The 227,946-nt window shown below is 71.4% G+C and carries 211 protein-coding genes, 2 tRNA genes, 3 pseudogenes and 3 riboswitches (2 of these 219 running past the window's edge); of the genes and pseudogenes, 99 read left to right on the plus strand and 117 right to left on the minus strand.

Translation table 11 applies throughout. The features are described from left to right. The 7 genes in view from JIAGA_RS0125115 to JIAGA_RS0125145 are tightly spaced (each overlapping or abutting the next) and all read right to left on the minus strand, a layout consistent with a single transcriptional unit that may run on beyond the window. On the minus strand, positions 1-43 hold the start of the coding sequence (locus tag JIAGA_RS0125115; RefSeq protein ID WP_026877790.1) for a TRAP transporter small permease. 521 nt of this gene lie to the left of the window's left edge; 43 of the gene's 564 nt are visible here — the first part of the coding sequence; the start codon lies at positions 41-43; its stop codon lies beyond the left edge, outside the window. Continuing rightward, positions 40-1,089, minus strand: coding sequence for a TRAP transporter substrate-binding protein (locus tag JIAGA_RS0125120; protein WP_026877791.1), 1,050 nt, complete (start codon positions 1,087-1,089; stop codon positions 40-42). The genes JIAGA_RS0125115 and JIAGA_RS0125120 overlap by 4 nt, the downstream gene beginning before the upstream one ends. Next, positions 1,086-1,568 carry a RidA family protein gene (locus JIAGA_RS0125125; RefSeq protein ID WP_026877792.1) on the minus strand — a complete coding sequence of 161 codons (483 nt, stop codon included), beginning with the start codon at positions 1,566-1,568 and terminating at the stop codon, positions 1,086-1,088. Before JIAGA_RS0125125 ends, JIAGA_RS0125120 begins: the two co-directional genes overlap by 4 nt. Next, positions 1,565-2,548 carry an NAD-dependent epimerase/dehydratase family protein gene (locus JIAGA_RS33500; protein ID WP_026877793.1) on the minus strand — a complete coding sequence of 328 codons (984 nt, stop codon included), beginning with the start codon at positions 2,546-2,548 and terminating at the stop codon, positions 1,565-1,567. The genes JIAGA_RS0125125 and JIAGA_RS33500 overlap by 4 nt, the downstream gene beginning before the upstream one ends. Then, the gene (locus JIAGA_RS32285) at positions 2,545-3,693 is read right to left on the minus strand and encodes a mandelate racemase/muconate lactonizing enzyme family protein (protein ID WP_035812956.1); all 1,149 of its coding nucleotides are present in this window, start codon (positions 3,691-3,693) and stop codon (positions 2,545-2,547) included. The genes JIAGA_RS33500 and JIAGA_RS32285 overlap by 4 nt, the downstream gene beginning before the upstream one ends. Next, complete coding sequence (locus JIAGA_RS0125140; RefSeq protein ID WP_026877794.1) at positions 3,690-5,357, minus strand: thiamine pyrophosphate-dependent enzyme; 1,668 nt, start codon at positions 5,355-5,357, stop codon at positions 3,690-3,692. Before JIAGA_RS0125140 ends, JIAGA_RS32285 begins: the two co-directional genes overlap by 4 nt. Continuing rightward, a complete protein-coding gene (locus tag JIAGA_RS0125145; protein ID WP_026877795.1) occupies positions 5,354-6,082 on the minus strand; it encodes a GntR family transcriptional regulator in 729 nt (242 codons plus the stop codon). The genes JIAGA_RS0125140 and JIAGA_RS0125145 overlap by 4 nt, the downstream gene beginning before the upstream one ends. A gap of 154 nt (positions 6,083-6,236) precedes the next feature. Between JIAGA_RS0125145 and JIAGA_RS0125150 the strand changes: the two genes are divergently transcribed. Together JIAGA_RS0125150 and JIAGA_RS0125155 are read left to right on the plus strand one after the other, a co-directional pair. Further along, positions 6,237-6,307: transfer RNA gene (locus JIAGA_RS0125150), tRNA-Gly, on the plus strand. Positions 6,308-6,401: 94 nt separating this feature from the next. Then, the gene (locus JIAGA_RS0125155) at positions 6,402-7,004 is read left to right on the plus strand and encodes a dihydrofolate reductase family protein (RefSeq protein WP_026877796.1); all 603 of its coding nucleotides are present in this window, start codon (positions 6,402-6,404) and stop codon (positions 7,002-7,004) included. 93 nt (positions 7,005-7,097) lie between these two features. On the opposite strand, the gene JIAGA_RS0125160 is transcribed toward JIAGA_RS0125155, so the two are convergent. From JIAGA_RS0125160 to JIAGA_RS0125185, 6 genes are all read right to left on the minus strand, one after another. Beyond that, positions 7,098-7,940 (minus strand): phosphoribosylaminoimidazolesuccinocarboxamide synthase, encoded by an 843-nt coding sequence (locus JIAGA_RS0125160; protein WP_026877797.1) that lies wholly within the window; start codon positions 7,938-7,940, stop codon positions 7,098-7,100. A gap of 47 nt (positions 7,941-7,987) precedes the next feature. Then, positions 7,988-8,959, minus strand: a complete 972-nt coding sequence (locus JIAGA_RS0125165) for an NAD(P)-dependent alcohol dehydrogenase (protein ID WP_026877798.1) — start codon at positions 8,957-8,959, stop codon at positions 7,988-7,990. 8 nt (positions 8,960-8,967) lie between these two features. Then, positions 8,968-9,246 (minus strand): hypothetical protein, encoded by a 279-nt coding sequence (locus JIAGA_RS0125170; RefSeq protein WP_026877799.1) that lies wholly within the window; start codon positions 9,244-9,246, stop codon positions 8,968-8,970. Continuing rightward, positions 9,246-9,599 (minus strand): ArsR family transcriptional regulator, encoded by a 354-nt coding sequence (locus JIAGA_RS0125175; protein WP_026877800.1) that lies wholly within the window; start codon positions 9,597-9,599, stop codon positions 9,246-9,248. Before JIAGA_RS0125175 ends, JIAGA_RS0125170 begins: the two co-directional genes overlap by 1 nt. A 106-nt stretch (positions 9,600-9,705) precedes the next feature. Continuing rightward, a complete protein-coding gene (locus JIAGA_RS32290) occupies positions 9,706-10,476 on the minus strand; it encodes a glycoside hydrolase family 16 protein (RefSeq protein WP_035812958.1) in 771 nt (256 codons plus the stop codon). A 7-nt stretch (positions 10,477-10,483) separates the two neighbouring features. Then, entirely contained in the window at positions 10,484-11,176 is a 693-nt protein-coding gene (locus JIAGA_RS0125185) for a winged helix-turn-helix transcriptional regulator (protein ID WP_026877801.1), read from the minus strand. A 152-nt stretch (positions 11,177-11,328) separates the two neighbouring features. Between JIAGA_RS0125185 and JIAGA_RS0125190 the strand changes: the two genes are divergently transcribed. Then, the gene (locus tag JIAGA_RS0125190; protein ID WP_026877802.1) at positions 11,329-12,159 is read left to right on the plus strand and encodes a class I SAM-dependent methyltransferase; all 831 of its coding nucleotides are present in this window, start codon (positions 11,329-11,331) and stop codon (positions 12,157-12,159) included. 109 nt (positions 12,160-12,268) lie between these two features. Further along, a complete protein-coding gene (locus tag JIAGA_RS32295; protein WP_035815267.1) occupies positions 12,269-15,586 on the plus strand; it encodes an AfsR/SARP family transcriptional regulator in 3,318 nt (1,105 codons plus the stop codon). On the opposite strand, the gene JIAGA_RS0125200 is transcribed toward JIAGA_RS32295, so the two are convergent. Beyond that, positions 15,513-16,058, minus strand: coding sequence for a dihydrofolate reductase family protein (locus JIAGA_RS0125200; protein ID WP_026877803.1), 546 nt, complete (start codon positions 16,056-16,058; stop codon positions 15,513-15,515). The two genes, JIAGA_RS32295 and JIAGA_RS0125200, sit on opposite strands and share 74 nt — an antisense overlap. A gap of 97 nt (positions 16,059-16,155) precedes the next feature. Here JIAGA_RS0125200 and JIAGA_RS34120 point away from each other — a divergent pair, with 97 nt between their 5' ends. Genes JIAGA_RS34120 through JIAGA_RS32310 form a run of 3 tightly spaced genes read left to right on the plus strand, consistent with a single transcriptional unit; the run spans position 16,156 to position 17,941 of the window. Next, positions 16,156-16,533: a DUF1801 domain-containing protein gene (locus JIAGA_RS34120; protein ID WP_084470095.1), complete on the plus strand. Its 378-nt coding sequence runs from the start codon at positions 16,156-16,158 to the stop codon at positions 16,531-16,533. A 33-nt stretch (positions 16,534-16,566) separates the two neighbouring features. Then, entirely contained in the window at positions 16,567-17,346 is a 780-nt protein-coding gene (locus JIAGA_RS0125210) for a hypothetical protein (RefSeq protein ID WP_051426491.1), read from the plus strand. 10 nt (positions 17,347-17,356) lie between these two features. Continuing rightward, positions 17,357-17,941, plus strand: coding sequence for a TetR/AcrR family transcriptional regulator (locus JIAGA_RS32310; RefSeq protein ID WP_035812961.1), 585 nt, complete (start codon positions 17,357-17,359; stop codon positions 17,939-17,941). A 57-nt stretch (positions 17,942-17,998) separates the two neighbouring features. On the opposite strand, the gene JIAGA_RS32315 is transcribed toward JIAGA_RS32310, so the two are convergent. The 4 genes from JIAGA_RS32315 to dinB form a co-directional block, all read right to left on the minus strand. After that, entirely contained in the window at positions 17,999-18,619 is a 621-nt protein-coding gene (locus tag JIAGA_RS32315; RefSeq protein ID WP_051426492.1) for a hypothetical protein, read from the minus strand. A gap of 68 nt (positions 18,620-18,687) precedes the next feature. After that, positions 18,688-19,725: a glucose 1-dehydrogenase gene (locus JIAGA_RS0125225; protein ID WP_026877805.1), complete on the minus strand. Its 1,038-nt coding sequence runs from the start codon at positions 19,723-19,725 to the stop codon at positions 18,688-18,690. 120 nt (positions 19,726-19,845) lie between these two features. Further along, a complete protein-coding gene (locus JIAGA_RS0125230) occupies positions 19,846-20,847 on the minus strand; it encodes an aldo/keto reductase (protein WP_026877806.1) in 1,002 nt (333 codons plus the stop codon). Positions 20,848-21,038: 191 nt separating this feature from the next. Continuing rightward, positions 21,039-22,229, minus strand: a complete 1,191-nt coding sequence (gene dinB, locus JIAGA_RS0125235; protein WP_245597239.1) for a DNA polymerase IV — start codon at positions 22,227-22,229, stop codon at positions 21,039-21,041. A 196-nt stretch (positions 22,230-22,425) separates the two neighbouring features. Here dinB and JIAGA_RS0125240 point away from each other — a divergent pair, with 196 nt between their 5' ends. Genes JIAGA_RS0125240 through JIAGA_RS0125250 form a run of 3 tightly spaced genes read left to right on the plus strand, consistent with a single transcriptional unit; the run spans position 22,426 to position 24,604 of the window. Continuing rightward, positions 22,426-23,025, plus strand: coding sequence for an ArsR/SmtB family transcription factor (locus tag JIAGA_RS0125240; protein ID WP_026877808.1), 600 nt, complete (start codon positions 22,426-22,428; stop codon positions 23,023-23,025). 1 nt (position 23,026) lies between these two features. Beyond that, positions 23,027-23,767 (plus strand): SRPBCC family protein, encoded by a 741-nt coding sequence (locus JIAGA_RS0125245; RefSeq protein WP_026877809.1) that lies wholly within the window; start codon positions 23,027-23,029, stop codon positions 23,765-23,767. 39 nt (positions 23,768-23,806) lie between these two features. Further along, the gene (locus JIAGA_RS0125250; protein ID WP_026877810.1) at positions 23,807-24,604 is read left to right on the plus strand and encodes an alpha/beta fold hydrolase; all 798 of its coding nucleotides are present in this window, start codon (positions 23,807-23,809) and stop codon (positions 24,602-24,604) included. On the opposite strand, the gene JIAGA_RS32320 is transcribed toward JIAGA_RS0125250, so the two are convergent. Then, the gene (locus JIAGA_RS32320; protein ID WP_084470097.1) at positions 24,582-25,106 is read right to left on the minus strand and encodes a DnaJ family domain-containing protein; all 525 of its coding nucleotides are present in this window, start codon (positions 25,104-25,106) and stop codon (positions 24,582-24,584) included. The two genes, JIAGA_RS0125250 and JIAGA_RS32320, sit on opposite strands and share 23 nt — an antisense overlap. A 149-nt stretch (positions 25,107-25,255) precedes the next feature. On the opposite strand from JIAGA_RS32320, the gene JIAGA_RS0125260 reads away from it, so the two are divergent. Continuing rightward, positions 25,256-26,017: a 3-hydroxybutyrate dehydrogenase gene (locus JIAGA_RS0125260; RefSeq protein WP_026877811.1), complete on the plus strand. Its 762-nt coding sequence runs from the start codon at positions 25,256-25,258 to the stop codon at positions 26,015-26,017. On the opposite strand, the gene JIAGA_RS32325 is transcribed toward JIAGA_RS0125260, so the two are convergent. The 6 genes from JIAGA_RS32325 to JIAGA_RS0125290 are packed head-to-tail and all read right to left on the minus strand — an operon-like array spanning position 25,971 to position 32,087. Further along, positions 25,971-26,909, minus strand: coding sequence for an alpha/beta hydrolase (locus JIAGA_RS32325; RefSeq protein WP_051426493.1), 939 nt, complete (start codon positions 26,907-26,909; stop codon positions 25,971-25,973). The genes JIAGA_RS0125260 and JIAGA_RS32325 overlap by 47 nt on opposite strands. Beyond that, positions 26,906-27,961 (minus strand): alpha/beta fold hydrolase, encoded by a 1,056-nt coding sequence (locus JIAGA_RS0125270; RefSeq protein ID WP_026877812.1) that lies wholly within the window; start codon positions 27,959-27,961, stop codon positions 26,906-26,908. The genes JIAGA_RS32325 and JIAGA_RS0125270 overlap by 4 nt, the downstream gene beginning before the upstream one ends. 59 nt (positions 27,962-28,020) lie before the next feature. Then, positions 28,021-29,052: a Gfo/Idh/MocA family protein gene (locus JIAGA_RS0125275; RefSeq protein ID WP_035812963.1), complete on the minus strand. Its 1,032-nt coding sequence runs from the start codon at positions 29,050-29,052 to the stop codon at positions 28,021-28,023. A 40-nt stretch (positions 29,053-29,092) separates the two neighbouring features. Continuing rightward, positions 29,093-30,007 (minus strand): SDR family oxidoreductase, encoded by a 915-nt coding sequence (locus JIAGA_RS0125280; protein WP_026877814.1) that lies wholly within the window; start codon positions 30,005-30,007, stop codon positions 29,093-29,095. Positions 30,008-30,043: 36 nt separating this feature from the next. Continuing rightward, positions 30,044-31,132, minus strand: coding sequence for an FUSC family protein (locus JIAGA_RS33505; RefSeq protein ID WP_051426494.1), 1,089 nt, complete (start codon positions 31,130-31,132; stop codon positions 30,044-30,046). A gap of 58 nt (positions 31,133-31,190) precedes the next feature. Beyond that, entirely contained in the window at positions 31,191-32,087 is an 897-nt protein-coding gene (locus tag JIAGA_RS0125290; RefSeq protein WP_026877815.1) for an SMP-30/gluconolactonase/LRE family protein, read from the minus strand. Positions 32,088-32,230: 143 nt separating this feature from the next. Here JIAGA_RS0125290 and JIAGA_RS32335 point away from each other — a divergent pair, with 143 nt between their 5' ends. Further along, positions 32,231-32,569, plus strand: a complete 339-nt coding sequence (locus JIAGA_RS32335) for a hypothetical protein (RefSeq protein ID WP_157553516.1) — start codon at positions 32,231-32,233, stop codon at positions 32,567-32,569. An 84-nt stretch (positions 32,570-32,653) separates the two neighbouring features. Here the strand turns inward: JIAGA_RS32335 and JIAGA_RS0125300 are convergent. The 8 genes from JIAGA_RS0125300 to tmk form a co-directional block, all read right to left on the minus strand. Continuing rightward, positions 32,654-32,729, minus strand: a tRNA-Thr gene (locus JIAGA_RS0125300). Between the two features lie 157 nt (positions 32,730-32,886). After that, positions 32,887-34,104, minus strand: a complete 1,218-nt coding sequence (locus JIAGA_RS32340; RefSeq protein WP_084470099.1) for a L,D-transpeptidase — start codon at positions 34,102-34,104, stop codon at positions 32,887-32,889. Positions 34,105-34,134: 30 nt separating this feature from the next. Continuing rightward, positions 34,135-35,715 (minus strand): alpha/beta hydrolase, encoded by a 1,581-nt coding sequence (locus JIAGA_RS0125310; RefSeq protein ID WP_026877816.1) that lies wholly within the window; start codon positions 35,713-35,715, stop codon positions 34,135-34,137. Then, entirely contained in the window at positions 35,712-36,620 is a 909-nt protein-coding gene (locus JIAGA_RS32345; protein ID WP_084470101.1) for a PSP1 domain-containing protein, read from the minus strand. The genes JIAGA_RS0125310 and JIAGA_RS32345 overlap by 4 nt, the downstream gene beginning before the upstream one ends. A gap of 154 nt (positions 36,621-36,774) precedes the next feature. Beyond that, complete coding sequence (locus tag JIAGA_RS0125320) at positions 36,775-38,856, minus strand: choice-of-anchor I family protein (RefSeq protein ID WP_026877817.1); 2,082 nt, start codon at positions 38,854-38,856, stop codon at positions 36,775-36,777. A gap of 114 nt (positions 38,857-38,970) precedes the next feature. Then, the gene (locus tag JIAGA_RS0125325; RefSeq protein WP_026877818.1) at positions 38,971-39,756 is read right to left on the minus strand and encodes a hypothetical protein; all 786 of its coding nucleotides are present in this window, start codon (positions 39,754-39,756) and stop codon (positions 38,971-38,973) included. A 102-nt stretch (positions 39,757-39,858) separates the two neighbouring features. After that, entirely contained in the window at positions 39,859-41,016 is a 1,158-nt protein-coding gene (locus tag JIAGA_RS0125330; protein ID WP_026877819.1) for a DNA polymerase III subunit delta', read from the minus strand. After that, positions 41,013-41,636, minus strand: a complete 624-nt coding sequence (tmk, locus tag JIAGA_RS0125335; protein WP_026877820.1) for a dTMP kinase — start codon at positions 41,634-41,636, stop codon at positions 41,013-41,015. The genes JIAGA_RS0125330 and tmk overlap by 4 nt, the downstream gene beginning before the upstream one ends. Before the next feature lie 307 nt (positions 41,637-41,943). Between tmk and JIAGA_RS32350 the strand changes: the two genes are divergently transcribed. Continuing rightward, positions 41,944-42,615: a DedA family protein gene (locus JIAGA_RS32350; RefSeq protein WP_051426498.1), complete on the plus strand. Its 672-nt coding sequence runs from the start codon at positions 41,944-41,946 to the stop codon at positions 42,613-42,615. Between the two features lie 94 nt (positions 42,616-42,709). Here the strand turns inward: JIAGA_RS32350 and JIAGA_RS32355 are convergent, their stop codons facing one another. After that, entirely contained in the window at positions 42,710-43,972 is a 1,263-nt protein-coding gene (locus tag JIAGA_RS32355; protein ID WP_051426499.1) for a serpin family protein, read from the minus strand. Between the two features lie 151 nt (positions 43,973-44,123). Continuing rightward, positions 44,124-46,757: a type I DNA topoisomerase gene (gene topA / locus JIAGA_RS32360; RefSeq protein WP_051426500.1), complete on the minus strand. Its 2,634-nt coding sequence runs from the start codon at positions 46,755-46,757 to the stop codon at positions 44,124-44,126. A gap of 162 nt (positions 46,758-46,919) precedes the next feature. Here topA and JIAGA_RS0125355 point away from each other — a divergent pair, with 162 nt between their 5' ends. Then, on the plus strand, positions 46,920-47,495 hold the full coding sequence (locus tag JIAGA_RS0125355; protein ID WP_051426501.1) for an ArsR/SmtB family transcription factor: 576 nt from the start codon (positions 46,920-46,922) through the stop codon (positions 47,493-47,495). Continuing rightward, positions 47,492-48,769, plus strand: coding sequence for an MFS transporter (locus JIAGA_RS32365; RefSeq protein ID WP_157553518.1), 1,278 nt, complete (start codon positions 47,492-47,494; stop codon positions 48,767-48,769). Before JIAGA_RS0125355 ends, JIAGA_RS32365 begins: the two co-directional genes overlap by 4 nt. A gap of 31 nt (positions 48,770-48,800) precedes the next feature. Here JIAGA_RS32365 and JIAGA_RS0125365 read toward each other — a convergent pair whose 3' ends face one another. Next, complete coding sequence (locus JIAGA_RS0125365) at positions 48,801-49,505, minus strand: YggS family pyridoxal phosphate-dependent enzyme (RefSeq protein WP_051426502.1); 705 nt, start codon at positions 49,503-49,505, stop codon at positions 48,801-48,803. 46 nt (positions 49,506-49,551) lie between these two features. Between JIAGA_RS0125365 and JIAGA_RS0125370 the strand changes: the two genes are divergently transcribed. Continuing rightward, positions 49,552-50,385, plus strand: coding sequence for a YndJ family protein (locus tag JIAGA_RS0125370; RefSeq protein ID WP_026877823.1), 834 nt, complete (start codon positions 49,552-49,554; stop codon positions 50,383-50,385). 46 nt (positions 50,386-50,431) lie between these two features. On the opposite strand, the gene JIAGA_RS0125375 is transcribed toward JIAGA_RS0125370, so the two are convergent. Together JIAGA_RS0125375 and JIAGA_RS35095 are read right to left on the minus strand one after the other, a co-directional pair. Next, the gene (locus tag JIAGA_RS0125375) at positions 50,432-51,367 is read right to left on the minus strand and encodes an aldo/keto reductase (RefSeq protein WP_051426503.1); all 936 of its coding nucleotides are present in this window, start codon (positions 51,365-51,367) and stop codon (positions 50,432-50,434) included. A gap of 105 nt (positions 51,368-51,472) precedes the next feature. Beyond that, a complete protein-coding gene (locus JIAGA_RS35095) occupies positions 51,473-51,871 on the minus strand; it encodes a MerR family transcriptional regulator (RefSeq protein ID WP_051426504.1) in 399 nt (132 codons plus the stop codon). Between the two features lie 348 nt (positions 51,872-52,219). Here JIAGA_RS35095 and JIAGA_RS35855 point away from each other — a divergent pair. Continuing rightward, positions 52,220-52,321 (plus strand): annotated as a pseudogene (locus JIAGA_RS35855) (SDR family NAD(P)-dependent oxidoreductase); the annotation flags it as partial. Between the two features lie 136 nt (positions 52,322-52,457). Beyond that, on the plus strand, positions 52,458-52,868 hold the full coding sequence (locus JIAGA_RS35860; RefSeq protein WP_169738782.1) for a Rossmann-fold NAD(P)-binding domain-containing protein: 411 nt from the start codon (positions 52,458-52,460) through the stop codon (positions 52,866-52,868). On the opposite strand, the gene JIAGA_RS32375 is transcribed toward JIAGA_RS35860, so the two are convergent. The 3 genes from JIAGA_RS32375 to JIAGA_RS32380 form a co-directional block, all read right to left on the minus strand. Continuing rightward, positions 52,766-53,503, minus strand: a complete 738-nt coding sequence (locus JIAGA_RS32375) for a CAP domain-containing protein (protein ID WP_051426505.1) — start codon at positions 53,501-53,503, stop codon at positions 52,766-52,768. The two genes, JIAGA_RS35860 and JIAGA_RS32375, sit on opposite strands and share 103 nt — an antisense overlap. Before the next feature lie 75 nt (positions 53,504-53,578). Beyond that, the gene (locus JIAGA_RS0125395; protein WP_084470111.1) at positions 53,579-54,556 is read right to left on the minus strand and encodes a M28 family metallopeptidase; all 978 of its coding nucleotides are present in this window, start codon (positions 54,554-54,556) and stop codon (positions 53,579-53,581) included. 44 nt (positions 54,557-54,600) lie between these two features. Then, complete coding sequence (locus tag JIAGA_RS32380) at positions 54,601-55,938, minus strand: aminotransferase class V-fold PLP-dependent enzyme (RefSeq protein ID WP_051426506.1); 1,338 nt, start codon at positions 55,936-55,938, stop codon at positions 54,601-54,603. A 35-nt stretch (positions 55,939-55,973) separates the two neighbouring features. Next, a riboswitch (SAM riboswitch) is annotated at positions 55,974-56,087 on the minus strand. A 352-nt stretch (positions 56,088-56,439) separates the two neighbouring features. Between JIAGA_RS32380 and JIAGA_RS0125405 the strand changes: the two genes are divergently transcribed. Beyond that, on the plus strand, positions 56,440-58,875 hold the full coding sequence (locus JIAGA_RS0125405) for a Tex family protein (protein ID WP_051426507.1): 2,436 nt from the start codon (positions 56,440-56,442) through the stop codon (positions 58,873-58,875). Positions 58,876-58,906: 31 nt separating this feature from the next. Here the strand turns inward: JIAGA_RS0125405 and JIAGA_RS0125410 are convergent, their stop codons facing one another. The 3 genes from JIAGA_RS0125410 to JIAGA_RS0125420 all read right to left on the minus strand — a co-directional run bounded on the left by JIAGA_RS0125410 (position 58,907) and on the right by JIAGA_RS0125420 (position 60,177). Then, positions 58,907-59,242, minus strand: coding sequence for a type II toxin-antitoxin system PemK/MazF family toxin (locus JIAGA_RS0125410; RefSeq protein ID WP_026877828.1), 336 nt, complete (start codon positions 59,240-59,242; stop codon positions 58,907-58,909). Continuing rightward, positions 59,239-59,367, minus strand: coding sequence for a hypothetical protein (locus JIAGA_RS36045; RefSeq protein ID WP_281172743.1), 129 nt, complete (start codon positions 59,365-59,367; stop codon positions 59,239-59,241). Before JIAGA_RS36045 ends, JIAGA_RS0125410 begins: the two co-directional genes overlap by 4 nt. Before the next feature lie 198 nt (positions 59,368-59,565). Further along, a complete protein-coding gene (locus tag JIAGA_RS0125420) occupies positions 59,566-60,177 on the minus strand; it encodes a hypothetical protein (RefSeq protein WP_026877829.1) in 612 nt (203 codons plus the stop codon). 139 nt (positions 60,178-60,316) lie between these two features. Between JIAGA_RS0125420 and JIAGA_RS0125425 the strand changes: the two genes are divergently transcribed. The 4 genes from JIAGA_RS0125425 (at position 60,317) to JIAGA_RS0125440 (ending at position 64,222) form a co-directional block, all read left to right on the plus strand. Then, positions 60,317-61,354: an alcohol dehydrogenase catalytic domain-containing protein gene (locus tag JIAGA_RS0125425; protein WP_026877830.1), complete on the plus strand. Its 1,038-nt coding sequence runs from the start codon at positions 60,317-60,319 to the stop codon at positions 61,352-61,354. 170 nt (positions 61,355-61,524) lie between these two features. Continuing rightward, complete coding sequence (locus JIAGA_RS0125430; RefSeq protein ID WP_211239849.1) at positions 61,525-62,382, plus strand: DUF1906 domain-containing protein; 858 nt, start codon at positions 61,525-61,527, stop codon at positions 62,380-62,382. A 72-nt stretch (positions 62,383-62,454) separates the two neighbouring features. Next, positions 62,455-63,783 carry a glycoside hydrolase domain-containing protein gene (locus JIAGA_RS32385; protein WP_084470114.1) on the plus strand — a complete coding sequence of 443 codons (1,329 nt, stop codon included), beginning with the start codon at positions 62,455-62,457 and terminating at the stop codon, positions 63,781-63,783. 61 nt (positions 63,784-63,844) lie between these two features. Then, a complete protein-coding gene (locus tag JIAGA_RS0125440; protein ID WP_026877832.1) occupies positions 63,845-64,222 on the plus strand; it encodes a VOC family protein in 378 nt (125 codons plus the stop codon). A 12-nt stretch (positions 64,223-64,234) separates the two neighbouring features. Here JIAGA_RS0125440 and JIAGA_RS0125445 read toward each other — a convergent pair whose 3' ends face one another. The 4 genes from JIAGA_RS0125445 to JIAGA_RS32395 all read right to left on the minus strand — a co-directional run bounded on the left by JIAGA_RS0125445 (position 64,235) and on the right by JIAGA_RS32395 (position 72,198). Further along, complete coding sequence (locus JIAGA_RS0125445) at positions 64,235-66,478, minus strand: FtsX-like permease family protein (protein ID WP_026877833.1); 2,244 nt, start codon at positions 66,476-66,478, stop codon at positions 64,235-64,237. Between the two features lie 145 nt (positions 66,479-66,623). Beyond that, positions 66,624-67,187 (minus strand): GNAT family N-acetyltransferase, encoded by a 564-nt coding sequence (locus JIAGA_RS0125450; protein ID WP_026877834.1) that lies wholly within the window; start codon positions 67,185-67,187, stop codon positions 66,624-66,626. Positions 67,188-67,863: 676 nt separating this feature from the next. Continuing rightward, the gene (locus JIAGA_RS32390) at positions 67,864-71,379 is read right to left on the minus strand and encodes a hypothetical protein (protein ID WP_035812967.1); all 3,516 of its coding nucleotides are present in this window, start codon (positions 71,377-71,379) and stop codon (positions 67,864-67,866) included. Between the two features lie 348 nt (positions 71,380-71,727). Continuing rightward, a complete protein-coding gene (locus JIAGA_RS32395; protein WP_051426509.1) occupies positions 71,728-72,198 on the minus strand; it encodes an META domain-containing protein in 471 nt (156 codons plus the stop codon). Between the two features lie 177 nt (positions 72,199-72,375). Between JIAGA_RS32395 and JIAGA_RS0125465 the strand changes: the two genes are divergently transcribed. Then, positions 72,376-74,268, plus strand: coding sequence for an acyl-CoA dehydrogenase (locus tag JIAGA_RS0125465; protein WP_026877835.1), 1,893 nt, complete (start codon positions 72,376-72,378; stop codon positions 74,266-74,268). A 248-nt stretch (positions 74,269-74,516) separates the two neighbouring features. Continuing rightward, entirely contained in the window at positions 74,517-76,112 is a 1,596-nt protein-coding gene (gene aceB / locus JIAGA_RS0125470) for a malate synthase A (protein WP_026877836.1), read from the plus strand. On the opposite strand, the gene JIAGA_RS0125475 is transcribed toward aceB, so the two are convergent. Then, positions 76,094-77,491 (minus strand): NAD-dependent malic enzyme, encoded by a 1,398-nt coding sequence (locus JIAGA_RS0125475; protein ID WP_026877837.1) that lies wholly within the window; start codon positions 77,489-77,491, stop codon positions 76,094-76,096. The genes aceB and JIAGA_RS0125475 overlap by 19 nt on opposite strands. Before the next feature lie 44 nt (positions 77,492-77,535). Here JIAGA_RS0125475 and JIAGA_RS0125480 point away from each other — a divergent pair, with 44 nt between their 5' ends. Continuing rightward, the gene (locus JIAGA_RS0125480) at positions 77,536-78,339 is read left to right on the plus strand and encodes an IclR family transcriptional regulator (protein WP_026877838.1); all 804 of its coding nucleotides are present in this window, start codon (positions 77,536-77,538) and stop codon (positions 78,337-78,339) included. Between the two features lie 5 nt (positions 78,340-78,344). Here the strand turns inward: JIAGA_RS0125480 and JIAGA_RS32400 are convergent, their stop codons facing one another. The 3 genes from JIAGA_RS32400 to JIAGA_RS0125495 all read right to left on the minus strand — a co-directional run bounded on the left by JIAGA_RS32400 (position 78,345) and on the right by JIAGA_RS0125495 (position 82,557). Beyond that, complete coding sequence (locus JIAGA_RS32400; RefSeq protein WP_035812969.1) at positions 78,345-79,652, minus strand: (Fe-S)-binding protein; 1,308 nt, start codon at positions 79,650-79,652, stop codon at positions 78,345-78,347. Positions 79,653-79,762: 110 nt separating this feature from the next. Further along, positions 79,763-80,884: an FAD-binding oxidoreductase gene (locus JIAGA_RS0125490; protein WP_211239850.1), complete on the minus strand. Its 1,122-nt coding sequence runs from the start codon at positions 80,882-80,884 to the stop codon at positions 79,763-79,765. Positions 80,885-81,093: 209 nt separating this feature from the next. Beyond that, a complete protein-coding gene (locus JIAGA_RS0125495; RefSeq protein WP_051426510.1) occupies positions 81,094-82,557 on the minus strand; it encodes an FAD-binding oxidoreductase in 1,464 nt (487 codons plus the stop codon). 263 nt (positions 82,558-82,820) lie between these two features. Here JIAGA_RS0125495 and JIAGA_RS0125500 point away from each other — a divergent pair, with 263 nt between their 5' ends. Continuing rightward, the gene (locus tag JIAGA_RS0125500) at positions 82,821-83,513 is read left to right on the plus strand and encodes a GntR family transcriptional regulator (RefSeq protein ID WP_169738937.1); all 693 of its coding nucleotides are present in this window, start codon (positions 82,821-82,823) and stop codon (positions 83,511-83,513) included. A 145-nt stretch (positions 83,514-83,658) separates the two neighbouring features. Here JIAGA_RS0125500 and JIAGA_RS32405 read toward each other — a convergent pair whose 3' ends face one another. From JIAGA_RS32405 to JIAGA_RS0125525, 5 genes are all read right to left on the minus strand, one after another. After that, a complete protein-coding gene (locus JIAGA_RS32405) occupies positions 83,659-85,197 on the minus strand; it encodes a DEAD/DEAH box helicase (protein ID WP_084470120.1) in 1,539 nt (512 codons plus the stop codon). Between the two features lie 241 nt (positions 85,198-85,438). Beyond that, positions 85,439-87,103, minus strand: a complete 1,665-nt coding sequence (locus JIAGA_RS0125510; protein WP_026877842.1) for a PH domain-containing protein — start codon at positions 87,101-87,103, stop codon at positions 85,439-85,441. Continuing rightward, positions 87,100-87,594, minus strand: coding sequence for a PH domain-containing protein (locus tag JIAGA_RS0125515; protein ID WP_026877843.1), 495 nt, complete (start codon positions 87,592-87,594; stop codon positions 87,100-87,102). The genes JIAGA_RS0125510 and JIAGA_RS0125515 overlap by 4 nt, the downstream gene beginning before the upstream one ends. Next, positions 87,587-88,231, minus strand: a complete 645-nt coding sequence (locus JIAGA_RS0125520) for a TetR/AcrR family transcriptional regulator (protein WP_026877844.1) — start codon at positions 88,229-88,231, stop codon at positions 87,587-87,589. Before JIAGA_RS0125520 ends, JIAGA_RS0125515 begins: the two co-directional genes overlap by 8 nt. Before the next feature lie 58 nt (positions 88,232-88,289). Next, positions 88,290-90,128 (minus strand): NHL domain-containing thioredoxin family protein, encoded by a 1,839-nt coding sequence (locus tag JIAGA_RS0125525; protein ID WP_035812972.1) that lies wholly within the window; start codon positions 90,126-90,128, stop codon positions 88,290-88,292. A gap of 723 nt (positions 90,129-90,851) precedes the next feature. On the opposite strand from JIAGA_RS0125525, the gene JIAGA_RS32410 reads away from it, so the two are divergent. Next, the gene (locus JIAGA_RS32410; RefSeq protein ID WP_035812974.1) at positions 90,852-92,633 is read left to right on the plus strand and encodes a bifunctional metallophosphatase/5'-nucleotidase; all 1,782 of its coding nucleotides are present in this window, start codon (positions 90,852-90,854) and stop codon (positions 92,631-92,633) included. A 71-nt stretch (positions 92,634-92,704) separates the two neighbouring features. Here JIAGA_RS32410 and JIAGA_RS0125535 read toward each other — a convergent pair whose 3' ends face one another. Beyond that, positions 92,705-94,768, minus strand: a complete 2,064-nt coding sequence (locus JIAGA_RS0125535; RefSeq protein WP_026877846.1) for a S9 family peptidase — start codon at positions 94,766-94,768, stop codon at positions 92,705-92,707. Between the two features lie 198 nt (positions 94,769-94,966). Between JIAGA_RS0125535 and JIAGA_RS0125540 the strand changes: the two genes are divergently transcribed. Next, positions 94,967-95,410, plus strand: coding sequence for an Hsp20/alpha crystallin family protein (locus tag JIAGA_RS0125540; RefSeq protein WP_026877847.1), 444 nt, complete (start codon positions 94,967-94,969; stop codon positions 95,408-95,410). A gap of 78 nt (positions 95,411-95,488) precedes the next feature. Here the strand turns inward: JIAGA_RS0125540 and JIAGA_RS0125545 are convergent, their stop codons facing one another. From JIAGA_RS0125545 to paaN, 5 genes are all read right to left on the minus strand, one after another. Further along, positions 95,489-96,499: a LacI family DNA-binding transcriptional regulator gene (locus tag JIAGA_RS0125545; RefSeq protein WP_026877848.1), complete on the minus strand. Its 1,011-nt coding sequence runs from the start codon at positions 96,497-96,499 to the stop codon at positions 95,489-95,491. Positions 96,500-96,532: 33 nt separating this feature from the next. Continuing rightward, positions 96,533-97,447 carry a carbohydrate ABC transporter permease gene (locus JIAGA_RS0125550; protein WP_026877849.1) on the minus strand — a complete coding sequence of 305 codons (915 nt, stop codon included), beginning with the start codon at positions 97,445-97,447 and terminating at the stop codon, positions 96,533-96,535. Beyond that, positions 97,444-98,382, minus strand: a complete 939-nt coding sequence (locus JIAGA_RS0125555) for an ABC transporter permease subunit (RefSeq protein WP_051426512.1) — start codon at positions 98,380-98,382, stop codon at positions 97,444-97,446. Before JIAGA_RS0125555 ends, JIAGA_RS0125550 begins: the two co-directional genes overlap by 4 nt. 120 nt (positions 98,383-98,502) lie before the next feature. Then, the gene (locus JIAGA_RS0125560) at positions 98,503-99,861 is read right to left on the minus strand and encodes an ABC transporter substrate-binding protein (RefSeq protein WP_026877851.1); all 1,359 of its coding nucleotides are present in this window, start codon (positions 99,859-99,861) and stop codon (positions 98,503-98,505) included. A gap of 174 nt (positions 99,862-100,035) precedes the next feature. Next, positions 100,036-101,715: a phenylacetic acid degradation protein PaaN gene (paaN, locus tag JIAGA_RS0125565; RefSeq protein WP_026877852.1), complete on the minus strand. Its 1,680-nt coding sequence runs from the start codon at positions 101,713-101,715 to the stop codon at positions 100,036-100,038. 144 nt (positions 101,716-101,859) lie between these two features. Here paaN and JIAGA_RS0125570 point away from each other — a divergent pair, with 144 nt between their 5' ends. Beyond that, positions 101,860-103,326 carry a 3-hydroxyacyl-CoA dehydrogenase gene (locus JIAGA_RS0125570; RefSeq protein WP_026877853.1) on the plus strand — a complete coding sequence of 489 codons (1,467 nt, stop codon included), beginning with the start codon at positions 101,860-101,862 and terminating at the stop codon, positions 103,324-103,326. Continuing rightward, positions 103,323-104,528 carry a 3-oxoadipyl-CoA thiolase gene (gene pcaF, locus JIAGA_RS0125575; RefSeq protein ID WP_026877854.1) on the plus strand — a complete coding sequence of 402 codons (1,206 nt, stop codon included), beginning with the start codon at positions 103,323-103,325 and terminating at the stop codon, positions 104,526-104,528. Before JIAGA_RS0125570 ends, pcaF begins: the two co-directional genes overlap by 4 nt. 164 nt (positions 104,529-104,692) lie before the next feature. On the opposite strand, the gene JIAGA_RS0125580 is transcribed toward pcaF, so the two are convergent. The 4 genes from JIAGA_RS0125580 to JIAGA_RS0125595 all read right to left on the minus strand — a co-directional run bounded on the left by JIAGA_RS0125580 (position 104,693) and on the right by JIAGA_RS0125595 (position 110,036). Then, positions 104,693-106,129, minus strand: a complete 1,437-nt coding sequence (locus JIAGA_RS0125580) for a dihydrolipoamide acetyltransferase family protein (protein WP_026877855.1) — start codon at positions 106,127-106,129, stop codon at positions 104,693-104,695. 9 nt (positions 106,130-106,138) lie between these two features. Then, positions 106,139-107,173, minus strand: coding sequence for an alpha-ketoacid dehydrogenase subunit beta (locus tag JIAGA_RS0125585; protein WP_084470122.1), 1,035 nt, complete (start codon positions 107,171-107,173; stop codon positions 106,139-106,141). Further along, positions 107,170-108,357, minus strand: coding sequence for a pyruvate dehydrogenase (acetyl-transferring) E1 component subunit alpha (gene pdhA / locus JIAGA_RS32415; protein ID WP_051426513.1), 1,188 nt, complete (start codon positions 108,355-108,357; stop codon positions 107,170-107,172). The genes JIAGA_RS0125585 and pdhA overlap by 4 nt, the downstream gene beginning before the upstream one ends. 422 nt (positions 108,358-108,779) lie before the next feature. Next, positions 108,780-110,036, minus strand: coding sequence for a Cys-Gln thioester bond-forming surface protein (locus JIAGA_RS0125595; RefSeq protein ID WP_026877857.1), 1,257 nt, complete (start codon positions 110,034-110,036; stop codon positions 108,780-108,782). A 210-nt stretch (positions 110,037-110,246) separates the two neighbouring features. On the opposite strand from JIAGA_RS0125595, the gene JIAGA_RS0125600 reads away from it, so the two are divergent. Continuing rightward, entirely contained in the window at positions 110,247-111,044 is a 798-nt protein-coding gene (locus tag JIAGA_RS0125600) for a thioesterase family protein (RefSeq protein WP_026877858.1), read from the plus strand. A gap of 115 nt (positions 111,045-111,159) precedes the next feature. Here JIAGA_RS0125600 and JIAGA_RS0125605 read toward each other — a convergent pair whose 3' ends face one another. The 3 genes from JIAGA_RS0125605 to JIAGA_RS0125615 are packed head-to-tail and all read right to left on the minus strand — an operon-like array spanning position 111,160 to position 116,098. Then, positions 111,160-112,422 (minus strand): Nramp family divalent metal transporter, encoded by a 1,263-nt coding sequence (locus tag JIAGA_RS0125605; protein WP_026877859.1) that lies wholly within the window; start codon positions 112,420-112,422, stop codon positions 111,160-111,162. An 8-nt stretch (positions 112,423-112,430) separates the two neighbouring features. After that, the gene (locus JIAGA_RS0125610; RefSeq protein WP_026877860.1) at positions 112,431-113,423 is read right to left on the minus strand and encodes a ribonucleotide-diphosphate reductase subunit beta; all 993 of its coding nucleotides are present in this window, start codon (positions 113,421-113,423) and stop codon (positions 112,431-112,433) included. A gap of 20 nt (positions 113,424-113,443) precedes the next feature. After that, positions 113,444-116,098 (minus strand): ribonucleoside-diphosphate reductase subunit alpha, encoded by a 2,655-nt coding sequence (locus JIAGA_RS0125615; protein ID WP_026877861.1) that lies wholly within the window; start codon positions 116,096-116,098, stop codon positions 113,444-113,446. Positions 116,099-116,272: 174 nt separating this feature from the next. After that, positions 116,273-116,503, minus strand: a riboswitch (cobalamin riboswitch). A 199-nt stretch (positions 116,504-116,702) separates the two neighbouring features. Here JIAGA_RS0125615 and JIAGA_RS32420 point away from each other — a divergent pair. Further along, the gene (locus JIAGA_RS32420; protein ID WP_211239851.1) at positions 116,703-117,653 is read left to right on the plus strand and encodes an EamA family transporter; all 951 of its coding nucleotides are present in this window, start codon (positions 116,703-116,705) and stop codon (positions 117,651-117,653) included. 88 nt (positions 117,654-117,741) lie between these two features. On the opposite strand, the gene JIAGA_RS32425 is transcribed toward JIAGA_RS32420, so the two are convergent. Beyond that, a complete protein-coding gene (locus tag JIAGA_RS32425; protein ID WP_084470123.1) occupies positions 117,742-119,148 on the minus strand; it encodes a helix-turn-helix domain-containing protein in 1,407 nt (468 codons plus the stop codon). Positions 119,149-119,581: 433 nt separating this feature from the next. Then, a complete protein-coding gene (locus JIAGA_RS0125635) occupies positions 119,582-120,712 on the minus strand; it encodes a pyridoxal phosphate-dependent aminotransferase (protein ID WP_084470125.1) in 1,131 nt (376 codons plus the stop codon). Between the two features lie 55 nt (positions 120,713-120,767). On the opposite strand from JIAGA_RS0125635, the gene JIAGA_RS0125640 reads away from it, so the two are divergent. The 6 genes from JIAGA_RS0125640 (at position 120,768) to JIAGA_RS0125660 (ending at position 125,165) form a co-directional block, all read left to right on the plus strand. Beyond that, the gene (locus JIAGA_RS0125640; protein ID WP_026877863.1) at positions 120,768-121,142 is read left to right on the plus strand and encodes a phage holin family protein; all 375 of its coding nucleotides are present in this window, start codon (positions 120,768-120,770) and stop codon (positions 121,140-121,142) included. A gap of 196 nt (positions 121,143-121,338) precedes the next feature. Continuing rightward, positions 121,339-121,779 (plus strand): hypothetical protein, encoded by a 441-nt coding sequence (locus tag JIAGA_RS35865; RefSeq protein WP_035812975.1) that lies wholly within the window; start codon positions 121,339-121,341, stop codon positions 121,777-121,779. A gap of 16 nt (positions 121,780-121,795) precedes the next feature. Next, the gene (locus tag JIAGA_RS0125645) at positions 121,796-122,329 is read left to right on the plus strand and encodes a low molecular weight protein-tyrosine-phosphatase (RefSeq protein ID WP_035812977.1); all 534 of its coding nucleotides are present in this window, start codon (positions 121,796-121,798) and stop codon (positions 122,327-122,329) included. Next, positions 122,326-123,195 (plus strand): fructosamine kinase family protein, encoded by an 870-nt coding sequence (locus tag JIAGA_RS0125650; RefSeq protein ID WP_157553522.1) that lies wholly within the window; start codon positions 122,326-122,328, stop codon positions 123,193-123,195. Before JIAGA_RS0125645 ends, JIAGA_RS0125650 begins: the two co-directional genes overlap by 4 nt. Before the next feature lie 135 nt (positions 123,196-123,330). Then, entirely contained in the window at positions 123,331-124,392 is a 1,062-nt protein-coding gene (locus tag JIAGA_RS32435; protein ID WP_035812979.1) for an ATP-binding cassette domain-containing protein, read from the plus strand. After that, positions 124,389-125,165: an ABC transporter permease gene (locus tag JIAGA_RS0125660; protein ID WP_026877866.1), complete on the plus strand. Its 777-nt coding sequence runs from the start codon at positions 124,389-124,391 to the stop codon at positions 125,163-125,165. Before JIAGA_RS32435 ends, JIAGA_RS0125660 begins: the two co-directional genes overlap by 4 nt. Positions 125,166-125,256: 91 nt before the next feature. Here the strand turns inward: JIAGA_RS0125660 and JIAGA_RS0125665 are convergent, their stop codons facing one another. Next, on the minus strand, positions 125,257-125,892 hold the full coding sequence (locus JIAGA_RS0125665; protein ID WP_026877867.1) for a VOC family protein: 636 nt from the start codon (positions 125,890-125,892) through the stop codon (positions 125,257-125,259). 203 nt (positions 125,893-126,095) lie between these two features. Here JIAGA_RS0125665 and JIAGA_RS0125670 point away from each other — a divergent pair, with 203 nt between their 5' ends. Further along, complete coding sequence (locus tag JIAGA_RS0125670) at positions 126,096-126,371, plus strand: GNAT family N-acetyltransferase (RefSeq protein WP_026877868.1); 276 nt, start codon at positions 126,096-126,098, stop codon at positions 126,369-126,371. A 32-nt stretch (positions 126,372-126,403) separates the two neighbouring features. On the opposite strand, the gene thiE is transcribed toward JIAGA_RS0125670, so the two are convergent. Beyond that, positions 126,404-127,072, minus strand: a complete 669-nt coding sequence (gene thiE / locus JIAGA_RS0125675) for a thiamine phosphate synthase (RefSeq protein WP_026877869.1) — start codon at positions 127,070-127,072, stop codon at positions 126,404-126,406. 43 nt (positions 127,073-127,115) lie between these two features. Beyond that, positions 127,116-127,221, plus strand: a riboswitch (TPP riboswitch). Between thiE and thiO the strand changes: the two genes are divergently transcribed. The 3 genes from thiO to JIAGA_RS0125690 all read left to right on the plus strand — a co-directional run bounded on the left by thiO (position 127,213) and on the right by JIAGA_RS0125690 (position 129,372). Further along, positions 127,213-128,361 carry a glycine oxidase ThiO gene (thiO, locus tag JIAGA_RS0125680; protein ID WP_211239852.1) on the plus strand — a complete coding sequence of 383 codons (1,149 nt, stop codon included), beginning with the start codon at positions 127,213-127,215 and terminating at the stop codon, positions 128,359-128,361. It overlaps the preceding riboswitch by 9 nt. After that, positions 128,358-128,582, plus strand: a complete 225-nt coding sequence (gene thiS, locus JIAGA_RS0125685; protein WP_026877871.1) for a sulfur carrier protein ThiS — start codon at positions 128,358-128,360, stop codon at positions 128,580-128,582. Before thiO ends, thiS begins: the two co-directional genes overlap by 4 nt. Before the next feature lies 1 nt (position 128,583). Continuing rightward, positions 128,584-129,372, plus strand: coding sequence for a thiazole synthase (locus JIAGA_RS0125690; RefSeq protein ID WP_026877872.1), 789 nt, complete (start codon positions 128,584-128,586; stop codon positions 129,370-129,372). A 7-nt stretch (positions 129,373-129,379) separates the two neighbouring features. Here the strand turns inward: JIAGA_RS0125690 and JIAGA_RS0125695 are convergent, their stop codons facing one another. Further along, the gene (locus tag JIAGA_RS0125695; RefSeq protein WP_026877873.1) at positions 129,380-129,889 is read right to left on the minus strand and encodes a hypothetical protein; all 510 of its coding nucleotides are present in this window, start codon (positions 129,887-129,889) and stop codon (positions 129,380-129,382) included. 86 nt (positions 129,890-129,975) lie between these two features. Here JIAGA_RS0125695 and JIAGA_RS0125700 point away from each other — a divergent pair, with 86 nt between their 5' ends. Together JIAGA_RS0125700 and JIAGA_RS0125705 are read left to right on the plus strand one after the other, a co-directional pair. Further along, positions 129,976-130,593, plus strand: a complete 618-nt coding sequence (locus JIAGA_RS0125700) for an HAD-IA family hydrolase (RefSeq protein WP_035815332.1) — start codon at positions 129,976-129,978, stop codon at positions 130,591-130,593. 76 nt (positions 130,594-130,669) lie between these two features. Beyond that, positions 130,670-131,185, plus strand: coding sequence for a DinB family protein (locus JIAGA_RS0125705; RefSeq protein ID WP_026877875.1), 516 nt, complete (start codon positions 130,670-130,672; stop codon positions 131,183-131,185). A 12-nt stretch (positions 131,186-131,197) separates the two neighbouring features. Here JIAGA_RS0125705 and JIAGA_RS0125710 read toward each other — a convergent pair whose 3' ends face one another. Further along, the gene (locus JIAGA_RS0125710) at positions 131,198-131,935 is read right to left on the minus strand and encodes an alanyl-tRNA editing protein (protein WP_026877876.1); all 738 of its coding nucleotides are present in this window, start codon (positions 131,933-131,935) and stop codon (positions 131,198-131,200) included. Positions 131,936-132,130: 195 nt separating this feature from the next. After that, positions 132,131-133,597, minus strand: coding sequence for an NAD-dependent succinate-semialdehyde dehydrogenase (locus JIAGA_RS0125715; RefSeq protein WP_026877877.1), 1,467 nt, complete (start codon positions 133,595-133,597; stop codon positions 132,131-132,133). A 134-nt stretch (positions 133,598-133,731) separates the two neighbouring features. Here JIAGA_RS0125715 and JIAGA_RS0125720 point away from each other — a divergent pair, with 134 nt between their 5' ends. Further along, positions 133,732-134,130, plus strand: coding sequence for a cupin domain-containing protein (locus JIAGA_RS0125720; protein WP_026877878.1), 399 nt, complete (start codon positions 133,732-133,734; stop codon positions 134,128-134,130). 12 nt (positions 134,131-134,142) lie between these two features. On the opposite strand, the gene JIAGA_RS0125725 is transcribed toward JIAGA_RS0125720, so the two are convergent. The 4 genes from JIAGA_RS0125725 to JIAGA_RS32440 form a co-directional block, all read right to left on the minus strand. Then, positions 134,143-134,787 carry a nitroreductase family protein gene (locus JIAGA_RS0125725; RefSeq protein WP_026877879.1) on the minus strand — a complete coding sequence of 215 codons (645 nt, stop codon included), beginning with the start codon at positions 134,785-134,787 and terminating at the stop codon, positions 134,143-134,145. 152 nt (positions 134,788-134,939) lie between these two features. Beyond that, the gene (locus tag JIAGA_RS0125730; protein WP_026877880.1) at positions 134,940-138,308 is read right to left on the minus strand and encodes a TM0106 family RecB-like putative nuclease; all 3,369 of its coding nucleotides are present in this window, start codon (positions 138,306-138,308) and stop codon (positions 134,940-134,942) included. Positions 138,309-138,360: 52 nt separating this feature from the next. Next, positions 138,361-139,083 (minus strand): sulfite exporter TauE/SafE family protein, encoded by a 723-nt coding sequence (locus tag JIAGA_RS0125735; RefSeq protein ID WP_026877881.1) that lies wholly within the window; start codon positions 139,081-139,083, stop codon positions 138,361-138,363. Between the two features lie 76 nt (positions 139,084-139,159). Next, complete coding sequence (locus tag JIAGA_RS32440; protein WP_051426518.1) at positions 139,160-140,113, minus strand: DUF4862 family protein; 954 nt, start codon at positions 140,111-140,113, stop codon at positions 139,160-139,162. 315 nt (positions 140,114-140,428) lie between these two features. On the opposite strand from JIAGA_RS32440, the gene JIAGA_RS0125745 reads away from it, so the two are divergent. The 5 genes from JIAGA_RS0125745 (at position 140,429) to JIAGA_RS0125765 (ending at position 145,845) form a co-directional block, all read left to right on the plus strand. Further along, positions 140,429-141,199, plus strand: a complete 771-nt coding sequence (locus JIAGA_RS0125745; RefSeq protein WP_026877882.1) for an 8-oxoguanine DNA glycosylase OGG fold protein — start codon at positions 140,429-140,431, stop codon at positions 141,197-141,199. Between the two features lie 161 nt (positions 141,200-141,360). After that, on the plus strand, positions 141,361-143,184 hold the full coding sequence (locus tag JIAGA_RS0125750; RefSeq protein ID WP_026877883.1) for a helicase domain-containing protein: 1,824 nt from the start codon (positions 141,361-141,363) through the stop codon (positions 143,182-143,184). A 272-nt stretch (positions 143,185-143,456) separates the two neighbouring features. Continuing rightward, the gene (locus JIAGA_RS0125755) at positions 143,457-144,338 is read left to right on the plus strand and encodes a helix-turn-helix transcriptional regulator (RefSeq protein ID WP_169738938.1); all 882 of its coding nucleotides are present in this window, start codon (positions 143,457-143,459) and stop codon (positions 144,336-144,338) included. Further along, on the plus strand, positions 144,335-145,327 hold the full coding sequence (locus JIAGA_RS0125760; RefSeq protein WP_026877885.1) for a WYL domain-containing protein: 993 nt from the start codon (positions 144,335-144,337) through the stop codon (positions 145,325-145,327). Before JIAGA_RS0125755 ends, JIAGA_RS0125760 begins: the two co-directional genes overlap by 4 nt. 86 nt (positions 145,328-145,413) lie before the next feature. Beyond that, entirely contained in the window at positions 145,414-145,845 is a 432-nt protein-coding gene (locus JIAGA_RS0125765) for an OsmC family protein (RefSeq protein ID WP_026877886.1), read from the plus strand. A gap of 44 nt (positions 145,846-145,889) precedes the next feature. Here the strand turns inward: JIAGA_RS0125765 and JIAGA_RS0125770 are convergent, their stop codons facing one another. Together JIAGA_RS0125770 and JIAGA_RS0125775 are read right to left on the minus strand one after the other, a co-directional pair. Next, positions 145,890-146,171 (minus strand): DUF2277 domain-containing protein, encoded by a 282-nt coding sequence (locus JIAGA_RS0125770; protein WP_026877887.1) that lies wholly within the window; start codon positions 146,169-146,171, stop codon positions 145,890-145,892. Between the two features lie 158 nt (positions 146,172-146,329). Beyond that, on the minus strand, positions 146,330-147,526 hold the full coding sequence (locus JIAGA_RS0125775) for a winged helix DNA-binding domain-containing protein (RefSeq protein WP_026877888.1): 1,197 nt from the start codon (positions 147,524-147,526) through the stop codon (positions 146,330-146,332). 159 nt (positions 147,527-147,685) lie between these two features. Here JIAGA_RS0125775 and JIAGA_RS34830 point away from each other — a divergent pair, with 159 nt between their 5' ends. The 3 genes from JIAGA_RS34830 (at position 147,686) to JIAGA_RS32450 (ending at position 153,069) form a co-directional block, all read left to right on the plus strand. After that, positions 147,686-147,856, plus strand: a complete 171-nt coding sequence (locus JIAGA_RS34830; RefSeq protein ID WP_157553524.1) for a hypothetical protein — start codon at positions 147,686-147,688, stop codon at positions 147,854-147,856. A 262-nt stretch (positions 147,857-148,118) separates the two neighbouring features. After that, positions 148,119-152,015, plus strand: coding sequence for a family 78 glycoside hydrolase catalytic domain (locus tag JIAGA_RS0125785; RefSeq protein WP_051426519.1), 3,897 nt, complete (start codon positions 148,119-148,121; stop codon positions 152,013-152,015). Between the two features lie 127 nt (positions 152,016-152,142). Further along, the gene (locus JIAGA_RS32450; protein ID WP_051426520.1) at positions 152,143-153,069 is read left to right on the plus strand and encodes a phosphatase PAP2 family protein; all 927 of its coding nucleotides are present in this window, start codon (positions 152,143-152,145) and stop codon (positions 153,067-153,069) included. 342 nt (positions 153,070-153,411) lie between these two features. Here JIAGA_RS32450 and JIAGA_RS36475 read toward each other — a convergent pair. Both JIAGA_RS36475 and JIAGA_RS0125800 read right to left on the minus strand, forming a co-directional pair. Continuing rightward, positions 153,412-153,480 (minus strand): annotated as a pseudogene (locus JIAGA_RS36475) (hypothetical protein); the annotation flags it as partial. A gap of 7 nt (positions 153,481-153,487) precedes the next feature. After that, entirely contained in the window at positions 153,488-154,348 is an 861-nt protein-coding gene (locus JIAGA_RS0125800; RefSeq protein WP_026877890.1) for an RNA polymerase sigma-70 factor, read from the minus strand. Positions 154,349-154,486: 138 nt separating this feature from the next. Here JIAGA_RS0125800 and JIAGA_RS0125805 point away from each other — a divergent pair, with 138 nt between their 5' ends. Next, positions 154,487-154,999, plus strand: a complete 513-nt coding sequence (locus JIAGA_RS0125805) for a DUF1990 domain-containing protein (RefSeq protein ID WP_035812983.1) — start codon at positions 154,487-154,489, stop codon at positions 154,997-154,999. A 13-nt stretch (positions 155,000-155,012) separates the two neighbouring features. Here the strand turns inward: JIAGA_RS0125805 and JIAGA_RS0125810 are convergent, their stop codons facing one another. Continuing rightward, positions 155,013-155,978, minus strand: coding sequence for an IS481 family transposase (locus JIAGA_RS0125810; protein WP_084469459.1), 966 nt, complete (start codon positions 155,976-155,978; stop codon positions 155,013-155,015). Positions 155,979-156,127: 149 nt separating this feature from the next. Here JIAGA_RS0125810 and JIAGA_RS0125815 point away from each other — a divergent pair, with 149 nt between their 5' ends. The 5 genes from JIAGA_RS0125815 (at position 156,128) to sigJ (ending at position 160,293) form a co-directional block, all read left to right on the plus strand. Beyond that, positions 156,128-156,706: a sugar O-acetyltransferase gene (locus JIAGA_RS0125815; RefSeq protein ID WP_026877892.1), complete on the plus strand. Its 579-nt coding sequence runs from the start codon at positions 156,128-156,130 to the stop codon at positions 156,704-156,706. Positions 156,707-157,266: 560 nt separating this feature from the next. Then, positions 157,267-157,923 carry an acVLRF1 family peptidyl-tRNA hydrolase gene (locus JIAGA_RS0125820; RefSeq protein WP_026877893.1) on the plus strand — a complete coding sequence of 219 codons (657 nt, stop codon included), beginning with the start codon at positions 157,267-157,269 and terminating at the stop codon, positions 157,921-157,923. A 115-nt stretch (positions 157,924-158,038) separates the two neighbouring features. Continuing rightward, the gene (locus tag JIAGA_RS0125825; RefSeq protein ID WP_026877894.1) at positions 158,039-158,662 is read left to right on the plus strand and encodes a superoxide dismutase; all 624 of its coding nucleotides are present in this window, start codon (positions 158,039-158,041) and stop codon (positions 158,660-158,662) included. A gap of 318 nt (positions 158,663-158,980) precedes the next feature. Further along, entirely contained in the window at positions 158,981-159,424 is a 444-nt protein-coding gene (locus JIAGA_RS0125835; RefSeq protein WP_035815345.1) for a carboxymuconolactone decarboxylase family protein, read from the plus strand. Beyond that, on the plus strand, positions 159,421-160,293 hold the full coding sequence (gene sigJ, locus JIAGA_RS0125840) for an RNA polymerase sigma factor SigJ (protein ID WP_211239853.1): 873 nt from the start codon (positions 159,421-159,423) through the stop codon (positions 160,291-160,293). The genes JIAGA_RS0125835 and sigJ overlap by 4 nt, the downstream gene beginning before the upstream one ends. A 91-nt stretch (positions 160,294-160,384) precedes the next feature. Here sigJ and JIAGA_RS0125845 read toward each other — a convergent pair whose 3' ends face one another. Continuing rightward, positions 160,385-160,693 carry a hypothetical protein gene (locus JIAGA_RS0125845; RefSeq protein ID WP_026877897.1) on the minus strand — a complete coding sequence of 103 codons (309 nt, stop codon included), beginning with the start codon at positions 160,691-160,693 and terminating at the stop codon, positions 160,385-160,387. A gap of 188 nt (positions 160,694-160,881) precedes the next feature. On the opposite strand from JIAGA_RS0125845, the gene JIAGA_RS32455 reads away from it, so the two are divergent. Beyond that, positions 160,882-163,371 carry a phosphoketolase family protein gene (locus JIAGA_RS32455; RefSeq protein WP_051426756.1) on the plus strand — a complete coding sequence of 830 codons (2,490 nt, stop codon included), beginning with the start codon at positions 160,882-160,884 and terminating at the stop codon, positions 163,369-163,371. A gap of 114 nt (positions 163,372-163,485) precedes the next feature. On the opposite strand, the gene JIAGA_RS0125855 is transcribed toward JIAGA_RS32455, so the two are convergent. Then, on the minus strand, positions 163,486-164,445 hold the full coding sequence (locus tag JIAGA_RS0125855) for a GNAT family N-acetyltransferase (RefSeq protein WP_026877898.1): 960 nt from the start codon (positions 164,443-164,445) through the stop codon (positions 163,486-163,488). Then, positions 164,442-165,158, minus strand: coding sequence for a PIG-L deacetylase family protein (locus JIAGA_RS0125860; protein WP_026877899.1), 717 nt, complete (start codon positions 165,156-165,158; stop codon positions 164,442-164,444). Before JIAGA_RS0125860 ends, JIAGA_RS0125855 begins: the two co-directional genes overlap by 4 nt. Before the next feature lie 104 nt (positions 165,159-165,262). Here JIAGA_RS0125860 and JIAGA_RS0125865 point away from each other — a divergent pair, with 104 nt between their 5' ends. Then, positions 165,263-165,955 carry a YceI family protein gene (locus JIAGA_RS0125865; protein WP_026877900.1) on the plus strand — a complete coding sequence of 231 codons (693 nt, stop codon included), beginning with the start codon at positions 165,263-165,265 and terminating at the stop codon, positions 165,953-165,955. A gap of 20 nt (positions 165,956-165,975) precedes the next feature. Here the strand turns inward: JIAGA_RS0125865 and JIAGA_RS0125870 are convergent, their stop codons facing one another. Next, complete coding sequence (locus tag JIAGA_RS0125870; RefSeq protein ID WP_157553526.1) at positions 165,976-166,848, minus strand: LppM family (lipo)protein; 873 nt, start codon at positions 166,846-166,848, stop codon at positions 165,976-165,978. A 73-nt stretch (positions 166,849-166,921) separates the two neighbouring features. On the opposite strand from JIAGA_RS0125870, the gene JIAGA_RS0125875 reads away from it, so the two are divergent. After that, on the plus strand, positions 166,922-167,815 hold the full coding sequence (locus JIAGA_RS0125875; RefSeq protein WP_026877902.1) for an ABC transporter substrate-binding protein: 894 nt from the start codon (positions 166,922-166,924) through the stop codon (positions 167,813-167,815). Positions 167,816-167,830: 15 nt separating this feature from the next. On the opposite strand, the gene JIAGA_RS0125880 is transcribed toward JIAGA_RS0125875, so the two are convergent. From JIAGA_RS0125880 to JIAGA_RS0125895, 4 genes are read right to left on the minus strand one after another with little or no spacing between them, the layout of a single operon-like run. Further along, the gene (locus JIAGA_RS0125880; RefSeq protein WP_026877903.1) at positions 167,831-168,286 is read right to left on the minus strand and encodes a peroxiredoxin; all 456 of its coding nucleotides are present in this window, start codon (positions 168,284-168,286) and stop codon (positions 167,831-167,833) included. Between the two features lie 24 nt (positions 168,287-168,310). Continuing rightward, the gene (locus JIAGA_RS0125885; protein WP_211239854.1) at positions 168,311-168,715 is read right to left on the minus strand and encodes a PIN domain nuclease; all 405 of its coding nucleotides are present in this window, start codon (positions 168,713-168,715) and stop codon (positions 168,311-168,313) included. A gap of 11 nt (positions 168,716-168,726) precedes the next feature. Beyond that, complete coding sequence (locus JIAGA_RS0125890; RefSeq protein WP_026877905.1) at positions 168,727-168,933, minus strand: hypothetical protein; 207 nt, start codon at positions 168,931-168,933, stop codon at positions 168,727-168,729. Positions 168,934-168,993: 60 nt separating this feature from the next. Then, complete coding sequence (locus tag JIAGA_RS0125895) at positions 168,994-169,923, minus strand: AraC family transcriptional regulator (RefSeq protein ID WP_026877906.1); 930 nt, start codon at positions 169,921-169,923, stop codon at positions 168,994-168,996. An 81-nt stretch (positions 169,924-170,004) separates the two neighbouring features. On the opposite strand from JIAGA_RS0125895, the gene JIAGA_RS0125900 reads away from it, so the two are divergent. Together JIAGA_RS0125900 and JIAGA_RS0125905 are read left to right on the plus strand one after the other, a co-directional pair. Then, positions 170,005-170,832, plus strand: coding sequence for an NAD(P)H-binding protein (locus JIAGA_RS0125900; protein WP_026877907.1), 828 nt, complete (start codon positions 170,005-170,007; stop codon positions 170,830-170,832). Next, a pseudogene (locus tag JIAGA_RS0125905) lies at positions 170,792-171,133 on the plus strand (MFS transporter); the annotation flags it as partial. The gene JIAGA_RS0125900 and the pseudogene JIAGA_RS0125905, both read left to right, overlap by 41 nt. Positions 171,134-171,384: 251 nt before the next feature. Here JIAGA_RS0125905 and JIAGA_RS0125910 read toward each other — a convergent pair. Continuing rightward, a complete protein-coding gene (locus JIAGA_RS0125910; RefSeq protein WP_026877909.1) occupies positions 171,385-172,371 on the minus strand; it encodes an aldo/keto reductase in 987 nt (328 codons plus the stop codon). Between the two features lie 99 nt (positions 172,372-172,470). Here JIAGA_RS0125910 and JIAGA_RS0125915 point away from each other — a divergent pair, with 99 nt between their 5' ends. Next, complete coding sequence (locus tag JIAGA_RS0125915; RefSeq protein ID WP_026877910.1) at positions 172,471-172,854, plus strand: VOC family protein; 384 nt, start codon at positions 172,471-172,473, stop codon at positions 172,852-172,854. Positions 172,855-172,878: 24 nt separating this feature from the next. Continuing rightward, positions 172,879-173,367, plus strand: coding sequence for a GNAT family N-acetyltransferase (locus tag JIAGA_RS0125920; protein ID WP_051426521.1), 489 nt, complete (start codon positions 172,879-172,881; stop codon positions 173,365-173,367). A gap of 26 nt (positions 173,368-173,393) precedes the next feature. Here the strand turns inward: JIAGA_RS0125920 and JIAGA_RS35110 are convergent, their stop codons facing one another. Both JIAGA_RS35110 and JIAGA_RS0125930 read right to left on the minus strand, forming a co-directional pair. Then, complete coding sequence (locus JIAGA_RS35110; protein WP_169738939.1) at positions 173,394-173,549, minus strand: DUF6131 family protein; 156 nt, start codon at positions 173,547-173,549, stop codon at positions 173,394-173,396. Between the two features lie 76 nt (positions 173,550-173,625). Then, positions 173,626-174,555, minus strand: a complete 930-nt coding sequence (locus JIAGA_RS0125930; RefSeq protein ID WP_035815356.1) for a DNA polymerase beta superfamily protein — start codon at positions 174,553-174,555, stop codon at positions 173,626-173,628. Between the two features lie 155 nt (positions 174,556-174,710). Between JIAGA_RS0125930 and JIAGA_RS0125935 the strand changes: the two genes are divergently transcribed. The 3 genes from JIAGA_RS0125935 (at position 174,711) to JIAGA_RS32460 (ending at position 178,732) form a co-directional block, all read left to right on the plus strand. Next, a complete protein-coding gene (locus JIAGA_RS0125935) occupies positions 174,711-175,385 on the plus strand; it encodes an O-methyltransferase (RefSeq protein ID WP_026877913.1) in 675 nt (224 codons plus the stop codon). Positions 175,386-175,524: 139 nt separating this feature from the next. After that, complete coding sequence (locus JIAGA_RS0125940; protein ID WP_157553528.1) at positions 175,525-177,399, plus strand: CehA/McbA family metallohydrolase domain-containing protein; 1,875 nt, start codon at positions 175,525-175,527, stop codon at positions 177,397-177,399. A gap of 13 nt (positions 177,400-177,412) precedes the next feature. Continuing rightward, positions 177,413-178,732, plus strand: coding sequence for an alkaline phosphatase D family protein (locus JIAGA_RS32460; protein WP_035812990.1), 1,320 nt, complete (start codon positions 177,413-177,415; stop codon positions 178,730-178,732). Positions 178,733-178,734: 2 nt separating this feature from the next. On the opposite strand, the gene JIAGA_RS0125950 is transcribed toward JIAGA_RS32460, so the two are convergent. After that, positions 178,735-179,685: a helix-turn-helix transcriptional regulator gene (locus JIAGA_RS0125950; RefSeq protein WP_026877915.1), complete on the minus strand. Its 951-nt coding sequence runs from the start codon at positions 179,683-179,685 to the stop codon at positions 178,735-178,737. A gap of 75 nt (positions 179,686-179,760) precedes the next feature. Between JIAGA_RS0125950 and JIAGA_RS32465 the strand changes: the two genes are divergently transcribed. Genes JIAGA_RS32465 through JIAGA_RS32470 form a run of 4 tightly spaced genes read left to right on the plus strand, consistent with a single transcriptional unit; the run spans position 179,761 to position 182,520 of the window. Beyond that, positions 179,761-180,768, plus strand: coding sequence for an ATP-binding cassette domain-containing protein (locus JIAGA_RS32465; RefSeq protein ID WP_035815360.1), 1,008 nt, complete (start codon positions 179,761-179,763; stop codon positions 180,766-180,768). Further along, complete coding sequence (locus JIAGA_RS0125960) at positions 180,765-181,520, plus strand: ABC transporter permease (protein ID WP_026877916.1); 756 nt, start codon at positions 180,765-180,767, stop codon at positions 181,518-181,520. Before JIAGA_RS32465 ends, JIAGA_RS0125960 begins: the two co-directional genes overlap by 4 nt. Then, positions 181,417-181,866 (plus strand): imine reductase family protein, encoded by a 450-nt coding sequence (locus tag JIAGA_RS36300; protein WP_342673675.1) that lies wholly within the window; start codon positions 181,417-181,419, stop codon positions 181,864-181,866. The genes JIAGA_RS0125960 and JIAGA_RS36300 overlap by 104 nt, the downstream gene beginning before the upstream one ends. 39 nt (positions 181,867-181,905) lie before the next feature. After that, a complete protein-coding gene (locus tag JIAGA_RS32470; protein WP_051426522.1) occupies positions 181,906-182,520 on the plus strand; it encodes a DUF6624 domain-containing protein in 615 nt (204 codons plus the stop codon). A gap of 43 nt (positions 182,521-182,563) precedes the next feature. Here the strand turns inward: JIAGA_RS32470 and JIAGA_RS32475 are convergent, their stop codons facing one another. Further along, positions 182,564-184,492, minus strand: coding sequence for a beta-propeller domain-containing protein (locus JIAGA_RS32475; RefSeq protein ID WP_051426523.1), 1,929 nt, complete (start codon positions 184,490-184,492; stop codon positions 182,564-182,566). A 74-nt stretch (positions 184,493-184,566) separates the two neighbouring features. Continuing rightward, positions 184,567-185,820 (minus strand): D-arabinono-1,4-lactone oxidase, encoded by a 1,254-nt coding sequence (locus JIAGA_RS0125980; protein WP_026877918.1) that lies wholly within the window; start codon positions 185,818-185,820, stop codon positions 184,567-184,569. A gap of 74 nt (positions 185,821-185,894) precedes the next feature. On the opposite strand from JIAGA_RS0125980, the gene JIAGA_RS32480 reads away from it, so the two are divergent. The 3 genes from JIAGA_RS32480 to JIAGA_RS32485 all read left to right on the plus strand — a co-directional run bounded on the left by JIAGA_RS32480 (position 185,895) and on the right by JIAGA_RS32485 (position 187,244). Continuing rightward, the gene (locus JIAGA_RS32480) at positions 185,895-186,557 is read left to right on the plus strand and encodes a DNA methyltransferase (protein ID WP_051426524.1); all 663 of its coding nucleotides are present in this window, start codon (positions 185,895-185,897) and stop codon (positions 186,555-186,557) included. Positions 186,558-186,607: 50 nt separating this feature from the next. Then, on the plus strand, positions 186,608-186,829 hold the full coding sequence (locus JIAGA_RS0125990; RefSeq protein WP_026877919.1) for a type II toxin-antitoxin system VapB family antitoxin: 222 nt from the start codon (positions 186,608-186,610) through the stop codon (positions 186,827-186,829). 64 nt (positions 186,830-186,893) lie between these two features. Next, positions 186,894-187,244, plus strand: coding sequence for a PIN domain-containing protein (locus JIAGA_RS32485; RefSeq protein ID WP_211239856.1), 351 nt, complete (start codon positions 186,894-186,896; stop codon positions 187,242-187,244). Positions 187,245-187,290: 46 nt separating this feature from the next. Here JIAGA_RS32485 and JIAGA_RS0126000 read toward each other — a convergent pair whose 3' ends face one another. Next, positions 187,291-188,952 (minus strand): DUF885 domain-containing protein, encoded by a 1,662-nt coding sequence (locus tag JIAGA_RS0126000; RefSeq protein WP_026877920.1) that lies wholly within the window; start codon positions 188,950-188,952, stop codon positions 187,291-187,293. Between the two features lie 65 nt (positions 188,953-189,017). Then, positions 189,018-190,526, minus strand: coding sequence for an MFS transporter (locus tag JIAGA_RS0126005; RefSeq protein WP_211239857.1), 1,509 nt, complete (start codon positions 190,524-190,526; stop codon positions 189,018-189,020). Positions 190,527-190,605: 79 nt separating this feature from the next. Here JIAGA_RS0126005 and JIAGA_RS32490 point away from each other — a divergent pair, with 79 nt between their 5' ends. The 5 genes from JIAGA_RS32490 (at position 190,606) to JIAGA_RS0126030 (ending at position 195,774) form a co-directional block, all read left to right on the plus strand. Continuing rightward, entirely contained in the window at positions 190,606-191,094 is a 489-nt protein-coding gene (locus JIAGA_RS32490) for a hypothetical protein (protein WP_051426525.1), read from the plus strand. A gap of 1 nt (position 191,095) precedes the next feature. Further along, on the plus strand, positions 191,096-191,563 hold the full coding sequence (locus tag JIAGA_RS0126015) for an MSMEG_6728 family protein (RefSeq protein ID WP_026877922.1): 468 nt from the start codon (positions 191,096-191,098) through the stop codon (positions 191,561-191,563). Positions 191,564-191,671: 108 nt separating this feature from the next. Beyond that, complete coding sequence (locus JIAGA_RS32495) at positions 191,672-192,820, plus strand: sensor histidine kinase (RefSeq protein ID WP_051426526.1); 1,149 nt, start codon at positions 191,672-191,674, stop codon at positions 192,818-192,820. 3 nt (positions 192,821-192,823) lie between these two features. Then, positions 192,824-193,516: a response regulator gene (locus JIAGA_RS0126025; protein ID WP_157553530.1), complete on the plus strand. Its 693-nt coding sequence runs from the start codon at positions 192,824-192,826 to the stop codon at positions 193,514-193,516. Positions 193,517-193,656: 140 nt separating this feature from the next. Next, positions 193,657-195,774 (plus strand): MMPL family transporter, encoded by a 2,118-nt coding sequence (locus JIAGA_RS0126030; RefSeq protein ID WP_026877924.1) that lies wholly within the window; start codon positions 193,657-193,659, stop codon positions 195,772-195,774. 307 nt (positions 195,775-196,081) lie between these two features. Here the strand turns inward: JIAGA_RS0126030 and JIAGA_RS0126040 are convergent, their stop codons facing one another. After that, positions 196,082-196,633 carry a mycothiol transferase gene (locus JIAGA_RS0126040; RefSeq protein ID WP_245597241.1) on the minus strand — a complete coding sequence of 184 codons (552 nt, stop codon included), beginning with the start codon at positions 196,631-196,633 and terminating at the stop codon, positions 196,082-196,084. Positions 196,634-196,689: 56 nt separating this feature from the next. Here JIAGA_RS0126040 and JIAGA_RS32500 point away from each other — a divergent pair, with 56 nt between their 5' ends. Continuing rightward, positions 196,690-197,721, plus strand: a complete 1,032-nt coding sequence (locus tag JIAGA_RS32500) for a helix-turn-helix transcriptional regulator (protein ID WP_051426527.1) — start codon at positions 196,690-196,692, stop codon at positions 197,719-197,721. Further along, complete coding sequence (locus tag JIAGA_RS32505) at positions 197,714-198,178, plus strand: pyridoxamine 5'-phosphate oxidase family protein (RefSeq protein WP_051426528.1); 465 nt, start codon at positions 197,714-197,716, stop codon at positions 198,176-198,178. The genes JIAGA_RS32500 and JIAGA_RS32505 overlap by 8 nt, the downstream gene beginning before the upstream one ends. A 3-nt stretch (positions 198,179-198,181) precedes the next feature. Here the strand turns inward: JIAGA_RS32505 and dnaB are convergent, their stop codons facing one another. After that, the gene (dnaB, locus tag JIAGA_RS0126055) at positions 198,182-199,543 is read right to left on the minus strand and encodes a replicative DNA helicase (RefSeq protein ID WP_026877926.1); all 1,362 of its coding nucleotides are present in this window, start codon (positions 199,541-199,543) and stop codon (positions 198,182-198,184) included. Between the two features lie 386 nt (positions 199,544-199,929). On the opposite strand from dnaB, the gene JIAGA_RS0126060 reads away from it, so the two are divergent. The 3 genes from JIAGA_RS0126060 to JIAGA_RS0126070 all read left to right on the plus strand — a co-directional run bounded on the left by JIAGA_RS0126060 (position 199,930) and on the right by JIAGA_RS0126070 (position 203,841). Continuing rightward, entirely contained in the window at positions 199,930-201,285 is a 1,356-nt protein-coding gene (locus tag JIAGA_RS0126060; protein WP_026877927.1) for an MATE family efflux transporter, read from the plus strand. Between the two features lie 48 nt (positions 201,286-201,333). Then, positions 201,334-201,765 carry an SgcJ/EcaC family oxidoreductase gene (locus tag JIAGA_RS32510; RefSeq protein WP_035815386.1) on the plus strand — a complete coding sequence of 144 codons (432 nt, stop codon included), beginning with the start codon at positions 201,334-201,336 and terminating at the stop codon, positions 201,763-201,765. A 93-nt stretch (positions 201,766-201,858) separates the two neighbouring features. After that, positions 201,859-203,841, plus strand: coding sequence for an AarF/UbiB family protein (locus tag JIAGA_RS0126070; protein WP_026877928.1), 1,983 nt, complete (start codon positions 201,859-201,861; stop codon positions 203,839-203,841). A gap of 18 nt (positions 203,842-203,859) precedes the next feature. Here the strand turns inward: JIAGA_RS0126070 and JIAGA_RS0126075 are convergent, their stop codons facing one another. From JIAGA_RS0126075 to rpsF, 9 genes are all read right to left on the minus strand, one after another. Next, complete coding sequence (locus tag JIAGA_RS0126075) at positions 203,860-204,165, minus strand: thiamine-binding protein (RefSeq protein ID WP_026877929.1); 306 nt, start codon at positions 204,163-204,165, stop codon at positions 203,860-203,862. 101 nt (positions 204,166-204,266) lie between these two features. Beyond that, positions 204,267-205,367, minus strand: coding sequence for a hypothetical protein (locus JIAGA_RS0126080; protein WP_051426529.1), 1,101 nt, complete (start codon positions 205,365-205,367; stop codon positions 204,267-204,269). 101 nt (positions 205,368-205,468) lie between these two features. Beyond that, entirely contained in the window at positions 205,469-206,113 is a 645-nt protein-coding gene (locus JIAGA_RS0126085; RefSeq protein ID WP_026877931.1) for a response regulator, read from the minus strand. Then, a complete protein-coding gene (locus JIAGA_RS0126090; RefSeq protein WP_035812991.1) occupies positions 206,110-207,336 on the minus strand; it encodes a histidine kinase in 1,227 nt (408 codons plus the stop codon). Before JIAGA_RS0126090 ends, JIAGA_RS0126085 begins: the two co-directional genes overlap by 4 nt. Before the next feature lie 69 nt (positions 207,337-207,405). Next, positions 207,406-207,981 carry a TetR/AcrR family transcriptional regulator gene (locus JIAGA_RS0126095; protein ID WP_211239859.1) on the minus strand — a complete coding sequence of 192 codons (576 nt, stop codon included), beginning with the start codon at positions 207,979-207,981 and terminating at the stop codon, positions 207,406-207,408. A gap of 170 nt (positions 207,982-208,151) precedes the next feature. Beyond that, a complete protein-coding gene (gene rplI / locus JIAGA_RS0126100) occupies positions 208,152-208,598 on the minus strand; it encodes a 50S ribosomal protein L9 (RefSeq protein ID WP_026877934.1) in 447 nt (148 codons plus the stop codon). Positions 208,599-208,614: 16 nt separating this feature from the next. Next, entirely contained in the window at positions 208,615-208,851 is a 237-nt protein-coding gene (gene rpsR, locus JIAGA_RS0126105) for a 30S ribosomal protein S18 (protein WP_026877935.1), read from the minus strand. Positions 208,852-208,927: 76 nt separating this feature from the next. Next, positions 208,928-209,446 carry a single-stranded DNA-binding protein gene (locus JIAGA_RS0126110; protein ID WP_026877936.1) on the minus strand — a complete coding sequence of 173 codons (519 nt, stop codon included), beginning with the start codon at positions 209,444-209,446 and terminating at the stop codon, positions 208,928-208,930. A gap of 15 nt (positions 209,447-209,461) precedes the next feature. After that, entirely contained in the window at positions 209,462-209,752 is a 291-nt protein-coding gene (rpsF, locus tag JIAGA_RS0126115) for a 30S ribosomal protein S6 (RefSeq protein WP_026877937.1), read from the minus strand. A gap of 415 nt (positions 209,753-210,167) precedes the next feature. On the opposite strand from rpsF, the gene JIAGA_RS0126120 reads away from it, so the two are divergent. Both JIAGA_RS0126120 and JIAGA_RS0126125 read left to right on the plus strand, forming a co-directional pair. Further along, positions 210,168-210,593 (plus strand): hypothetical protein, encoded by a 426-nt coding sequence (locus JIAGA_RS0126120; protein ID WP_026877938.1) that lies wholly within the window; start codon positions 210,168-210,170, stop codon positions 210,591-210,593. A 231-nt stretch (positions 210,594-210,824) separates the two neighbouring features. Continuing rightward, on the plus strand, positions 210,825-211,613 hold the full coding sequence (locus JIAGA_RS0126125; protein ID WP_026877939.1) for a deoxyribonuclease IV: 789 nt from the start codon (positions 210,825-210,827) through the stop codon (positions 211,611-211,613). A 30-nt stretch (positions 211,614-211,643) separates the two neighbouring features. Here the strand turns inward: JIAGA_RS0126125 and JIAGA_RS0126130 are convergent, their stop codons facing one another. After that, the gene (locus JIAGA_RS0126130; protein WP_035812992.1) at positions 211,644-212,153 is read right to left on the minus strand and encodes a MarR family winged helix-turn-helix transcriptional regulator; all 510 of its coding nucleotides are present in this window, start codon (positions 212,151-212,153) and stop codon (positions 211,644-211,646) included. 87 nt (positions 212,154-212,240) lie between these two features. Between JIAGA_RS0126130 and JIAGA_RS0126135 the strand changes: the two genes are divergently transcribed. From JIAGA_RS0126135 to JIAGA_RS0126145, 3 genes are all read left to right on the plus strand, one after another. Continuing rightward, entirely contained in the window at positions 212,241-212,834 is a 594-nt protein-coding gene (locus JIAGA_RS0126135; RefSeq protein ID WP_035812994.1) for a YceI family protein, read from the plus strand. 76 nt (positions 212,835-212,910) lie between these two features. After that, entirely contained in the window at positions 212,911-214,050 is a 1,140-nt protein-coding gene (locus tag JIAGA_RS0126140; RefSeq protein ID WP_026877942.1) for a lipid II:glycine glycyltransferase FemX, read from the plus strand. Between the two features lie 5 nt (positions 214,051-214,055). Further along, positions 214,056-215,117 carry an alanine racemase gene (locus tag JIAGA_RS0126145; RefSeq protein WP_026877943.1) on the plus strand — a complete coding sequence of 354 codons (1,062 nt, stop codon included), beginning with the start codon at positions 214,056-214,058 and terminating at the stop codon, positions 215,115-215,117. A 4-nt stretch (positions 215,118-215,121) separates the two neighbouring features. Here the strand turns inward: JIAGA_RS0126145 and JIAGA_RS0126150 are convergent, their stop codons facing one another. Genes JIAGA_RS0126150 through JIAGA_RS32520 form a run of 3 tightly spaced genes read right to left on the minus strand, consistent with a single transcriptional unit; the run spans position 215,122 to position 220,113 of the window. Continuing rightward, on the minus strand, positions 215,122-216,255 hold the full coding sequence (locus JIAGA_RS0126150) for a hypothetical protein (RefSeq protein WP_051426530.1): 1,134 nt from the start codon (positions 216,253-216,255) through the stop codon (positions 215,122-215,124). Beyond that, positions 216,252-217,658, minus strand: a complete 1,407-nt coding sequence (locus tag JIAGA_RS32515; protein ID WP_051426531.1) for a glycosyltransferase family 87 protein — start codon at positions 217,656-217,658, stop codon at positions 216,252-216,254. Before JIAGA_RS32515 ends, JIAGA_RS0126150 begins: the two co-directional genes overlap by 4 nt. 55 nt (positions 217,659-217,713) lie before the next feature. Next, a complete protein-coding gene (locus tag JIAGA_RS32520) occupies positions 217,714-220,113 on the minus strand; it encodes a transglycosylase domain-containing protein (RefSeq protein ID WP_051426532.1) in 2,400 nt (799 codons plus the stop codon). Between the two features lie 264 nt (positions 220,114-220,377). Between JIAGA_RS32520 and JIAGA_RS0126165 the strand changes: the two genes are divergently transcribed. The 7 genes from JIAGA_RS0126165 to JIAGA_RS33510 form a co-directional block, all read left to right on the plus strand. Then, positions 220,378-221,034 carry a PadR family transcriptional regulator gene (locus JIAGA_RS0126165; RefSeq protein ID WP_026877945.1) on the plus strand — a complete coding sequence of 219 codons (657 nt, stop codon included), beginning with the start codon at positions 220,378-220,380 and terminating at the stop codon, positions 221,032-221,034. Beyond that, positions 221,031-222,110: an inositol-3-phosphate synthase gene (locus tag JIAGA_RS0126170; RefSeq protein ID WP_026877946.1), complete on the plus strand. Its 1,080-nt coding sequence runs from the start codon at positions 221,031-221,033 to the stop codon at positions 222,108-222,110. The genes JIAGA_RS0126165 and JIAGA_RS0126170 overlap by 4 nt, the downstream gene beginning before the upstream one ends. A 565-nt stretch (positions 222,111-222,675) precedes the next feature. Then, positions 222,676-225,648 carry a sensor histidine kinase gene (locus JIAGA_RS0126175; RefSeq protein ID WP_026877947.1) on the plus strand — a complete coding sequence of 991 codons (2,973 nt, stop codon included), beginning with the start codon at positions 222,676-222,678 and terminating at the stop codon, positions 225,646-225,648. Then, positions 225,645-226,040, plus strand: a complete 396-nt coding sequence (locus JIAGA_RS0126180; protein ID WP_026877948.1) for a roadblock/LC7 domain-containing protein — start codon at positions 225,645-225,647, stop codon at positions 226,038-226,040. The genes JIAGA_RS0126175 and JIAGA_RS0126180 overlap by 4 nt, the downstream gene beginning before the upstream one ends. A gap of 83 nt (positions 226,041-226,123) precedes the next feature. Continuing rightward, entirely contained in the window at positions 226,124-226,486 is a 363-nt protein-coding gene (locus JIAGA_RS0126185) for a DUF742 domain-containing protein (RefSeq protein WP_026877949.1), read from the plus strand. Next, positions 226,467-227,066, plus strand: a complete 600-nt coding sequence (locus JIAGA_RS0126190) for a GTP-binding protein (RefSeq protein WP_026877950.1) — start codon at positions 226,467-226,469, stop codon at positions 227,064-227,066. Before JIAGA_RS0126185 ends, JIAGA_RS0126190 begins: the two co-directional genes overlap by 20 nt. Before the next feature lie 128 nt (positions 227,067-227,194). Next, positions 227,195-227,946: the 5' portion of a hypothetical protein gene (locus JIAGA_RS33510; RefSeq protein ID WP_157553532.1), read on the plus strand. Its footprint extends 40 nt past the window's final position; 752 of the gene's 792 nt are visible here — the first part of the coding sequence; its start codon is at positions 227,195-227,197; the stop codon falls past the right edge of the window.

The raw sequence follows: 227,946 nt of genomic DNA on the forward strand, positions 1-227,946 counted from the left end.
CACCGTCCGAGCCGTCCGCGCCCGCCGCGCCGGCCGCCGTCACGACGCCTGCGCCTTCAGCTCGGCCACCTCGTCGAGCAGGCCGGCCGGCCACAGGTCGCCGTCGAACTGCTGGAACACGTCGGCCACCGCGGTCCGGAACGCCTCGACGTCAGGCTCCACGACCGTCAGCGACTCCTCCAGCTGCGCCATCGCGTCGTCCATCTGGGCCCGGACCTCGGTGGTGTCGAGCTCGCCGGCCTCGTGCCCGGCTTCGACGATCACGTCCTGGTGCTCCTCGCACAGCGAGTCCCACCAGCCGTCGGAGACGTACCAGGACCGGGCGTCGCGGATGTAGTCCGTGGGCATGTAATAGTCCTGGACCTCGTCCAGGCTCTGGTTGACGATCGTGATGGAGCCGTTCTCCTGCGCGTCCACCACGCCTTGGCGCAGCGCCAGGTAGAGATCGGCCAGCGGGATGACCTGCGGCTCGGCGCCGAGGGCCCGAGCGAAGGCCTGCGGCATGGGTGCCTCGGCGATGCGCAGCTTGAGCCCCTCCATGTCCGCCGGCGTCTCGATCGCCCGGTTGGCCGACAGCGCCCGCGGTTCCGCGTCGCCCTCGATCGCGACCACCCGGACGCCGGAGGCGTCGGCGGCCTCCTCCAGCAGCTCGGTGAACCGGTCCGTGCGCAGCACTCCGAGCAGCTGCTCGTAGCTGTCCCAGAGGAACGGGACGCTCACGATCGTGAACGCCGAGGCGCCCTCCAGCGTGGGGTAGATGCTGATGCCCTCGTAGAAGATGTCGACCTCCTGACCGGCGCTGAGGCCGGCGAAGATGTCGTTGACGCCGCCGATCTGGCTGTTGGGGAAGACGCGGACGGTCAGCTGGCCGTCCGTGCGCTCGTCCACCAGCTCGGCGAACCGCTCCGCGGCGAGGGTGGCCGGGTCCGACTCGGCCCGGATGGTGGCCAGCCGCAGTTCTTGGTCGGTGCAGGCGTTCGCACCGCCGTCGCCGCCACCTCCGTCGTCGCCGGTGACGAAGCTGCAACCGGGCGCGACGAGCAGAGCGGCGGCCGCGGTCAGGGTCCAGGTCAGGGTTCTGCGCTTCACGCTGTGCCTCCCGAAGTGGCGACGGCGAGGATGAACTCGATCTCGACCGGGGAACGGCGTGGCAGAGCCGCCACGCCGACGGCGGACCGCGCATGCTTGCCTCGGTCGCCGAAGATCTGGCCGACCAGCTCGCTCGCGCCGTCGATGACGAGCGGATGGTCGTGGAAGTCGGGGGTGCTGGCGACGAAACCGGTGATCCGGAGTACCCGGTCCACCCGGTCGAGGTCGCCGACGTGTTCAGCGGCGCAGGCCAGTCCCTGCAGGACACAGATCCGCGCCGCCCGCCGCGCCGTCTCGACGTCCACGTCGTCGCCGAGCCGGCCGGTGATCCGGACCTGGCCGTCCTCCTTGGGCAGCTGGCCGCTGACATAGAGGACGTCGCCGGCCTGGGTCACCGGGACGTAGTCGAAGCTGGGCGTCGCCGCCGGCGGCAGGGCCAGGCCGAGCTCACGCAGGCGGCGGGTGGGGCTCGTGGTCACGGTGCCTCCTCGGTGTCGGGTCGGGCGGGCGCGAGATATCCGGCCGCGCCTGCTGCGGCGTCGGCGAACCGGGGGCGGAACCCGAGCTCGTCGCGGATGCGCCGGTCGTCCATGGCCGGCAGGTCCGGCGCGCCGTCGGTGACGTCGGTGACCTGCGCGGTGATGCCGGCCGTCGTGCCGGCTGACGCCGCGGCGATCAGGGCGCGGGCCAGGTCGGCGAGGCTGCCGCGGTGGCCGACGACGTTGTAGAGCTCGCGCCCGGGTTCGACGGTGACGCCGGCGAGCAGCGAGGCCGCGGCGTCGTCGACGTGGATCCAGTCGGCGGCGCCGGTCCAGGCGTCGATCCGGGCGTCGCGGCCGGCGGCGAGGTCGCCGACGAACCGGACCAGCGACTCCTGGCTGCCGCCGTACCAGCGGCCCGGCCCGTACACCAGCGGCAGCCGGATGCCGACGACGCACAGGTCACGCTGGGCGCGGAGGACCCGCGCCAGCTGTTCCGCGCCGACCTTCGTGGCGCCGTAGACGGAGTCCGGGTGGGTGGCGGCGTCCTCGTCGACCAGGCCGCGGCCGCCGTCGGGACCGTAGACGGTGCTGCTGCTGGACCAGCAGATCCGCCGGATCCCGCGGTCCGCCGCCGCCTCGATCACGTGTGCCAGGCCGCGGACGTTGACGTCGACGGCGCGGGCCGGGTTCTGGGTGGCACCAGCGGCCAGGCCCGCATCGCCGGCACCGTAGGCGGCAAGGTGGACGACGGCGTCGGGGCGGACGTCGTCGAACACGGCGCCGACGGCGTCGGGGTCGGTGACGTCCAGCGCGACCCGGCGGGCACCGGGTGTGCCCGGCAGGCCGGCCGCGGCGTCGCCTGCGGTCTCGGCGTCGTGTCCGGTGACGGCGACGGCCCAGCCGGCCGCCTGGGCGGCTCGCGACACCGCGGCGCCGATGAACCCGGTGCCTCCGACGACGAGCAGCGCGCGGCTCATCGGTCCGCCCGCAACCGGTCGAGGGCGGCCTCGTCGATCTCGATGCCCAGCCCCGGGCCGTCCGGCACGGTGACCACGCCGCCGTCGAACGTGAACGGGCGCACCGCCAGCTCGTCGCGCAGCGCGTTGCGGCCGCGGTCGTACTCCAGCCACAGCGGCTCCGCGGCATGGTCGACGTGCGGATAGTCCGGTACCGAGGCCAGGAGCTGCACCGACGCCGCCTGCGCGACCACTCCGCCCCACACGTGCGGCGAGAACCGCACGTTCCACGTCTGCGCCAGGTGCGCGATGACCCGCGCCTCCCCCAGCCCGCCGCACTTGGACACGTCCGGCTGCACGACGTCGACGACCCGGCCGGCGATCAGGTCGCGGAACCCGTACCGGGTGTAGACGGCCTCGCCGGCGGCCAGCGGGACGCCGCACTCGCGCAGTAACGCCCAGCCGCTGCGGTCGTCCGGCGGTACCGGCTCCTCGATCCAGCCCGGCGCGAACTCGGCCAGCCGGGCGATGGACCGGCGCGCCTGGTCGGCGGTGTAGTTGCCGTTGAAGTCCAGCAGGATCGTGGTGTCCGGGCCGAGGATCTCGCGCGCGGCCCGGGTGCGGGCGACGTCGCTCTCGAACCCGAGCCCGAGCTTGATCTTCACGCCCCGGTAGCCGTCCGCGGCCAGCTCGCGCAACCCGTCGGCGAACCGGCCGGCGTCGTTGTCGTGGGTGATGTACCCGGCCGACGCGTACGGCGTCAGGTGGTCGCGGGTCCGGCCGCCCAGGAGCAGGTGCACCGGCACGTCGAGGGTGCGGCCCAGCGCATCCCACATCGCGATGTCGATGGCCCCGGCGGCCGCGACGTGGTGGCCGCCGCTGGTGTGGTGATAGCGCTGGTTCAGCAGGCGGGTGAACCAGCTCCCGGACGGCTCCAGCCGCTGCCCGGTCAGCTCGGCGGCGATCTCCCCCACCAGCACCGCCGTCGCGCGGGATGCGCCCCACGCCTCGCCCCAGCCGACCACGCCGTCGGCGGTCTCCAGCCGGACCAGGGTGGCTGCCCTGGCCCGCACCAGCCCGCGGGACGAGCCATAGACGTCGGCGGGGGCGAGCACGTCGTGGACCGGGATCGCCTCGATCCGCGCGATGCTCGGGCTGCCGCTCATGCCGGTGCTCCCATCAGCCCGGAGAGCCGGGTCGTCGGCGTCAGGACGTCCGGGTCGGTCTGGACGACGAGCACCCTGGGTCCGCTCTCCGCGTCCAGCTCCCGTAGCGCGTCGTCGAGGTGTCGTTCGTCGTCGACGCCGCGGGTGGCCGCGCCCAGCGACCGGGCGAAACCGGCCAGGTCGACCCGGCCGATGTCGATGCCGCCGGTGCGGCCCATCGAGCGGGCCTGATGCATGGCGATCGTGCCGTAGAGCGTGTTCTGGAAGACGACGACCAGCGGCTCGGCGCCGTACCGGGCAGCCGTCTCCAGCTCCTGGCCGGTCATCAGGAAGCCGCCGTCACCCGCCAGCGCGAGGACCCGTCGCTCCGGCGCCGCCAGCGCCACACCGACCGCGGCCGGTACCGCGTACCCCATGGCCCCGGAAATCGGCGCGACCTGCGTGCGCGGCCGCTCGAACCGCCAGTAGCGGTGTCCGAAGACGGAGAAGTTGCCGGCATCGTTGGTCACCACCGTGTCGGTACCGAGGTGCCGGCGCAGGGCCGCCATCACGTCCGTCGGGTGCACGCCGTTCTCGGCCGCCTCGTGGCCGGCCGCCGGATCGCTGAGCTCGAGGTAGCGGCGGTGGGCGGCGGACCAGTCGGTGGTGGGGTCGGTGGGCGCGCCGGGGTGGGCGGCCGGAGCGCCGGGATGTACGGCGAGCGCGGCCGCGAAGCCGACCGGCTGGGCCACCACGCCCAGAGCGAGCGGCACCACGCTGCCCAGCGTCCGCGGGTCCTCGTCGACCTGGATCACCTGGCTGCCAGCCACCGGCACCGAGTACGTCTGGGTGGTGACCTCGTCCAGCCGGCTCCCCAGCACCAGGACCACATCGGCCTCCCGCAGCGGCTGGAGGAGGTCGGGCAGGGTGCCCAGCGTGAGATGCCCGAGGTAGTTCGGGTGACTGTTGGGAAAGGTGTCCTGGCGGCGGAACGCCGAGTACACGCCGATGCCGTACCGCTCGGCCAGCCGGGTCAGCACGTCGTGCCCGTCCTGGGCCCCCTCGCCGACGATGGCCACCGGCCGCCGCGCGCTCCTGAGCAGCTCCGCGGCCGCGGCCACCTGACCGGCGTTCGCCAGCGGGGTGGGCCGGGCCGGGAGCCGGGGCGCGGCCGGTTGCCCGGGCCGACCCAGCACGTCCGACGGGAACGCGACCACCGCCGGGCCCGGCCGGCCGCTGGTGGCCGCCTGCAACGCCCGCGCCACGGTGTCCGCCGCCCGGTCCGACCTGTGCACCGTCGCCGCGAACGTCGACAACTGCCCGAAGAACCGCGGCAGGTCGACCTCCTGGAACGCTTCCTTGCCCAGGTGATCGGTCTCGACCTGCCCGAGCAGCACCAGCATCGGCGTGGAGTCCTGGTGCGCCGTGTGCACCCCGATGGCCAGGTTCGTGGCACCGACGGCGCGGGTGGCCATCGCGACCGCCGGCCGGCCGGTCAGCTTGCCCTCCGCCTCCGCCATGAACGCCGCACCCGACTCGTGCCGGGTGGAGATGAGCTCCAGCTCCGGCCGGGCCGCGACCTCGTCCATCAGCTCCAGGAAGCTCTCACCGGGGACCGTGTAGAAGCGCCGCACCCCGGCGGCGCTGAGCAGGTCGATGGTCGCGGCGGCCGCCGTCGTCGTCATCGGGCGGCCTCCGCGCGGTCGGCGGCAGGCTGGTCGGTGGTGGGCTGGTCGGCGGCGGACTGGTCGCCGTCGGGCTGCTGAAGGCGCCGGAAGACGTTCTCGACATGGGTGGCCGCATGCCGTAGCAGCGCCTCACTGTCGGAGCGCGCCAGCGCGTCGAGGATGTCGTGATGCTCCGCCTGGGCCTCGCGGGCCTCGCCGATGGACCGGCCGCGGTAGTGCCGCGCGACCTGGACGTGGACCTTCAGGTCGTCGAACGCGTTGAGCAGGAAGACGTTGCCGCCGGCAGCCACCGTCGCGCGGTGGAACTGGGCATCGAGCTCGTTGAACGCGTTGACGTCCAGGGTCGGCGCGGACGCGACACCGTCCATCTTCTCCACGATCCGGCCGATCTCCGCGAGCGCGTCGTCGTCGATGCTGCTGGTCGCGGTGCGCAGCGCGCCCTGCTCGATGACCAGGCGGGCGTCGAACAGCTGCCGCAGCTCGTCGGCGTCGAGCAGTTCGGTTACCCGGAAGCCGCGGTACGCCTCCACGCTCACCAGACGCTCGGAGACCAGGCGGTTCAGCGCCTCCCGGATGGGGGTGTGGCTGACGTCCAGTGCGGCTGTGAGCCGCTCCATGGTGAGCCGTTCACCCGGAGCCAGCCGGTGATCGATGATCTGGGCTCTGAGCATCTCGTATGCCCGGTCGCTGAGGGCGTCCCGGGAGACCTTGGCGCGAACCATGGATTTTATAAAATCTACCGTTCGCGGTCATGTCAAGAGCCGAGCGGCAGGTTTCACGAGAACGCACCAGGCGGAGCGACAGATCGGCCCAGATGCGCAGCGCGGCGAGAAACAGGTATGCTCAGCCTCGTTGCCGCCCTCAGAGGCGGCAGCTGCGGGTGTAGTTCAATGGTAGAACTCCAGCTTCCCAAGCTGACAACGCGGGTTCGATTCCCGTCACCCGCTCTACGCGGTTCCGGCCCAGGTCAACGGCACACTTGTCGGCCTGGGCCGTTGTCGTTGCCGAACAGGGACGATCCCTATGCGGAGAGGAACAGGAATGTCTGAAGTGTTCCTGACCATGGCGATGTCACTTGACGGGTTCATCACCGGACCAGACGACAACGCCGAGAACCCCGCTGGGACCAATGGGATGCGGCTCATGAACTGGCTCGGGGGTGGGGCCGAGCCAGGCGCAGAAGGGGCCAACGCATTCCGCCCGAAGCATCCCAACAGCCAACGTGTGTTCGACGAGAGCATGGCGACCGGCGCCGTGATCACCGGGAGACGGACAGGGGACTTCGCCGGTTACTGGGGCGGGGATCACCACGGCGGTGTGCCGATCTTCGTGCCGACGCACCAGCCGCCGGCAGAGAACCCGTACGAGCGGGTGCACTTCGTCACGGATGGCATCGCCTCTTGTGTGGAACAGGCCAAGCAGGCCGCAGGTGACCGGAACGTGATGATGCACGGTGCCTACACCGGCCAGGAGGCACTGAAGGCCGGTGTACTGGACATGATCGACATCCAGCTTCGGCCGGTGCTGCTGGGCCGGGGGCGGCGGCTGTTCGAGGGGCTCCCGTCCGAGCACACCGAGCTTGATCTGGTGCGCGTGCTGGAGGATCCCGGCGTCCTGCATCTGCGCTATGCGGTGCGCAAGTAGTCCTTGTTCTGGCTCTATGGCGGGTGGTTCGGTGGCGCCCTGGGCCCACCAAACCACCCGCCATCACCAGAGCGCGCTGAGCAGAGCGCGAACTCAGCCGGTCCAGGTTCGCCCGGTGATGCGCTCGTACATGAAGCGATACCGGCGGGCCGCTTCCTCGACCACGTCGGCGGGGATCTCCGGACCGGGCGGCGTGCGGTCCCAGGTGCCGAGGTCGCTGGCCCAGTCGCGGACGTACTGCTTGTCGTAGCCGTACTGGCGGCCGCCGGGCTTCCAGTCCTCGACCCGCCAGTATCGAGACGAGTCGGAGGTGAGGACCTCGTCGGCGAGCACGATGTCGCCGTCGGGGGTCAGGCCGAACTCGAACTTGGTGTCCACCAGGAGGACGCCACGCTCCTCGGCGATGGCGGCCGCCCGGGAGTACAGGTCGAGCGTCAACGTGCGCAGCCGTTCCGCGAGCTCGACACCGACCAGCGAACCCATCTCCTCGAAGCTGATGGGCTCGTCGTGGCCGTCTTCGGGCGCGACCTTGGTGGTGGGCGTGAACACCGGCTCGGGCAGCCGGTCGCCTTGGAGGAGGCCGGCGGGCAGGGCGACACCGGAGATGGCGCCGTCCTTCGAGTACGCCTCCCAGCCGAGGCCGGCGAGGTAGCCGCGGGCGATGCACTCGATCTGGACGATCTCGACCCGGCGGCAGCGGATGGCGCGGCCGGCCCATTCGGCCGGGACGTCGGTGGCCGACACGACGTGGTTGGGCACGTCGGAGAGCTGGTCGAACCACCACAGTGACAGCGCGGTGAGCAGCTTCCCCTTGTCGGGGATCGGGGTCGGCAGCACGACGTCGTAGACCGACACCCGGTCGCTCGCTACCAGGATCAGCTCGTCGGGACCGTCCGCGTAGACGTCGCGCACCTTGCCTCGGTGTACCAGCTCCACGCGACCGTTCTAGCACGTCCGGCGGTGGCGAGCGGCGGTCGTCCAGCTCACGGCACGACGACGACCTTGCCGCGCACCTGCCCGTTCCGCAGGGTCTGGATCGCCGCGGGAAGGTCCGCCAAGGGGAACGTCCGGTCGACCGCGGGTACGACGGTGCCGGCGGCCATCAGCTCGGCCAGGTGCCGCAGGTCTTCCGAGCGCTCAGCCGAGATCAGCGTGCCGAGGTGCTGACTGACGAACGGCGACAGCGCGATGGCGCGCAGCTGCCGGTCCATGCCCTGGATCCACCGGCCGCCGCCCTCGGAGCCGACGATGACCAGCCGCCCGTGCCGGTTGAGCACGCGCCGCAACCGCCGCAGCGGCCGATGCCCGGCGATGTCGACGATGACGTCGAACCTCCGCTCACCCGTGGTGACGTCCGTCCGCGTGTAGTCGACGACCTCGGTGGCGCCGAGCGACCGGACCAGGTCAGCCTTTCCGGCACTGCACACGCCGGTGACCTCCGCACCCATGGCGACGGCGAGCTGGACGGCGAACGACCCGACGCCGCCGCCGGCGCCGATCACCAGCACCCGCTGGCCGGCCTGCACCCGGCCCTTGTCGCGCAGCGCCTGCAAGGCCGCGCAGGCCGACGTCGGGACGGACGCCGCCTGCTCGAACGTCACGTCCGCCGGTTTCGGCACGACGGCGTCGGCCGCGGCCCGCGCGTACTCCGCGAAGGCTCCGTCGCAGGTGCCGAAGACCTCGTCGCCCGGGCGCAGCGTGGTCACGTCGCGGCCGACCGCCTCGACTCGGCCGGCGACGTCGGCGCCCGGGACTCGGTTCTTCGGCCGGCGCACACCGAAGCCTCCCAGCCGAGCGAGGTAGGGCAGCCCGGTGACGAGATGCCAGACGGCTTGGTCGACACCGGCGGCGTGGACCCTGATCAGGACGTCACCGGCGCCGATCTCGGGTGGGTCGATGTCGGCCAGCCGCAGCTGGGCGGGCGGGCCGTAGGTGTCGCGAATCATCGCCTTCATGGTTGGCCTCATTCCACCGTGCGCAGGATCTGCTCGATGGCGGCGGTCCGCGAGCGTAGCTCGGCGACGTCGGCCGCGGCCCGCTGCTGCGCGTCGAGCGTGTTCGCCGCAAGCTGTTCGTAGCGGCCCACCAGTTGACGCAGGCTCTCCTCCTGCTGCGCCGTGACTCTCGTCTTGCGAAGGTCGAGGTAGGTGGCCGCGCCAGCAACGATCAGGAAGACGATCAGACCGAGCACCCCGAGCAGGGTGACGGCCTCGGGCCAGGACGTCTCGTCGCCGAAATTCATCAGGTCTGCTCCTTGCGTGACGGGCCCTTGTTCGGGTCCGGGCTGGTGAGGGTCGCTACCGCGCGGCTGACCGCCGATGCGGTGAGACGCAAGTCGAAGTCGGTGACCTCGTAGTACTTCATGGCCTTGCCGTCGTCGGACAGCTCGAGGCTGCCCGTGACGAGGCCGGCCGCTTCGAGACGCTGCAGGTGCATGTGCAGCAGCGGACGGCTGACGCCGATCTCGCGAGCGAGGTGGCTGACATAGTCGCGGCCACCGGCCAGGGTGGCGACGATGCGCAGCCGGATCGGGTTGGCCAGCGCGGCCAGCATCTCGACCAGCTGGTCACCGGTCACGCCATCCGCCACTGTCATCGTTTCCCGTCATGCGTCAGTATTTTCTTACGCATGAAACCATAGCTTGACGAAATGGCAGCGACAAGCGCTGGTGAGCCGAATTCTCCGTCGGCCGGCGCCCGGCCTACGCGAGCGGCCGGCCGCGCACGTGCGCCACGACCAGCTCGGGCACCGAGGAGTCGCCACGGCCCGCGGCGCGAGCCGGGAAGTCGAACACGCCGATCATCAGCTGCATCGGGTAGTCCGGCGCCTGGTTCACCCGCCGCACCTCCGATCCGTCGACGGTGAACGTCACCGATCCCGGCCGCCAGTCGACGCCGTACGTGTGGAAGTCGGCGACGTCGATGGCCAGTGGCACGGTGCGGAACTCCTCCATCAGCATCGGGTCACGGAACTGGTGCACCCCGATGCCCACCTGAGCCGCTCCGGGAGTCACCCCGGAGCCGAACACCTCGGCCACGCAGATCTCGCCGGACCGCTCCGGCCGGTCCTCGATGCCGCTCATCCAGAACGCGAACATCGACCGCTCGGTGACGGTGCCGCGCATGCGCACCTCGACCGTGCCGTAGTGCGGCGTGTAGCCCCACAGCGTCGGCTGCGCCTCACGGACCCGTAGATCATCACGGAACGGAAGCTGCCCGGCGGTGCTGCCGACCGGGCCGGAGAAGCTGCCGGTCTGGACGCACGAGACGCGCATCGGCTCCGGGTGCAGGTCGGCACACCACAGCGGCTGGGCACGCGGGATGGTCAGGTGCAGCTCTCCGTCGCGCACGGCCCAGGTGGCTGCCGAGGCGACCCGCGAGCTCCAGTGCGGCAGGTAGTACGGGAACCAGACGCCGGGATCGAGCGCGCTGCCGGCGAAGAACTCGTCGAGTCGCGTCCGCGACTGCTCCATGGCCGTCCTACCCCGCGACGACGGCGGGTGGCCGTGGTACGCCGGCGAAGCCGGACAAGGTGAACCACTGTGGCAGCGCGCGGCACAGTCGCGGCGGTCCCGCGACCCGGATCCCACCCGACCGGACGGCTTCCTGCCAGCCGATGTCGCCGCGCCAGACCTCGGTCATGCTGCGCAGGCCGGCGACGACGGTGACCGTCGCGGCGTGGCCGGGGTCCTCGTCACAGACGTCGGTCTCGTCGGGCGTGATGACCAGCCACCAGTCGCGGGCGCCGGCCGGCGCATCCGGGAATCGGAACCCGACCACCGTCCGCCCGGCCGGCACGGCGTCGCGGTCGATGTTGCGGTGCATGTCCCAGAGCAGCAGTTTGGGGTCCAGGTCATGGTCACCGAGCTCACCGATCCAGCGGATGCCCCAGGCGCCCAGCGCCTCGACGACGGGTCGCAGCTCGCGCCCGGCGCCGGTGAGGACGTACCGGACGTCGCCGGCCTCCACCCGCCGCTCCACGATGCCGGCCTGGACCAGCTGGTGCAACCGCCGCGACAGCAACGTCGGCGACATGCGCGGCAGGCCGCGGCGCAACTCGTTGAAATGCTCCGACCCGATGACCAACTCGCGCACCACGAGGAGCGTCCAGCGCTCGTCGAAGAGTTCCATGGCCTTGGCCACGGGGCAGAACTGGTGGTACGGCGCCCCCATTCCCGCAGCATAGAGCCGCATCAGCGGTGTGGCCAGGCTTCTGGGTCCCAGTACAGATCGTGTACTAGCCACCGGACCCACCCGCTCGTAGCGTCAGTGCCCAGACGGAGGCGACCGGCCGCCGTCTGGAACCACTCGGGGGGAGCACCACCATGACCACGCACACCGACGCCGATCGGGCTCTGAAGGCGCGACACCGCCAGATCTGGGCCCTGGGCGACTACCCGGCCGTCGCCACCGACCTGATCCCGGAGCTGGGGCCGGTCCTCGTCGACGCCTGCGGTGTCCGTTCCGGCGACAGGGTCCTGGACGTCGCCGCAGGCACCGGCAACGCCGCCGTGCCCGCGGCCCAGACCGGCGCCAGGGTGGTCGCCAGCGACCTGACGCCCGAACTGCTGGAGATCGGCCGGGCCGCGGCAGAGCGGCAGGGCCTGACCCTGGAGTGGGACGAGGCGGACGCCGAGGCACTTCCTTACCGTGACGGCGAGTTCGACGTGGTGCTTTCCTGCGTCGGAGTGATGTTCACACCCCACCACCACGACGCCGCCCGCGAGCTGGTCCGCGTCTGCCGGCCCGGCGGGACGATCGGGCTGATCAGCTGGACCCCGGAAGGGTTCATCGGGCAGCTGTTCGCGACGATGAAGCCGTATCTGCCGTCGCCCCCGCCCGGCGTCCAGCCGCCGCCGCTGTGGGGCGACGAGGAACACGTCCGGTCGCTGCTCGGCGCCGAGGTCACCGACGTCAGCGTGAGCCGCCGCACCATCACCGTCGACCGGTTCGAGCGGCCCGAGGACTTCCGCGACTACTTCAAGGCCACCTACGGGCCCGTCATCGCGGCCTACCGCGGCATCGAAGCCGACCCCGAGCGGGTGGCGGCGCTGGACGACGACCTCGCCGCACTCGCCCGCCGCTTCGACCGCGGCACCGACGCCACCGTGCTGGACTGGGAGTACCTGCTGGTCACGGCGCGGCGCGCCGCGTGACACGGCGCGCTCCGGCATCGGCGCCCGACACGCGGGCGGGCCACGTCTCGTCGTGACCCTGCTCGGTCGCCGCCCGGTCACGCTGATCGGCGCGGCTATCTTGAGCACCATGCGTTTCGGGATACTCGGCCCGCTCGCCGTCTGGACCGACGACGGCGAGCCGGTCACCGTCCCAGGACTCAAGGTCCGGGCGCTGCTGGCCGACCTCCTCGTGAACGCCGGCCGGCCGGTGTCCGTGGACCGGCTGGTCGAGGACCTGTGGGGTGACGCCGCACCGTCCAACCCGGCCGCCGCGCTGCACGTCCGCGTCTCCCAGCTGCGGCGAGCGCTCGACGACGCCGAGCCGGGTGCCCGCGAGCTCGTCGTCTCCCGCGCGCCGGGGTACGCGCTGGTGACGACCGCCGTCGACGCCGTCCGCTTCGGCGAGCTGGTCGGCCAGACCCGCGATGCCGCCGACCCGCGCAGCCGAGCCCGCCTGCTGGCCGACGCCCTCGGCAGCTGGCGCGGACCGGCCCTGGCCGACTTCGCCGACACCGAGTTCGCCGGTCCGGCCATCGCCCGGTGGGAAGAGCAGCGCCTGGTCGCGTTGGAGCTCCACGCCGACGCCCGCCTCGAGCTCGGTGATCACGACGCCCTCGCCGGCGAGCTGGCCGACCTGGTCCAGCAGCACCCGTTCCGCGAGAGTCTGCGGGCAGCGCACCTGCGCGCCCTCTATCGGGCCGGTCGGCAACGGGAGGCACTGGACAGCTACGACGACCTCCGGCGCCGGCTCGCCGACGAGCTGGGCCTGGACCCCGGTCCCGGCCTGGCCGCCCTGCGCCAGGCGATCCTCGAACAGGATCCGGCGCTGACGGCCCAGCCGGTGCGACCGCCCGGCCCCGCACGACGCGCAACCAATCTGAGCGAGCCGCCGGCGCTGATCGGCCGCGACGCCGCCCGCCGTTCGGTCTCCACCCTGGTGGAGACCGAACGGCTGGTGACGCTGACCGGACCGGGCGGCGTCGGCAAGACCAGGCTGGCGACGGCCGTCGCGCATCCCCTGGCGGGCGCGTACCCGGACGGCGCGTATCTCGTGGAGCTGGCCGCACTCGAACGCCCCCACCCCGACCGCGCCGTCGACGACCTCGCCGAGCTGGTTATGGCCACGCTCCACGTACACGACGCCGCCGACACCGGCGGCCGGCCCACCTCGCCCGCGGACCGGCTCGCCGCCGTCCTCGAGAACCGGCAGCTGCTCCTGGTGATGGACAACTGCGAGCACCTCGTCGCACCGGCAGCCACCCTGACCGACCGGCTGTTGCGGGCTGCGCCCGGGCTGCGGGTGCTGGCCACCAGCCGCGAGCCCCTGGGCCTCACCGGCGAGGTGGTGTGGGACGTCCCCACGCTCGACGTGCCGGCCGCGGAGGCCGATCTCGGGCAGCTGGCCGAATCGGACGCGGTGCGCCTGTTCGTCGCCCGCGCAGCCGCGGCGGCCCGCGGCTTCACGCTCGACGAGGAGTCCGGCCCGGCCGTCGCGCAGCTGTGCCGTCGGCTGGACGGCATCCCGCTGGCGCTCGAGCTGGCCGCCACCCGGGTTCGTACGCTCGGCGTCCACGGGCTGGTCGACCGGCTCCACGACCGCTTCCGGGCACTCGGCACCGGCCCTCGCGACGTTCCGGCCCGGCAGCGCACACTCACGGCCACCATCGACTGGAGCTGGCACCTGCTGGACCCACCGGACCAGGTGGTACTGCGGCGGCTGGCGGTCAGCGCCGACGGATGCACCCTGGCGGCCGCAGAAGCCGTCTGCGCCGACCCGGACACCGACGTGCTCGACGTGCTGGCCCGGCTGGTGGACCGCTCGCTGGTGGTGATGGACGATCGCGGCGGCCACGGACCGCGATACCGGCTGCTGGAGTCTGTCGGTGCCTACGCCCTCAACCGGCTGCACGAGGCCGGTGAACACGCCCGGGTCCGGCTCCGGCACGCCGAGCACTACGCCGAGTTGGCCGCTCAGGCGGACGAGCACCTGCGCGGACCGCGGCAACGGGAATGGCTGCGCCGCCTCGACACCGAGTCGCCCAACCTGCGCTCCGCCCTGGACACCGCGGTCCGGCTGGGCGACGCCGAGCTGGCCCTGCGGCTGACCGGCGCGCTGACCTGGTACTGGTTCCTGCGCGGCCGACTCGGCGAGGCGCGCCGGGCGGTGGCGGCCGCACTGGCGGTCCCCGGCGACTCGCCGCCCGAGGTCCGCGGGCACGCACTGGCCTGGCACACCGGCCTCGGCATCCTGCAGGGCGACCACCGCGACTGGGCCGAGCGCTGCGAGGCCGCGCTGCGTCCGTTCGACGAGTCCACACACGCCGGCTGGGCCCGCGCCCGCGCGGAGTGGTTCCTCGCGTACGCCACGTTCGGCCTCGGGGACCTCGCCGTCACCGTGCCGATGGTGGACCGGGCGGCGAAGGCGTTCGAAGCCGCCGGCGACCGCTGGGGCGAGGCTGCGACGCTGGTCCTGCGCGCCGGCCTCGCGCACGTCCGCGGCGACCTCGCCACGCTCGACCACGACGCCGGCCGCGCTGCGGCCGTCTTCCGCGACCTGGGCGACCGCTGGGGCGCCCTGAACGCCACCGACTGGCTGATCGGACTGGCCGACATGACCGGCGACTACGACCGCGCCGCCCGGCTGGGCCACGACGGGCTGCCGCTCGCCGAGGAGCTCGGACTCTGGCCCGACGTGGCCGGCTTCCGGTCCTGGTTGGGCTGGATCGCGGTGCAGACCGGTGACAACGCCGTGGCCCGCGACCACTGTGAACAGGCCCTGCGGCTGGCGGCCGAGCACGGCATGCAGGCCGCGCAGGTGTTCGCCGGCCTCGGGCTGGCCTTCGCCGCCCGCCGGGCCGGCGACCTCGACGTCGCGCAGGAGCAGCTCGAGCAGCTGCGGCGGACCGGTGAGCAGCAGTCCGCGGAAGCCGGGACGGCGTACTACCTGTCGATGGTGCTGAACGAGCTCGGCTACCTCGCCGCCCAGCGAGGTGACGGCGCCGCCGCGCTGGACCTGCACCTGCGGGCGTACGACCTCAGCTACGAGATGGCCGCCGGCCGCGACCTGTCCTTCGCTCTGGAGGGTGCCGCCGCCGCACTGGCCCTGACCGGCCGCGGACACGACGCGGCCGTGGTGCTCGGCGCGGCTGAGGTGTCACGCCGGGGGGCGGAGCTGCCGCCGTCGCCGGCAGAACGGCGGGAGCTGGACCGTGTCGTCGCGGCCGTCCGGGCGGTACAGGACGAGGCGGCCTTCGCCGCCGCGTTCACGGACGGTGGCCGCCTCACCCTGGAGGCCGCCCGGGAGCTCGCCGGGCGGCCGTCCGCCGCGTGCCTCACTTCGGGGCGTAGACCAGGACGACGATGCCCGACGGGAACGGCTTCTGGTCGACCAGCTTCAGGTGGCTGACGTCGAACCCGTCGCCCAGTCGCTCGTCGTCGCCGCCGGCGATCACCGGATGGACCCAGAAGTGGTACTCATCGACGAGCTTGTTCTCCAGCAGCGTCTTGTCCGACGAGCCGGTGCCGAACTTCAGGATGTTCTCGCCGGGCTGCTCCTTCAGCGCGGCGACGCCATCGGCCAGGTCACCGTCGATGACGGTGCCGTTCCAGGACTGCTCGCCCTTCAAGGTCTGGGACGCGACGTACTTGGGCAGCGCGTTGATGCGGTCGACGTAGGCGTCGCCGGCACCGGCCCGCATCGGCCAGACCTCGGCGAAGCTCTCGAAGGTGCGCCGCCCCAACAGGAGAGCATCGGAGTCGAAGAGCAGCGTGGTGGCGTAGCCCGCGTGGTCCTCGTCCCAGTACGGCGCCCCCCACACGTGCGGGGCGCCGATGCTGCCGTCGAGAGCAACGAACGTCGATTCGATGAGCTTGCGCATGATTCCTCCGGTGAATGGTCGGTGTTCCTGCTCGGGATACGGGTAACAATGACGGCGTCCGCTTACGGTTTTCTTCAGGTCCGCTTCAGGAGGCGAGATGACCGAAGTGACCAGCATCGATGCATGGCTCGACAAGCTGCCTGAGGATCGGCGGCAGGAGGCGACGGCCCTGGCCGACCAGGTACGTGCCAGCCGTCCCGGGCTGGACGAGGCGGTCAAGTGGGGCCGGCTCACCTTCACCGCCGACGACAACTGGCACCACTGGCTGTGCGCGGTGGCGGCGACGAAGCGGGCGGTCAACCTGACCTTCCACAAGGGCGTGCTGCTGGACGACCCGGCCGGACTGCTGGAGGGCTCCGGCCAGTACATCCGCACCGTCCCGTACGCCCGCGCCACGGCCGAGCCCGACGCCGTCGCCGCCCTGATCACGCAGGCCGTCAGCCGGCAGACCGAGATGCTCGACGAAAAGGATTGAGTGCCGGGCGGGCGCACCTGACACAATCCGTGCGTGTCCGAGAACCTGATCGTCGAACCGCTCGACCGCCGGCCCGAGCTCTCCGCCGTGGCGGACAAGCTGGAACACCTGTGGCCGCCGTTCATGCAGCAGGACCCGACGGCCAACCTGTACTACCCGGACGCCGAACGCAACCACCCCGAGCACGTGCTGGTCGCCTACGAACCGCCGGACGTGCCGGTGGCGCTGGCCTACACGGTGCCGTTCGCGTTCGGCACCGGACCGCGCACCGAACTCCCCGACGACGGGTGGGACGGCGTCATCCGGTGGGCCGCACAGGACCGAGACCGCGGCACCGCACCCACGCACGTCTCGGCACTGGAAATCTCCATCCGGCCGGACCGGCGCGGCCAGGGCCTCGCCGCCGTGATGCTGGCCGCGATGCACGAGAACGTCCGCCGGCTCGGCTTCACCGAACTGGTCGCGCCGGTCCGGCCCAGCGCGAAGCACCAGGAGCCGCACACCCCGATGAGCGAGTACGCGTACCGGACCCGGCCGGACGGCCTGCCGGCCGACCCGTGGCTGCGGGTCCACGCCCGCGCCGGCGCCGAGATCGTCAAGGTGGCCCCGCGGTCCATGGTCATCCCCGGCACACTCGCGGACTGGCGGCGATGGACCGGACTGCCGTTCGACCGCTCCGGCGATGTCGTCGTCCCCAACGCCCTGGTGCCCGTCCACTGCAGCGTCGAGCACGACCACGTCGTCTACGTCGAACCGAACGTCTGGATGCGGCACGCCATCGCCCCGCACCCCGTGAACACGGCCAGCGCCTAAGCTCTGTTCCGTGGCCAAGGAAACCCTGCGCGAGCGCAAACAGCAGCGCACCAGGGAGTCCATCATCGACGCGGCCCACGCCCTGTTCGCCGAGCGCGGCTTCGACCACGTCACCGTCACCGACATCGCGGAGCGGGCCGAGGTGGGCCGCAGCACGTTCTTCCGCTACTTCGGCGACAAACAGGAGGTCGTGTTCGGCGACGACGGCGACGTCGACGCCCTTGTGGCGGCGGCCGCGGCGGCGCCGGCAGACCCGCCCGGCACGCTGGCCGAGGCACTGGTGCAGGTGCGCGCCCTGGTGGTGCCGTTCGTCGAGTCCGTCACCGCCCACCCCGAGCGCTACACCGCGCACGAGCGGCTGGTCGAACAGCACCCCGAGCTCCGCGCCCGCAGCCTGACCAAACAGCGCCGCTACGCCGACGCCATCACCCAGATCCTGACCCGCCGCGGCGCGGACCGGGCGACCGCGACACTCGCCGCGGAACTGGGGATGGCCTGCTACTTCGCCGCTCGCACCGTGGTCGACGACGACCCACGGCGGCTGCCGGGCGCCGTCGCCGTGGCATTCGACCGGCTAGCCGACCTCGACCCATGATCATCGGCGATCCGCCACGTCATGGCGGGGTGGATCGCCGATCATCATGGGGGATCGTCAGAGATCGGCCTGGTGGTAGGCCAGCTCGCCGTCGCGCGGAATCAGGTAGCCCGCCCACCGCTCTGCCGGCGGCTCCCCGTCCAGAGCCCGGGCCGTCGTGAGCCCGGCGACCTCGGGGCCGATCAGGCCCAGCCGGTAGGGCAGCTCCGCGTACACCCTGGCACCGATGCCGGCGAGCCAGCGGTCCAGCGGCCGCCGCCACAGCAACGAATCACCGCCGCGGAACGGGAACGCCGCACTGCGTGGCTCGGCCTGGTCCAGTGCCCCGACGGGGAGGAAGAAGACCAGCCAGTCGACGGCAGCGCGGCGGCCGCCACCCGCCGCGCGCATCCCCCTCAGCGCACGGACTCCGCACGCCACGGGCCGGCCCCGCGGCAACACCGTGCGGCCGGCCAGCCGCCCGTGCCGCAGGAGCGCGTCGAGCGTGCACGCGGACTCGACCACGGCATTCGCGGCGTCGTCGCTGATGCCGACGCAGTCCTCGACCCCGGCTGCCCGCCAGACCGCGTCGAGCCCGGCACCGAGCCGATCATCGTCACGATCGCCCAGTTCGATGGCCAGTTCGTAGGCTCCGCCGAGCCACAGCGCCGGGTCGTGAAGATCGGTTGCGTCGGGCACGGCACCATCATCGCGGGTGTGCGTGCGCTTCGCCGCAGGTTTCGGACAACTCGGACCAACGGGGCCGGTTACTCGAGTGTGACCACGACCTTGATGTCGTCGTCACCCGGGTCCAGGGCTCCCGGTGCTTCGGCCAGCGGCACCCGGCGGGTCACGAGGCGGCCGAGCCAGTCCGGGTCGGCCGCGGCCAATGCGTCGGCCGCCGCCGACCAGTGCCGCAGGTTCGCGTTGACGGAGCCGAACAGGACGTCGTTCTCCATCACCATCTCGCGGTAGGCGGCCGCGGCCGGGCGCGATGGCCCGTACACGCCGGTGAGACAGACGATGCCGCACTTCGCGGTGTGGTCGATGGCCTCGTACACGAGCGCCGGCGCGCCCGTCGCCTCGATGACGATGTCCGGTGGCGCACCGGCTGCCGCGGCGGCCACGCCGTCGTGGTGATACGTCGCTCCGAGGGCGGCGACGGCGTCGGGTTTCGGCCCGTGATCCATAAGGTCGAGCACGTGGACGTCGAGTCCGCGCTGCACGCCGAGCAGGGCGGCCAACAGGCCGATCGGACCGGCACCGGTGACCAGCACGGAACTCGGCTCGAACCAGGACCGCGCCCCGATCCGGTCGATCTGCTCCCACGCCTTGGCCACCACGCTGGCCGGCTCGAGGAGCATGCCCACCGGCTCCAGGCGCGGGTCGAGGCGGATCGCGTAGTCCGCTTCGACGCACCACGCCTCGCTCGCGAAACCGTGCAGGCCCTTGATGCCGTGTTCGGTGTAGCGGCCGTTGCGGCACATGTCGAACTCTCCGTGCGCGCAGGCGCCGCACGGAACCGGGTCGGGCCTGCGGACCACACCGGCCACGAGGTCGCCCGGGGCGAACCCGCTGCCGTCGGGCGCCTGCCGCACCCGGCCGAGCGACTCGTGCCCGATGACCAGCCGGTCGTGCCCGGGCGGCGCGGTGCCGAACGTGCCGGCGATGATCTCGGCATCGGTGCCGCAGATGCCGACCGCCAGGCCGTCGACCAGCAGGTCACCGGCTCCAGGGATCGGATCGGGCAGCTCGGTGACCTGGACCGAGTCCGCGGTGTTCGGAAGGACGGTCAGGGCATACATGCCGGTAACGTACCCGTCCTGCCGGTATCGATGACCGAATGCCGGCGACCACGGACCGCGCGGCCTCATCGTGGGTTCGACGGGGTTGGCGAAGCTGCGTGCCGCCCACGCCGCCGTGCCTCAGGGCCGCGGCGGGCCGCTTCCCACACCGTGGACGCTGAGCGCCGCCGCGATGTCGTCGAGGTCGGTGCTGTCGAGCTCCAGGTCCGCGGCCGGCAGCCAGGCGTCGATCTGGCCGGGGCGGCGCGCTCCGACGATGGCGCCGCTGACCCCGGAGAACGAGAGCGTCCAAGCGACGGCGAGGGCAGCGACGGAGACGTCCTTGCGCTCGGCGACCGGGCGCAGCGCGTCCACCAGCGCGAGGTTACGACGCAGTCCGTCGCCGGTGAAGTCCGCGCTGCGGCTACGCCAGTCGTCGCTGCCGAGGGCGGCGGCGCGCTGTTCACTGAACGCGCCGGTGAGCAGTCCGGACGCCATCGGGCTGTAGACGATGACGCCGGTGTCGTGCTCTGCTGCCCACGGGATGACGTCGCCGGCGGCGTCTCGCCGGATCAGGTTGAACGGCGGCTGCAGCGAGTCGACGTGGCCGATCGACTCCGCGGTTTCCAGCTGCTGCACGCCGTGGTTGGACAAGCCGACGGCACGGACCTTGCCCTCGTCGAGGAGGTCCTGGAACGTCTGCCAGTACTCCTCGACCGGGGTGCCGTCCTCGGCCGGCCAGTGCATCTGGAACAGGTCGATGCGCTCGACCTCGAGGCGGCGCAACGAGCTCTCGACATCGCGGCGCAAGCTGGCTGCCGCGCCCACCCGGCGCGACGGCCGCTGCCGGTCCGCCTCGTCCCAGACCAGGCCGCCCTTGGTGAACACATAGGGCCGGTCGGCCGCCGGGAGGTCCTTCAGCGCCCGCGCGACCACCTCCTCGGAATGGCCGAGCCCGTACACCGCGGCGGTGTCGATCCAGTTGATGCCGGCCTCGACGGCGTACCGGATGGCCGCGACGGATTCGGCGTCGTCCTGCTCGCCCCAGGCGAATGCCCAGTCGCCACCGCCGATGGCCCAGGCTCCGAACCCGACGCGGGTGATGGACATGTCAGTGCGGCCCAGTGGTGCGGTCTTCAGCATGTGTGTCGTCTTCCTGCCGGCTCGGGTGTTCACGGTCGAGTGCCCCGACCCAGCATCCGGCGCGGCCGGCGACACTGTCCAACCGCGAGGATCGATCGGATTGTGCGCTGCCGAAGCTCAATCGGGCGGACACGCCGAACGCGTCGCCGGCACCATCGGCCACGCCGGGGCGACCTCGTCGTCGAGACCCCTCAGTCGGGCAGCATCGGGACGGTGATGCCCTGGTCGCGCCCGAGCAGCACCGCCCGGGTGACGGACTTGGAACCGAACCGGTCGCGCACGTCGTCGAGGGTGGCGTCGAGGGCACCGTGCGGGTGGCGGTCGAACGGAAGCGGCAACTGGACGGCGGCATCGTCGTCGAGGTTCGAGAGTGCCACCCCGACCAGCGTGAGCCCGCGCCGGTCGATGGCCGGCCGCGCACCCGCCAGAAGAGCCCGCGCGACCGTGAGCAGTTGCCCGGTGTGAGCGGTGGCCTCGGTGAGCGTGTGCGACCGGGTGGCGCGCGTGTAGTCGTCGAACCGCAGCCGCAACACGACGGTTCGGCACACGCGGCTGCCCGCCCGCAGCCGCCGCGCGACCCGGTCGATGAGCCCCACCACCACAGCATCGAGTTCCGCCGCGGACCTGGGCCGGTGCCCGAGCGCGTGCTGCGACCCGATGGACCGACGCCGCCGCCCCACCTCGACGTGGCGCGGATCGCGGCCGGTGGCGAGCGCGTGCAGGTGCCGGCCGGCCGCGCCGCCCAGAATGGCGACCAGCGACTTCTCCGCCAGCCGGGCGACGTCGCCGACGGTGAGGATGCCGCGCTGTCGCAGCTTGACCGCCGTCTTCTCACCCACACCCCACAGCCGCTCGATGGGCAGCGGATGCAGGAAGTCGAGCTCGCGCTCGGGCTCGACGACCAGGAGACCGTCGGGCTTGGCGACCGCACTCGCGACCTTGGCCAGGAACTTGGTGCGTGCCACCCCGACGGTGATGGGCAACCCGACCTGCTCCATGACGTCGTGCCGCAGCTGGGCGGCGATCTGCGGCGGCGGACCGCAGATGCGCAACAAGCCGCCGACGTCGAGGAACGCTTCGTCGATGGAGAGTCCCTCGACCACCGGGGTGGTGCGCCTGAACACGTCGAACACCGCGGCGCTGGCGTCGGCGTATGCGGACATGCGCGGCGACACCACGACGGCCTCCGGACACAGCCGCCGGGCCTGCCGCCCGCCCATGGCCGTGCGCACGCCGCGCGCCTTCGCCTCGTAGCTGGCGGCGAGCACGACGCCCATGCCGACGATGACCGGCCGACCGCGCAGGTCAGGATCGTCCCGCTGCTCGACCGACGCGTAGAAGGCGTCGAGATCGGCATGCAGAATGGTCGCCCCACTCGCCACGAACACATGTTCGCATAATCACTATCAAAAGCCAAGACCGCAACCCGCCTCATGCGAAATGATCACGTCCGGCATGGGTGCTCACGCTCCCCCAGCCATACTTGCCTGCCGACGCGGGAGGACGCCTGGTGGTGGCCCTCATCCGACAACTCCAGTGGCCTTGACAAAAACTTTTGTCGGTGAGATGGTTCTCGGCATGCAGGACGTCGCAGTGATCGAAGACCCAGCCGCCGCCGAGGCGTCGCTGGACCCCATGCGCACCCGGCTCCTGGCCGCGCTCAACGAGCCCGGCTCGGCCACCATGCTCGCCGCCCGCGTCGGCCTGCCCCGGCAGAAGGTCAACTACCATCTGCGCACTCTCGAGCGGCACGGCCTGGTCGAGCTGGTCGAGGAGCGCCGGAAGGGCAACGTCACCGAACGGGTGCTGCGGGCCACGGCAGCGTCGTACGTCATCTCGCCGGTGGCGTTGGCCGCCATCCAGCCCGACCCGGCTCGCTCCCCGGACAAGCTGTCGGCGCGGTGGCTACTGGCCCTGGCCTCCCGGCTGGTCCGGGACGTCGGCCTGCTGATCACCGCGTCCACGAAAGCCCGCAAGCGGGTGGCCACGTTCGCCGTCGACGGCGAGGTGCGCTTCGCCTCCGCGGCCGACCGCGCCGCCTTCGCCGAGGAGCTCGCCGGCGCGGTCACGCAGCTGGTGTCCAAGTACCACGACGAGTCCGCCCCGGGCGGGCGCACGCACCGCGTCGTCGTCGCCGTCCATCCCAGCGTCGGCGCCGCCGAGCCGAAGGAGTCCTGACATGGGTCACCGATTCGAGTCCGGCGACGAGGTCACGCTCGACGCCACGCCCGAGGAGATCTGGGCCGCGATCGCCACCGGCCCCGGCATCGACTCGTGGTTCATGGGCCGCAATGACGTCGACGGTGGCGAGGGCGGCACCGTCCGGACGGCCTTCGGCGGCTACACCCCCGAGTACTCCGTCACCTCGTGGGAGCCGCAACGGCGGCTGGCCTACACCTCCGGCAGCGCGCCGGACGGCCGATTCGTCGCCTACGAGTTCCTGATCGAGGGACGCGACCAGGGCAGCACGTCGCTGTGCATCGTCACCAGCGGCTTCCTCCCCGGCGACGACTGGGAGGACGAGTTCGACGCCATGACCAAGGGCAACGCGATGTTCTTCCGCACCCTGGCTGAGTACCTCTCCCACTTCGCCGGCCGGATCGCCACGCCGGTCACCGCCTTCGGGCCTCCGGTGGCCGACTGGGAGGCCGCATGGTCCGCGCTGCATGCCGAACTGGGCCTGCCCGAATCCGGTGTCACCGCCGGTGACGGTGCCCGGTTGCGGATGGACGGCGCGGAGCTCACCGGAACGGTCTACTACGTCAACGCCCACACGCTCGGCATCCGCACGGACGACGCGCTGTTCCGGTTCCTCAAGGGCTTCCGCGGTCCCATGATCGCCTCCCATCACGTCTTCGCCGACGCCGCCCGCCATTCCGACACGGCCTGGCGGACCTGGCTGACTCGCGTCTTCAGCTGACCCCGACCCGACGACCACTCACGAGACCGGAGAACCCTCATGCCTACCGTGACCTCTGCCGACGGCACCACGATCGCCTACTCGCGGGTCGGTTCCGGCCCGCCGCTGGTCCTGGTCGACGGCGCGCTGTGCTATCGCGATTTCGGCCCGATGAAACAGCTCGCCGAGGCGCTGGCCGGCAGCTTCACCGTCTACTACTACGACCGGCGCGGCCGGGGTGAGAGCGGCGACACCGCGCCGTACGCCGTCGAGCGCGAGGTGGAAGACCTCGAGGCGCTGATCGCCGCGGCCGGGAGCGAGGTCGTCGTGTACGGCTGCTCGTCCGGCGCGGCGTTGGCGCTGGAGACCGCCAAGCGTCCGGACAGCGGTGTCACCCGCTTGGCCCTGTACGAGCTGCCCGCCATCACCGACGACACCCACGCGCCATGGCCGCCCGACCTGCTGGAACGCACCGACCAGCTAGTCGCGGCCGACCGTCGCGGCGACACCCTGCAACTGTTCATGAAGACGGTCGGCACACCCGGTTTCGTAGTCGCGATCATGAAACTGACCCCGGTGTGGAGGAAGCTGAAGGCGGTCGCGCACACCATCCCGAACGACTTCCGGGTCCTGGGCGACACCGGCACGGGCAAGCCGTTGCCGACCGACCGCTGGGCGTCGGTCACCATGCCCACGCTGGTCATGGACGGCGGCAAGAGCCCGGCCTACATGCGCAACAGCCAACGCCAGCTGGCCGACGTCCTACCGAATGCCGAGCACCGCACGCTGCCCGGACAGACGCACATGGTGAAGGCGGGCGTCCAGGCGCCGGTGATCACCGAGTTCCTCGGCGGGTGACCAGCCGGCGCCACCAGTTCCGCTCGCGCTGGTCGCGCTCCGCCCGCTGATCGATCGCGGGCCGGGGCGCGGGGGCGTCGGCGGGCCTGGCTCCGTCAGCCTCGGCGGTGTCGGTCCGCCACTGCTCGACGACGGCGTCCGCGTCGACCGTCCGAACGGTGATCTGCGGACCGGACGGCGCCCGCAACCATTCCACGATGCGCGTGTTCAGTTCTCGGACGATCTCGCGTACGGCCTGCTCGGAGCGCACGTCGCGCAACGTCTCGGGCAGCCGGTGGATCTCCTTGCGGAGCCTGAGCGGCGTGGGAAGCAGGGCATCGGTGGACTCGCCCTCGCGAGCCAGCTTCTCCCGGACCCACCAGAGCTCGTCGCCGGGCCTGCGGCTCGGCAGCGGCTTACCGGTCAGCGGCAGGTCATCGAACTCGCCGCGCTCCTGTGCGTCGCGGATCTGCTTGTCGATCCACGACTCGAAGCTCAGACCGGGCGGCTTGCGCTCCGTCATGGCTCCAGTATCCCAGGGCGCCTCGGCACCGTCGCAGCCACCTTCGCCACCAGGCGTCTTACCGCTTCACCAGGCAAGCATTCCTGTGGCGGCGAACGGACCCATGGTGGACGTGATCATTTCGAGGGCGGGCGTCCTAGAGTGTGGGGATGGCGGACCTCGAACTGAGCGGGCGACGGGCTCTGGTCACCGGCGGGGGCAGCGGCATCGGGGCCGCGGTCGCCCGGCGGCTGGGTGCCGCAGGTGCGCACGTCGTCGTCGCTGACGTCGACGGCGACCGCGCCGAAGCCGTCGCGACGGAGTGCGGCGGCGAGGCGTGGACGGTGGACCTCGCCGACACCGCGGCCCTTGCCGGCGGCGGCACCACCGTCCCCGACGCTGACATCCTGGTCAACAACGCCGGCATCCAGCACGTCGCCCGGCTCGAGGAGTTCCCGCCCGAGCGCTTCGCGTTCATGCTGCGGCTCATGCTGGAGGCGCCGTTCCTGCTGATCCGGGCGGTTCTGCCGGGCATGTACCAGCGCGGGTGGGGGCGCGTGGTCAATGTCTCCAGCGCGCACGGCCTGCGCGCCAGCCCGTACAAGGCCGCCTACGTCGCGGCCAAGCACGGGCTGGAGGGTCTGTCCAAGGTGACCGCGCTGGAGGGGGCCGCGCACGGCGTCACCTCCAACTGCGTCAACCCCGGCTATGTGCGCACCCCGCTGGTCGAGGCGCAGATCGCCGACCAGGCGCGGGTGCACGGGCTGCCGCAGGACCAAGTGGTCAACGACGTCCTGCTGGCCAACGAGGCCGTCAAGCGGCTGATCGAGCCGGAGGAAGTCGCCGAGGCGGTCGCGTACCTCTGCGGCCCTGCCGCCCAGTCGATCACCGGGACGGACCTCGTGTTGGACGGGGGCTGGTCGGCTCGCTGAGCCCGCCGACGGCCGATGCCCCGGCCCGCACGGCCGATGCCCCGGCCCGCACGGCCGAGGGATCGAACAGGACGGTGTAGTGGTTCACCCCACCGAGCGGGACCACCCGGACCCGTTGCGGCAGGCCGGCGGCGGCCAGCCGCTCCGCGTCGAACAGCCCTTGCGGTTCGTCCAGCATTCCGCGCTCGGCCCACAGCAGGGTGGTCGGGCGGGTGCCGTCCCGGACGGCGCGCAGCACCTCGGGGTCGGCCAGCACGTCAGCGCCGTCGGCCCGCACGGCGTCGAGCACGCACGACGAGTGCCGGGAGCCGTCCGGCCCGACCAGGTCGTGCAGCAGGTAGCGCTCCAGCCGGCCGCGCCACGGCGCGTCGAAACCTGGCCCGATGGCCGGGTGCGCCCGCCAGAAGTCGAGGTACTCGGCGTCGCCGGCGAACGTCATGGTCAGCCTCCGCATGGCCGGGCCGATCACGTTCTCCAGCGCCGTGTCGATGTCCCCGCCCTGCGGCGCCGGGAAGCCGACCCCGCCGTCCACGAGCACCACCGAATCCACCCGTGACGGGTACCGCAGCGCCGTCAGCGCGGCCACGTAGGCGCCCATCGAGTGGCCCAGCAGCACCGCCGATTCCGCACCCGCGGCATCCAGGACGGCGAGCACGTCAGCGGCGTGCGCGGCCAGGCCCCACGGCCCGGTGATCGCACGGCTCTCGGCCCGGCCCCGCAGGTCCGGCGCCAGCATCCGGACCCGGCCGTCCAGTTCCGCGGCGACCGCCGTGAAGGCCAGCGCGTTCGCGGTGATGCCGTGCAGCGCGACCACCACCGGCGCACCGTCAGCGGCGGCCGTCAGTTCGTGGACCGCAAGCTCGCCACCGTCGACCGGGACGCGCAGTGTCACCGCGCGAACCCGTCCACCAGCGCGGCCACGAACTCCGCGGGCTTCTCCACGTGCGGGGTGTGCCCGGTGTCGTCGATGACGACCTCGCTGGTGGTGCCGCCCGCGGCGCTGTAGCGCTCCAACACGGCCCGGGTCTGCGCCAGCATCGGCTGCGGCGGCGCGACGTCGTCACCGGGCCAGTCCGGCACCGCTCCGATCGAGCCCAGGTTGGCCAGGTCGAACAGCGACGTGTCGGAGACGATGACGTCGTCAGAGCCGCGGATCCAGCGGATCGGCGGCTTGGGGTCGATGCCGGCCAGCCCGTCCAGCCGGAGGTTGGTCGGCGCCATCGTGTTGAGCACGCCCCGCCGGCCCGGTCCTACTCCCGGCCAGGCCGCCACTGCCACGTGGTCGCCCGGGTAGTTGTCGTCGCCGACGACGGTGGACAGCATCGACTCGACGTAGACGTCGAGGTCGGCGGGGACGAACGGCGGCTTGACGTAGGACGACAGCAGGACCTGACGCGGCGACGTGGCCGCTTCGGCACCGCGGTCGCCCGACGCGAGCCTGGCCACGAAGTCGGGGTTGGCCGCGCCACCGCCGGACCCTGCCGCCGACGGGTCGCACAGCTGTCCGTCCGCGCCTCGGGTGCCGCCGAACCCGTACGGCGACACCGGGTTCACCAGCGTCACCGAGGCGTAGCGGTCCGGCGCGTCCAGCAGCATCTGCAGCACCACGGCGCCGCCCAGGCTCCAGCCGACCAGGTGGACGTCGGCGAGGTCGAGTGCGTCCAGGACGCCGGCGACGTCGTCGGCATAGTCACGCACCCCATGCGATGCGTCGACCGGTAGTGCGTCGGTGCCGCCGAAGCCGCGCAGGTCGACGGCGACCGGCCGGAACTGTCCCGGCAGCAGCACCATGGCGGGCTGCCAGAACACGCTTGACGAGACGTTGCCGTGGACGAACACGACCGGATCGCCGGCGGTGCGTCCGTCGAGCTGGAGCGTGTTGACGGCCAGCCGCGGCGTGTCCACCCGTACGGCGACGACGCCCGGGGTCAGAGTCGAGTTCATGGCGCCCTCCTCACCGCGATACTGCCCTATGACGGGCCGTCCGCGCCGCTGTCCGGCCGCTAGGAGGCCATCGGCTGGGCCGCGGGCTCGACGGCCGGCTCGCCCGGGAATCGCAGCCCGATCTGCCGACGCACCTCGTCCAGCGTCTCCATGATCCACACGGTTTCGTCCAGCGGCATCAGCGGGCTCTCGGTAGCGCCCGCGCGCAACAGCCGGCCCACCTCGATCGCCTGGTGGCGCAGCCCGCCGCCCACCCGCGGCTGCTCGAACCGCTCCGGGGTCGCCGACGCGGGCCGCACCAGAGAGAACGAGGTCGGCGTGTACCAGACGTCGTCGATCTCGATGCGGGCCTGCGTGCCGGTGATGGCGGCCCGGTTCGGGGTGCGCGCGCCGAGCGTCGTCGTGAGCACGGCGTGCGCGCCGCCCTCGTAGGTGAGCACCATGGACGTCTGTGCGTCCAGGCCGCTGGACAACAGCGTCCCGGCAGCCGTGACGGTGGCCGGACGGCCGAGCAGGTGCGACGCGAACGACACCGGGTAGACGCCGAGATCGAGCAGCGCGCCGCCGGCGAGCTCCGGCCGGTGCAGCCGGTGCTCGCCGGGCGGGATGAGCTGACCGTGGTCGGCCACCACCGTGGTGATCTCGCCGAGCACCTCCGACCGGAGCAGCTGGTCGATGCGGCGCATGTGCGGCAGGAACCGCGTCCACATCGCCTCCATGAGGAACAGCCCGCGTTCCCGCGCCAACGCCACCACGTCACGGGCCTCGGCGGCGGTGACGGTGAACGGCTTCTCGCACAGCACCGGCCGGCCGGCCTCCAGGGCGAGCCGGATGTTGGCCGCGTGCACGGTCTGCGGAGTGGCCACGTAGACGACGTCCACGTCCGGGTCGGCGACCAGCTCCTCGTACGAGCCGTACGACCGCGGGAGGTCGAACCGGGCGGCGAACTCACCGGCCGACTCCCGTCGCCGCGATCCGACGGCCACCACCTCGGCGTCGTCGACGAGCTGCAGGTCCCGGGCGAACGCAGCGGCGATGCCGCCGGTGCCGAGAATTCCCCAGCGGACGCGGTCGTGCGGTTCGATCGGCATCGGCCCTCCGGTGCTCAGCGAGGACTGCGCGGCCCCGGCCTCAGCGGTAGCCGGTGGTGTCGGCCGGTTTGCCGGCATCCTCGACCTCGACGACGTACCGCCACGCGTCCGGGCGGCTGCCGTCCACATCGGTGAAACCATAGACCTGCGCGAGCTGCCCGCTGGACAGCGACAGGCCGTTCCACCGTGCCACGTCCGGGTCCGCCGCCAGAGCGGCGACCGCACGCCCCACGAACGCCGGCGTCTCGGAGATCGCGAAGTGCGGCACGGTGCTCAGCGCGTCGCGCCAGGTCTCCTCGGTCACGCCGTAGTGGTCGAGCATCATCTCCGAGCGCAGCCAGCCGGGCGTCAGCGCCACCGCGGTCGCGCCGTGCGGAGCCAGCTCCTGCGCCTGAGCGAACGCCATCCGCAACACCGACGCCTTGGCCAGGTCGTAGAAGAAGGACACGCGGTACTTCGACGCGTTGTACTCGGCGGTGCCGTCGGTCATCTCGATGACGAGGCCGCCGGGCTCGCGGATCAGCAGCGGTAGCGCGTAGTGGCTGGTGATGATGTGGGTGTCCACGGCCAGCCGCAGGATGCGCAGCCCGGTGTCCAGCGAGTGCTCCCAGAGCGTGTCGGTCCAGCTGAACAGCTGATCGCCGCCCCAGATGTCGTTCACCAGCAGGTCGAGCCGGCCCTGCTCGCGGTCGATGCGCTCCACCAGCGCCTTGACCTGGTCGCGCTCCAGGTGGTCGACCCGGACCGCGATCCCCTGCCCACCGGCCGCCGTGACGAGCTCGGCGGTCTCCTCGATCGTCTCCGGGCGGTCCATCTCCGAGCGTTGCTCACGGGTGCTGCGGCCCGTGACGTACACGGTCGCGCCGGCCGCGCCGAGCTGCACCGCGATTCCTCGGCCGGCGCCTCGGGTGGCGCCGGCGACCAGGGCGACCTTTCCTTCGAGTGTCATGTTCATACCGACATCCTCGACCGGGATACCTGACACGTCCTGTCAGTCACCGGGCACGCTTTCCGCCTCCCGCGTCGGCGCTGTGACCACGCGCTCGGTGTGTCGCAGCAGCGCCGTCACCGCGGCTGCCTCCATGTCGTTGTCGCCACGGTCACGCAGGTCGCGCGCCCGGTCCTCCATGGCTTTCACCGCGGCGCGAAGCCGATTCGTGGCCGCCCGCGTTGGAACGGCGCCCGCGCTGTCGTCGATCGCATCCGCCAACGCGTCGAGAACCTGCGCCACGAGGTCCCGGCCGGTGCTGTCCAGCCCGCCACCGACCTCCTCGTCGCCGACCGCCTGCAACAGACTGACCAGCGCCTGGGTCATGAGCACCAGCTCGTTCAGGCGTCCGGCCCGAGACCGTTCCTGCAGCACCGACGACCGGTGTGCGCGAGCGCGGAAGTTGCCGACCAGCGACTCTCGCACCCACTCCATGTCTTCCCGCACCTGCAGTGCCAGCCGGGCCAGCTCGACCCGGCGCCCGCCCTCGGCGCCCTCATCCCCTTCGTCAGCCGTTCCCTCCTCCCGCAGCGCCTCGCTCACCAGCCGAAGCTGGCCGGCCAGTGAGCGGCTCACGTCGTCCAGCGTCCGGCTGGACCAACCCACCAGCAAGGACGGCGCCACCGCATTGACGGCGAGCCCGACCACCACGCCGAGCGCCATCTGCGCGGTATAGCCCATGACGTAGCTGTCCGCGTCGCCGGATCCGATGATGAGCACGAACAACCCGGCCACCGGCACCCACGACCGAGAAGAGCCCAGCGCGGGCAGGCCGCCCAGCGCGACGCAGACGATCACCAGCGCGGCGATGCTCAGCCCGCTCGGTTCCACCAGCATGGTCGCCAGCAGCGCCGTGCCGGCGCCCAGCACGATCGCGAAGAGCATCTGCGCCGACTCCCGGACCGAGCCGGCCAGTGTCTGGTTGCACGCGAGCACGGCACCGAGCGGCGCATAGTACGGATAGCTGTCGGCCGGTCCGGGCACCAGCAGCCCGAGCTGCCACGCGATCGCAGCCGCGACCGCGGCCCGGGCAGCGAGCTGCGTGCGCTGCCCGGTCAGCGTCCGGGACGCGAGGTCCCGCAGATCAGCCATGAGGTCTCCCGCCGCACTTCCGCTGCGCGACCTGTACCCGATCGGCGAAGCCGGAACATCACCGTCCAGCGGCTGGACGCTCCGCCTGCCGGGTCGTGGTGCGGATGCGGTAGAGGCTCGTCGTCGCGGTGATGAACAGCTCGGCGCCGTCGTCGCCCCCGAAGCACAGGTTGGCGACCTCCTCCGGCACCGGCACGACCGCGACCCGCTCACCGCCCGGCGTGAAGACCTGGACGGAGTCGCCGCTGGACGCCCACACTCGGCCCTCGACGTCGACGCGGATGCCGTCGGCGGCCCCTGGACGGACGGTGACGAACAGCCGTCCGTTCTCACACCGGCCGTGGCGGACGTCGTAAGCGCGGATCGAGCGCGGCGGGTCGTCGCCGGTGATCCCGGGATCGGCGCCGGTGTCGGTGACGTAGAGCACCGACTCGTCCGGCGAGAACGCCAGCCCGTTGGGACGCACCATGTCAGTCACGACGGCGCTGAGCTCGCCGGTGCGCTCGTCGTACCGGAAGACGTGGCAGCCGCCGTACTCCTGCTCACCAGGGTGCCCCTCTCGGCCGCCCTCGAGGATGCCGTAGGGCGGATCGGTGAACCAGATGGACCCGTCGGACGCCACGACGACGTCGTTCGGCGAGTTGAAACGGCGGCCGGCGTTGTCGTCGACGACGGCGGTGACCACGCCGTCGACGTCACGTTCGACCCGGCGACGGCCGTGCGAACACTGCACGACGTGCCCGTCCAGGTCGAGCGTGCGACCGTTCGTGTACTCGACGCCCGCGGCGTACACGATGGTCTCGCCGCTGGCCAGGTCCCACTCCAGGATCCGGTCGTTCGGGATGTCGCTCCAGCGCACCCGGCGGGTCCGGGGCAGCCAGACCGGTCCCTCCGCCCACTCGGTGCCGGTGTAGAGCTTCTCCAGGGCAGCGCCGTCCGCGATGAGGCTCGTCATCCGGTCAGGATGCCAGAGCGATCCCGGCCGACCCGGCGAGCGGGCACCACCGGTGACGAATACGCTCATACCGCTGAGGAACGGGCCCCACCTGGTCTACGGTGCTGTCGACATCCGCCGGACGAGTCACTGGGGAGGGCTCGATGAGGACGATGCAGGGTGAGGCGGTGCTGCCGGCCACCACGCCCGTCGCGGCAGCCAGGATGACGGTCGAGCTACGCGACGTCGTCCTGGCCGACGCGCCGACGGCGGTGGTGGCGCGGACGGTACTCGAGAACGTCCCGTTGGCACCCAACCGGATCATCGAGTTCGACCTGGACGTGCCGGACGCCTCTCCGGGCCGCGATTTCGGCCTTCGGGTCCACGTCGACCTGAACGGCACCGGCTCGATCACCCCGGGCGACCTCGTCACGTCGCAACCGGTGCTTGTGGCCGGCACCGGCGAGCTGGTGGAGATCGTGGCGCCGCTGCAGCACATCTGAGTGCTCGAATGCGCCAACCCTCGCCCGGGTCACGCTTCGGGTGAGGAAGGGCTGGCTGCATCCGCTGAGCAGCCACGTGCGTGGTGGAGCCGCCTGTCGGAATCGAACCGACGACCTATTCATTACGAGTGAATCGCTCTACCGACTGAGCTAAGGCGGCGTGCGCCGGGAAGCCCGGACACGATGCACGAGTATAGGGTGTCGGGGCCTCCGGAGCCGAATCGGGCGGCGCCGTACCGGGGCTGCGCCCGCTCCACCAGGCATGCATTCATGGTGAAGCGGGAGTGCCCATGGTGGACGTGATCATTTCCGGCCGGTCAGCCCAGCGCCGCGGTGGTGACGGGCTCGCCGAGGGCGGAGCCGGCGACGTACTGGTCCCAGGTGAGGTTCCAGTCGGCCATGCCGGGGTCGCCGCGCTCGACGAGGTCCTCCGGTCCACGGGTGGAGTTGGTGACGGTCAGGACGTCGCCGTACTGCGCCAGCCGGAAGTACGCCGCGCCGTTGGCGTCGCTGAGGTTGATGCACCCGTGCGAGACGTTCTCGGAACCCTGCGAGCCCTCCGACCACGACGCGGAGTGCACGAACGTGCCGCTCCAGGTGAGCCGGACCGAATTGGGGACCTCGAGGTCGTAGTACTCCGGGTTGTTCGGGTCGCAGGTGATGTTCGCGTTGCACGACGTCATCTGCCGCGTCTCGAACTTCTCCAGCACGATGTAGGTCCCGTTACGGGTGGCGAACTCCGGCGCGCCGAGGCTGGTGGCCCAGGTGCCGGCCGGCTGGCCGTCGACGGTGACAGTCATGGTGTGGGTGGCGGCGTCGACGGTGGCCACCTGGGCTTTGCCGACGGCGAAGTCGAGGTCGTACGAGCGGCCGCCCCAGAGGTCGTCGCCGGCCTGGACACCGTTGAGGGCGAGGTCGACGCGCACCTGCGTACCGCTGGGCCAGTATTCGCGCGGCCGGAAATGCACCTCGGTGGCGCTGACCCAGTGCCAGCTCCCCTCGACCTGCGGGTTCGACGACACCTGCAGGGCCTGCTCCACGTTCTCGCGTTCGGTGACCTCCTGGTCGAATCGGATCGTGACGGGTGCACCGACCCCGACGACGCTGCCGTCCGCCGGTTGCATGCTCAGCGTCAGCCTGTTCGCGTCCGGCACGGCGCCGACGGCGAAGGCGTCGGTGAAGGTGTGCTCCTGGCCCAGCCGGTCCGACGCCACGACGGTGACGGAGTACGCACCGCCGGGCTGCAGGTCGCCGGAGCTCTGCCAGCTGCTGCCGTCGTCGACGACGTCGCCGGCCACCGGCTCACCACCCTCGGGCGCCACCTCGACGGAATCGATCTGCCCGCCGGGCACCGAGAGCTGCACCGGCGATCCGAACTCGACCTCGTCGGCGACGCCCTCCAGGTGCAGCGGGACGCGCTGCGCCTTCGGCCCCTCCGCGGTGGCCGCACCGTCGTCGGAGCCGCCGCAGGACGCGACCAGCGCCATCGCGCTCAACACGAGCGCGATGCGACGAAGCGGGCGACGCGAACGCATCACTCCATTATCCGCATGCTGGCCGGCAATTCACGCCGCGCAGGTCAGGCCGCCCTCGGGCACGGTTCCAGCGATCAGGTACGCGTCGACGGCCTCGTCGACGCAGTCGCTGCCGGCGAGGTACGCGGTGTGCACCGCCGCCTCGTACGTGACGAGCACCCCGGAGCTCAGCTGACCGGCCAGCTCCTGCGCCCACTCGTACGGCGTCGCGGGGTCGCCGGTGGTGCCGACGACGACGATCGGGTCGGCCCCGTCGGCGGTGGTGGGCGCCGACGGGGTCGGCTCGCCGGCGGGGTCCTGGCCGGTGTCGTCGAGCAAGGGCCCACAGGTCAGACCGCCCCAGGCCAGGAACGGCCCGAAGATGGGCGAAGCCTCCTCGAAGACCGGCAACCCGGCCCGGACCTCGTCCACCGTGGCCACCTCGGGGTGGTCGAGGCAGTTGACCACGCTGATGACCTCGTTCTGGTTGCCTGTGTACTCGCCGTCGGTGTTGCGTTCGAGGTACACGTCGGCGAAGGTCAACAGAAGTGAACCGTCGTTCTCGGTGAGCGCCAGGTCGAGCGCCTCGTTCAGCGGCGGATAACCCTCGTCGGCGGTGAGATACAGCGGCAGGATGAGGCCGTAGAAAGCCAGCGACTCCGTGAGCGGCCGGTTCTCGTCGTCCGTGGGCAGCGGCTCCTGGTCGGTCTGGGCCAGCAGGCCCTCGATCGCGTCCTGCGCTTCGGCTTCCGACGAGCCGACCGCGCAGCTGTCCTGCTGGAAGCACCATGCCAGGAACGCCGACAGCGCTCGCTCGAAGCCGTGTGCCTGGCCCAGGGCGAGTTCGTCGCCGGTGAGCGTGGGGTCGATGGCGCCGTCGAGCACCAGGCGGCCCACCCGGTCCGGGAACTCGTCGGCGTAGAGGGCACCGATGTAGGTGCCGTAGGACTTGCCGAGGTAGTTGAGCCGTTCGTCGCCCAGTGCCGCCCGCAGCACGTCGAGATCGCGCGCCACGTTGGTGGTGCCGAGGTGCGGCAGCAGGTCGCCGGAGCGCGTGGCGCAGCCGGCGGCGAGGTCCTCGGCGGCGTCCTGCAGGGCGGAGATCTCGGCGTCGTCATCGGGCGACGGATCGCCGGCGAGGTATTCGTCGAGCTGGGCGTCGTCGAGACAGTCGATGGGCGCGGACTGGCCGACGCCGCGCGGGTCGAAGCCGACGATGTCGTAGCGCTCGCGGACCTGCTCGGTGACGACCGATCCGGCCAGTTGCGCGTACTCGACGCCCGACGCGCCCGGCCCGCCCGGGTTCACCAGCAGCGAGCCGAGCCGCTCCTCACCGGTGGCCGGCGAGCGCAGCAACGCCAGCTCGATGGTCTCGCCGCCAGGGTCGGCATAGTCGACCGGGACGGTCGCGGTGGCGCATTGGAAGCTCTCGCCGCAGGATTCCCAGTCCAGTGTCTGGGTGTAGAACTCGGCGAGCTCCGGCTCGATGCCTTCGGTGGCGTCGGGCGCGGGCGTGGACTCGTTCGGCTGGTCCACGCCCTGTTGTCCGCTACCTCCCTCCGGATCGGCCTGACAGCCGGCGGCGGCCACCACGGCGACCGCCAGGAGCCCGGCCACGCTGCGCACTCTCACGAGTTCTCTCCCGAGTCGAGGTCGTCGGCTTCACGGATGTCGGTGCCCTCGACGTCGGGTGTGCGCCGCATGCCCTCGGCGACCGCGCCCTCGTAGGCCTGTCGGGAACCGCACACGCTGGCCTTCGGGCAGGCCACCCGCCGGCCGGTCTCGCGGTCGCGGATGTACACCGTCTCGGCCGGGACGTTGTAGGCGACGACGGTGCCCTCGACGCCGTCGTCCGTGGTGACGTCGCAGCCGACCGTGGGCACGCTGCGCTTGAAGTCCTGGTACAGCGGGTGCTCGTACTTCAGACAGCACATGAGCCGGCCGCACGCACCGGAGATCTTCAGGGGGTTGAGCGGCAGGTCCTGGTCCTTGGCCATGCGGACGCTGACCGGCTCGAAGTCGGTGAGGAACGTGGAACAGCAGGTGTCGCGGCCGCACGGGCCGATGCCACCCTGGACGCGGGCTTCGTCGCGAGCGCCCAGTTGCCGCAGGTCGATGCGGGCACGCAGCGTACGGGCGAGGTCGCGCACCAACTCGCGGAAGTCGACCCGGTGCGGCGCACTGAAGTAAACGGTGACCAGTTGGTCGACGTCCGGCCGGGTGTCCACGTAGTCGACGCCGACGATCTTCATGGGCAGCCCGTGGTGCTTGATCAGCCGGCGGGCGGCCACCCGGATCTCCGCGCGGCGGCGGCGGTTGCGCTCCTCACGCTCCAGGTGCCGCTCGGTGGCCAGGCCTTCGCAGACCGGCAGCCCGCCGATCTCTTCACTGACCCATTGCGGCGCCCACACGCACTCGGCGACCTCGGGACCGTCGTCGGTGGGGACCAGCACCTTGTCGCCGACGCGTGGACTGTGCTCACCCGGATCGAGGTAGTAAAGCCTCCCGTACCGGGTGAAGGCCACTGCCATCACCATGCCCACGCACCCACCCTAAGCGGTGCGACGATCCTGCACCGCATCCGTCCGGCGTGTGTGACGGATCAGTGGGCCGGGCCGGCGGCGTCACCCAGTGATCATCGGCGATCGACCCCGCTCTGACGGGGTGGATCGCCGATGATCATGGGGAGGGTCAAGCGGTCCGGCGTGCCGCCGCGGCCATGCCCAGCGCACCAGCGAGCAGCAGCGTGACGGCGGCCATCAGCAGCAGGGTCGACGACGTACCGGTGTCGGGCAGCTCGCCGCCGCCGCTCGCGCCGCCGTCCGTGCCGTCATCGGCGCCGCCGTCCGTGCCGTCATCGGCGCCGCCGTCCGTGCCGTCATCGGGGTTGCCGGCATCCCCGTCGTCCGTGCCGCTCACCCCGCCGTCGTCCGTGCCATCGTCGGAACCGCCGTTGCCGCCCTCGTCGCCACCGGACTCGTCGCCGTCGCCGTCGTCGTCGCCACCGGACTCGTCGCCGTTGCCGCCCTCGTCGCCCGACTCGTCGCCGTTGCCGTCGTCGTCGAGCTCGTCGATCCGGTACAGCGTCGTCGTTCCGGAGACCTCGCTGCCCACCGCCAGCAGAGCCGTACCCGGGACCGGTGACGCGTCGGCCGGGATGAACGCCAGGCCCTCCGGGCCGAGATCGCCGGCCTGCGCGACGTCGCCGCCGTCCTCGACGGACACGGAGAAGTCACGGTTGTTGACGTAGGTGACGAACGCGGCGTCCGCGGGCGAGGTGATGTCGTAGACGGCGACGCCGCCGACCCGCTCGAAGCCGATGAAGGCGTAGGTGCGCTCGCCCACCTGGCCGACCACGACGCCTTCCGGCTCCGGTCCCTTGTCGTCGCTGCGGCCCTCGAAGTTGGATTCGCTGTGGTTGGAGTTGAAGAACTCCGGCAGCGCGGCCGCGGTGATCTCCTCGAACTCCTGGCCGGAGTCGAAGACGAGTTCACCGGCGGTGCTCCAGATCGAGAACGACCGGGCGCCGTAGGCGTACAGCGCCTCGTAGCAACCTGCATCCTCGGACAGACCGTCGGCGGTGGTGATGTTCAGCCGGCCCAGGGCCTCGTCCGCGGTCAGCTCGGCGAGATCCTCGCAGACCGGCGGCAGGTCGTCGTCACCGAGGTCCTTCACCCGGGCGACCTCGCTGAAGCCGTCCCAGTCGCGGCTGTCACCTTCGTTCGCGGTCACCAGGTAGCCCTGGCCGTCGACGGAGTACGCGTCCATGCCGTCGGGCTGGTACATGCCGAGCACCGGCCACGGCCCGATGGCGATGCCGCCGTCTCGGTCGGACGGGTCGAGCCCGTTGCCCTCGGCGGCGTGGTCCTTGACGCCGAGCGGCCAGATCTCGGTGACGGTCGCGGTGGCGATGTCGACGACGGCGACGGCGTTCGCCTCCTGCAGCACCGCGTAGGCAAGGCCCCCGTCCACGGCGATGTACTCCGGCTCGAGGTTCTCCGAGACCGGGAACTCCGGGGTGCCCGTGCCGGCGTCCTCGCGACCACCGTAGATGCGCACACCCTCCGGCAGGGTCATCGAGCCGCCCACCTCGAACTCGTGGAAACCGGCCGTCGCGACGGCCTCCTGGGCCGGTGCCGCGACCTCGTCGCCGACGGCGATCACCGCGATCGAGCCCTCTGGGTCGACGGAGTAGTCCTCGGCCGGCTCGCCCTCGTTCGCGACCAGCAGGTGCGCGCCGTCGGGCGTGAAGGTCAGCATGTCCGGCTGGGAGCCGACCCGCACCGCCCCGAGCGCGGCGCCGTCGTCGCTGCGAGCGTCGAAGAACACCACCCAGCCGGCGTCGGTCTTGGCCGGGGCCTCGACGGCGACGGCGCCCAGGCCGTCGGCGCGGACGTCGACGGAGTTCGCGACACCGTCGGCCGGGACCGTCGAGCCGTCCGCGCTCGTCGTCCCCGCGGTGGACAGGTCGAACAGCTTCACCGGCGCGGCGGGGTCGGACACGTCCAGGACCTCGACGATCGCCTGCGCGGCATTGACGACGAACAGCCGCTGCGAGCCGGCGTCGTAGGTGACGATCTCGGCCGCGCCTTCGTCCACGATGCCGGTCTCGTAGGTGCCGAACGGCGTGAGCGCGACGGCGGCATCCGGCGCGGAATGCACCACCGGTTCGTCGACGATGCCCGCCGACGCCGGCAGCGCCAACGCCCCGACGAGTGCGAGCCCCGACACCGCGACGGCGGCACGGACGGTCGATGGACGCGATCTGCTCACTGGAGCCCCCCAGAAGTCGATGGCACGACGCGCAACCGTGCGGACGTTAGGCGACCCGGGTGACCGGCCGGTGCCGCGGAGGCGAACGGACGGCGTCGTGGACTGGGCTGGCGTTCAGCCGGCGGCCAGCCGGCGCAGCGCCTCGGCCCGCACCCCGTCGACGTGGTACGGCGCGGTGAGCGGCTCCAGCACCACCGCGAGCGCCCGCGCGGCGGCGAAGAGCGCGTCCGGCGCCGCCGCGGACGGAACCGCCAGCTCGATGCCGGCCGGTGCCGGAACGTCGGCGTTCTCGGCACTGACCGCCCCGAACGATGGATAGTCGATGCCGGCTACGGCCGCGTGCAGCCGCCATGCGCCGGTGCGGGCCTCGTGCAACGCCTCCAGCGCCCGCCAGACCCGGCCGCGTCCGGCGTGCTTGGCGACGTCCGACAGCGCCCACCAGGACAGGAACGCCCACTCGCGCCGCTGCTCGTCGGTGGCCCGCAGCACCGGCGGCTCGTACGGCTGCGACAGCCGGCCGGACCGGTCCAGCAGCGCCTTCGCCCCCGGAGGCAGGCCGGGCCGGTTCTCCGCCGGCGTCACGACGAGGCTGAGCTGGCGGCCGTCGGCGTACTGGACCACCAGGTGGTCGGCGGGCCGCTCGGGGCTGCCGAGGTGCTGGATGTGTTCGTCGGCGACGACGGCGAACGTGCGGGCCGCGGCCAGCGCGGCGTCGCGGCGGTCCTCGTACGAGGCGCCGTCGTCGAGCTCCACGCCCAGGCCGGCGTCGATGTCGGACAGCGCGTCACCGGCGCCGCGGCCCAGCGAACCGGCGAGCTCCAGCCAGTCGCACCACGGTGTTCCCTCGGCCCACCGGGTCAACGACTCGACGATCTCCCACGGCCCGGATGCGTCGCCCACACGCCAGACCCTAACGTCTCGATCTGCGGGGGCCGGTGGGCGTTGACGGCCCACCGGTGGGTGCTGACGGCCGCGACGGGCGCTCGCAGCTGCTGGCGCAGCTCAGCCCTCACGCAGCGACAGCGCCATGGCCTCCAGGGCCAGCAACGGCAGGGCGTTGGCCTGCAGTGCCTCGCGGGCGGCGACCACGGCCTCCATGCGGCGCAGCGTGGCCCCGGGTGTTCCGGAGCGGGCCAGCCGGTCGATGGACGGACGCATCTCCTCGTTGACCAGCTCGGTGCGCACGCCCATCTGCAGCATCATGACGTCGCGGTACAGCGCCAGCACGTCGACCAGGGCGCGGTCGATGGAGTCGCGCTGGACCCGGGTGCGGCGCAGCTTCTGCTCGCGCTCCAGCTCCTTGACCGCTGCCTCCATGTTGCGCGGCTTGCGGCCGGTGCTGCCCGCGCCCAACGCCTTACGCAGCTCCTCGACCTCACGCTCGTCCAGCGCGTCGCAGTGCTTCTCGGCGTCGGCCTTGGCCGCCTCGACCAGGTTCGCCGCGGCGTCGAGGCACTGGCGGATGTCGGCGAGGGCGAACGGCAGCCGCAGCACCTCGTCCCGGCGCGCCCGCACGTCGGGGTCGGTGGCCAACGCCCGGGCCCGGCCGACGTGGCCCTGCGACGCCCGGGCGGCGAACTCGGCGGTGGGGAGGTCGACGTCTTCGTTGTCGGCCAGGAAGCGGGCGACGTCGGCGTACGGCGGAGTGCGCAGCTGCACCACCCGGCAGCGGGACCGGATGGTCGGCACGATGTCCTCGGCGGTGGGGGCGCAGAGCATCCACACCGTCCGCTCCGGCGGCTCTTCCACCGACAGCAGCAGGGCGTCGGCGGCGTCCTCCCCCAGCCGGTCGGCGTCCTCGACCACCACGATCTGCCAGCGGCCCCGGGCCGGGCGCAGCGCCGCCCGCGGCACGAGGTCGCGGACCTGGCTGATGCGGATGTTGAGGCCCTGCGTGACCAGACTCGCGACGTCCGGGTGGGTGCGCGCGCGGACGTCGGCGCAGTCGGAGCATTCGCCGCAGCCGCCGTTGGGGCACTGCAGCGCCGCCGCGAACGCCCGCGCCACGACCGAGCGGCCGGAGCCGGGCGGCCCCGTGAACAGCCAGGCGTGCGTCATGGCACCTCGCGGCCCACCGGTCAGGTACCCGGCTGCGTCGGCGACGGTGCGCTGCAGGGCGGGCACGACGCGCTGCCCGACGACGGCGTCCCAGACACTCACGGGCGCACCTTGTCGACGGCGACGGCGATGTCGGCGGCCACGTCGCGCGGCGAGCGGGCGGCGTCGACGACGAGGTACCGCTCCGGCTGTGCGGCGGCGAGGTCGAGGAACGCCTGCCGCACCCGCTCGTGCACATGACCGGGCTCGCGCTCGATGCGGTCGACATAGCCCTGCCGCTCCACCCGGTCGCGGCGAGCAGCCTCGTCGAGGTCGAGCAGGACGGTGAGGTCGGGCTCGAGCCCGCCGGTGGCGAACGCGGAGATGGCGGCGACCTGATCGCGGCCCAGCCCGCGGCCCTCACCCTGGTACGCGATCGACGAGTCGATGTACCGGTCGACCAGCACGACGGCGCCGCGTTCCAGTGCCGGCCGGATGACGTGGGCGACGTGATCGGCGCGGTCGGCGGCGAACAGCAGCGCCTCCGCCCGCGGGTCCAGCTCGCCGCCGTCGAGCACGATGGCCCGCACCTGCGGCCCGATGCGGGAGTCGCCCGGCTCGCGGGTGACGACCACGTCGCAGCCCTGAGCGCGCAGGTGCTCGGCCAGCAGCCCGAGCTGGGTGGTCTTGCCGGCTCCGTCGCCGCCCTCGAAGGCGACGAACAGCCCTCGCGGTCCGGTCACGCGGCCAGCGTAGTGAATGGCACCGACATTCCCCAGCCGGACCGCGCCATGCGCGCCGTGCGCTCGCCTCCCCCGCGTTGATCTTGGAGCCCTTCGGACATCTATCGGACATTCCGGGCGGCATTCGGCGGACACCTCCAAGATCAACGCGTGCGTCGGTCGGACGGTGGCGGATCACGGCCCAGGAATGGGCCCTGCCGGCGGGTGGAGGTAGCCCCACCACTCCCCTGAGATCAACCCTGAGGTAACCCTGAATTAGCCCTCGCGGCGTTGCCCGGCGTGGGTCCGGACCACAAGAGTGGAGGTCATGGACCTGTTGTCGTTCGTCAGTGTGCCCCTCGCCGCGTATCTGATCCTCGCGGCGTTCGTGGCCTTCGACGCGATGGTCCCGGCGCTGCCGGGCGAGGTCCTCGTCGTCTCGGCCGGCGCGCTCTCCGCGGCCGGACACCTCGACGTCGGATGGGCGGTCGTCGCCGCCACCGCGGGAGCCATCGCCGGGGACCTGGCGGTCTACGGCCTCAGCCGGCGGGCCCTGCCCGGCGCTCTCGGCCGAACCCGGCTGGGGCGGCGGATCGTCGAACGCATCGAGCGCGCCCACGCCCGCATGGGCTCGACCAGCGCGGTGGCCATCACCGCCGCACGCTTCGTCCCGCTCGGCCGGACGGCGGTGGCGGCGGCGGCCGGCATCGCCGGGGTTCGCCCGCGCCGCTTCGCCACCTTCGCGTTCGCGGGTTGCCTGCTGTGGGCCGGCTGGACGGTCGGACTCGGCTACGTCACCGGCACCGTGACGGATGCCCCGCTGTGGTTGCAGGTGGCCATCGGCGCGGCCGTCGGAGTGCTGGTCGGGGTCTGGGCCGGCGCCGCACACACGGTGATCCGGACCCGTCGCCGGATGTCGCAGCGGGCCCGGGCCGGCGCCGCTGTGGACCACCCGCCGGAGGAGCCGTCGCCGTCACGGCTTCCGGAGCTGGTCGGCTGATCCCGGCCGCCCACACCAGGACTCTTACCGCTGCACCAGGCATGCATCCCTGGTGGAGCGGGTGCACCCATGGTGGACGTGATCATTTCCGGTTCTACTCGGGCTTCCCGGGGCGGGGAAGGGTGCCGCGCACAGGGGCGGACGGGCGGGCCGGGCGAGCCGCCGGGCGGCGGCCGGGCTCGGGCGGCGACCACGCGTCGGGCTCGTCGACCCAGCCGGCGAAGAGCACGAGGCCGCTGTCGCGGTGCGTGGCGAGGAAACCGAACGGCCGGTCATAGCTGACCGCGAGACCTCGCGAGTTGTGGACCGGCATCGAGACGGTGCGCAGCCCGATGGCGGTGACCGCGGCCGCCTCGAATCCCGTGGCACTGAAGACGGCGACCGCGGACTGCCGGGCCTGGTCGACCCGCAGCGGCACCGGGCCGATGGCGGGGAAATGACCGCGGTCGGTGCCGCTGACCGTGCGCAGGCCGAAGACCGCGGCGTTCTCCATGAGGTCGTGGTCGGACCGGACGGTGAACCGCGCGGTCGTCACCGCGAGGCTCGGCCGCTGTGCGGACACGACGGCGACGCCTGGCCAGCCGGAACCGGCGCCGTCGCCGTCGCCGGCCAGGAGCTCGCCCCCGGTGCGAACCTCGCCTGACTCGGTGCCGGTCACCAGCGGGAGCGCCGCGGCCAGCAGGTCGGCGCCGACGCGGCTGTCCTCGCCGAGCACCAGGTGGACGTCGAGGCCGTTCGTCCCGGCGATCCGCGTGACGGTGAGCGGTCCGGCCGTGGTCGTGGCGAGCCGGAGGTCGTCGAGGTCGGGACCGGTGCGCTTCAGCCCGGCCAGCGGGCGCCCCGACCAGGCGCCGGCACTGGGCACCAGCCGCTCGTCGGTGAACTTGCGCTCCCAGGTGGTGCGCAGCGCGAGTGCCGTGGCCAGGGTGAGCATCAGCTCCGGGCCGGTGCGCACCGGGAACCGCTCGATGAGTCCGCCGGTGCGCTCGCTGGCCCAGGCGTCGAGCATCGGCTGGTCGATCGCGGCGTCGCCGGCCAACTCGCCGTAACTGCCGGGCGGCAGGGTGTCGCGCCACTCCTGGCGCACATGAGCGGCGGCTTGTGCCCACAGTCCCAGTGCGGCCTCGACGCCGTCGAGGTCGGCCAGCGCCTTGAGGAGGTCGCGGGCGGCGTCCATGGCCTCGTCAGCGGGCAGCCCGACGGCGTCGGCCAGTTCGTCCCGGCCGGGCTCGTCGGCGGACGCGGCGAGAATGGCCAGCAGCGGCCACAGGCCGGCGCCGGACACCACCCCGGCCCCCCTGGTACGCCGCAGCCAGGCGGCGGTGAGCTGGTTGACCTCGGACGCGTGCAGGCTCATACCTCGACACTACGCGGACCCGCCGCCCGCGGAAGACGATCACGCCGCGGCGTCGGACGACGTCGGCGGAGCGCAGTGCCGCCGCCGAATCAGGGAGAACGCGACGGCCCGGCCCGCCGATGCCAGCGGAACCGGGCCGAAACCAGCCAGATCAGGAGCGGGAGCGAGCCCGCGCCGCGCGCTTGCGGGGCGCGGGACCCTTCGCCCGCTTCTCCGCGATCAGCTCGACGGCGCGCTCGTGGGTGAGCTGCTCGACGTCGGTGCCGCGTGGAATGGTCACGTTCGTCTCGCCGTCGGTGACGTAGGGGCCGAACCGTCCGTCCTTGACCACCAGCGGTTTCCCGGAGGCCGGGTCGGTGCCGAGCTCACGCAGCGGCGGAGTGGCGGCACGGGCGCCGCGTCGGCCCTTGGGCTGGGCGAACAGCTTCTCGGCGTCCTCGACCGTGACGGTGAAGAGGGACTCCTCGTCCGGCAGCGAGCGGGAGTCGGTGCCCTTCTTAACGTACGGGCCGTAGCGGCCGTTGGTGGCGATGATCTCCTTGCCCTCGGCGTCCGTGCCGACCACCCGCGGCAGCGTCAGGAGCTTCAGCGCCTCCTCGAGCGTCACCGTCTCGACCGACATGGTGCTGAACAGCGAGGCCGTCGGCGGCTTGGCGTTCTTGGGCGCGTCGTCGGGCAGGATCTCGGTGACGTAGGGGCCGTAGCGGCCCGACTTCGCCACCACGGTGCGACCGGTGTCCGGGTTGACGCCCAGCTCACGATCGCCGTTGCCGCGGCTGACCAGCTCGCGGGCGGTCTCGACGTCGAGCTCGTCGGGCGGCAGGTCTTCGGGAACACTGCCGCGGTTGCCCTCGGCGTCCTCGATGTACGGGCCGTAGCGGCCAACCCGGACGGTGTAGCCCTCGCCGATGGGGAACGACGAGATCTCGCGGGCATCGATCTCGCCGAGGTTGTCGGCGAGCTTCTTGAGGCCGTCGACGCTGTCGTCGCCGTGCCAGAACTGGGCCAGTTCTGCGGCCCGGTCGGCGCGGCCGCCGGCGATGTCGTCGAGCACGTCTTCCATGCGGGCGGTGAACGTATAGTCGACGAGGCGGGTGAAGTGCTCCTCGAGCAGCCGCACGACGGCGAAGGCCAGCCAGGCCGGCACCAGCGCGTTGCCGCGCTTGAACACGTAGCCGCGGTCGAGGATGGTGCGGATGATCGACGCGTACGTGGACGGCCGGCCGATCTCTCGGTCCTCGAGCTCCTTGACCAGCGTGGCCTCGGTGTAGCGGGCCGGCGGCTTGGTGGTGTGGCCCTCGGGCTCGACCTCGGTGGCGGTGAGGCCCTGCCCCTCGGACAGGTGCGGCAGCCGGCGCTCGCGGTCGTCGAGCTCGGCCTCGGGATCGTCGGCGCCCTCGACGTAGGCCTTCAGGAAGCCGTGGAACGTGATGGTGCGACCGGACGCCGTGAATTCGACGTCCTCGCCGCTGGTGGCCGTGGCACCGACGCGGACGGTGAGCGTCTCGCCCTTCGCGTCGCGCATCTGGGAGGCGACGGTGCGCATCCAGATGAGCTCGTAGAGCCGGTACTCGTCACCGGTCAGCCCGGTCTCGCCCGGGGTGCGGAAGCTGTCGCCGGCCGGGCGGATCGCCTCGTGCGCCTCCTGGGCGTTCTTCACCTTGCTGGTGTAGCGGCGCGGGGTGTCGGGCAGATACTGCGAGCCGTAGAGCTCGGCGACCTGCGCCCGGGCAGCGTTGAGCGCGGCGTCCGACAGCGTGATGGAGTCGGTACGCATATAGGTGATGAAGCCGTTCTCGTACAGCCGCTGGGCCACCTGCATGGTGCGGGCGGCGCCGTAGCCCAGCTTCCGCGAGGCCTCCTGCTGCATGGTGGTGGTGCGGAACGGCGCGTACGGCTTGCGGGTGTACGGCTTGGCCTCGACCGAGCGGACGGTGTAGTCGACGTCGCCGAGCGCGGCGGCGAGGGCGCGGGCGCGCTCTTCGTCGAGCACGACGACGTCGCGGTTCTTGACCTGGCCGCGGGCGTCGAAGTCGCGCCCGCTGGCCACTCGGGAGCCGTCGACGGTGGAGAGCTTGGCCTCGAACGCGCTGGGTTCCTGCGCGGAACCGGCGTCCCCGGTCTCCAACGTGGCGGTCAGGTCCCAGTACGACGCCGAGCGGAACGCCATCCGCTCACGCTCGCGGTCCACCACGAGCCGGGTGGCGACACTCTGCACGCGGCCGGCGGACAGGCCCTGCATGACCTTGCGCCACAGCACCGGAGAGACCTGGTAACCGTAGAGCCGGTCGACGATGCGGCGGGTCTCCTGAGCGTCGACGAGGTCCTCGTCGATCTCGCGGGGGTTGTCGACAGCGGCCCGGATGGCGTCGCGGGTGATCTCGTGGAAGACCATGCGCCGCACCGGCACCTTGGGCTTGAGCTCCTCGCGCAGGTGCCACGCGATGGCCTCGCCCTCGCGGTCCTCATCGGTGGCGAGCAGGAGCTCGTCGGCGTCCTTGAGCATCGACTTGAGCTTCTTGACCTGATCCTTGGCCCGGCCGGCCGGAACGATGTAGAGCGGTTCGAAGCCGCCCTCGACGTCGACACCCACGGGGTTGCCGTAGCGGTCACGGTGAGCCGCCGGCACCTCGGTCTTCTTCGACGGAAGGTCTCGGATGTGACCGAACGACGACTCCACCATGTAGCCGTCGCCAAGGTAGCCCGCGATGGTCTTGGCCTTCGCCGGCGACTCCACGACCACCAGACGGCGCCGCACCGCCGCCCCGTTCGTGGATCGGGCCATGGATGCTCCTTTACGTCCTGGGCGCGCTGAACCGACCCCTTCGGCTCATGAACGATTCTCCCTGCGACAACGCACGGTATCCGACGTTGTTCCCGAGAAGCGAAGGAGATAACCGCAAAGAGACCTTTGCAAACTTCTCTTTGCGGTCGTACGGTGAGTGGCATGGCTCTATCCAGCAAGTGGATCAACGACGTCGAGACGCTGCGCGCGTTCGCCCATCCGCTGCGCATGAAATTGCTCGGCCGGTTACGCAGTCACGGCCCCGCGACGGCGTCCGAGCTGGGCCGCCATTTCGACGAGTCGAGCGGCTCGACGTCCTATCACCTGCGCCAGCTGGAGCGGTTCGGCTTCGTGGTCGAGGACACCGAACAGCCGTCGCGGCGCGAACGTCGCTGGCGCGCGGCCCACGACGTCACCAGCTGGCGGACCAGCGACTTCGCCGACACCGAAGCGGGCCTGGCGGCTGAGGCGGTCCTGCGTCGCCAGCAGCTGGACATCATGCTCGGCCGGCTGGAGCAGTGGCAGTCCGAGCGGCACGAGTGGGACCCCGCCTGGCTCGACGCGGCTGGCCACTCCGACATGCTGATGTTCGTCCGGCCCGACGACCTGCGCGCGCTCACCGCCGAACTCGAGGCGGTGGTCGCCCGCTACGTCGAGAGCCCGCGCCCCGCGGACGACCCGGACGCCGCGCAGGTCTCGCTGCACCTGCTGGCCATTCCGTCCCGGGACCGGTCATGACCACCCTCGGTCCTGAGACGGCCCGGCGCCGCTTCCTGCTTCTCCTGGCGCTGCGATGGCTCCCGACCGGTTTGATCATCCCGATCGTCGCGCTGCTTCCCCTCGAACGCGGCGTGACGCTCGGGCAGCTCGGCTTCGTGATCGCCGCGCAGGGCTTCATGGTGCTGGCGTTGGAGCTGCCCACCGGCGGGCTGTCCGACTCGCTGGGCCGGCGGCCGGTCATGGTCGCATCCGGTGTCGTCAACGTCGGCGTGCTCGCGCTGCTGTTCACCGCCGACGGCTTCGCCGCGTTCGCCGTCGCGTACGCGTTGCAGGGGGTCTACCGCGCCCTCGACAGCGGCCCGCTGGAGGCGTGGTACGTCGACACCGCGCTGGCACACGATGCGGCGGCGGACATCTCCCGCGGACTGTCCCGCGGCGGCGCGGTGGTCGGCGCGGCGGTGGCAGCGGGTGCGCTGGGCGCCGGCGGCCTGATCGCCCTGGACCCGCTGCCCGAGGTGGATGCCCTGGCGGTCCCGGTGCTCGCGGCCCTGGTGGTCCAGGTGGTGGCGGTCGTGGCCACGGCCGTCCTCATGGCGGAGACCCGGACGGCGCGCGGCTGGCGGGCGGTCGCCGGGTCGGTGCGGCGCGTACCCCGCGTCGTCGGCGAGAGCATCGGCCTGCTGCGCGGCTCGAAGGTGCTGCTGGCACTGATCTGCGTCGAGTTGTCCTGGGGCTTCGGCATGGTGACCTTCGAGTCGATGATGCCGATCCGGCTGACCGAGGTGGTCGGCGACGCGGACCGGGCGGCGGCGATCATGGGACCGGTGGCGTCGGCTGCCTGGGGATTCTCGGCGGTGGGCGCCGCCATGGTTCCGCTGCTGTCGCGGCGGATCGGGGTGCCGCTGACAGCGGCGCTGCTGCGCGTGCTCCAAGGCGTGACCGTGGTGGGCATGGCACTGTTCGCGGGCCCGGTTGGGCTGATCGCGGCCTTCTTCGCCACGTACGTCATGCACGGGGCGTCGAACCCCATGCACATGACACTGCTGCACCAACAGGTCACCAGCGCGCACCGGACCACCGTCGCGTCGCTGAACTCGATGGTGTCGCAGCCGGCCGGCTCGATCGGAGGCATCGTGCTGATGGCCATCGCCGGCGCTCTGTCGGTCAGCGCGGCCATGGCGGTCGGCGCGGTCGTGCTGGCACTGGCCGCGCCACTCTACCTGCCGGCCTACCGCGCCGAGCGGGCCCGGAAGGCCGCGACCGTCGACGAAGAGCCGGCCGCCGTCACGTGAGCGTCATCTCCTCACGTGCGGCGGCCGCCGCTCACCGCGCCGGTGGCCGCGGACCGAAGACGGCCGACCCGACCCGCACCATGGTCGCGCCCTCCGCGACCGCGGACTCCAGGTCTCCGCTCATGCCCATGGACAGCACCGGAAGCTCCAGCCCGACGGCGTCCCGGGCCCGGTCGCGCGCCTGCCGCAGCGCGCGGTAGGACGCCCGGACGGCGTCGGCGTCGGGCGACTGCAGCCCCACCGTCATCAGGCCGCGCACCCGCAGCCGGTCGCGCCGGGCCACCGCGGCGACCAGCTCGACCGCCTCGCCCGGCGCGACGCCGAACTTGCTCGTCTCACCGGACGTGTTCACCTGGATCAGCACCTCGAGGGTCCGGTCCAGGGCTTCGAGGCGGCGCTGCAGCCGGTCGGCCAGGTCCGCCCCGTCGACCGACTGCACGCAGCTGACGTATCGCAACACCTGGTTGACCTTGTTCGTCTGCAGGTGCCCGATGAAGTGCCGCTCGCAGGGCAGGGCGGCCAGCGCGGCGTCCTTCTCCGCGAGTTCCTGCACCCGGTTCTCACCGATCAGCCGGGCTCCGGCGGCGATCGCGGCCGCCACCCGCTCGGCCGGCTGGGTCTTCGTCGCCAGCAGCAACCGCACGTCGTCCGGGGACCGCCCGGCAGCCCGGCACGCGTCGTCGACGCGCGCCCGTACCGCGGCGTAGTTGGCGCGGATGTCCGACTCGGCCAGCATCGATCCCCTTCCGTCGCCGTCTCCGACGGCCTCTAGAGTTCCTGCCGTGACGGTACTCGTCGGCTGCATCGTTGCCCTTGGCATGGTGGTGATCGTGCCGCTCGGTCTCCGGCTCCTCGACGACGACGAGCGCCGGCTCAGCCCGGTCGGCCAGGTGTGGCCGTACGCCGGCGCGGCGGGCGCGCTCTCGCTGCTGCTGGAGCGCGGCGCATGGTTCACGGTCGCGCTCGCCGGCTGCTACGCGGCGGTCACGGCGTGGCTGGCGGTCCTCGCCGTGCTCCGGCTGGCGCGCCGCCGCTCGCTGGCGCCGGTCGAGGTGGCCGCCCTGACCGCCATGGTGTCCCCGGCCGTGGCGGCCAGCAGCCTGGTGGCCGAGCGCGGCGGCTGGGAGCTGCTCGGCTTCGGTATGACCGTCCACGCGTTGACCGTCGCGCATTTCCACTACGCCGGCTTCGCCGCGGCCCTGGTGGCCGGGCTGGCCACCGTCGTGAGCGGCCGTCGTCATGCCGGCGTTGCCGCCCTCACGGTGCCGGCCGGTATCGCTCTGGTGTTCGCCGGCTACTTCACCGGCGACGACGTCGAGCTGGCCGGCGCCGTGATCCTGACCGCGGGCATGTGGCTGCTGGCCTGGACGCTCTGGCGAGACATCGCGCCCACCCGCGACCGCGTGACCCGGGCGTTGTTCGGCGTCAGCGCGGCGGTGCTGGTGCTGACCATGCTGCTGGCCCTGAGCTGGGCGGCCGGTCACGTCTGGGCCGCCGTGCCGCACCTGTCGCTCAGCTGGATGGCCGCCACTCACGGCGTCGCCAACGCGCTGGGGTTCGCGCTGTGCGGCCTGCTCGCCTGGCGGCGGGTCCAGCGCGCACCGTCCCACCGGTGATCGACAGGGCGGCGCTACCCCTCCACGGGTATCAAGGTCCTGTCGATCACTCGGGGAGGCGGGTCGGCGTGACCCCGGCAACGAAGCTCATGTCCGGGTAGCGGTCTCCCGCGGGCACGATGCCGTCCAGCAGCTCCAGGTCGGCGGCGTCCAGGGTGACGTCCAGCGCCCCGGCGTTCTCCTCCAGGTAGCGGCGCCGCTTCGTGCCCGGGATGGGCACGACGTCGTCGCCCTGCGCCAGCACCCAGGCCAGCGCCAGCTGGCTGGCGGTGACGCCCTTGCGCTCGGCCAGCTCGCGCACGGCTCGCACCAGCTCGAGGTTCTTCGCGAACGCCTCCCCCTGGAACCGCGGGTTCCGGCGGCGGAAGTCGTCGGCGTCGAAGTCGTCCGGCGACGTGATGGTCCCGGTCAGGAAGCCGCGACCGAGTGGGCTGTACGGCACCAGCCCGATGCCCAGCTCGCGGCAGGTGCCGATGATGTCGCCCTCGACGTCTCGGCTCCACAACGACCACTCCGACTGCAGCGCGGCGATCGGATGGACGGCGTAGGCACGCCGGATCGTCTCGGCGGCGACCTCCGACAGCCCGAGGTAGCGCACCTTGCCGGCCTGGACGAGCTCGGCCATGGCGCCGACGGTGTCCTCGATCGGGGTCTCCGGGTCGGCGCGGTGCAGGTAGTACAGGTCGATGTGGTCGACGCCGAGTCGCCGCAGCGAGGCGTCACAGGCGGCCCGGGCGTAACCGGGACTGCCGTCGAACCCGCGGCGCACCGGGTCGGCGGGATCGCGGATGATGCCGAACTTCGTCGCCAGCACGACTTCGTCGCGGCGGCCGGCGATGGCCCGGCCGACCATTTCCTCGTTGGTGTGCGGGCCATAGACGTCGGCGGTGTCAAGGAACGTCACGCCCAGGTCGAGGGCCCGGTGGATGGTGGCGACGGACTCGTCCTCGTCGCGGGTGCCGTAGAACTCGCTCATGCCCATGCAGCCGAGACCGAGGGCGGAGACGGTGAGACCGGAGCGCCCGAGGGCGCGCTGAGGTAGGGACACGGTGGTACTCCCGGAATGTGAGGGTCGGCGCGGACGGCGTCAGGGCCGCGCGCTGCCGCCGTACTTCGCGATCTTGAAGTCGACCACGTCGAGCGCGACGCGCAGCGCCTCCATGCGCACCCGCACCGCCTCCCGGTGCTTCTTCAGCAGGTCCAGGCGGTCCGGTTCGGTGGCCGGGCCGGCCTCGGCCAGCTCGAAGTACCGCTGGATGTCACGGATGGGCATGTCGGTCTGCCGCAGCCGGGTGATGAACACGACCCGGTCGACGTCGTCCGGGGTGGAGTGCCGGCGCCCGGCGGAGTCGCGCGGGATGTCCAGCAGTCCGATGCGCTCGTAGTAACGCAGTGTGTGCGCGGTGATGCCGGTCCGCTCGGCCACCTCGGAGATGGTCTCGGTGGGGCCGGTGATGGTGGTCTCACGCACGTCGAGGGTGGTCACGTCATCGACGGTAGGGGTTGGAGTGCACTCCAAGTCAAGACGTCCGGCGCTCTTCCGCCGAGAGGTAGCGCTCCTGCTGCCAGCGGACGGCGAGTTGGGTGCGGCTCGCGCAGCGCGTAGCGGCCAGGACCCGCGTGACGTGCTTCTGCGGCGGACGACAGGACGCGAGAACACGCTCCGCGGCCGTGGGTTCCACACCTCTGTATGCGTGGACCGCTCGCGCCCGCGCAAGCAAGCACCGCGATCTTCCACCTTGGGGCCATGGCCGCCGGCACCGCGGCCCCGGCATGGTCGGCGTGATCCTCGGACCGGACCGCCGGGCGAGGTCGACTCGAAGGAGCGAAGGTCATGAACGAGTTCGACGGAAAGGTGGCGCTGGTGACCGGGGCCGCCCGGGGTATCGGCCGGGCCGCGGCCGCGACGCTGGCCGAGGGCGGGGCGGACATCGCGGTGCTCGACATTGCCCGCTGCGACCGCCGCGGAGACGGCGGGTGTGTCGCGTACGTCCGCTTCGATGACGAGAGCCCGCCGGCGGGCCTTGCGCACCAGGTCCGCGGGACGCCTTCGACGTCATGTGGGCATCCGCGTGCTGATCGTCGAGCCGGGTGCCTTCCGCACCTCCTTCGCCGGACCGGCGCTGCGGTCGACCGCGGCCATGCCCGATTACGAGGCGACCGTCGGCAACAGCCGAGCGGCGCTCGCCGCCATGGACGGCGTTCAGCCGGGTGACCCCGACAAGGCCGCGGCGGCGACGCTCGCGGCACTGCGGCTACCGGCGCCGCCGCTGCGGCTGGCGCTCGGCGACGACGCGGTGGCCGGGATCCGCGCCCAGCTCGCCGCCGTCGCCGACGATCTCGACCGGACCCATCGGCTCGGCACCGGTGCGGCGACAGCTCACTCGGTGCCGAACATCTGCGTCCAGCGCAGGCCGCCGTCGCCATCGGCCACGCCCACCCCGATGGCCTGGGAGTCGCAGTTCAGGATGTTGGCCCGGTGACCCTCGCTGTTCATCCAGCCGTCGACGACGTCCGCCGCCGTCGCGTACCCCATCGCGATGTTCTCCCCGGACCAGCGCTCGTAGCCGGCCTGCTCCGCCCGGTCGCCCGGGCCCGCGCCGTCCGGGCTGGTGTGGTCGAAGTAGTCGCGTTCGACCATGTCCTCGCTGTGCAGCTGGGCCGCCTCGGTCAGCCGGTCGTCGGGTCGCAGGGCCGGGCAGCCGTGGTCGGCACGCACATCGTTGGTCAGCTCGACGACCTCGCCGGCGAGCGAAGGTTCCGGCTCGTCGACCTCCTCGTCCGGCTCCGGTTCGTCCGGCTCCGGGTCCGCGGGCTCGGTCGGCTCGTCCGGGGGTGCGGCCGTCTGTTCCGGTTCAGCGGTGGTGGGTTCGGCCGTCGGTTCCGGAGCTGCCGTCGTCTCCACGGGCTCGGCGGACGGCGTGGGCTCGGCGGTGTGCGTCGGCTCGGCCGGTGCTGCCGATGGGGACGGCGTGGTGTCGTGCGGCGTGGGCGACGACTCGGTCCCCGGCCGCGGCTCGATGGTCGACAGCTCGCGGACCGCACTCGGTTCGTCGTCGGCGCACCCGGCAAGCGCGAGGCAGACCACGGCCACGACGACGGCCGGCCTCGCCCGCATGCGCTCTCCTCCCGCAGGACAACGCAGGACATCGTGCCCGGGCTCGTCCGGTCGAAACCTCCCGGACCGAGGCGGTCAGAGTGTGCTCAGCCAGGCCCAGACGATGCGGCCGGCGCGGTCCAGCTGGGCCGGGTCGACGACGGCGGGCACGTCGCCGGGCGAGTGGTAGCCGTCGTACGGGATGCTGCCGAGCCGCGCCGACGGGAGGTCCACCTTCTCGAACGACCAGTGGTCGCTGGCGCGGTTCTCACAGGTCTGCACCGGGACGTCGACCGTGCCGGCGGCGGCGACGAGGGCGTCGCGCAACGCGGTGGTGCCGCGGCCGCCGGTGCACACCGGCACGTGATCGGCGGGCACGCCGACGCGGTCCAGCGACACCATGCCGGCCAGCGCGGCCGCCTGCGCCGCCGGCAGCTCGCGCACATAGTGCTGGGAGCCGAAGTGGTGAAGGTCGTCGCCCTCGCCCCGGGGTTCCTCGGCGCCGAACGCGATGAACCGCACCGGAACGCCGGGCGGTTGCGCGGCTGCCAGCCGGGCGAGTTCGAGGACGACGGCGACGCCGGAGGCGTTGTCCTCGGCGCCGGGCGCCTGCGGGACGGTGTCGAGGTGCGCACCGACGACGACGTGCGGCTGCGCCGGGTCGAACCCGGGTGAGTCGGCGATGACGTTGGTGGACGTCCCGGCATCGACCGGCACGCCCCAGGAGTTCCCGGCCGGCACCTCGAACGGGTCGGTGCTCACCTGATAGCCCAGGGCGGTGAACCGGTCGACGACGAAGCTCGCGGCCTGGTGGAACGCGGGCGACGTGCCCTCCCGCGGGCCGATGCTGCCGGCCAGGTGCTCGATGTCGGCCAACGCGGCGGCCGGATCGAACACGGCCGGCGTGGGGGTGGGCGTGGGACTCGGGGTCGGCGTCGCGGTGGCCGTCGGCGTCTCAGGTGCCGGCGACGACGCGGACGGCGGGTCCGCCGGAGCCGAGGTCTGCGTGCCGGACTCGCCGTCGGACCCGCCGCACGCGGACGCCGTCAGGGCGGCGGCTGCGGCGACCGCCACGGGCCACCGGGAGGGGTACCTGGCCACTCTGCATGGTACGTCGGTCAGTCGTCGCAGAGCCGCTCGCCGGGCACCGTGGGGACGTGCCCGGCGCCGTCGCGGACCAGCCGTTCGAGCGCGGCGACCAGCCGGTCGACGTCACCGGCCCGGGAGCCGAGCCCGAAGCTGGCCCGCAGTGCACCGTCCGGCCGGCCCAGCCGGGCCAGCAAGGGGTGTGCGCAGAAGCGGCCGTCGCGCACCCCGATGCCGTGCTCGGCGGAGAGGTAGGCCGCGACGTGGGCGGCGTCCCAGCCGTCGACGGAGAACGCCACGACACCGATGACCGATGCGCTGTCCGGCCAGATGCGGTGCAGCCGCACACCGTCGATGCGTGACAGTCCCGCGATCAGCCGCCGGCGCAGCGCGGATTCGTGCTGCTCGACGACACCTTCCGGCAGCGCCTCGATGACCTGGCAGGCGCGCGCCAGCGCGGCGGCACCGACGACGTTCGGGGACCCCGCCTCGTGCCTGGCCGGTGCCGGGCCCCAGCGGGTCTCCTCGACGCTGACCTCGCGGACGGCGCCGCCACCGGCCAGGTAGGGCTCGCCGGCGTCGAGCCAGTCCCGCCGCCCGACCAGCACACCGGCCCCGAACGGCGCATACAGCTTGTGTCCCGAGAACGCGACGTAGTCCACCTGCGAGGCCACCAGGTCGATGCGGCGGTGCGGGGCGAGCTGGGCGGCGTCGACACAGATGCGCGCGCCGTTACGGTGCGCCAGCCTGGCGAGCAGGCCCAGCGGGAGCTGCTCACCCGTGACGTTCGACGCCCCGGTGACCGCCAACAGCGCGGCCGGCCGGCGCGCCAGCTCTGCCTCCAGTCGGGCCAGCGTCCGTTCCAGGGTGGGCGCGGCCTCGACCACGCGGTGCGCGCCACGCTGCCAGGGCAGCAGGTTGGCGTGGTGCTCGACGTCCAGCACCACCACCTCACCCGGCACGCAGCCGGCCAGCAGGTTCAGCGAATCGGTGGTGTTGCGGGTGAACACGACGACGTCGTCCGGCCGGGCGCCGACGAAGCGGGCGACGGTCTCCCGCGCGTCCTCGTACAGCCGGGTGGACAGCTGCGAGGCGTACCCGGCGCCACGGTGCACGCTCGCGTAGAACGGCAGGATCTCCGTGACATGGTCGGCCACTGCCTGCAGCGCGGGTGCGCTGGCGGCGTAGTCGAGGTTGACGTACCTGCATTCGCCACCGCCGGCCAACGGCGCCCGAAGGTCCGCTCCGACCACGGGAAGCAACGGCTGCCGCGGTGCCCTGACGAGCTCCGGCGGGACGGCTGGCGACCCCGGCGCCGTCCTCGACGGGACGGTGGCGGCGCTGGTACAGGGAAGGTCGGTGACGGTCACAGAGCACTCCTCGCTGGTCGAGGGGCCCGATGCCGGGCCCGCGCTTGCCGCCTCAGGACCGAGGGCGGCCGGGTCGTCACCCGGGGCACCCCACCGCGGAGGAGGGTTGCCGGCCAGCTAGCCGGGGCTTGACGCTGGCGCTCATGACCTTGGCGGTGAGCATAACCGCCCTCGGACGATCAGTCCATGATTCGAACGTCTTCGTCCCGCTATGCGAGATTCCTGTGGCCGATTCGACCTGGCCGCTTTGCAATGGACACCAATACGCACCACCGGCCGACACTCGACCTCAGCCGCGCCGCCCAGACGGCGATGGCGGGTGGCTTAGTGGTGCCAGGACGCCACCAAACCGCCCGCCATGGTGAGCCGCTCGGCGGCTGCCGGCGAGGCGTCACGGACCGGTGCCTACAGGTGCTCATTGCAGAGCGGCCCGGAGACCTACCCCAGCCAGGGCGGGAACGCGCGGGTCGGGTTCGCCCCCGCCGGGAGCAACCCGGCAGAATGCGTCTGACGCCCGCACGAGAGAGTGGAACAACCCCTGTGACGAACACGGTCCAACTGTCGGTCGAGCAGCGCATCGCCGACGAGCTCGGCGTCCGCGAACACCAGGTCCTGGCCACGGTGGCGCTGCTCGACGAAGGCGCCACCGTCCCATTCATCGCCCGGTACCGCAAGGAGAAGACCGGCGCGCTCGACGACGCCCAGCTACGCACGCTGGAAGAGCGGCTGCGCTACTTGCGCGAGCTGGAGGAGCGGCGGACCGCGATCCTCGACTCCATCCGCGAGCAGGGGAAGCTCGACCCCCAGCTCGAGGCGCAGATCATGGCCGCGGACTCCAAGGCCCGGCTCGAGGACATCTACCTGCCGTACAAGCCGAAGCGGCGCACCAAGGCGCAGATCGCCCGCGAGGCCGGGCTGGAGCCGCTGGCGGACGGGTTGCTCGCCGACCCCACTCTGGACCCGCAGGAGACCGCCGCCGCGTACCTGAACGCCGAGGCCGGGGTCGAGGACGCTGCCGCGGCACTCGCCGGCGCCCGGGCCATCCTGGTCGAGCGGTTCACCGAGGACGCCGACCTCATCGGCTCGCTGCGCGAGAAGGTGTGGTCCACCGGCCGCATGGTCGCGAAGGTCCGTGAGGGCAAGGAGCAGGCCGGTGCGAAGTTCGCCGACTACTTCGACGTCGCCGAGCCGCTGACCGCCCTGCCGTCGCACCGGGTGCTGGCGATGTTCCGGGGTGAGAAGGAGGAGATCCTCGACCTCACCGTCGACCCCGCCGCCTCCGACGACGACGCCGCCACACCCGGCCCCACCCCGTACGAGGCCGAGATCGCGGCCCGCTTCGGCATCGTGAACGAGGGCCGGCCGGCCGACCGCTGGCTGGGTGAGACGGTCCGCTGGGCCTGGCGCACCCGGATCATGCTCCGCCTCGACCTCGACCTGCGGATGCGGCTGCGCGAGGCGGCCGAGGAGGAGGCCATCCGGGTCTTCGCCACCAACCTGCGTGATCTCCTGCTGGCCGCGCCCGCCGGCACCCGCGCCACGCTGGGCCTCGATCCGGGGTACCGCACCGGCGTCAAGGTCGCCGTCGTCGACGCCACCGGCAAGGTCGTCGCCACCGACACCATCTACCCGCACCAGCCGCGCGACCGGTGGGCGGAATCGCTGGCCACACTCGACCGGCTGGTCACCCAGCACGGCGTCGAACTGGTGGCCATCGGCAACGGCACCGCCTCGCGCGAGACCGACAAGCTCGCCGCCGAGCTGGTCAGCCGCCACCCCGGCGTCACCAAGGTGATGGTCTCGGAGGCCGGCGCGTCGGTGTACTCCGCGTCGGCGTTCGCCTCACAGGAACTGCCCGACCTGGACGTCTCGCTGCGCGGCGCCGTCTCCATCGCCCGCCGGCTGCAGGACCCGCTGGCCGAGCTGGTGAAGATCGATCCGAAGTCGATCGGCGTCGGCCAGTACCAGCACGACCTGCCCGACCTGTCGCTCTCCCGGTCGCTGGACGCTGTGGTCGAAGACTGCGTGAACGCCGTGGGCGTCGACCTCAACACCGCGTCGACGCCGCTGCTGACCCGGGTGTCCGGCATCACCCCCGGGCTGGCCGACAACATCGTCGCGCACCGCGAGGCGAACGGCCCGTTCCGGTCCCGCACGGCCCTGAAGGAGGTGCCACGGCTGGGCCCGAAGGCGTTCGAGCAGTGTGCCGGCTTCCTGCGCATCCGCGGCGGCGACGACCCCCTCGACTCCTCCAGCGTCCACCCCGAGGCGTACCCGCTGGTGCGGCGCATCGTCGAACGCTCCGGGCGCGACCTCACCGGCCTGCTCGGCGACACCCGGATGCTGCGGGAGTTCCGGCCCAGTGACTTCGCCGACGACACCTTCGGCCTGCCCACCGTCACCGACGTGCTGAAGGAACTGGAGAAGCCCGGCCGCGACCCGCGCCCGTCGTTCAAGACCGCCACGTTCAGCGATGGCGTGGAGAAGATCACCGACCTGACGCCCGGCATGGTGCTGGAGGGCGTGGTCACCAACGTCGCCGGCTTCGGGGCGTTCGTCGACATCGGCGTGCACCAGGACGGTCTCGTGCACGTGTCCGCGATGTCACGGCGGTTCGTGTCCGACCCGCGTGAGGTGGTCAAGCCTGGCGACGTCGTCCGGGTCAAGGTGCTCGACGTCGACGTCGACCGTAAGCGGATCTCGCTGACGCTGAGGCTCGACGACGACGTCACACCCGGCGGACGGCGCTCGCCTGCGGCCGACGACGGCGGACGCGGCCCGGCCGGCGGCGGGCGCGGCGGTGACCGGCGAGGCGGTGGCGGTGGCCGCGGCGGTGACCGGCGAGGCGGCCGCGCACCACGCGACGGACGCGGTGGCCAGGCCGCGCCGGGCGGCGCCATCGCCGATGCGTTCCGGCGCGCCGGCTACGGCAAGTGAGTCTTCGCTGACGGACGGGGAGCGGGCCGTCTCAATACTGGTTGGGCAACTCGAGGAAGAGCGCGAGGATAGCCTCGACCTCGGCCAGGTCGGTGGGGTTGATCTCGGCGAGAAATCGGATGAGCCGCTTCGTCGACACTGTCCTGATCTGCTCGACCTGTACGTAGGACGCTTCTGCGAGGGTGCCGACGATCTCGACGCGTGTCGGGTACGGGCGCTTGGCCGTGGTGATCGGCAGCACCGTGACCAGTTGCGATCCCGAGAACGTGTCCCCGCTGATGACCAGTAGCGGGCGCCGATAGGTCTGCTCATGACCAATCGGGTTGCCGAGATCGCCGCTCCAGATCTGGCCGCGGCGTGGATTCACGGCTCGATGCCGTCGGTCAAGGTCTCCGCGAAGACCTCGGCCTCGGCTGCGAGGTCCGCGCGAGCCTCAGGCGTGGTCATGGTGCGTTCGACCTCGGCCCAGAACTTCTCCCGCCGCGCAGCCACTAGGTCACGACGAACGAGGTCAGTGACGTATGCCGACAGCGATGTTCCCTGATCCTTCGCCCGCCGACGAGCCGCGTCTGCGAGGTCGTCCGGCATGCGCGCCTGAATAAGCACTGTCATACCTACACCATAGTCAGGATGACGTCATCGACACATACACAACCACATGCACTCAGACATACCGTGGAGCGTTTGGTGTCAGAGGCCGGTACCTAGCCGGGGCTCGAACGCGGACACCCAGAACACCCGGTGGCCGGCGTCGTAATCGTGGATCAGTGCGGCGCTGCCGGGGCGTAGCTCGTCGGAGCCGCGCTGGCGCACCTCGATGACGAGCAATGCACCGTCGGCGCCGGTGACCTCGGCCTGCCCGGTGTCCGGTCCGACCCGGGCGGACCGGACGACGCACACGTTGCCGACCAGGTCCGCCGGGTCGTGGACCGGGCCACGACGCAACGCCCGGCGGATCGGAACCGCCAGCGCGGCGGTCCCAGCCCAGGCCAGCGCGACCGCTGCGAGCAGGATGCCCATGGACGCGGCGAGACTCGGCGGCGGGTCGGCCGGCTCGTCGACCACCGCGGCCGTCGCGACGAGGCTGACGATCCACGCCACCGCGATCAGCAGCGACACGACCAGGCTCAGCGGCAGCCCACCGAGCCCGACCGCGGAGCGCAAACCGACACCGTCGACGGCGGGCCGTTCGAGCACGGTGCCGGACACCATGACCAACAGCCAGTAGACGAGCACCGCCAGCATCAGGAACGTGAACGGCAGCACCGGAAGCGTCATCGCGGCGTCGAACACCTCGTTCACCGGTACCGCACTGCCCTTCCGCCCCCGAAACGAAATGTCCACCTTCAGGGTTCGTCCGCGCAGGTGGTCGAAGAGTTGATCGTACCGTCGGCGACGGGGTGCGCACCGTGTTTTTCCGGCGTCGTCCTAGGCTCACACCGTGCGCGCCATGGTGTACGAGAAATTCCGCGAGCGGCCCATGGTTCGCGGGGTGCCCAGCCCGTCCTGCCCACCGGCGGGGGCGATCATCCGGGTCCAGGCCACGGGCCTGTGCCGCAGCGACTGGCACGCGTGGATGGGTCACGACGACGACGTCACCGTCCCGCACGTGCCCGGGCACGAGCTGGCCGGCACGCTCGCCGAGGTCGGCCCGGAGGTCACCGGCTGGCGCATCGGCGACCGTGTCACCACGCCGTTCGTGTGCGCCTGCGGCAGCTGCGAGCGCTGCCGGGCCGGCGACCACCAGGTGTGCGACCGGCAGACCCAGCCGGGCTTCACGCACTGGGGCTCGTTCGCCGAGCTGGTCGCGATCGAGCACGCCGAGGTCAACCTCGTCCGGGTACCCGACGGCGTCGACATCGCCACCGCGGCGAGCCTGGGCTGCCGGTTCGCCACCGCGTACCGGGCGGTCGTGGCGCAGGGCCGGGTCCACGACGGCGCCTGGGTCGCTGTGCACGGCTGCGGTGGTCTCGGCCTGTCCGCGGTCATGATCGCCGCGGCGCGAGGTGCGCAGGTGGTCGCCGTCGATGTCACGGGCCCGGCGCTGGAGCTGGCCCGCCGGGCCGGCGCCACCGTCGTCGTCGACGGGTCCGCCGAGCCCGACGTCGCCGCCGCGGTCCGCGATGCCACCGGCGGCGGAGCGCACGTGTCCATCGATGCCCTGGGCTGCACCACCACGTTCCAGAACTCCCTACGCGGGCTGCGCAAGCGCGGCCGGCACGTGCAGGCCGGGCTGCTGCTGGCCGAGCACGCCACCCAGGCCGTGGCCATGGGCCCGGTCGTGGCGAACGAGTTGGAGATCCTCGGCAGCCACGGCATGGCAGCACACGACTACCCGCCGATGCTCGCGGAGATCGCGGCCGGGACGCTGCGGCCGGAGCTGCTCATCGGCCGCGAGCTGACGCTGGAGGACGGCGTGGACGCACTGCTGGCCATGTCGCACGGCTCACCCGCGGGCGTCACGATCCTGCGCCCGTAGCCTGCCGCCTGCCGCCTGCCGCCTGCCGCCTGCCGCCTGCCGCGAAATGATCACGTGGACCATGGGTGCTCCCGCTCCACCAGGAATGCTTGCCTGCCGGAGCGGGAGAACGCCTGGTGGTGTCCGCGAACCCCTTACCGTGACCGATCCGAGGTGATATGACTGATGGCATGACTCTGCGACGAGGCCCCGTCATGGCTGTGCTGGTGTCCCTGGCCGCGGTTCTGACCGGCAGCACGGCGGCGGCCACCATGTCGCCCGTGTCTCCGACGGCGGAACCCGAACAGGTACCGGTGGCGATGCCGGAACCCACCATCGCCCAGGGTCTCGGGTTCGACACCTGCACGGCGCCCTCGGTCGCCGCCCTGCAGGCCTGGTGGGGCACCTCGCCGTACGAGACGGTGAACATCTACTTCGGCGGGCTCAACCGGGGCTGCCGGCAGCCCAACCTCACCCCGGAATGGGTTCAGTCGGTCACCGGCATCGGCTGGGGCCTCCTGCCCACCTACATGGGTCACCAGCCCAGCTGCATGCTCGGCAACAAGCCGCACCGCTTCACCGAGGCCAACGCCAGCTCCATCGGAACGTCCGACGCCGAGGACGCTGTCGCGCAGGCGCAGGCCCTCGGGCTACTCTCGGGCAGCGCCCTCTACGCCGACGTCGAGCACTACGACCGCACCGACTCCTCGTGCGTCAACGCGGTGCGCAACTACGTGTCCGCGTGGGTGCGCACGCTGCACGCGGCCGAGTACCGCGCCGGTGTCTACGTACACCAGAACTCGGGGCTGATCGACCTCTCCGCCGTCTACGACTCACCCGACCACGCCCGCCCGGACGCCGTCTGGATGGCCCGTTGGGATGGCAACCCAGCGCTGACGGGCTGGCCCACCGCACCGGACAGCCAGTGGTCGAATCATCAGCGGGCCAAGCAGTACCTGGGCGACCACGACGAGACGTGGGGCGGCGTCACCATCAACATCGACAGCGACTCCCTGGACGCGCCCATCGCCACGGTTGCAGGTCGGTAACGTCTGCGAATCCGCACGTCAACCGCCCGTTCCCCGGAGCACACTCAAGGAGGTAGGGACGGGGGGTCGGCCATGAGACGCTGGACGCGCAGCTTCACCCGGGCGGCCGGCGTCGTCATCGGATCGGCGACGCTCGTGGTCGCCGCACTCACGGCGCCGGCCAGCGGCTACCCGGCCACCCCTGGCATCTACCCGCCGGGGTCGTCGGCCACCATGACCACCGGGCGCGGCTTCGACACCTGCACGGCACCGTCGCTGGCGGCGCTGCGGGCCTGGCTGGCGTCGCCGTTCCGCACCGTCAACATCTACTTCGGTGGCGTGAACCGCGGCTGCGCGCAGCCGAACCTCACCGCGGCGTGGGTCCGGGACGCCACCTCGATGGGCTGGCGCCTGCTGCCCACGTATTTCGGCCGGCAGCCGTTCTGTATGGTCGGCAACAAACCACATCGCTACACCGCAGCCGACGCCGGCTCGTTCGGCACCTCCGACGGCCAGGACGCGGTGGCCCGGGCTCGCGCTTTGGGGCTGCTGCCGGGCAGCGCCCTGTATGCCGACGTCGAACACTACGACCGCTCCAACACGTCCTGCGTACTGGCGGTGCGGCGGTACGTGTCGGCGTGGACGCTGGCCGTGCATGCCGCGGGCTATCTGGCCGGCGTGTACGTGCACCAAGACTCGGGTCTGGTCGACCTCGCCGCCACGTACAACTCGGCGAGCTATGCCCGGCCGGATGCGGTGTGGATGGCTCGCTGGGACGGCAACCCCGCGTTGACCGGCTGGCCCACTGCGTCGAACAGCGCGTGGGCCGGACACCAGCGGGCCAAGCAGTACCTGGGCGACCACAACGAGACGTGGGGCGGCGTCACCATCAACATCGACAGCGACTCCCTGGACGCGCCGGTCGCCACCGTCGCCCGCGGGTTCCGGGTGACCAGCACGGTCGGGCTGGCCACCCGCAGCGGACCGTCGGCGACGTACCCGCAGGTGGGCCGGCGCGACCCGGGCAGCACGCTGGCGGTCGTCTGCCAAGGGCTCGGTCAGCGGGTCGGCACCACGTCGGTGTGGGACCGATTGTCCGACGGCTCCTGGGTCACCGACCTCTACGTCTCCACCCCGTCGAAGACGACGTTCTCGGGCGGGCTGCCGCGTTGCACATACCCGGGCCAGGTGACGAGCGCGACAGCGCTGACCGCGCGCACTGGACCGGGCACGTCGTACCCGGCCACCGGCGCCGCCTTGCCGCCCGGCGCGCTGGCGTGGGTGATGTGCCAGGCACTCGGCTCGCCGGTCGGCACCAGCCGGGTGTGGAACCGGCTGCACGACGGGCGCTGGGTCAGCGACTACTACGTGTCGAACCGTTCGGCGTCCACATGGAGCACACCGGTCCCACGGTGTCCCTGACCGGCGACGACGCCGAAAACCCGTTGCCGGCCCACCGGTGGTGCCGTAGCGTCCTGGAGCCATGGCGGCCCTGCGCGAGATCGTGATCGACTGCCGGCACGCACCGAGCCTGGCCCGATTCTGGGCGGCGGCGCTCGACGACTATGACGTCCTGCCCTACGACGACGCCGAGATCGCCCGGCTCGCGGCGCTCGGCCTCACCCCGGAGACCGACCCGACGGTGGCCGTCGGCGGTTCCGGCCCGACGCTGTTCTTCCAGCAGGTACCCGAGCCGAAAACCACCAAGAACCGCATCCACCTCGACATCGAGGCGGTCGACCGCGACACGGAGGTCCGGCGGCTGGAGGCGCTCGGCGCGACGGTCCACCGCCGGTTGGAGCGGTGGACCGTCATGCTCGACCCCGAGGGCAACGAGTTCTGCGTCGCTTCTCCCGACTGAACCGAGCCCAGCTCAGTCCACAGCGACGGCTGCGGCCGCTGCCCTCCCCCGGACGGCGCGCCAGCCCGGCAGCAAGGATGCCGCCAGCGTGAGCACCAGCGCGGCACCGACCACCCCCAGGTAGATCAGCGGCGAGCCCGACGGCGTCAGGGAATCGGTCCGGGCCAGGCTGAACGGCACCAGCGTCGCGAGGGACGCCACCGTCCCCAGCACGACCCCCACACTCGCGACCAGCAGCCCTTCCAGGCTCACCATCCGCAGTACTTGGGCGCGGGTGGCTCCGGTGAGCCGCTGTAGGCCGAACTCGCGACGGCGTGCCCCTGTGCTGGACGACAGCGTGTTGATCACGGAGATGGCCGCGTACGCGCCGATCATGGCCAGGATCGTGTAGTTGGCGAAGGCCTGCGTCTGCTGCTGCTCGCCGTGTGCCTCGAACAGCGCGTCCCAGTCGTCGACCGTGAGGCCCGGCTCGGCCGCGGCCAGCTCGGTCAAGGCGCCGACGACGGCGTCCGGGTCACCTCCGGCGGCCACCAGCACTTCGTGGACCGCGCCGTCCGTCGTGTGCGGCGCCAGCACGTCGGCCGGGAGCAGCAGGCTGTCGTAGTCGTCGGCGGCGTCGAACGTGGCGGCGACAGCGACGTCCAGGGCGCTGCCGTCGCCGAGCCGCAGCGTCATCGTGTCGCCGATGCCGACACCCAAGCCGGCCGCGTGGTCGGCAGCCAGCGCCACGGCCTCGCCGCGCAGGTCGCTCAGGTCGCCGTCGACGGTGGCGACGGCGGTGGTGGCGGCCGCGCCCGCAGGCGTCACGCCTCGAAGGGTCCAGCCTTCTTCACTCTGCGAGCTGTCGCGCGGGCTCTCGACGAACCCGGTGCTGCGAACGTGCGCCGAGGCGCCGGCGACTCCTGGGAGGGCGGTGATCCGCTCCACCAGGTCAGGGTCGGCCGGGTCCGCCGAGGTGACGACGGCGTCGGCGACCAAGCCGTCGGCGAAGGCCTCGCGGGTCGCGGCGTTCTCGGTCGACTGCTGGTACAGCATGCCGGTCGCGATCCCGGTGAGCAGGACGACCGGGGTGACGACGGCGGCCGTCCGGCCGACGCGAGCCCGGGTGTTCAGCACCGCCAGGTGACCGGCCGTTCCGGTGACCGCTCGCAGCGGCCACTGCAGCACCGCCGTGACGGCTCGCGTCAGCATAGGGCTGAGCAGCGCCAGCCCGATGGCCCACAGCAGGACGGCGGGGCCGGCGGTGCTCGCCGTCAACGGCCCGCTCATCACCGTGATCGTGACCACGCCGAGCGCGGTGCCGCCTGCGAGCGCCAACAGCGCGAAGAACACGCGCCACCGGCTCATACGCGCGCGATCCAGGCTGACCTCGGCCAGCGCCTCGGCCGGCCGGACGGTGCCCGCGCGCCGACCGGCCACCAGAGCCGCGCTGACTGCGGCGAGGGTGGCCGCACCAACGGCCGTCACCAACGGGATCCATCCCTGCCGGAACTCCACGCGCCCGGAAACCACTCCGGCGTCGGCCATGCGGTCGAACAGGAACTCGCCGAGCCAGCTGCCGGGCACCACGGCCAGCGCGGTGGCGATCAGCGACAGCACCAGCGTCTCGCCCACCACCATCCGGCGCAGCTGGACCGGCGTCGCGCCGACCGCGCGCAGCAGCGCCAGCTCGCGGCCGCGCTGCTGTATCGAAAGCGCCATCATCGAGGCGACGCCGAACATCGAGACGACGATCGCGAACCCACCGAACGCACCCGCCAGAGCGATCAGGTCCTCACTGCTGGCGCTGGCCTCGGGGAGCTCCGCGACGCCGCGGTCGTCGCCGGCGAGCGTCGTCGTCGCGGTGCCGTCCAGGACGTGACTGACCCGGTCGTCGAGAGACTGGGCGTCGACGCCCGGTTCGGTCGTGACCGCGATGACGTCGACGGTGCCGGCCGGGGCCGGGTCGTCCAGGACGAGCCCTTCGGCGTTGCGCACCCCGTCGACGGCCGCGACCGAGCCGACCAGGTCAGCGTCGACCCGGACCCGCTCGGTCAGCACCGCCGACTCCTCCGACCCGGGAATGTCGTACCGCTGGTCACCGGCGACGACGACGTCGGCACCGGCCAGTTCCTGAGGTGGCACCGCGGTGCGGATGCCGGTCTCCATCAGGCCACCGCAAGCCATCACGATGGCGGCGCCGAGGAACATCGCGACGAACGCCGCGGTGAAGGTGCCGGCGCGGTGCCGCAGGGTGTGGGCGGCCAGCCGAATCATCGAGCCACCGCCTGGAATGTCGGGTGCACCGGAACTCCCTCGTCGGTCGCGCGGGATGCGCGAGATCGAAACCGACGCTACGGAGCCAGGGCGGCCGGTCCCATGGCGCTGACCGGCGAGTGCGCGGTGGGGACAGCCCCAGGGGTCAGGCGTTGCGGGCGTCCCATTCCGGCCGGAGAATGCTCATGAGCAGGGCGTCGTAGCGCTGGCCGTCCCACACCAGCGCGTCCCGCAGCCGCCCCTCGAGCACGAAGCCGCACTTCTCGTACGCCCGCTGACCACGCTCGTTGAGCGAATACACCTCGAGCCCGACCCGGTGCACGCGGACCTCCTCGAACAGGTACCGCAGGATCAGCCCGATAGCCTCGGGGCCGAGGCCGCGGCCCTGGTACTTCGCGACCAGGTCGATCCGGAACCCCGCGGACTCGTTGTCCGCGTCGGTCTCGTTGACGCTCAGTCCGCCCGCGTACTCGCCCGTCTCGACGTCCTCGATGGCGAAGTCGAGCCGGTCGTCCTGGTCGGCCCGGGTGGCGCAGAAGCGCTCGATCTGTTCGAGCGTGAAGGTCTGGTGCGTGCCGGTGAGCCGGTTGGACTCGGGGTCCTGCAGGGACGCGAAGACGGCAGCGGCGTGCCTGGGCTCCAGTGGGACGAGTCGGATGCGGTCTGCGGTGAGAGTCGGCGTGGTGGCGAGCGCAGCGGCGTTGATCACGCGAACTGTCTACCCGGGCCCGGATCGTGCCGGCAACGGGTTTACCGGGTTGCCCGGCCACCCCCAGGATTCCTTCCGCGCCACAAGGCAAGCATTCGTGGTGGAGCGTGAGGACCCATGCCGGACGTGATCATTTCGAGGGTGGACGACGGGGTGAGGCGCGCAGGTGGGCGTGAGACAATGACGCGCGGTTCCACGCACGGCGAAGGCCCCTCGGAGTAAGGGTCCGAGGGGCCTTCTCAGACGACCGGAACCATCCATGCCGGCTGCCCGGCCGGATGTTCACCGCGCCCGATGTCACGGCTAGGGCGACGAAGCACACGATCAGCTCGCGGCTTCAGGGCTCTTCCGGTCTGCCGCACGGCTCCGTCAGTCACCCCGCGCATCGGACGCGGTCACCGGGTGGTCCCGGCGCGGTGAGCTGCCGTTCTCCGGACGGCCCGTCCTCGGCTCTCTCGACGCCTTCGACCAGGTCACCCTGGTTTCGAGCTTCGAATCGCCGGGGACGATGGAGCATTTCTAGTCCTCACCGGCAACCCGCACAAGAGGATCCGGGGAAGAAAATCCGGGTCCGGCGGAACCCACAGGACTGTCCACAGCCCGGCAGGCGTGGACGCTGCTGTTACGCACACCCCTGTGCACAGAATCTGTGGACAACCGTGCGCCGAGGACCGGCTCAGCGCCGGTTCAGCACCCGGGTCACCGCGGCCACGACGGTGGTGGCGAGCACCGCACCGGCGAAGACGAGCCCGTAGGCCACGATCAGATCGGGCCCGCGCGGGTCCCAGGCGGCGTCCTGGCCGAGACTCAGCAGCGGGATCAGCAGGTCCAGTGCGTAACCGAACGGGTTGAACGTGGGGTGGACGTTCACCTCGACCGGGTCGAGTTCCTTGTTCCAGAAGTACCCGGTGCCGAAGAGCAGGAGCCCGGCGAACCACACCGCCGCCAGGCCGGGACGGTAGCCGTACCCGACGGTGGAGTCCTGGAGATATCCCCAGGCCTTCATGAGCCACTGCCCCAACGACGCCGAGCCCAGCAGGTCGCGCCGGTGCCGCAACCGGGCCAGCATCACCGAGCGCGCCGCGGCGTCGTCGCCGGCGCGCCGGTAGTGCGCCGCGAGCTGTTCGTACACCTGGTGCTGGTAGCCGGTCGGGTCGCGGCGCAGCCACGCCAGCGCGGTCTCGACGTCGGCGTCGCCGGGGTCGTCGAACGTCAGGCCGGACAGCATCACCATGGTGGTGTCGGTGGGGTCCATGACCAGCGTGCGGATCTCCGAGTCGCGCAGGTCGACGGCGATCTCACCGGCGGGCAGTTCCACCGTGCCGGCCTGCATCTCGGACAGGTCCACGACGGCCGGCCGGCCCGGGTTGGCCGTGCCGACGATGCTCAGCCCGTTCATCATCACCCGCCGGGCGACGACGGATTCGTGCAGGGTCACCAGCGGCTTCACCTCGTCGGCCGCGCCGTCGCCGGGGTGCTCGACGGCACCCGGCCGCAGCGTGACCCCCTCCCACGAGATCTCGCCGAGGTGGGCGCGGTCCAGGCGGACGTCGCCGACGATGTCGAGCGCACCGCCGTCGTCGCCGGACCCGAACTCCACCGACCCGGCAACCCGCAGGTTGAGCGCGTACACGGCTGTCCGGCCGGGGTTCGTGAAGCGGTTGGCGCCGCGCACGACCAGCCGGCCCGTGAGCACGGCCTCGGCGAGAGAGAACTGCCCGTCCAGGGTGAGGTCGCGACATTCGACGTTGCCCTCGACCCGCAGCCCGGCCGCGGCGATGACCTGGTCGACCGGCGCCCGGCCGTCCACCCGGCTGCCGACCGTGCCGTGCAACGACGTCATGACGACGCCGAACCCGACCTCGGCCCGGCGCAGGGACAACCCGCCGGTGAGTTCGGCCTCGCGGACGACGAACAGGCCGCCGACCGTCACCTGAGCGGCGTCGACGGCGATGCGCCCCGGATGGCGGTAGGTGCCGGCGTCGACGAGCAGGTCACCGCCGATCCGTGAGCGGGCCACGATGACGGCACCGTCGACGTCGAGCCGGGTCAGCCGGACCACGCCGCACGTGATGTCGGGGACCAGCAGCGCCGTCGGGCCGGGCGAGTCGATGCGCGCGTCGCGCATGCTCAGCCCGGCGGCGAACGTGGAACCGGTCAGCCGCAGCGCGCCGTGGAAGACGCCGCCGTCGACCAGGAACTCGTCGGACATGGTCTGGATCGCGCTGAACACGATCGGCCCGTCGGTGGATCCGACCCCGTGCCCGGCCAGCACCGCGTCGTTCAGGACGAACCGGCGGCGCACGTGCGCCTGGTCGAACGAGACCGCGCCCTCGATGCGGGCGCTCTCAATCGAGACCTTGCCGCCGACCTGGACGCCGGTGGCGTCGAGCACGCGGTGGTCGGGGCGGCGCAGCAGGGCACCGTCGAAGACGAGGTCGCCGCCGACCTTGCCGTCGCGCAGGACGATGCCGCCGTCGGACCAGAAGCCGCCGAGGTCGGACGAGTAGGGGTCGTTGCCGACGATGAAGTCGCCGCGCACCTCGATGCGCGGCGCGATGAGCGCGTTGCCGTCCGGGTTGTACACCTGGGCGCCGGTCAGCACGACGCTGTCGGCCACCGCCGCGGTGAGCCGGACAGCGCCGTCGCAGACCAGGCCTCGCGCCGTGAACCGGCCATCGACCCGCAGCCCGATGGCGTCGATGCCCATGCCGGAGGATTCGATGTAAGCGCCACGCAGCAGGACGTCGCTGCGAATCCGCGCCTGGAACAACCGCACCTGGCCCTGCACCCGGGAACCGTCCAGGTTCAGGCTCTTGCCGAGGTCGGCGTGGGCGAGGTCGATGTCGCCGCGGCAGTGGAACCGACGGCCGAACACCACCCGCTCCCCGACCACGGCACGGGAGGCGGCCAGCGCACGATGGCCGCCGTCGAGGCTGGCACCGGCCAGGAAGACGCCGGCGGCGACCCGCACGCCCTTGATGTTCAGCCCGCCCCGCGCGGTCAGCCGTTCCAGGTTGAGGTCGCGCCGCACCGTCGCGGACTGCAGGCTCAGCGCCCACGAGTCACCCGGATTCGTCACCCGGGCGCCGACCAGCCGGACCGACGTGGCCTCCAACTCGTCGAGCACCACCCGGCCGACCAGCCGGGCGCGGTCGGCGACCAGCGAGCCCACCGTCGTGCCGATTGCCACCATGGCGTACCCGCCGGGGTTGCTGATCTCCACCCCGCGCAGGGCCAGGGTGTCGCGGATCACGCCGCGCGGTACGAGGAGCCGGCCCAGGATGCGGGTGCCGTCCTCGACCTCGATGCGGTCCGCTTCGATGTCACCGGCGCGCAGCGCATCGCCGCCGGGGTTGGCAAGGACGGCGGCGTCGAACGTGACACTCCCGGCGATGGTGGCGTGCCCGAGGTCGATGGCGCCGCTGCACCGCAGGCCGCGGCCCTGGATCCCGCCGGCGACCAGACGGCGGGCGTCGAGCGCCACGCCGTCGCGGTGCCGCAGGACCGCGTCGGTGAGGTCCACCCGGCCGGCGACGGACGCCCCGGACAACACCACCGGCCCACGGGTCCGGGCACCTACCAGGCCGAGCCCGCCGTCGACCATCAGCCGCTCTGCGTCGAGAGCGACCCCGCCCTGGGCGAACAGCCGGGCGCGGTTGAGCAGGAGGTCGCCGCCGACCCGGAGGTTGCGCGCGTGGAACAGCGTCGACGGCCCGACGAACCGGGTGTCCTCGAACGATGCCGAGCGGTGTACCCGGGTGTCCACCAGAGTGGCCGAGTCGACCAGGCACTCGCGTACCGACACCGTGCTCTGCACGTCCACGGACTCGGTGCGCAGGTCGCGCACCCGGCAGCGGACCAGTTCGACGCCCGCGGCGGTGAGCTCGGCGAGCACGACGACGTCGTCGATCCAGCACAGGTCCAGCCGTAGCGGCCGCTCCAGCCGGCCGTACCGCAGGCGCAACCCGCCGGTGATGCGGGCCCCGGTCAGCCGCACGGCGGCGCCGGGCACCCCGGTGGTGTCGCGCAGCAACTCGTCGATGACCTTGGCGCGGACCGTGCGGCCGGTGTCCCAGGCGTCCGGTGAGACGACGGCTCGCGGGTCGATGTCGCGGCCGAGGTCGGCTTCACCACCGTTGGCGACGGCTGAGCGCAGGGCCGACTCCGCCCGACTCAGCTTGTCACGCACACTGCCTCCTGGCACCGCCGGTCACGCCGCGGTGATCAATGTAACCCGCTCGCGCAATAGGCACGGATCAGGATGGACCGTGTCGAAGTGAACTCGGCCCGGGCGCGTGTCGTCACCGGGTTTCACGTGGCCCCGATCCGGCACTGGCCCACAGGGTGTGGATCAGTTGTGGAAAGTCGCATGAACCATGACAAACACCCGGCGGCGGTGGTCAACCGCCGGCCGCCGCCCCAAGCCTTCTCGGTGGCGTTCTCCAGGGGTGAGCGGGCGACAGGTCCACCGCCGTCGCCGCAGGCGGCCAGCGAGGCGATTGTGCCCAGCAGGCCGAGGCCGGCCGGGCGCTCCGGGTCAGAGCTCCGTGGAAGGCTGGTCGGACGCCTGCAGGGTCAGCGTGCCGCCTTCGGCATTGGTGATGGTGAGAACGTCGCCGGAGATCTCGGCGGTGACCTCGCCGCGCAGGACGCTGAGCATGGCGTTGTCGATCTCGCCCAGCTCGCCGGAGCAGCCGCGGCGGGTGGAGATCAGCGGCTGGAAGGTGATGCTGGCGTCGCCCACCTCGGCCGCACCACTGAAGCCGTTGCAGCCCGTGGAGCCGGTGACGTCGCCGTTCTCGCCGATCTCGAACCAGGCCTCGGACTCGCTCGGCGCCTGCAACGAGGCCTCCGCCGTCTCGAGCTGGTCGAGCACCCACCGGCTGCTGACGATCGAAACAGCCGGCTCGGACGAGCCGCCGGAGCCGGAGCCGTCCTCGGGTACCGCCGTGGTGCCGTCGTCGCTGTCATTGCCACCGCACGCAGCGATCAGGGCGATGCTCGCCACGGCGGCCAGGGTTCCTAGTCGTCGCATGTCTATGGGACGGAGCCGGGACGCCCTCAGTTCCATGCCGCGGCCAACTGATCGACGAGTCGGGCCAACCGGGGTTGCGCGAAGTTACTCACTAGTAGCATCATGGTGTTACTCGCTGGTAGCTATCGGCACGGCCGCACGGAGGAACGCATGGGCCACTACAAGTCCAACCTGCGCGACATCGAGTTCACCCTGTTCGACGTCCTCGGCAGCGGCGAGCAACTGGGCAGCGGCCGGTACCCGGATTTCGACATCGACACCGTCAGGAGCATCCTGGCCGAGGTCGACCGGCTCAGCCGCGACGACCTGGCCGCGTCCTATGTCGACTCCGACCGCAATCCCCCGGTCTACGACCCCGCCGCCCGCACGGTCACACTCCCCGAGTCGTTCAAGAAGAGCTTCGCCGCACTCATGGACTCCGAACTCTGGCGCTTCGCGCTGCCGGAGGGCCTGGGCGGAACCCCGCTGCCGCCGTCGGTGTTCTGGGGCGCCGCCGAGCTGATCCTCGGCGCCAACGCCGCGGCCTGGATGTACGCGTCCGGCCCGTCCTTCGCCAGCGTCATCTGGCGCAACGGCACGCCTGAGCAGCGGCGCATTGCCGAGATCATGATCGACCGGCAGTGGGCGGCCACCATGGTGCTCACCGAGCCCGACGCCGGCTCCGACGTCGGCGCCGGCACCACGAAGGCGTACCCGCAGGACGACGGCAGCTGGCACATCGAGGGCGTCAAGCGGTTCATCACCTCCGGTGAGCACGACATGAGCGAGAACATCATCCACCTGGTGCTGGCCCGGCCGGTCGGCGTTGAGGGCGCCGGCGGTCCCGGCAGCAAGGGCCTGTCGCTGTTCATCGTGCCGAAGTTCCGGTTCGACCCGCAGACCGGCCAGCTCGGCGAGCGCAACGGCGTCTACGCCACGAACGTCGAGAAGAAGATGGGCCTCAAGGTCTCGTCGACGTGTGAGCTCACCTTCGGCCGCGACGCGCTTCCCGGTCGGGGCCACGAAGCCGACGGCGAGCCGGCGGTCGGCTGGCTGCTCGGCGACGTGCACGACGGCATCGCGCAGATGTTCCAGGTCATCGAGTACGCGCGGATGATGGTCGGCACCAAGGCGATCGCCACCCTGTCGTCGGGCTATCTCAACGCGCTGGAGTACGCCAAGGAGCGCATCCAGGGGGCCGACCTCACCCGAGCGACGGACAAGACCGCATCACGGGTCACCATCACGCATCACCCGGACGTGCGCCGGTCGCTGATGACCCAGAAGGCCTACGCCGAGGGCATGCGGGCGCTGGTGCTCTACACAGCCACCATGCAGGACCGCGTCGCCGCCGCGGACGCCCGGGGCGAGACCGACGAGACCGCCGAGCGGGTCAACGACCTACTCCTGCCCATCGTGAAGGGCTACGGATCGGAACGGTCCTGGGTGCTGCTCGGCTCCGAGTCGCTGCAGACCTTCGGCGGCTCCGGGTTCCTACAGGACTACCCGCTCGAGCAGTACGTCCGCGACGCCAAGATCGACACCCTCTACGAAGGCACCACCGCGATCCAGGGCCAGGACCTGTTCTTCCGCAAGATCGTCCGCGACAACGGCCAGGCCATCGGCTGGCTGTCGCAGCAGATTCAGCAGACCATCGACGACGAGCTGGGTGGCGGCCGGCTCAAGGTCGAGCGCGAACTACTGGCCCAGGCGCTGCAGGACGTGCAGGGGATGCTCGGCGCCCTGGTCGGCTTCCTCATGTCGTCCGACCCCAGCGCCGAGGGCGGCGACGTACGCAACATCTACAAGGTCGGCCAGAACACCACTCGGCTGCTCCTGGCCGCCGGCGACCTCGTCGTGTCGTGGCTGCTGGTCCGGCAGGCGGCGGTCGCATTGAGCCGGCTCGACGACGATCCGGCCGCGAAGGACCACGCGTTCTACGAGGGCAAGGTGGGCGCCGCGCAGTTCTTCGCCCGCCAGGTGCTGCCGCGGCTGACCGCCGAACGGGCCGTCGCCGAGGCGACCGACAACGCACTCATGGACCTCGACGAAGCCGCGTTCTGACCCAATCCCCAGTCGGGCCCGCGCCGCGCCCGCCGCCCGCGTGCTCGCGCCCGCGCCCGCGCCGGCGTTGATCTTGGAGTTTCCGCAAAAACTATCGGACATTTCGGGCGGCAGTTCTGCGATTACTCCAAGATCAACGCGGGTGCGGGGTTTCGGCTGGTATCAGTCGCGGGTTGACCCCCGTCGCGCCACGGCAATATTCTGTTATGCAGATTCCAGTTTCCGCATAACGGAAGTCAGGAGCGACCATGACTGGCCTTCAGGTCACCGGGCCCATGCACGACCGTTTCGACGAGGTGCTGACGCCGCAGGCGCTCGACCTCATCGAGCGCCTGCACCGGGAGCTCAACCCCCGCCGGGTGGAGCTGCTGCGCCGACGGTCCGATCGCGCCGCCGCCATCGCGGCCGGCGCCGACCTCGACTTCCTCGCCGAAACGAAGCAGGTCCGCGACGACGACTCCTGGCGCGTCGCCCCGCCCGCACCGGGCCTGGAGGACCGCCGGGTCGAGATCACCGGCCCCACCGACCGCAAGATGACCATCAACGCGCTGAACTCCGGCGCCAAGGTGTGGCTGGCCGACCAAGAGGACGCCAACACCCCGCTGTGGGAGAACGTCGTCGGCGGGCAGCTCAACCTCAGCGACGCCATCGACGGCACCATCGAGTTCACCAGCCCCGAGGGCAAGCACTACGCCCTGCGTACCGACCAGCCGCTGGCCACCATCGTTGTCCGGCCCCGCGGGTGGCACCTGCCGGAGAAGCACATCACCGTCGACGGCGAGCCCACCTCAGGCAGCCTGGTCGACTTCGCGCTCTACCTCTCCACCAGCGGGCGCAAGCAGATCGAGCGCGGCCAGGGCCCGTACTTCTACCTGGCCAAGATGGAGAGCCACCTCGAGGCGCGGCTGTGGAACGACGCGTTCGTCCTCGCGCAGGACGCCCTGGGCATCCCGCGCGGCACCATCCGGGCCACCGTCCTGATCGAGACGTTCCCCGCCGCGTTCGAGATGGAGGAGATCCTCTACGAGCTGCGCGAGCACTCCGCGGGCCTGAACGCCGGCCGCTGGGACTACATGTTCAGCGTCATCAAGAACTACCGCACCCGCGGATCGAACTGGGTGCTGCCGGATCGCAACTCCGTCACCATGACGGTGCCGTTCATGCGCGCCTACACGGAGCTGTTGGTCCGCACCTGTCACAAGCGCGGCGCGCACGCCATCGGCGGCATGGCCGCGTTCATCCCGAGCCGCGACCCGGAGATCAACGAGGCGGCGTTCGCGAAGGTCCGCGACGACAAGACGCGCGAGGCAGGCGACGGCTTCGACGGCTCGTGGGTGGCGCACCCGGGCATGGTCGACGTCTGCCGCGAGGCCTTCACCGCCGTGCTCGGCGAGCGTCCGAACCAGCTCGAACGCACCCGCGACGACGTCCGCGTCATCGCCGCTGACCTGCGCGACGTCGCGTCCACCCCGGGCGAGGTCACCGAGGCGGGGCTGCGCAGCAACGTGTCCGTCGGCATCCAGTACCTGGCCGCCTGGCTGGGCGGCACCGGCGCCGTCGGCATCAACAACCTCATGGAGGACGCCGCCACCGCCGAGATCAGCCGCAGCCAGGTCTGGCAGTGGCTGCACGGGAACGTGAAGCTGGCCGACGGGCAGCAGGTCACCCGGGATCTGGTGCAGCGAGTCATCGACGAGGAGTGCGCCGCCATCGAGCAGGAGGTGGGCGCCGAGGCGTTCGCTGCCGGGCACTGGGCCGAAGCCAGGGCCACCTTCACCGAGCTGGCCCTGGCCGACGACTACATCGACTTCCTCACGCTCCCCGCCTACGAGCTCTTCCCGTGAGGTTGGGCGGCCTGCTTGACGGCTGCCGCCACGGCCGGAGCCACTTCGGGGTCGAACACCGACGGCACGATGTAGCTGGCGTTGACCTCGTCCGGGCCGACGGAGTCGGCGATCGCGCGGGCCGCCGCCAGCATCGCCCCGTCGGTGATCTCGTGGGCGCCGGCGTCGAGCATGCCGCGGAAGAAGCCGGGGAACGCCAGCACGTTGTTGATCTGGTTCGGGAAGTCCGACCGGCCCGTGGCGACGACGGCGGCGTGCTCGCGGGCGGCGATCGGGTCCACCTCCGGGTCCGGGTTCGCCAGGGCGAACACGATGGCGTCCGGCGCCATGGTGGCGATGTCGTCACCGGTGAGCAGGTTCGGCCCGGACACCCCGATGAACACGTCGGTGCCGGCCAGCACCTCCTTCAGCGAGCCGGTGACGCCGCGCGGGTTGGTGTTCTCGGCGATCCAGCGGCGGAACTCGTCACGGTCCTTGCCGTCGGGGCCCACGGCGCCGCGCCGGTCGCAGGCGACGATGTCGGTGACGCCCTGGGCGTGCAGCAGCCGGATGATCGCGTGCCCGGCCGCGCCGACGCCGCTGACCGCCACCTTGATGCCGTCCAGCGGCTTGCCGACCACGCGCAGTGCGTTGTACAGCGCGGCCAGTACCACGATGGCGGTGCCGTGCTGGTCGTCGTGGAACACCGGGATGTCCAGCAGCTCACGCAGCCGGGCCTCGATCTCGAAGCACCGCGGCGCCGCGATGTCCTCCAGGTTGATGCCGCCATAGACCGGCGCCAGCGCCTTGACGATCGAAACGATCTCATCGGTGTCCTGCGTGTCCAGGCAGACCGGCCACGCGTCCACGCCGGCGAACTGCTTGAACAGTGCAGCCTTGCCCTCCATGACCGGCAGCGCGGCGGCCGGGCCGATGTTGCCCAGGCCCAGCACGGCCGACCCGTCGGTCACGACGGCGACGGTGTTGCGCTTGATGGTGAGCCGGCGGGCGTCCTCCGGGTTCTCCGCGATGGCCAGGCACACCCGGGCCACGCCGGGTGTGTAGGCACGGGAGAGGTCGTCGCGGTGCTTGAGCGGGACCTTCGGGTTGACCTCGAGCTTCCCGCCGAGGTGCAGAAGGAACGTCCGGTCGCTGACCTTGCGCACGCTGACGCCGGGGACGTCCGCCAGCGCCTTGGTGATCGACTCGGCGTGGTCGGGGTCGACGGTGTCACAGGTGACGTCGACGACCATCCGGTCGGCGTGCGACTCCACCACGTCGAGCGCGGTGAGCGCACCACCGGCGGAACTGACGGCAGCGGCGAGGCCACTGGTAGCGGTCGACGACGACGGAGCGTCGACCCGGACGGTGATCGCATAGCCGGGGCTCGGGGCGGCCATCTCGGCCCTCCTATTTCTGTATCGTGGACGTTAGTATCTGTAATGTGGAAGCCGAACGGCCAGGGGACGACTCCCGCTCCGAGCAGAAGCCCCGCTCGGGCAGTGTGCAGTCCGTCGAGCGTGCCTTCGGCCTGCTGGAGACCATGGCCGACCACGGCGGGAGCCTGGGGTTGTCCCAGCTCGCCACGGCGTCGAACCTGCCGCTTCCGACGATCCACCGCATCGTCCGTACCCTCGTCGACCTCGGTTACCTGCGTCAGGAACCATCGCGACGATACGCCCTCGGCCCGCGCCTGATCAGGCTCGGCGAGAGCTCCTCCACCATGCTCAGCACGTGGGCGCGCCCGCAGCTCACCCACCTGGTCGACGAGCTCGGCGAGTCGGCCAACCTCGCGATGCTCGACGGCGACCAGATCGTATACGTCGCCCAGGTTCCCTCGCGCCACTCCATGCGAATGTTCACGGAGGTGGGCCGTCGCGTCGCCCCGCACTGCACCGCCGTCGGGAAAGCGGTACTGGCCACCCTGCCGAACCGCACCGTGCAGGAGATCCTGCAGCGCACCGGCATGGCTCGGCAGACCGAACACACCATCACCGACCCCGGCCAGCTGGCCCGGCAACTCGAGCTCACCGCGAAGCGCGGCTACGCCGTCGACGACGGCGAGCAGGAACTCGGCGTGCGCTGCGTCGCCGTCGCCGTCCCCGACGCGCCCGCGCGGCTGGGGCTGTCCATCTCCGGCCCCGCCACCCGCGTCACCGACGCCCTGGTCGACCGGGCGGTCCCGCTGCTGACCGACGCCGCCCGGGCGCTGTCGATCGAGCTGAACGGGCAGACGCAGCGGGAGTGACGCCGTCATCGTCGATCCGGCTCCAGCGGCAGGCCACGGATCGCCGCATCGACGAGCTGCACCGGATGCACCAGAGCGACCCCCGGCATGAGGAACCGGCGCACCTGGAGCAGGCAGCCGGCGTTCGCGGTGGCGACGACATCCGGCGCCGTCGACTCGATCGCCGCCGCCTTGCGGCGGCCCAGCTCCTCCGCCGTATCCGGCTGGACCAGGTTGTAGACGCCGGCCGATCCGCAGCAGATCGACGCCTCCGGGATGTCGGTGACCTCCACCCCGGGGATCGACCGGAGCAGGTCGCGTGGCTGCTGCCGGACGCCCTGCGCGTTACCCAGGTGACAGGCATCGTGGTAAGCGACCCTGGCGCGCAGTGGCTGCCGCGGTGCTCGTGGCGGCAGCTGCACCAGCACCTCCGTCACGTCGCGCACCGACGCGGCGAACCGGGCCGCCCGCTCGGCGTACGCCGGATCGTCACCCAGCAGTTCGCCGTACTCCTTCATCGCCGAACCGCAACCGGCTACGTTGACGACGACGGCGTCGACCTCGTGCCGCTCGAACGTGTCGATGAGCCGGCGGGCCCTGGTAGCCGCCTCCTCCTCACGGCCCGCATGCCAGCTCAGCGCGCCGCAACAGCCCTGATCCCGCGGCACGAGCACCTCGCAGCCCTCTGCCGCCAGCACCCGCGCCGTCGCCGCGTTCACCTCACCGAACAGCACCCGCTGAGCGCAACCCTCGAGCAGCGCAACCCGCATTCGCCGCTCACCCACGGCCGGCACCACCGCCGGCGTCCGGGCGAACAGCGACCGCAGCCGAACCGGCGGCAGCAGGTCCTCCGCCGCACGCAACGACGCCGGCAGCCGGCGTACGATGCCGAGCCGGTGTGCCAGCGCGCGCAGGCCGAGCCGCCGGTACAGCACGCCGAACCCAGCGGCCACCCGCATCCGCGCGGGATACGGGAACACCGCGAAGATCGCCCCCCTGAGCAGGCGCTCGGCGCGAGTGCGCGGCACATTGCGTTCGACCTGCGGCCGCACCGACTCGATCAGCAGGTCATAGCGCACCCCCGACGGGCACGCCGGCACACACGCCAGGCAGCCCAGGCACGAATCGATGTGCGCCGACATCGTCCGATCCAGCGGGATCTCGCCGCGCTCAGCCAGATCCATCAGGTAGATCCGCCCCCGGGGCGAGTCCATCTCCTCACCGTTCACGACGTAGGTCGGGCACGACGGAAGACAGAAGCCGCAGTGAACGCAGTCGTCCAGCAGCTCCCGACGCGGTGGCCGGTGCGCGTCGAAGGAGGTCCGCTCGTTCATGAGCGGAACCCGGTAGGTGGCGCCGGATGGCGCCGTCCCCGCCCGCGGGCTCGTTCCTCGCCCGATGCGACCGAACCCTGGACGGCGCCATCCGGCGCCACCCACCTCTCTCATAACCATGGCGCGAACCTCCCGGGGCACAGGCGATCGTCGGGGTCGAAGCGACGCTTCACCGCTCGGAGGAGAGAGACCGCCGGGGGCGGGTCGCCCCAGGGAGTGATCTCGTGCTCCAGATCTGGCGTCCAGCGGCACACGGTCGACGCGGGGTACGTCTGCCGGAGGGCGGTGACGACGGCGGCGTGTGCGGCGGCGGGTCCACCGCGGAGGCGGACGGTGTGGACGCCGGCGAACAGGGTGCTGGTCATGGCGGCTTCCACGGCGTACGTCGCGGCCAAGCGATGCAGGTCGGCCGCCAACGACGGGGTTCGGTCCGGCGCCGTGCCGAGGCGGAGCACCGTGTCGCCCTGCTCGCCGAGAACGATCCGGTCGACGCCGCGCCACTGCTCCGGCGTGCCTTCCGTCGCCGCCGGACCGGCCAGCTCACGCGCCCGGGCGAGGCGGTCAGCGACCCCGCGCGCCGTCCCGTCGAACCGGGCCAGCAGGGTTCCGTCACACCATTCGACGGCGGCCGGCTCCAGCGCCGTCGTGATCAGCTGGCCGCCGAGGTCGAACGCCGCGGCCGCGTCGCACGGGACCGCGAGCGTGGCCGTCGCAGCCGGCCGCGGGTGCACCCGCAACACCACCTCGGCCACAACCGCGAGAGTGCCGAGGGAGCCATGCAGCAACTTGCCCAGGTCGTAGCCGGCCACGTTCTTGATGACATGGCCGCCGGAGCGGGCGACGGTGCCGTCGGCCAGCACGAGGGTCATGCCGATGACACTGTCGCGGGACCCGCCGTACTGATGCCGCGACGGTCCGGCGTCGGCGGTCGCCACGATGCCGCCGATGGTGGCGCCGCGGGCCGGATCGAGCGCGACCCACTGGCGGTGCTCGGCCAGCACCTCCTGCAGTCGCGACAGCCGCATCCCGGCCTGCACGGCCACCGTCATGTCGGTCGGGTTGTAGCTGATCAGCTCGGACATCGCCGTGGTGTCGAGGACGGCATCGTGCTCGGGCCGGCCACCCCACTGCGAGGCGGTGCCGGCCCCGGAGACGGCAAGCAGCTGCCCCACGGCGGCGCTCTGGACCATCGCCTCACGCAACTCAGCCAGATCGGCTGGCCGATACGTCACCGCTTCGCCGCTCATCGTCCATGGTCGCGCTCCGGTCCTCGTTCCCTCCGCGGGCGGCTGCGCTCGTTCCTCGCTACGCCGACCACGGCGCTCACTCGTCGCTTCGCCGCTCATCGTCCCTGATCGCGCTCCGGTCCTCGTTCCCTCCGCGGGCGGCTGCGCTCGTTCCTCGCTACGCCGACCACGGCGCTCACTCGTCGCTTCGCCGCTCATAGCCGCTCGATCACGCCGGCGGCCTCCAGCGGATGCGGCCGATAGGGACCCGGACGCTCACCGCACAGCCGCGGAGTCGGGAACACCTTGCCGGGGTTGCACAGGCCGTCCGGGTCGAACGCGGCCCGCAGCCGCAGCATCGTCGCCAGATCGTCCTCGCCGAACATCCGCGGCATGGAGCAGGCCTTGTCTGTGCCGATGCCGTGCTCCCCGGACAGCGACCCGCCCAGCTCCACGCACAGCTCCGCGATCTCACTCGACAGCCGCTCGGCACGGTCGTGCTCGCCGTCGGCCTCGCAGTACAGGACCAGCGGATGCAGGTTGCCGTCGCCGGCGTGGAAGACGTTCGCGACCCGCAGCCCGGCGGTGTCGGCCATCGCGCCGATCCGGTCCAGTACCTCGGCCAGCCGGCCGCGCGGCACCACGCCGTCCTGGACGAAATAGTTCGAGCTGATGCGCCCGACGGCGGCGAACGCGGCCTTGCGTCCCTGCCAGATGAGCGCCCGCTCGGCCGGGTCGGCAGCCACCATGATCTTCGTGCTGCCTTGGGCCCGGCAGATCCGCTGCACATGGTCGAACTGCTCGGCGACGTCGTCCGGCGGCCCGTCCAGCTCGACGACGAGCGCGGCGGCGGTGTCGGCGGTGTACACGCTGTGGGTGGATGCGCCGACCGCCTGGATCGCGAGGTTGTCGAGCATCTCGATCGCGGCCGGGACGATGCCGGCGGCCACGATGGCCGTCACCGCGTCACCGGCGCCGGCCACCGTCGCGAAGTCGGCGACCATGGTCTCAACATGCGCCGGCTTGGCCAGCAACCGCACCGTGATCCGGGTGACGATGCCGAGCGTGCCCTCGGACCCGATGAACGCGCCCAGCAGGTCGAAGCCGGGCTGGTACTGCGCCGGGCCACCGAGCGTGGTGACCGTGCCATCGGCCAGCACCACCTCGGCCTCCAGCACGTGGTTGACGGTGAAGCCGTACTTCAGACAGTGCGCACCGCCGGAGTTCTCCGCCACGTTGCCGCCGATGGTGCACACCTGCTGGCTCGACGGGTTGGGCGCGTAGTACAGACCGTACGGCGCCGCCGCCCGGCTGATGTCGAGGTTGGTGACCCCCGGCTCGACGACCGCGCACAGGTTCACCGGGTCGACCTCGATGATGCGCCGTAACCGTTGCAGCGAGATGACGATGCCGTCGGCGACGGGGAGGGCACCACCGGACAGCCCGGTGCCGGCACCCCGCGCGACGAACGGGATGCCGTGTCCGGCGCACACCCGCACGGCCGCGGCGACCTCGGCCGTGGACCTGGGCAGCGCGACGGCGGCCGGCACCACCCGATACCCGGTGAGGCCGTCGCACTCGTACGTGCGCAGCCGCGCTGGGTCCGTGATGACGTTGTCCGGGCCGAGCGTGGCGAGCAGCTCGGCGAGCCAGCCGGTGTCGATGGCGTGGCTAGTCATTTCCGCATTCCGGAATACAAACCCTCACCATACGGATAGCCTAGGACCGGCTCATGCGACGGTCAACAGTCGCCCCGCACTGTTTCGGCAGCGGCGGAGTCACGCCGCCAAAAACCTATAGGATCACCATGCTGTTACCGGCTCATGTCGTCGCCGTAAAGCCGCAGCAGCCCGCCTTCTCCTGGGTATTCACTCGCGTCTGGTCGGCCGCGGCATCGGCCCGATCAGATAGGATTCCGGTGATCTCGCGGAGGGAGTGCATCGTGGCAACGGGCGCCGTCCCCGTCGGCATCGCCGGGCTCGCACCGCTGAACCGCGTGCAGCGCGCCGGCCGCACCGCCCCGCATGTGCGCGATCTCCTGGAGGAGGCCATCCTGCGAGGGGTGCTCCTGCCCGGCGCGCACCTCAATGCCGACGCTCTGGCCAAGCAGCTGGGCATCAGCCACATCCCGGTCCGCGAGGCGCTGCGCGCCCTCGGCGTCGACGGCTGGATCGAGTTCCGGCCGCACCAGGGCGCGTTCGTCCGCGGCCGTAGCGAGCAGGAACTGGCCGACCTGTTCGAGAGCCGGACCTTCCTGGAGTCCCAGGCCGCCGCCCTGGCCGCCGAGCGGCGCACCGGCGAACAACTGGCCATCCTCGACGACATCCTGGACCGGCAACGCCGCTCCACCGACCCGGTCGAGCTGGCCCGCATCAACGCCGAGTTCCACAGCGCGCTGGCCGACTGCTCGCAGAACAACCTCATCGCCGGTTTCGTCCGCACGCTCAGCATGCGGGCCCGCTTCTACTTCTCCACCGTCCGGCCCGAGCGACAGGTTTCGTCACGGGAACAGCACGAGGCGCTGGTCGACGCGGTCCGCCGGCGCGACTCCACGGCCGCCGGCCACCTGGCCCGTGAACACGTCACCGCCAGCCGCCGCGACGTGCGCAACGAACACCTGACGCCGTCCCCCTAACGTGCGAGACAAAAATGATCACGTCCGCCATGGGTGCACCCGCTTCACCAGGAATGCTTGCCTGGTGAAGGAGGAGTACCCCAACGTAACGTGATCATTTGAAGAGGGGACGGACGGCGTTGGGCACCGGCCGTCCCCCGGTGGATCAGTCGCGCCCGCGGCTGCGGTACGGGCGGCCGCCGTCACGACGGCGACCCTTGAAGCCCGAGCGGTCCCGGCCGCCGCCGGCGCCCCGGCCGCCGCCGGTCCGCGGCTGCTCGCGCTGCACCATGGCCGGCGCCTCGGACAGCGCATCGGGGGTGATCGGGCCGTCGACCAAGCGGGCGTCGACGTTCTTCGCCGTCACACCGGCCCGGCGGAACAGGTCACCCAGTCCGCGAGCCTGTCCCGGGGTGGCCACCGTGACGACCGCGCCGGACGCGCCGGCGCGCGCGGTGCGGCCGGAACGGTGCAGGTAGGACTTGGACTCACCGGCCGGGTCGAAGTGCACGACCATGCCGACGCCGTCGACGTGGATGCCGCGGGCGGCGACGTCGGTGGCGACGACCACCTTGGCGCGCCCGTTGCGGAACCGGTCGAGGTTGCGCTCGCGGACCCGCTGGGAGAGGTCGCCGTGAAGGTCGACCGCGGGGACGCCGGCGTGCTCGAGGTCCTCGGCCAGCCGGGTCGCCGCACCCTTGGTGCGGGTGAACACGATGCTGCGCGGGTTGGCGCGCAGCAGCTCGGTGGTGATGTCGAGCTTGTTGTGCGGGCCGACCACCAGCACGTGGTGGTCCATGGTGGTGACCGAACCCGCGTCGGGGTCGATCTCGTGCTTGGCCGGCTGGTTCAGGTGCCGCCGGACCAGCCGGTCGACGTCGCCGTCGAGCGTGGCCGAGAGCAGCAGCCGCTGCCCGCCGGTCGGGGTCTGGCTGAGCAGCTCGTCGACCACCGGGAAGAAGCCGAGGTCACACAGGTGGTCGGCCTCGTCGAGAGCGACGACCTCGACAGCGTCGAGTTTGCAGGAGCCCTTCTCGACCAGGTCGCCGAGCCGTCCCGGCGTGGCGACGACGACGTCGGCGCCGCGGTCGAGCCGGCGGATCTGGCGGTCGTACGGTGCGCCACCGTAGACGGTGACCATCCGCAGCCGCAGGGCCTCGGCCAGCGGCTCCAGCGCCTCGGTGACCTGGCCGGCCAGTTCGCGCGTCGGCACGATGATGAGTGCCCGCGGGTGGTTGGGCTGGCTGCGCTCGCCCTCGAGGCGGGCCAGGATGGGCAGCCCGAACGCGAGCGTCTTGCCCGATCCGGTGCGGGCCCGCCCCAGCACGTCGCGGCCGGCGATGGCGTCCGGCACGACCGCCGCCTGGACGGGGGTGGGCTCGACGATGCCGTCGACGCCGAGGATCTTGACGACGCGGTCGGGCACGCCGTACCCGGCGAAGACCGAGCCGGCCGGGTCGAACGCCTCGATGGCGGCGCGACGGGCCGGGTCGAACGCGCGGCGGTCGCGGTGCTGACCGCCGCCTCGGCGGTCGTTGCCGCGGAACGGACGGCGCCCGTACGGCCGGCCTCCGTCGCGGCCGGAGCGAGCGGCACCGCCGTCGCGGCTGTAGCCCTCGCGCCGGTTGGACCCACCGTCACGGCGGTAGCTGCGCTCGGCACGGTCCTGGGTACCAGCAGTCCCGCTGGCAGGGGTGTACGTCATGGTGCTCCGATTCTGTCGAGCGCGAGCGCACCCCAGTACTTCCGCACGGTGCGGAAACACGGTGAGCCGTCGGGGGCGCGGGTACCCGACTTTCCCTCGACGCTCCACCGTCACAGAATTCGGGCACAGATGAGGCCTCGCTACGATCACGAGGCCTTGGCTTGATCATCAGTCTACCCGGCCGCGGGCCGTGGAGCACAACTGGGGCGCGGAGACCCTCGTCACCCGACTCCTGTGATCGTCAGGGCGCTGGTATCTCGGGGCGGGTGGCACCGGCCCGTCGATCACCGGACGAACCCGGGGCGAGGAACGGCGTCAACAGCCCCGGTACCGCGCGATCAGCGAGCTCCACCGCGTCGGCGGACTCCACGTCCAATGCTGTGTACGCACCCACACCGGCTGCGGTCGGGGTCTCGACGGTGGCCAGCCGCAGCCGCCGCTGCAGCAGCGACTGCCGGAACGTCACACCGACCGCGGCGCGGCTCTGCAGCGCAGCGGTAGTGCGGCTCAACGCACCGGACCGGGTGACGAAGTAGCCGTCGACGACGGTATGCCCGAGCGATCGGAACGCCACGACGGCCAGTCCCAGGGCGACCGGCAGGAGCGCCGGGCCGGCCAGCCACAGCCGGTTCGGCAGCGCGTCGACGAGTGTGCCCAACCAGGCGAGCAGACCGGTCACCGCGACCACCGTCATCAGCGCCCAGCTCACCCGGCGCCGCAGCGCGCGCCGAGGGTGCCGTCGCAGTGGGGCATCCAGCGGACTGGTGTCGGTGTCGAGGACCTCGGCCACCACGCGACGGGCCACCGAAACCGGTCCGCGCGGCAGGATGGTGGCCGACGGCGTCATGCTCCAGATGGTGAGGCCGGTCGAGATGACGCTGGTGTCGGACATGCCCATCCAACGCCACAGCAGCGGTTCGGCGATCTGCGCGCCGCGCAGGCGATCGTCGTCGCGGTTGACCTCCCGGGTCTTGAACAGCCCCTGGCTGGTGCGCAGCAGGGAGCCGCCTTCGGTCCGGACCCGGGACAGGGTGAACCTCCAGTTCTCGCTGAAGAAGTTGGCGGCCAGGCCGACGACGCCGAAGGCGCCCACAGCGAGGAGCGCCACCACGACCGTCCACGTGGTGCCGATGGCGTCCCAGTCGGCCAGACCACGCACGACGCCGGCCGGGTCGAGACCGAACATCCGCGCCAGCCAGTAGCCGCCCCACAGCACGCCCGCGGCCAGGAAGTAGGCCCAGATGGTGAACATGTTATAGAGCACCCACGATGGCTGCAGGCGAGCCAGCACCCGGCCTTCGTCGACCGGCTCGGTGCTCTCGCCGGTGGCGAGGTCGGCCCCGGTAGCGGTCCCGGCGACTGCGGTGCTGTCGACGCGCTGAGTGGCGGCCGCGACCCCGGGCATCCGCGACCGCCGCAACAGGTCGGAGCGCAGCCGCTCGGCGACGTCCGCCCGTACGGCGTCGAGCACCAGCGCCGCCTCACCGGCCGCGTACTGCTGACCGGCGCCGACGGTGACGATCCGCAGGCCCGTGAGCCGGTGCCGGAACTTGGCCGACGTGTCGACGCTGCGGATGCGGTCGCGGCGGATGGAGCGGTGTTTACGCACCAGCAGGCCGGTACGCCGCTCCACGTACTGGTCGGTGATGCGGTAGCGGGTCTTGATCCACCGCAGCAGGTCGGACACGCCACCGATCACGCCCAGGCCGCCGACGATGAGCATCGGGATCAGGGTGGCCCGGTTGAGTTCGGCGTCGAACAGCCCGACGGCGATGCCGGCCGGGACGAGCGACACCACCGTCTTGGCGAGGTCGACCCACACCACCCTGGTGTCCAGCCGCTGCCACGGCAGGTCGGAGTGATCGTCCGGCGGCTGATCGTCCACGACGACGTCCGGCTCGCTCATGTCGCGTCGCCGGGGGTGCGCTGGGTGATGCGGCTGAGCTCCTCGGCGACCCGGCTGGCAGTCCCCGAGGCGAGGCCGGGGATCTTGACCGCGCCGCGCGACGACGCCGTCGTGACCACCAGGGTGGAGAGCCCGAGCAGTTGCTGGATGGGGCCGCGGATAGTGTCCACGGTCTGGATGCGCGAGATGGGCACGACCCGCCACTCACGCACGATCCAGCCGGTGACGGCGTAGACGGCCTCGTCGGTGACCTCCCACCGGTGCACCGCGTACCGCCACAGTGGCATGCCAGGGATTTGCAGCACGGCCCACACGATGGCGGCCACCAACGGCGGCCCGAGCCAGGGCCGGGCTGCGTCGGCCAGTACATAGGCGACGGTCAAGCCGCCGATCAGCACGGCGAACCCGGCGGCGGACTGCAACGCCCAGCCCAGGATGGCCTTGCGCTCGACGCGATGCTCGGGCAGCCGCAGCGCGATCTGCTCAGCCACGGGATACCCGGCCCAGCCGGGGGCGGCGTACCGCCAGGTCGAACGTCATGGCCAACTCCTTCGCGTAGTGGTCGACGTCGGTTCCGGGGCGGGCGAACAGCTCTGCCGGGACGGCCTCGAGCGCCGCCATCAGCGTGACGGCCATCAGCCGCGGAGAGAACCCTCGGAACTCGCCGTGCTGCTGCCCCTCGAGCAGCATCTGCTCGAACTGGCCGACGGAGACCGACCGTTGCTCGACGGCGAGGTCGCGATTCTCCTGGCCACCCGCACCGGCCAGCACCTGACCGAGAGCGAGGACCTCGCGGCGATGGCTGTCGCAGAAGTGCACGAAGCCCTCGATCAGCTGCCGCAGTGCCTCGCGATAGTTCCGGGCGTCCTGGGTCCGCTCGGTCAGCCAGGCCTCCATAGCGGCGTTGACGTCCGAGACGACCTGCTGGAAGAGCTCGCGCTTGTTCTCGAAGTGGTACGAGATGAGCCCCGCGCTGATACCCGCCTGCCGCGCGATGCTTGTGAACGACGCCTTCCCGTAGCCCGCGTCGACCAACGTGTCGATGGCCGCCTGGACAATCTGGTCGCGCCGCGCGGCCTCGATGAAGGACCGACCTCTTTGGTCGGACGCTTCATTTCTTGGTCGCATGACCAAAATTCTAGCGTCACAATCAGGGAGACGCTGCGGTGGTTGCGCTATGTCTTGGTCAGCCGGACAGCACGAGCTCGATGCGGCTGGTGCCACCCTCGACGACGCGCACCGGGATGCCCCAGTCCTGCTGATGGATATGGCACGCGGCGTTCTCACCGCCGTCGTCGCAGGAAGCGGCCATCGCGGCGACGTGCAGCACGCCGGCGCCGTCGGCTGCGTCGATGCGCAGCCGGCGGGTCAGGGCGCTGTCGCGGCCGCCACCGTCCGCCAGTACCGCTCCGGGTGTGGCCGACACGACGAGCCGGGTGGCCGGGCCGTACCGCTCGTCGAGCTTCTGGCCGGGCGGCGGGTCGAAGACGACCGCCAGTTCGACGTCGCCGGGGGCCACGTCCAGCACGGGCCGCCGGGTCTGGTGCGCCGAACCGGACGCCGTCGCCGCCGATCCGAGCGGCACCCGCGTGAGCCGATGCGCGGCGGACTCGACCACCACCAGATGGTCGCCGTCGACCACCGCGCCGCTCGGCTCGCGGACGCCGGTGACCAGCGTCGTCACCTCGCCGGTGGCGGGGTCGTAGCGGCGGACGGCGTTGTTGTAGGTGTCGCTGACGGCGACCGAACCGTCCGGCAGCGCCGTCACTCCGAGCGGATGCTGCAGCAGCGCCTGTGCGGCCGGGCCGTCCCGGAAGCCGAAGTCGAACAGGCCCGAGCCGACGGCCGTCTCGACCGTCCCCGTGGACGAGTCCTGGAACGTGACGGCCCGCAGGGACGACGTCTCGGAGTCGGCCAGCCAGAGCCGGCCGTCGGGACCGACGGCGAGCCCCGACGTCTGGGCGAACCAGGCGTCGCGCAGCTTGCCGTCGACCAGCCCTTCGTTCGTGGTCCCGGCCAGCAGCCGGACGGACGGCTCCACCGGATCGAACGCCCACAACTGGTGGATGCCGGCCATCGCGACCACCACCGTCATGGCCGCGGGCGACCACACCACGTCCCACGGCGACGACATGGGGACCGCACGCGGGTCGCCGCTGATGTCGTCGCCGTTCGGGTCGCCCTGCATCCACGCGGTACCGGTGCCGGCGACCGTCGTGACCTGGCCGTCCGCCAGCCGAACGCCTCGCAGCACGTGGTTGACGGTGTCGGCGACCAGCACCTCGTAGCCGGCCCGGGCGTGCAGTTCGGGCGGCAGCAGTGTCAGGCCCTGCGGCTCGTTGAACCGTGCCGCGTCCGGGCCTCCGTCGGCGAGGCCCCGCTCGCCGGTGCCGATGCGCCGCACCACCGTCTCGAGGTCGTCGGCAAGCTCGACCAGGCTGTGGTTGCCGGTGTCGCTCACCAGGAACGTCCCGCCGGGCAGCGCGACGACCTTGCCCGGGAAGCGCAGGACGGTGGGCTCCGGCTCCGGCGGCACGTACGGGGAGTCGCCCCGGCGTAGCGTGCCCTTCGCCTCGTGCTGCGGTGTCAGCTCGTCGAGGATGGCCTTCAGCGCGTGGGCGTGCCCCTCGCCGGAGAACTGCGCGACGACGTACCCCTCCGGGTCGACGAGCGTCAGCGTCGGCCAGGCCCGGACGGCGTAGTTCTGCCAGGTGGTGAGGTTGGGGTCGTCGAGCACCGGGTGGTGCACGCCGTACCGCTCGACCGCCGCCACGACGGCGTCATGATCGGCCTCGTGCACGAACTTCGGCGAGTGCACCCCCACCACGGTGAGCACGTCGCCGTACTCGTCCTCCAGCGGCCGCAGCTCGTCCAGGACGTGCAAACAGTTGATGCAGCAGAACGTCCAGAAGTCGATCAGAGTCCACCGACCCCGCAGATCCGCGAGGCTGAGGCTCTCGCCACCCGTATTGATCCATCCGCCACGGCCCACCAGTTCGGGAGCGCGGACGCGTGCTCGTCCCATCACAGTTCAAGTGTCCCCGACGTACACCCCGACCCGAGGCCCGGGCCGGGACGCGACACTCTGTGGACCGTGTGCACTGAACGTCAAGAGCCGGGATCATCGACGTGGGAGCGCCTTCTCCGACCGCTTCCAAGGCGCCGCGCCGCGCGGAACACATGAAGAGGCCCTCGGCGCGGAACCACAGCATGCCACGCACCGAGGGCCTGACCGGGATCAACGGTGTTGACGCACCTCCTCCGGCTACGTCCAATGTAGCCGTTGACGTGGAACTTGGCTGAATGTCATCCGGACAGGCTTACTACATCGGGAATCCGCCCGACGTAGTACGGAGACGGGCTGCCGGGCGGGCTGTTGACGCGGTTCACCTGGTGCCACCGCGAGGGAAGGGATCTCGTGAACCACAGCGACAGGCGAGGACGCACCACGCTGGAGAGGTTGGAACACCTCAGCCGGCACACCGAGGTGATCGGCCGGACGCTTCGGCATCTATGACCATTGGCGGCGATTGCGTCCTTGATTCTGGGTGTCACCCTGCACCACCCCGGCTGAGGTCGGACCGCAGGGAGCGACAGGGTCGGCTTCGGCCGGCCCCTTCGTGCGCTCGCGTGCGGCCTGGTGGGTTTACGGGAGCGTCGGGCTGGTGTCACCGGGCGGCTCTCTTCCGCACACCTTTCGCGCCGAGAGTGGGCGGGTTCACCCGATTCGTCGACGAGGAGTGCGCGGATGCCCACCAGCTGGAAGACCGCGGCGATCACGACCGCCGCGGCGGCGCTGACGTTCGCCGGCCTGGTGCCGGCCGCCACCGCCGAGCCACCCGCCGCTGACACCGTCCCCGTCCAGCTACTGTCGATCACCGACCTGCACGGCTACGTCGGCGACTACACCGCGAGCATCCGGGGCGCGCACGCCGGCGACCCCGCCCAGACGGTGGGCGGCGGTGCCTACCTCGCGACGCACCTGAAGCAGCTCAGCGCCGGTCACGAGAACTCCATCCTGTTCTCCGCCGGCGACGACTTCTCCGGCTGGCCGGACGAGACCGAGTTCTTCTGGAACGAGCCGACCATCGAGTACCTCAACGCCATCGGCCTGGGGTTCTCCACGGTCGGCAACCATGAGATGGACCGCGGATTCGCCTTCCTCGACCACCTGATGAACGGCACCTGCGAGGGCCGGCCCGACGACGACCTCTGCTTCCCCGACTCCACCGGACAGGTCTTCCAGGGCGCGGACTTCGACTACTACTCGGCCAACCTGATCGACCGGTCCACCGGCGAGCCGGCGCTCCAGCCGTACCACGTGCGGTTCGTCGACGACGGCGACGGCGGCAGGCTTCCGATCGGTTTCGTGCACGCGACGACGGCGCTGACGTCGAGCGAGCAGATGTCGTACACGCCCAGCGGCTACGACTACACCGCGGAGACGGAGGCGATCAACGCCGCGACGCGGGAGCTGACGGATCAGGGCGTCGAGGCCGTCGTCGTCGTGCTGCACGAGGGCTTCTCGCAGCAGGCCGGCACCGGCTACAACGACTGCGTGGACCCGTTCGGCCCGGCGGTGGACTTCAACGCCGAGATCGATCCCGCGGTGGACGCCATCATCACCGGACACTGGCACGGCCTGGTCAACTGCATGCTTCCCGACCCCGACGGGGTGCCGCGCCCCGTGGTGCAGGCCGGCAACCACGGCCACCTGATCAGCGAGATCACCCTGGAGCTGGACCCGTCGACCGGCGATGTGGTGCGCGAGCGCACCGGGTCCACCAACCACCCGAACACCCAGGATGTGGCGCCGGACCCGGAGGCGCTGCGGATCGCCGAGTACTGGCGGGCCCGGCTGGCCGAGCGCAACGCCACCGAGGTCGCGACCATCACCGCCGACATCCGGCGGGCGCCCGGCGACGCGGCGGAGTCGCCGGCCTACAACCTGGCGGCCGACGCGTTCTGGTGGGCGGCGAACCAGGACGGCGAGGCCGACCTCGCCGTCGCGATGCCGGGCATCCTGCGTGGCGACCTCACCTACGCGCCGAACCCGGCACGTCCCGGTGACGCTCCCGGGCGGGTTCTCTTCCCGGAGATCGCGGTGGGCCTGGTGTACGACTCCGGGATCGGCGTGGGGATCGTGCGCGGCACCGTGACCGGGCACGAGCTACTGGACTTGCTGGAGAGCCAATGGCAGCGCGCGGCCGACGGCACCGTCACGTTCCGGTCGATGGCGGTCTCGAGCAACATGACCTATACCTATGACACCGACCGGCCCGTGGGCCGGCGCGTCGTTCCCGGCAGTGTGCGGATCGACGGGCGCCCGCTGCGGCCGAACGCGGACTACCGGGTGGCGACGCTGGCGAACAACTTCTACGCCAAGAACGCCACCCCCGGCTTCACGGCCCTGTTCGACGCCAGGGACCAGGACCGCAGCCTCTTCAACGGCGGTGACGCGCTGTGGCGCTACGCGGAGGCGAACTCGCCGCTGGCGCCGCCCGCGGTCGGCCGGGCCACCGCCCGCTGACCACCGGTGATCGACAGGGCGTTGCTACCGCCAGAGGGGTGGCAACACCCTGTCGATCACCGCGATGGGCCTCACGTGAGGATGGCCGGAGTCTCCCAGTCCTTGCCGAGCACGTTGTGGCCGAGGAACGCGAAGACGGTCTGGTACCAGACCTTCGCGTGCTGCGGCGACAGGATCCAGTGGTTCTCGTCCGGGAAGTAGAGGAACTTGTGCGGCATCTCGCCGTCCTCCGCCTCCGTCTGGGACGCCAGCTCGAACCACAGCCGCAGCGCCTCGCCGATGGGCACCCGGTAGTCGCGGTCGCCGTGGATGACCAGCATCGGCGTCGTGATGGAGCGGACGTGGTGGTGCGGCGAGTTGGCCGCGGCCATCTCCGCGGTCATCTCCTTGACCCAGTAGAACGCAGCGTCGGTGGTGGGCCCGAACTGGTCGAGAGCCCAGAGACTGGCGTGGGTGACGATGGCGTCGAAGCGGTCGGTGTTGCCGGCCACCCAGTTGGCCATGTAGCCGCCGAACGAGCCGCCCATGGCCGCGGTTCGGGTCTCGTCGATGTCGTCGCGGGCGACGGTGGCATCGGTGATGGCCATCAGGTCGGTGAACGGCGCTTGACCCCACGAACCCCAGCCGCGACGGATGAAGTCGAGCCCGTAACCGGTGGACAGTGCCGGGTCGGGAAGCAGCACGGCGTAGCCCTGCGCCACCGCGATCCACGGGTTCCACCGCCACGACCACGCGTTCCACGACCCGAGCGGGCCACCGTGGATCCACAGCAGCAGCGGCGCCGGGCTGGTGGCCGAGGCACCCTCGGGTAGCGCCAGCCAGGCGCGCACCCGCACGCCGTCCGGCGTCGTCGTCTCCACCTCGGTGATGTCGCCGGGCAGCAATGGTGCGGGCGCCGGCGCGGGCAGTGGCGCCGACAGCTGGTCGGCGACCTCGGCGGACAGCTTCACCGGTGTCGGCGGCTCCAGGTATGAGGTGCGCATCGCGTAGACGGTGGAGCCGTCGGGCGAGACGACGACGTCGCTGTAGGCGTAGTCGTCGGACGTGAGCTTGGTGACCGCGCCACTGGCGACGTCGATGCGGAAGACCGGCGCGCGGCCGTCGTCGTCGGCCACCACGATGAGCGCGGAACCGTCCGGTGTCCACCGCGCCGCGCCCGGCCAGCGGTCCCAGTCGGCGGTCAGTGACCGGACGGACCCGTCGGCGACCGTGATGATCACGAGCTCCTGGTCGACCGGTTCGGTGGGCGTGGACCGCTTGCCGCGTACGACGGCGACCGCCGACCCGTCCGGGCTGAAGCGCGGCGTCTCGAACTCGTAGTCGGGGTGGTCGGCCAGCACCCGGCGCTCTCCGGTGGCGACGTCGACGACCACGAGCGACTGCCGCAGGCCGCCCCGCTCGGGCATGTTCCACATGGTGACCACGGTGGAGCCGTCGGGGCTGATGTCGTAGCCGGCGGAGTCCAAGGACCGGCCGGCGTCCGGCGTGAGGTCGCGCAGCTCGACGGAGGGGTCGTCCAGCGGGGTCTCGCCGTCGCTCAGCCTGCCGGCGAACAGCCGCGGCGCGTCCGGGCCGAGGTCGTGGTCCCAGTACCGCACCGGGTACCGCTCGTGCAGGATCGCGGAGACCTTCTTCTCCGTGCGCTCCTTGCGCTTCTTCTCCTCCGACTCGACGTCCGTGGACGACGGGAACGTGTCGGAGGCGACGAGGATGGTGCCGGACTCGCGTGCCACCACCACGCCACCGATGCCGCCGGGCCGCTTGGCCACGACGCGAGCCTCTCCACCGTCGGCCGGCAGCAGCCACAGCAGCGGCGCCTCGTCATCATCCTTGGTGGCCGGGTCGGGGCGGGCGGAGCCGAACAGCAGCGAGCCGTCGGGCAGGAACGCGGCGCCGCTCTCGCCCTTGGCGCTGCGGGTCAGCCGCCGGGCCGGGCGACGGCCCTCGGGATCGATCTCCCACAGTGCGGTGACGTACCTGGTCTTGTCCGGGCTCAGTGTGGACACGGCGGTGACGAGGCGGCTGCCGTCCGGCGACAGCGCGAGCCCGCCGAAACGCGGCAGGGCCACGTAGGCGTCCAGGTCGTGGAACGGGGTCGGCGGGGTGTCCGGCGTCTCCGGCGCGGTTTCTGTCACCCTTCCTTACCTATCACGCTGTTCTGCCCTGCTGACAGGACTGCGTACGTAACGGCTCAGCCTCGGTCCGCTCACACCCCACGCCGGCCTCTCCAACTCACTGGCACTCTCGCCATGAGAGTGCTAATTTCGATGGTGCAGTGACCGCTGGTTCGCCCTCGCGGGGGCGAGGGCGAGTGGTGACAGGAGGTGGTTGATGTGGTCACCCGCTTTGACCCGTTCCGCGACATCGACCGTCTGGCCGAGCAGATGTGGGGTGCTGCTCGCAACGCCGCGACGATGCCGATGGATCTCTACCGGTCCGGCGACCACTACGTCATGCACTTCGATCTACCCGGCATCGACCCCGGGTCGCTGGACGTCAACGTCAAGGACCGCACGCTGACCGTGCGAGCCGAGCGCAGCGGACGCTCCGAGGACGTCGAGTGGCTCAACCGCGAGCGTCCGGTCGGCACCTACGTCCGCCAGCTCAACCTCGGCACGGGCCTCGAGCTCGACCGCATCGAGGCGAGTTACGCCGACGGCGTCCTCACCCTCACCGTCCCGGTCGAGGAGGAGGCAAAGCCGCGCCGCATCGAGGTCTCGCATCCGAGCAAGACCCGGGTCATCGAGGCGGGCCCCAGCGAGAGCCCAGCCGGCTGACCGGCGGCGGGTATCCCCACGGCACCGCTCCCGCCGCGCACCCGCGCGGCGGGAGCACGCCGCACGGCGCCCGGCCCATCAGCCCGGCGGGCGTGCGGTGCTCTCGCGCACGATGAGCTTCGTGGCGACGGTGGTGACCTCGGGCTCGACGTCAACGCCGGAGCGCAACCGCTCCACCAGGGCGGCCGCCGCCAACCGGCCCTCCTCGCGGACGTCCTGCGCCACCGTGCTCAGCCCGAACAACCAGGACAGGTCGTGGTCGTCGACCCCGACGACGGAGAGGTCCTCCGGCACCCGCAGGCCGCGCCTGCGGGCCTCGTACATGACACCCATCGCCACCTCGTCGGACACGGCGAAGACCGCGGTCGGCGCGGTCCCGCGCGCGGCGAGTTCGGCGAATGCGGCGATGCCGGCCTCGACGGTGAACTTGGCCGGCACCGTCAGCGCCGGATCCGGTTCGACGCCGACCGAGTGCAACGCCTCGGCGTAACCGAGCCGGCGATCCGGCGACACCGGGAAACCGAGATGATCGTCCGGGTCGCCGCCGGCGAACGCGATGCGCCGATGCCCGAGCTCGACCAGGTGGCCCGTGGCGGCCCGGCCGACCTCGACGTCGTCGACCCGCACGCACGACAGGCCCGGCACGATGGGCCCGACGACGATGACCGGCCGGTGCATCGCGTGCAGTGCACCCACCTCGTCGGCGGTGAGCGGCAGGCTCATGATCAGTAGTGCGTCGGCGCGCTTGCGCAGCAGCTGGGTGTCGAAGACCTTGCGCCGGTTGGTCTCCACCTCGGACAGGTCGTACCGCAGGACGTCGTAGCCGTTGGCCGTCAGGACCTCCTGCGCGCCCTCCAGGACCGCGGTGAAGTACCAGCCCCGCGCCACCGGCGAGACGACGGCGACCGCCCCGGTGCGCCCGGTCGGCAGGCCGGCCGCGCTGGGCGACGCGACGTAGCCCAGCTCGGCCGCGATGTCCTGCACCAGACGACGGGTCGCCTCGGACACGCCGGGGAGGCCGCGCAGCGCCCGGGACACCGTCGCCACGGAGACGCCGGCCCTGGCCGCTACGTCAACGATGCCGGTCATCACACATGTCCCCGCGGCGGCCAGACCTGCACATCACCCCTTGACGCTACCTGCGAGCAGGCCGCGGACGAAGTAGCGCTGGAGGAACAGGAACACGATCACCGGGACGACGATGGACACGAACGCGCCGGCCGACAGCAGGTGCCAGGTGCTGCCGCGGCTGCCGACCAGCTCGGCCAGCCGGGCCGTCAGCGGTTGGACGTCCTGCGCACCCGTCGCCATCGTGATCGCCACCAGCAGGTCGTTCCAGACCCAGAGGAACTGGAAGATCGCGAACGCTGCGATGGCGGGTGTGACCAGCGGCAGCATGATCCGCATGAAGATCGCCACATGGCCGGCGCCGTCGACTCGGGCGGCCTCCATCAGCTCGACCGGAACTTCCCTGAAGAAGTTGTGCAGCAGGAAGATGGCCAGCGGCAGCGCGAAGATCGTGTGCGAGATCCACAGCGGCCAGAAGGTCCCGTTGAGGTCGGCGCCGACGTAGATGCGCAGCAACGGGATCAACGCCACCTGCAGCGGCACGATCTGCAACGCGAACACGGCCACGAAGATCGTGTCCCGGAACGGGAACTTCATCCAGGCGAACGCGTACGACGCGAGGCACGCGATCGTCACCGGGATGATCACCGACGGAATCGTGATGACGATCGAGTTGACGAAGTACGTGGCCAGCGACGTGCCGCCGAAGAGCACGTCGTCGTAGTTCGCCAGGGTCAGCTCCGGATCGGAGAACCAGTTCCACCAGCCGGAGGTCCGGATGGCCAGCTCCGGCCGGAACGACGTCAACAGCAGGCCGAACGTCGGCAGCGTCCACAGCACGGCGATGACGACCGCCGCGAGTGAAGCCCAGCGCGAGGTCAGCCGCTTCTTGGCGCGGCCGCTGACGGTGGCCGGCTCGACCCCGGTGAGCTCCTCCTGGAGGTCGGGCGTGGGAATCGCGGCGGTCATCGCAGGTCCGCCTTTCGCAACTGTCGGATGTTGTAGGCCACGATCGGGACCACCAGGATGAACAGCACCACCGCGAGCGCGGAGGCGAGCCCGGTGTCACCGAGCTGGAAGCCCTGGGTGTAGAACTCGTTCGCCACGACGCTGGTGTCGAACTGTCCGCCGGTCATGGTCCGGACGATGTCGAAGACCTTGAGGGTTCCGATCGAGATGGTGGTCAGCACCACCACGAGCGCCGGACGGATGCTCGGCACGGTGATGTACCGGAACATGCGCACTCCGGTGAGACCGTCGAGCTGGGCGGCCTCGGTGATGTCGGACGGGATCGCCTTGATCGCCGCCGACAGCACGGTCATCGCGAACCCGGCCTGGACCCACACCATGACCACGATCAGGAAGACCGTGTTCAGCGGCGAGTCGACCAGGAAGTGGCGCGGTTCCATCCCCAGCCAGACCAGGATCTGGTTCAACAGCCCGACCTGCTGGATGTTCTGCTGGTCCGGCCGGTACTCGTAGACGTATCGCCAGATGATCGACGCACCGACCAGCGAGATGGCCATCGGCAGGAAGATGACGGCCTTGGCGGCCGCCTCGACCCGGGACCGATCCACCAACACGGCGTACACCAGGCCGATGAACGTCGCCAGCAGCGGCGTCAGGATCACCCAGATCGCCGTGTTGCGCAGCACCGTCAACATGCTCGAGTCGGTGAAGATCGACGCGAAGTTGTCGAGACCGACGAACTCGCTGCTGGTGCGGTCGAAGAACGACTGGTACATCGTCCGGAGGCCGGGATAGATCAGGCCGACGGCGAGCATGGCCAGCGCGGGCAGGACGAACGCCAGCGACTGCCAGAGGTCGACCCGGCGCTTGGCCCGGCCGACCACCAGCAGGATCAGGCCGATGACGCCCACGAACAGCGCCACGGCCAGCGCCATCTGTCCGAACTTCTCAAGAGTGCTCACAGGTCACCACCTTCGAACGCGAAGAGGCCAGCGGGACCCGGGCGAACGGGATGCGCAGCCTCGCCGCATCCCGTTCACCCGGATCGTCAGCCCTTACGGCCAGGCCGCTTCGATGGCGTCAACGGTCTGCTGCGTCGACGCGCCGGTGACCCAGTCGACCATGCCGGTCCAGAACGCCACGGTCCCGACCTGCGCGGGCATGAGGTCCGATGCGTCGAAGCGGAACACCGCCTCCTCGTCCTGGATGATCTCCGCCGAGAGCTGGTTGACCGGGCTCTCGTACGCGTCGATCGGCACCGTCCGGTTCGCCGAGACGAAGTTGCCGTGGCTGGCCCGCTCGGCGTGCCAGTGGTCGCTGGACAGGTACGTCTGGAAGGTCTGGACCTCCGGACGCTCCGCGAACGCGGCCACGAACTCGCCGCCGCCCAGGACCGGGTTGCCGTGCTCTTCTTCGATGCCCGGCAGGTAGAACGCGAAGACGTCGCCGTCCTCGGCCACCTCGACGCCCTCACCCCAGTTGGCCTGGTAGAACGACGCCTGGTGGTGCATCCAGCAGGAACCGTCGAGGATCGGCAGGCCGGCGTCCTCGAACCGGGTGGTGGCGATGCTCGCCACGTCGCCGAGTCCGCCGTTGACGTACTGGTCGTTCTTGAGGATCTCGCCGACCGTGTCGAACGCCTCGACCACCTGCGGGTCGTTGAACGGGATCTCGTGCAGATACCACTGGTCGTAGACGTCCGGCCCGGCGGTGCGGAGCATGACCTCTTCGACCCAGTCGGTGCCCGGCCAGCCGGTGGCGTCACCGGAGCCGAAGCCGGCGCACCACGGGATGCCGCCGTCCTCGACGATCTGGTCCGAGATCTCGATCATGTCGTCCCACGTTTCCGGGATCTCGTAGCCCGCACCCTCGAAGGCCGAGGGCGAGTACCAGACGAAGGACTTGACGTTGGCGCCGAACGGCGTGCCGTAGTAGGTGCCGTCGACGGTGCCGTACTCGATCCACGACGGGTCGAACGACGCCTCGACGTTGGCCGTGGCATCGTCGGGCACGGGGATGACCGCGTCGAAGTCGCGGACCAGCCTTGCCAAAAGGCCCGGCTGCGGGATGATCGCCAGGTCCGGCGGCGAACCGCCCTGGATGCGGATCGGCAACTGGGCCTCGAACTCGTCGGAGCCCTCGTAGACCACCGTCGCGCCGGTGCATTCCTCGTACTCGTCGAAGGACGCCTCCAGCGGTGCGTCCTCCGGCGCGACGATCGTGCTGTACACGGTGACCTCGGTGCCGCTCAGGTCGCCGTAGTCCTCCGCGAACGCGCAGTCCGTCTCTCCATCGCCGTCGCCCCCCGCTGTGGGATCGTCGCCGTCGTCGCCACCACACGCGGCAAGGACGAGCGACACGCTTGCAGCGAGGCCGACAGCCGCCCAGCCCTTGCGGGCGCTGCTCTTCGCCATGTGTCTGTCTCCCTCCCAGAAGGGATCGGTCCGAGCACTTGCCGCTCGAATCCCAGTGCATGAACGAAAACGTTTACGCTCGAAAAATGCAAGAGTGGTTCGGCAACTTCGCCGTAACGATTACGTCACGTCGACCAGCAGGTGTCCGCTATGTCACACCGAATTACCCAGTGATCAGGAGTGACGGCGGGAGGTGACCACCCGGAACCGCGGCGCGACGAACGCCGCGTCAGTGAGGCAGGCGTTCGCGGCCGGGTTGGCGCCGGTGCCGTGGAAGTCGGAGAAGGCTGCCGACTGGTTGACGTAGACGCCGCCGGTGAGGTTCACCGACAGCGGCACGCCGGCGTCGATGGCAGCCTGCTCCGCGGCGTCGAGCACGGCCGGGTCGGTCGAGTACACCGACGCCGTCATGCCGCCGTGCTCGCGGACGCCGGTGGCGAACCGCTCGACCGACTCCTGGGTGGAGCCGGTGGCGACGAGGAAGGAGACCGGCCCGAAGCACTCGGCGGAGTACGTCTTCTCATCCGCGGCGTCGACCGCCACGATGGCCGGCGTCCGGATGGTGGCGTCGGGCCACGCCGGGTGGACCACCGGGCGAGACTCGAGCACCGTCCGGGGGTCGCCCTCGAACGCGTCCACCCGGCCGCGGACCCCGTCGTTGACCACCGCGCCGAGGATCTCCACCGCACGCGCGTCGTCCCCCAGCAGCTTGTCGACGGCGCCGGCCAGCGCGGCACCGAACTCGTCGAAGCTGACGCGACCCTGGTCGGTGAGCACCCCGGTGCGCGGCACGAACACGTTCTGCGGCGCCGTGCACATCTGCCCGGTGTAGAGGCTGAACGAGAACGCGAGATTGTCCACCAGCCCGTGCAGGTCGTCCGTGGAGTCGACGACGACGATGTTGAGCCCGGCCTTCTCGGTGAACACGACAGCCTGGTGCGCGGTGTCCTCCAGCCACTGCCCGAACACGGTCGACCCGGTGAAGTCGATGATCCGCACCTCCGGCCGGACGGCGAGCACAGCGGCGAGCTTGTCGGCCGGGTCCTCGGCGGCCAGGGTGACCAGGTCGGGGTCGAAGCCCTCTTCGGCCAGCACCTCGCGGATCACCTGGACGGTCAGCGCCAACGGCAGCACCGCGTTCGGATGCGGCTTGACGACGACCGCGTTCCCGGTGGCCAGCGACGCGAACAGACCGGGCCAGGAGTTCCACGTCGGGAACGTGTTGCACCCGATCACCAGCGCCACGCCACGGGGCACCACGTGGTAGGTCTTCGTCATGCGCAGCGGTTCGCCCCTGCCCGGCTTCTCCCATACCACCTCGGCGGGGATGCGGCGCTGTTCGGCGTGGGCGTACGCCACCGCCTCCAGCGCCCGGTCCAGCGCATGCGCCCCACCGGCCTGGAACGCCATCACGAACGCCTGGCCGGACGTGTGCATGACGGCGTTGGCGAGCTCGAAGATCCGCTCGTGCAGGCGGCTCAGGACTTCCAGGCAGACCGCGGCCCTGCCGTCCACGCCGGCCCGCCGCCAGGCCGGCATCGCGGCTCGGGCGGCCGTGAGCAGGGTCGTCACGGCGTCGTCGGTCGCCGGGAGCCGCGGATACCGCACGCCGAGCTCCGGCCCGAACGGGCTGCGCTCGGTGGCCACGGTGCCGTCGGCTCCGGGTGTGGCCAGCGGGAAGTCGCTGCCGAGCCAGGCGTCGTACGCGGCCCGCCCGTCAGCGGCGGCCGTCTCGCCGTACACCCGCGGACTCGGGGATTCCGGGAACGCCGAGAACCACGCGCGCGTGGCGGTGGCCTTCTCCGCCTGCTCGAGGAGGTCTCGGTGCCGATCGATCAGAACGCCCAGCGACATCGCGGGACCTCCACATTGTGTGACAGACTTACGCACGTTCGCTCCAACTCTGTCACATCGAACGGACTCCGTCCATGATCATCGGCGATCGGCCACACCAGCGCGGGGCGGATCGCCGATGATCACGGGAGAGGGAGGCTGCTGATGCACCCGGTCGGCGTGGTCGGCGCCGGCACCATGGGCGCCGGCATCGCCCAGGTGGCGGCCCTCGCCGGCCACGAGGTCCGCCTGCACGACACCCGCGACGACGCCGCGAACGGAGCCGTCGACGCCGTGCTGCACCGGCTGGCCCGAGCGGTGGACACCGGACGGCTGCTGGCCGACGAGGCCGAGGACGCGGCGGCCCGGCTGCGCGCGGTCCGCACCGTCGACGACCTCGCCGGCTGCGGGCTCGTCATCGAGGCCGTCGTCGAGGACCTCGCGGTCAAGCAGGCGCTGTTCGCGGCACTGGAGGCGATCTGCGGCCCGGACACGATCCTGGCCACCAACACATCGTCGCTGTCCATAGACGCCATCGCGGACGGCCTGCGACACCCCGGACGGGTGGCCGGGATGCACTTCTTCAACCCCGCGCCGGTGCTGCCGCTGGTCGAGGTGGTCAGCGGGACGTCGACCGATCCGGCCGTGACCGACCTGCTGGCCGAGACCGCGACGGCATGGGGCAAGACCCCGGTGCGCGCGGCGTCGACGCCGGGGTTCATCGTCAACCGGGTCGCCCGCCCGTTCTACGCCGAGGCGTTCCGGATGCTGTCCGCCGGCACCGTCGACGCCGCCACCGCCGACGCGATGTTCCGCGAGTCGGGCGGATTCCGGATGGGCCCCTTCGAGCTCGCCGACCTGATCGGCCACGACGTCAACCTCGCGGTCGGCCGCTCGGTCTGGACCGCGTTCGGACACGACCCGCGGTTCGAGCCGTCGACGCTGCAGGCCCAGCTGGTCGCCGCCGGCCGGCTGGGCCGCAAGACCGGCCGCGGCATCTACGTCACGGACGAGCCCCGACCGGAGCCGTCGACCGCGGCGCCGGTCCCGCCGCGTGACGACGCCTGGGCCGGGGACGGACCGCGCGACCAGACGGCGGCCGGCGCGGTCCACTGGCAGGTCGGCACTGCGGACGTCCGGCTCCGGCCGTCCGACGGACGCACCGCCGCCCAGCTCACCGGCGGCGGGCCGGCCACCGTCGTCGTCGCCGACCTCGCACTGGACTACGCCGGTGCCACCCGCATCGGCGTCGCCGCCCCCGAACACGCACCGCGCGAGCACGTCGACGCCGTCGTCGGCTACCTGCAAGGGCTCGGATACGCGGTGACCGTGCTGCCGGACACGCCGGGCCTGCTCGTGGCGCGGACCGTCGCCATGCTCGCGGCGTTCGCGGCCGACGCCGTCGACGCGGGCGTCGCGTCCGCCGCCGACGTCGACATCGCCATGCGGCTGGGGGTCAACTATCCGCTCGGCCCGTACGCGTGGGGCGCCGAGCTGGGCTGGGACTGGGTGGCCGGAGTGCTCGACGCGCTGGCCGCCGACGACGACCCGCGCCGCTACCGGGTCTCGCCGGGCCTGCGGGCCAGGGCGACCGTGACCGAGCCGGTCGACGAGCTGGAGGGTGAACCATGACCGAGGCTTACCTGGTCGACGGCGTCCGCACACCCATCGGTCGTTACGGCGGCGCGCTGGCCACCGCCCGCCCCGACGACCTCGCCGCGCACGTGCTGCGGACCCTGCTGGAGCGGCACGCCGCGGTGCCACCCGACGCCGTCGACGAGGTCGTGCTCGGCTGCGCGAACCAAGCCGGCGAGGACAACCGCAACATCGCCCGGATGGCCGTGCTGCTGGCCGGCTGGCCGGTCTCGGTGCCGGGGGTGACGGTGAACCGGCTGTGCGGCTCCGGACTGGATGCGCTGGCCTACGCCGCCCGGGCGGTGCGCACCGGCGAGGCCGACGTCGTCGTCGCCGGCGGGGTGGAGTCCATGTCACGGGCGCCGCTGGTGATGCCCAAGGCGCAGACGGCGTTCGACCGCGGCCAGGCGCGGCTCTACGACTCCACGATGGGCTGGCGGTTCGTGAACGCCGCCCTGGAGGCCGTGTACGGCACCGACTCCATGCCGGAGACGGCGGAGAACGTCGCCGCCGCCGAGGGCGTGGCGCGCACCGACCAGGACGCGTTCGCACTACGCAGCCAGCAGCGCGCGTCGTCCCGGCGCAAGGAGCTGGCCGCGGAGATCGTCGCGGTCGAGGTCCCGTCGCCGCGGCGAGGCGCCGGGCCGGTCGTCGTCGATCTCGATGAGCACCCGCGGGAGACGTCGCTGGACGCGCTGGCGGCGCTGCGCCCGGTGGTCCGGCCGGACGGCACCGTCACCGCGGGCAACGCCTCCGGTATCAACGACGGCGCCGCCGCGCTGCTGGTCATGAGCGCGGCTGCGGTGTCACGCTACGGCGTCGACCCGGTCGCCCGGCTGACGGGCGCCGCGACCGCCGGGGTCTCGCCGCGGACCATGGGACTCGGCCCGGTGCCGGCGACCCGCAAGCTGCTCGCCCGCACCGGCGTCCGCCTCGCCGACGTCGGCGTCGTGGAACTGAACGAGGCGTTCGCCACCCAGGCCCTGGCCTGCCTGCGCCAGCTCGGCCTCCCCGATGACGCCGAGCACGTCAACCCGAACGGCGGGGCCATCGCGCTCGGCCATCCCCTCGGCATGAGCGGTGCCCGGATCGCCCTCTCGGCCGCCCTGGAGCTGCGCCGGCGCGACGCCCGCTACGCCCTGGCCACCATGTGCATCGGAGTCGGCCAGGGCATCAGCCTGCTGCTCGAACGCCCCTGACCTGCTCGGCGTGCTGACGGCAGTCCAGACGGCGATCCGCGGGCGGTACCGTCCGGGGCGATTTGCAATGAGCACCTGTACGCACCGGCGCACGCCGGTGCGTACAGGTGCTCATTGCAAAAGGCGGGCGGACAGCGGCCCGACCAGGCAAGTCGCGAGCGGGCTCAGCCCCAGACGAGCGCGTTGCCGGGGTCCTCCAGCAGTGCGGCGAGATCAGCCAGGAACCGCGACCCCTGCTCGCCGTCCACCAGCCGGTGATCGAAGGACAGCCCCAGGGTGGTGACCCAGCGCGGCTTGACCTTGTCCTTGTGGACCCATGGCTGCTTGCGGATGGCACCGAACGCGACGATGGCGGCCTCGCCCGGCGGCAGGATCGGCGTGCCGGTGTCGATGCCGAAGACGCCGACGTTGGTGATGGAGATGGTGCCGCCGAGCATGTCCTCCGGCGGTGTCTTTCCCTCCCGTGCCGTCGCCGCCAACTGGTTGATGGCGACGGCCAGTTCGCGCAGCGAGAGCCGATGGGCATCCTTCACCTTGGGCACGACGAGCCCGCGTGGGGTCGCCGCCGCGATGCCGAGGTTGACGTACCGCTGCATCACGATCTCCCCGGCGACGTCGTCCCAGCGGGCGTTGACGTCCGGCGTGCGGCGTGCCGCGATGCACACCGCCTTGGCCAGCACCGCCAGCGGCGACAGCTTGACCTCGCGGAACTCCCGCGAGTCGCGCAGCCGCTCGACGAGCTTCACCGTGCGGGTGACGTCGACGGTGACGAACTCGGTGACGTGCGGCGCGGTGAACGCCGACGTCGTGACCGCCTGGGCGGTCGCCTTGCGAACCGAGCGGATGGCGACCCGCTCCTCCCGCGGCAGCCCGTCCCAGCCGGTCCCGGACGGGGCCACGGGCGCGGTGGCCGGTTCGGCGACGGCACCAGCCGCGGCCGCCTGGACGTCGTCGCGGGTGACGGTGCCGTTCGGCCCGGTCGGCGTGACGGTGGTGAGATCGACGCCGAGGTCCTTGGCGAGCTTGCGCACCGGCGGCTTGGCCAGCACGACCGGCGACGGCGGTTCCACGGGCGCGACGGGCTCCGGCGGAGCGGCCTGAGCGGGCGGCGCGGGCGGCGGCGCCTCGACGGTCGCCGAGCCGTTCGCGGCCGGCGCCGCGGTGGCCGCGGAGGCCGGCGCCTTGCGCTGGCGACGCCGGGCTGCCGTCGTCCGCGGTCCGTAGCCGACGAGGACCGCCTGCCGCTCCGGCGGAGCTTCCGCCGGGGCGTCCGAGGGTGCGGGAGGTGTGGGTACCAGGTCCTGCGTCGGGCCACCGACCCGGCCCGCGCTACCCGGCGCGGGAGGTGAGCCGGCCCCGTCGCCGGTCCGGACGGCGATGATCGGGGACCCGACGTCGACCGTGACGCCCTCCTCGACCAGCAGGGTCTCGACCACGCCCGCGAACGGGGACGGCAACTCGACCAGCGACTTCGCGGTCTCGATCTCGACGAGGACGTCGTTGACCTTGACCTCGTCGCCCGGCTTGACCCTCCAGGAGACGATCTCGGCCTCGGTCAGCCCTTCGCCGACGTCGGGCAGGTTGAAGTGCGACACGCTCATGCCGGCCCCCTAGAACGTGAACGTGCGGTCGACGGCATCGAGCACGCGGTCCAGATCGGGCAGGTACTCCTCCTCCACCCGCGCCGGCGGGTAGGGCGTGTCGTAGCCGGTGACCCGCTGGACCGGGGCCTCGAGGGAGTAGAAGCACTCCTCGGTGACCCGGGCGGCCACTTCGGCGCCGATACCCAGGGTGCGCTGCGCCTCGTGCACCACGACCAGCCGGCCGGTGCGCCGGACCGACTCGTACACGGAGGTGAGGTCCAGCGGCGACAGCGTGCGTAGGTCGATGACCTCGAGCGACCGGCCGTCCTCGGTGGCCGCCGTGGCGGCGTCCAGGCAGGTCTTGACCATCGGGCCGTACGCGGCCACCGTCGCGTCGGTGCCGGGCCGCACCACCCGGGCGGCCTCCAGCGGCAGGTCTGGCGACCCGTCGACGTCGACCTCGGCCTTCTCGTAGTAGCGGCGTTTGGGCTCCAGGAACACCACCGGGTCGTCCAGGTCGATGGCCTGCTGGATCATCCAGTACGCATCGAGCGGGTTGGAGCAGGTGACGACCTTCAACCCCGGAGTGTGGGCGAAATACGCCTCCGGGCTCTCACTGTGGTGCTCGACGGCGCCGATGCTGCCGCCGTAGGGAATGCGGATGACGATGGGCATCCGCAACCGGCCGCCGGAGCGGAAGTGCATCTTCGCGACCTGGCTGACGATCTGGTCGAACGCCGGCATGACGAAGCCGTCGAACTGGATCTCGCACACCGGCCGGTAGCCCCGCAGCGCGAGGCCGACGGCGGTGCCGACGATGCCGGACTCGGCCAGCGGGGTGTCGATGACGCGGTCCTCGCCGAAGTCCTTCTGCAGCCCGTCGGTGACCCGGAAGACGCCGCCGAGCTTGCCGACGTCCTCACCCATGACGAGGACCTTGTCGTTGTTCTCCAGCGACCGCCGCAGCCCGGCGTTGATGGCCTTGACGAGGTTGAGGGTGGCCGGAGCGGACGCCCCGGCGTTCTGCCCGCCCGTGGCGGCGTGGGTTCCGGTCTGCGTCATCGGGCCACCTCCCCGGAGATGCCTGCTCGGGCGTGGGACTCTTCTTCCCCCACGTCGAACGTGTCGAGGTAAGCCGCCATGGCCTCGCGCTGGGCGACGAGGTCCGGCGTGGGCTCCACGTAGACGTTGTCGAAGATGGAGGTGGGGGTGGGTTCGGGCAGCTCCCGGCAGGCCGCCCGCAGGTGCACGGCCAGCTCCTCGGCCTCGGCCTCCACAGCGTCGAAGAACGCCTGGTCGGCGAGGTCACTGCGGATCATGTACGCCTTCACCCGCTCGATCGGGTCCTTGAGCTTCCAGTGCTCCAGGTCGGCGTTGAGGCGGTACCGGGTGGGATCGTCGGTGGTGGTGTGCGCGCCCATGCGGTAGGTGAACGCCTCGACCAGCGTGGGGCCCTCGCCGTCGCGGGCCCGCTGCAGCGCCTCTCGCGTCACGGCCAGGCAGGCGAGCACGTCGTTGCCGTCCACGCGGACACCGGGGAAGCCGAACCCGCCGGCGCGCCGGTACAGCGGCACCCGGGTCTGCCGCTCCAGCGGCTCGGAAATGGCCCACTGGTTGTTCTGGCAGAAGAAGACGACCGGGGCGTTGGTGACGCTGGCCCAGATGAACGACTCGTTGACGTCGCCCTGGCTGCTGGCGCCGTCGCCGAAATACGCGATGACGGCGGCGTCGCGGTCGGGGTCGCCGGTGCCGATGGCGCCGTCACGCTGGATGCCCATGGCGTACCCGGTGGCGTGCAGGGTCTGCGCGCCGACGACGATCGTGTACAGGTGGAAGCCGGTCTCCCGCGGGTCCCATTCGCCCTGGTCGACGCCGCGGAACAGGGCCAGCAGGCGCAGCGGGTCGACGCCGCGGCACTGCGCCACGCCGTGCTCGCGGTAGGTCGGGAAGACGTGATCCTGCTGGCGTAGCGCCCGCGCCGAGCCGACCTGGGCGGCCTCCTGGCCCAGGAGGCTGGCCCACAGCCCCAGCTCACCCTGCCGCTGCAGCGCGACCGCCTCGCTGTCGACGCGGCGGGTCAGCACCAGGTCGCGGTACATCTGCTGGACGGCGACAGCGTCAACGTCACTGATCAGCGCGTCGTAGTGGTCGTGCGGAACGCGTTGCCCTTCCGGCGTGAGCAGCTGGACGAGCTCGGGTTCGGGCGGAACTGCCCCGGCCGGGTCGGCCACCGTCTCGACAGTCATGGGTCTCCTTCACGTCGTGGGCGGCGCAGGGTTGCCGCGCGAGCCCGTGTCTCGTGACCGTCTCGACGGGGAGGGGAGCTACGGGTGGGTTCCCGCTCCTCGTCGTGACGCCGTCCGTGACCTCCGTCACGACCGTTCTACCGCACACGGTACCCAGAACGCGGTCGGCGCGGGCACCCCGGCGGCAGAGGCTCTGCCGGCAGCTTCTGTCAGCCTGCCCGGTGGGCTGCCTCGGGGGCGTCGTCGATTCAGACAAAGTTCACCAGCGCAACGCTGCACCGACCGCACAAGTCGTCTGTCGTCCGACTAATCCCTAGGTCGTCCGAGCATCATCGCCATACACGGAGAACTCCCGCTCCACCAGGCAAGCATTCCTGGTGAAGCGGGAGCACCCCAACGCCACGTGATCATTTACGACGAGGTCAGGCGACGAACCTCCGGCGCAGCAGGAAGGCCGCCGCACCCATGAGCGCCACGCCCATCGCGACCAGCAGGGCCGGCGAAGCACCGGTGTCCGGCAGGTTCTCCCCCGGCTCGGTCGGCGTCGGCGACGGGGTGTCGCTCGGCGTCGGCGAGTCGGTGGGGGTGGGCGTCTCCGACGGCGACGGGGTGTCGGTCGGCGTGGGCGTCTCGGTCGGCGTCGGCGTCTCGGTCGGCGTCGGCGTGTCGGTCGGCGTCGGGGTCGGCGTCTCCGTCGGCGTCGGGGCGACGGTCCAGTCGACCGTGCCCTCGACCGTCAGCTCCGTCTTCGCCGACTGCGCGAGGATCAGCGACTGGGTCCGGATCTCCTCGGTGGACCCGACGAAGAGCCGCCCGACGTTCAGGTACGCCTCGGCCCGCAGGTGGACCGTGCCCGAACCCTCCTCGGCCTCGGCCGGGACGTCGACACCGAACGTGGCGCCGTCGCCCACCTGCGCGGGCAGCGCCGCGCCGTCGGCGTCGACCAGCTCGACGCCCTCGGGCAGCTCGGCCGTGACGTCCACCGTCTCGGCGGTGGTGGTGACGGTGAACGGCCCGATGACGCTGCCGGCCTCACCCGTCAGCGACCCGGGCTCCAGCGCCAGGGCCGGCGCCGGCTGCTCGCCGATGCCGACGTTGTCGTCGCCGGTCAGGTACTCGTACAGAGCCCGGACGTCGGCGTCGGTGGCGGCGTTCTGGTTGGTGAAGTCGTCCAGGTTCGGCTGCGCCGCGTCGCTGTAGGACCAGACGGCCGCCTGGGTGGCGGTGATGGCTTCCCGGACCGACAGCCCGTCGTTGAACTCGACGTCGCCGGCCAGCGCGGACTCGATCTCCTCGACCGGCACCACGGGGTACGAGTGCTGCAGCACCCAGAGGATGTGGTCGGCGTTCTCGGTGAACGGCGCGTCGGGCTCGGGGTATGCGTCCCAGGGCACCTCGGTCATCCCGCTGTCGTCGTTGATCGGGACGTCGATCTCGACGCAGTAGGTCTTCAGCTCGGCCCCGTCGTCGGCGAGCAGGCCGAGCAGGATGGCATTGACGGTGCCACCGCCGGCCCGGTTGACCGTGTAGCCGGGGACGTTGCCTTCGGGGTGGATCTCCGCCTTCGCCTCGGCGTCGGCGACGTCGAAGGCCACGGCGGTGGTGGGTGTGAGAATCGCCGCCCCGGCTATGACGGCGAGGCCGGCGCCGAGTCGCAGTCTGCGGACATGCGTGGGCATGGAACTCCTTCGTGGATTCAGCAAATGCGAGCGCCCACCAGCTCGCGTGCCTGCCGGCAGGCGCATTCCCCCGAACCGGGGGATCGTAGCGGTGATCAACATGAAACGGAAGACTTGTCGTTTATTCGGGCAAGTCGGTCACCGGATGCCCGCCGCCGGGTTGTGACTGGCCCTGTGCAGGCACCGTCATGTCGCATAGGGTCTTGACCCGTGCCTGACTTCGATGAAGCGTCGGCGACCCGCCAGCAAGCCCCCGGCCTGCACGCCGTGGACATCGACGGGACCTGGGCCGTCGGCGACGTACCGAACGGCGGCTACCTGCTCGCCCTCATCCTGAGGGCGGCGCTCAGCGAGTCGACACACCCCCACCCGGTCAGCACCAACGCCCACTTCGTCACGCCACCGACTGCCGGCCCGGCCGAGGTCCACGTCGACGTCGTGCGCACCGGCCGCACCATCGAGACCCTGCGGGCGCGGCTGGTTCAGGACGGCGAGTCCCGCGTCGAGGCCACCATCACCACCAGCACGCTGTCACGGACCTCTCCGGTCGAGTGGGTCGGCCCGCCGCCGGAGCCGGTGGCACCCATCGACGAGTGCATCCCCGCCGTGGTGGACCTTCCCGACGGCACCCACGTCGGCCTCCTGGAGCACGTCGACCTGCGACTTGACCCGCAGACGCTGGGTTGGTTCTCCGGCCGCCCAGCGGGCCAGCTGTCCATGCGCGGCCATGTCCGCCTCGCCGACGGCACCCAGCCGGACCCGGTGGTCCTGGCGCTCGCGGTCGACTCGCTGCCGCCGACGGTGTTCGGCCTGGGCCGGCTGGGCTGGGCGCCGACCGTGCAGCTGACCGTGCTGACCCGCAGCCTGCCGGCGCCGGGCTGGCTCACGGTGCACCTGCGCGGCCGGCTGGTCCGCGACGGCTGGTTCGACGAAGAGGCCGAGGTGTACGACGCCGACGGCTCCCTCGTCGCCCAGTCGCGCCAGCTGGCCCGCATCCGCGTCACCTGACGCCGCCACCCCGCCCCCAAATGATCACGTCCACCATGGGTGTGTTCGCCGCACCACCCATGCTTGCCTGGTGCAGCGGGAGAACGCCCCGCCCCGGACGGATGGCCGCGCACCCCTAGCCGGCGATCGTCAGCACCAGCAGCGCCACGTTCAGCGTCACCACCACCACGCTGACCAGCACCGCGAGCGTCGTCGTCAGCCGGGAGTTCGCCCACCGTCCCATCACCGACGGCCGCGACGTCACCACCACCAGCGGGATGATCGCGAACGGGATGCCGAAGGACAGCACCACCTGCGACAGCACCAGCAGCCAGGTCGGCTCCGCACCGGTGGTCAGGATCGCCACGGCCGGCGTCAGGGTGATCAACCGGCGCAGCAGCAGCGGGATGCGCCGCAGGAGCAGGCCTTCCATGATCACCGCTCCCGCGTAACAGCCGACCGACGTCGACGCGAGCCCCGAGACGAGCAAGCCGACCGCGAACAGCCCGCCGACGGCGACGCCAAGCCCGGACTCCACCGCCTCATGCGCGCCGGCGATGGTGTCTGTGCCGTCCTCGCCCCGCAACGACGCCGCCGCGACCAGCAGCAGCGCGATGTTGACACCGCCGGCCACCACCATCGCGACACCGACATCGACGCGTGTCGCGGTCAGCAACCGGCCGATCCGGCCGGGCTCGGGACGGGTACCGAAGCGGTCCCGGGCCAACGCCGAATGCAGATAGACGACGTGCGGCATGACGGTCGCGCCGAACATGCCGGCCGCGAGCAGGACGGTCTCGGTGCCCTCGAACCGCGGCACCATGCCGCCGGCCACCCCGGCCGGATCGGGCGGCTGCACGACCAGTCCGGCAACGAACCCCACAGCGATGACCAGCAACGCGGTGGTGATCACCCGTTCGAACGCCCGCTGCCCCCCGCCGTCCTGGACGGTCAGGACCGCCATGGAGATGACGCCGGTGATGATGCCGCCGAGCGGCAACGGGATGCCGAACAGCAGGTTCAGCGCGATGGCACCGCCAACCACCTCGGCGATGTCGGTGGCCATGGCGACGACCTCGGCCTGCAGCCAATAGGCGATGCGGCCGCCGCGCGGCATCCGGTCGCGCAACACCTGCGGCAGCGACGCCCCGGTGACCACGCCGAGCTTGGCCGAGAGGTACTGCACCAGCCCGGCCATCGCGGTGGCCATGACCAGCACCCACACCAGCAGGTAGCCGTAGCCGGCGCCCGCGGACAGGTTGGTGGCGACGTTGCCCGGATCGACGTATGCGACCGCGGCCACGAAAGCCGGGCCCAGCAGGCCCAACCCTGCACCGGGCAGCCGGGCTGGCGGCGCGCCGGCCGAATCCGGCCGCCGCCGGCGCACCCGCACGTACATGCCGTCTCCTACCCTCCGCCGGCCCGAGCGTCGACCTCGTAGCTGGTGTTGATGGACTCGAAGAAGTTCACCAACTGCAGCGTGTCGTTCGCGGTCGCCATCCACTTCGCTGGATTGGCGACACGATAGTGCGGCTCGAACCCGAGCTCCTCCAGCCGCCGGTCCGCGAGGTACTTGACGTACTGGTTGATGTAGTCGGCGTTCATGCCCAGGATGCCGGTGGGCAGCAGGTCACGGTTGTACAGCTCCTCCATCGCTACCCCGTCGAGGATCATCTGCCGGATCTCGTCGGCGAACTCCGGCGTCTGCAGCTCGGGATTCTCGTCCAGCACCGTCAGGATGAGGTTGATGCCGAACTTGAGGTGCAGGCTCTCGTCGCGCACGATCCAGTCGACCAGCGACGCGAAGTTGCGCAGCAGGTTCCGCTGCCGGAAGCTCAGCGCCACCATGAACCCGCTGTAGAACCAGATGCCCTCCAGCACGATGTTGTAGGCCACGAGGTTGCGGACGAAGTCACGCTTGCCTTCCAGCGTGGTGACGTCGAGGGTCTGCTCGGACATCCGCTTGATGTAGCGGACCTCGAACTCCTCCTTGGCCACCATGGACGGCACCGTGGTGTGCGCCTCGTAGGCCCGGGCGCGGTCGATCGGGAACGTCTCCAGCACGTACTCGAAGGCCATCACGTGGTTGGCCTCCTCCCACATCTGCTTGGCGAGGTACAGATGCGCCTCGGCCGCGTTGAGGTAGGGGTACACGCCGAACGCCAGTGCCTTGTTGACCAGCAGCTCGTTGGGGTTGAAGTAGCTCATGAGGAACGTCAGCGCGTGCCGTTCCTCGTCGGTCATCCGCTTGAAGTCGGCCATGTCCTCGCCGAGCTGGACCTCGTGCGGGAACCACGTGTTGGCGACGGCCTGGTTGTACAGCTCGTAGGCCCACGGGTAGCGGACCGGCTTGAGCAGGAGGCCCTCCTGGATGCCGGTGCCGAGAATCGTCGAGTTCATCGGGGCGTTCTCCTCTCCGGTCACTGGCAGGACTCGCACTGCAGGCGTTCCTGCGGGTCGACGGGGCAGGCGACTGCGTCGTGACCGGTGTCGACGACGTCCAGTTCGGCTCCCGCTCCCCTCCCGTTCGGTTGATCTTGGAGTTCTCGCGGAATCAACTGGGACGAATCGGACGGGGATTCCGCGGTTTCTCCAAGATCAACCGGGAGCGGCGGCGCGGGCCGGGTGGCGGCGCCGAAGCCTCGCCGGGAACCAGGCGACGGCGCCGTCCCACCACCGGTGCCGACCAGCGACTCGGACTTGTTCACTCGGACGGTGCTCTGCTCAGCCGTGTGCCGTGGCTTCACGTGCAGGTAGTAGGTGGTCTTCACGCCCTTGGCCCAGGCCGCGGAGTAGATGTCCACCATGTCGCCGATGTCACGGGTCTCGAGGTACATGTTCCGGCTGATCGCCTGGTCGATCCACTTCTGTGCCCGCGCCGCGACCTCGATGAACGCGTACGGGGAGAGCTGGAACGACGTCTTGTAGACGGCCTTGAGGTCGGCCGGGACCGCTGGCAGCGCCGCCACGTCGCCCTGTGCGCGCAGCAGGTCCTCACGCACTTCCTCCCACAGCCCGCGCGCTTTGAGAGCAGCCACCAGGTTGGGGTTGACCTCGAGGAACTTGCCGGAGCTGGTGGCCCGGCTGAACAGCTGCGAGAACCGCGGGTCCAGACCGGGGGTGGTGCCGGCCACCAGGCCGATGGACGCCGTCGGGGCAATGGCCATGAGGGTGGCGTTGCGCATGCCGCCGCGCACCTTGGCACGCAGGCCGTCCCAGTCCAGCCGGCTGGACCGCGACACGGTGACGGGCACCCCGCGCTCACGCTCGGCCACGTCGACGGTGTCGATGGGCACCATGCCCTGGCTCCACCGGGACCCCTCGAAGTTGGCGTACGAACCGCGTTCGCGTGCCAGGTCGGCGCTCTGGTCGATGGCGTGGAAGCTGATGAACTCCATCACCCGGTCGATGAGGTCGTACGCCTGCTCGCTCTCGTACGACCAGCCGAGCCGCTCCACGACGTCGCTGAAGCCCATGATGCCCAGGCCGACGGCCCGGTTGAGCTCGTTGGAGCGCTCGGACTCCGGCACCGACGAGATGGTGATGTCGATCAGGTTGTCCAACTGGCGTACCGCCAGCCGGACGCTGTCGCGCAACCGGTCCCAATCAATACGAAGGCCCGCTGTACTTCTGGCCGCGTTCGCTTCCTCACCTCGCCGCTCCACGAGGTGCCGGGACAGGTTCACCGACGCCAGGTTGCAGACGGCGATGTTGTCCCGGTCCTGCGGCAGGGTGATCTCGGTGCACAGGTTGGACAGGTGGATCGTGCCGGTGTTGTTGTTCAGAGCCCGGTTGTTGATGGTGTCCTTCCAGGTCAGCCAGGGGTGCGAGGTGGTCTGCAGACTGATCAGGATGGCCCGGAACTGCTCGCGTGCCTTCATCTTGGTGAAGGTCCGCAGCTCCCCGGCCTCGGCGGCGGCGACGTACTCGGCGTAGCGCCGGCTGAAGGCGGCTCCATAGAGCTCGGGAAGGTCCGGGACGTCGAGCGGGTCGAACAGGTACCAGTCGTCGTCGTTCGCGACTCGGGTCATGAACTCGTCGGAGATCCAGACCGCGGTGTTGGCCGTGCGGACCCGGCGGTAGGGGTCGCCGGCGTTCTGCCGCAGGTCCAGGAACTGCTGGAAGTCCTGGTGCCAGTTCTCGATGTAGAAGCACAGCGCGCCGAACTTCTTGCCGCCGCGCGAGACCGCCCGCAACGTCGAGTCAATGGTGTGCATGAACGGGATCGGCCCGGTCGAGACGGTGTTGTTGCTGCGGATGGGCGAGCCCTCGGCGCGCAGCTTCGTCACCGAGAGCCCGATGCCGCCGGTGCCCTTCGTCAGCCACATGACGTCGCGCACGCTCTTGGCGATGTGCTCGATGTCGTCGTGCATCTCCATGACGAAGCAGTTCGACAGTTGCGCGTACGCCGTGCCGGCGTTCACCAGCGTGGATCCGGCCGCGAGATAGTCGAGCCGGGACATCTTCTCGTAGAACGCCAGTGCGGCGGACGTGGCGGCCGCGGTTCCGGGCTCGTTCAGCGACAGGCCCATCGCCACCCGCATCCAGAAGAACTGCGGCACTTCGAGGCGGTGACCGTCCCGGTCGTTGATCATGTACCGGTTGTTCATGGTGACAGCACCGGTGTAGGTGAGCAGGTCGTCGCGGGACGGGTCCAGCGCGCCGGCCAGCCGGTCCAGGTCGAAGTGAGTCGCCAGCCGCTCGTCGAGGAGCCCGGCGGCCACGCCCTCCGCTACGTAGCCGGGGAACCTCGTGCGGTGCAGGTCGGCGAGCTCCGCAGGGCCTTCGTAGTCGCCCAGCACTCGCTTGTAGACGGTCTTGAGCAGGACCCTGGCCGCGACGGTGTCGAACGCGGGGTCGTCGCGGACGTTCTGCAGCGCGACCTGGACCACCGCCTCGTCCAGCTGCTGGCTGGTGATGCCGTCAAAGAGGGTGATCTCGAGTTCGGACTGCAGTTGGGTGACGCGGGCGACCTGGTTGTCCAACCCGACGCTGGCGGCCTCGATGGCGGCCGCGATCTTGTAGCCGTCGTAGGGCTCGACCGATCCGTCACGTTTGACGACGTTGACGCTCATGCTCTCTCCTCGCGAGCTCGGCTGGCTCGGCCCGCGGCCGGCGCCGGGGGAAGCCCAGGAGAGATGCGCCGTCGGCGTCGCGCCGGGACGAGAAACGCCCGGAGCGGCGGTGAGTACGTCGCCGTATCGCCCCCTGGCCCCTCCCTCGGGGGCCGCGGACCACCACACGCGGTTGGGCGTGCGGTGCGCTGGCAGGTCTTCGGACTCACGGGCGCGGGGCGGCCATCCGGATGATGGCAGTCCACCTACTGGCCGTCGCTTCCCAGGCCGCGAACGTGCGGCCCAGTGCTTGATGACGGCGGTCGTTCCCGTTCACCGCTGCGGGGCAGTCCCGGACTCACACCGGGTTCCCTGTTGCCTCCACCGATCTGGCTGACCGGCAGAACCAGCTGCACCAGACACACTATCTGGTAGTTACAAAGATGCAAGTCACCTACATCTAGTATCTCGCGCGCTGGTCCGCCAAACCGGGCGCAAGACCGCAGGCCGCCCAGGACGCTCACGTGACGCGATGTCTGGACTAGATGGCGGAAACTCGCTGTCGCCGTGTCGGCCGGCTGCCCCAGAATGTACGCCGGTCCAGCACTCATCCCTGGAGACGCTCGTGACGCCCTCGCATGCCCGGCCGGCCATGATCTGGACGGCGCTCATCGCCGTCTATGTGGTGTGGGGATCGACCTATCTCGGCATCCGGATCATGGTCGAGGCCGACATGCCGCCGCTGCTCGGCATGGGCGCCCGCTTCTTGGCGGCCGGGCTGCTGCTCGCCGGCTTCATCGCCGTGCGGCACGGACCGAACCGGCTGCGGGTCACCGGCCGCGAACTGCGCGGCGCGGCCACCATGGGCCTCCTGCTGCTCGTGCTGGGCAACGGCATGGTCGCGGTCGCGGAACAGACGGTGCCCAGCGGCCTGGCCGCGCTCATCGTCGCCGCCGTGTCGCTGTGGTTCGTCCTGCTGCAGGTAGCCGGCGGGCAACGGCCCCCGGCCATGACCTGGACCGGGGTTCTCATCGGGCTCGTCGGTGTCGGCGTCATCAGCCTGCCGCGCGGCGGAATCGACGGTGTCGAACCGTGGGGCATGCTCGTGCTGCTGTTCGCGACGGTGTCGTGGGCCTGCGGGTCCTACTTCTCCCCACGACTCGGCCTGCCCCGCAACGCGCTGGTGGCATCGGCCTACGAGATGCTCGCCGCAGGTGTCCTGCTGACGCTGGCGTCGGTCGCGACCGGCGAAGCCGCGGGGTTCGACCCCGGCGCCGTGCCGGCCCGCGGCTGGCTGGCGCTGCTCTACCTCATAGTCATCGGATCGATCGTGGGCTACACCGCCTACGGATACGCGCTCGCCAACGCGCCGCTGTCGCTGGTGGGCACCTATGCCTACGTCAACCCGGTGGTCGCCGTGCTGCTCGGCTGGGCGATCCTCTCCGAGCCGGTGACGGCGGTGGTGCTGGGCGGCGGCGCGCTGGTGGTGGGCGGGGTGACGCTCGTGGTCAGCAGTGAGCGACCGGCCAGACGGGCGAAGGCCCGGGATCGGGCGGCGGAGGTCACCAGCGTGTGACCCGCTCTGCACGCGCACATGACCATGTTCCCTTACGGCCCTTTCGCGGACCGCGAGGGAACATGATCATGGACGAGCTCGACGGCCCCTAGGTGCTGGTCAGCTCCGAACGCGCGATCTCGATACCAGCGGTCGGGTCTTCGTCGACCATGCCGGTGCCCAGCCGCGGCGCCACCCGGACCGAGCGCAGCGCGTTGTCGTAGGCGTCGAGGGCCTCGTCGGCGCGACCGAGGTCACGGTAGAGGTCGGCCAGCTCACGCCAGGCCGACGCGGCGACCCGGGAGGCACCCATGGACTCCAGCATGGTCGCGGCCAGCGCCGCCACCCGGATGCTCTCGTCGACCTCGCCCTGCGCGCGCAGGATGCGCGCCAGGCTGAGCTGGGCCAGCGCGGTACCGACCCGCGGCTGCTCGCGGCCCAGCTCGGTCAGGGCAGCCTCCGCCGCCGTCCGTGCCTCGTCGAGCCGGCCCAACTGGAGCAGGGCGTCGGCGCGCCGGACGTGGAAGGTGGCGATGTCGGTCTTGCCGCCGTAACGCTTGATGTTGTCCTCGACGCCGTCGAGTATCTCGATCGACTTCTGCGCGTCCGGCTCGCTGCCTTGCAGCAGCAGCCACGCGTGCGCCACCCGCAGCCGGGCGAGATTGCGCAGGTCGTCACCCTCACCGAACATGGCGAGCGCCCGGTCGACCAGGTTGAGCGCCAGGGCCAGCTCACCACGCGACTCCGCGACGAGGGAGGCGTTCCAGTACGCCGCGCCGCGGGTCTGCGGGGCGCCGATGCGATCGGCGGCGGCCACCAGCTCGGCGGCGAGCGCCTTGGACCGCACCATGTCGCCGCGGCCGCCGTAGGCGCCCAGCACGGTGCACCCGAGCCGGATGTACTCGTCGGTGCTCTCCAGGCCGAGGTCGGCCGCCGAGCGGCGGGCCTCCTCACCGATCTGGATGGCCATGTCGAAGTCGCCGGCGCGGTCATAGCAGCGGGTCAGCGCGATCGCGACGTCGAGCCAGGACTGGACCGCGGGCGACTGGCGCGCCTCGTCGGCCAACTCCGACAGCAGCTCGATGGCGCCCTCGAGGTCACCCTTGAGCTCGCGGGCGAGGGCCCGGCCGAGCCGAGCGCCACGGCTCTGCTCGTCGTTCAGGCCCGGATCGCCGACCAGCTCGGTGAACTGCTCGTACGCCGCGTCGGCGCGGCCTTCGCGCAGCGCCATCTCGGCGCGGCCGAGCGCGAGGCGGGCCTTGGTGCGCACGGACGCGTCGACACCGTCGCGCAGATACTCGACGTCGATGCGCAGCCGCTCGGCGATGTGCGCGAGCGCCGACGCCGCCGGCTGCCGGCGTCCGCTCTCGACGAGGGAGACGTAACTGGGAGACAGCATGCCCTCAGCGATCTCGGCCTGGGACAGGCCGAGCTCCAACCGGCGGGACCGGATACGCTGCCCGACGGGCGTCGGGAGCGGCGCCTCGTCCACTGTTGCTGGCTGGTCTTCTGTCATGACAGTATTGGACTACAGCCAGTCACATTTTGCCAGTCCAAATGCCGACTTTAGGAGTTCGATCAAGGATGGGGCGTGTCAAGCGAGTTGCCATCGCCATCGCCGCGGCCTTCGCGCTCTCGTTCGTCGTGTCTGCTCCCGCCGTCGCTGGGACCAACACCGTGAACGACCCGGGGATGTACTGCTGCTGACGCAGCGGTTCTAAGACCACAGACGGCGTCCGGCGTCTCGCCCCCCGAACGCTGGACGCCGTCTGTGCCTCCTTCACCCGACCGACCCGGGGCGGGTGGCGAAGATTGCCGTCGATGACGTTCGTCGAGGTCACAGCCATGTGAGCGGCTCGCCCGTACCCGAGGGCGGACCGAAGGACCGAGCTGGGTCCGAACCCGCGCTCGATCGCGCCCGCGGCGCCATGAGCGCGCCCGCGGCGCGGTCAGCCTGCCAGCCACGCCCCTGCCAGCCGGATCAGCCGGTCGTTGGCCTCGGGCTCGGCGACGGTGACCCGGCACCCCTCGCCCGCGAACGGCCGCACGATCAAGCCGGCTTGCTCGCAGTGGCGGGCGAAGTCGAGTGTGCGTTCCCCCAACTCCAGCCAGACGAAGTTGGCCTCGGTGTGAGGAATCTCCCATCCCTGCGCCCGCAGCGCGGCGACCACCCGTTCCCGCTCGGTGACCAGAGCGGTGACCCGCTCCATCAGCTCCGCCTCACGGTCCAGCGACTCGATGGCGGCCTGCTGCGCCACCACGGAGACTCCGAACGGCACCGCCGTCTTGCGCAGTGCGTCCGCGACGGCGTCGTGCGCCACCGCGAAGCCGACCCGCAGCCCGGCCAGGCCGTACGCCTTGGAGAAGGTGCGCAGCACACACACGTTCGGGTGGTCGCGGTACAGCCGTAGGCCATCGGCGGCGGCGGGGTCGCGGACGAACTCGCGGTAGGCCTCGTCCACCACCACGAGGACGTCGCCGGGCACCCGGCCCAGGAACCGCTCCAGCTCGTCGTGACGCACCGCCGGGCCGGTCGGGTTGTTGGGACTGCACACGATGATCAGACGGGTTCGCTCGGTGATGGCGGCGGCCATGGCATCGAGGTCGTGGCGGGCGCCGGGACCCAGCGGCACGCGGACCGAGGTCGCGCCGGAGATGCCCACGACGATCGGATAGGCCTCGAAGGAGCGCCACGCGTAGACGACCTCGTCGCCGTCGGCCGCCGTCGCCTGGATGACCTGCTGCAGGATGCCCACACTGCCGGTGCCGGTGGCCAGGTGCGCCGGCGGCACCTGGAAGCGCTCCGACAGTGCCGCCACCAGCTCGCCGGCGAACATGTCGGGGTACCGGTTCATGGCCCCCGCGGCCCGGATCGCCGCCTCCAGGACCCCCGGCAGCGGCGGGTAGGGGTTCTCGTTGGACGAGGCCTTGAACGGCCGCTCGGCTCCCTCGACCGGACCGGCGGCCGGTTTGCCGGGTACGTACGACGGCAACCCGTCCAGCGCCCGGCGCAAGCGCACGCCACCCGGACCGGCCGGAGCGGTGGCGACGTCGTCGGGAGTCTCGTCCGTTGGGCTCATGACCGGCACGATAGCTGCTCCCCAGCGGGCCTCCGGATGTGTACGCTCGGCCTTCGTGATGTCCTTCCTCATACGCCTGGTCGTCAACGGTATTGCGCTGTGGGTCGCCACTCGGATCATCGACGGTGTGACCATCAGCTCTGACAGCTCGTCAGACGAGATTCTGACCTTGCTGGTCGTGGCGCTGATCTTCGGCCTCGTCAATGCCCTCATCAAACCAGTGGTACAGCTGTTGTCATTGCCACTGCTCATACTCACGCTGGGCCTGTTCACGCTGGTCGTGAACGCGCTGATGTTCTGGTTGACCTCGTGGATCAGCGACCAGCTGGACGTCCCGTTCCACGTGGACGGGTTTTTCTGGGAAGCCGTGCTGGGAGCACTGGTTGTGTCGTTCGTCAGTTGGGTGCTGAATCTTCTCCTGCCGGGATGACGAACGTCCGACCTACGTTCATCCGTCTGGTCTAGTCGTATCGTCACTCGGGCCCACCCCGGCAATCGCTTCTTCCGCTGCGGCGTCCGATGACGTACCTTTGGCCTAGCATCCTTCGCACGACGGATAGGCGCTCGGACGTGGGCGTCAACGGGGGTTCGTTGTGCCCTGACTTTCACATGGGCATGGTGAACATATGACGATCGGCTACGGCCCCGTCGGTTCGGTTCTGACTGAGCAGCCTCCTTCTGGGCATCAGCGCAACGCCCGGCTGGGTGACCGCGGGTTCACCGCGCCGCGCTCGGTACCGCTGGCGGTGACCACGCCGCCCGGATATCCCGAGCCGGACACCAACCGGCACGCACTGGTGGGTTCCATGGTGTACGAGGTCGTGTACGACGATCCTCATGGCAAGCCCATGCTCGCGTTCGCCGACGGGCAGTGGTACGACGTCACCTCGACGGCGCCCCGTCCGGTGTCGGTGCGGCACGCTCTGCGCCGCGATCCGGCCTGGTCCGGCGCCGTCGTGCAGACCATCTGCCTCTGGATGCGCAGCAACCCCAACCACGAGCGGTCCTTCGACCTCGCCACCGAACTGGCGCTGGCCGTCGGGGAACTCGCCCGCCAGCGCCAGTGAGCGGGCGCCACGGATCGTGAGTGATTCGAGCCGCCCGTTCCGTCTCTGCGTCGTCTGCGCCGGGAACATCTGCCGGTCGCCCATCGCCGAGGCCGTCATCCGCGACCGGCTGGCCGACGCCGGCCTGAATCCACTGGTCGTCGTCGACTCCGCCGGCACCGGTGGCTGGCACGCCGGTGAACCGGCCGACCGCCGCGCACTGGCGACGCTCGCCCGGCACGGCTACGACGGCAGTGCGCATCGCGCGCGGCAGTTCAGGCGCGACTGGTTCGACGACGTCGACATCGTGCTGGCCATGGACCGGGAGAACTTCGCCGACCTCTACGCACAGGCACCCGACGACGATGCCCGGGCGAAGGTCCAGCTGCTGCGCTCGTACGACACGGCAGCCCTGGCCGCCGACGACACCGACGTCCCCGACCCGTACTACGGCGACGACGAGGCGTTCGAGCAGGTCCTGCTCATGATCGAGACGGCCGCCGACGGCTTGGTCGATACCATCCGCGATGAACTGGCCCAGCCGCTGGACCCCGATCTCGCCGGTCGATGATCGACGACGAAGCCGAGCGGCTGACCCGCCTGCTCGACGCGCCGATCACCTCGGTGACGCCGGTCGGCGGTGGCTCCATCTGCGATGCGCGTCGCGCCGAGCTCGGCGACGGGCGCACGGTGTTCGTCAAGACCCGGCCGGGCGCGCCGGCCGGGTTCTTCGCCGCCGAGGCGGCCGGTCTGCGACGGCTCGGCGCGGCCAGGAACGGTGTGCCGGTGCCGCGGGTGCTCGGCTACGACGACCATCACCTGGCCCTGGAGTGGGTCGCCACCGGGGTGCCGTCGGTTCAGGCGGCCGAGCGGCTCGGTCGCGACCTCGCCGCCACGCACCGGCACGGCGCCGAGGTCTTCGGCTGCGCCGACGGCAACGGCTGGATCGGAAGCCTGGAGCTTCCCGGCGGACCCTGGCGCAGCTGGCCGGAGTTGTGGGCGTTCGGGCGGGTCGAGCCCTACCTGCGGGCCGCACGCAAGGCCGGCGCCGTCGACAGGCGAACCGTCGCCGATGTCGAGCGAGTGATCGCCGAACTGCCCCGGCTGGCCGGTCCGGCGGAGCCGCCGGCGCTCATCCACGGAGACCTGTGGGCCGGCAACGTGCTGTGGACCGACGGCGGCACCACCTACCTGATCGACCCCGCCGCCCACGGCGGCCACCGGGAGACCGACCTGGCCATGCTCGCCCTGTTCGGCCTACCGCACCTCGAGCGCGTGCTGGCCGCCTACGACGAAGCATGGCCGCTCGCGGCGGGCTGGCGCGAGCGCGTGGCGCTGCACCAACTCCACCCGGTGCTCGTGCACGCAGTGATGTTCGGCGGTTCGTACGGAGCCCAGGCCGGACAGCTGGCACGCACCGCGCTGCGGGCTGCCTGATCGTTCTGCAGGGGTTCGCCGGAGTTGCGGCTCCACCTGAAGACGGACACGCAGCCTCGCCATCGCGAATGAGCTGGTCTCGGGTGTCGAGCGGGTAGGTTCGCAGTCGACTCGATCGATCGATCTGGAGAATCCGTGATCACGGCCCAAGGACTGCACAAACGATACGGCGACAAGGTCGCCGTCGACGACCTCTCGTTCGAGGTGCGCCCAGGCATGGTGACAGGCTTCCTCGGGCCCAACGGGGCCGGCAAGTCCACCACCATGCGCCTGATGCTCGACCTCGACCGCGGCAGCGGCCAGACACTCTTCGACGGCCGCCGGTTCAGCAGCATCCGGCACCCGATGCGCGAGATCGGCGCGGTGCTGGAGGCCAAGGCGTTCCACCCCACCCGGACGGCCCGTAACCACCTGCGCATGCTCGCGGCCGGCAGCGGTATCCCGGCGTCGCGCGCGGACGAAGTGCTCGAGTTCGTCGGCCTGTCCGACGTGAAGCGGAAGAAGCCGAAGGGCTTCTCACTGGGTATGGCCCAGCGACTGGGCCTGGCCCAGGCGCTATTGGGCGACCCGGGCACGCTGATCCTGGACGAGCCCGCGAACGGCCTGGACCCACACGGCATCCACTGGCTGCGCGACGTGCTCAAGTCGCTCGCCGCGCAGGGCCGCACCATCTTCGTCTCCAGCCACCTGCTCTCGGAGATGTCGCTGATGGCCGACCAGCTCGTCGTCATCGGCCGCGGCAGCATGATCTACAACGGCGACGTCGACGGCTTCGTTCGCGAGTTCACCCAGGCCACGGTGCTGGTGCGCAGCCCGCAGGCGAGCCGGCTGGCGGAGGCGCTGCGGCGCGTCGACGGCGTGACCGTCGAGGAGCTGCCCGCCTCGGCCCTCGTCGACCCGACCATGGGCGACGCCGTGGCCGTGCTCGCAGCCGGCGCGGCCGATTCGGCTGCGGGCGCGGCGCCGGCCGGCGGCCTGCGGGTGTCGGGCGCCGACGCCGCCACCATCGGCGAGATCGCGTTCAACAACTCGATCATGCTGCACGAACTCGCCACCCAGACCGCGTCCCTGGAGGCGGCGTTCATCTCCGCCACGGGCGCTTCGGAGGAATACGTGGCACACGAGGTCACCGGCGCCCCACCGCCGCCGGAACCGCCCGCCGCGGGCGGCGACGACACCCGTGGAGGTGCCGCGTGAGCGACGCACTGCACTACGAATGGGTGCGGCTTCGCACCCTGCGTTCGACCTATTGGCTGATCGGGCTGGGTGTGCTGGTCACGGCCGGCGTCGCGTTCATCATCGCGTTCGCCACCCGTGACGACCCGGTCACTGCGACCGATGCGGCATCGGTGCTCACCGGCGGCGCGGAGTTCGCCACGTTCATCCCGGTTTTCATGGCGATCATCGGCATCTTCGCCACCGGCCACGAGTACCGGCACGGCACCATCCAGCCGACCCTGACGGCCATTCCGCAGCGCTCTCGGCTGATCCTCGCCAAGATCATCGTCACCAGTTTGGTGGCAGTCGTGGTGGTGGCGATCTCGCTGGCGGTCAACCTGGTCATCGGGCTGATCTTCTGGGGCGAGATGCCGCCGTTCGACGAGCCGCTGAACGAGGTGATCCCCGGCTACTTCGTGCTGGTGGTGCTCTACACCATCCTGGGCCTGGCGCTGGCACAGCTGTTCCGCGGTGTGCCGTCGGCGCTGGTGGTCCTGCTCGTCACGCCGCTGCTGGTGGAAGGGCTCATCGGCGGGTTGTCGATGGTCCCGGCGCTGGACTGGCTGCAGCCGGCGCTGAAGTTCCTGCCGTTCTCGGCCGGCGCGCGGCTGCTGGCCACGGGCCCGTACGACGCGGGTGGCGGCCCCGAGTTCGACTATCTCGACCGCTGGGCCTCGGGTGGGGTGTTCGCCGTCTTCGTCGCGATCATCCTGGCCGTCGCCTGGACGCTGTTCAAGAAGCGCGACGCCTGAGCCCACCCTACAAGCGCATGATCATCAAGGGTTGACCCGGTCATAGTGCGGTCAACCCTTGATGATCATGGGTGCAGGGCTGGGGGCAGCCTCAGATGCGCACCTCGCCGTGGGCGGTACGGAACGACACCGCCTGCAGGCCGGGCACACCGGCCGGCGCGGACCACACGACGTCGACGTCGTCGAGCGGGTGGTTCTCCGGCTCGCCGAGCCACTCCGACACCCGGTGCGGGTCGCCGGCGATCTCGACGCTGAGCAGCTCGACGTCGTGCCCACCCTGCGACGGGTGCTCGGCCGGGTCGGACTCCCAGTGCACGAAGAACGGCAGCTGCGGGTCGTTCATCAGGCCTTTCACGCCGATCTGCCGCCACAACAGCTCGAACCCGTCCGGCCGCTTGCGGTTACCGGCCACCGACGGGCGGCCGAGCCGGCGCTCGATCGGCTCCAGGTCGTCGACGGCGACCACCCAGCCCAGCCAGCCGCCGCCCGTCTCCGTCCTGGCCTTCACGGCCTGACCGAACGGCACATCGTCGGCGGCGGGGTGGTCGAGGACGGCCACGACCTCGAGATAGTGGCCGCCGGCGAGCGGGAGAACCCGGTTGCGGGTGCCGAACCGAGGATGGAGCCCCCCGTCGACGAGGTCGACCCCCAGTTCCTCGGCGAGTTTGCCGGCCGTGGCGTCGAGTCCGTCCGGTCCGGCGGCGTACGACACGTGATCGAGGCGCATTCGTGCATCGTGGCAGCCGGGTGTCAGGTTGCGCCACCCGGGGCCGCGACGGCGCCGCGGCTCGCCGTACCGGACATACCGTGAGTTACGGTGGCGGATCAGGGCCGGTAACCCGACCAAGGGGCGGCGAACGGCCCCGAACGGCACAGTCGATCAAGTACGTTCTCTGGCATCGATCCAGCGACACCTGGAGGCGAGTGCGGGTGAATATCGAGATCACCAGGACCGCTCGAAACTATGCCGCATACCTCGACGGAACCCGGGTCGGCGAGCTGGTCTACGCGCGCCGGGGCGACCGGGTCATCGCGGTGCACACCGAGGTGGACCCGGCGGCCGAGGGCAAGGGCATCGGCGGCGCGCTGGCCCGTGCGCTGCTCGACGACGCGCGCCAAGGTGGTCTCGCCGTGGAGGCTCAATGCCCGTTCGTTGCGTCCTACCTCGACCGGCATCCGGAGTACGCCGACCCGGCGGCAAGCTGATCAGCAGTATCAGACGGTGATCAGCCGGGCGCTCAGGCCCCCGCTGCCCCGGTGATGGCCGCGCGCAGCCGGCGGGCCGCAGCTTCCGGGTCGTCGGCCGCGGTGATGGCGCGCACCACGACCACCCGGCGAGCTCCCGCCTCGGCGACCTCGGCGACGGTGCGCTCGTCGATGCCGCCGATGGCGAACCAGGGTGTGGCCGGGCCGGTCGCCGCGACCGCCCGGACCGTGTCGACGCCCACGGCCGGCCGGCCAGCCTTGGTGGGCGTCGGCCACACCGGCCCGACGCAGAAGTAGTCGACGTCCGGGTCGGCGGCCGCGACGGCAGCCTGCTCCACATCGTGGGTCGACCGCCCGAGCAGCACGTCCGGGCCGAGCAGCCGCCGAGCCGCCGCGACCGGCAGATCGGTCTGCCCGGTGTGGAAGACGTCCGAACCGGCGAGTTGGGCGATGTCGGCGCGGTCGTTGACGGCGACCAGCGCTCCGTACTCAGCCGCGACCCTGGCGACCAGCGGCTGCAGCGCCACCTCGTCGGCGGCTTCCAGGCTCTTGTCGCGCAACTGCACGATGTCGACGCCGCCGGCCAGCGCGGCGTGCAGGAATCGCTCCAGGTCACCCTGCTCGTGACGCGCGTCAGTGCACAGGTACAGGCGCGCGTCGGCGAGCCGCCGGCGCCGGGTCTCACCGTTGGTCGTGGTCACAGCAGGGAGTCTGCCATCCGGCCGTTCGGGCGCCCGCGCTACGGTAGTGGTGCGCGGGAGCCCTGACGGCAGGGCTGAGAGGGCCGGCGGGCCGACCGCTATCACCTGACCTGGGTCATGCCAGCGGAGGGAGCGATCTGGTGAACGACGTCGTCGTGGTCGGCTGCGGCATCATCGGTGCCGCCGTGGCCTGGCGGCTGTCTCAGCTGGGACTGTCCGTCACCTGCCTCGACCCGGCTCCCGGCGACGGCGCCACCTTCGCCGCCGCCGGAATGCTGGCGCCGGTCACCGAGGCCGAGTTCGGCGACGACGAGCTGACCGCGCTGAACCTGGAGTCCGCGCGCGACTGGCCGGCGTTCGCCGCGGAGCTCGCCGACGCCACCGGGACGGATCTCGGGTTCCGGCGCAGCGGCACGCTCACCGTCGCGTTCGATGCCGGCGACCGGCAGCAGCTGCGCCGCCTGCTGGACCTGCGCGGCCGGCTCGGCCTGCCCACGGAGGAGATCACCGTCGAGGCCGCCCGCGAGTTGGAGCCGCTGCTCGGGCCGCGGATCGCCGGGGCGGCCTGGGCCCCCGACGAGCACCAGGTCGATCCGCGCCAGGTCCACGCTGCGCTGCTGTCGGCGCTGGCGGACCGGGGCGTCGACGTGGTGCGGCGGCGGGTCGTCGCACTGGCCGAGGAGTCGTCCGGCGGGCCGGTCATCGGTGCCGTCGACGATCACGGCACCACCCACCGCGCCGGTGTCGTGGTGCTCGCGGCGGGCTGGGCCAGCCGCCAGCTGGCGCCGTCGGCGGTCACGGTGCCGACCCGGCCGGTGAAGGGCCAGGTCCTGCGGCTGGACGCCCAGGCGCAGCCGGCGTTCTCGCTGGACCGGGTGGTTCGCGGCTTCGTCCAGGCCCGTCAGGTCTACTTGGTCTCGCGCGCCGGCGGCGAGGTGGTGGTCGGCGCCACCAGCGAGGAGCAGCCCGACGACCGCCGCGTCACCGCCGGCGGCGCGTTCGCCGTACTGCGCGACGCCCGCGCTCTGGTGCCGGGCATCGACGAGCTGCCGCTGGTCGAGCTGACCGCCCGGGCCCGGCCCGGCAGCCCGGACAACCTGCCCCTGATCGGCGGCTGCGGGCGGCCCGGACTGGTCCTGGCCACCGGGCACTACCGCAACGGCATCCTGCTCACTCCGCTGACGGCGGCGGCTGTCGCAACGTACGTTCGGGACGGAGCGGTGCCGGATCGCGCCGCCGCGGCCGATCCGCGGCGCTTCGCACCCACGGTGTCGGGAGGACGACCATGACCACCACGGTGACCGTCAACGGCGACGTCGTCGCCTTCGAGGACGACGCGACGCTCGGCGACGTCGTCGTCCGGACGCTGGCAAAGCCGGACGGCACGGTCGGCGACCGCGGGATCGCCGTCGCCGTGAACCAGCTGGTCATCCCGCGCACCGACTGGCACTCCACCTGGTTGCGCGCCGACGACAAGATCGAGATCATCACCGCCGTCCAAGGAGGCTGACGTGACCGCCGACGACCCCCTCGTCATCGCCGGCACCGCGCTGTCATCGCGCCTGATCATGGGCACCGGCGGCGCGCCCAGCCTGAGTGGGCTGGAAGCGGCGCTGCTGGAGTCCGGGACCGAGCTGACGACGGTGGCGCTGCGGCGAGTGCAGGCCGGCGGTGAGGGATCGATCTGGGAGCTGCTGCAGCGCAACGGCATCCGGGCGCTCCCCAACACCGCCGGCTGCTTCTCCGCCGCCGAGGCCGTGCTCACGGCGAAGCTCGGGCGCGAGGCATGCGAGACCGACTGGGTGAAGCTGGAGGTCATCGCCGACGACGTCACGCTGCTGCCGGACCCGGTCGAGCTGGTGTCCGCCGCCCGGACCCTGGTCGACGACGGCTTCACCGTCCTGCCGTACACGAACGACGACCCGGTGCTGGCGCGCAAGCTGGCCGACGTCGGGTGCGCCGCCGTCATGCCGCTCGGCGCGCCGATCGGCACCGGCCTGGGCATCCTCAACCCGCGCAACATCTCCGGCGTCGTCGCGACGGTCGACGTCCCGGTGATCCTCGACGCCGGCATCGGCACCGCCTCGGACGCGGCACAGGCCATGGAACTCGGCTGCGACGGCGTCCTGCTCGCCACCGCGGTCACCCGGGCCGCAGACCCGGTGCGGATGGCCCGGGCGATGCGGCTGGCGGTAGAAGCCGGCCGCGAGGCGTCCCTTGCCGGACGGATCCCACGGCGCGAGGAGGCGCTGGCGTCGTCGCCGGTGGACGGCCGGGCGAACCTCGACCTCGCCATGTGACGTTCCGCTACTCCGGCGGGTGCGGCCACGGCTTGACGCTCACGGGGACGGGCCGGCCCCCGCGGTCGTTGCGGTACGCGCCGGACACCTTCGGCCCCGTCCCGTAGAGCTGCAGCGTGATCCGGTCCCCCTGTTGGGTGTCCATGTCCCACGTGTTCCGGGTGCGCAACAGGTAGGCGGCGTCGTCCGTCGTCACGTACAGGACGCTGCCGACCCGGCTGCGACCCTTCTCCACGAGCATCGCATCGATCATGCGGTCCGGGCCCACCGCGGCGGCCGCGCGCCGCCACCGTCGGCCCTCCCTGGTGAAGAACGTCGCGAGGACCACGAGCAGCCCGATCGCGAACACGAGGACCAGCACGATCGCGACATTGAACTGCCAGTCGACGTCGCCCTGGATCGCGGCACCGATCATGGCGAACGCGAAGAATCCGAGCATGAACCAGGTCGCGCATCCGAGCCAGCGGAACGGCCACCCGACCCGGCGCAACTGCCGCGGTGACAGGAGCGGATCCACCGGGTCATCGTACGCGGCTGCGGATCTTGGTCGATCTCGGGATGCGGGGTGTCGGCGGATCGCCGATCCTGGCACGATTCGTCCTCATGGGTCTGATCGACGTCCTCCTGCTCGACCTTGACGGCGTCGTGCGCCACTACGACCCGGCGGTGACGGAGGCGATCGAGAAGCGCTGCGGACTACCGCCGGGCAAACTGATCGAAACGGCCTTCCAGCCGCGGCTGCTCCACGCCGTCACCACCGGTGCCATGACCCGCGCCGAGTGGGTCACCCGCATCGCAGACGCCGTCGGCCGGGTCGCCGCCACGGCCTGGGCGGCACAGCGCCCGGCCGTCGACCGGGATGTGCTGACGACGGCCCGGGCGGTCCGCGACTCCGGGGTGCGCGTGTGCCTGCTCACCAACGGCACCGACCGGGTCCCGGCCGAGCTGGCCGAACTCGGAATCGTTGACGACTTCGACGCCGTCTTCAACAGCGCCACCATCGGGGTCGCCAAACCCGACCTCCGGGTCTTCATGCACGTGCTGCGGACCCTCCAGGTGGACCGATCGGCCGTGCTCTTCCTCGACGACTCCCCCGGGCACGTCCGCAGCGCCGCCGCCGTCGGCATGCGCACGCAGGTGTTCCGAACGGCGAGCGACCTGACCGGCGCGTGTTCCAGCTACGGCCTGTTGACGGCCGGTGCGGCTCACCGGACCGAATGAGGCCGGCGCCGCGCCGCCCGGCGATCCACCAACTGTCTGCCCGGCGCGGTAACGTCACCGGCACGAGGTGAGGCCGATGACCGACGTCGACGCCGTCGTCCCGCTCGACCGGGTACAACCACCCCAGCGAGCGGGCGAGAAGGAGGCCCTGGTCCTCCGACTCGACTTCCTGCGCGAAACCGCCGTCAACAAGGTCGCCGGCCTGAGCACCGAGCAGGCACTCACGGCAGCCTTGCCGCCCAGCGCCCTCACCCCCGCCGGGATCGTGCGGCACCTCATGTGCGTCGAACGGTGGTGGTTCGCCATCGACTTCGCCGCCATGGACGTCCCCGAACCGTGGTCCGACGACGACATCGGCGGCTTCGAGCTGGCGCCAGGTGAGTCGCTGGCCACCGTCGTGCGGACATACCTCGCCGAATGCGCCCGCTCCAACGAGGTCATCGCCGCTCACGGCCTCGACGAGGTGGCCCGCGGCGAAGGCATGGAGTTCGACCTGCGCTACGCCGTCATCCATCTGATCGAGGAAACCGGGCGGCACTGCGGCCACCTCGACCTGCTGCGCGAGGCGATCGACGGCTCCGTCGGCGACTGACCCTCCGGCGAGTCAGTCGGGGAGGGCGATGCGTACCCGGCGGAAGCCTCGGCCCTTGTTCTCGACCTTCGTCACCTGCACCCGGCCGATCTGCCGAGTCGACGCGACGTGCGTGCCGCCGTCGGCCTGCAGGTCCAGCCCCACGACGTCGACCAGGCGCACCACCTCGAGCTCAGGCGGCAGCAGATCGGTGGCGGTTTTGATGATCGGGCCCAGCGCGTAGGCATCGTCGCGCGGCAGCACCCGCACCTGGATGGCGCGATCGGCGGCCACCTCGGTGTTCAGCGCCTCGGTCAGGGTGTCTTTGAAACCCGGCGGCACCTCGGCCAGGTCGAAGTCGAGCCTGGCTTGCCCGGGCTCCATGTTGCCGCCGGTCACCGGCACTCCGAAGTCGCGGAACATCACCCCGCACAGGACATGCAGGCCCGAGTGGGTGCGCATCAGCAGGCTGCGCCGGGCATCGTCCACGGCACCGCGGACCTGCGTGCCCACCGGCGGCAGCGGGTCGTCCGGGTCCGGCAGCAGCCACAGGTCGTCGCGCGGCCGGACCCCGACGATGCGGGTCTGCACCCCACCCCACAGCAGGACGCCGTGGTCCGGAGGCTGACCGCCACCGCCCGGGTAGAAGGCGGAGCGGTCCAGCACCAGGCCGTCCTCGGGATCGCTCGCGAGCACCGTGCAGTCCCACTCGCGCAGCGTCTGGTCGTCCAGTTCGAGCCGGTGAGTCCGGCCATGATGGTCGTGCCGCACGGCACCGACCGTACTCCTTCCATCGGTGGGTGGGGTGTGCGAGGGATACCGTCCCCGCCCGCGGGCGGGGACGGCAGGCACGTGGCGGGTGGCGCCGGACGATGCCGTCCAGGGTTCGGGCGGGCATCGGGCGTGAGGGACGAGCGCCCGCGGGCGGGGACGGCATCGTCCGGCGCCACCCCACCCCACCTCACCTCACGGCAGGTTGACGGCGACGTACTTGGTTTCGAGGTACTCCTCGATGCCTTCGGCACCGCCCTCGCGGCCGAACCCGCTGGCCTTGACCCCACCGAACGGCGCGGCCGGGTTGGAGACGATGCCCGCGTTCAGCCCGACCATGCCGACCTCCAGGCCTTCGGACACCCGCAGCGCACGCTGCAGGTCCCGGGTGAAGACGTAGGCTACGAGCCCGTACTCGGTGCCGTTCGCCATGGCGAGGGCCTCCTCGTCGGACGTGAACGTGGTGACCGGTGCGACTGGGCCGAACACTTCCTCGGCGAGCATGCGTGCGTCGGACGGCACCTGGGCAAGGACGGTCGGCTGGAAGAAGTACCCGGCGTCGCCCCAGCGGCCGCCGCCGGTTACGACCTTGGCGCCGCGGTCGACGGCGTCGGTGAGCAGCTCCTCGACGGTGCCGCGCTGCTTCGCGCTGACCAGCGGGCCGACGTCGACGCCGTCGTCGGTGCCCCGTCCGAGCCGTAGTGCGGACATCCGCTCGGCCAGGCGTTCGGTGAACTCGTCGGCCACGGACTCGTGGACGTGGAACCGGTTGACGGCCGTGCACGCTTCACCGACGTTGCGCATCTTGGCGAGCATGGCGCCGTCGACGGCGGCGTCGAGGTCGGCGTCGGCGAAGACGAGGAACGGAGCGTTCCCGCCCAACTCCATGGAGACCCGGAGCACCTGCTGCGCGGACTGCTCGATCAGTTTGCGGCCGACCGCGGTGGACCCGGTGAACGAGAGTTTGCGCAGCCGGGGGTCGCGGATGATCGGCTCGGAGATCTCGCTGCTGGCCGAGGTGGGGATGACGTTGAGCACGCCGTCGGGCAGCCCGGCCTCGCGCAGGATCTCGGCCAGCGCGAGCATGGACAGCGGCGTCTCGTGCGCGGGCTTGACCACCATGGTGCAGCCGGCCGCCACCGCGGGAGCGATCTTGCGGGTGCCCATGGCCATCGGGAAGTTCCACGGGGTGATGAAGAACGACGGCCCGACCGGCTGTTTCATGGTCAGCAGGCGGCTGCCACCGGCCGGCGCCGTCGCGTACCCGCCGGTGACCCGCACCGCCTCCTCGGCGAACCAGCGCAGGAACTCGGCGGCATAGGTGATCTCGGCCCGGGACTCCTTGACCGCTTTGCCCATCTCGAGCGTCATCAGCACGGCGAGGTCGTCGATGCGCTCGGTGACCAGGTCGAACGCACGCCGCAGCACCTCGCCGCGTTCCCGCGGGGGCGTGGCGGCCCAGGACGGCTGCGCCTCGACCGCAGCGGTCAGCGCGGTGTCACCGTCCTCGACGGTGGCGTCGGCGACGGTGGTGATCACCTCACCGGTGGACGGGTCCTCGACGTCGAACCGTCCGCCGGAGCTGGAGTCCCGCCAGGCGCCCCCGATGAGCAGCCCGGTCGGCACGCCGGACACCACGTCGCGTTCCCTGTCGGCAGTCATGTGTCCATTCCTACCCGGCCGGATGGCGGCCACACCACCAGGACCGCCTCACACCTCCCGAGTCACCGCGTGGTCGGCCCGACCCCGGGCACCCCGACAGGTGCCAGCGCGCGGCGAGGCGGCAAGCTGGCCGTATGAGCACCGATCCCATCAACCTCGACGCCGCCCTGGCCTCCATCGACGCGTTGTGGAGCCCACGCATCGTCACGCAGGTCAACGACTACGACGTCCGCATCGCGAAGGTTGCCGGCGACTTCGTCTGGCACTCGCACGAGGACACCGACGAGTTCTTCCTCGTCCTCGACGGTGAGCTGGACATCGCCCTGCGCCCGGACGGCACCGCCGAGCGGACCGTCCGCCTGAGCCGTGGCGACGTGTTCGTCGTACCGCGTGGCGTCGAACACCGTCCGTCGTCGGCCGCCGGCGCGTCGATCCTCCTGTTCGAGCCGACCGGCACCGTGAACACCGGCGACCGCCACGACGATCTACCCAGCCACATCGCCAGCACCACCGGCCAGGCCCTCGACGGCTGACGCAGGGCCGGGTCAGAACAGCGGCGACCCCCAGCGGTCGAGGTAGCTCAGGTCCTCGACCGGCTGGCGGGTGCCGGGCTTGAAGTCCTGCGTCGTCGTGTACGCGACGGGCAGCAGGCCCACCTGAGTGACGTCGTCGGGGATGCCGAGGATGCGCGCCGCCTCCTCCTCCCGCTCCAGGTGGTACGACGTGAGGGTGGAACCCAGGCCGCGGGAGCGCAGGGCGAGCTGGAAGCTCCACACCGCCGGGAAGATGCCGCCGTAGAACACCGCGTCCGCGGCGTTGCGGCCGGTGGGCCGGCCGAGCAGGCACGGGATGACGAACACCGGGACCCGCTCGATGACGTCCACGAGGTACTGCCCCGACGCGATGATGCGTTTCATCGGCTGCTCATGTGCCGCCGACCCGGCCGCGGCGATCCGGTTCCGCATATAGGCCGCACCCACCTCCCGGAAGAGCGCGCCGAGCTGGTTCCTGGTCTCCTGGTCGCGCACCACGAGCCACCGCCAGCTCTGCGCCGCACCGGGGGTGGGCGCCTGGACGGCCAGCCGCAGGCACTCCGCGAGGACCTCCGGCTCGACCTCCCGGTCCAGGTCGAGCTTGCGACGCACCGCGCGGGTGGTGCTGAGCAGGTGATCGGTGACCGTGGTGTCCATACGGGTTCCTCCTCGCGAGTCTGACCTGAACAGGCAAGCATCCTCCTGGTCCTGCGTGACGTCCTGGTGCTGCGTCACGCGAAACGCCGGGAGGCGACCCGTGAGCGTTACAGGGGACCAGCAAGCCGCCGGTCGGAGGGCGCTACCGCCCATCACTCGGCGGCGTACTCCACCAGCCGGCACAGGGTGTTGACGCCCTGCACCTGCTCGACGCTGCGCACGGGCGCGGTCAGCAGCAGCGGGCTGCCCACCAGGATGGCCAGCGACCTGGCCCGTGACACGGCGACGTTGAGGCGGTTGCGGTTGGCGACGAAGTCGACGCCGCGCGGCGCGTCGTCGGCGGACGACGTGGTCAGCGAGACGATGACGACCGGTGCCTCCTGCCCCTGGAACTTGTCCACCGTGCCCACCCGGGCGCGGCCTTCCAGGACGCCCAGCAGCTGACCGACCTGCGCGTTGTAGGGCGCGACCACGAGGATGTCGTGGGCGCCCAGCGGCCGCTGGCTGCCGCTCGCGTCGGTCCAGAGCCGGCCGGTGAGCTGGCCGACCAGGTCGGAGACGACCGCAGCCTCGGCGTCGCTACGCACGGAGCAGCCGGTATGCGCGACCGGGAACCACCGGATGCCGGCACCGGCCAGCGGGCCGTCGCCGTGCACGACCTGGCGGTCCAGCCCGGCCCGCGGGCCCAGCAGCCCGTCGTAGGACAGCTCGGAGACCGGTGCGCACACGTCCGGGTGCATGCGCCACGTGGTGTCGAGGAACAGCCCACGCTCGGGCGACAGGGTGTCGTGCTCGCCGAGCACGTGGTCGAGCGCGGAGACCCCGGCACCGTCCGGATGGATGCCCCGCAGCGGCTGCGGCAGCTGGCGAGGGTCGCCGAGCAGCACGACGGAGCTGGCGGCGGCGCCCGCGGCGACTGCGTTGGCCAGCGAGAACTGCCCGGCTTCGTCGACCACCAGGACGTCGACGCGCACGTCGGGCCGGGCGAACAGCCAGCCGGTACCGGCGACCAGGTTGGCCGCACCGGCACCCAGCGCGGCCACGACGTCGTCGTTGGAGGTGGTGACAGTGACCTCGGGCCGGGTGCTGGCGTTGCCGTCGTCGGCTTTCTGGATGGCCCGGACGACCCGCTCGGTGCCGTCGGCCGCGTCGGCCGTCAGCACCGCGTCGAGCAGGTGGGTGATGACGCGGTGGCTCAGCGCGGTGATGCCGACCGTCTTGCCCGCCCGGAGCAGTGCGAGGACGGCGTGCGAGCCTGCGTACGTCTTGCCGGCGCCGGGCGGCCCCTGGACCGGCAGTGCGCCGTGGAGAGCGGGCGCCACCCGGCGCAGTGCGTCGGCACTGCTCTCCCCCGGCCGCCGCAGCACCACGCCGTCGTCGAGCCGTGGTGGCCGGCCGAGCAGCAGATCGCGGACGCCGCGGTACGGCCCGTCGGCGTCGATGCCGTTCGACGCCACCCAGCCGCCGACTCGGCAGATGGCCGCCTCGAGGGTCCCGGCCGGGATGGGGTCGGGCGGCAGCAGCCCGAGCGGGTGCGGCTGTTCCTTGGCCAACGCGCGCTTCAGCTCGACCACGCCGTTCTCGAGGTCCAGCCGCAGGATCTTGCTGGTGCCGCCGTCGGGCCCGGCGTGGCCGGTCTGGTCGCCGGGGCGCAGGCGGCACTCCTGCGGCGGCACTGCGTAGCGCCACACCCCGGAGCGCTTCTCGGTGCGCAGCAGCTCGGGTTCGCGCAGGCCGCCGAGCGTGGCGGGGTCCTCGACGAGCTCGTCGACGGCGAGTGTGCGCACCCGGAAGTACTCCCACCACTCGGCGCGGTTCTCGCGCCGGTGCCACTCCAGCAGACCGGCCAGCAGTGCCCGCGCCCGCTGTTCGGGCGTGCGCGCATCGGGGTCGCCCGGGACGCCGTCGAGCAGCTTCGCCTCGACCGCGACCAGTTCGGGGTCGCGATCCTTGAGATGTTCGGCCGGATGGTCGGGCACGTCGACCGGCCGCGGTACGGCGAGGCCGTCGCGAAGGGCCTCGGCCCGGCGCTCCTCCAGCCAGTCGCGCAGCCGCCGCGTGCTGATGCAGTCGTCGCGGTTGTAGGCCTCGATGTCGTCGAGGATGGCCTGGTCGTGTTCGGCCAGCCACCGCTCGTACTCCACGATGCTGGACCCGGCGTCCTTGACCGCGGCGCCGGCCCGGCCGTGGGGGTCGTAGAACTGCTCGAGCGCCTTGATGGAGTACGACTCGGTGCCCACCCGCAGGCCCTGCCGGACCGCCGCGTACAGGTCGACCAGCCGCTCGCCGCGCAGTAGGGCGTCCACCTCGTCGACCCGGGTGCCGTAGCGCTGCGACAGCTCCTTCAGGCGGCTCGGCTCGTAGGGCGCGTAGTGGTAGACGTGCATGCCGGGACGGCTGCGCCAGCCAGTCATGATGTGGTCGACCACCTGCTCGAACGCCTGCTTCTCGGCGGCCGCGTCGTGGGCCCACCAGGACCGGAAGCCGTCCGCGGCGTCGCTGACGCCCCACAGGTACTCGATGCCGTGGTCGCCGAAGAACGGGTCGCCTTCGAGGTCGAGGAAGAGATCGCCGGCGTCCGGCGCCGGCAGCAGGGCGAGCCCGCGCCGCGGCTCGACCGGCGTCACGAGCTGGTACGGCGGGACATCCCGCGAACGCGCGGCGACCTGCAACCGGGCCTGGCCGGCCAGCTTGCGCGTGGCGGACGCGCCGACGCGCGGGACTGCGGCCAGTTCCGGCTCGGACGCCGCCGCGAGAGCGTCGACGGTGGCGATGCCGGCCGCGTGCAGAGCGGCGCGCTGGTCGCGGCGGAGGAACGGCACTAGGACGAGGTCGTCGTCGGCACGCCACCGGGCATCGCAGGTGTCGTGCCACGGGCAGATGGCACAGTGGCTCACCCGCAGCGGGTACGTCTCGGGCGGGTCGGCGAGCCACCGCCCGTACTCGCGCATGGCATGCCGGGCGTACGCGGCGACGTCGACGTACGGGACACTGACCTGAAGCCGGTTGCCGAGGATGACGGTGAGCGTCTGCGGCGGCACCCCCTGCAGGTCGGCCAGCCGCTGGGCATACACGGCCATCTGGAGCAGCGCGGAAGCCTTCACCTGGCGGGCGAGCTTGGTGTCAGCGATGTCGTACGACCAGGGGCCGAGGTGGCTGGGGTGATCGTCGTTGCGGACGAGAAAGTCGGCATGGCCACGCCAGCGCCCGTCGTAGAACGTGGCCTGGAAGATGCGGTCGGCGCCGTCCTTCATGGCGGTGAGCGTGAGATCCTCGGCCTCCGCCGGCCCGACCGACCGCGGGATGCTGACCACCCGGTGCGTCGCGGCCATCTCGGCCAGGACGGCTGCCTCGTGCTCGTCACCGCGCCGCCGGACCACCCCGGCCGCGGGGTCGTCACCGGCCGGGCGGGCACGGCGACCCTCCGCGGCCTCGCGGTTCAGCGTGGTCAGGTGTGGGCATTCGAGATGAGCGACCAGGTCGGTCGGGCTGAGGACCAGGTGGCCGGCGACGACGTACATGCTCACCCCTTTCTGCCGGTCCCAGCCTGCCTCATGGCACCGACAGAACCCGTCACCCCGCCAACGAGCGAACGATCAGCGTCGTCGCCGACAGTGCGCAGACGACCATGACGATCACTCGCAGCAGGTCGCCGTCGATCCGGCGGCGGACCACGAGCGACACCGCGAACCCCGCCACCATGAGCGGCGCGAGCCACGCCGCCGTCATCGTCTGGGCCATGGTCAGCTCACCCACGACACCGAGAGCGGTCAGCGACACAGCCACGCCCACGACGAAGTAGACACCGAGGGTCGCCCGCACCCGCGGGCCCAGCTCACGCTGATAGACCAGCGCCAGCGGCGGCCCGCCGATGGACGTAGCCGTCCCGGAGATTCCCGACACGACCCCAGCGGTGACCAGCACCGACGGGCGCATCGGCAGCCGGAACGTCCGCGCCGTCAGCACCACCGCCAAGAGGATGACCACGCCGATCGCCACACCGAGCGCCTCGGCCGACATCACCGAAACGACCCAGGCACCCACCGCCGTGGCCGGCAGCCGGCCCAGCAGTGCCCAGCGCAGCCCCCACCAGTCCACCTCGGCCCATTCCCGGCCCACCGTGAGCAGCGGCAGGAGGAGGGTCAGCCAGAGCAGCCCACCTGGCATCAGGTCCGGCGCCACCAGCGCCATGACCGGCGCCGCGACCAGGCCCAGGCCGAGACCGACACAGCCCTGGATCACCGTGCCGGCGAAGACGGCGACCGCCAGGATCACCATGACGTCTATCGGCGGCATCCGGCTCCAGTCGCGATCACGCCGCCTACTCTGCCAGGACGCCCGGCGGCCGCTCCGGGCGGTGCGTCGGCGGGGTTCAGCCGCGTGCCCCGGCGACGGCCGAGGCGACGATGGCCGCGTTGGCGCGTACCAGCTCCAGGCATTCGGCCGAGCTGGCGGTGCTCGGTGACGACACCTTGACGCCGACGTAGCGCAACCCCGCAGCCGCGGCAGCGGCCGAGACGCAGGCCGCGACCTCGTCCTTCGTCAGCAGGCTGCTGGCCGCTTCGCGGGCGATCGGTACCGTGTCCGACCAGTCGCGGACCGGCAGGTGCAGATCGGCCCAGGCGGGACCGTCGAGAGTGTCAGCCGCCGAGGCGCCCGAGAACATCAGCCCGTCGAGCCGGCCGGCCGCGACGGCGGCGGCGAGGTGCTTGCGCGGGGTGGCGTCATCGCGGCCCTCGATGGCCGATCGTCCCCAGTTGACGACGACACCGAGGCCGAGGTCGGTGGCGATCGCGAGTTCGTCGTCCAGCTCCAGGAACCCCTTCGCGGGCTCGTGGGTGTCCGAGTGCGCGTCGGAGTGCTCGATCATGAGCCGGACACCGCCCCAGTCCCAGCCCGCGGCCTCGGCCAGCGAGTCCCGCAACGCGCCGGCCGACGTGTGCGGAGCGCGGGGCGCCGAGTGCAGCTCGACACCCGTGAAACGGCCACCCGGTCCCTCGTTGACCTCGCGGACGAACTCCCAGGCCCGGCGGAGCAGGTCGAGCGCCGCGCGTCGGCCGTCGTCGTCGGCGGACGCCAGCCCGGTCGACGGCGCGGACCCCAGCGCCGCCATCGTCGCCGGGATCATCGTCAACACGTGCTGCGTGGACGGGCCGGAGGCGTGCAGGTATGCGGGATCGTTCCACGGGGAGCCGGCGGGGGCGAACGGCACCTCGAGCCCGACGACGTCCGGGAGACCCAGCACGTCGTCGACGTACCGCCGGAAGGCGGCCCCCGTGCCGATGTCCCGGGGAGCTGCCGCGTACGCACCGACGATCACCGACATGGAGTCTCCTCGCTGGGGTGTTGGATGGATGACCTGGCGAAGGCCAGCGTAGACGGCGGGCCCACGGCCGGAAGTGCCGCGCCGCCCGTTGTGTCCGGGGTTCGTCGTACCGTCCCTCCGCTTCGGCCGACCTGCTCCGGGGGGGCAGGCAGGTCGGCCGGAGTCGACCGACCGCCGCGCGGGACCGCGCTGTCGTGGCGCGACTCCCCGCGCCGAAACGGGTCGAGTCGATCCGGTGGATGCGCGTATTGTCCGCATTCACAAGCACCTTGTCCGCATTCACGAGCATTGCACTCGGCATTCGGGGGCCGAACCGTGTCGAACCTGGTCACCGACGCGTCCCTGCCGGCAGGGCTGGTCGCGCTCGTCGACAAGTACGCGAACGTTCAGCCGCGACCCGTCCGCTTCCGGCCGGCGACATGGCAGCAGGCGCTGGTCGGCGCCCGCGCGTCGCTGCGCGTCACGGCCCTGCTCCGGGACGGGGCATTCACCACGCCCATCCCCGGCTCGAAGGCCGGCGACCGCACCGTGACCCGGGCCGCCGCGCTGCGTGCGTGCACCACGATGGACCTCGGCGACGAGAAGGAAGTGCTGCAGGCGTTCGTCCTCACCATGGCGTGGGGATCGGAGGGCGGCGTCGGCAACCCGAGCCTGCGCGCCACCGCGCGGGCACTGCGCAACGCGGAGCGGACCTACCGTGGGCTGAGCGAGTCCGCCCGCCGGCTGCGCGCCGCCGCCACCCTCCAGGACGGTGCCCTCGAACAGAACCACCGGTCCTGGTCGCTGCGCCCGGTCGGGCAGTCGTTCGCCAGCCGGTGGTGGAACCTGGCCGGGCACGTACCCGCCCGGAGCTGGCAGCCCCTGATCCTCGACGAACGGGTGTATGCGTCGTTGAACCGGACGCTGATGATCGGCGGGACGACGAGACTGGCCAGTTCGCGCCGCCGAGCCGACCGCTACCGCGCCTACGTCGAGACACTGCACCGCTGGTCGGTCGAGCTGGGGCTGGGCGGCCGGACCGTCGACGCCGAGCGGATCGCGTTCGTCCTCGGCCTGCACAACGGCGCCGCCGTGCCGACCGGATGACACCGTCAGGTCACGGGAAGGCACCTTTCCTGTCGTTCGCCTGACCGCGCCGGGCATCTGCGCAATCATGGTCAAATACCGCAACGACGCGGGCTGTTCCGCGGGGTAGGTCGCCAGTTGTCGACGTCGATCCCGGCACACCCAGGTGAGGAAGGACAGACGTGACGACTCATCCTGCTCTCGACGCCGAGCAGCAGAACCTCGACCGCGCCTACGCCCACCTCGGTGACGACGCGACGTCCGGCCCGCCGTTGGTCTTCGGCCGCATCGACGACCATTCCGGTTCGCGCTACGTCGGCCGGCAGCGCATCACCGACGGTTCCGGTGACACCGCCGTCGTCGCCTGGCACGATCTCGCTGCCGGGCCCTTCTACCAGGCCAGTGCCACCGACCTCGGCACCGCCCAGCTCAAACGCATCCTCACCGTCAGCGGCCGGCAGGTGATCGCGCTGCACGACGAGATCGCCGACGGCGCCGCGCACGACGTCACCTCCGCCCGGACCAACCGTCCGGTCGTCGGCAAGGCCGTCGTCGCCGCGCTCGAGCAGTTCCGCACCGGCACCCTCGGCGACGCCACCGCGACCCTCCGCCCCGAGCAGTACCGCATCGTGCGCGAACCGGCCGGCGGGGTGCTGGTGGTGCAGGGCGGCCCCGGCACGGGCAAGACGGTCACGGCGCTGCACCGTGCGGCCTGGCTGGCGGCCAACGACGACGGCGTCCGCGCCGGCGGCGTACTCGTCGTCACGCCGACGGCAGCGCTGCGCAACTACGTCGCCGACGTTCTACCCCACCTCGGTGTCGACGCCGTCACCAGCGACGTCGCATCCCTGTACCGCGGCGACGCCCGACTGCGCGGCCGCGACGCCAGTGCCGAGACGGCCCGGGTCAAGGGTTCGGCGGTCATGGCCATGGTGCTGCGCCGCCTGGTCCAGAGCCAGCCCGACCACGCCGCGCCCGAGGACCTGCTGCGCACGCTGCTGGGCACCCCCGACCTGCTGGACCGCCTCGCCGACGACCTGCTGAAGGCCGGCCAGCAGGAGGTCCTGCACCGGGAGCCGGCCCCGTCGCTCGCGGCAGAACCATGGACCGTCGACGATCTCGTCCTGCTCGACGAACTCGCGCACCTGCTCGGCAGGCCGGCACCGGCCTACGGGCACGCCGTCGTCGACGAGGCACAGAACCTCTCGCCGATGCAGGCCCGCGCGGTGGCCCGGCGGTGCCGCTCCGTCACCCTGGCCGGCGATCTCGGCTTCTCCACCGGCCCGGGACAGCACGACACCTGGGACGAACTGACCAGTTACTTCGCCGCCGAGTCCCGGGCGGCCACGCTCACGATGGGGTACCGGGTGCCACGCCCGGTAGTGGAGCTGTCGCGGCGGCAACTACCCGACGGTGCCAACGCGCTCACGGTGCCCGACTCGCTTCGGGACGGGCTGGGCAATCCGCTGGTCCGCCGGGTCGACCCCGCCGACGTCGTTCCCGTCGCGCTGTCCGCTGCCGAGGCCGCCGCGGGCACCGGCTTCAAAGTGGGCGTCGTCGTCGCCGTCCACCGGTACGACGACACCCTGCGCTACTGCAGCGAGTCCGGCCTCAAAGCCGGCGACGGCCGGGACGGCGACCTCAGCCAGGCGGTCACGCTCTTGCCGGCCGACATGACCAACGGCCTGGAGTTCGACGCGATCGCGCTGGTCGCGCCGGACGAGATCGCCGACGGCACCGAGCTCGGCCGGCGCCGCCTCTACGTCGCGATGACGCGGTGCACCCAGTCGCTCGCGATCTTCCACTCCGAGCCGATGCCTGCCGGGCTCGAGCACCTGAACCGAGGGCCGGCACCGTCGCGGGAGCCGGAGGTCGAGCACCGTCCCAAGCCGGCGGCAACCAACGATCTGTTCCAGCTCTTCCAGCTCCTGCGCGACGACGACCGGATGCTGGTCGAGGTCATGATCCGGCGGCTGCTGCGCGACTCCCTGGAACGCGACGACTGAGCCCGCGGCAGGCCCGCGGGACAGCGCCAGTCGGGTGGGCTGCACGGCCCGTGAGATCGCGAGATCAGGCGACGAAACCGCGCCGACAATCCACTCCTGTCTACTCGGCAACTGGACTGTTGGCTCAATACAAACCTGCAATTCCGCCACAATATGAAAAGGGCAGCCCTTGCCTGGCGAAATCGGCATCCCGGGCATAGCATGATCGCTCGAAGTTGCTGTGGAGGGGCGCCATGGCTGGTGGGAGGGACCAACTCGGTCCATTGGAAAGGGTGACCCGTGTACTCGTCGCGCTCGTCGCGGCTGAGCCCACGGGCATTCCAACGCCGCGGTTGTTGAGGATCGCGGCCTTCGGGGGTGGCGAGGAGCATCATGTACGGCAGCTCAAGCGGCTGATCGAGGACCTCAACCGGGCGGGTTGGGACATCCGCAACACCATGCCGCCGGGCCGAACTGCCGTCTATCGCGCGTTCGCCGGCGACAACCGGCTGCGGGTGAACCTGACGCCGGAACAGCAGGCGGAACTCGCCCGGGCGGCCATGATCGCCGGCGATCCCGCGTTCGCCGGGCGGGTCGGCGTGGATTCGTCCGGTATGACCGGCGTCCCCGAGTTGCGCACGTCGCGGCATCCACCGCGCTCCGACACCGCACTCAACACGGTGCTCTACGCACTGGAGCACAAGTGCCGGCTGCGTTTCGTCTACAAACAGCGAGCCAGGGTGGTCCACCCGCACTTCGTCTACCCGGGCACGTCGGGTTGGCACCTGGTCGGTCACGAGGACGGCAGCGAGCGGGACAAGCAGTTCGTCACCGACCGCATGACTGCCGTCAGCGTCGATCTTCCCCGCACCGCGGCCGCCCACGACGAGCCCTACCGCGACGACCTCGACCCGCTGTCATGGGCGGTCGACCCCGCCGTCCACGTCACCGTGGAAACGACGCCGCAGCACCGCGGTCAGGTCGAGGCGCTGCTCGGCACACCGTCGTACCGCGAGGTCGAGGACGACGTCGTTCGCCTCACCATCCCCGTCACCCACCGGGCGGCCTTCCGCAACCGCGTTTACGAGCTGGGGCCGCGGGTCCGGGTGCTCGGTCCGGACGACATCCGCAGTGAGCTCATCGCCGGGCTCGAGTCCCTCATGGAACGCCCATGACCAACCCACCCGCGTTCGTGCGGCGCTTCGAACGCGTCACCCGGGCCCTCCACATCCTCACCATGCATCCCGACGGGCTGCCGCTGGCCCGGCTGGCCGCCGTGTTGGACACCGACGAGCAAACCCTGCGCGAGGAGATCATCGCGTTCTACCGCGCCGACATCTCTCCCGCGTTCGACGCCGGCTCGTACCGTCACGTCCGCATCGAGTTCCTCGCCGCTGACGGAGAATCCGACGATGTCGAACCGGCCGACGCCGAGATCATCCGTGCGTCCACCGACCAACCGGCCGCCGAGATCGGTGTCGTGCACACCGCGCCCGCCGAGTTGGCGAACATCTACCGCGCCGGGCAGGCGCTGCTGTCCCTGGAGCCGGAGAACGACGTGCTCGGCGGAGCGTTGAAGGCGCTGGGCGACACCATGCTGCGGGGCATCCGGCCGACCGACGACCACTGGAAGGCCGAGCTGGCCGGCACCATGCTCGACGCCATCCGGCGGCGGCGCAGAGTCCGCATCGACTACACCCCGGTGTGGCGCGAAGACAGCCACGAGCAGGTCATCGCGCCGTACCGGCTACTGCGCACCCGCCGCGGCTGGGAAGTCGACGCCGGGGTGTCCTCCGACGGCCGCGTCGTCGGCAGCTTCCTGCTCGCCGGCATCCGCGACGCGACCGTGCTGGACGAGACCTTCGAACGCACCGACGACATCGACGAGCGCATGGCCGCCAACCGCCGGGAGGTCGCCGTCGACCTGGTGGTGCCGCAGGGCGCCCGGTGGGTGATCGACCGGTTCGCCGAGAGCTCCGAGGTGCTCGACGAGGACGAGGAGTCGGTCAAGCTGCGCGCCCGGCTCCTGACCCCCGTCGACCAGCGGCTGGGCATCATGCTGCTGGTGGCCGGACCGCTCGCGTTCGTCACCGACCCGCCCCACCTGGCCGATGCCGGCCGCACGCTGGCGCAAGAGCTACTCGACCACCACCGAACGCCCTGAGCGCAACGAGCGGCCCATGCAGCCGGGCCTCGTCGCGGTTCGTGGGCCTGTGCAGAGTGGCTCCTACGGCATGACAGGGTGAGCTCATGGCTGACACCCCCCAGCGATCGGTCTCCCTGCGGCGCACCGGCTCACGCAGCTACGTCGCCACCAACCCCCGCGGCGGCGAGCTGAGCTTCGGCGAGGGCGCGGACGGCGAGTTCACTCCGGTCGAGCTGCTGCTGACCGCGATCGCCGGCTGTTCGGCCATCGACATCGACTACATCACCGCGCGCCGGGCCGAACCGGAGACGTTCGAGATCGACACCACTGCCGACAAGATCCGGGACGGGGCCGGCAACCGGCTCGAGAACATCGAGATGGTGGTCCGGGTCAGCTTCCCCGCCGGCGACGACGGCGACGCGGCCCGGGCCGTGCTCCCGGACGCGGTGGCGAAGTCGCACGACCGGCTGTGCACGGTGAGCCGCACCGTCGAGATCGGTACACCCATCGCCGTGCGGATCGACAAGGGCGAATAGCCGAACGACGGCAGCCGTCCGGTCATTGGCCAGGTGACGCTGCCTCAGCGCGGCGCGCCGGCGGCGACCCGCGCCTCGTAGCGCGCGCGAGCCTTGGCTGCCTCGGCCTCGCGGTCCCGTGGCGGCGCGTTGGTCACCCACCCGTCGAGCAGATGCCGCGTGATGTGCGCGATCTCGGCGACCGCGTTGTCGAACGCCTCGCGGTTGGCCTGCGACGGGGTGCGCGTCCCGGCGATCTTGCGCACGTACTGCAGCGCGGCGTCGTGGACCTCGTCGGAGGTGGCGGGCGGGGCGAGGTTGTGGAGGGGCTTGATGTTCCGGCACATGCTTCGAGAGTAAGCCGATCCCCCGACAGTGCCGCCACTTCCGGACAGGGATCGGCACCTCACCAGCGCCCTGCCATGGCACGCCGACGAGCCAGGCATACTCCCGCACCACCAGGCATGCATCCATGGTGCGGCGGGAACACCCATGCCGAACGTGATCATTTCGGGGTCGACAGGCGGCGCTCCAGCGGAGTGCGGAAGCTGGGAATGATCGACGCTGACTCCAGGCGGCCGTGCAGGTCGGCGGCCGCGGTCTCCACCGCCGCGGCGGCCTCGGCACCGACGTCCTCGAGCAGTTCCCACACGATGTCGCCCTCGCGCATGCCCCAGCCGCCGACGATGCGGCCGTTCCACCACACGGTCGGGCCGATGTTGCCGTTGCGGTCGAACAGCTCCTCGCGGTGCGGGCCGAGGAACCAGTCGCGTTCCTGCCAGCCCATCGGCGTGGGGTCCAGCGCGGGCAGCAGTGCCGCCGCCGGTTCCGCGTCGTCGTCGCGTTCCGGCTGCGTGTCCGAGGCGAGCACCACGCCGGGTACGCCGTCCAGGTCGACGTCGACGGTGTCCAGGCGCGCCAGCACGGCACGGGTGACACCGAGCGTCCAGCCGGTCCACCACCGCAGGTCGGCGACGGTCGCCGGCCCGAACGCCTCCAGCCAGCGCCGGGCCAGCGTCTCCCGCGCGGCGTCCTCCGGCACGGCGGGCATCCCGTCCGGCCACAGTCCCCGCACCGATGCCCACCGGTGCTGCCGCGACAGCCAGCTACCGGCCGGGCGGCCTCGCACGATGCGACCGTCCGCGCCCATCAGCGTCAGCACCCGGCTGGTGATGTTCTGCTTGACGTCCCACGGCTTGTCGGTGGTCGGAAGGGTCGCGGTCCGCAGCCGCGGCTCGGCCTTCGCCAGCTCCGTCGCCAGCGCCTCACCGAGCTCGTCGACGGCGCGCTCGGTGCTGACTTCGACGTCGGCGAGCCAGGCGGCGACATCACCCTCGATGCGGGGCTCGGTCGGCAGCGTGCTCAGGTGCTGGACGAGCTGCCGCCGCAGCCGGTCGGCGATGGCCAACCCGGCGGCGCTGTGCACCACGGGCGCGAAGTCCGTCGGCGCCACGAACATCGTGCGGCGCATCCCGATCATCTTGACCAGTGACCGGTCGTCGTAGAGCGCCGCGGACACGTCGGCCACTTTCGCGCCGGGGCAGCGCGCCAGCGCCGACAGGTACACCGTCGCCGGATCGGTGGCATGGAAGACCACCAGGTCCGCCACGGCCTCGGCCACGGATTCGGCCCGCCGGCCGGACGCCAGATGGTGACGCCGCGCCAGCCGGCGGCGTCGCTGCTCGACGCTGATCCTCAACACGCGTCCGATCCTGGCACGTCGGTCCGCGCCGCAGAACCGGGCCAGCGGGTCAGCACATCGACCACGGAACGGGAACGAAACGGGCGAATCGCTTGACAGCGTCCGTAAGGTATGGATTTGGAAGGTTTCTTCTCACACCGTGGACTTCCGGGGGGCTCCGTGAGTCAACACAAGGCAACGGAAGAACGGCGCTACCGCATGGAGCTGGCGGTCGTCGTGGCCATCGGGGTCGCGCTCGCCGTCATCGCGGTCGCGACCATCCTGGCGCTCAACCCGTCGCCGCGGGAGAACCTCGAGGAGTACGGCGGCCTGTCGGCGAGCATCGACTGACGACCGGCCCCACGTCACGTCCTGGCCCTGCGTCACGTCCTGGCCCTGCGTCACGCGGAACACCGGGAATCGACCCCGCGAGCGGTACGGAAGAGCAGCAGGCCGCCGGCCACACCAGTCGCGGCCGACTGTCCGCTTTCAGCCACGTCGTGGTCTCGGCATTGCCCGGCCGATCGAAGTCCCCGTAACGTGCCGGACAATCCGGCCGGCCTCGCCGGCGCTCGCGAGCCGCCACTTGGAACGATTCACGAGGAGGCCGACCATGGCCGACCGCCCCGACGACGCGACCTTCTCCCGGCCAGCAGCCGGCAGCTTCCCGGTGACCCGCCGCACCGTGCTGGGCACGGCCGCGGCGACCGCGGCGGCCGGCACCGGCGCACTCGGCTTCAGCTCGCAAGCAGCCGCCACCGCGGAGTCCACCACGAGAGCGGCGGCCGCCGCCGGCGCCGGACCACTGCGGCTCGCCGGTCTCACCACCGAGTACGCGCCCACGCTGCTCGGCACCGATGTGCGGCGGCCGCGCCTGTCGTGGGTCGTCACGGCCGGCGGCCACGGCGCCACCCAGACCGCGTATCAGGTGCTCGTGGCGTCCGCGCCGGAGCTGCTGGAAGTGGGCCGGGCGGACGTGTGGGACTCCGGCCGGGTGGAGTCTCCCGAGTCCGTCGGCATCGAGTACGGCGGACCCGACCTGGCACCGCGCACTCGATACCACTGGCGGGTCAGGCTGTGGGACGGCGCCGGGCGCGGCACTCGCTGGAGTGAACCGACCTGGTTCGAGACCGGCCTGTTCGACGAGGGTTTCGGCGCCGCGGGCTGGATCGGCGCCGCGCCCGACCCGGCCACGACGCCACGTGACGTCGACGGCACGTCGTGGATCTGGCTGCCCGGCGCCACCAGCGGCGGTGCCCCGGCCGGTCCGGCGTGGTTCCGCGGCCGCCTGGCACTGCCGGCGGAGCTGGAGGTAGCCGCCGCCCACCTGGTGATGACCGCCGACGACGACTACACCGCGTACCTCCAGGGCCAGCCCGTGCTGCACGCGCCGCAGCAGGTCGACGGGTGGAAGTCCGCGGAGGTCGCCGACATCACCACGCTCGTGACCGCGGCTGTGGGTGGCGACCTCGTGATCGCGGCAGTCGCGCACAACCGGGGCGCCGTCGCCGTCAATCCCGGCGGTCTGCTGGCCAAGCTCGTCGTCACGACGGGCACCGGCGACCACCTGGTGCTCCACACCGACGGGTCCTGGCGCGGCAGCGACGCCGAGCAACCCGGCTGGGAACAGCCCGGCCACGACGACAGCGGGTGGGACGACGTCGCCGTCCTGGCCCCGTACGGCGAAGGACCGTGGGGCCGTCAGGTCACCGTGCCGCAGCGCGAGACGCTCGACCTGCTCGGCGCATCCTGGGTGTGGAGCCCGGACGCGACAAAGTCGGATGCGCCCGAGGGCGACCGCTGGTTCCGCGGCCGGTTCCCGCTGCCGGCCGGCCTCGAGGTCGAGTCCGCCGACCTCGTCATGACCGCCGACGACGACTACAGCGCGCACCTGCAGGGCGAGCCGGTCCTGCACGCGCCGCAAGCGGTCGACGGGTGGCGCACCGCCGAGGTCGCCGACGTGACGGAAGCGGTGACGGCCGCCATCGCCGGCCCCGAGGGCGCCGAGCTCGTCCTCGCCGTTCGCGCCACCAACCGGCCCGGGCCGTCGGTCAACCCGGCGGGGCTGATCGCGAAGCTGCTGATCCGCTCCGCCACCGGTGACGACCACGTCATCGTCACCGACGCGTCCTGGCGCAGCACCGCCGCCGAGCAACCCGGCTGGGAACAGCCCGGCCACGACGACACCGGCTGGGACGACGTCACCGTCCTGGCCCCGTACGGCGAGGGACCGTGGGGCGGCAACGTGTCGGTGACCCGGCCGGAGAAGCCCGCTCCGCTGCTGCGCCGCGCCTTCACCCTGGCCAAGCCGGTCGCTCGGGCGCGGCTCTACGCCAGCGGTGTCGCCTACCATGACCTGCACCTCAACGGCGTCCGTGTCGGCGACTCCGTCCTCGACCCGGGCTTCACCGACTACGACGAGACCGTCCTCTACGTCACCCACGACGTCACCGCTCTGCTCCGATCCGGCGACAACGTGCTGGCCGCCGAGCTGGGCCGCGGGTTCTTCGGCATGACCACCGACAACGTCTGGCGCTGGCACCAGCCGCCGTGGCACGGCGAGCCGCGACTGATCGCCCGGCTGGTGGTGGAGCACCCCGACGGCGGCACCACCGAGGTGGTCTCCGACCCGGAGTGGCGGATCACGAGCGGCCCGACGGCGTCCAATTCGCTGTTCGCCGGCGAGTCCTTCGACGCCCGGCTCATCCCGGACGGCTGGACCGCGCCCGGCTTCGACGACTCGGCGTGGTCGGCGGCGACCGGTCTCGACGGCCCGGCCGGCATCCTCACCGCGCAGGAGAACGAGCCGATCCGCGTCATCGAGGACGTCGCACCGGTCGAGCTGACCGAGCCGGTGCCCGGGACCTGGGTGGCCGACTTCGGCCGGACCACCGCCGGCTGGTCGAAGCTGCGGGTCACGGCACCGGCGGGCACCACGATCCGGCTGCGCCACGGCGAGACCGTCGCCGCCGACGGCACCGTGAACGCGTCGACGGGGCACGTCCCGGGCCGCTTCCAGGTCGACGAGTACACGACCCGCGGCACCGGTGAGGAGGTGTGGGAGCCGAAGTTCTCGTACAAGGGGTTCCGGTACGTGCAGGTGGACGGCCTGCCGGGTGCGCCGACGCCCGAGACCGTCACGATGCGCGTCGTCTACTCCGACGTCCCCGAGGTCGCCACGTTCGAGTCCGACCAGCCGATGTACGAGCAGCTGGAGCGGATGATGCGCCGCACTATTCTCAACAACCTGCACAGCATCCCGACCGACACGCCCATGTACGAGAAGAACGGCTGGACCGGGGATGCGCAGGTCGGCGCTCCGACGATGGCCGAGACACTCGGAATGGCCCGGTTCTTCACCAAGTGGCTGGGCGACCTGCGCGACAGCCAGATCGGCTCCGGGCAGGTCCCGGTCATCGTGCCCAGCGGCGGCTGGGGCTATCAGGAGCTGGCCCCGGCGCCGGAGTGGACCACCGTCTACCCGTTCGTGCTGCGCGAGATGCACCGCTGGTACGGCGACCACCGCGTCCTGGCCCAGCATTGGGAACCGGTGCTGACGTACCTGGACTGGGAGCTGGGCCGGCTGCAGAACGGGCTGGCCGTCACCGCGCTCGGCGACTACCTGTCGCCCGGCACCGGCGGCAACCCGCCCGAGGACACCCGGCTGACGGCGACGGCGTACCTGTACCGCGCGCTGCTGGCCACCGCCGAGGTGGGTGACCTGCTCGGACACGCCGCCGACGCGGCCCGATTGCGCACCGCCGCCGACGGCCTGCGTACCCGCCTGAACGAGACGTTCCTCGACACCGCCCGCGGCCTCTACCGCACCGACCGCGACCCGCACTACCGGCAGACCTCGAACGCGGTGCCGCTGGCGTTCGGGATGGTCCCGCCCGACCACGTGGACGCCGTCGTCGCCAACCTGGTCGCCGACGTCGAGGCCCGCGACTGGCACCTCAACACCGGCTGCCTGGGCACCAGCGTGCTGCTGCCGGTGCTGACCACGCATGGGCACGCCGACGCAGCCGCGAAGATCGCGCTGCAGCGCACCCAGCCCAGCTGGGGGCACTGGATCGACAACGGCGCGGACACCATGTGGGAGATGTGGCAGGTCGACACGCGCTCACGCGACCACTACTTCCACGGCACGGTCGTGCAGTGGCTGTTCGAGCACGTCGCCGGCCTGGCGAACCTGGACGACGGCTGGCGGCGGTTCCGGGTGCGGCCGGACGCGCGCAGCCAGGTCGGTTCCGCGTCGCTGGCCATCACGACGGTGCGGGGCGCGGCCAGCGCTGCGTGGACGCAGACCGGCCGGTCGCTGCGGCTCACGGTCGTGGTGCCGGTCGGCTCGACGGCCGAGGTGTGGGTGCCGGCGGAATCCGCCGACGACGTCACGGCGGCACCGTCGCGACTGGTCACCGACGTCCGGGCGGAGCCGGGCTGGGCCGTCTACACCGTCGGCGCCGGCGAGTGGCGGTTCGACAGCCGCTCCGCACCCACCACCCCGTGATCGTCAAGACTTCGCCCGATGATGGCCGGGTCAACTCTTGATGATCATGGGGACACGCGGGCACATGTGACCGACATCCAGGAGTTCTTCGCCAAGCTCCGCTGACCGGCCCAACTACTCTCGGAGCATGCGTTCCTCGTCCCCACGTGCCGGCGGCGCCCTGCTCGGACTGCTCATGGCCGTGGCGGGCGTCGCCGGCACGTGGGCGAGCTGGAGCTACTTCGTCGACACCGCCACCGGGCAACGGCTGGACGCCGCCGCCTTCGAGGGCTCGGCCATCGGCCGCAACACCCTGTGGCGGGGCGCCGAGCCGGTACTCGACGTGGTGTCCGTGCCGTTCATCGTGATGGTGCTGGGCGCCGCGGCGCTGATCGCGGTGATGCGGCGCCGCTGGTTCCTCGCCCTGCAGGTGACCGTCCTGGTGGGCGGCGCGAACCTGACGACCCAGGTGCTCAAGCACGGCATCCTCGACCGGCCCGCCCTGGCCGCCGACGTCGGACCGGCCGGCAACTCGCTGCCCAGTGGCCACACCACCGTCGCGGCCAGCGTGGCGGCGGCACTGCTGCTCGTGGTCCCGAGACGAGCCCGGCCCCTGGTGGCGGTGCTCGGCGCCGGCTACACCGCGCTCACGGGAGTGTCGACCATGATCGGCGGCTGGCACCGTCCGTCCGACGTCGTCGCCGCCATCACCGTGGTGCTCGCCTGGGCCGGGCTCACCACCGTCCTGACGGCGCTGGCCAGCCCGGAACGGGTGGACGACGGCCGAACCGGCACTGCGGCCACCGCGGCGGCCGCGGTGGTGTTCCTGGTGGCAGCCGCCGGCAGCGGTGTCGTCGCCGTGCGGTCGCTGCAGAGCACGCGCGATCTGCTGGCCGAATCAGGCGCGGTCACCGCCCGGGACGATCTCGCGACGGCATATGTGGGCGCCGGCCTCGGGGTGGTGTCGACGACGGCGTTGACGTTCGCGGCGATCCTGGTGGCGCATCAACTCGCCAGCGGCCGGGCCCGAGCCGAAACCGCCCGCGGCAGCTCCCGGAGAAGGACGCGTGTGTGAGTTCCGTAGCCGGCGCCGCGCCGCGATGGTCAAGAGTTGACATAGTCTTCCAAAGAGGGCTACACAACGACCGTGACGGGCGGCACACTGAACTAATGACCTCTCGTACACCGGCCGCGAGGCCTGTTCTTCCTTCTAGTCCTTTTCGCCCCGTCACCGCTCCGCCACTCGAGAAGTTCGCCGTCGACGACCTCGTCACACACGATCGGCACGGACTGGGCCGCGTCGTGAACGTCCCCCGCGAGAACGAGGTACACGTCGACTTCGGCACCGCGGTGCGTCGCATCGCACTGCCGAACCCGAAGGTCACGCGCCTGTAGTCCGGCTCATCGGCACCACCGTTCAGCTCCTGGAACACCCGGCTTCCGGTCGCCTGGCCTGCCCGCTGCGAAGGTCCCGGGCGGCCGGAACGCCGTCGTCACCCCACCCGTGACACGCCGCGCAGCCTGTCCGGGTTGCGGAACACGAGCAATCGGGTCACCTTGCCCTGCGCGGTTTCGATCATGGACGCGCTGTCCAGCCGGTCACCGGCCCACGCCAGGACGCCGGGGGCGCCGTTCAGCTCGACGAACTCGAACCGCAAGCCGTCCAGGTCGCCCTTCGCGAGGATGCCCACGATGAATCGCGCAACCTTGTCCGCGCCCGTCACCGGACGACGCGCGGCCTGAGCCTTGCCGTCGGCGTCGTTCACCATGACCACGTCCGGCGCCAGCACCTCCAGCAGCGACGTCATGTCGCCTTCCAAGCAGGCGCGCAGGAACCGTTCGGTTGCCTCGCGGCGCTGCCCGGGATCGGTGTCATACCGCGGGCGGCGGGCCTGCACGTGTTCGCGGGCCCGGTGCGCCACCTGCCGCACCGCCGGCTCGCTGCGTTCGAGCGCCGTCGCGATCTCCGCATAGGAGTAGCCGAACACCTCCCGCAGCACGAACACGGCGCGCTCCACCGGGCTCAACGTCTCGAGGACCACCAGCATGGCCATCGAGACGTCCTCGCTGAGCTCGACCCCGTTGGCGGCGTCCGGGCCGGTCAGCAGGGGTTCGGGCAGCCACGGCCCGATGTACGTCTCCTTGCGGGTGCGCAGCGTCCGCAGCCGGTTCAGCGCCAGCCGGGTGGCGATCCGCACGAGGTAGGCCTTCGGTTCCACGACGTCGGCCCGATCCGCCGCCGACCACCGCAACCAGGTGTCCTGTACGACGTCCTCGGCGTCGGCCACGCTGCCCAGCATCTCGTAGACAACCGTGAACAGCAGGCCGCGGTGCTGGTGGAACGGGTCGCTCACGGGTTCGGCTTCGTCGGTTCGAGAGCGATGCGAGCCATGGCACGGGTCCTTCCGTCGACAGGGAGTCTCCCCCATATGACACGGGGCACCAGCCGGACGTGACATCGGCGTGGCGGCGATGTGGCAGAGTTCCCGGCGATGCGCGCGTTCACGTACCCCGAGGTCGGCGCCACCCGCGACGCCGGGCCGCTGCCGGCCGGCTATCACCATGTGCGGATGCGCGAGCGTGTTGGCCACGGACGGTCGGCGTTCGAGGCGGTGGCCGAGGGCACCGTCACGTGGTCGCTGCACCGCAGCATCGGGCTGCGGGTCACCGCCACCGCCGAGCGCGCGGCCGAGGGCGTCGAGGTCACCAGCGCGCTCGCCGTCGGGCCGGTTCACCTGCTGCGCATCCCGTGCCGGGTGGTGTGGGTGCTCGACGAACCCGGCCGCGCCGGCTACGCCTACGGCACCCTGCCCGGGCACCCGGAATGCGGCGAGGAGTCGTTCGTCACCGAACTCGACGACGCCGGCGACGTGTGGTTCACGGTGACGGCGTTCAGCCGGGCCGCCGCCTGGTACGCACGGCTGGGCGGACCGCTGACCCGGGGCGTGCAGCACCTGGCCACCCGCCGCTACGTCGCGGCCGCACGAAAGCTCGCCGGCAGCTAGGTGTATCCGGCCATCACGTTGGTGGCAGGCGGCTGATTGGTGGGAGGCCGCCGAGTGCGCTGTGGCGTCGTCGAGTGTTGTAGTACTCGATCCAGGGGTCAAGAGCCGCGGCGCGTTCGGTGTTGCTGGTGAAGACCTGCCGGTAGGCCCACTCGGTCTGCAGGGTGCGGTTGAACCGTTCGACCTTGCCGTTCTGCCACGGGCAGTGCGCCTTGATGAACCTCTGCCCGATGTCCAGCTCCTTGCAGACCTGGCGCAGCGAGTACCGGTATGCCCAGGCGTTGTCGGTGATCAGGCGTTCGATCCGGGGGATGCCGTGTGCGGCGAAGTAGCCGGCTGCCCGTGCGAGGAAGGCCGCGCAGGTCGGGCCCTTCTCGTCGGGCAGGATCTCTGAGTAGGCCAGCCGGGAGTGGTCATCGACGAGTGAGTGCACGTAGTCGAACCCGACCCTGGTCGTGCGGTTGCGGGTGGCTTCGCGGTTCTCCCGGCCGTGGGCGCGCCAGCCGCCGCCGTCGGGGATCTTGCCGATCTTCTTCACGTCCATGTGGACCAGCTCGCCCGGGGCGTCGCGCTCGTAACGCACCGTCGTGGTCTTCGACGCCCGGATCACCTCACCCGTGAGCGGGTCGCACTCGCGCAGGTAGGGCACGTCGTGGCGGCGCAGGATCCGCGACACCGTCCGCGCCGGCACCCCCAGCTCGGGACCGATCCAGTCCTGCCCGCGGCGTTCGCGCTGCCGAAGGTCGATGACCTGCTGTTCGATCGCCTCGCTGGTCCGGCGCGGAGACGAATGTGGACGCGAGGAGCGGTCGTGCAGGCCGGCCACGCCCTCGGCGGCGTAACGATCCAGCCAGGACTTCACACACTTGCGGGAGATGCCCATCGCCTTGGCGATGTGCGCCTGCGCCCAACCGGCGCGGTGACGCTCAACGATCAACAGCCGGCCCTGGAACGTGGTGCGGGCGTTACGGTGAGACACGAGAGCCCTCCGGATGGGTCGTGCAGCCTTCGACAAGCCACACCCCACCCGGGGGCTCTCACCTGTTCAACCCGACACGCCCGCTACCAACCTCTTGGCCGGGTACAGCTAGGGCGCGTCTCAGTCGCTCGTTGCATGACAATCGCCGAATGACCAACGACCGCTTCATGCTGATCCACGACCCGGAGCTCCAAGCCAGGGGCGAGCGAGTCCTGGGCGTCGAGTTCAAGGCGATGAGCGAGAGGGTGTTGCGGGCCACGGAGCTGACCTCTCGCCTCAACGTCCTCCCGTTCGATGACGAGGCGGGCAAGGCGGCACTGCTCGAACAGATTCTGGGCCGCCCTCTCCCAGAGAGAGTGACGATCTACCCGCCCTTCTACACCGACCACGGCCTTCGCTTGGACTTGGCAGAGCGGGTCTTCATCAATCAGGGCTGCACATTCCTCGACTACGCCGGCATCCGGTTGGCCGAGGGCGTGATGGTCGGCCCGAAGGCCACGTTCATCACGATGGGCCACCCGGTGGACCCCGACGAGCGGCGCCAGTTCCTCTCCGGTGCACCCATCGATGTGGCGGAGAACGTGTGGATCGGTGCCGGCGCGATGATCCTGCCCGGCGTCAGCATCGGCCGCGACTCCGTTGTCGCGGCCGGGACGATCGTGGCCGACGACGTTCCGGCGGCGAGCCTGGTCGCCGGGCCCAAAGGCACCGTGCGCCGACGTTGGTAGGACATGCTCGGCTGGTTGTATACCGTGGACGCCCGGCCGGCCGGTAGACCTGGAGCGTGACGCCCTTCGGAAAGGCTCGCGAGTCGACACGTCGAAGAGGTTCATCTCGTCGACGAGGCTGTTCCCGAGCAGCCAGCGGACCAGCTCGCCGCTGCCTCGTGGGCGACCACTCACCCCTGCTACGAACGCGCCTGCCCCGATCCGACACCTCACCCGGGGTTGTGGCCGGCTCGTGACACGGACCTCGACGATCTGCCCGTTATGGTGTAGGAATCGAAGAAGAGATCACGTCGGCCGTGCCGGCGGGGTTCTCTCCCTACGGCAATCGACCACCGGGCCGCAGGCGACGTGCCGAGAGGGCAGCGGACACCGATCCGCCGCCGTGGACCAGGACACCACCGGATCATCGATCTCGGGCCGTTGGCAGCCCGATCAGGCGACGAGGCAACGCTGAGCACCGACCCACGGGCCCGTGGCGGCGCTCCCCATGCCGGTTGCGGCCCCGGCTCGCTGCGGAGGCCGGGGTCGCAACCTCCGCCGCACACCGGCATGCTCGTCCCATGCCCGACCGCGCGCTCGACATCCCGGCCGAACGGCTGCCCGCCTGGCTGGCCGGGTTCGCGCGCCGGCACGGCAGCACCCACCACGAGGCCGGGCCCGACGCCGTCGTCGTCCGCGCTGCCGACGGCGCCGTCGCTCGCTGCGCCGTGCCGTTCCCACCACTGCACCCCGACGACGACGCGCCCTTCGGGGGGCTGCTGGCGCACGCGGCGACGGACCGGCGGGTCGGCGTCCTCCTCGTGCGCCGGGGCGGCTACGCGGTGGGAGTCTTCGACGGCACCCGGCTGATCGCCTCCAAGGTCGGGTCCCGGCACGTGCAGGGCCGCACCGCGGCGGGCGGCCAGTCGCAACAGCGATTCGCCCGGCGGCGCGAGAAGCAGGCCCGGGAAGCCTTCGAAGCAGCCGCCGACGTCGCCGCACGGGTGCTGCTCCCCCACCTGGCGAGCCTCGACGCCGTCGTCACCGGTGGCGACCGCGCCGCCGTCGACGCCGTGCTGACCGACCGGCGGCTGGCAGGGCTTCGGTCGCTGACGGCGGGCGCGCCGCTCGCCGTCCCCGATCCGAAGCTCGCGGTGCTGAAGCAGACACCGGCGCGGTTCCGAGCGGTCCGGATCGCGTTGTCGGAGCCGGAACCGGAACCCTCAGCCGAACCGTGATCGGGCCAACACGCGAGACTTCCGGCGGTGTGTGGTGGCCGTCCGCGGGCAAGGCGTAGGTTAGCCAGTGACAGGCTTCGCGCCTGGACGATCGTCGTCGAGAGGAATTTGAGGAATGGCTGCCTATTCTCTTCCGGATCTCCCCTACGACTACGGTGCGCTCGAGCCGCACATCGCCGGCCAGATCATGGAGCTGCACCACTCCAAGCACCACCAGACGTACGTCACCGGCACCAACACCGCGCTGGAGCAGCTGGAAGAGGCCCGCTCCGCCAACAAGCTCGACACCGTGAACCAGTTGCAGAAGAACCTGGCATTCAACCTCGCCGGGCACGTCAACCACACGGTGTTCTGGAACAACCTCTCGCCCGAGGGCGGCGACAAGCCCGACGGTGAGCTCGGTGCCGCCGTCGACGAGTTCTTCGGTTCCTTCGACGGCTTCCGCGCGCACTACACGGCGGCCGCGCTGGGCATCCAGGGCTCCGGCTGGTCCATCCTGGCCTGGGAGTCCATCGGCCAGCGCCTCGTCATCGAGCAGCTCTACGACCACCAGGGCAACCTGGCGGCCGGCACCGTCCCGCTGCTCATGCTCGACATGTGGGAGCACGCCTTCTACCTTCAGTACAAGAACGTGAAGCCCGACTACGTGGCCGCGTTCTGGAACATCGTCAACTGGCCGGACGTCGCCGCGCGGTTCGAGGCGGCCCGGTCGAAGACGGCGGGTCTCATCACGCCGTGAGCAACCGCTGAGGCGGTCGGCACCCTGCCAGCCACCTCGCACCGACGGAGGCAGCCGTGTTCAAGCCACCGCCGCAACCGCACCGGCGCGGCACCGCCCTGCGGGTGGCCATCGCCGCGCTGGTGCTCGGGTATGCGGCGGTGGTGTCCGGCTGGCTGCTGTCCATCCTGTGAGCGCATCGCCGCTCCGTCACGCCCGCGTCGCCGACGCGGGCGTTTGTCGTCCGCCGCTGTGTCCGGGCTCACACCGGTGATCGTCACGCTCGACCCCGCCGGTTCCGTCGTCTCGGTGTCCACGCATCACACCGAGAGGACCGACATGACGCAACGCCTGAACGTCCCCACCGTGGCGCCGGAGGGGTACCGCGCCGTGCTGGGTCTGGAGCAGTACGTCCAGGCCAACCTCGACCACACCCTCCTGCATCTGGTCAAGATGCGCGCCTCGATCATCAACGAGTGCTCGTTCTGCGTCGACATGCACAGCCGCGACGCGGTGGCCGCCGGCGAACACCACCACCGCCTGTACGCCACCGCGGCGTGGCACGACGCGCCCTTCTTCGACGAGCGGGAGCGGGCCGCGCTCGCGCTGACCGACGCCGTCACCCGGCTCTCCCCGGGTGGGGTGCCCGACGACGTCTGGGACACCGCCGCGAAGCACTTCGAGGAGCGTGAGCTCGCCGATCTGTTGCTCGCCATCGTCACCATCAACGCGTGGAACCGCATCACCGTGCCAACGCGGACCGAGCCACCACAGCGAGGGTGACCATCGACGCGGCGACCGACCTCCAGCGCCACCGGCCGATGCTGCTGGGCATGGCGTACCGGATGCTGGGCTCCACCGGCGATGCCGAGGACATCCTCCAGGACGCCTACCTGCGCTGGAGCTCGGTCGACCGCGCCGACGTGGCCGAACCGCGCCGCTACCTGTCCCGGATGGTCGCCCGGCTGGCACTGGACCGGCTGCGTGAACGGAAGGCCCGCGAACGCTATGTCGGACCGTGGCTGCCGGACCCGATCATCACCGGCGGGACGCCAGCCGACCCGCAGGAGACCGCCGAGCGGCGCGACACCCTCTCCGTCGCCACGCTGTTCCTGATGGAGCGTCTCGATCCGGTCGAACGGGCCGTGTTCGTCCTGCGCAGTGCGTTCGAGCTGCCGTACGCGCAGATCGCCGAAATCGTCGAGCGCACCCCCGAGCACTGCCGGCAACTACACCGCAGAGCCGCCGCCCGGCTGGCCGACGACCGCCGCCGCTTCGCGCCCAGCCGCCGCGAACACGCCGCGCTTCTCGACCGGTTCCTGCGCGCCGCCCGTGACGGTGACCTCGCCCGGCTGCGCGCCCTGCTGCACGACGAGGTCGTCGCCTGGACCGACGGCGGCGGCAAGGTCAAGGCGGCTCGCAACCCCGTGCGCGGCGCGGACAACGTGGCCCGGTTCTTCGCCGGTATCCACAGCCGGCACCGTCCGCCCTTCGTCGCCGTCGAGCTCAACGCGACACCGGGCGCGGTGCTGGGCCTGGACAACCCACAGGCCGTCACGTTCACCGTCGTCGACGGGCGCATCAGCGGCCTGTTCGCCGTCGCCAACCCGGACAAGTTGGCCCGGCTGCCCCTGTTGACGCCGGTCACGTGATCGCACCGCTCGCCCGCCGGGCCCTCTACGCCCTGGCTTCAGTACTGGATGCGTCGGGTGGCCGAGGCACAGGGCGCCTGACCTGGCATGGTCACGCTGCTTGCAACACCCGCTGGTCGTACAGGCGGTCCGCGGCGTCCTCGCCGTCGGCGACGAACGCGACCAGGTAGGCGCGCAGCTCGCGGCCGAACAGTTCCACGTCATCCGGGCCGAACCCGGCGATGGTCGCGAGCGCCGTCAGGTCCGCTGCCTCCGAGTCCACCACCGCCTCGACCATCCAGTGCGGGTCGAGGCCGCACGCCCTCGTCAGGCTCAGGACCGTCTCGCCTCTGGCGAGCGCGGCTTCGAGCGCACTGGGCGTCACACCGAGCAGATCCGCGGCCGTCGTCATCGCGTACATCGCCGTCCTCCTCCGGCGAAGAAATCTCATCTCCGCCTCGTGGCACTGATCCTTTCCGGCGAACCTGAGAGGAACCGAAGACGGCGCTGAGAAACCCGTATGACTGTTCGGCCGTCGGGTACGCGAACAGCCGAAGCCGGGCCATGCTGGTGACGGACCGAGCCGACCGATCGGAAGGAACGGCGACGATGCTCAGGAAGGCGACCCGCGACGCGAAGGCCCAGATCACCGACGACCTGCTCACCCGGATCGACGCGTGGTGGCGTGCTGCGAACTATCTCTCGGTCGGGCAGATCTACCTGCTGGACAACCCGCTGCTCCGCGAACCGCTGCGGGCCGAACACGTCAAGCCGCGGCTGCTCGGCCACTGGGGCACATCACCTGGACAGAACTTCCTCTACGCCCACCTGAACCGCGCCATCGTCCAGCGCGACCTGGACATGATCTACATCTCCGGTCCCGGGCACGGCGGCCCGTCGCTGGTCTCCGCCGCCTGGTTGGACGGCACCTACAGCGAGGTCTACGCGCACGTCGGCGACGACGAAGCCGGCCTGCGCGAGCTGTTCCGGCAGTTCTCCTTCCCCGGTGGGATCCCCAGCCATGTCGCGCCGGAGACGCCCGGTTCCATTCACGAGGGCGGCGAACTGGGCTACGCGCTCGCGCACGCCTACGGCGCCGCGTTCGACAATCCCGGCCTGACGGTGGCCACCGTCATCGGCGACGGGGAGGCGGAAACCGGGCCGCTGGCCACCTCCTGGCACAGCAACAAGTTCCTCAACCCGGTGACCGACGGCACCGTACTGCCGATCCTGCACCTCAACGGCTACAAGATCGCCAACCCGACGGTGCTGGCCCGCATCCCACGCGCCGAACTCGAGTCGCTGATGGTCGGCTACGGACACACGCCGTACTGGTTCGACGGCGGCTTCGACGACGAGGATCCGATCGACATCCACCGCCGCTTCGCCACTCTTCTCGACGAGGTGCTCGACCACATCGCGGCGATCCGCGCCGAAGCCGCCGACAACGGCCGCACCGACCACCGTCCACCCTGGCCCATGATCGTCTTCCGCACCCCGAAAGGCTGGACCGGGCCGCGAGAGGTCGACGGACACCAGGTCGAGGACACCTACCGCTCGCACCAGGTGCCCATGAGCGCCGTGCGCGGCAACGAGGAGTACACCCGGCTGCTGGAGAGCTGGATGCGCTCCTACCGGCCCGAGGAACTGTTCGACGACGACGGCCGGCTCCGCGCCGACCTGCGCGAGCTGTCGCCGTCGGGAACCCGGCGGATGAGCGCCAACCCGCACGCCAACGGCGGGCTGCTCACGCGGGACCTGACGCTGCCGGACTTCCGCCGCCACGCCGTGCAGGTGCCGGTGCCGGGCGGGACGGTTGCCGAACCCACCCGTGTGCTCGGCGTGTGGCTGGCCGACGTGTTGCGTGCCAACCCGACCACCATGCGTGTGTTCGGCCCGGACGAGACCGCGTCGAACCGGCTCAACGCCACGGTCGACGTGGCCGGCAAGACCTGGCTGGCCGAGACGCTTCCGGTCGACGAGGACCTGTCGCCGGCCGGCCGGGTCATGGAGATGCTGTCGGAGCACCAGTGCCAAGGCTGGCTCGAGGGTTACCTGCTGACCGGCCGGCACGGACTGTTCAACTGCTACGAGGCGTTCATCCACATCATCGACGCCATGTTCAACCAGCACGCCAAGTGGCTCAAGGTGTCACGCGGCATCCCGTGGCGAGCACCCGTCCCGTCACTGAACTACCTGCTGTCGTCCCACGTGTGGCGGCAGGACCACAACGGCTTCTCGCACCAGGACCCCGGCTTCATCGACCACGTCGTCAACAAGAAGGCCGACGTCATCCGGGTGTACCTGCCGCCGGACGCCAACACGCTGCTGTCCACCTACGACCACTGCCTGCGCGGCCGCGACTACGTCAACGTCGTCGTCGCCGGCAAGCAACCCGGGCCGCAGTGGCTGACCATGGACGAAGCCATCGCGCACTGCACCCGCGGCATCGGCATCTGGGAATGGGCCAGCAGCGACGGCGCGGACGGCGACCCGGACGTCGTGATGGCCTGCGCCGGCGACGTGCCCACCATCGAGACCCTGGCCGCGGTCGACCTGCTGCGCTCGGAGCTGCCGGACCTGAAGGTCCGCGTCATCAACGTCGTCGACCTCATGCGACTGCAGGACGAACGCGAGCACCCGCACGGGCTGCCGGACCGCGAGTTCGACGCGCTGTTCACCACGGACAAGCCGGTCGTGTTCGCGTACCACGGCTACCCCTGGCTGATCCACCGGCTGACCTACCGGCGCACCAACCACGACAACATCCACGTGCGCGGCTACAAGGAGGAAGGCACCACCACCACGCCGTTCGACATGGTGATGCTCAACGACCTGGACCGCTACCACCTGGTGATGGACGTCATCGACCGGGTGTCGGGGCTCGGCTCCCGGCAGGCGGCGCTGCGGCAGCGGATGGCCGACGCGCGGCTGCGCGCCCGGCAGTACACCCGCGAACACGGCACCGACATCCCAGCGGTCGCCGACTGGGCGTGGCCCGCGGCGCGAGAGCTCGGCCTTCCGGGCAGCACCGGCGACGACACCGCCTCCGATTTCGCCACGGCCGCCCCGGTGAAAGGGGAGAGCACCTCCGGCTGAGCCGGCGTCGTCACCCCCCCGGGCTCGCCCGTAAATGATCACGTTCGGCATGGGTGCTCCCGCCCCACCACGGATGCATGCCTGGTGGAGCGGGAGCACCCATGGTGGACGTGATCATTTCGAGGTCAGGTCGGCGCGGAGGACGTGGAAGGTGCGCGTCACGGTGAAGCCGGCGTCGAGGTAGAGGCGCCCGGCGGGAGTGTCGGGACCGGTCCACAGGAACCACGCGCTGTGGGCGCCCTCAGCGCGCATCTGGGTCAGCGTCACGTGAAGCAGCACCTTCCCGAGGCCGAGACCGCGGCGGACCGGGGCCACGCCGAACGGGCCGAACCGCTCCGGCAGCCCGCGGTAGGCGCCGTAGGTGGCGAAGCCGACCATGACGCCGTCGGGGTCGCGGCACACCACGACCCGGTCCGGCCGGCCGTGCCGCAGCACCGACTGCCGGATCGCCTCGCCCCAGTCGGGGGCGAGTTGGTCGGCGGCGAAGGTCATGACGTCGGGGAGGTCGTCGTAGCGGGCCGGCCCGAAGGTGAAGCCCTCGGCGTTCCGCTCGGCCAGCAGGTCCGTGACCGCGGCCGGCATCGCGTACGTCGCCAGGCCCAGGTCCATCGCGACCGGCTGATAGAGCGTCCGGAACCCGAGCCGTTCCAGCAACCGCAGGCCCTCCGGGTACCGTTCGGCGTCCAGGCCGGGCAGGAAGTACGCGGGCGGGTACGCCGACCAGTTCGCCCAGGCTGCGCCGCTGTCACGCAGGAACGCCAGTGCGCGTTCGACGAGCTTGGTCCCGATACCGCGCCGGCGGGCCGCCGGATGGACGGTGCCGATGGTCAGCCAGCCGCCGGCCGGGTCGACGGGTATGGGGCCGGCTTCGCGACGACCGGCGACCGCGTGGACGAACCCCACCGGCCCGGTGCCGTCGACGGCGACGATCAGCCCGTCCGGGTCGAAGTTCGCATCGAGCAGGATGTTCTCGGCGAACCACTCGCGGCTGACCGGGTCGGCCGGCTGCCCGGCCTCCGTCAACGCCACCAGCGCTTCGAGGTCGCCGGGCCGGTAGCCACGCAGCCGGGTCATGTGAGCACCTCCACCGGGGCGTCATCGCTGCTGGCCAGCGCGACCGCCCGGTCGGTGCGTGCCAGGCAGCCGCGCAGGGTCAGCTGCGCGGTGTAATAGTCGATGTACCGGAACCCATAGGTCTCGCCGCGGGCGAACGCCTGCCCCTCGATCGCGGCCCGCCATCGCTCGTAGGCGTCGGCGGAGACCGGCAGGTACGTGTCCGCGGCGAACCCGTGGGCGTCCTCCCAGTTCTCCGCGTAGAACAGCCGCCCGACGCCGTGCCGCTCACCGTCGCTGGGCGCGCCGCCGTCGCCGGGAGCCCACCCGGGCAACCCGGCGAGGAAGCGGGCCCGTTCGGCGACGGTGGAGGCGTTCTCGTGGTCGGTGTGGATGCTGTTCCTCCAGTGCGCGATCAGCCAGTCCGGCCGGACCGCCCGGATCAGCCGCGCCACCCGGGCCGCGACGTCGTCGGTCGCCGGCAGGAAGCCGTCGGACAGATCGTCGAAGACGTGGAACTCCGCACCGATGCCGGCCGCGAACGCCTGGCCTTCGGCGATCTTCTGCGCCTTGTACTCGTCGACGCCCAGCCGCGGGTGTCCGCGCTCCCCCGGGGTCAGGGCGACCAGGACGGCCCGGCCGCCGTCGTTCACCACCTGTGCCAGCAGCGGCCCGGCCGCCAAGTCCATGTCTCCGATGTGTCCGCCGACGGCCATGACCGTGCGCGCTGCCACGTCCCGCTCCTCCTGCCGAAGTCAGTTTCCGGAACCGCCATCCTCTCCGGTCAGTTCCTCGTATAACGAACAGGTCCACCCCCGACGCCCTGGAGGTACCTCGGATGTCCCCGAAGACCCGCCGTCGCCTACTGATCGGCGTGGGCGGCCTGGCCGCGCTAGTGGTCCTCGTCGTCGGCGGAACGTACCTCTACGTCAACGTCATCAGCGACGACGCCCCCGCTCCGCTGGCGCTCGAGACCGGCTCGCCGGACGGGGATGGGCAGGCGGTGTCGGCAGCGGACCTGGACGGCACCTGGACCGTCGCCGACGGGTCCGAGGCCGGCTACCGGGTCGACGAGGTGCTCAACGGCCAGGACAACACGGTGGTGGGCCGCACCAGCGAGGTCACCGGGCAGGTCGCCGTCGCCGACGGTTCCGCCACCGAGGCCGAGGTGACGGTCGACATGGCCAGCATCACCACCGACAGCGACGCGCGGGACGGCCAGTTCAGCGGCCCCATCATGCAGACCGACGAGTTCCCGACGTCGACGTTCACGTTGACGGAACCGGTGCCGCTGGACGAGCTCGGCGACGGGCCGGTCAGCCTCACGGCCACCGGTGAGCTCACGGTGCGCGACGTCACCCGCCCGGTGGAGGTCCAGCTCGATCTGCAGGTCTCCGGCGACGACGTGCAGGTGGCCGGTTCCGCTGAGATCACGTTCGCCGACTTCGAGGTGGACCCGCCGAATCTCGGGTTCGTCCGGGTCGAGGACCAGGGCACCGTCGAGTTCCTGTTGACACTCAGCCGGAGCTGACGGGACCACCTCGCTCGTCGTCAGCGCGGCGGTGCCGGCGGCACACTGCCCGGTGCCGGCGGCACACTGCCCGGCGCGGGCGGCTCGTTCGACGGTCCGGGCGGAGGAGGCGGGACGGCTCCGGCCGCGGCCGGGCCCGCCGAAGCCCCGGGCTCCCCCGGCGCCGCCTTGTTGCGATTGCGGGCGAGGAAGAACAGCAACGCGGCCAGCGCGACGACCACGACGACGATCAGGATCCACAGCCAGACCGGCAGCCCGTCGCCGCCGGCGCCGCCGGAGTCCGCGGACCGGGCCATGATCTCGACGTTCTCGCCCGGCACCGGGGTCCAAGTGACGGTGGTGCCGTCGAGCTCACCGTTGTGTTCGCGCACCTCGCCCGGGAACGTGATGCTGAGCTGCAGGTCGAACGACTCCATCATGCCCTCGAGGTCGCCGAGGTCCCCGAGGTCGCCGCCGAGCTCGTCCTCGAGGCCTTCCAGGTCCTCGCCAGTCATGCCGCCCATGTCCATGTCGGACATGTCCATAGTGCCGCTGACGACGAACTCGTCGCCCTCGTGCACGATCTCGAAGCCGCCTTCGTCCTGGCTGAACTCCGAGAGCGCTACGCCGTCGAAGACGAACCGCTGGCCGACGTAGTCGTCGTCCTCGTACTCCTCGACCTCGGTGTCGTCGGGCAGTCCGCCCTGCTGTTCCAGCTCGTCGAGGAGGGCGTCAGGGTCCTCGCCCATCGATTCGGCCATGGCCATGACGTCGCGGCTGACGGCGAAGACCATTTCGCCGTCGACGGTGTCGTCGGTGTTGACGTCCAGCTCCATATCGACTTTCAGGCATCCGGTCAGCGCCGCCGCCATCACGGCCACGGCCAGTGCCCGCACTGGGGTCGCTCGTCTCATGGGCGCAGCCTGGCACAACGATCATGCTTCGGGCACCTTCTACCGCCGCGAATTCCCCGGCTACGGTGTTGGGGTGCGGATCGTGTCACTGTTGCCGTCGACGACGGAGATCCTCTTCGCGCTCGGCGCGGGGGACGACGTCGTGGGCGTGACGTTCGAGTGCGACTTCCCGGCCGAGGCGCGCTCGCGGCGCATCGTGTCGGCCAGCGCCATGCCGGAGGGACTGTCACCGGCCGAGATCGACCGCGTGGTCGCCGCGAGGATGGCCGACGGACAGGATCTCTATCACCTGGACGAGGGTGCGCTGGCCGGTCTGGACGCCGACCTCGTGCTCACCCAGGACCTCTGCGCGGTGTGCGCCGTCGATGTCGCCGACGTGCACGCCGCGCTGGATCATCTGGCCTGCACCGCGGAGGTGCTCACCATCGACCCGGGCGACCTGACGCAGGTGCTGGACTCCATTCGCACCATCGGTGCGGCCACGGGCACGATGCCGCGCGCCGGCGAGCTCGTCGACGCGCTGACGGCCCGGCCGGCGGCGGTGCGCGCCGCGACGAACGGCCGGCCGGAGGTGCCGGCACTGGTGCTGGAATGGACCGATCCGCCGTTCGCTCCCGGGCACTGGGTTCCGGACATGGTCACCGCTGCCGGCGGACGGAACGTGCTGGGGCGCGCCGGCGAGAAGTCGTACCGGGTCGGCTGGCCCGATGTCGCCGCAGCCGGCGCCGACGTGATCGTGTGCGCGCCGTGCGGATTCGGGCTGGACGAGTCGGCCCGGCTGGCCGACGACCTGGTGCGGCGCGGCGGCATGGTGCCATCGGGCACGCCGGTCTGGGCGGTGGACGCGAACGCGTCGTTCGCCCGGCCCGGCCCTCGGCTCGTCGACGGGGTCGAGGCGCTGGCCGCGATCCTGCACCCGGACGCCCTCGGAACACCGGACCCGGCCCTGGCCCGCCGGGTCGCCTGAACCCGGACCAGGCGGTCAGGCCGCGCGGTCGGCCAGGATCTCCAGCGCCCGGTCCGCGTGCCGCTCCATGTCGAGCTCGCTGCGGATGACGCCGATGACCCGGGAGTCGGTGCCGATGACGAACGTGTGCCGTTTGACCGCGACGGGCACGAGCCGGCGCCGGACGCCGAACTGCTCCGCGACTGTGCGATCGGTGTCGCTGAGCAGCGGGAAACCGAAGCCGTGGAGTCCGTCGAACTGCTGCTGCTTCTCGACGGCGTCGGCACTGATGCCGACCGGCTGCGCGCCGGCCTCGGCGAACTGCGCGGACAGGTCCCGGAAGTGACACGCCTCGGCGGTGCAGCCCTTCGTCATGGCGCCTGGGTAGAAGAACAGGACCACCGGACCTTTGGCGAGCAGGTCGCTCAACCGGCAGGGCGTGCCGTCCTGGTCGGGGAGTTCGAAGTCGTCGACGAGATCACCAGCATCCATCGCCTCATTCTGCACGTCCGAATCTCACGGCACGCTTCCGCGTGGCACGACCCACCGGGCGTCTTGCCTCGTCACGTTCCGAATCGTGTCGAAGTCCGCGTCATAGTGCAGCAACGTCGCGCCGTGGCGCTCAGCTATCGCAGCCACGAGAAGATCGGGCATTCCGACGTCGCGCCACCTGGATACCTTCGCGAGCGCAGCGTGCACCTCGAAGACCCGTTGCCAGTCTTCGTCGCTCGTCGGCAGGTACTCGTACGCCGCTCGACGATCGTTTCGCTGTCTCTCGTAATCGCGCGGATCGCGTGGGCTGAAGAGCGCCTCGAAGTCCAGCGGAGCACAGGTCGCCACCAAGCCTGCGCTGATCAACGGAACCACCTGGTCCGCGACGGCTTCGTGTCGCATCCGGGCCGCTGCGCTGGTGTCGATCACGTAGCGAGCAACTACCGCCACAGCTTCAGTCGATCCTCCTTGGCCGCCAGCCCCTCGAGCGAGCCCGCGGTCAACCGTGTGATCTCACGACGGCGGGCAGCTTGCGCACTGGCTTCGCGTAGCGCCTTGGCCACGGTGTCCTTGATGGTTGTGGTGGCCAGCGCCTCCTTGGCCGCTTCCAAGTCGGTGTCATCAATCTCGACCAGCCGCTTGGTCATGGGCTCACCTCGCTCGCGTTCATATATCCGCTTGAACTCAATCAGTATATACGGCACGGGTCATGTCACCAGCTCCGAACGGTGTTCGCTCGGCCGGACGCCGTAGACCCGTTTGAACGCGACGCTGAGCGCGTAGGCGTTGGCGTACCCAACGCGCCGCGCGATCGACTCCACGGTCGCATCGGTGTCGCGCAGCAGGTCCGCGGCCGCGCACAGCCGCCACTCGGTGAGGTAGGCCATGGGTGTCTGCCCGACCAGTTCGGCGAACCGGCGGGCGAACGCGGCCCGGGAGGCGCCCGCCTTGGCGGCCAGGGTGGCCACCGTCCACGGGTGCGCGGGGTCGTCGTGGATCAGTTTCAGCGCGGTGCCCACGACGACGTCACCGTGCGCCCGGTACCAGGCCGGGGCGCAGGAGTCGGGCCGGTCCAGCCAGGCGCGCAACGTGCAGATGAGCAGCAGGTCGAGCAGCCGGTCCAGCATCACCTGCTGCCCGGGGACGTCGTTGCCGAGCTCGGCGACGATCATGTCCATGGCGGGACACGGCCCGGCCGGCACCACGACCACCGGCGGCAGCGCGCTCAGCACCCGGTCGGAGATGTTGCCGCGCACCTGGTAGGTGCTCTTGAGCAGGTTCGCCGACGCCTCCCAGTCCGGTCCGAGGCGGCACATGTTTAGGTCGTCGGCGAGCGGCCGCCCGTCCGGCGAGGTGCACACGTCGCTTCCGTGGATGACGATGCCCGGCTCGGTCCCGGGCTGGTCGCTGACGGTGTACGGCGTGGCGCCGACGACGAGGACGACGTCGCGGGGGCCGATGGGCACGGGGGCGGCACCGTCCAGCGTGATCCACGCCGAGCCACTGAGCATGGTCAGCAGGGTCAGTGGTGAGCGCTCCTCGAACCGCAGCGACCATGGCGGCGTGAGCGTGGACGTCTCGAACAGGGCGCCGTGCGGGCGCACCTGGGCGAGCAGGTTCGACAGGGCGTCCTCCATGCCCCGATCCTAGACGCTCAGACATCCAAACGAGATTCTGAGCCATTCTCCGTCTCGGCCATGGCCGGTTGACTCGATCCCATGACCGAACAGCAGCTCGTCGTCCTCGGCGGCACCGGCAAGACCGGCCGCCGGGTGGCCTCCCGTCTCCGCGAGCTCGGCCTCGATCCTCGGGTGGCCTCCCGCTCCGGATCGACCCGCTTCGACTGGACCGACGAAACCACCTGGGAACCGGCCCTGAAGGGTGCCGACGCCCTGTACATCGTCCTCGACGACGAGCGACCCGACCTGACCGAACCACTCGTCCAACGCGCGGTCGCCGCCGGGGTGCGGCGGCTGGTGCTGCTCTCCGCCCGGGCCTGGGCCGACCTGGGTGACGACACCATGCTCGCCGGCGAGCGGGCGGTTCGCTCAGCCGGCGTGAACTGGACGATCCTGCGGCCGACCTGGTTCGCGCAGAACTTCGCCGAGACCCCGTTCATCAGCGACGCTGTCCGGGCCGGTGAGCTGGTGTTGCCGGTCGGTGACGGCCGGGAACCGTTCGTCGACCTGGACGACCTCGCCGAGGTGGCCGCCGCCGCGCTGCTGGACGACCGGCACGCCGGGCAGACCTACGAGCTGTCTGGCCCGCGCGCGCTGACCTGGGCGGAAGCGGTCACCGAGGTGGCACGAGCCAGCGGCCGCACGCTGCGCTACGTCGCCGTCGACCCGCAGCAGTACGCGGTCCACCTGACCGGTCGCGGCTACCCCGCCGAGGTCGTCGCCGTCCTCGACCCGCTCTACGCGCACATCCGGGACGGCCTGAGCGCGCACCTGTCCGACGGCGTCCAGCAGGCCCTCGGCCGGGGGCCGCGCGACTTCGCGACGTATGTCCGGGACGCCGCGGCGGCCGGCGCCTGGCGTGACTGAGCCGCCCCGGGCCGGTCGCCGCGAGTGGCTGGGCCTCGTCGTCCTCCTGCTGCCGACGGCGCTGATGACCGCCGACCTCGGCATGCTGTGGCTGGCCACTCCGTACTTCACCGCCGACCTGCAACCGTCGAGCAGTCAGCTGCTGTGGATCACCGACATCTACGGCTTCCTGACCGCCGGCTTCCTGGTGATCATGGGTACGCTCGGCGACCGGGTGGGCCGGCGCCGGCTGCTCGTGATCGGTTCGGCGGGCTTCGCCGTCGCGTCACTGCTGGCGGCGTACGCGTCCCGCGACACCCTCGGCGGAGCGATGGACGCCGCCGAGCGCCTGCCGGAACCGGTCGGCAGTGCTCAGCTCGCCGCCGGGCGCGAGGCGTTCACCACGGGTTCCACGCGGCCGCATGGGTCAGCACCGGCCTGGGGCTCGCCGTCGCCGTCCTCGTCGTGACCCTGTTGCGGCAGCTCCCGCCGGCCGGACGCCGGACACCGTCCCACGGAGGCCGGGAGACGCAGACGGTCCCGTGACCGTTCGCCCGAGACGGTCGGGAGAGGTCACCAGCGGTCGTGGACCAGCGGGCGGATGCGTTCGTCGTAAATGCGGGTGAGTGCGGCCGAAGTCGCGATGTCGAGCGGGGCGAGTCCGGCGGCGCCGGCGTTGGCCGCGGCCTGCTCCGGCGACCGGGCACCGGGGATCACGACGGACACACCCAGCTGATCGAGGACCCAGCGCAGCGCGAACTGGGCGGTGGTCGCGCCAGGCGGGGTCAGCTCGGCGATCTCCCGGGCCGCCTCGACACCCACGTCGAACGGCACGCCGGCGAACGTCTCACCCACGTCGAAGGCCTCGCCGGCGCGGTTGAACGTGCGGTGATCGTCCGGGCCGAACGTGGTGGACACGTCGTACCGGCCGGACAGCAGCCCGCTGGCCAGCGGGACCCGGGCGATGATGCCGACGCCGGCGGCCGCGGCCGAGGGCAGCACCTCGTCCAGCGGCTTGCGGCGCAGGCAGTTGAGGATGATCTGGATGGTGGCGACACCGGGCCGGCGCAGGGCCGCCAACGCCTCGGCGCAGGTCTCGACGCTGACGCCGTAGGCACGGATGCGCTGCTCCTCCACCAGCGTGTCGAGTGCGTCGAACACCGCGTCACGCGAGTACACCTCGGGCGGCGGACAGTGCAGCTGGACGAGGTCGAGGGTGTCGACGCCGAGGTTCTCGCGGCTGCGGTCGTTCCATGCCCGGAAGGCGTCCAGGGTGTAGACGTCGGCGACGTGTGGGTCGGCGCGGCGCCCCATCTTCGTGGCCACCGTGAGGCCGGCGTCCGGCCGATGGCGCAGCAGCTCACCGACGAACCGCTCGCTGCGGCCGTCACCGTAGACGTCGGCGGTGTCGATGAACGTGACACCGGCGTCGACGGCGCCGTCCAACGCGGCGAGCGCCGCGTCGTCGTCGACGGCGCCCCAGTCCGCGCCGATCTGCCAGGCACCGAAACCGATCGCGCCGACCTGCCTGCCGGTCCGTCCGAGCTGTCGCATCTCCACGGGGCAGGACCCTAGGTCATCACGGTCGCTCTTGCCGCCGCACCCGGGCAGGAGCAGAATCCGAATAGTCGGATCAGGTCTTCTGATGGGGGGAAGATCATGCTCACGAACGCTCCCGTCACCACGATCCTCCCGGTGGGCGACATGGCTCGCGCCACATCGTTCTACCGCGATCGTCTCGGGCTGGAGGATCTCGGCGATTCGCCGAGCGGCAACCACGTCCTGCGCACCACCGCCGGCGCCACCATCGAGCTGATGGCAGCCGAACCCGGTGCCCAGAGCGCGCACACGGCCGCCACGTTCGGCGTCGGCGACGTCGCCGCCGAAGTGGCAGAGCTGGAGTCCCGCGGGGTGACCTTCGAGGACTACGACCTACCGGAGCTGAAGACCGTCGGCCACATCGCGTCGGTGGGCGATGATCGAGCAGCCTGGTTCACCGACTCGGAGGGCAACATCCTCTGCCTGCACCAGCTGGAGCGGTGAGGCCGCCACGGCATACTCGGGCGAATGGAGATCCGAGACGCCGTGCCGGGTGACTGGCCGGCCATCTGGCCGTTCCTGCGACAGATCCTCGCCGATGGCGACACGTACACGCTCCCCCGTCACCCGACGGAGGAGTGGGCGCGGTCGGTGTGGATGCAGGAGCCGCCGGGACGGACCGTCGTCGCGGTCGAGGACGACGGGACGGTGCTGGGCTCGGCGAAGTTCGGCCCGAACCACCTCGGCCCGGCGAGCCACGTCTCCACGGCCAGTTTCATGGTGGCGCCGGAGCACGCCGGGCAAGGCGTCGGCCGGGCCCTCGGCGAGCACGCTGTCGAGCAGGCGCGCGCCGAGGGCTACCGGGCGATGCAGTTCAACGCTGTGGTCGAGACGAACACCCGGGCGGTCGCGTTGTGGCAGTCGCTCGGGTTCGAGGTCATGACCACCTTGCCGGAGGCGTTCCGGCATCCGGTGCACGGCTACGTCGGGCTGCACATCATGTACCGCCGCCTGTAGCGCGTGCTCGTCGAGTGCCGGAGGTGCTACCAGTAGTGACGGCGGCCGGCGAGCGGACGGCCGACGGCGCCCAGGACGTAGAGCACGGCTCCCACGACCAGCAGGATGATCCCGATCGTCGTCAGAATGCCGATCTCGGCGAAAAGTCCGATGAGCAGCAGTACGACACCGAGGATGATCATTGGGGCTCCATTTCTCCGACGAATGGGACTTTTGTTGCTTTCGTCCCGTACCCCGGACAACGCCCTGTAATCGGTCTCAGCGGCTAGCGCTCTCGACCTCTAAGCCACGACGGCGCAGGTCGCTCAGCCAGGCCTGCACCCGGGCCGCGTCGGGCTCGGCCGGCAGGAACGTCGTCGCGGCGGCCTCCTCAAGCCGCTGCTGCAGCTCCAGGCGCCACGACTCCACCTGGTCCCACGGCAGATGCCCGGCCCGGACCTCGGTCAGCCGGTCGTGGTGCTCAGCGAGCGCCGCGGCGGCGTCGCCGGTGTGCAGCAACGCGATCCCGGCCAGCAACTGCCGCAGCAGATCGCCGGCGAGCACCCAGCGGTGATCATGCTGGTGGTGTTCGCCGGCGCCCGCCGGGCCGGCCTGCTCCAGCTCCTTGAACTGCTCCAGGACAGAGGTCGCGTACCGTGGCGCGATCGCCTGCGACAGGAACGCGATACGGAGCTCCCGCAGATCGCGGCCCGCGTCGCCGACCCACACCGTCCGGGTCGACCAGAGCAGTTCGTGACAGGCCGGGTCGCCCTCCAGCGCAAGCCGGCAGAACGCCTCGACCTCCCAGGACGACCACCCCTCGCCGGGCCCGGTCACCTGCTCCGGCGGCGGGGTCAGCGCCCACAGGGTGGCCGTGGGCGCCTGGAAGACACCACGAACGGCGGCCGGGCCGCCACCGAACGGGTGCCCGACCTCAGCCGCCAGGATGGTGTGCTCGGTGACCAGTGCTTCCGGCGACGGCTCCGGCGCCACGGCGGGCGGCGGGAGCGGGCCGTCGCCCACGGTCATCAGCTGCTCGCCGGCCACGTCGACCAGCCGCCCGTCGACCAGCGCGACGGTGTACCGGCTACCGGTGTCGCGGACGATGCGCCCGGCGAGGCCGCGGCCGATGCCGGCGCCCGCCGCGTCGGCCAGCTCGCCGGTGACCACCACATGAGTGCCGAGCGGGACCCGGGGCGGAGCGTTCATCGCAGCGTCCACCCCGGCTCGGTATGGAGCGGCGGCATCGTCCTGCACAGTCCAGACATGGGCACCATTGTCTCGTGCCGTCGGCGCCGCCGCCCGGCGATCCACGCAGTTTCACCCGAATGGAGCAGAGTGACCACACCGGTAGGTTGAGCCACATGAGCCAGGACCAGTGGAGCGCCGTCGACCGCTACCTCATCGACCACCTCCTGCCGCCGGACCCCGTGCTCGACACAACGCTGCAGGCCAGCGAGGCTGCTGGGCTGCCGACTATCAACGTCGCACCCAACCAGGGGAAGATGCTGCATCTGCTGGCGCGCATCGCTGGTGCGCGGCGCATCCTCGAGGTCGGAACCCTCGGTGGTTACAGCACCACCTGGCTGGCCCGGGCGCTGCCCGACGACGGCCGGTTGATCACTCTCGAGGCCGACCCCGACCACGCCGCCGTGGCCACCGACAACCTCGCCCGGGCCGGGTTCGCCGACCTGGTCGAGGTGCGTGTGGGCCAGGCGCTCGACACGCTGGCGCAGCTGGAGGCGGAGGGGGCCGCGCCGTTCGACCTCGTCTTCATCGATGCCGACAAGCCCAACAACCTCCAGTACTTCAGCTGGGCGCTGCGACTGTCGCGGCGCGGCAGCGTGATCATCGTCGACAACGTCGTCCGGCGCGGCGGCGTCATCGACGCCACCACCGGTGACCCAGCCGTCGACGGCACCCGGCGGCTGTTCGAGCACCTGTCCACCGAGCCACGGGTGTCCGCGACGGCGGTGCAGACGGTCGGCGGCAAGGGCCACGACGGGTTCCTGCTCGCGCTGGTCACCGCGGACGTCTGACGCCGCGCCGGCGTGACCTGGCAAACGCCTCACGACCTCGGCACGAAGCACTGGTGAACCTCTGATACGTCCCTTTCGTGGCCCCTGCCCGATTCCTACGGTGATCACATCCAGCGGGGCAGGAGACACGGAGGCCGGCATGCGCACCGAGCACGACGACGCCGCGAGGGGCGACGACACCACCGATGACGACGCGGCGGTCACCCGCCGGAGGCTGCTGGCCACGACCCTCGGCGGAGCGGCGGCGGCAGGGCTCGGCCTGCCGGTCGTGCGGGCGCTCCCGGCAGCTGCCTCGACCGGCAGCGCCCCCACCGGTACGGCGCCCGCCGCCCGAACCATGCGGCCGGTCAGCATGGCGATGCACATCCACGGTTCGTTCAGCGAGGGCACGGCCAGTTACGAAACCCACCTGCACCAGGCGCGCCTTAACGACGTCGACGTCATCTGGTGGACCGACCACGACTTCCGGGTCGCGGCGCACGACCACCGGCGCGAGGTCCGGTTCGACGGGCTGAGCGAAGTCGCCAACACCATGGAATGGACGTGGACTGAGTCCCGCCAGGGCGCCGTGACCAGCGGTGGCGCCGAGTTCGTCGACGATCCGCATTCGCCGGACGAGCCGGGCCGCGCCATGCGGATGACCGCGGCCGGCACCGGCTGGGGCATCCTCTGGTACTCGGCCGCGTCGTGGAACCAGACCTTCAGCGGGTCACTCGCCGATCTCACGATCGACCTCGACGTGCTCGCCGAACGGCTCGGACCGGGCCGCGAGCTCCTCATCGAGATGAACACCTCGTACCACCCGGCCCGCGGCGACCGGCCGGCCGGACGCTACCTGCTCCAATACCGCATCGGCGGCAGCACCACCGGCGCTGTGGTGCGCCGTGCCGACGGGCTGCGCGGGTACGTCGAGATCCCGGTCGCGGCGGACACCTGGCAGCGCGTGACGTTCCGGCCGGTCGACGACCTGCGGGCGATCTGGCCCGACCTCGTGGCCACGGACAACTCCATGCACACGCTGCGCCTCGGCGTCCGGGTCGACGGCACGGCCGAGACTCGTGTCGTCGTCGACCGGCTGCGCATCGACTACGGCCGCCGGGACGCCGACGGCGGCATCGGACTGCGGCGCGAGGTGCTGGCCGAGTACGAGGCGGAGTACCCCGACGTCGCGCACCACGAGTCGTTCGAGGTGTCGCTGGTCCGGCACCTGAACTGGATCGGCGGTGACCTGGTGATGCCGGAGATGCCGAGCCCGCCGCGGCGGGACAACGATCCCGACCTCACCGCCGAGATGGTCGAGTTCATGCACGCGCACGGCGCGTTGGTGCAGTGGAACCACCCGCTCGACGTCGAGACCCCCGAGTCCCTGGTCCAGCTGATGATCGAGCGGAACTGCCTGGGCGCGGACATCATGGAGATCGGGCGCAGCCCGTTCGAGGATCTGCGCCGGGTGTTCGACGCCGCGGCACGCAACGCTCTGTTCATCACCGGGGTCGGAGTCAGCGACGACCACAACGGCCAGGACTGGGCCGGCCTCTCCAACAACAACATCACCTACGTGTGGGCCCGATCGACCGGCAAGGACGATCTGGTCGACGCGCTGGGGGCGGGCCGGGCCTGGTGGGCCGACCCGGCGCGCTGGCGTGGCGCGATGGACGTCGAGGTGGCCGGCCGCCGGGCGCTGGGCTCAGCAATGGTGACGCCGGCCGCCCGGCTTCGCGTCCGGCTCACCGCGACCGACCTGCCCACCGGCGGTGCCCTGCACATCGTCCAGAGCCCGGTGGACTACCCCGGTGTCGCCGATCCGACGCCGAGGACCAGCAGCATCGTCATACCCGCCGCGGACCTGCGCGGGGGCGGGCACGACCACGTCTTCGTGCCCGGCGACGGCGCCTACCTGCGGTTGCAGGCACGCGACGCCGAAGACCGCGTCATCGGCGAGAGCAACCCGTTCTGGGTGCTCCGTGCCGAACCACCGCACGGCATCCCCCCGGCCCGCCGTTTCCGCGCCTGAGAGGCCGCCCCACATGGACCAGAAGCTGGCCCGACGCCGGTTCCTGAAGATCGGCGGCGCCACCGCAGCCGCCCTGGCCGGTTCCGTAACGACCGCGGGTATCGCTTGGTCGTCGCCGACCGCGCCCCCGACCAGGCTGACCGACGGCGTCTTCACGCTCGGCGTCGCTTCTGGCGACCCGCTGCACGACCGGGTGGTCATCTGGACCCGGCTGGCCGGCAACCCGCTCGCGCTGGACGGGTCCGGGGGCATGCCGTCGCGACCGGTCGCGGTGTCCTGGGAGGTCGCACACGACGAGCGGTTCACGCGGCTGGTCCGGCGTGGCATGACGATGGCACGGCGCGAGGACGCGCACACCGTGCACGTGGACGTCGGCGGGCTGGAGCCGGCTCGCTGGTACTACTACCGGTTCCGGGCCGAGGGCCAGCTCAGCCCCGTCGGCCGCACCCGTACCGCCCCGGCGCCGGGCGACCTGCCGTCGTCGTGGACGTTCTCGATCGCGAGCTGCCAGAACTACACCGCCGGTTACTACACGGCCTACCAGGACATGCTGGCCGGGAACCCGGACCTCGTGGTGCATCTGGGCGACTACATCTACGAGGGCGGCGCGCAGGGCGCCTACTGGGAGCACATGCCGTTCCGCACCGCGCAGCGGCCGGCCGGCCCCACGATGACGCTGTACCGGCGGTTGCACTGGGGCCGCCTGGCCACCATCAACATGCTGGACACCCGGCAGTACCGCAGCGACCACGTGCCGGACATCGAGGCCGACGGACCAGCCGCGTGGGATCCCGACCGCACGATGCTCGGCACCGAACAGATGCGCTGGCTGGTCGACGACCTGAACACCAGCACGAGCACCTGGAACGTCCTGGCGCAGCAGGTGCCGTTCTTCGAGGACCCCGATGTCGGCGCCGAGAACGACAAGTGGGACGGCTACCGGGTGTCGCGCCAGCAGCTGCTCGAGGTCATGGCGTCCGGGCGGCCGCGCAACCCGCTGGTGCTGTCCGGCGACATCCACGCCAACCGGGCCGCGGACCTCAAGCTCGACTTCGACGACCCGGAGTCGGTGACCGTCGGCGTCGAGTTCACCGGTACGTCGATCACCAGCGGCGGCCAGGCCGCGGCGACCGTCCGACACGACCCGGATCCGGACAACCCGCATTTCCGGATGGCCGGCACCGGCCGCGGCCACGTCGCGATCACGGTCACCCCGCAGCTCGCCCGGGCGGACTATCGCATCGTGGACACCGTCCGGCAGCCGACGTCGGCAGCCCGCACGGTGACGTCGTACGTGGTGGAGGAGGGCCGGGCGGGGCTGGCGCCGGCCTGAGGTCAGACGGACCGGAGGAACCGCTCGCCCACCTCGCGCAGGTGGGCGACGAGCTCCGGTGGCGACACCACCTCGAAGTCCGCCCCGATGCTGGCCAGCACCAGCACGGGCCACTCGAACGAATCGACGTTCATGGTGAGCCGGGCCGCGTCCGCACCGGCCGGCGCCACCTCACCCCAGTTCCACACGGCTTGCCGCACGACGTCGGCGGGCGCGGCGACGTCGGCCACCACGCGGTAGCGGGTCGGAATGGCAGATATCCGCTGCCGCACATAGTCCGCGGCGTCGTCGGCCGGTAGGTCACGTGGGCGGAACCTGGCCCCGGTCACCGCCGGTTCGGACAGGCGGTCCACGCGGAAGATGCGCCAGTCGTGCCGCTCGACGTCCCACGCGACCAGGTACCAACGCCGGCCGCGGGACACCAGGCGGTGCGGCTCGACCAGGCGCGCGGTGTCGTCGCCGTCGCGGGACCGGTAACGGAACCGCAGCCGCTCGTCGTCCCGGCAGGCCTGCGCGATCACCGTCAGCGCCGCCGCATCGACGCGCGGACCGCCGCTCATCAGCGCCGGGACGGTATAGGTGTGCAGCGCGTCGACCCGCCGGCGCAACCGCGGCGGCAACACCTGCACCACCTTCGTCAGCGCCCGCACCGAGGTCTCCTCGATGCCGGCGACGGCACCCCCGGCGGCCGTACGCAGGCTCACCGCGATGGCCACGGCCTCCTCGTCGTCAAGCAACAGCGGCGGCAGCGCGGCGCCGGCCCGCAGTTGGTATCCGCCGGCCACCCCACGCGCGGCGTCGACCGGGTAGCCGAGCTCGCGCAGCCGGTCGACGTCACGGCGTAGCGTCCGCGGACTGACGCTCAGCCGGTCCGCCAGTTCATCCCCTGGCCAGTACCGATGCGTCTGCAGCAGGGACAGCAGCCGGAGCATCCGCGCGCTCGTGTTCGCCATGTCGTCCAGCTTCCGGGCAATTGAGGTCAAGAAGTGGCCGGAATGAACTCTAGCGTGGGTTCCATGGACACCACGATGATCCAGACAACCCAGCTGACCAGGAACTTCACGGTCAAGAAGGAGACGGTGCGGGCCGTACGCGGCCTCGATCTCGAGGTCGCCGAAGGGGAGCTGGTCGCCCTCCTGGGCCCCAACGGCGCGGGCAAGTCGACCACCCTGCGCATGCTCACCACCTTGATCCCGCCGACCTCGGGCACCGCACGCGTCGCCGGCTACGACGTCGTTCGCGAGCAGCGGGCGGTGCGCGGGGTCATCGGCTACATCGGCCAGGGCAACGGTGCGGCACACAGCCAGCGCGGCCGGGACGAACTGGTCAGCCAGGGTCGCGCCTACGGCATGAGCGTCCGCGACGCCAAGACACGCGCGGCCGAGCTGATCGGCTCACTGGACCTCGACGCCGTAGCGGGCCGGCCGGTGTCGTCACTGTCCGGCGGGCAGCGCCGCCGCCTCGACATCGCGATGGGTCTCATCCACGCGCCGCGGCTGCTGTTCCTGGACGAGCCATCCACCGGGCTGGACCCGCAGAACCGGGCCAACCTGCAGGAACACATCCTGAAGCTGCGAGCAGAGCACGGCACCACCATCGTGCTCACCACGCACTACCTGGACGAGGCCGATGCGATGGCCGAACGGGTCATCGTCATCGACCACGGCCGCGTCATCGCCGACGACACTCCGGCCCGGCTCAAGGCCGACCACGCCGGCGACCGGATCGCGGTGGGCTTCAGGACGGTCGCGGACGCCGGGCGGGCGGCGGACCGGCTGGAGCGTGTGCCCGGGGCGAAGGTGACCCGCGCCGGCCACACGGTGCAAGTCCGCGTGGCCGGCGGGCCGAAGCTGGTGCCCGGACTGCTGCGCGACCTGGACGCCGCGGGCATCGCCGTCGAGTCCACCGAGGTCGACCGGCCCATGCTGGACGACGTCTTCCTCAACCTCACCGGCCGCAGTCTCCGCGAAGGCGGCACATCGGCCGGAGAGCCCGAATCCACCGCTCCCGCCGCAGCCGAGGAGGTCGCAGCATGACCAGCACCACGACTCTCGTGTCCGACACCGTCACCGTCTTCAGCCGCGAGCTGCGGCCGGTACTGCGCGACCCGTTCTCGGTCGTGTTCAGCATGATCCAGCCGCTGGTGTTCCTCGGGCTGTTCGCTCCGCTGTTGCCCGAGGTCGAGGGAGGATCTGCGCTGCAGTGGTTCGTGCCCGGCATCGTCGTGATGTCGTGCCTGTTCAGCACGTCGTTCACCGGGTCGAACCTGCTGTTCGAGATCCAGACCGGGGCACACGAGCGGATGCTCGTCACACCGCTGCGCCGGCCTGCGCTGATCGTCGGGCGGGCGCTCAAGGAGATCGTGCCGATGATGGCGCAGACGGCGATCATCATCGCGGTCTGCGTCCCGTTCGGCTTCGAGCTGCACCTGGGCGGCACCGTGCTCGGTATGGCGCTGCTGGCGGTGATGGCGATCGGGCTCGGCGCGTTGTCGTACACACTGGCGCTGGCGTCGAAGAACGCCGAGTGGATGTTCTGGACGGTGCAGCAGACGGTGCTGTTTCCGCTGTTGCTGCTGGCCGGCATCCTGCTCCCGGTAGACAACGGGCCTGGCTGGTTGCGGGCGCTGTCCGATGCCAATCCCCTGACCTATGTTGTCGACGCCCAGCGCGCGCTGTTCAACGGTGAGTTCCCGGCTGACACCATTGCCGCGGCCGCTGTCGCGGCGGCCGCCGTGGCCGCCCTCGGCCTGGCCGTCGGCACCCGGGCGATGCGCCGCTCGTCCTGACGCCGCACTTCTGGAGAGTTGTGCCTCCGCCCTGGCCGAGGGGATCACCGGTGCCGAGTTGGCGCCGTTCGCCATCTCGATCGCCGGCCTGCTCCCGAGCTCCATCACCGAGCATGCCGACCAGGTGGACCGCGAACGCTCCGAAACGGACATCTCGCCCGTGTCCATCATCGCCGCCGGGCTGGCGCACGTCGTCGAGGCGGCGGAGCGGCGCGGCCTGGACACCAGCGTGCAGCGCGCCGCCCACGCCCAGATGCAGCGGTCGATCGACGCCGGCCACGGCGACCTCGACGCCTCGATCGTCACCGCCGCGCTGCTCGCCGACGCGGCGCCCGCCGCGACGTAGGAATTCCGCACGCCGCCTCGCGGCGCCATACTGAGCAGCATGATCAGGTCGGCGATCGTCCTCGCCGTGCTGCTGGCCGGCTGTTCCGGGTCCGGGGACAGCCCGGTGGCCGATGCCACCGGGCCGTCCGGGCCGCGGGAGCCGGCCGTCACCGAGCCGGAACTGCGCGACGAGCTGCTGGCCATGAAGGAGCAGGACCAGGCCGAGCGCACCGGCGAGGTCGACGGTGAGTGGAACGACCAGGAACGCACCGACCGGCTGCGCGAGATCATCGACGAGCACGGCTGGCCGGGCTGGGACGTCGTAGGTGCGGACGGCGCCAGCGCGGCCTGGGTGATCGCCCAGCACTCCGACCTTGACCCGCCGTTCCAGCAGGACGCGCTCGAGCTGATGCGCGAGGCCGCGTCGGACGGGGCGGCCGACCCGATCGAGCTGGCCTACCTGGAGGACCGGGTCGGGATGAACACCGTCGGTGAGCAGGTGTACGGCACTCAGGTCGGTTGTGTGGACGGCGAAGCGCGGCCGGCGCCGCTCAGCGACCCGGACGGGGTCGAGGAGCGGCGCGCCGAGGTCGGGCTGGAGCCGCTGGCCGAGTATCTGGCCGAGCTGGCCGACGGCTGCGCCGCCGAGGCAGCTGCCAGCACTACCCCATGATCATGTTCCCTCCCGGTCGCATATGGCCCGCGAGGGAACATGATCATGGGGACGGCGTGAAGGACAGCCAGCCGCGTGGTTCCAGATCGTCCAGCGCGTTGGACTGGATGCCGTCCTGCCACACGGTGTACAGCTCGTCGCCGACGACGAGCGTGCGGCGCAACTGGGCGTAACCATCAGGCGCCGGTTCGGCCCGGGTCACCGTGCCCTGCTCGGCGACGGTGTCGTCGCCCACCTGGACGACCAGGGCGCTGGACCCGGTCATCCCGTCTATCGGGACCACCGCCTGGCCGGTGTCGGGCCAGTGCAGGAACGCCTGCGGGTCGTGCTCGGTCTGTGCCCAGGTGTCCGGGACGACGTGGCCGTCGAGCTTCGCCGGCGCCGCCGGGTCGCCAACGTCGAACAGCGAGACCTGGGTTCCGACGGTCTGGCCCTGGGCCGTGGCCTCCTGCCCGACACCGAGCAGCCGGTCCTCACCCACGGCGTGCAGATACGCGGAGTATCCGGTGATCTTGAGCTCTCCGGTGACCGCCGGCGCGGCCGGGTCGGCCAGGTCGAGCACGTAGAGCGGGTCGACCTGGCGGAACGTGACCACGTAGCCGGTCGCACCGAAGTACCGAACGGCATAGATCTGCTCGCCCTTGCCGAGACCGCCGACCCGGCCGAGCTCGACCAGTTCGGTGTCGCGCTGCTCCAGCGTGACCAGCTGGCTCTCGCTGGTGTCGGACCCGCCGGACCAGGAGTCCAGCGTGGTGGCGACCCGCAGCACGCCCTCGAACTCCGACATGGCGTAGCGCCCGATGATGCGCCCGTCGACCTCGCCGGAGGCCAGGTAGCCGGCCGGCGCGTCGCCGGCGATGTCGAAGGCGTGGATGCCCGTGGTCACGAGCGGCGGGCCGGCGTCGGGCACGTCGCTCGCGGTGCCGGCCGGATCCAGCGGGATCGGGTCGACCGGGATCGGGTCACCCCACCGGGTGGTCGCGACGTAGAGCCGGTCCGGGCTGGCGTAGACGGTGTCGCCGTCGGTGAGCACACCCACGGTGCCGTCCGCCGTCAACCCGTCGGCCGGGTCGAAGGTGAGGACGCTGAGAGTGGAGAACCCGGCGAACTCGTCCGGCCGGCTCAGCCGCTCGCAGTCGACCAGCTGCCCGCTCGCCGCGTCGTCGCCGCCCCTGGTGAACTCGTACGACGGCAGCCAGTCCTCGATGGTGGACTCGGCGACGACGGCCCGGTTGCGCTCGGTGAGCTCGTCCTGGGGCAGGTCCCAGTCGCCCTCGTCCATCGGGAACGCCAGCGACGGTGCCGAGCTGACCACCAGCCGCACGGTGTCGTCGACCATCCGGGCGTCCAGGTGGCTGCCGTCGACTCGCAACGTCGACATGATGGTCGGGACGGCCGGGTCGGAGATGTCGACCAGCAGCACCGCGGTGCGGTACGGCCCCATGGGTCCGTACGGCAGGCTGGACGTGGCCGGACCGTCGAACGCGATCCACGGGTACTCCCGGACGAACACGACCACCCGGTCGCCGTCCAGCAGCAGCGTGGCATCGAGGTGCCCGTACTCCGGCGCGTCCGGGTTCAGCATGAGCCCGAGCCGGCCGACCTCGCGCGGCACGTCACCGGTGACGTCGACGATGCGCAGGTCGCCACCGCTGGTGGTGACAAGCAGCCGTCCGTCGGTCTTGGCCACGTCCGGTTCGTCGACGCCGGCTTCCTGCACGTTCGTGGTGGAGTGATCCGGAGCCGACTGCGGCCCGCCGGACGCGTCGCCGGCGGCTACCTCCGATTCGAGGGCATCGGCCCGGCCGGCATAGGCGATCCCCACGCTGTCGAGGCCCCACGGCCCGACCCGGTCGTGGGCTTCGCTCTTCAGGTGATCGAGGACATCGGCGCAGGCGTCGAAGGACGTCAGGCCCATGACGGCGACCGGTCCCGCGTCGTCGTCGGAATCGACAGAACAGCCGGCGATCATGCCCAAGGTGACAAGGCCGGCAAACCACCGCCTCATGTTCGTTTCGACGCCGCTCGACGTGGACCGGTTCCCCGCTAACCCACATGCCGGTCGACGAACGCGTTGCCGAACGTGCCCTGCGGGTCGTACCGGTCGCGCAGCCGGCGGAAGTCCGTCAGCCGCGAGAACAGCTCGGGCAGCCGCTCGGGGTCGACGGTGAAGAGCTTGCCCCAGTGCGGCCGGGCGCCGAACGGCGCCAGTTCGCGCTCCATCAGCGGCAGGACCGGCAGGACCGCGGCCGAGTCGCGCACCCAGGTGAAGTGGAAGCCGACGACGTCCTGGCCGTAGGCGGGGCTGAGCCAGAGGTCGTCGGCGGCGACCGTCCGGATCTCGCAGATCTGTAGCACCGGCGCGATCCGGTCCGCGACGCCGCCCAGTGCCCGCAGCGCGTCGGCCGCGACCGCCCGCGGGACCAGGTACTCCGACTGCAGCTCCTCGCCGCTGCTCGGCGTGAAATCGAGGCGGAAATGCGGCAGCCGGTCGTACCACGGTCCGGCCACGCCCAGCTGCGCCGTGCAGTTGACCGCGGGCATGCCGGGCACCGGGTGCCGCGGCCCGTCGGCCAGCCGGGCGTCCATCCAGGTCGGGTCGGGAGCCCAACCGTCGGGCTCGCTGACCCGCCGCTTCACCCAGGAACGGACGGTGGGCGCGGACCAGTCGGTGAAGACGCTGACGCTGTAGGCGGTGGCGAAGATCTCGTCGAACCGCTTCTCCAGCGTCTCGCGGGACAGGCCCTCGTACACCTCCTGGCGCACGTCGAACGCCGGCACCACATCCAGCGTCATCCCGGCGACGATACCCAGGGCGCCCAGCCCGACGACGGCGCCGGCGAAGTCGTCGTCGCCGCGGCGCAGCGTGACCAGGTCGCCGTCGGCGGTCACCAGCTGCAGGGCGGCGACCGCAGCGGCCAGGTTCCCGAGCTCGTCACCGGAGCCGTGGGTCGCGGTGGCGACGGCACCGGCGACGGAGATGTGCGGAAGCGAACCGAGGTTGTGCAGCGCCCAGCCCTGCTCGTGCAACGGGCGGCACAGGTCGCCGTACCGCATGCCGGCGGCCACGGTGACCCTGGCGGCGGCGTCGTCGACCTCGACGGTGTGCGGCAGCCCCGCGAGCGAGACGAGGTCACCGTCCGTGTCGGCCACCTCGCTGAACGAATGCCGGCTGCCCAGCGCCCGGATCCGGCTGCTTCCGGCGACAACCTCGCGCAGCTCGTCGACGCTGGCCGGCGTGTGGACGCGCCGCGCGCCGTAGGTGATGTTGCCGGCCCAGTTCGTCCGCGGTGCGCTCACAGCCAGCAGCGTACGGCGGCCCCGATCCAGGGGTGGAGCGGGCACGGTCCGGCAGCGTCGAGCAAGATGAGCAGATGAGGCCGTGGCTGCAGCAATGGAGTGTCGACCTGGAGACCGAGCGGTCCCCCGACGCCGACGAGGACGTCCACTTCACCCAGAACCTGGCCGAGACGGTCATCGCCGAGTACTCGCTGCCGGGCCAGGTGGTGCTCGACCCGTTCGCCGGGTTCGGCACCACGCTGGTGGTGGCCGAGCGGATGGGCCGGCACGGCCTGGGGATCGAGCTGCTGCCGGACCGGGCGGACCTGGTCCGCCGCCGCCTGGACGGCCGCGGTGACGTCATCACCGGCGACGCGCGGCAGGTGGCGGGGCTGGTCGACCGGCCGGTGGACCTCTGCCTGACGTCGCCGCCCTACATGAGCCGTGCGGACCACCCGGAGAACCCGCTGACCGGATACGAGACCGTCGACGGCGACTACCAGAGCTATCTGGCCGAGCTGGATGACGTGTTCCGCCAGGTGGCCAAGCTGCTCCGGCCACGCGGCCACCTGGTCGTCAACGTCGGCAACATGGTCGACGACGGCGTGGCCACACTGCTGGCCTGGGACCTGGGGCAGCTGATCGCCGAGCACCTCACGTTCCGGCAGGAGACGATCCTGTGCTGGGACCAGCAGCCGGAGTGGCTGACGGGTGACTATTGCCTCATCTACCAGCGCATCGACGACTCTCCCGGCTGATGTTGGTGACCTAGGTTGGTGTCGTAAATCAGCCACACCGGAGGCCCCCTATGTCCGTCACCCAGATCGACATCGACGACGACGTGCTCGCCGAGGCGATGCGGCTGTCCGGCGCGAAGACGAAGAAGGAAACCGTCAACACCGCGCTGCGCGAGTACGCGGCTCGCCACCGCCGTATCGAGGCGCTCGAAACGTACGCCGCACTCGCAGCAGGCTGGGACGAGGAGGGCTGGAGGTCTCGCCGCCAGGCCGACAAAGGCCCCGGCGCGTGATCCGGTACCTCATCGATTCCTCGGCGCTCTGGCGCATCCTGTGCTCCGATGAGCTCCGTTCGTCGTGGCCGAGGTAGTCACGAGCGGCGCAGTCGGCTCGTGCGCGGCACAACGCTCGGAGTTCCGCCGCTCCGCCCGCAACGTCGACGAGTACGACCAGATGTCCGCGATGTTCGACGACCTCTATCCCGAGGTCTCGACGCCCAAGGACGCCTGGCGGTGGATCGAGGCGGCTCAGTACCGAATGCTGCGGAAGGGCGCCCACCAGTCACTGTCGCTCGTCGACCTGTTGAGCTGCGCCACGGCCACCAAACACGGCCTGGTGGTCCTGCACGACGATGGGGATTTCGTCGCCGCGGCCGCGCACCTGCCGGATGTGCGCCAGCGACGCGTTCACGACATCCCGGCCGGTTAGCGCCGAGGTGTTGCGGTCAGGTGCCGTCTCCGACGCCCCGTTCACATCAGACCGGCGCATCCGCCCAGGCGCGCACGACCTCGTCGAGGACGCCCAGCGGCAGCGCGCCACCGCCGAGCACCACGTCGTGGAAGGCCCGGATGTCGAAGCGGGCACCCAGGGTGGCCTCCGCGGCGGCGCGGATGCGCTGGATCTCCAGCCGGCCCACCATGTACGCGAGCGCCTGCCCGGGCGCGGAGATGTAGCGGTCGACCTCGGTCTCGATCTCGACCTGACTGGTGGCGGTGTTGGCGACCATGAAGTCGACTGCCTGCTGCCGGCTCCAGCCCTTCGCGTGCAGCCCGGTGTCGACCACGAGCCGGCAGGCGCGCAGGGAGTCCTCGCTGAGCATGCCGAGGCGGGCGACGTCGTCGGAGTACAGGCCCATCTCGTCGGCCAGTCGCTCGGAGTAGAGGCCCCAGCCTTCGATGTAGGCGGTGGTGCCGGCCAGCCGGCGCAGCAGCGGCAGGTCGGTCAGCTCCTGGGCAATGGTGAGCTGGAAGTGGTGGCCGGGCACGCCCTCGTGGAACGCGACAGCCTCGGCCGCGTAGCGATCGCGCTTGTCGGCCTCGTAGGTGTTCGCGAAGTAGGTGCCCGGACGGCTGCCGTCCAGTGCCGGCTGCATGTAGTAGGCGCCCGGAGCGCCGGGAGCCTCGGCCGCGGGCACCGCCTCCACGACGCAGCTCTGCGCGGGCAACCGGCCGAACCACCGCGGCGCCACCTGCTCGGCACGCTGGATGGCCGAACGGGCGGCCGCCAGCAGTTCGTCGCCGTTCCTCCAGCGCAGGGAGGGATCGGTGCGCAACCGGCCGAAGATCTCCCCGAGGTCGCCGGTGCCGAACGCCCGGGCGCCGGCCTGCGCGTACTCGTCGGTCAGGCCGGCGAGCACGTCGAGCCCGGTCTGGTGCAGCTCGTCCGGGGTACGCCGGGTGGTGGTGTAGCCACGGACCAGCCGGGCGTAATAGTCGTCCCCGCCGGGCAGCCAGGACAGACCCGGGCGGTCGTCGGGGCGGCCGTGCGGGACGACGTCGGCGGCCAGTGCGTCGCGGTAGCGGCCCACGGCCGGGTAGACGACGTCGGCGAGCAGCCGCTCGCGCTCGGCCCGGAACGCGGCGACGTCGACACCGCTACCGGGCGCCGGGTCGGGTCGGCGCAGTGGGTCGGCGAGGTACCGGTCGAAGTGGCGGACCATCGCCTCGGCAAGCCGGCGCACGGGCAGCCGGCCGGCGGCGATGCCGGCGCGGTGCCGCTCGGCGATCGCGCTGAACAGCGCCGGCAGGCCGGCCAGCCGAGTCAGGTAGCCGTCGGCGTGCGCCTGCTCGGTGATACCGATCATCGGCAACTCCGAGAGCATGCCGATGGCGGGAGCGAAGAACGAGTCGGTGACCGTGTACTCGACACCGCGGGCGGCCAGCTGGTCCCGCTCGATCTCCAGCTGCTGGAGCACCACGGAGCGGGTGACCTGGTCGGCCGCGTCGAGACCGGCCGGGTCGACCGCTCGCGCCGCGGCGTGGAGTTCGGCGAAGCGGCGGTCGGCCGCGTCCTCACCCTCCTCGCTGTAGTCGGGCAACCGATCCTCGCGGTCGCGGACTCCCAGCAGCGACGCCTCGACGGGAGCGACGTCGAGCATGGCGTCCAGGACGTCGTCGGCAAGCTGAGCGATGGTCATGCGGTCTCCCACGTGAGTCGGCCACGTGCCACGACCGTATCGGTCCCGACCGACATGGCGACCGCTCAGGCACGCCGCCGCGGCCGCGCGGCCACCAGCACTGCGAGTACCGCCGCGAGCACCGCGCTCACCGTCGCCGCCACACCGATGCCGGACACGAACGCGTCCCGCGCCGCCGCCAGCATCGCGGCACCCTCGGCGGCCGGAAGTTCGCCGGCGGCGGCGACCGCCTCGCCCAGGGTCTCGCGCGCACCCTCGGGCACCGGATGGCCGGCCAGTTCACCGCGGTACACCGCGGCGACGATGCTGCCGAGGACAGCGATGCCGAGCGCACCGCCCAGCTGTGGTGCCATGGACGACAACGCAGCCGCCGCGCCGGCCCGGTGTGGTGGTGCCGCGCCGACGACCTGGTCGGTGGCGAGTGCCATCATGGGGCCGAGCCCCGCCGAGACGATCACCGAGCCGGTTACCAGCAGGCCCAGCCCGGAGTCCGCCCTCAGCTGGGTCAACACCGCGAACCCCACCGCCGACACCGCCAAACCGGTCCCGATGACGACCCCGGGCCGGATCCGTCGCACCAGCCGCGGTGCCAACAGCGACCCGGCGATCACCCCGAGCGCCGACGGCGCTGTGTACAGCCCCGCGTCCAGCGGAGACAGGCCGCGGACCAGTTGCAGGTGCTGGGCGATGTAGTAGTTCGCGCCCCAGAGCACGAAGATCCCCACCGCCAGGGTGGCCACGGCGACGGCGAACCCGGGCGCGCGGAACAGGGTCACATCGACGACGGGGTCGGCCAGCGAGCGTTGCCTGCGCAGGAACGCCAGGCCGATCGCCAGCCCGGCCACGACCGCGATCAACGGTGTCACCCCCATGCCGTGGGCGGCGATCTCCTTCAGCCCGTAGACCAGGAGCAGGACGGCCCCCAGCGACAGCACGACGCTGGCGAGGTCGAGCCGTCCGACAGCGGCGGGACGGTACTCCGGCAGCAGGGCCGGACCGAGCACGAGGATGAGCACCATCACCGGCACCCCGAGCAGGAAGACCGAGCCCCACCAGTAGCGCTCGAGCAACGCACCACCGACGAGCGGACCGATGGCGGTGCCGCCGGACACGCTCGCGATGACGATGCCGACGGCGACCGCGCGTTGCCGGGCGTCGCGGAACATCGTCGCCGTCAGCGAGAGCGTCGACGGCATGAGGGTGGCGCCGGCGACGCCGAGCAGCGCCCGGACGGCGATCAGTGCCTCGGCGGTGGGTGCGTAGGCGGCTACCACTGACGCAACGCCGTACGCGGCGGACCCGATCATCAGCAGTCGCCGCCTGCCGATGCGGTCACCGAGGGAACCCATCGCCAGCATCGAGCCGGCCAACAGGAATGCATAGACGTCGACGATCCATAGCAACTGTGCACCGCTAGGGGCGAGATCGGCTCCGATGGCCGGCAGTGCCAGGTGCGTGACGGTCAGCTCGAGGGAGGCGAGCAGCGCTACGACGCAGAGTACGGCTAGGCCGGCCCAGGTTCGGCTGCCGGCGCGTTCGGACACGGGCGAGGTATCAGGCGGGGTCTCGGTCACGGCACCGAGGATGTAATCTCAACCATGCTTGAGGTCAAGTTCCGGTCTGCTTTCGCCGCGACCGGGTATCGCTGGGGACATGACGCATCAGCCAGCATCGGCCGACGGCCTCCCCACCGCTCCCGACGGCGTCGACCCGGCCACCGTCGATGCGGTCGGCAAGCTCACCGAGGCGCTGGAGACGGTGGAGGTTGCCCGCGGGTACCTCTACGCCTTCCACCAGCTGACCGGTTCCGCGGACTTCACGCTCGGTGACGCTGTCGACGCGCTGCGGGCGGCCGGCCACCACGAGTTCGGGGACCGGCTCGAGCGCGAGCTGGTCGGCCGCAACGTCCTACCGGGCCGCTGGACGTTCCAGGTGGTCGAGGAGTACGACGACACCTACTACCAGCCGTTCCGCGACCTCGAACGGGCCGGGCGGGACCTCGTCGGTGGCCGTCGGCACCTGCACGAGGTGGAACTCAAGCGCCGCCGCCGCACGCCGGGCGAGCCTGGACACGAAGCGGTACCGGACGAGCCGGCGGCCGGTTCCGGCCGCCCGGCGACCGACAGGACAGCACCGTCCTGACGTGCAGACGTTCCTGCCCTACCCGGACTTCACGGCCTCTGCCCGGGTCTTGGACCAGCGGCGGCTCGGCCGGCAACGGGTGGAGGCGTTGCAGCTGCTGAGGGCGATCACCTGGCCCGGCTACGGCTGGCGGCACCATCCGGCAGCACACATGTGGGCCGGGTACGAGGAGGCGCTGGCCCGCTACGGCCTGACCGTCTGCGCGCACTGGCGATCGCTCGGCCACCGCGACACCTGCGCCGCGACCATCGCGACCGACCTGGCGGCCGCCACCGGCCTCACGACGGCGCGTACCCAGCCCGAGCTCGCCGCGGCCGGCGAGCTGCCGCCCTGGCTCGGCGGCCGGGAGTTCCACCGGTCCCACCGGTCCGCGCTGCTGCGCAAGGATCCCGGCCACTACGGCCGATGGTTCACCGACGTCCCGCCCGATCTGCCCTACGTCTGGCCAGCCTCCGACCGGCCCCGATAGGGCTTCGTGCTGCTGTGGCGACGACTGGCGCGCCGTGATCACACCGCTGACAGCAGATCGCTCTCGAGAGTGAAGACCCCGGCCCGGCCGGAGCTCGATACTTGAGCGATGACGCGAATCGGCGAGGCCGGCAGGCGGCTGGCGGAGCGCACACGGGAGCTGCCCGCGATCGTCGTCGACGCCGCGATCGTCGCCGCATGCTGGCTCTACGTCCTGGCCGACGCCGGGGTCGCCGACCGCCTCACCTGGTGGGTGCCGGCGGCGGCCGGCCTCAACGTGCTGCCGCTGCTGTGGCGGCGGCGGTATCCGTTCGCGGTCGCCGCCATCACCGGGACCACGACCACCTGGTTGGCGATGACGGACGTGCTCAGCGATGTGCCGGCCGCTCAGCTGGTGGCCACATACACGTTCGCCGCCTTGTCGCCGCCGATGAAGCGGCTGATCGCGGCGGCCGCGACCATCGCGGGCATCACGGTGTCGATCCTGGTGCCGCGGGACGAGGCGCTCAATCTCGGCGTCGTGGGCATCCTGTTCGCCGTCGCGTACGCGCTCGGCACCTCCGCGCGGGCCCGCCGCAACCGGATCGAACTGCTGGAGGAGCGCGAGCTGCGGCTCACCCGCGAACAGGAGACCGCGGCGGTGCGGGAGCGCCAGCGCATCGCCCGCGAGATGCACGATATCCTGGCCCACGCGATGAGCCTGGTCGCCGTCCAGGCGGAGGCCGGACCGGTGGTGGTGCGCAGCGACCCCGACAAGGCCGCCGCCATGTTCGACACCATCGCCGCCACCTCCCGCGATGCACTGTCCCAGTTGCGCCGCACACTGGGGGTGCTGCGAGCCGACGAGGCGGAGCGGGAGCCACCGCCGGGTATCGACGCCGTGCCCGGGTTGATCGAGAGGGTCCGGTCCGCCGGCCTGGCGGCCGGCTTCACCCAGGACGGGCGGCCGCGGCCGTTGCCGCCGGACCTCGCCGCCACCGTCTACCGCATCGTCCAGGAGTCGCTCACCAACGCCGTCAAGCACGCCGCGGCCGACCGCGTCGACGTCCGGTTCACGTGGTCGGCCGGCGCGCTGCGACTGGAGGTCACCGACGACGGACGGGGCCCCGGACAGGCCTCGTCGCCCGGGCCGAACCGCGGCGGACACGGTCTGACCGGGATGCGCGAACGGGTGGCCGCGGCCGGTGGCAGTCTCGACGTCGGGCCCGGCCCGGACGGTACGGGCTTTCGCGTGATGGCCACCGTGCCCTTAGATTGACCCGTGCCCGAACCCATCCGCGTGCTGATCGCCGACGACCAAGCCCTGGTGCGCGACGGTTTCTCGATGATCCTCGGCGCGCAACCGGACCTCGTCGTCGTCGGTGAGGCCGCGGACGGCGCCCAGGCGATCCGGATGGCCGCCGAGCTGCGCCCGGACGTCGTCCTCATGGATGTGCGGATGCCCGACGTCGACGGTATCGAGGCCACCACGGCGATCTGCCGCGACACCGCCGCCAAGGTGCTGGTCCTCACCACGTTCGACATCGACGAGTACGTCTACGACGCGTTGCGGGCCGGTGCCAGCGGGTTCCTGCTCAAGGACATGCGCCGCGACGAGCTCGTCGACGCGGTCCGCGTGGTGGCGGGCGGCGACGCCCTGTTGGCCCCGTCGGTCACCCGCCGGCTGATCGCGGACGTCGTCGGCCGGTCCCGGACGGCGACCGGCTCCGGCACAGCGCCCCGCCGGGACGACCGCCGGCTCGACGCACTCACCGCTCGTGAGACGGAGACGCTGCGCCAGGTCGCACGCGGGCTGTCCAATGCCGAGATCGCCGCCGAGCTGTTCGTCACCGAACACACCGTGAAGACGCACGTCAGCAGCGTGCTCAGCAAGCTGCAGCTGCGCGACCGAGTGCAGGCCGTGGTGCTGGCCTACGAGTCCGGGCTGGTCCAGCCGGGCGAGCCGCACACCTGAGCGGCTGGGCGCCCTCACTCCTGAGAACGAGAGCACCACCCGCGGGAGTGGTCTTGTAGTCCGCTCTTCGCGGCGATCCGCCGGAGGGGGTCCGAGGAGAACCATCGAGGCAGTCAACAGATCCTCGATGGGAGGCAGTCATGTTCCGCTGGATCTCAGGGTTCACGATCCGCCGGCCGTACGTCGTCGTGCTCGCCTGGGTCGCCGTCGTGGCCGTCGGCTTCGGCATCGGCACAGGCGTGTTCGGGCGCCTGATCTCCGATGTCGGCACGGTGAGCGGCAGCGAGTCGATGCGGGCCGAGCAGCGGCTGGAGGAGGTCGCACCGCAGCCGGACACCATCACCGCCATCGTCACCGGGTCGGTCGACGACCCGGAGCTGCGCGAGCAGGTCACAGCGGCGGTCGCGGACGTCCGGACGCTGCCCGGCATCGCCGACGTCAGCGATCCGCTGCCGTCGCCGGCCACCGGCGAGGCCTACCTGATCGAGGTCGCGCTGACGCCGGGCGACACCCAGGAGGACGCCGCGGAGGACGCCGCGGACCGGCTCGCCGACGTGGACGCCGGCGCGGTCACCGTCGCCGGCGGTCCGCTGTCCGAAGCCGAGTTCGGCGAACAGGCCCAGGAGGACGTCGCGCGCGCCGAGTTGCTGAGCATGCCGGTCGTGCTGATCCTGCTGCTCATCGTGTTCGGCGGGTTCCTCGCGGCCGGACTCCCGCTGCTGGTGGCCGGCGTCGGCGTCGGCGGCACGTTCGGTGTTCTCTACGCGTTCAGCCTCGTCTCCGACGTGTCGGTGTACGCCGTCCAGATCACCACGATGCTCGCGGTCGGACTGGCCGTCGACTACGCGCTGCTGATGGTCAGCCGGTTCCGCGAGGAGCGGCGGGCGGTCACCGACGTGGCGACGGCGGTGACCCGGACCGTGGCCACCGCGGGGCGAACCGTGGTGTTCTCCGGCCTCACCGTCGCGGTCGCGTTGGCCGGGCTGGTCGTCTTCCCCGACCCGTTCCTGCGCTCGATGGGGCTGGCAGGTGCGGCCGTGGTGCTGATCGACATGGCCGCAGCGCTGACGCTGCTGCCCGCACTGCTGGGCCGGTTCGGCCACCGTGTCTCGCCGGCTCGTGTCCGGACGGGTGACGGTGTGTTCGCCCGGGTGGCGCGGCTGGTCCAGCGCCGGCCGGTGCTGACCCTGGCGGTCACCGGTGCCGCGCTGGTCACGCTGGCCGCGCCGGTCGCGGACATGCACATCTCGCAGGGCGACCCGCGGATGCTGCCGACGTCGACGCAGACCCGGCAGCTCTGGGACGGCCTGGGCACCCACTTCCCGGAGCAGGCCCGCTGGCTGGGCGACATCGAGGTCGTCGCGGACGCACCGGCCGGCGACCCGGCCGTCGCCACGCTTCGCGACTCGATCGCCGACCTGCCCGGGGTGGCCACGATCGAAGTGACGCCACTCACCGACGGACTGACCGGTCTCGATGTCGAGCCGTCCGGCTCCGTCGAAGGCGACGCCGCGCAGGACGTCGTCCGGGCCATCCGCGATCTGGACGCCCCGTTCGACCTCCAGGTCACCGGCGACACCGCCATGCTGGTCGACTACACCTCCATGCTCGGCGAGCGGCTGCCGTGGGCGATCACGATCGTGGCGCTGGGCACGCTGGTCCTGCTGTTCGCCTTCACCGGCTCGATCCTGCTGCCGATCAAGGCGATCCTGACCAACCTGCTCAGCATCGGTGCCGCCCTGGGCGTGGTCGTGTGGGTGTTCCAGCACGGCAACCTCGCCGGGCTGGTCGGCGCCGACGGCCTGGGCTACCTGCACCTGACCGTCCCGATCCTGGTCGGCGCCATCGCGTTCGGTCTCTCGGTCGACTACGAGGTGTTCCTGCTGTCCCGTATCCGGGAGCGCTGGCTGGCCGGAGCGGGCGCCTCCGGGTCGGTGGCCGAGGGCCTGCAGCGTACCGGCGGCATCGTCACGGCAGCGGCGCTGGTCATCGGGGTGGTCTTCGCCGGGTTCATCGTCGGCGGGTTCGCACCGATCAAGGCGATCGGGCTCGGCCTGGTGCTGGCCATCGCCCTGGACGCGGTGGTGGTCCGGATGTTCCTGGTCCCGGCGACGATGACGCTGCTGGGCGCCCGCAACTGGTGGCTGCCGCGGCCGCTGCGCCGGATACACGACCGGATCGCGCTGTCGGAGGAGACGCCGCCGCCGTCCACCGTCGCCGAGGTCGCGCCGGTGCCGGTCCGCGAGCCGATCGGCTGACGCCGCCGGCCGACGCCGTCATGCCGGCTCCGCGGGGTCCGAGACCTCGCGGAGCCGGCGCGTGCCCGTGGACCCGACACGCGGTCCCGAGTCGAACTCGATGCGCATGACCACCCGCCGCGGGGTGGGACCCGCTCCTCGAACGTGCTGTCGCGTCAAATCCAGCCGGCGATCTTGAGCCGCTGGCACCGGGACAGGGCCGCGTAGCCGGCGGTGCCGAAGACGGCCTGCAGGTCGTCCCAGGACGCCTAGTGCGCCGGGACGACGGTCACCCGCTCGGCCGGGATCGGCGCGTTGGAAGCCGCCGTCACGGTTGCGGCGGGTCCTCGCCGACCAGTCCGTCGACCGCTTCGCGCAGCAGGTCGGCGTGGCCGGCGTGCCGGATGTAGTGCTCGACCGCGTCCACCAGGACCCGTCGCAGGTTGGGATGCCGGCCGTCGCCGTCGGTGAAGATGGACGGCTGATCGAGGCCGCCCTCGGCGAGCACCCGCGCCCAGGCGGCGCGGGAGCGCTCCACCGAGCCCAGCCACAGGGCGTACAGCGCCTCCGGGGTGTCGTCGGCCGCCGAATGCCATTCCCCGTCGGGATCGGCGTCGAAGTTCTCCTGCTTCCACGGAGACGGCATCGGGTCCCCGGTCAGGAACTCGGCGATGCGCATGTCCTCGGCGAGCGCGGCATGCTTGAGCAGCCCACCCAACGTCATGGTGGACGGCGGCAGGCGGGTGTTCAGGCCGGCCGCGTCCAGCCCGCCACACTTCCAGGCGAACTGGGCGCGGGCGCGGTCCAGGGCGAACATCAGCATCTCGACCTCGTCGCCGGCCACCGACTCCTGGATCACGGTCATGTCTTTCATGTCCATGACGCCAACGCTAGAGTCGATTCCGGACGTTCTACTTCCGGATTCCGGGATTCTTGGTGACGATCGACACGAGCCCGACGGCGCGTGCGCTGGTGGCCCTCGAGCTGATCCAGGGCAGCCCCGGTGTCACCGCGCAGCGGCTGGCCGACAAGCTCGGCGTATCCGAGCGCGCTGCGCGCCGATATGTCGGCATCCTGCGCGAGGCCGGCGTACCCATCGAAGCCGCCCGCGGACAGCACGGCGGGTTCCGCGTGGGCCGTGGCGTCCGGCTGCCGCCGTTGATGTTCACCGCCTCCGAAGTGCTCGGCCTGGTCATGGCAGTGCTCGACGGTCACCACGACGCCGCCGATGCCGCCGGCCCGGTCGGCAGCGCCCTGGGCAAACTACTGCGCTCTCTACCCGAACCGGTCGCCACCCAGGCGGCGACGATGCGCCGGTCCGCGGCTCCCGCTCCGGACCGCGCCGCCGCGCGGCCCGACCCGTCGACGGCCACCACCCTCGTGCAGGCGAGCGCCGAGCGTCACGCCGTCCGGCTGGACTACCGCTCCGAGGCCGGATCCGAATGGACCACCGACGTCGACCCGTGGGCGGTGGTGGTCCGGCACGGGCGGTGGTACCTACTGTGCTGGTCGCATCGGGCTCAGGCGCAGCGGGCGTACCGCATCGACCGGGTCACCGCGGTGGACGTGCTGCCGTCGTCGTTCACACCGCCGCGTGACCTCGACGCCGTCGCGGCGTTGGAGACGCACCTCGCTCGCGGCTGGGAGTACGACGCCGAGGTGGTCATCGAGGGCCCACTGGAGACGGTGCGGCCATGCGTGCGAAGCACCCTCGGGACGCTGGAGCCGACCGACGAGAACACGACGCGGCTCACCGGCAGCACCAGCAACCCGCACTGGTACGCCGAACAGCTGGCCGCCCTGCCGGTACCGTTCCGGATCGTCCACGGCCCGGAGCTCCGAGCGGCGGCGCGGGCCGTCGGCGAACGGCTGCTCGCAGCCGCCGACGGGCCGCTGACGCCGTCGGCACCGGCAACCTCGGCCGCACCCGAACCCTCGGACCACACGACAGGAGCACCCGATGAGTGAGACCACCACGCCGCACCCCGCGGACGTGGCGCGGCGCATCGTCGACGCCAACGCCTACCTGACCCTCGCCACCGTGGACCCGAACGGGCAGCCGTGGGCCACCCCGGTCTGGTTCGCGCACGACGACTATCGGACGTTCTTCTGGGTGTCGCGGCCCGGCACCCGGCACTCCCAGAACATCGACACCACTGCGGCGGTCGGCATCGTCATCTTCGACTCCACCCTCCCGTCCAGCCAGGCCACCGCCGTGTACCTGGAAGCCGTCGCGGAGGAAGTGCCGGCCGCGGACCGCACCGCGGCCCTCGCCGTCTTCAACGACCGTTCGCTGGTGTGGAAGCAGCCCCCGTGGCAGGTCACCGACGTGACCGAGCCGGCACCGCACCGCCTGTACCGGGCCACGGCGAAGGTGACGCACGTCCTGGGCGCCGGCGACAAGCGCGTCGAGGTGACGCTGTAGCCGTTATTGAGCCATGTCGACGAATCGGCTGTAGTGGCCCTGGAATGCAACCGTGATGGTGGCGGTGGGCCCGTTACGGTGCTTGGCCACGATGAAGTCCGCCTCACCAGCTCGCGGCGACTCCTTCTCGTAGGCGTCCTCGCGGTGCAGGAGGACCACCATGTCGGCGTCCTGCTCGATGCTGCCGGATTCGCGCAGGTCAGACAGCATGGGCTTCTTGTCCTGCCGCTGTTCGGGGCCGCGGTTCAGCTGGCTCATCGCGATGACCGGGACCTCGAGCTCCTTGGCCAGCAGCTTCAGCGCCCGGGAGAACTCAGCGACCTCCTGCTGCCGGCTCTCGACCCGCTTGCCGCTGCTCATGAGCTGCAGGTAGTCGATGATGACCAGCCGGAGGTCATTGCGCTGCTTGAGCCGCCGGCACTTGGCCCGGATCTCCATCATGGTCATGTTCGGCGAATCGTCGATGAACAGCGGGGCGCTGGACACCTCGCCGGTGCTGCGGGCGATGCGGTTCCAGTCGTCGTCGGTCATCTGGCCGGAACGCATGTGGTGCAGCGGGACCTTGGCCTCGGCGGAGAGCAGCCGCATGGTGATCTCGTTGCGGCCCATCTCCAGTGAGTAGATGACCGAGGTCAGTCCGTTCTTGATGGAGCAGGCGCGAGCGAGATCGAGTCCGAGGGTGGATTTGCCGACGGCCGGTCGCGCGGCGAGGATGATCAACTGCCCGGGGTGCAGGCCGTTGGTCAGCGCGTCGAGGTCGGCGAAGCCGGTGGGCACACCCACCATCTGCCCGCCGCGGGAGCCGATGGCCTCGATCTCGTCGAGGGTGCCCTCCATGATCTCCGAGAGCGGCAGGTAGTCCTCGGACGCGCGCTTCTCGGTGACGGCGTAGACCTCGGCCTGAGCGCGGTCGACGATGTCGTCGGCGTCGCCGTCCTGGGTGTAGCCCATCTGCACGATGCGGGTTCCGGCCTCGACCAGCCGGCGCAGGATGGCCCGTTCGCGGACGATCTCGGCGTAGAAGCCGGCGTTGGCCGCCGACGGCACCGACGAGACGAGCGTGTGCAGGTACGGGGCGCCGCCGACCCGGCCCAGCTCGCCGGTCTTCTGCAGCTGTGCGGCGACGGTGACGGCGTCGGCCGGCTCGCCGCGGCCGTAGAGGTCGATGATGGCCTCGTAGACGGCCTCGTGCGCCGGGCGGTAGAAGTCGTGCCCGCGCAGCACCTCGACGACGTCGGCGATGGCGTCCTTGGACAGCAGCATGCCACCCAGAACCGACTGCTCGGCCGCGACGTCCTGGGGCGGCGTCCGGCCGTAATCGGCCGGCGCTTCCTCGCGGCGGTCGGGCAGCTCAGCGACGCTCACACGACCCCCTTCGGCACCAGCCGGACCATACACACGTTCTAACAGCCCGCACCGACAATCCTGTGGACATCGGCCGCTCCCCCCGCCGGCTGTCGCGAACCTACGGGCCGCCGGGCCGGTCCGCCAAGCCGTCCATCCACAGGAGGTGTGGATGCCGTGTGGACGACGCCGGCTCCGTCCGAGGTCGCTGCTGAAACGATCATCCCCAGCTGTGGACAAGCCTGTTGACGACGAGACCAGCTCTGCCGCACCGTGCAGGTATCACCGCAGGTCACGCCCGAAAACCTGCATCCACCGGCTGTGGACGCGAATCCACATGGGGCAATCTCGAATGGCGAGACACCCATCACTGCATGTCAGGTGCTACGCCTACCGTCGGTGCTGCCATGTCTCGACGCCCGCCCAACCCGCCCAACCCGTTCCGCCGTCACGACGCCGACGGGGAGATCCTGCGGCTCGCCCTGCCGGCGCTCGGTGCCCTGGTGGCCGAACCGCTGTTCCTGCTCACGGACTCCGCCATCATCGGACACCTCGGGACGCCGGAGCTGGCCGGCCTTGGAATCGCCTCCACGGTGCTCGCGACCCTGGTCAACATCTCGATCTTCCTGGCCTACGGCACCACAGCGGCGGTGGCGCGGATGCTCGGGGCCGGCAACTCCGCCGGAGCCCTCCGGGCCGGCATCGACGGCTGCTGGCTGGCGGTCTTCATCGGCGTCGGCACCCTCGCCGTCGGCTGGCCGCTGACCCCGTGGGTCGTCTCCCTGTTCGGACCGGACGCCGACGTCGCCGGTCACGCCGAGACGTACCTGCGGATCAGCCTGCTCGGCATACCGTCGATGCTGCTGGTGCTCGCCGCGACCGGTGTGCTGCGCGGCCTGCAGGACACCCGCACCCCGCTCTACGTCGCGGCGTCCGGCGCCGTCGCCAACGTGGTGCTCAACCTCGTCCTCGTCTACGGCGCCGGTCTCGGCATCGGCGGCTCGGCCCTCGGCACCGTGATCGCGCAGACCGCAATGGCCGCGGTGTTCGTGCGGGTCGTCGCGCGGGCCGCCCGCCGCGACGGCGTCACCCTCCGGCCGCACCTCGCCGGCGTTGCCCAGGCGTTCGGCGCCGGCGTCCCGCTGATCGTGCGGACCGTCGCGATGCGGGTGGCGCTGATCGTCATCACCGTCGTGGCGGCCGGCCTCGGCACCGCCGAACTGGCAGCCCATCAGGTCGCCTTCACCACGTGGACGTTGCTCGCGCTGATCCTCGACGCCGTCGCGATCGCCGCGCAGGCGCTCGTCGGCCGCGCGCTCGGCGCCGGTGACGTGGCCGGCGCGCGGTCCGTCACCCGCCGCATGGTGCAGTGGGGCGTCCTGGCCGGCTTCGCGCTCGCGGTGCTGGTCGTGACCATCGGCTCCGTCTACGCCCAGCTGTTCACGCCCGACCCCGAGGTCCGTCGCCTGCTCTACGCGGCACTCGTCGTCGCCGCGCTGATGCAGCCGGTGGCCGGCTGGGTGTTCGTGCTCGACGGAGTGTTGATCGGCGCCGGGGACGGCCGGTACCTCGCGTGGGCATCGGTCGCTTCGGTGGTGGCGTTCCTGCCGGCAGCGTGGGCCGTCGCCGTCGCCGACCTCTCCGGAACCACCGGCATGGTGGCGCTGTGGTCGTCCATCGGAGTCTGGATGGTGGTCCGGCTGCTCACGCTGGCGCTGCGCGAACGGCAGGACACCTGGATGGTCACCGGCGCCGTCCGCTGAGCACCACGACTTGACCTCAACCGACGTTGAGGTACCAGGGTGGTCGCCATGACAACCGGCACCGAACTCGACGCGATCGGGCGCGTGATCGCCGCCGTCGAGCACGCCCAGAACAACGAGCTCCCCGACGAGTTCCTCCGCCTGTTCCGGCCCGACGCGATCTGGACGACCGGCGGCGGCAAGCGCCTCTACGGACTCGACGAGATCGCGGCATTCACCCGCCAGGTACTCCCCGGTGGAATGAAGGGGCAGACGGTCACCTTCGAGCTCGAACACGTGCTGTTCATCCGTCCAGACGTGGCCGCCGTCAAGCTGCGCCAGATCTACCGGACACCCGACGGCGTGGACGTGGGCACACCGCTGTGGATCATGGCGAAGGAGGACGGGCGCTGGCTGCTGACCGCCTGCCAGAACATGGGCGCACCGGACGACGAGCAGGACGTGACGCCGAACCGTCCCGTCTTCGGCACCACCGCCTGACGCCGAACCGCCCTCGGGTGCCGCACCCGGGTCTCGACGCCTGACACACTGTGGCCCGGACCGCGAGCCGCACCCGAGGAGATCCGACGCGTCATGGACCTGCTGGCATTCCCGTTCGTCGCGACGTTCACGGTCGTCACGGCGCTGGTCTTCGGCTTCATCGCACAGCGGCTCCTGGGCATCCGGCTCGGTCTCGTCCGGCTGCTGATCACCGGCGCGTTCGTGCTGACCGTCGGCCCGCTGATCATGTACGCGATGATGGACCAGTTCACCATCGGTCCGGGCAACTTCGACCAGAGCCAGGGACCCGTGGCGCTCTGGTTCGCGCTACTGGGCGGCGTCCTGACCGTCCTCGCCTCGATGGCGTTCATGGTGATCGTCGAGGCGTTCCTGCCGCTCGGATCGCTGCCGCCGGCCGTGGTGTGGGGGCGCGGCTTGTTCGGCCGGCTGCGGCGAGCCAGGCGGTACTGGCAGATCGTCGGCATCGCGATGCGCCACGGGTTGGGCTCGTACCTGCGCGGCAGCCGCGACCGCTCCCTCGACGTCCCCAGTAGCCGCGCGCAGCTCGGCCGCGCGCTGGCCGCCACCCTCAATGCCGGCGGTGTCACGTTCGTGAAGCTCGGCCAGATCCTGGCCACCCGCCGGGACCTGCTGCCCGCGGAGGTCGTGTCGGAGCTGTCCCGGCTGCAGGACGACGCGACCCCGGTGCCCTGGTCGGAGATCGAGCCCGTGCTGGTCAGCGAGCTCGGCGCCCCGGTCGAAGACGTGTTCGCGGAGTTCTCACCGCAGCCGCTCGCCGCGGCGTCGGTCGGCCAGGTGCATCTCGCCCGGCTGCGCACCGGCGCCGAAGTGGTGGTCAAGGTGCAGCGCCCCGGCATCCGCCCGGTGGTGGAGCGCGACCTCGACATCGCCGCCCGGCTGGCCTCGCGCCTGGAGACCGGCACCCGCTGGGGCCGGCGGATGGGCGTGAAGGCACTGGCCGCGGGCTTGGCCCAGGCGATCCGCGAGGAGCTCGACTACCGCATCGAGGCGGAGAACATCGCCGCCGTCGCGGTGTCGGTCAACCGGCAGCCCGACGTCGTCCTGCCCGAGCCGCACCCGGCCCTGTGCTCCGAGCGGGTCCTGGTCATGGACCGCCTGGCGGGCACGCCGCTGAACCGCGCCGACGACGTCATCGAACGACACGGCCTGGACCGCGAACAGCTGGCCAGGACGCTGCTGGACACCCTGCTGCGCCAGATCGTGCTCGACGGCATCTTCCACGCCGACCCGCACGGCGGCAACATCTTCGTCCTCGACGACGGCCGGCTCGGGCTGCTCGACTTCGGCTCGGTGGGCCGGCTCGACGGTTCCCTCCGCGACGCGCTGCAGCGGCTGCTCGTCGGTGTCGACCGCAGCGACCCGCTGGCCGTCAGCGACGCCCTGCTCGAACTGGTTCCGCGGCCGGACGAGATCGACCAGCAGGCCCTCGAACGCGACCTCGGCCGTTTCATGGCCCGGCACACCAGCGGGCCCAGCGTCAGCTCCGGCATCCGCATGTTCGGTGACCTGTTCCGGGTCGTCGCCGATCACGGGTTGGCCATTCCGCCCGAGATCGCCGCGGTGTTCCGGGCGCTGGCCACCGCCGAGGGCACGCTCACCCGGCTCACTCCGCGCTTCGACCTGATGGGCACGGCCCGCGCCCTGGCCGGCGACTACGTCGAGGAGCAGTACGGCCCGGACCGGATCAAGCAAGCCGCAACGGAGGAACTGGCGGCGCTGCTGCCGATCCTGCGCCGGCTGCCGCGCCGCATCGAGCGTATCGCCAGCGCCGCCGAGCACGGCCGGCTGAACGTCAACGTCCGGCTACTGGCCGACGAACGCGACCGTGCCGTGCTGACCAGCATGCTGCACGAGGTGCTGCTCGCGTTCCTGGCGGCCACCACCGGCGTCATGGCGGTGCTGCTCCTCGGCACCGACGGCGGCCCGGACGTGACCGACACCGTCACCCTCTACGCGCTGATCGGCTACAACCTGCTGGCGATCAGCGCGATCCTCGCGTTGCGCGTGCTGGCGCGGATCTTCCGCCGCGGCTGAGCGCTCGCACCGGACGGGCTACTGCTCCTGCTGACGCGTCAGCGCCGCCTCCAGGCGTTCCACCTTGCCGGTGATCTCGCCGGTGTGACCCGGCCGGATGTCGGCCTTGAGCACCAGGCTGACCCGGTTGCCGTGCCGGCCGACCGCCTCGCAGGCCCGGCGGACGACGTCGAAACACTCCTCCCACTCACCCTCGATGGTGGTGAACATGGAGTCGGTGCTGTTGGGAAGGCCGGAGGCGCGGACGACGGCGACGGCGTCGGCCACCGCCTCGGCGACGGACTCACCGGTACCGGACGGGGCGACGGAGAAGGCGACAAGCATGCCGCCATGGTAGGCAGCACCCACCACCGTCATCGACAGGGCGTCACCACCCGCCTGGGGGTGGCAACGCCCTGTCGATCACGCGGAGGCGGCGGACGCCGTCACGACCTGCCGCACTCCACGCAGGCACCGCGCCGGCGCAGGTAATAGGCGAGCGTCCCGGCGGCGAGGGCCACTCCCCACAGCGGCCAGAGCAGCGCCGGGCCCACCGCGGCCCAGCTCTCCGCGTCCAGCGGGATGGCGGCACCTCCTACGCTCGCCCGGATCAACCCGAGTCCGCCCGACGTCACCAGGACCGCCACGATCGATGCCGGCACGACCGCCAGCCCGATCGGCACCGGCCGGCCACGCCGTCCCGGGATCCACCACGGGAAGACCTCGCCCCAGCGCTGCACCAGGCCCAGTGTCAGCACTGTGCCGACCAGGGCGAACGAACCCAGCCACGCGCCGGACCACAGCGAACCGTCGGCGACCGCCTCGGCATGCAGCTCACGGTCCATGCCGAGCGGGAACCCGGCCACCCAGATCCACCGGGTCACGGCATAGAGCGCCGGGATGGCCGCCGCGACGTAGACGGCGGGCCGGCCCCAGCGGGCCGCGGCCTCCGGCGTTGTCCATGCTCGCCGGTGCGCGCCCCGGCCGCAATACGCGCAGGTGCCTGCCGTACGGCGCGCGTACGCGAGCGTCGCCGCCGCCCACAGGAAGCCGCCGACGATGGCGACCGCCTGGTGCAGGTACTCCGCCCCCAGGACCTCACCGGCGCTGGCGCGCAGCTCCGCGTCGAACGGGCTCAGCACGAGCAGCATCGGCAGGTAGCCGACCAACGCCAGCACGCGGGTGTCCGGGATCGCCACCAGCAGGGTCGCGGCGAGCACCGAGCCGAAGCCGAGCGCGAACCGCCGCCGGACAGCAGGGACACCCGTACCGGCACCGGCCATCGCGACGCCCATCGCGGTGGCGACCAGGGCGACCGCGGCGAACAACGGCGCGCCGACGTCCGCGGGCACGTCGCCGAGCAGGGACTTCACGTCGTCAGGGGCACCCGTGGGGAAGCCGGACCCGGTGAACGTCCAACCCAGCGCCACCAACGCGTACCCGGCCGCCCACAGCGTCGCCGCCCAGGGAACCCATACCGGCCAGCGGCGGAGCACACCCCGTCGGCCACGCGGTGTCGCCTGCTGCTTCGTCATCGTCTCGTTCATGACATCAACGATGTCCGCCGCGCGCCGCCGGGACCTCCCGCGTCGCGGTGATCGGCCTCCCCCGTGCGGGTGAGCCGTCCCCGAGGTTCGCGCCGCAGGGGTCAGCGCGGGCTGATGAACCCGGACTCGTAAGCGGCGATGACCGCCTGCGTGCGGTCGCGCACGCCGAGCTTCGTCAGGACGTTCCCGACGTGTGTCTTCACCGTCTCGACGCCCACCACCAGCCGGCCGGCGATCTCGGCGTTCGACAGCCCGGCCGCCATCAGCCGCAGCACCTCGGCCTCGCGGTCGCTCAGCCCGGCGTGGGCGAGGGCGTCGCCGTCCGCACCGCCGTGCGCGGCCGACAACTGCCGGATCGCGGCCGGGAACAGCAGCGAGTCCCCGCCGGCCACGAGCCGGACGGCCTGCAGGATCTCCTCCGGCCGCGCCCGCTTCAGCAGGAACCCCTGCGCACCGGCGCGCAGCGCCTCGTACACGTAGTCGTCGTTCTCGAACGTGGTGACGACGAGGATGCGCGGCGGGTCGTCGTAGCGGGCCAGCAGGCGGGTGGCCTGGATGCCGTCGACCGCGGGCATGCGCACGTCCATGAGCACCACGTCCGGCCGCAGCCGGGTCACCAGCGGACCCACCTCGGCACCGTCGGACGCCTCACCGACGACGTCGAGGTCCGGCTCGGCGTCGATGATGGCCCGCAGCCCTGCCCGGACCAGCGGTTCGTCGTCGACCAGCATTACCGTGACAGTCATCGTCTCCCGCCTCTGGCCGGAAGGTGGACGCGGACCCGCCAGACATCACCGTCGGCGGCCGCGGAGAGGTCGCCGCGCAGCAGCCGCACCCGCTCACGCATCCCGCGCAGGCCGCGTCCGCCGCCCGGCCGCGACGACGGCGACGGGGCCGGCTGGCCGGGCGCGGCCGGCACCGGCAACGGGTTCGACACGTCGATGTCCACGCCGGCCGGCGAGGCCGCGACGAACAGGTGCACCGGAACCGCCCCGGCGTGGCGGACCGCGTTGGTCAACGCCTCCTGGACGATGCGGTACGCCTCCCGCGACACCGCCGGCGGGGCCGCATCGAGGTCGCCGCGCACGTCGGCGCGCAACTGGACGCCCGCGGCCCGGGTGTCGTCGACCAGGCGGGTCAGGTCGGCGAGCGTTCGCTGCGGCGAGGCGTCCGGGTTCGGGGCCGTGCCCCCCGCGCGCAGCACGCCCAGCACGTGATCGAGTTCGGCCATCGCCGACCGGCCGGCCTCCTCGACGGCCACCAGCGCCCGGCGGGCGAACTCCGGGTCGGTGTCCAGCACCCTGCGCGCCGCGGCTGCCTGCAGCGTCGTCACCGTCAACGCGTGACCGACGGAGTCGTGCAGTTCGCGGGCCAGCCGGTTGCGCTCGGCGAACTCCTCGGCCTGCGTCTCCAGCGCGATCAGCAGCTCCGCCGGCGACGGCCCCAGCAGCAGCGGCGCGAACTTCGCCAGCAGCGCACCCAGCCCGGCGATCAGGTACAACGTCACGACCACCACGCCGAGCGCGGCCGCCACCGCCCATCCACCGGTCACCGGCTCCAGCAGGTCCTGCGAGATGACGCCATCCCAGTCGTCGCCACCGAACCCACGCGCCAGGAGCACTGCCGTGATGGGCGCGCAGAACAGGATCGCCAGCATCGCCACGCCGCCGCACACCAGATGCAGCACGTACCAGCCGGCGCCGAACAGCCGCGTCTCCCACGGCGGATCCGCCACCGGGTCGGGCAGGTCGACATCGAGCAGGTTCCGCGACGCCGTGATCTCGAGCGCGCGCAGCGCCGGGAGGAACGGCGGCACGGCGGCGATGACCACGGTGACCACCACCAGGATGACTGTGGGGGCTCGCGGCACGGCCGGGTCGGCGAACATCTGCGCGAACCCGGTGGCCAGCAGGACGTGCGGGATCAGGATGACACCGCCGAGCAGCAGATGCAGCCCTCGACGGGTCATGGTCCGGACGTGCCAGGGCGCCCGGATCCCGCGTAGCCATCCCACAGGGCCGATTGTCGCAGGGACCGGCTACGGCACGTCCGTCTCCACCGGTTTCGACGGCACGGGCTCGTTCCGGATCATGGACAACGCGACATCGCAGGCAGCGTCGAAGACCTCGTCGGCCGTCGCGTCCACGTCCGCCATCAGGATCGGGCTGCTGTGCAGCGCATAGAAGGCCATCCGGCTGCGCAACTGGACGGGCAGCGGGTCCGCCGGGTCGGCCACGAAGTCGAACAGCGCCTGCATCCGGCTGCGCATCGCGTCGCCGGCCTTGTGCACGCGCATCGCCGGCTGGTTCTCCATGATGAACCGCAGCAGCGGCGCTCCCTGGCTGCGGATGACCTTGCCGTACCGCTCGATCAGCTCGCACTGGGCCTGCGGAGTCGGAGTCTGGCCGCGGGACCATTCGACGATCTCGTCGACGGCGGCCAGGAAGTCGTCCACGATGCTGTGGACGATGTCGTCCTTGCTCTTGAAGTGGTAGTAGAGCGACGCCTTCGTCATGCCCAGCCGCTCGGAGATCTCACGCAACGACGTCTTGTCGTATCCGCGCTCCGCGAACAGCTCGAGCGCGACGTCCTGGATTCGCGTCCGAGTGCTCACGAGGTCTGGTTGTTCCATGGGGGCGCCGGGCTTTCGTGGGATGACCTGTCCGGACAACGTCCAGCTCATCTGACTGGTTCCCCGGCTGGACCCGGCCCAAACGGGTGCCCGAACGCACGAAGGGCCCGCCACCGGCAGAGGCCGGGGCGAGCCCTGTCGTGAACCAGGCGTCAGGCCGGGACGACCTCGAGGCGCACCTGTGCGGCGACCTCGGGGTGCAGCCGCACGGTGACGCTGTGCGACCCGACGCTCTTGATGGGCGAACCCACCTCGATGCGCCGCTTGTCGATGGCCGGACCGCCGGCCGCGCTGACCGCGGAGGCGATGTCGGCCGCCGTCACGGCACCGAACAGCCGGCCGGAGTCGCCGGCCTTGGCCGCCATGGTGACCGCCGTGGACTCCAACCGCGTCTTGACCGCACGCGCGGAGTCGAGGTCCTCGAACTCGCGGGTCTGGCGGGCCCGGCGGATGTCGTCGATCTGCTTCTGGCCGCCCTTGGTCCACGCGATCGCGAAACCGCGGGGCATGAGGTAGTTGCGGCCGTAGCCGTCCTTGACCTCGACGACGTCACCGGCGGCACCGAGCCCCGGGACCTCCTGAGTGAGAATGAGCTTCATGCGTCCCTCACCTTCCTCAGCGGGCCGTCGAGGTGTAGGGCAGCAGCGCCATCTCGCGGGCGTTCTTGATGGCCGTGGCGACGTCACGCTGGTGCCGCGTGCAGTTTCCGGTCACCCGGCGGGCACGGATCTTGCCGCGGTCGGAGATGTACTTCCGCAGCAGCGACGTGTCCTTGTAGTCGACGTAGTCGACCTTGTCCTTGCAGAACGCGCAAACTTTCTTCTTCGGTTTGCGCAGCGGGGGCTTTGCCATCGCGGTGCTCCTCCTTCGGGGAGCCCGGTCGCCTCGCTGGCCGCGGCGGACCGGGATGGGTTGATCTCGATACGGGTCAGAACGGGGGCTCGTCGGCCGGCGGACCGGCCGGAGCACCCCACGGGTCGTTGCCGCCCTGCGGCTGACCGCCGCCGGACGGCGTGGCCCACGGGTCGTTGCCGGCAGGCGCACCGCCGCCGCCACCGAAACCGCCACCGCCCCCACCGGAGCGCTGGGTCTTGGTGACCTTGGCGGTGGCGAAACGCAGGCTCGGGCCGATCTCGTCGACCTCGAGCTCCACGACCGTGCGCTTCTCGCCCTCACGCGTTTCGAACGAGCGCTGGCGAAGACGGCCCTGTGCGATGACACGTGCGCCGCGTTGCAGCGACTCGGCCACGCTCTCCGCTGCCTGCCGCCACACCGAGCAGCGCAGGAACAGGGCGTCACCGTCCTCCCACGTGCTGGTCTGCCGGTTGAACGTGCGGGGCGTGGACGCGATCGTGAAGTTCGCGACCGCGGCACCGCTGGGCGTGAAGCGCAGCTCAGGGTCGTCGGTCAGGTTCCCGACGACCGTGATGACGGTCTCGCCTGCCATGGCTAAAGGTCCCTCTCAGTGGGCTTCAGGCCGAACGACCTTGGTACGCAGCACCGACTCGGACAGACCGAGCTGGCGGTCGAGCTCTGCCACTGTGTCGGCCTCGCACGTGACGTCGAGCACCGCGTAGATGCCCTCGCTCTTCTTGCTGATCTCGTACGAGAGCTTGCGGCGGCCCCAGATGTCGACTTTCTCGACCGAGCCACCGGCCTCACGTACCACCCCGAGGTACTGCTCGAGGCTGGGTGCGACGGTGCGCTCCTCGGACTCGGGGTCCAGGATCACCATGACCTCATAACGACGCATGCCGGATCACCTCCTGTGGTCTTCGCGGCCACGGTCTCTCCGTGGCAGGAGGGCTGAACGTCGATGGCCCGGTCGGACGCACGTAGGTCGTACGTGACCAGGCCGTCGCCAAGGCTACCAGCGATCGCCCCAAACACCGATTCCGTTGTCCACAACCCCGCGACCGCTTCGCAGATGATCACGTCCACCATGCGTGTACCCGCTCCACCAGGAATGCTTGCCCCAGGAGGGACGGGCACGACCGGTGCTGGGACGGAGGCCGGAGGTGTCCTCTCTCAGTGCCGGTTCGGGATGCAGGCAGCGGTGACCGTGGTCAGGGCTTGTCCGGCCCGACGACCGCGTGAAGCGGGAGAACGCCTGGGGGAGCACCGGCGTGTGAATCGCACACATCCGTCGTTCACTAGAGTGGCCAGGAATGAGCGACGGGACGAACTGGCGCGACAAGCGGCGCGAAGCGCTGGCCGCCCAGGCCGCCGCATTGGAGCGACAGCGCGACGCGGAGACCGCACAGGCACGCCGGCTGATCGCCGACTTCGTCACCGCCATGACTTCGCGTGGGCTCGCTCCGCATCCACTGCGCGCCAGGAGCTCCGCCGGCGGCACCTATCGAACCGGGCTGACCGGCTGGTACCTCCGCCGCAACCATGCGCTTGCGGTCGGCGCCGACGGCGAGTTCTACGTCCTCGACGTGCCGGCGCGGCTCGGTGGCCGGTTGCGCGGGGTGACGGTCGACCCGTCGGACCCGCCGCTGCACGTCGGGCGCGGCGCACGCGACGGCGAGTCGATGCCGTTGGGCGATCTTCTCCGCCAGCGCCTCGACGCGGGGCCGGACTTCCCCTAGCTCGCGCGGCGAACTGCTGCCAGGCGGCTGTTGTCCGCGGCCCCCTCCCCTTTCGCCATGATCATCAACCGGTGTGTGCGTCATCGCGCCCCCAACCGTTGATGATCACGCCCGGGGGCCCGATTGTTGGCCTCCACCGAGAATGACGATGTGACCCGCAGGCCGGGTACGTGACGCCGCCGACGGCGGCGGGGCGGGGCATGTCGGAGCGGCGCGGTAGCGTCTGAGGTCATGGTCGAGCAGCGCATCGGAGCCCACGTCAAGCAGGGCGACCCCATCGGCGAGTCGAAGGCGTCCGGCGCCACCGCCGTGCAGATCTTCCTCGGCGATCCCCAGGACTGGAAGGCACCGAAGCTCGGGTATCCGGGCGGCGCCGAGGCGCTGCGGGCCGACGCCGAGGCGGCCGGACTGACGGTGTACGTGCACGCGCCCTACGTGGTGAACGTCGCCACCACGAACAACCGCATCCGCATCCCGAGCCGCAAGATCCTGCAGCAGCACGTCGACGTCGCGGCGCAGGTGGGCGCGAAGGGGCTGGTCGTCCACGGCGGGCACGTCCTCAAGGGCGACGATCCGCGGGTCGGCGCCGACAACTGGCGCAAGTGCGCCGAGCGGCTGGACGCCAAGGTCCCGGTCTTCATCGAGAACACCGCGGGCGGCGACTACGCCATGGCCCGCAGGCTGGACCGGCTGGCCATGCTCTGGGACGCGGTAGGCGACACCGGGCTGGGTTTCTGCCTCGACACCTGCCATGCGTTCGCGGCCGGTATCGCCCCGGAGGACATGGTCGAGAAGACCAAGGCGATCACCGGGCGCATCGACCTGGTGCATGCCAACGACAGCCGCGACCCGTTCGACTCCGGCGCGGACCGGCACGCCACGCTGGGTTCGGGCACCATCGGCGCGGAGGCGATCGTCGAGGTGGTCCGGGCCGCGGGCGTCGACGCCATCGTCGAGACCCCGCACGAGGGGCAGGCCGACGACGTCGCCTACCTGATGAGCCACCTCGCCACGGCGTAGGAGGTGCTCATGGACGTTCCCGGCCGCGCGTCAGGGTGCTGGCCGCACTGTCTTCGCGACGGCAGCTTCGGCCACCCCGGCCACCGCCTCCGGGCGCACGGTGTCGCGCACGATCCGCAGCGCCTCCATCAGCGCGGCGAGCTGCTGGCCGGTGAGCAGGCCCGTGTACCAGCGCTCGACGTCCTGGACGTGGTCGGCCACCGCGGCCGACACCCGCTCCAGGCCGCTGTCGGTCAGCACCGCCCAGGTCCCGCGCCGGTCGCTCTCGCAGCTGCGCCGCTCCACCAGGCCGGCCCGCTCCAGGCGGTCGACCACACGGGTCACACCGCTGGTGGTCAGGCTGGTCTGGGCGGCCAGGTCACTCATGCGCAGCTGGCAGTTGGGTGTGCGGCCGAGCCGCAGCAGGATCTCCAGTTCGTTCTCGGACAGGCCGTGTCGGGCCAGCCCTTCGGCGAACTTGTTCGTCAGCCCCCGATGCACCTCGACGATCAGTCCCACGGCGGTGAGGCGGTCGTCGTCGATGGTTCTCCGCGTCGCCATACAGTTGATCCTAACAATAGTTGACGACGTAATTATTGAATCTTAAAGTACACAGGCCTCTCCGCCACTGAACGAAAGGGCATCGCCATGTCCGAGGGGAACGCGGTCCGTAAGGTCCACCCCTGGAACGGCCTCACCATCCCGGCAGCCGGGGTGTTCACGCTCGACCCCCGGCATGCCGACGTCGCCTTCGTCGCCACCCAGCTCAAGGTGGTCACGGTGCGGGGCCGGTTCGAGGACGTGTCGGCCACCCTCCACCTCGGCCAGGACCCGACGGCCTCCAGCGTCGAGGTCGTTGTGAAGACCGCGAGCCTCACCACCGGCCAGGCCGACCGGGACACGCTGCTGCGCTCCGATCACTTCTTCGACGTCGAGAACCACCCGGAGCTGACCTTCCGTTCCACCGGCATCGCCCACGTCGCCGGTAACGAGTTCACCCTCGACGGCGCGCTCACCATCCGCGACCAGACCCACCCCGTCCGGTTCGCGGCCAGCTTCGACGGCGTCGGCTTCGACCCGTGGGGCGCTCAGGTGGTCGGGCTGAGCGCGCGTACCGTGATCGACCGCCAGCTGTGGGGGCTCACCTGGCACGGCATCCTCGAGACCGGTGGCCTGCTCATCGGCAAGAAGGTGGCGCTGGAGATCGATGTGGAGTTCAAGAACGCCGCCCGAGACACCTGACGTGAACCATCCACCCGGCCACCGGCCGCAGGAGCGCGATCAGAGGTCCCGCCCGCGAACGGGTACCCTCGCGTCCGTGACGCAAGCCCCCGCCCTCACTGTCCGAGAGATCTCCCGCGACCAGCATCTCGCGGCGATCCAGGACCGGCCCTCGGTCTCCTTCCTCCAGACCCCGGCGTGGGGTGTGGTCAAGCGGGACTGGCGGTCGCAGCCGGTGGGCTGGTTCGCCGGCGACGCGCTGGTCGGCGTCGGTCTCGTGCTGTACCGCAAGGCGCCGCGGGTGCGCCGTTACTTCGCGTACATCCCGGAAGGCCCCAGCCTCGACTGGGCCGGCATCGGCGCGGCCGGTGACCTGCAGCGTTGGCTGAATCCGCTGGTCGACCACGTCAAGTCACAGGGTGCTTTCGGGCTGCGGATGGGGCCGCTGGTGGTCACCCGGCGCTGGCACAACGCCACCCTCAAGGCCGCGCTGGCCGACCCCGGCGTGAAGCGGCTCGACGACGTCCCGGCCGACGAGACGACGGCCGACGGCGCCGCACTGGCGCGGCAGCTCACCGACGCCGGCTGGCGGCCACCGGCATCGGGCGAGGGATTCGCCGCCGGTCAGCCGCAGTACGTGTTCCAACTGCCGCTCGCGGGCCGCTCCGAGGACGACGTCCTGCGCGGCTTCAACCAGCTCTGGCGGCGCAACATCAAGAAGGCCGACAAGGCCGGCGTCGAGATCACCCGGGGCAGCGCGGCGGACCTCCCCGCGTTCCACGAGCTGTACGTCGAGACCGCGCAGCGCGACGGCTTCACCCCACGGCCCATCTCCTACTTCCAGGGCATGTGGGAGGCCATGACGGCCGAGGCCCCGGACCGCCTGCGGCTCTACCTCGCCCGGCATGAGGGCGACCTCGTCGCGGCTACCACCATGACGAGAGTGGGCACGCACGCCTGGTATTCGTACGGCGCATCGTCCACGGCCAAGCGGGACGTGCGCGGCTCCAACGCCGTGCAGTGGCGGATGATCCAGGACGCCCTCGCCGACGGCTGCGACGTCTACGACCTGCGGGGCATCACCGACACCCTGTCCGAGGACGACCCCCACGCCGGGCTCATCCGGTTCAAGCTCGGTACCGGCGGGCACGCGGTCGAGTACCTCGGCGAGTGGGACCTGCCCATCTCGCGCGTCCTGTACTCCGCGTTCGACCTCTACATGAAGCGCCGGGGCTGAGCGTCGTGTCGCTGACCCTGCACATCGACGCGGACCGCTGGCGCGACCGGCTGCGGCGGCACCTCGACGACGCGGGCGCCGCGGGCGTCGTCGTCGTTCCGGTCGCGAAGGGCAACGGTTACGGGTTCGGTGCGGACGTGCTGGCCGCCGAGGCCGCCGAGCTCGGCGCGCCCACCCTGGCGGTCGGGACGTACGAGGAGCTCGCCGCCGTGACGGGGCCGTTCGCCGGCGACGTCCTGGTGCTGACGCCGTGGCGGCCCTGGCAACCCGCGGGCGGCGACGACGACCACCTCGTCCACACCGTGTCGCGCCTCGAGGACCTGCGCCGGCTCGCCGACGCCCCCGGCCGGCCGCGAGTCGTCGTCGAACTGCTCACCAGCATGCGACGGCACGGGCTGGAGCAGGCCGACCTGCCCGCCGTCGCCGAGTTGCTCGACGGCGTCCGGTTCGAGGGCTTCGCCCTGCATCTGCCGCTGGCGGGCGACCACACCACCGAGGCGCGCACCCTGGCCGAGCGCGGGTTCGCGGCGGTTCCCGACGACGGCGGCCCGCGCACCCTGTGGGTCAGCCACCTGACGCCGGCCCGCGCCGCCGATCTGGGCCGCCAGACCGCAGCGGCGGTGCGGCTGCGCGTCGGCACCGACCTTTGGCTCGGCGACCGCGGCGCGCTGGCCGCCCGCGCCTCCGTGCTCGACGTACACGCCGTACGCCGCGGTGAGACGTACGGCTACCGGCAGCGCCGCGCCCGCCGCGACGGCCACGTCGTTGTCGTCACCGGCGGCACGGCACACGGCATCGCACTGGAAGCGCCCACACACGCGTCCACGCCGCGACAACGCGCGATCGCGCTGGCGCGCGGCGGGCTGGAGTCGATGGGCCGGGCGCTCTCGCCGTTCCGCGTCGCCGGGAAGCAGCGCTGGTTCGCCGAGCCGCCGCACATGCAGTGCTCCATGATCTGGCTGCCCGGCGGCGTCGCGCCGCCGGCCGTGGGCGACACCGTCCGGGTCGAGGTGCGCTTCACGACGACGACGTTCGACCGGCTCGCCTGGACGCCGCCGTCCGAATGAGGCGTCAGCCGGCCCACCTGCTGGTGAGGTACGCCGCCGCCCACACCGACATCAGCGGCACGCTGATCGCGAGATAGGCCCACAGCACCCAGCGCCGGCGCACGGCCAGCAGGGCGATGCCGATCCACAGCGGCCACCACAGCAGCGTCGCCCGGGGCACCGAGAAGTACCAGGTGGACGTCCCGAACGCGATCACCTGGAGGCCGACCCAGGTGGCCTCGCCCCAGCGCCGCCACCGGATCAGCGCGATGGTCAGCACGACGCCGACCAGCATGGCGACGATCTCGGCGCGGAACATCCACGCGAACCCGGGCGACTGGGTGCCGCCGAAGGCCGCCTGCCAGGTGCGCTCGAACGCGCCCCACGGCGAGGTGAACTCGCGATCCCAGCCTTGCGCCTGCGCGTGCAGCCAGGCCAGCCAGTCGCCGGTCTGCGCCTGCAGGTAGGCCGACCAGGCCAGCAGCGGGATCGCCGGGAGGAACAGCCAGCCGAACCCGGACCACTTCCACCGGGCGTTCTGGTCGCGGCGGGTGGTCAGCCAGTGCACGACCACGGCCGCGGCGAGGAACACCCCGCTGACCCTGACCGTGCAGGACAGCGCCGTGAGTACGCCGGCCGCCAGCCAGTGCTGCCGCCGGGCCGCCAGCCAGGCCGGCAGTGCACAGGCCAGGAACAGCGACTCGGTGTAGGGCGCGGCCAGGAACACCGCCGACGGCGCGGTGACCCACGCCAGGACCGCGAGCCGGCCGACCCGGGCTCCGCCGTCGAGTTCGCCGATCCGGCCCAGCGCCACCGCGGCCACGGCCCCCGCGACCAGGGAGACCAGCAGCCCGGCCAGCACGTGCGACAGCCCGATGGCGTGACCGAGCCACAGCAGGGCCGGGAACCCTGGGAAGAACGCCTCGTTCGGAACCCCGGTCGGATCGCCCTCGTAGCCGTGCATGGCGATGCCCCAGTAGTGGTGGAAGTCCCACTGCTGCCACCGCTCCAGCGCCGGAACGACGTCCTGTCCCTGGGCGACGAACATCCACCCCGTCGCGCCCGCGATGACCCACATCGACACCCGGCTGGCCAGCCAGATCCCGAGGACGTCGCGGTCGGCCGGGCGCACCCGGTCCAGAACGGTCCGGGCCGTCATGCCGGTGCCACCTTCCGTCGTCGGTGCCGGGCCGCGGCCGGCCGTCGGCTGACAGTGGCCGGCCGGACCGGGTCGTGGCCGGGCCGCAGGATGTCCCGCACCACCATCGCCGCGAACCAGAGCACGCCGGCGATGCGCAGCAGGGTCACCAACGCGTAGACGCGGTCGGACACCAACGGGTCGGCCGGGTCGAAGAGCGTCGCGAGGTAGCGCCACACGACGACGAAGTAGACCACCTCCGCCGCCTGCCAGATCGCCAGGTCCCGCACCCGCGGCCGTGCCAGCACCGCCAGCGGCAGCAGCCACAGGGCGTACTGCGGCGACCACACCTTGTTCACCAACAGGAATGCCGCCACCGCCAGGAACGCGAGCTGAGCCAGCCGCGGCGGTGCCGGCGCCGCGAGCGCCAGCGCACAGATCAGGACCAACAGCACCGCGGCCGTGACGACGACGGCGGTGTCGATGCGCTCCGGGAGCAGTCCCGGCGCGAGCAGGTCCACCGCGAACCAGGCCGAGCCGAAGTCGGCGCCCCGGTCCCGGTTGAAGTCGAAGAACGCCCGCCAGCCGGCCGGCGCCCCGTACGCCACCGGCAGATTGACCACGCTCCAAGCGACGACGGCGGCCGCGGCGGTCAGCGCGAAGGACCGCAGGGCCCGGCCGCGGTCCGGTGCGCGAAGCGCCAGCAACAGCATCGGCCCGAGCAGCAGCACCGGGTAGAGCTTGGCCGCGGCCCCCAGGCCGACCAGCACCCCGGCGACGACCGGCCGGTCCCGCAGCCACACGAGAACGGCCAGCGAGCACAGCATCACCGCGAACAGATCCCAGTTGACGTTCGCGCTCAGCAGGAGCACCGGCGAGGCGGCGACCAGCAGCCCGTCCCACGGCCGCCGTGGCACGGTCCGCGCGGTGGCGATCACCACCACGGCCGCGCACAGCGCCATCAGCACGGCTGTGACGTCGAAGAACCAGACGCTGCCGGCGATCGCGCCGCTCGGGCCGAACACGTCCTGCAGCGCCGCGGCCACGGCTGCCGAGCCCTGCATCAGCGCACCGGTGAGCACCGGGTACTCGAGCTGGGTGTCCCAGTACGACAGCAGCCCGTCGGCGAAGCCACGCTCGCGATAGAGGAACGGCACGTCGCTGTAACAGGTCGCCGTCCACATGGGGCGGTCGCGGTCGGCCCAGCCGTCGGCGCGGCAGGGCAGGTCCGCCAGGAACCCGAGCACGAGCACCACGGCCGTGACCGCCAACGCCACGCGAACGGCGTTCCACCAGCGCCGGCGCGGCACCGCCCGCCGGCCGAGCGGCCCGCCCAGCCACTCGCTGGCCGCGGCCACCACGGGGTCGTCGCGACTGGGCGAGACCGGGCCCGCGTCGTCGGGGCGCGGCGGGGTCACGGACACGAGTGGCAAGCGTAGACGGCGTACCTGAGCGGCGATCGGTCAGCGACCGGTCTGCTCAGCGATCGCCGCCACCGTCGCCCCAATCGCCGCCGTTGGCGTTGCCGTTGTCGCCGTTCTGGTTGCCGTCGGTCGGGGTCTCGGACGGTTCCTCGGTCGGTTCGCCGCCGTCGCCGCCGCCTTCGGCCCATTCGCCGCCGGTTTCGCCGTCGCCGCCGTCACCGCCGTCGTTGCCGCCGGACTGGTCGCCACCACCGTCGCCGCCACCGTCGGTGCCGCCGGACTGGTCGCCACCACCGTCGCCGCCGCCGTCGTTGCCGTTACCGTCGCCGCCGTCGTTGCCGCCACCGCCACCGTTGTCGCCGTCATTGCCGTCGCCGCCGTCCTCGTCCCCGGTCGGCTCGTCCGTCGGCGTGGGCGTCGGCGTGGGCGACGGGTTCACCGCCTCGCCGACCTCGGCCGGCTCGGGGAACTCCATGACTTCCTGGCCTTCCAGCGCGGCGGTCATGAACGCGGTCCAGATGCGGGCGGGGAACCGGCCACCGGTGAAGGTGTCCATGCCCTCGACGCCGTCGAGCGACACCGTGCCGGCGGTCTCGCCCTCACCTCGGAAGATCACCACGCTGGTGGCCAGCTGGGGCGTGTAGCCGGAGAACCATGCGGTGAGGTCCTCGTGGGTGCCGGTCTTGCCGGCCGCCGGACGGCCCAGCGCCTGGGCCTCCTGGCCGCTGCCGTTCTCGACCACCCGGGACAGCGCGTAGGTGGTGTCGGCGACCACGCCGGAGTCGAGCACCGTCTCCGGCGCGGGTTCGACCCGGTAGGGGACGTTCCCGCCGGGCTCGGTGACCGACCGCACGGTGTACCAGTCGGTGTGCCGGCCGCCGGCCGCGAGTGTGCCGTAAGCCTCCGCCATGTCGATGGGCCGCACGTGCCCGATGCCGATGGTGACGCGCGGGTCCTGCCGCAGCTGCGCCTCCTCGTCCGGCGCGTACGACAAGCCGGACGCCAGCATGGTGTCGACGATGCTGTCCGGCCCGATGTTCATGGCCAGGTCGACATATGCGGTGTTCATCGAATTCTCGGTCGCGGTGACCAGGTCGATGGCCTCGCCGTAGTCCCGGTCGCCCTGGTTGTGCACCGGAGGGCCGAGGATCGGGTCGGTGAGCGTGTTGCCGGAGTACCGGCTCTCCAGCGAGATGCCCTGACCCAGCGCCGTCGCCAACGTGAACGGCTTCACCGTCGACCCGCCCTGGACGGAGCCGTCGATGGCGTCGTTGAACGGCTGCTCCACCGCGTCCGCTCCGCCGTACATGGCCACGACGGCACCGTCGCCCGGGGTCACCGCCGCGAGCGCGACACGCACGCCCTCGGCGTCCTCCTTCGGCCGCTCGGCCTCGACGGCCTCGACGGCCGCGGTCTGCGAATGCTGGTCGAACGTGGTGGTGACGCGAAGGCCTCCGGTGTCGATCTCGTTCTCGGTGAACCCGTTCGCCAGCAGCTCGTCGCGGACCTGCTGCAGCAGGTAGCCGTTGGGGCCGCCGTAGATGTTGGTCTTCTGCTCCGGGACGACGGCCGGTGGCGCGGTGGCGTCGGCCGTGGCCTGGTCGATCGCCTCCAGGTCGAGCATGCCGTCCAGGACGTAGTCGAACCGCTGCGCGAAACGCTCGGCGTTCTCCGGCCCCAGCGTCGGGTCGTACCGGTGCGGCGAGCGAAGGATGGACGCCAGGCCGGCACACTCGGCCAGGTTGAGCTCCGACACCGGCTTGCCGAAGTAGGAGCGCGACGCGGTCTGGATGCCGTAGACGCCCCGCCCGAACCAGATCGTGTTCAGATAGGACGCCAGAATGTCGTCCTTGTCGAGCTGCTGGTCGATCTTCACCGCGATGAAGAGCTCCTCGACCTTGCGCGTCAGGGTCTGGTCCTGGGTCAGGTAGTAGTTCTTGACGTACTGCTGCGTGATCGTGGAGCCACCGCCGGCAGCCGTCGAGCCGTTGTTGCGGATGTAGCCGATGCCCGCGCGCGCCATGCCGACCGGGTCGAAGCCGTTGTTCTCGTAGAAGCTGCGGTCCTCGGCCGCGACGACGGCGTCCTGGCAGGCCTGCGGGATGTCGGAGATGTCGACGGTCTCGCGGTTCTCGGCGCTGAACCGGCCCAGCTCGGTCTGGCCGTCGTTCCAGTAGACGATGGTCGCCTCGGACCGGGCGAAGTCGTTGGCCTCCGGGATGTCGGTCATCGCGTACGCGATGCCCACACCGGCGAACCCGAGGAGCATGAACCCCAGAACGTAGAGGCCGAAGGCCTTCCACGAGACGAAGCGCCGCCAGCCGCGGCGCTTGCCCTTCTTGGTGGCCTTGCTCGCGGCGTAGCGCCGGTTGGAGCGGCGGCCGCCCGCGTCCGTTTCCGGGCGCGCGGCATCGGCGCGGCTGGCGCCCGCGCGGCGTCTCCCTTGATTCGTCACGAAGTTCTCGGTCGGGTCGGGGACATCGGCCGTCCGGGCACTGTCGGATGCACCGGAACCATGCAGAGCCTACGACGGTCCACGCTTCATCACGCCATTCGTTCTTCTGGGCCGCCCGTCGGCGGGCCGGTTCCAGCCGCCTGCGGCACGCCGATGTGCCAGGCCACTTGCGGTACGCAGCCGGGACCCTCTATGGTCCAGAATATCGTTGTGATGTATCGGTTCGATACATCGATCCGTCAATGATGCAAGGGAGCGTACCTCGTGGGCAAACGTGCGGACGCGTTGGAGCTGGCCGTTCTCGGCTTGCTGCACGACGCACCTCTGCACGGCTACGAGCTCCGCAAGAGGGTGAACTCGCTGTTGGGGTGGGGGCGCGCCTTCTCTTACGGCACCTTGTATCCCACGCTGAAGGCGATGGTCCGGCAGAACTATCTGGCTGAGGACGAGCCGGAGGTTTCGGCAGCCCAGGCACCGCACCGCAGCGGTCGCCGCGGCAAGATCGCCTACAAGTTGACTCCCGAAGGCAAGGAGCGCTTCGCCGACCTGCTCACCCAGACCGGTCCGTCGGTGTGGGACGACGAGCATTTCGGCGTCCACTTCGCCTTCTTCGGGAGAGCCGACGCCGACACCCGCATGCGCATCCTGTTGGGCCGGCGCAGCCGGTTGCAGGAGAAGCTCGAGCAGTTCCGCACCTCGCTCTCGCGAACCCGCGAGCGCCTGGACGCGTACACGCTCGAGCTGCAGCGCCACGGGTTGGAGTCGGTCGAGCGCGAGGTCAAGTGGCTCGACGACCTGATCAGCGCCGAGCAGCGCTCGCTCGACATCACAGCGGACCGCGCGCGGGGCACCGCGCCACGCGCAGGGGCCGGTGAGCTGCCGGCGCCCCCCACCGGAAACGAAGGAGAGAACGGCCGATGAGCTCGGTTCGTGTAGGCATCGTCGGCGTGGGTAACTGCGCCGCCTCGCTCGTGCAAGGCGTGCAGTATTACCGTGACGCCGACCCGGCGACGAAGGTCCCCGGCCTCATGCACGTGCAGTTCGGCGACTACCACATCGGTGACGTCGAGTTCGTCGCAGCGTTCGACGTGGACGCGAAGAAGGTCGGCCAAGACCTCGCTGACGCGATCGGCGCCAGCGAGAACAACACCATCAAGATCTGTGACGTTGCGCCCACCGGCGTCATCGTGCAGCGCGGCCACACGCTCGACGGCCTGGGCAAGTACTACCGCGAGACCATCGTCGAGGACGAGAGCGAGCCGGTCGACGTCGTCGCCGCGCTCAAGGCCGCCAAGGTGGACGTGCTCGTCTGCTACCTGCCGGTGGGCTCGGAGGACGCCGCCAAGTTCTATGCGCAGTGCGCCATCGAGGCCGGCGTCGCGTTCGTGAACTGCCTGCCGGTGTTCATCGCCGGCACCGCCGAGTGGGCCGACAAGTTCACCGCGGCCGGCGTGCCCATCGTCGGCGACGACATCAAGTCGCAGATCGGCGCCACCATCACCCACCGGGTGCTGGCGAAGCTGTTCGAGGACCGCGGCGTCACGGTCGACAGGACCTACCAGTTGAACGTCGGCGGCAACATGGACTTCAAGAACATGCTCGAGCGCGAGCGGCTGGAGTCCAAGAAGATCTCCAAGACGCAGTCGGTCACCTCGCAGCTGGTCGACGGCCTGGAGCCGCGCAACGTCCACATCGGCCCGTCCGACTACGTCGAGTGGCTCGACGACCGCAAGTGGGCGTTCATCCGGCTCGAGGGCCGCAACTTCGGCGACGTGCCGCTGAGCCTCGAGTACAAGCTGGAGGTCTGGGACTCCCCCAACTCCGCCGGCATCGTCATCGACGCCATCCGGGCGGCCAAGATCGCGCTTGACCGCGGCGTCGGCGGCCCGATCCTGTCCGCATCGTCGTACTTCATGAAGTCGCCGCCGGAGCAGTACTCGGACGACGTGTGCCGAGAGAAGGTCGAGCAGTTCATCCACGGCGAGATCGAGCGCTGAGCGGGCTCACCCACCTGGGTGCTCATGGCCGTCGTCACGGCGGCCATGGGCACCTTCGCCTTTTCGGGCCCGGATCGGATAAACCTGATGCGGGTTGGACGGCGGCACCGAGGCCGCCGGGCGGGACGCGGCTGGGATTCGTCTCAGCGGTACGGCAGTTTGACGTGGCTCGTCTACCATTTCCGTCATGCTCCGGTGGATGGTGTGCCAGATTGAGGTGTTTCACCCACCGGTCGCCTATTGACATACAGCTGCCGGGCAGCAAGCGTCGTCTAGCGGCGTTGCCGCCCGGTGCACGTCGGCGGCCTCGAGGAGCCGTGTTCCGCTCATCCGCGAGCGGTCACGGGGGACGACAGAGGAAGGAACATCGATGACGCGGACCGCGCGAGGACGCCGTAGCAACGACGGCGCCACGAAGCGGGCGCGCACGAGCCTGCGCCCAACCGACAAGACGAGCCGCGCGAAGGGGGTTTCGTCGGGTCGGGAGCGATCCAGGTCCGCCTGGCAGACGTTTCTGCACGACCGCAGCGTTCGTTCGCGAGTAGCCGCCCTCGTCCTCCTGCCGTTGCTGGGCACCCTGGTGCTCGGCACCATGTTCTTCCGCAACGCTCTCGACGACGCCACCACGGCGTCCCGGGTCGAGAGCCTCTCCGAGCTCAGCCTCGTCGCGGTCTCCGCGCTCGACGCCGTGCAGGACGAGCGTGACGTCACCGGCCTCGCCGACACCGGCCAGACCGGGGCCGGTGCCGTGGGCGAGGCACGCGCGGCCACCGACACCGCCCTCGCGGCCCTCTCCGATGCCGTCGACGAGCGCCGTGACGACGACCTCGGCGCCGCCTTCTCCGGCGCCGTCATCGCGTTCGATCGCGAGATGGACCGCCTCGACGGCTACCGGCTGCAGCGCGACGAGTCCAACCCGCCGTTCGCGCAGGGCGGCACCAGCGGATACCACCGCTTCGCCGAGTCGCTGCAGCGACTGATCAACTCGGCCGGCGCGGTGAACGACGACCCCCTGCTCGCCCGCCGCATCGCGGCGCTCGCCGACATCTCGCAGGCCGTCGAGTCGGCGTCGCTGGAACGCGGCCTGGTCGCCAACGCCCTCGACGAGTCCAACCCCGAGGTGGCGCGCCCGAACGCCCAGGACCGCGACCAGGCGGTCGTCCTCGCCGGTGAACAGGACATGCTCCTCGAGGGCCGGTTCGTCAGCGGCCTCGGCTTCACCGAGCAGGCCCGCATCTATTCCAACCAGATCTTCGTCAGCAACCGCGCCGTCGCCGAAACCCGCAGCGACCTGCGCAACAACGCCGACCCCCGGGCCAGCGCCGCCGAGTGGTACGAGGCAGCCACCACCCGCCTGGACAGCCTGCGCTCCATCGAGCACGAGACCGCCGAACGAGTAGCGGCCGACGCCGGTGAGGCCACCGACGGTGCCCGGGTCACCGCGATCCTCAGCGCCGCGGCCGTGCTGGCCGTCCTGGCCCTGACCATCTACCTGGCCGTCGTCGTGGCCCGGTCCATCATCGGACCGCTGCGCCGGCTGCGTGCCTCCGCCCTCGATACGGCCCAGACGCAGCTGCCCGCCCTGGTCGAGCGGGTCCATCAGGACGGCCCCGCCGCCGCCCGCGATGTCCCCGACGCCGTGGCGGCAGAGGGTCGCGACGAGATCGGCCAGGTCGCGACGGCCTTCAACGACGTGCACTCCACGGCCGTCCGGGTCGCCGCCGAACAGGCACTGCTGCGGCAGAACCTCGACACCATCGTCGTCAACCTCTCGCGGCGCACCCAGTCGCTGGTCGACCGGCAATTGGGCGAGATCGAGGGTCTCGAGCAGCGTGAGCGTGACCCCGACCAGCTGAGCACGCTGTTCCGTATCGACCACATGGCGACCCGTGTCCGGCGGCATGCCGAGAGCCTCCTGGTCCTCGCCGGCGTCGAAGAGATGCGTAAGCAGACCAGCGCGGCCGGCGTCCTCGATGTCGTGCGCACCGCGGTCGGCGAGGTCGAGCAGTACCCGCGGGTGAAGTTCGGCGTCATGCCCACCGACCTGATCACCGCCGGCGCCGTCGACGACATCGCCCACCTGCTGGCCGAGCTCATCGACAACGCCACCGAGTTCTCCGCCCCGGCCACGCCGGTCCGTGTGACCAGCCAGCCGCTGCTGGGCGGCGGGCTGCGCCTGCAGGTCACCGACTCCGGTCTGGGCATCCCCTCCGCACAGCTCGAAGAGCTCAACGAGCGGCTGCGCAACGTCGGTGACATCGACGTCGCCGCGTCCCGGACGCTGGGCCTCTACGTGGTCGCGCGGCTGGCGGCCAAGCACGGCATCCAGGTGCGGCTGGAGACGGTTCCCGAGGGCGGCACCGCGGCCCAGGTCGACCTGCCGGCTCATCTGATCCTGTCGCCGCTGGACACCAACGAGGGCGTGCTCAGCCCGGTCACCCCCGAGACGGTGGTTCCGACTCCGTCGGCGCCGTTCGACGACTGGGGCGCCGACGCCGACTCGTCGGCCTCACAGTCGCGGCGCGACGACTCCTCACCGGCACTGCCTGTTGCTTCGGGCGGGCTGCCGCGGCGCGGGGCGGCCGACACCGGCGAGACCCGCTTCCCCGCCGACACCGGTGAGACCCGGTTCCCGGCGGTCACGGGCGAGAACCGGATCCAGCCCATCACCGGCGAAACCCGTCCGGCCGCCGATTCCGGCGACCCGCGCTTCCCCGGTGATGCCGGCCGGTCCACCTGGCCGGCTCCCGACGAGGCCCGGCAGCCCACGGCGGAGTCCGCCGACCGGACCACCGACCGCGCCGACGCTGACAGCCCGAGCCGGTCCGACGACGCATGGCGCTCCGACGAGGCGTGGCGGCAGCCGCTGAACACCCAGAGCACCAACGGCGGACTACCGTCCCGCGAGAGCCGGCCCGCAGCCGCGCCGCCGGCCGCGTCCGCCACGCCGGCCGCCCCGGCCGCGTCGGCGCACAACTCGCTGCGGGCTCCGGAGCCGACCCTGCCGGACAGCGACTCGCCGATCTACGACTCCGTCGCGTCGGCATGGTTCAGCAGGTCCAGCTCCGCGGCGTCCAGCGACTGGTCCACCCCGGCCGACGAGGGATGGCGGCGCGCCGCCGAGGCCCTGCGTTCGGCCGAGGAAGCCGCCAGCGCCCGGCGGGTTCAGCGCGACACCGAGCCCATCACACCGCCGACCCAGATCGGCTCCAGCTGGGCCGCCCGCGACACCGCACCCGCAACGCCGCCGGCCGCTCCGGCCGCGCCTGCCGCACCAGCAGCCCAGGCCGAGGAGGAGCCGGCGCTGAGCGCCTCCGGCCTGCCGCTGCGCCGGCGGGGTGCCTCGCTGGTGCCCGGCTCCATCGGCGAGGCCGCCGGTGCCGAACGACCCCAGCGCCCAGCGGCAGCAGCCGGCAAGGACGCGAGTACCGTTGCCTCGACGCTGTCGAGCCTGCAGCGCGGCGTCGGCCGCGGCCGCGAGGAGACCGGTGGCTGGGTTCCGAAGAAGCCCAGTGACCCCGAGAGGAGCAATTCGTGACCAACGCGTCCACCGACGAGCTCGGTTGGCTGCTCGACCGGTTCGTCGACCGCACGGCCGGCGCGGCCCACGCGGTCGTCGTGTCGGCCGACGGCCTGCACCTGGCGGGTTCCACGGGCATGCCGCGCGAACGGGGCGAGCAGCTCGCGGCGGTGGTGTCCGGCTTGGCCAGCCTCACCGTCGGAGCCTCGCTAATCCTCGGCGCCGGCGACGTCCAGCAGACTCTGGTCGAGATGGCCAACGGATTCCTGCTGGTCATGGCCGTAGGCGATGGCGCTCACCTGGCCGTCCTGGCGGCGTCGAACGCTGATCTCGGGCAGGTGGGCTACGAGATGGCGCTTCTGGTCGAGCGGGTCGGTGCGGTTCTCAACCCGGCCACGCGCGTGGGCTGAGAACCACATGCACGGACACCAGATGTGGTGGGATCGGGTCAGCGACATGACCGACGACCCGACGAAGGTCTGGAGGTAGGACGATGGCGGCACCTGACGGTCGACGCGTACGGCCGTATCTGGCCACGCGTGGGAGGACCAGGCCGGTCCAGGACATCGCCATCGAAGCGCTGGTCTCGACCACCCAGGACGGCCGCATCCGCGGCGCCGACCCGGAGCCGGAGCGCGAGCGGATCCTCCGCCTGTGCCACTCACCGCGGTCGGTTGCCGAGGTCGCGGCCATCGTCTCGACGCCCCTCGGCGTCGCCCGAGTGCTCGTCGCCGACCTCGAAACCGAGGGACTGGTGCGGGTCGCCGACCCGCACGCGGCATTCGCCGGTTCGGCCGAACCGGCCCGTAACCTCAGTGTGCTGGAAAGGGTGAGGGATGGCCTTCGTCGACTCTGAGGTGTCCGACGGCACGCAGGCCGATCAGGACGCGCTCTCGGTCAAGATCGTGGTGGCCGGTGGCTTCGGCGTGGGCAAGACGACCTTCGTCGGCGCGGTGAGCGAGATCGAGCCGCTGCGCACCGAGGCACTCATGACCGAGGCGTCGACCAACGTCGACGACCTGTCGATGCTCCCGGAGAAGCGCACCACGACGGTCGCCATGGACTTCGGCCGCATCACCCTGGCCGAGGACCTCGTGCTGTACCTGTTCGGCACGCCCGGGCAGAACCGGTTCTGGTTCATGTGGGACGACATCACCCGTGGCGCCATCGGCGCCGTGGTCCTGGTCGACACCCGCCGGCTGGCCGACTGCTTCGGCGCCATCGACTACGTCGAGCAGCGCGGCATCCCGTTCGTCGTCGCCCTGAACGCGTTCAACGGCGTCCAGGAGCACGACGTCGAGGACGTCCGCGACGCCCTGCAGGTCGGGCCGGAGGTGCCGTTCGTCGTCACCGACGCCCGCGAGCGTGAGTCGGTCAAGGTCGTCCTGGTGACGCTCGTCGAGCACGCGATGTCGCTGATCCAGCACCCGTCCTGACGGGGGCCCGCGGCGGGACCGCGGAACCGGGGGCGGCTCGGTCCCGTCTCAGTGATATGCGTCACTTGGGGTGGGTTGCGGTCGCCGCGGTCGCGGTGCTGACGGCGTGTGGCACCGAGGAGGCTTCCGTGCAGCCCACTGCGACGCCGGAACCGCCGCGGGAGTACACCGGCACGTTCACCGTTCTGGAGAACGCCGAACACGGTCCGCAACTGTGCACGACGGTCATGGAGTCCTACCCGCCGCAGTGCGGCGGCCCGGACGTGGCCGGCTGGTCCTGGGACGACATCGAGGGCGCTGAGTCCGTCGACGGGGTCACCTGGGCCGAAGGGATCACAGTCACGGGCACCTGGGACGGTGAGACGCTCACGCTGACTCAGCCGCCGCAGCGGCGTTCCGACACCCCGGCCGACGAGCCGGCGGACGGTCCCGGCTTCGGCTCGCCGTGTGAACCGCCCGCCGGTGGCTGGGCCGTCGTCGACGCGGCCACCGCCACGGACGCGGGCATGCAGGCAGCGATGGATTACGCGAGCGCCCAGCCCGACCACGGCGGCACCTGGGTCGACACCACGCCATTCGAGCAACCGGTGGATCCGAGCGGTGCGCCGATCCACGACCCCACGAAGTGGGTTCTCAACGTGAGCTTCACCGGCGACCTCGAACGACACGAGGCGGCGTTGCGTGCGGTCTGGGGCGGCGCGCTCTGTGTCAGCCGGGCCGAGCGGGCCGAGCGCGATCTCCGCGCCATCCAGGACGAGTTGGCCGGCAGCTACCCGCACATGAGCGGGGTGGGCGTCGACATCCACGACAGCACGGTCAGTCTCAACGTCTTCGTCGACGACGGTATCCAGGCGGAGATGGACGAGCGGTACGGCCCTGG

Origin of the sequence: Jiangella gansuensis DSM 44835 (assembly GCF_000515395.1) — a bacterium.
Taxonomy (GTDB): Bacteria; Actinomycetota; Actinomycetes; order Jiangellales; family Jiangellaceae; genus Jiangella; species Jiangella gansuensis.

Coding starts and splice junctions, on each gene's coding strand:
- JIAGA_RS33500 (WP_026877793.1), bottom strand. CDS start 2,548: ATGAGCCGCGCGCTGCTCGTCGTCGGAGGCACCGGGTTCATCGGCGCC.
- JIAGA_RS32285 (WP_035812956.1), bottom strand. CDS start 3,693: ATGAGCGGCAGCCCGAGCATCGCGCGGATCGAGGCGATCCCGGTCCAC.
- JIAGA_RS0125140 (WP_026877794.1), bottom strand. CDS start 5,357: ATGACGACGACGGCGGCCGCCGCGACCATCGACCTGCTCAGCGCCGCC.
- JIAGA_RS0125145 (WP_026877795.1), bottom strand. CDS start 6,082: ATGGTTCGCGCCAAGGTCTCCCGGGACGCCCTCAGCGACCGGGCATAC.
- JIAGA_RS0125155 (WP_026877796.1), top strand. CDS start 6,402: ATGTCTGAAGTGTTCCTGACCATGGCGATGTCACTTGACGGGTTCATC.
- JIAGA_RS0125165 (WP_026877798.1), bottom strand. CDS start 8,959: ATGAAGGCGATGATTCGCGACACCTACGGCCCGCCCGCCCAGCTGCGG.
- JIAGA_RS0125170 (WP_026877799.1), bottom strand. CDS start 9,246: ATGAATTTCGGCGACGAGACGTCCTGGCCCGAGGCCGTCACCCTGCTC.
- JIAGA_RS0125175 (WP_026877800.1), bottom strand. CDS start 9,599: ATGACAGTGGCGGATGGCGTGACCGGTGACCAGCTGGTCGAGATGCTG.
- JIAGA_RS32290 (WP_035812958.1), bottom strand. CDS start 10,476: ATGGAGCAGTCGCGGACGCGACTCGACGAGTTCTTCGCCGGCAGCGCG.
- JIAGA_RS0125185 (WP_026877801.1), bottom strand. CDS start 11,176: ATGGGGGCGCCGTACCACCAGTTCTGCCCCGTGGCCAAGGCCATGGAA.
- JIAGA_RS0125190 (WP_026877802.1), top strand. CDS start 11,329: ATGACCACGCACACCGACGCCGATCGGGCTCTGAAGGCGCGACACCGC.
- JIAGA_RS32295 (WP_035815267.1), top strand. CDS start 12,269: ATGCGTTTCGGGATACTCGGCCCGCTCGCCGTCTGGACCGACGACGGC.
- JIAGA_RS0125200 (WP_026877803.1), bottom strand. CDS start 16,058: ATGCGCAAGCTCATCGAATCGACGTTCGTTGCTCTCGACGGCAGCATC.
- JIAGA_RS34120 (WP_084470095.1), top strand. CDS start 16,156: ATGACCGAAGTGACCAGCATCGATGCATGGCTCGACAAGCTGCCTGAG.
- JIAGA_RS0125225 (WP_026877805.1), bottom strand. CDS start 19,725: ATGTATGCCCTGACCGTCCTTCCGAACACCGCGGACTCGGTCCAGGTC.
- JIAGA_RS0125230 (WP_026877806.1), bottom strand. CDS start 20,847: ATGCTGAAGACCGCACCACTGGGCCGCACTGACATGTCCATCACCCGC.
- JIAGA_RS0125240 (WP_026877808.1), top strand. CDS start 22,426: ATGCAGGACGTCGCAGTGATCGAAGACCCAGCCGCCGCCGAGGCGTCG.
- JIAGA_RS0125245 (WP_026877809.1), top strand. CDS start 23,027: ATGGGTCACCGATTCGAGTCCGGCGACGAGGTCACGCTCGACGCCACG.
- JIAGA_RS0125250 (WP_026877810.1), top strand. CDS start 23,807: ATGCCTACCGTGACCTCTGCCGACGGCACCACGATCGCCTACTCGCGG.
- JIAGA_RS32320 (WP_084470097.1), bottom strand. CDS start 25,106: ATGACGGAGCGCAAGCCGCCCGGTCTGAGCTTCGAGTCGTGGATCGAC.
- JIAGA_RS0125260 (WP_026877811.1), top strand. CDS start 25,256: ATGGCGGACCTCGAACTGAGCGGGCGACGGGCTCTGGTCACCGGCGGG.
- JIAGA_RS0125270 (WP_026877812.1), bottom strand. CDS start 27,961: ATGAACTCGACTCTGACCCCGGGCGTCGTCGCCGTACGGGTGGACACG.
- JIAGA_RS0125275 (WP_035812963.1), bottom strand. CDS start 29,052: ATGCCGATCGAACCGCACGACCGCGTCCGCTGGGGAATTCTCGGCACC.
- JIAGA_RS0125280 (WP_026877814.1), bottom strand. CDS start 30,007: ATGAACATGACACTCGAAGGAAAGGTCGCCCTGGTCGCCGGCGCCACC.
- JIAGA_RS33505 (WP_051426494.1), bottom strand. CDS start 31,132: ATGGCTGATCTGCGGGACCTCGCGTCCCGGACGCTGACCGGGCAGCGC.
- JIAGA_RS0125290 (WP_026877815.1), bottom strand. CDS start 32,087: ATGACGAGCCTCATCGCGGACGGCGCTGCCCTGGAGAAGCTCTACACC.
- JIAGA_RS32335 (WP_157553516.1), top strand. CDS start 32,231: ATGAGGACGATGCAGGGTGAGGCGGTGCTGCCGGCCACCACGCCCGTC.
- JIAGA_RS32340 (WP_084470099.1), bottom strand. CDS start 34,104: ATGCGTTCGCGTCGCCCGCTTCGTCGCATCGCGCTCGTGTTGAGCGCG.
- JIAGA_RS32345 (WP_084470101.1), bottom strand. CDS start 36,620: ATGGTGATGGCAGTGGCCTTCACCCGGTACGGGAGGCTTTACTACCTC.
- JIAGA_RS32350 (WP_051426498.1), top strand. CDS start 41,944: ATGGACCTGTTGTCGTTCGTCAGTGTGCCCCTCGCCGCGTATCTGATC.
- JIAGA_RS32355 (WP_051426499.1), bottom strand. CDS start 43,972: ATGAGCCTGCACGCGTCCGAGGTCAACCAGCTCACCGCCGCCTGGCTG.
- topA (WP_051426500.1), bottom strand. CDS start 46,757: ATGGCCCGATCCACGAACGGGGCGGCGGTGCGGCGCCGTCTGGTGGTC.
- JIAGA_RS0125355 (WP_051426501.1), top strand. CDS start 46,920: ATGGCTCTATCCAGCAAGTGGATCAACGACGTCGAGACGCTGCGCGCG.
- JIAGA_RS32365 (WP_157553518.1), top strand. CDS start 47,492: ATGACCACCCTCGGTCCTGAGACGGCCCGGCGCCGCTTCCTGCTTCTC.
- JIAGA_RS0125365 (WP_051426502.1), bottom strand. CDS start 49,505: ATGCTGGCCGAGTCGGACATCCGCGCCAACTACGCCGCGGTACGGGCG.
- JIAGA_RS0125375 (WP_051426503.1), bottom strand. CDS start 51,367: ATGGGCATGAGCGAGTTCTACGGCACCCGCGACGAGGACGAGTCCGTC.
- JIAGA_RS32375 (WP_051426505.1), bottom strand. CDS start 53,503: ATGCGGGCGAGGCCGGCCGTCGTCGTGGCCGTGGTCTGCCTCGCGCTT.
- JIAGA_RS0125405 (WP_051426507.1), top strand. CDS start 56,440: ATGCGTCTGACGCCCGCACGAGAGAGTGGAACAACCCCTGTGACGAAC.
- JIAGA_RS0125430 (WP_211239849.1), top strand. CDS start 61,525: ATGACTCTGCGACGAGGCCCCGTCATGGCTGTGCTGGTGTCCCTGGCC.
- JIAGA_RS32385 (WP_084470114.1), top strand. CDS start 62,455: ATGAGACGCTGGACGCGCAGCTTCACCCGGGCGGCCGGCGTCGTCATC.
- JIAGA_RS0125440 (WP_026877832.1), top strand. CDS start 63,845: ATGGCGGCCCTGCGCGAGATCGTGATCGACTGCCGGCACGCACCGAGC.
- JIAGA_RS0125445 (WP_026877833.1), bottom strand. CDS start 66,478: ATGATTCGGCTGGCCGCCCACACCCTGCGGCACCGCGCCGGCACCTTC.
- JIAGA_RS0125465 (WP_026877835.1), top strand. CDS start 72,376: ATGGGCCACTACAAGTCCAACCTGCGCGACATCGAGTTCACCCTGTTC.
- aceB (WP_026877836.1), top strand. CDS start 74,517: ATGACTGGCCTTCAGGTCACCGGGCCCATGCACGACCGTTTCGACGAG.
- JIAGA_RS0125475 (WP_026877837.1), bottom strand. CDS start 77,491: ATGGCCGCCCCGAGCCCCGGCTATGCGATCACCGTCCGGGTCGACGCT.
- JIAGA_RS32400 (WP_035812969.1), bottom strand. CDS start 79,652: ATGAACGAGCGGACCTCCTTCGACGCGCACCGGCCACCGCGTCGGGAG.
- JIAGA_RS0125495 (WP_051426510.1), bottom strand. CDS start 82,557: ATGACTAGCCACGCCATCGACACCGGCTGGCTCGCCGAGCTGCTCGCC.
- JIAGA_RS32405 (WP_084470120.1), bottom strand. CDS start 85,197: ATGACGTACACCCCTGCCAGCGGGACTGCTGGTACCCAGGACCGTGCC.
- JIAGA_RS0125510 (WP_026877842.1), bottom strand. CDS start 87,103: ATGAGCGAGCCGGACGTCGTCGTGGACGATCAGCCGCCGGACGATCAC.
- JIAGA_RS0125520 (WP_026877844.1), bottom strand. CDS start 88,231: ATGCGACCAAGAAATGAAGCGTCCGACCAAAGAGGTCGGTCCTTCATC.
- JIAGA_RS0125525 (WP_035812972.1), bottom strand. CDS start 90,128: ATGGGACGAGCACGCGTCCGCGCTCCCGAACTGGTGGGCCGTGGCGGA.
- JIAGA_RS32410 (WP_035812974.1), top strand. CDS start 90,852: ATGCCCACCAGCTGGAAGACCGCGGCGATCACGACCGCCGCGGCGGCG.
- JIAGA_RS0125545 (WP_026877848.1), bottom strand. CDS start 96,499: ATGACCGGCATCGTTGACGTAGCGGCCAGGGCCGGCGTCTCCGTGGCG.
- JIAGA_RS0125550 (WP_026877849.1), bottom strand. CDS start 97,447: ATGACCGCCGCGATTCCCACGCCCGACCTCCAGGAGGAGCTCACCGGG.
- JIAGA_RS0125555 (WP_051426512.1), bottom strand. CDS start 98,382: ATGGCGCTGGCCGTGGCGCTGTTCGTGGGCGTCATCGGCCTGATCCTG.
- JIAGA_RS0125560 (WP_026877851.1), bottom strand. CDS start 99,861: ATGGCGAAGAGCAGCGCCCGCAAGGGCTGGGCGGCTGTCGGCCTCGCT.
- paaN (WP_026877852.1), bottom strand. CDS start 101,715: ATGTCGCTGGGCGTTCTGATCGATCGGCACCGAGACCTCCTCGAGCAG.
- JIAGA_RS0125570 (WP_026877853.1), top strand. CDS start 101,860: ATGCACCCGGTCGGCGTGGTCGGCGCCGGCACCATGGGCGCCGGCATC.
- pcaF (WP_026877854.1), top strand. CDS start 103,323: ATGACCGAGGCTTACCTGGTCGACGGCGTCCGCACACCCATCGGTCGT.
- JIAGA_RS0125580 (WP_026877855.1), bottom strand. CDS start 106,129: ATGAGCGTGTCGCACTTCAACCTGCCCGACGTCGGCGAAGGGCTGACC.
- JIAGA_RS0125585 (WP_084470122.1), bottom strand. CDS start 107,173: ATGACGCAGACCGGAACCCACGCCGCCACGGGCGGGCAGAACGCCGGG.
- pdhA (WP_051426513.1), bottom strand. CDS start 108,357: ATGACTGTCGAGACGGTGGCCGACCCGGCCGGGGCAGTTCCGCCCGAA.
- JIAGA_RS0125595 (WP_026877857.1), bottom strand. CDS start 110,036: ATGCCCACGCATGTCCGCAGACTGCGACTCGGCGCCGGCCTCGCCGTC.
- JIAGA_RS0125605 (WP_026877859.1), bottom strand. CDS start 112,422: ATGTACGTGCGGGTGCGCCGGCGGCGGCCGGATTCGGCCGGCGCGCCG.
- JIAGA_RS0125610 (WP_026877860.1), bottom strand. CDS start 113,423: ATGAACTCGACGATTCTCGGCACCGGCATCCAGGAGGGCCTCCTGCTC.
- JIAGA_RS0125615 (WP_026877861.1), bottom strand. CDS start 116,098: ATGAGCGTCAACGTCGTCAAACGTGACGGATCGGTCGAGCCCTACGAC.
- JIAGA_RS32425 (WP_084470123.1), bottom strand. CDS start 119,148: ATGACAGAAGACCAGCCAGCAACAGTGGACGAGGCGCCGCTCCCGACG.
- JIAGA_RS0125635 (WP_084470125.1), bottom strand. CDS start 120,712: ATGAGCCCAACGGACGAGACTCCCGACGACGTCGCCACCGCTCCGGCC.
- JIAGA_RS35865 (WP_035812975.1), top strand. CDS start 121,339: ATGACGATCGGCTACGGCCCCGTCGGTTCGGTTCTGACTGAGCAGCCT.
- JIAGA_RS0125650 (WP_157553522.1), top strand. CDS start 122,326: ATGATCGACGACGAAGCCGAGCGGCTGACCCGCCTGCTCGACGCGCCG.
- JIAGA_RS0125665 (WP_026877867.1), bottom strand. CDS start 125,892: ATGCGCCTCGATCACGTGTCGTACGCCGCCGGACCGGACGGACTCGAC.
- thiS (WP_026877871.1), top strand. CDS start 128,358: ATGACCACCACGGTGACCGTCAACGGCGACGTCGTCGCCTTCGAGGAC.
- JIAGA_RS0125700 (WP_035815332.1), top strand. CDS start 129,976: ATGGGTCTGATCGACGTCCTCCTGCTCGACCTTGACGGCGTCGTGCGC.
- JIAGA_RS0125705 (WP_026877875.1), top strand. CDS start 130,670: ATGACCGACGTCGACGCCGTCGTCCCGCTCGACCGGGTACAACCACCC.
- JIAGA_RS0125715 (WP_026877877.1), bottom strand. CDS start 133,597: ATGACTGCCGACAGGGAACGCGACGTGGTGTCCGGCGTGCCGACCGGG.
- JIAGA_RS0125720 (WP_026877878.1), top strand. CDS start 133,732: ATGAGCACCGATCCCATCAACCTCGACGCCGCCCTGGCCTCCATCGAC.
- JIAGA_RS0125725 (WP_026877879.1), bottom strand. CDS start 134,787: ATGGACACCACGGTCACCGATCACCTGCTCAGCACCACCCGCGCGGTG.
- JIAGA_RS0125730 (WP_026877880.1), bottom strand. CDS start 138,308: ATGTACGTCGTCGCCGGCCACCTGGTCCTCAGCCCGACCGACCTGGTC.
- JIAGA_RS0125735 (WP_026877881.1), bottom strand. CDS start 139,083: ATGCCGCCGATAGACGTCATGGTGATCCTGGCGGTCGCCGTCTTCGCC.
- JIAGA_RS32440 (WP_051426518.1), bottom strand. CDS start 140,113: ATGTCGGTGATCGTCGGTGCGTACGCGGCAGCTCCCCGGGACATCGGC.
- JIAGA_RS0125760 (WP_026877885.1), top strand. CDS start 144,335: ATGACCAACCCACCCGCGTTCGTGCGGCGCTTCGAACGCGTCACCCGG.
- JIAGA_RS0125765 (WP_026877886.1), top strand. CDS start 145,414: ATGGCTGACACCCCCCAGCGATCGGTCTCCCTGCGGCGCACCGGCTCA.
- JIAGA_RS0125770 (WP_026877887.1), bottom strand. CDS start 146,171: ATGTGCCGGAACATCAAGCCCCTCCACAACCTCGCCCCGCCCGCCACC.
- JIAGA_RS0125785 (WP_051426519.1), top strand. CDS start 148,119: ATGGCCGACCGCCCCGACGACGCGACCTTCTCCCGGCCAGCAGCCGGC.
- JIAGA_RS32450 (WP_051426520.1), top strand. CDS start 152,143: ATGCGTTCCTCGTCCCCACGTGCCGGCGGCGCCCTGCTCGGACTGCTC.
- JIAGA_RS0125805 (WP_035812983.1), top strand. CDS start 154,487: ATGCGCGCGTTCACGTACCCCGAGGTCGGCGCCACCCGCGACGCCGGG.
- JIAGA_RS0125815 (WP_026877892.1), top strand. CDS start 156,128: ATGACCAACGACCGCTTCATGCTGATCCACGACCCGGAGCTCCAAGCC.
- JIAGA_RS0125820 (WP_026877893.1), top strand. CDS start 157,267: ATGCCCGACCGCGCGCTCGACATCCCGGCCGAACGGCTGCCCGCCTGG.
- JIAGA_RS0125825 (WP_026877894.1), top strand. CDS start 158,039: ATGGCTGCCTATTCTCTTCCGGATCTCCCCTACGACTACGGTGCGCTC.
- JIAGA_RS0125835 (WP_035815345.1), top strand. CDS start 158,981: ATGACGCAACGCCTGAACGTCCCCACCGTGGCGCCGGAGGGGTACCGC.
- JIAGA_RS0125845 (WP_026877897.1), bottom strand. CDS start 160,693: ATGTACGCGATGACGACGGCCGCGGATCTGCTCGGTGTGACGCCCAGT.
- JIAGA_RS32455 (WP_051426756.1), top strand. CDS start 160,882: ATGCTCAGGAAGGCGACCCGCGACGCGAAGGCCCAGATCACCGACGAC.
- JIAGA_RS0125855 (WP_026877898.1), bottom strand. CDS start 164,445: ATGACCCGGCTGCGTGGCTACCGGCCCGGCGACCTCGAAGCGCTGGTG.
- JIAGA_RS0125865 (WP_026877900.1), top strand. CDS start 165,263: ATGTCCCCGAAGACCCGCCGTCGCCTACTGATCGGCGTGGGCGGCCTG.
- JIAGA_RS0125870 (WP_157553526.1), bottom strand. CDS start 166,848: ATGAGACGAGCGACCCCAGTGCGGGCACTGGCCGTGGCCGTGATGGCG.
- JIAGA_RS0125880 (WP_026877903.1), bottom strand. CDS start 168,286: ATGGATGCTGGTGATCTCGTCGACGACTTCGAACTCCCCGACCAGGAC.
- JIAGA_RS0125890 (WP_026877905.1), bottom strand. CDS start 168,933: ATGACCAAGCGGCTGGTCGAGATTGATGACACCGACTTGGAAGCGGCC.
- JIAGA_RS0125895 (WP_026877906.1), bottom strand. CDS start 169,923: ATGGAGGACGCCCTGTCGAACCTGCTCGCCCAGGTGCGCCCGCACGGC.
- JIAGA_RS0125900 (WP_026877907.1), top strand. CDS start 170,005: ATGACCGAACAGCAGCTCGTCGTCCTCGGCGGCACCGGCAAGACCGGC.
- JIAGA_RS0125915 (WP_026877910.1), top strand. CDS start 172,471: ATGCTCACGAACGCTCCCGTCACCACGATCCTCCCGGTGGGCGACATG.
- JIAGA_RS0125920 (WP_051426521.1), top strand. CDS start 172,879: ATGGAGATCCGAGACGCCGTGCCGGGTGACTGGCCGGCCATCTGGCCG.
- JIAGA_RS35110 (WP_169738939.1), bottom strand. CDS start 173,549: ATGATCATCCTCGGTGTCGTACTGCTGCTCATCGGACTTTTCGCCGAG.
- JIAGA_RS0125930 (WP_035815356.1), bottom strand. CDS start 174,555: ATGAACGCTCCGCCCCGGGTCCCGCTCGGCACTCATGTGGTGGTCACC.
- JIAGA_RS0125935 (WP_026877913.1), top strand. CDS start 174,711: ATGAGCCAGGACCAGTGGAGCGCCGTCGACCGCTACCTCATCGACCAC.
- JIAGA_RS0125940 (WP_157553528.1), top strand. CDS start 175,525: ATGCGCACCGAGCACGACGACGCCGCGAGGGGCGACGACACCACCGAT.
- JIAGA_RS32460 (WP_035812990.1), top strand. CDS start 177,413: ATGGACCAGAAGCTGGCCCGACGCCGGTTCCTGAAGATCGGCGGCGCC.
- JIAGA_RS0125950 (WP_026877915.1), bottom strand. CDS start 179,685: ATGGCGAACACGAGCGCGCGGATGCTCCGGCTGCTGTCCCTGCTGCAG.
- JIAGA_RS32465 (WP_035815360.1), top strand. CDS start 179,761: ATGATCCAGACAACCCAGCTGACCAGGAACTTCACGGTCAAGAAGGAG.
- JIAGA_RS0125960 (WP_026877916.1), top strand. CDS start 180,765: ATGACCAGCACCACGACTCTCGTGTCCGACACCGTCACCGTCTTCAGC.
- JIAGA_RS32470 (WP_051426522.1), top strand. CDS start 181,906: ATGATCAGGTCGGCGATCGTCCTCGCCGTGCTGCTGGCCGGCTGTTCC.
- JIAGA_RS32475 (WP_051426523.1), bottom strand. CDS start 184,492: ATGATCGCCGGCTGTTCTGTCGATTCCGACGACGACGCGGGACCGGTC.
- JIAGA_RS32480 (WP_051426524.1), top strand. CDS start 185,895: ATGAGGCCGTGGCTGCAGCAATGGAGTGTCGACCTGGAGACCGAGCGG.
- JIAGA_RS0125990 (WP_026877919.1), top strand. CDS start 186,608: ATGTCCGTCACCCAGATCGACATCGACGACGACGTGCTCGCCGAGGCG.
- JIAGA_RS0126000 (WP_026877920.1), bottom strand. CDS start 188,952: ATGACCATCGCTCAGCTTGCCGACGACGTCCTGGACGCCATGCTCGAC.
- JIAGA_RS32490 (WP_051426525.1), top strand. CDS start 190,606: ATGACGCATCAGCCAGCATCGGCCGACGGCCTCCCCACCGCTCCCGAC.
- JIAGA_RS32495 (WP_051426526.1), top strand. CDS start 191,672: ATGACGCGAATCGGCGAGGCCGGCAGGCGGCTGGCGGAGCGCACACGG.
- JIAGA_RS0126030 (WP_026877924.1), top strand. CDS start 193,657: ATGTTCCGCTGGATCTCAGGGTTCACGATCCGCCGGCCGTACGTCGTC.
- JIAGA_RS0126040 (WP_245597241.1), bottom strand. CDS start 196,633: ATGGACATGAAAGACATGACCGTGATCCAGGAGTCGGTGGCCGGCGAC.
- JIAGA_RS32505 (WP_051426528.1), top strand. CDS start 197,714: ATGAGTGAGACCACCACGCCGCACCCCGCGGACGTGGCGCGGCGCATC.
- JIAGA_RS0126060 (WP_026877927.1), top strand. CDS start 199,930: ATGTCTCGACGCCCGCCCAACCCGCCCAACCCGTTCCGCCGTCACGAC.
- JIAGA_RS32510 (WP_035815386.1), top strand. CDS start 201,334: ATGACAACCGGCACCGAACTCGACGCGATCGGGCGCGTGATCGCCGCC.
- JIAGA_RS0126070 (WP_026877928.1), top strand. CDS start 201,859: ATGGACCTGCTGGCATTCCCGTTCGTCGCGACGTTCACGGTCGTCACG.
- JIAGA_RS0126075 (WP_026877929.1), bottom strand. CDS start 204,165: ATGCTTGTCGCCTTCTCCGTCGCCCCGTCCGGTACCGGTGAGTCCGTC.
- JIAGA_RS0126080 (WP_051426529.1), bottom strand. CDS start 205,367: ATGAACGAGACGATGACGAAGCAGCAGGCGACACCGCGTGGCCGACGG.
- JIAGA_RS0126085 (WP_026877931.1), bottom strand. CDS start 206,113: ATGACTGTCACGGTAATGCTGGTCGACGACGAACCGCTGGTCCGGGCA.
- JIAGA_RS0126090 (WP_035812991.1), bottom strand. CDS start 207,336: ATGACCCGTCGAGGGCTGCATCTGCTGCTCGGCGGTGTCATCCTGATC.
- rplI (WP_026877934.1), bottom strand. CDS start 208,598: ATGAAGCTCATTCTCACTCAGGAGGTCCCGGGGCTCGGTGCCGCCGGT.
- rpsR (WP_026877935.1), bottom strand. CDS start 208,851: ATGGCAAAGCCCCCGCTGCGCAAACCGAAGAAGAAAGTTTGCGCGTTC.
- JIAGA_RS0126110 (WP_026877936.1), bottom strand. CDS start 209,446: ATGGCAGGCGAGACCGTCATCACGGTCGTCGGGAACCTGACCGACGAC.
- rpsF (WP_026877937.1), bottom strand. CDS start 209,752: ATGCGTCGTTATGAGGTCATGGTGATCCTGGACCCCGAGTCCGAGGAG.
- JIAGA_RS0126120 (WP_026877938.1), top strand. CDS start 210,168: ATGAGCGACGGGACGAACTGGCGCGACAAGCGGCGCGAAGCGCTGGCC.
- JIAGA_RS0126125 (WP_026877939.1), top strand. CDS start 210,825: ATGGTCGAGCAGCGCATCGGAGCCCACGTCAAGCAGGGCGACCCCATC.
- JIAGA_RS0126130 (WP_035812992.1), bottom strand. CDS start 212,153: ATGGCGACGCGGAGAACCATCGACGACGACCGCCTCACCGCCGTGGGA.
- JIAGA_RS0126135 (WP_035812994.1), top strand. CDS start 212,241: ATGTCCGAGGGGAACGCGGTCCGTAAGGTCCACCCCTGGAACGGCCTC.
- JIAGA_RS0126150 (WP_051426530.1), bottom strand. CDS start 216,255: ATGACGGCCCGGACCGTTCTGGACCGGGTGCGCCCGGCCGACCGCGAC.
- JIAGA_RS0126170 (WP_026877946.1), top strand. CDS start 221,031: ATGAGCTCGGTTCGTGTAGGCATCGTCGGCGTGGGTAACTGCGCCGCC.
- JIAGA_RS0126185 (WP_026877949.1), top strand. CDS start 226,124: ATGGCGGCACCTGACGGTCGACGCGTACGGCCGTATCTGGCCACGCGT.
- JIAGA_RS0126190 (WP_026877950.1), top strand. CDS start 226,467: ATGGCCTTCGTCGACTCTGAGGTGTCCGACGGCACGCAGGCCGATCAG.